This is a genomic window from Lentilactobacillus parabuchneri DSM 5707 = NBRC 107865 (genome assembly GCF_001435315.1).
Classification (GTDB): Bacteria; Bacillota; Bacilli; order Lactobacillales; family Lactobacillaceae; genus Lentilactobacillus; species Lentilactobacillus parabuchneri.
In genome coordinates this window covers 1-230,686 of record NZ_AZGK01000003.1, presented here as the reverse complement: position 1 = coordinate 230,686, position 230,686 = coordinate 1, and the positions used below count along the sequence as shown (strand labels likewise).

General features: G+C 44.0%; 217 protein-coding genes, 8 tRNA genes and 1 riboswitch (1 of these 226 cut by a window edge). Of the genes, 64 read left to right on the top strand and 161 right to left on the bottom strand.

What is annotated here, in order from left to right; translation table 11 throughout:
* The 25 genes from fabG to FC51_RS04900 form a co-directional block, all read right to left on the bottom strand.
* A protein-coding gene (fabG, locus tag FC51_RS05020; RefSeq protein ID WP_057911060.1) for a 3-oxoacyl-[acyl-carrier-protein] reductase crosses the window boundary here: on the bottom strand, positions 1 to 259 show its 5' portion. It extends 473 nt beyond the left edge of the window; the window shows 259 of its 732 coding nt (coding positions 1–259); its start codon is at positions 257 to 259; the stop codon falls past the left edge of the window.
* Positions 259 to 1,176: an ACP S-malonyltransferase gene (locus FC51_RS05015; protein ID WP_057911059.1), complete on the bottom strand. Its 918-nt coding sequence runs from the start codon at positions 1,174 to 1,176 to the stop codon at positions 259 to 261. The genes fabG and FC51_RS05015 overlap by 1 nt, the downstream gene beginning before the upstream one ends.
* Positions 1,177 to 1,189: 13 nt before the next feature.
* A complete protein-coding gene (locus FC51_RS05010) occupies positions 1,190 to 1,429 on the bottom strand; it encodes an acyl carrier protein (RefSeq protein WP_057911058.1) in 240 nt (79 codons plus the stop codon).
* Positions 1,430 to 1,467: 38 nt separating this feature from the next.
* Complete coding sequence (locus FC51_RS05005) at positions 1,468 to 2,451, bottom strand: beta-ketoacyl-ACP synthase III (RefSeq protein ID WP_057911057.1); 984 nt, start codon at positions 2,449 to 2,451, stop codon at positions 1,468 to 1,470.
* Complete coding sequence (locus tag FC51_RS05000) at positions 2,448 to 2,915, bottom strand: MarR family winged helix-turn-helix transcriptional regulator (protein ID WP_057911056.1); 468 nt, start codon at positions 2,913 to 2,915, stop codon at positions 2,448 to 2,450. Before FC51_RS05000 ends, FC51_RS05005 begins: the two co-directional genes overlap by 4 nt.
* 24 nt (positions 2,916 to 2,939) lie before the next feature.
* A complete protein-coding gene (gene fabZ, locus FC51_RS04995) occupies positions 2,940 to 3,386 on the bottom strand; it encodes a 3-hydroxyacyl-ACP dehydratase FabZ (RefSeq protein WP_057911055.1) in 447 nt (148 codons plus the stop codon).
* A gap of 522 nt (positions 3,387 to 3,908) precedes the next feature.
* Positions 3,909 to 5,210, bottom strand: a complete 1,302-nt coding sequence (locus tag FC51_RS04990) for a pyrimidine-nucleoside phosphorylase (protein ID WP_057911054.1) — start codon at positions 5,208 to 5,210, stop codon at positions 3,909 to 3,911.
* 107 nt (positions 5,211 to 5,317) lie between these two features.
* A complete protein-coding gene (locus FC51_RS04985) occupies positions 5,318 to 6,265 on the bottom strand; it encodes a sugar-binding transcriptional regulator (protein WP_057911053.1) in 948 nt (315 codons plus the stop codon).
* Between the two features lie 18 nt (positions 6,266 to 6,283).
* Positions 6,284 to 6,997, bottom strand: coding sequence for a purine-nucleoside phosphorylase (deoD, locus tag FC51_RS04980; RefSeq protein ID WP_057911052.1), 714 nt, complete (start codon positions 6,995 to 6,997; stop codon positions 6,284 to 6,286).
* A gap of 14 nt (positions 6,998 to 7,011) precedes the next feature.
* Positions 7,012 to 8,208 (bottom strand): phosphopentomutase, encoded by a 1,197-nt coding sequence (locus FC51_RS04975; RefSeq protein ID WP_057911051.1) that lies wholly within the window; start codon positions 8,206 to 8,208, stop codon positions 7,012 to 7,014.
* Between the two features lie 26 nt (positions 8,209 to 8,234).
* Positions 8,235 to 8,906 carry a deoxyribose-phosphate aldolase gene (gene deoC, locus FC51_RS04970; protein ID WP_057911050.1) on the bottom strand — a complete coding sequence of 224 codons (672 nt, stop codon included), beginning with the start codon at positions 8,904 to 8,906 and terminating at the stop codon, positions 8,235 to 8,237.
* A gap of 215 nt (positions 8,907 to 9,121) precedes the next feature.
* Positions 9,122 to 10,024, bottom strand: coding sequence for a glycine betaine ABC transporter substrate-binding protein (locus tag FC51_RS04965; protein WP_057911049.1), 903 nt, complete (start codon positions 10,022 to 10,024; stop codon positions 9,122 to 9,124).
* 12 nt (positions 10,025 to 10,036) lie between these two features.
* On the bottom strand, positions 10,037 to 10,888 hold the full coding sequence (locus FC51_RS04960; RefSeq protein WP_057911048.1) for an ABC transporter permease: 852 nt from the start codon (positions 10,886 to 10,888) through the stop codon (positions 10,037 to 10,039).
* Positions 10,881 to 12,080, bottom strand: coding sequence for a quaternary amine ABC transporter ATP-binding protein (locus FC51_RS04955; protein WP_057911047.1), 1,200 nt, complete (start codon positions 12,078 to 12,080; stop codon positions 10,881 to 10,883). The genes FC51_RS04960 and FC51_RS04955 overlap by 8 nt, the downstream gene beginning before the upstream one ends.
* A gap of 360 nt (positions 12,081 to 12,440) precedes the next feature.
* Positions 12,441 to 13,814: a 23S rRNA (uracil(1939)-C(5))-methyltransferase RlmD gene (gene rlmD, locus FC51_RS04950; RefSeq protein WP_057911213.1), complete on the bottom strand. Its 1,374-nt coding sequence runs from the start codon at positions 13,812 to 13,814 to the stop codon at positions 12,441 to 12,443.
* Positions 13,815 to 13,891: 77 nt separating this feature from the next.
* Entirely contained in the window at positions 13,892 to 14,890 is a 999-nt protein-coding gene (locus FC51_RS04945; protein WP_057911111.1) for a diacylglycerol kinase, read from the bottom strand.
* 15 nt (positions 14,891 to 14,905) lie between these two features.
* Positions 14,906 to 16,327, bottom strand: coding sequence for an Asp-tRNA(Asn)/Glu-tRNA(Gln) amidotransferase subunit GatB (gene gatB, locus FC51_RS04940; protein ID WP_057911045.1), 1,422 nt, complete (start codon positions 16,325 to 16,327; stop codon positions 14,906 to 14,908).
* Positions 16,327 to 17,790 carry an Asp-tRNA(Asn)/Glu-tRNA(Gln) amidotransferase subunit GatA gene (gatA, locus tag FC51_RS04935; RefSeq protein WP_057911044.1) on the bottom strand — a complete coding sequence of 488 codons (1,464 nt, stop codon included), beginning with the start codon at positions 17,788 to 17,790 and terminating at the stop codon, positions 16,327 to 16,329. The genes gatB and gatA overlap by 1 nt, the downstream gene beginning before the upstream one ends.
* Positions 17,790 to 18,101: an Asp-tRNA(Asn)/Glu-tRNA(Gln) amidotransferase subunit GatC gene (gene gatC, locus FC51_RS04930; protein WP_057911043.1), complete on the bottom strand. Its 312-nt coding sequence runs from the start codon at positions 18,099 to 18,101 to the stop codon at positions 17,790 to 17,792. Before gatC ends, gatA begins: the two co-directional genes overlap by 1 nt.
* An 81-nt stretch (positions 18,102 to 18,182) precedes the next feature.
* The gene (locus FC51_RS04925; protein ID WP_099046974.1) at positions 18,183 to 19,325 is read right to left on the bottom strand and encodes a CamS family sex pheromone protein; all 1,143 of its coding nucleotides are present in this window, start codon (positions 19,323 to 19,325) and stop codon (positions 18,183 to 18,185) included.
* A gap of 17 nt (positions 19,326 to 19,342) precedes the next feature.
* Positions 19,343 to 21,370: an NAD-dependent DNA ligase LigA gene (gene ligA, locus FC51_RS04920; protein ID WP_057911212.1), complete on the bottom strand. Its 2,028-nt coding sequence runs from the start codon at positions 21,368 to 21,370 to the stop codon at positions 19,343 to 19,345.
* An 18-nt stretch (positions 21,371 to 21,388) separates the two neighbouring features.
* Complete coding sequence (gene pcrA, locus FC51_RS04915) at positions 21,389 to 23,623, bottom strand: DNA helicase PcrA (RefSeq protein ID WP_057911040.1); 2,235 nt, start codon at positions 23,621 to 23,623, stop codon at positions 21,389 to 21,391.
* A gap of 63 nt (positions 23,624 to 23,686) precedes the next feature.
* Positions 23,687 to 24,847: an ATP-grasp domain-containing protein gene (locus tag FC51_RS04910; RefSeq protein ID WP_057911110.1), complete on the bottom strand. Its 1,161-nt coding sequence runs from the start codon at positions 24,845 to 24,847 to the stop codon at positions 23,687 to 23,689.
* 75 nt (positions 24,848 to 24,922) lie between these two features.
* Complete coding sequence (locus tag FC51_RS04905) at positions 24,923 to 25,495, bottom strand: xanthine phosphoribosyltransferase (RefSeq protein ID WP_057911039.1); 573 nt, start codon at positions 25,493 to 25,495, stop codon at positions 24,923 to 24,925.
* A 14-nt stretch (positions 25,496 to 25,509) separates the two neighbouring features.
* Complete coding sequence (locus FC51_RS04900) at positions 25,510 to 26,085, bottom strand: glycoside hydrolase family 73 protein (protein ID WP_057911109.1); 576 nt, start codon at positions 26,083 to 26,085, stop codon at positions 25,510 to 25,512.
* Between the two features lie 219 nt (positions 26,086 to 26,304).
* Between FC51_RS04900 and FC51_RS04895 the strand changes: the two genes are divergently transcribed.
* Positions 26,305 to 26,610 carry a hypothetical protein gene (locus tag FC51_RS04895; protein WP_057911038.1) on the top strand — a complete coding sequence of 102 codons (306 nt, stop codon included), beginning with the start codon at positions 26,305 to 26,307 and terminating at the stop codon, positions 26,608 to 26,610.
* Between the two features lie 37 nt (positions 26,611 to 26,647).
* Here the strand turns inward: FC51_RS04895 and FC51_RS04890 are convergent, their stop codons facing one another.
* The 39 genes from FC51_RS04890 to rpsL form a co-directional block, all read right to left on the bottom strand.
* Entirely contained in the window at positions 26,648 to 27,247 is a 600-nt protein-coding gene (locus FC51_RS04890) for an ECF transporter S component (protein WP_057911037.1), read from the bottom strand.
* A gap of 171 nt (positions 27,248 to 27,418) precedes the next feature.
* Positions 27,419 to 27,811: a 30S ribosomal protein S9 gene (gene rpsI / locus FC51_RS04885; RefSeq protein WP_013728473.1), complete on the bottom strand. Its 393-nt coding sequence runs from the start codon at positions 27,809 to 27,811 to the stop codon at positions 27,419 to 27,421.
* Positions 27,812 to 27,824: 13 nt separating this feature from the next.
* Positions 27,825 to 28,268, bottom strand: a complete 444-nt coding sequence (rplM, locus tag FC51_RS04880; protein ID WP_057911036.1) for a 50S ribosomal protein L13 — start codon at positions 28,266 to 28,268, stop codon at positions 27,825 to 27,827.
* A 125-nt stretch (positions 28,269 to 28,393) separates the two neighbouring features.
* Entirely contained in the window at positions 28,394 to 29,188 is a 795-nt protein-coding gene (truA, locus tag FC51_RS04875; protein WP_057911108.1) for a tRNA pseudouridine(38-40) synthase TruA, read from the bottom strand.
* A 10-nt stretch (positions 29,189 to 29,198) separates the two neighbouring features.
* Positions 29,199 to 29,996: an energy-coupling factor transporter transmembrane component T family protein gene (locus FC51_RS04870; protein ID WP_057911035.1), complete on the bottom strand. Its 798-nt coding sequence runs from the start codon at positions 29,994 to 29,996 to the stop codon at positions 29,199 to 29,201.
* Entirely contained in the window at positions 29,993 to 30,868 is an 876-nt protein-coding gene (locus FC51_RS04865) for an energy-coupling factor ABC transporter ATP-binding protein (protein ID WP_057911034.1), read from the bottom strand. Before FC51_RS04865 ends, FC51_RS04870 begins: the two co-directional genes overlap by 4 nt.
* Positions 30,838 to 31,671, bottom strand: coding sequence for an energy-coupling factor transporter ATPase (locus tag FC51_RS04860; protein ID WP_057911033.1), 834 nt, complete (start codon positions 31,669 to 31,671; stop codon positions 30,838 to 30,840). Before FC51_RS04860 ends, FC51_RS04865 begins: the two co-directional genes overlap by 31 nt.
* 181 nt (positions 31,672 to 31,852) lie before the next feature.
* Positions 31,853 to 32,236, bottom strand: coding sequence for a 50S ribosomal protein L17 (gene rplQ, locus FC51_RS04855; RefSeq protein WP_057911032.1), 384 nt, complete (start codon positions 32,234 to 32,236; stop codon positions 31,853 to 31,855).
* A gap of 28 nt (positions 32,237 to 32,264) precedes the next feature.
* Positions 32,265 to 33,215 (bottom strand): DNA-directed RNA polymerase subunit alpha, encoded by a 951-nt coding sequence (locus FC51_RS04850; RefSeq protein ID WP_057911031.1) that lies wholly within the window; start codon positions 33,213 to 33,215, stop codon positions 32,265 to 32,267.
* 93 nt (positions 33,216 to 33,308) lie between these two features.
* Entirely contained in the window at positions 33,309 to 33,698 is a 390-nt protein-coding gene (rpsK, locus tag FC51_RS04845; protein WP_057911030.1) for a 30S ribosomal protein S11, read from the bottom strand.
* Positions 33,699 to 33,723: 25 nt separating this feature from the next.
* Entirely contained in the window at positions 33,724 to 34,086 is a 363-nt protein-coding gene (gene rpsM / locus FC51_RS04840; RefSeq protein ID WP_057911029.1) for a 30S ribosomal protein S13, read from the bottom strand.
* A 24-nt stretch (positions 34,087 to 34,110) separates the two neighbouring features.
* Positions 34,111 to 34,230, bottom strand: coding sequence for a 50S ribosomal protein L36 (gene rpmJ, locus FC51_RS12100; protein WP_013728483.1), 120 nt, complete (start codon positions 34,228 to 34,230; stop codon positions 34,111 to 34,113).
* A 34-nt stretch (positions 34,231 to 34,264) separates the two neighbouring features.
* Positions 34,265 to 34,483, bottom strand: coding sequence for a translation initiation factor IF-1 (gene infA / locus FC51_RS04835; protein WP_008855782.1), 219 nt, complete (start codon positions 34,481 to 34,483; stop codon positions 34,265 to 34,267).
* Between the two features lie 126 nt (positions 34,484 to 34,609).
* Positions 34,610 to 35,260: an adenylate kinase gene (locus FC51_RS04830; RefSeq protein ID WP_171031854.1), complete on the bottom strand. Its 651-nt coding sequence runs from the start codon at positions 35,258 to 35,260 to the stop codon at positions 34,610 to 34,612.
* Between the two features lie 42 nt (positions 35,261 to 35,302).
* Positions 35,303 to 36,619 (bottom strand): preprotein translocase subunit SecY, encoded by a 1,317-nt coding sequence (gene secY / locus FC51_RS04825; RefSeq protein WP_057911027.1) that lies wholly within the window; start codon positions 36,617 to 36,619, stop codon positions 35,303 to 35,305.
* Positions 36,619 to 37,053, bottom strand: a complete 435-nt coding sequence (rplO, locus tag FC51_RS04820) for a 50S ribosomal protein L15 (RefSeq protein ID WP_057911026.1) — start codon at positions 37,051 to 37,053, stop codon at positions 36,619 to 36,621. The genes secY and rplO overlap by 1 nt, the downstream gene beginning before the upstream one ends.
* 25 nt (positions 37,054 to 37,078) lie before the next feature.
* The gene (rpmD, locus tag FC51_RS04815; RefSeq protein WP_057911025.1) at positions 37,079 to 37,264 is read right to left on the bottom strand and encodes a 50S ribosomal protein L30; all 186 of its coding nucleotides are present in this window, start codon (positions 37,262 to 37,264) and stop codon (positions 37,079 to 37,081) included.
* 14 nt (positions 37,265 to 37,278) lie between these two features.
* Positions 37,279 to 37,782: a 30S ribosomal protein S5 gene (rpsE, locus tag FC51_RS04810; protein ID WP_057911024.1), complete on the bottom strand. Its 504-nt coding sequence runs from the start codon at positions 37,780 to 37,782 to the stop codon at positions 37,279 to 37,281.
* Between the two features lie 20 nt (positions 37,783 to 37,802).
* Positions 37,803 to 38,168: a 50S ribosomal protein L18 gene (gene rplR / locus FC51_RS04805; protein WP_057911023.1), complete on the bottom strand. Its 366-nt coding sequence runs from the start codon at positions 38,166 to 38,168 to the stop codon at positions 37,803 to 37,805.
* 28 nt (positions 38,169 to 38,196) lie between these two features.
* Positions 38,197 to 38,736, bottom strand: a complete 540-nt coding sequence (gene rplF, locus FC51_RS04800; RefSeq protein WP_057911022.1) for a 50S ribosomal protein L6 — start codon at positions 38,734 to 38,736, stop codon at positions 38,197 to 38,199.
* A 26-nt stretch (positions 38,737 to 38,762) separates the two neighbouring features.
* Positions 38,763 to 39,161, bottom strand: a complete 399-nt coding sequence (gene rpsH, locus FC51_RS04795) for a 30S ribosomal protein S8 (protein WP_057911021.1) — start codon at positions 39,159 to 39,161, stop codon at positions 38,763 to 38,765.
* Between the two features lie 25 nt (positions 39,162 to 39,186).
* Positions 39,187 to 39,372 (bottom strand): type Z 30S ribosomal protein S14, encoded by a 186-nt coding sequence (locus FC51_RS12095; protein ID WP_075141212.1) that lies wholly within the window; start codon positions 39,370 to 39,372, stop codon positions 39,187 to 39,189.
* A gap of 14 nt (positions 39,373 to 39,386) precedes the next feature.
* On the bottom strand, positions 39,387 to 39,929 hold the full coding sequence (gene rplE / locus FC51_RS04790; RefSeq protein ID WP_057911020.1) for a 50S ribosomal protein L5: 543 nt from the start codon (positions 39,927 to 39,929) through the stop codon (positions 39,387 to 39,389).
* A 28-nt stretch (positions 39,930 to 39,957) separates the two neighbouring features.
* Positions 39,958 to 40,266, bottom strand: coding sequence for a 50S ribosomal protein L24 (gene rplX / locus FC51_RS04785; protein WP_057911019.1), 309 nt, complete (start codon positions 40,264 to 40,266; stop codon positions 39,958 to 39,960).
* 30 nt (positions 40,267 to 40,296) lie between these two features.
* Positions 40,297 to 40,665 (bottom strand): 50S ribosomal protein L14, encoded by a 369-nt coding sequence (rplN, locus tag FC51_RS04780; protein WP_057911018.1) that lies wholly within the window; start codon positions 40,663 to 40,665, stop codon positions 40,297 to 40,299.
* Between the two features lie 58 nt (positions 40,666 to 40,723).
* A complete protein-coding gene (gene rpsQ, locus FC51_RS04775; RefSeq protein WP_057911017.1) occupies positions 40,724 to 40,990 on the bottom strand; it encodes a 30S ribosomal protein S17 in 267 nt (88 codons plus the stop codon).
* Between the two features lie 24 nt (positions 40,991 to 41,014).
* Positions 41,015 to 41,209, bottom strand: coding sequence for a 50S ribosomal protein L29 (gene rpmC, locus FC51_RS04770; protein WP_008855795.1), 195 nt, complete (start codon positions 41,207 to 41,209; stop codon positions 41,015 to 41,017).
* Positions 41,199 to 41,633, bottom strand: a complete 435-nt coding sequence (rplP, locus tag FC51_RS04765; RefSeq protein ID WP_014940334.1) for a 50S ribosomal protein L16 — start codon at positions 41,631 to 41,633, stop codon at positions 41,199 to 41,201. The genes rpmC and rplP overlap by 11 nt, the downstream gene beginning before the upstream one ends.
* 2 nt (positions 41,634 to 41,635) lie before the next feature.
* Positions 41,636 to 42,301 (bottom strand): 30S ribosomal protein S3, encoded by a 666-nt coding sequence (rpsC, locus tag FC51_RS04760; RefSeq protein WP_057911016.1) that lies wholly within the window; start codon positions 42,299 to 42,301, stop codon positions 41,636 to 41,638.
* A gap of 3 nt (positions 42,302 to 42,304) precedes the next feature.
* Positions 42,305 to 42,661: a 50S ribosomal protein L22 gene (gene rplV, locus FC51_RS04755; RefSeq protein ID WP_054747196.1), complete on the bottom strand. Its 357-nt coding sequence runs from the start codon at positions 42,659 to 42,661 to the stop codon at positions 42,305 to 42,307.
* Positions 42,662 to 42,679: 18 nt separating this feature from the next.
* On the bottom strand, positions 42,680 to 42,955 hold the full coding sequence (gene rpsS / locus FC51_RS04750; RefSeq protein WP_057911015.1) for a 30S ribosomal protein S19: 276 nt from the start codon (positions 42,953 to 42,955) through the stop codon (positions 42,680 to 42,682).
* A 51-nt stretch (positions 42,956 to 43,006) separates the two neighbouring features.
* Positions 43,007 to 43,846 carry a 50S ribosomal protein L2 gene (gene rplB / locus FC51_RS04745; protein ID WP_057911014.1) on the bottom strand — a complete coding sequence of 280 codons (840 nt, stop codon included), beginning with the start codon at positions 43,844 to 43,846 and terminating at the stop codon, positions 43,007 to 43,009.
* A 32-nt stretch (positions 43,847 to 43,878) separates the two neighbouring features.
* Positions 43,879 to 44,166 carry a 50S ribosomal protein L23 gene (gene rplW, locus FC51_RS04740; RefSeq protein ID WP_013728502.1) on the bottom strand — a complete coding sequence of 96 codons (288 nt, stop codon included), beginning with the start codon at positions 44,164 to 44,166 and terminating at the stop codon, positions 43,879 to 43,881.
* Complete coding sequence (rplD, locus tag FC51_RS04735; RefSeq protein WP_057911013.1) at positions 44,166 to 44,789, bottom strand: 50S ribosomal protein L4; 624 nt, start codon at positions 44,787 to 44,789, stop codon at positions 44,166 to 44,168. The genes rplW and rplD overlap by 1 nt, the downstream gene beginning before the upstream one ends.
* Positions 44,790 to 44,806: 17 nt before the next feature.
* A complete protein-coding gene (gene rplC / locus FC51_RS04730) occupies positions 44,807 to 45,442 on the bottom strand; it encodes a 50S ribosomal protein L3 (protein ID WP_057911012.1) in 636 nt (211 codons plus the stop codon).
* A 27-nt stretch (positions 45,443 to 45,469) separates the two neighbouring features.
* Entirely contained in the window at positions 45,470 to 45,778 is a 309-nt protein-coding gene (gene rpsJ / locus FC51_RS04725; RefSeq protein ID WP_013728505.1) for a 30S ribosomal protein S10, read from the bottom strand.
* A 372-nt stretch (positions 45,779 to 46,150) separates the two neighbouring features.
* The gene (fusA, locus tag FC51_RS04720; RefSeq protein WP_057911011.1) at positions 46,151 to 48,253 is read right to left on the bottom strand and encodes an elongation factor G; all 2,103 of its coding nucleotides are present in this window, start codon (positions 48,251 to 48,253) and stop codon (positions 46,151 to 46,153) included.
* An 80-nt stretch (positions 48,254 to 48,333) separates the two neighbouring features.
* A complete protein-coding gene (gene rpsG, locus FC51_RS04715; protein WP_020281102.1) occupies positions 48,334 to 48,804 on the bottom strand; it encodes a 30S ribosomal protein S7 in 471 nt (156 codons plus the stop codon).
* A 56-nt stretch (positions 48,805 to 48,860) separates the two neighbouring features.
* Positions 48,861 to 49,274 carry a 30S ribosomal protein S12 gene (gene rpsL / locus FC51_RS04710; protein WP_013728508.1) on the bottom strand — a complete coding sequence of 138 codons (414 nt, stop codon included), beginning with the start codon at positions 49,272 to 49,274 and terminating at the stop codon, positions 48,861 to 48,863.
* A gap of 243 nt (positions 49,275 to 49,517) precedes the next feature.
* On the opposite strand from rpsL, the gene FC51_RS04705 reads away from it, so the two are divergent.
* Entirely contained in the window at positions 49,518 to 50,207 is a 690-nt protein-coding gene (locus FC51_RS04705; RefSeq protein ID WP_057911010.1) for a prepilin peptidase, read from the top strand.
* Between the two features lie 64 nt (positions 50,208 to 50,271).
* Here FC51_RS04705 and rpoC read toward each other — a convergent pair whose 3' ends face one another.
* The 18 genes from rpoC to FC51_RS04615 all read right to left on the bottom strand — a co-directional run bounded on the left by rpoC (position 50,272) and on the right by FC51_RS04615 (position 69,070).
* Positions 50,272 to 53,934 carry a DNA-directed RNA polymerase subunit beta' gene (gene rpoC / locus FC51_RS04700; RefSeq protein ID WP_057911009.1) on the bottom strand — a complete coding sequence of 1,221 codons (3,663 nt, stop codon included), beginning with the start codon at positions 53,932 to 53,934 and terminating at the stop codon, positions 50,272 to 50,274.
* 17 nt (positions 53,935 to 53,951) lie between these two features.
* Complete coding sequence (rpoB, locus tag FC51_RS04695) at positions 53,952 to 57,569, bottom strand: DNA-directed RNA polymerase subunit beta (protein ID WP_057911008.1); 3,618 nt, start codon at positions 57,567 to 57,569, stop codon at positions 53,952 to 53,954.
* 242 nt (positions 57,570 to 57,811) lie between these two features.
* Positions 57,812 to 60,307, bottom strand: coding sequence for an ATP-dependent Clp protease ATP-binding subunit (locus FC51_RS04690; protein ID WP_057911007.1), 2,496 nt, complete (start codon positions 60,305 to 60,307; stop codon positions 57,812 to 57,814).
* A gap of 15 nt (positions 60,308 to 60,322) precedes the next feature.
* Positions 60,323 to 60,790, bottom strand: a complete 468-nt coding sequence (locus tag FC51_RS04685; protein WP_057911006.1) for a CtsR family transcriptional regulator — start codon at positions 60,788 to 60,790, stop codon at positions 60,323 to 60,325.
* Positions 60,791 to 61,198: 408 nt separating this feature from the next.
* Positions 61,199 to 61,272, bottom strand: a tRNA-Pro gene (locus FC51_RS04680).
* A gap of 60 nt (positions 61,273 to 61,332) precedes the next feature.
* Positions 61,333 to 61,406 (bottom strand) — tRNA-Pro (locus tag FC51_RS04675).
* Positions 61,407 to 61,432: 26 nt separating this feature from the next.
* Positions 61,433 to 61,506 (bottom strand) — tRNA-Arg (locus tag FC51_RS04670).
* Positions 61,507 to 61,551: 45 nt separating this feature from the next.
* Positions 61,552 to 61,623: transfer RNA gene (locus FC51_RS04665), tRNA-Gly, on the bottom strand.
* Positions 61,624 to 61,627: 4 nt separating this feature from the next.
* A tRNA-Thr gene (locus FC51_RS04660) sits at positions 61,628 to 61,701 on the bottom strand.
* 33 nt (positions 61,702 to 61,734) lie between these two features.
* Positions 61,735 to 61,816 (bottom strand) — tRNA-Leu (locus FC51_RS04655).
* A 21-nt stretch (positions 61,817 to 61,837) separates the two neighbouring features.
* Positions 61,838 to 61,910: transfer RNA gene (locus tag FC51_RS04650), tRNA-Lys, on the bottom strand.
* A 3-nt stretch (positions 61,911 to 61,913) separates the two neighbouring features.
* Positions 61,914 to 61,986: transfer RNA gene (locus FC51_RS04645), tRNA-Val, on the bottom strand.
* Positions 61,987 to 62,402: 416 nt separating this feature from the next.
* Entirely contained in the window at positions 62,403 to 63,686 is a 1,284-nt protein-coding gene (gene serS, locus FC51_RS04640; protein ID WP_057911005.1) for a serine--tRNA ligase, read from the bottom strand.
* A gap of 277 nt (positions 63,687 to 63,963) precedes the next feature.
* Positions 63,964 to 64,602, bottom strand: a complete 639-nt coding sequence (locus FC51_RS04635) for a deoxynucleoside kinase (protein WP_057911004.1) — start codon at positions 64,600 to 64,602, stop codon at positions 63,964 to 63,966.
* A 107-nt stretch (positions 64,603 to 64,709) separates the two neighbouring features.
* A complete protein-coding gene (locus tag FC51_RS04630; protein ID WP_057911003.1) occupies positions 64,710 to 65,750 on the bottom strand; it encodes a tagatose 1,6-diphosphate aldolase in 1,041 nt (346 codons plus the stop codon).
* 138 nt (positions 65,751 to 65,888) lie between these two features.
* Positions 65,889 to 67,373: an amino acid permease gene (locus FC51_RS04625; protein WP_057911002.1), complete on the bottom strand. Its 1,485-nt coding sequence runs from the start codon at positions 67,371 to 67,373 to the stop codon at positions 65,889 to 65,891.
* A 94-nt stretch (positions 67,374 to 67,467) separates the two neighbouring features.
* Positions 67,468 to 67,642, bottom strand: a riboswitch (Lysine riboswitch).
* Between the two features lie 84 nt (positions 67,643 to 67,726).
* Entirely contained in the window at positions 67,727 to 68,236 is a 510-nt protein-coding gene (locus FC51_RS04620; protein ID WP_057911001.1) for a GNAT family N-acetyltransferase, read from the bottom strand.
* Between the two features lie 141 nt (positions 68,237 to 68,377).
* Positions 68,378 to 69,070 (bottom strand): phosphatase PAP2 family protein, encoded by a 693-nt coding sequence (locus tag FC51_RS04615; RefSeq protein WP_225355038.1) that lies wholly within the window; start codon positions 69,068 to 69,070, stop codon positions 68,378 to 68,380.
* A 153-nt stretch (positions 69,071 to 69,223) separates the two neighbouring features.
* Between FC51_RS04615 and FC51_RS04610 the strand changes: the two genes are divergently transcribed.
* Both FC51_RS04610 and FC51_RS04605 read left to right on the top strand, forming a co-directional pair.
* Positions 69,224 to 70,060, top strand: a complete 837-nt coding sequence (locus FC51_RS04610) for a sulfite exporter TauE/SafE family protein (RefSeq protein WP_057911000.1) — start codon at positions 69,224 to 69,226, stop codon at positions 70,058 to 70,060.
* Between the two features lies 1 nt (position 70,061).
* Positions 70,062 to 70,445, top strand: coding sequence for a DUF1634 domain-containing protein (locus tag FC51_RS04605; protein ID WP_057910999.1), 384 nt, complete (start codon positions 70,062 to 70,064; stop codon positions 70,443 to 70,445).
* Positions 70,446 to 70,508: 63 nt separating this feature from the next.
* Here FC51_RS04605 and FC51_RS04600 read toward each other — a convergent pair whose 3' ends face one another.
* The 14 genes from FC51_RS04600 to FC51_RS04540 all read right to left on the bottom strand — a co-directional run bounded on the left by FC51_RS04600 (position 70,509) and on the right by FC51_RS04540 (position 80,088).
* Entirely contained in the window at positions 70,509 to 71,396 is an 888-nt protein-coding gene (locus FC51_RS04600) for a DUF4097 family beta strand repeat-containing protein (protein WP_057910998.1), read from the bottom strand.
* Positions 71,393 to 72,025: a DUF1700 domain-containing protein gene (locus FC51_RS04595; RefSeq protein WP_057910997.1), complete on the bottom strand. Its 633-nt coding sequence runs from the start codon at positions 72,023 to 72,025 to the stop codon at positions 71,393 to 71,395. Before FC51_RS04595 ends, FC51_RS04600 begins: the two co-directional genes overlap by 4 nt.
* On the bottom strand, positions 72,018 to 72,335 hold the full coding sequence (locus FC51_RS04590; RefSeq protein ID WP_057910996.1) for a PadR family transcriptional regulator: 318 nt from the start codon (positions 72,333 to 72,335) through the stop codon (positions 72,018 to 72,020). Before FC51_RS04590 ends, FC51_RS04595 begins: the two co-directional genes overlap by 8 nt.
* Positions 72,336 to 72,446: 111 nt before the next feature.
* Positions 72,447 to 72,902: a threonine/serine exporter family protein gene (locus tag FC51_RS04585; RefSeq protein WP_057910995.1), complete on the bottom strand. Its 456-nt coding sequence runs from the start codon at positions 72,900 to 72,902 to the stop codon at positions 72,447 to 72,449.
* Positions 72,903 to 72,911: 9 nt separating this feature from the next.
* The gene (locus FC51_RS04580) at positions 72,912 to 73,682 is read right to left on the bottom strand and encodes a threonine/serine exporter family protein (RefSeq protein ID WP_057910994.1); all 771 of its coding nucleotides are present in this window, start codon (positions 73,680 to 73,682) and stop codon (positions 72,912 to 72,914) included.
* A gap of 4 nt (positions 73,683 to 73,686) precedes the next feature.
* A complete protein-coding gene (locus tag FC51_RS04575; RefSeq protein ID WP_057910993.1) occupies positions 73,687 to 74,334 on the bottom strand; it encodes a metal-dependent transcriptional regulator in 648 nt (215 codons plus the stop codon).
* Between the two features lie 22 nt (positions 74,335 to 74,356).
* On the bottom strand, positions 74,357 to 75,268 hold the full coding sequence (locus FC51_RS04570) for a cation diffusion facilitator family transporter (protein ID WP_057910992.1): 912 nt from the start codon (positions 75,266 to 75,268) through the stop codon (positions 74,357 to 74,359).
* A 143-nt stretch (positions 75,269 to 75,411) separates the two neighbouring features.
* Positions 75,412 to 76,029, bottom strand: a complete 618-nt coding sequence (locus tag FC51_RS04565) for an FMN-dependent NADH-azoreductase (RefSeq protein WP_057910991.1) — start codon at positions 76,027 to 76,029, stop codon at positions 75,412 to 75,414.
* Positions 76,030 to 76,403: 374 nt separating this feature from the next.
* Positions 76,404 to 76,625 (bottom strand): MerR family transcriptional regulator, encoded by a 222-nt coding sequence (locus tag FC51_RS04560; protein WP_057910990.1) that lies wholly within the window; start codon positions 76,623 to 76,625, stop codon positions 76,404 to 76,406.
* A gap of 77 nt (positions 76,626 to 76,702) precedes the next feature.
* Complete coding sequence (locus tag FC51_RS04555; protein WP_057910989.1) at positions 76,703 to 77,098, bottom strand: hypothetical protein; 396 nt, start codon at positions 77,096 to 77,098, stop codon at positions 76,703 to 76,705.
* A gap of 138 nt (positions 77,099 to 77,236) precedes the next feature.
* The gene (locus tag FC51_RS04550; RefSeq protein ID WP_057910988.1) at positions 77,237 to 77,827 is read right to left on the bottom strand and encodes a GNAT family N-acetyltransferase; all 591 of its coding nucleotides are present in this window, start codon (positions 77,825 to 77,827) and stop codon (positions 77,237 to 77,239) included.
* Positions 77,828 to 77,911: 84 nt separating this feature from the next.
* Positions 77,912 to 78,706: a DUF1003 domain-containing protein gene (locus FC51_RS04545; RefSeq protein ID WP_057910987.1), complete on the bottom strand. Its 795-nt coding sequence runs from the start codon at positions 78,704 to 78,706 to the stop codon at positions 77,912 to 77,914.
* A gap of 167 nt (positions 78,707 to 78,873) precedes the next feature.
* A complete protein-coding gene (locus tag FC51_RS12425; RefSeq protein ID WP_167547571.1) occupies positions 78,874 to 79,050 on the bottom strand; it encodes a hypothetical protein in 177 nt (58 codons plus the stop codon).
* A gap of 159 nt (positions 79,051 to 79,209) precedes the next feature.
* Positions 79,210 to 80,088 carry an RluA family pseudouridine synthase gene (locus FC51_RS04540; RefSeq protein ID WP_057910986.1) on the bottom strand — a complete coding sequence of 293 codons (879 nt, stop codon included), beginning with the start codon at positions 80,086 to 80,088 and terminating at the stop codon, positions 79,210 to 79,212.
* Between the two features lie 209 nt (positions 80,089 to 80,297).
* On the opposite strand from FC51_RS04540, the gene FC51_RS04535 reads away from it, so the two are divergent.
* Positions 80,298 to 81,656: an FAD-dependent oxidoreductase gene (locus tag FC51_RS04535; RefSeq protein ID WP_057910985.1), complete on the top strand. Its 1,359-nt coding sequence runs from the start codon at positions 80,298 to 80,300 to the stop codon at positions 81,654 to 81,656.
* A gap of 219 nt (positions 81,657 to 81,875) precedes the next feature.
* Entirely contained in the window at positions 81,876 to 82,202 is a 327-nt protein-coding gene (locus tag FC51_RS04530) for a heavy metal-binding domain-containing protein (protein WP_057910984.1), read from the top strand.
* A gap of 67 nt (positions 82,203 to 82,269) precedes the next feature.
* Here FC51_RS04530 and FC51_RS04525 read toward each other — a convergent pair whose 3' ends face one another.
* From FC51_RS04525 to FC51_RS04500, 6 genes are all read right to left on the bottom strand, one after another.
* The gene (locus FC51_RS04525) at positions 82,270 to 83,424 is read right to left on the bottom strand and encodes an acetylornithine transaminase (protein ID WP_057910983.1); all 1,155 of its coding nucleotides are present in this window, start codon (positions 83,422 to 83,424) and stop codon (positions 82,270 to 82,272) included.
* Positions 83,425 to 83,438: 14 nt separating this feature from the next.
* The gene (gene argB, locus FC51_RS04520; RefSeq protein WP_057910982.1) at positions 83,439 to 84,188 is read right to left on the bottom strand and encodes an acetylglutamate kinase; all 750 of its coding nucleotides are present in this window, start codon (positions 84,186 to 84,188) and stop codon (positions 83,439 to 83,441) included.
* A gap of 12 nt (positions 84,189 to 84,200) precedes the next feature.
* Positions 84,201 to 85,409 carry a bifunctional glutamate N-acetyltransferase/amino-acid acetyltransferase ArgJ gene (gene argJ, locus FC51_RS04515; RefSeq protein ID WP_057910981.1) on the bottom strand — a complete coding sequence of 403 codons (1,209 nt, stop codon included), beginning with the start codon at positions 85,407 to 85,409 and terminating at the stop codon, positions 84,201 to 84,203.
* 14 nt (positions 85,410 to 85,423) lie between these two features.
* Entirely contained in the window at positions 85,424 to 86,452 is a 1,029-nt protein-coding gene (gene argC / locus FC51_RS04510) for an N-acetyl-gamma-glutamyl-phosphate reductase (protein ID WP_057910980.1), read from the bottom strand.
* Between the two features lie 291 nt (positions 86,453 to 86,743).
* Entirely contained in the window at positions 86,744 to 88,066 is a 1,323-nt protein-coding gene (locus FC51_RS04505) for an O-acetylhomoserine aminocarboxypropyltransferase/cysteine synthase family protein (protein WP_057910979.1), read from the bottom strand.
* A complete protein-coding gene (locus FC51_RS04500; RefSeq protein WP_057910978.1) occupies positions 88,063 to 88,938 on the bottom strand; it encodes a homoserine O-acetyltransferase/O-succinyltransferase family protein in 876 nt (291 codons plus the stop codon). Before FC51_RS04500 ends, FC51_RS04505 begins: the two co-directional genes overlap by 4 nt.
* 802 nt (positions 88,939 to 89,740) lie before the next feature.
* On the opposite strand from FC51_RS04500, the gene FC51_RS04495 reads away from it, so the two are divergent.
* From FC51_RS04495 to FC51_RS04475, 5 genes are all read left to right on the top strand, one after another.
* Positions 89,741 to 90,520, top strand: coding sequence for a threonine/serine exporter family protein (locus FC51_RS04495; protein ID WP_057910977.1), 780 nt, complete (start codon positions 89,741 to 89,743; stop codon positions 90,518 to 90,520).
* A complete protein-coding gene (locus FC51_RS04490) occupies positions 90,517 to 90,984 on the top strand; it encodes a threonine/serine exporter family protein (RefSeq protein WP_057910976.1) in 468 nt (155 codons plus the stop codon). The genes FC51_RS04495 and FC51_RS04490 overlap by 4 nt, the downstream gene beginning before the upstream one ends.
* Before the next feature lie 37 nt (positions 90,985 to 91,021).
* Positions 91,022 to 92,185 (top strand): amidohydrolase, encoded by a 1,164-nt coding sequence (locus FC51_RS04485; protein WP_375710451.1) that lies wholly within the window; start codon positions 91,022 to 91,024, stop codon positions 92,183 to 92,185.
* Between the two features lie 304 nt (positions 92,186 to 92,489).
* The gene (locus tag FC51_RS04480) at positions 92,490 to 93,848 is read left to right on the top strand and encodes an FAD-dependent oxidoreductase (RefSeq protein WP_057910974.1); all 1,359 of its coding nucleotides are present in this window, start codon (positions 92,490 to 92,492) and stop codon (positions 93,846 to 93,848) included.
* 100 nt (positions 93,849 to 93,948) lie between these two features.
* Positions 93,949 to 94,590, top strand: coding sequence for an NAD(P)H-binding protein (locus FC51_RS04475; RefSeq protein WP_057910973.1), 642 nt, complete (start codon positions 93,949 to 93,951; stop codon positions 94,588 to 94,590).
* Positions 94,591 to 94,760: 170 nt separating this feature from the next.
* On the opposite strand, the gene FC51_RS04470 is transcribed toward FC51_RS04475, so the two are convergent.
* Positions 94,761 to 96,149 carry an MFS transporter gene (locus tag FC51_RS04470; protein ID WP_057911211.1) on the bottom strand — a complete coding sequence of 463 codons (1,389 nt, stop codon included), beginning with the start codon at positions 96,147 to 96,149 and terminating at the stop codon, positions 94,761 to 94,763.
* A 157-nt stretch (positions 96,150 to 96,306) separates the two neighbouring features.
* On the opposite strand from FC51_RS04470, the gene FC51_RS04465 reads away from it, so the two are divergent.
* Positions 96,307 to 96,741 (top strand): MarR family winged helix-turn-helix transcriptional regulator, encoded by a 435-nt coding sequence (locus FC51_RS04465; RefSeq protein ID WP_057910971.1) that lies wholly within the window; start codon positions 96,307 to 96,309, stop codon positions 96,739 to 96,741.
* 361 nt (positions 96,742 to 97,102) lie between these two features.
* On the opposite strand, the gene ahpC is transcribed toward FC51_RS04465, so the two are convergent.
* The 3 genes from ahpC to FC51_RS04450 all read right to left on the bottom strand — a co-directional run bounded on the left by ahpC (position 97,103) and on the right by FC51_RS04450 (position 98,623).
* Positions 97,103 to 97,666, bottom strand: coding sequence for an alkyl hydroperoxide reductase subunit C (gene ahpC, locus FC51_RS04460; RefSeq protein ID WP_057910970.1), 564 nt, complete (start codon positions 97,664 to 97,666; stop codon positions 97,103 to 97,105).
* A 218-nt stretch (positions 97,667 to 97,884) separates the two neighbouring features.
* On the bottom strand, positions 97,885 to 98,205 hold the full coding sequence (locus FC51_RS04455; protein ID WP_057910969.1) for a carboxymuconolactone decarboxylase family protein: 321 nt from the start codon (positions 98,203 to 98,205) through the stop codon (positions 97,885 to 97,887).
* Positions 98,198 to 98,623 carry a cupin domain-containing protein gene (locus FC51_RS04450; protein ID WP_099046971.1) on the bottom strand — a complete coding sequence of 142 codons (426 nt, stop codon included), beginning with the start codon at positions 98,621 to 98,623 and terminating at the stop codon, positions 98,198 to 98,200. Before FC51_RS04450 ends, FC51_RS04455 begins: the two co-directional genes overlap by 8 nt.
* Before the next feature lie 94 nt (positions 98,624 to 98,717).
* On the opposite strand from FC51_RS04450, the gene FC51_RS04445 reads away from it, so the two are divergent.
* From FC51_RS04445 to FC51_RS04425, 5 genes are all read left to right on the top strand, one after another.
* A complete protein-coding gene (locus FC51_RS04445) occupies positions 98,718 to 99,155 on the top strand; it encodes a MerR family transcriptional regulator (protein ID WP_057910967.1) in 438 nt (145 codons plus the stop codon).
* A 120-nt stretch (positions 99,156 to 99,275) separates the two neighbouring features.
* Positions 99,276 to 99,971, top strand: coding sequence for a response regulator transcription factor (locus tag FC51_RS04440; protein WP_057910966.1), 696 nt, complete (start codon positions 99,276 to 99,278; stop codon positions 99,969 to 99,971).
* Positions 99,972 to 99,982: 11 nt separating this feature from the next.
* Positions 99,983 to 101,380: a sensor histidine kinase gene (locus FC51_RS04435; protein WP_171031874.1), complete on the top strand. Its 1,398-nt coding sequence runs from the start codon at positions 99,983 to 99,985 to the stop codon at positions 101,378 to 101,380.
* Between the two features lie 390 nt (positions 101,381 to 101,770).
* Positions 101,771 to 102,442: a phosphatase PAP2 family protein gene (locus FC51_RS04430; RefSeq protein WP_057910964.1), complete on the top strand. Its 672-nt coding sequence runs from the start codon at positions 101,771 to 101,773 to the stop codon at positions 102,440 to 102,442.
* Positions 102,432 to 104,978 carry a YfhO family protein gene (locus FC51_RS04425; RefSeq protein WP_057910963.1) on the top strand — a complete coding sequence of 849 codons (2,547 nt, stop codon included), beginning with the start codon at positions 102,432 to 102,434 and terminating at the stop codon, positions 104,976 to 104,978. The genes FC51_RS04430 and FC51_RS04425 overlap by 11 nt, the downstream gene beginning before the upstream one ends.
* A gap of 77 nt (positions 104,979 to 105,055) precedes the next feature.
* Here FC51_RS04425 and FC51_RS04420 read toward each other — a convergent pair whose 3' ends face one another.
* Together FC51_RS04420 and FC51_RS04415 are read right to left on the bottom strand one after the other, a co-directional pair.
* Positions 105,056 to 106,240, bottom strand: a complete 1,185-nt coding sequence (locus tag FC51_RS04420) for an SAM-dependent methyltransferase (RefSeq protein WP_057910962.1) — start codon at positions 106,238 to 106,240, stop codon at positions 105,056 to 105,058.
* A gap of 92 nt (positions 106,241 to 106,332) precedes the next feature.
* Positions 106,333 to 106,773 carry a MerR family transcriptional regulator gene (locus FC51_RS04415; RefSeq protein ID WP_057910961.1) on the bottom strand — a complete coding sequence of 147 codons (441 nt, stop codon included), beginning with the start codon at positions 106,771 to 106,773 and terminating at the stop codon, positions 106,333 to 106,335.
* A 243-nt stretch (positions 106,774 to 107,016) separates the two neighbouring features.
* Between FC51_RS04415 and FC51_RS04410 the strand changes: the two genes are divergently transcribed.
* Positions 107,017 to 108,489, top strand: a complete 1,473-nt coding sequence (locus FC51_RS04410; RefSeq protein ID WP_081038404.1) for an MDR family MFS transporter — start codon at positions 107,017 to 107,019, stop codon at positions 108,487 to 108,489.
* Positions 108,489 to 109,205: a DUF4811 domain-containing protein gene (locus tag FC51_RS04405; RefSeq protein ID WP_057910960.1), complete on the top strand. Its 717-nt coding sequence runs from the start codon at positions 108,489 to 108,491 to the stop codon at positions 109,203 to 109,205. The genes FC51_RS04410 and FC51_RS04405 overlap by 1 nt, the downstream gene beginning before the upstream one ends.
* Positions 109,206 to 109,290: 85 nt before the next feature.
* Here the strand turns inward: FC51_RS04405 and FC51_RS04400 are convergent, their stop codons facing one another.
* Positions 109,291 to 109,875 (bottom strand): peptidylprolyl isomerase, encoded by a 585-nt coding sequence (locus FC51_RS04400; RefSeq protein ID WP_057910959.1) that lies wholly within the window; start codon positions 109,873 to 109,875, stop codon positions 109,291 to 109,293.
* Positions 109,876 to 110,029: 154 nt separating this feature from the next.
* Between FC51_RS04400 and FC51_RS04395 the strand changes: the two genes are divergently transcribed.
* Both FC51_RS04395 and FC51_RS04390 read left to right on the top strand, forming a co-directional pair.
* Positions 110,030 to 111,283 carry an MFS transporter gene (locus tag FC51_RS04395; RefSeq protein ID WP_057910958.1) on the top strand — a complete coding sequence of 418 codons (1,254 nt, stop codon included), beginning with the start codon at positions 110,030 to 110,032 and terminating at the stop codon, positions 111,281 to 111,283.
* Between the two features lie 81 nt (positions 111,284 to 111,364).
* Complete coding sequence (locus tag FC51_RS04390; protein WP_057910957.1) at positions 111,365 to 112,408, top strand: zinc-binding dehydrogenase; 1,044 nt, start codon at positions 111,365 to 111,367, stop codon at positions 112,406 to 112,408.
* A 71-nt stretch (positions 112,409 to 112,479) separates the two neighbouring features.
* On the opposite strand, the gene FC51_RS04385 is transcribed toward FC51_RS04390, so the two are convergent.
* The 7 genes from FC51_RS04385 to FC51_RS04355 form a co-directional block, all read right to left on the bottom strand.
* Positions 112,480 to 118,053 carry a KxYKxGKxW signal peptide domain-containing protein gene (locus FC51_RS04385; RefSeq protein WP_057911210.1) on the bottom strand — a complete coding sequence of 1,858 codons (5,574 nt, stop codon included), beginning with the start codon at positions 118,051 to 118,053 and terminating at the stop codon, positions 112,480 to 112,482.
* A gap of 251 nt (positions 118,054 to 118,304) precedes the next feature.
* Positions 118,305 to 120,521: a heavy metal translocating P-type ATPase gene (locus FC51_RS04380; RefSeq protein WP_057910955.1), complete on the bottom strand. Its 2,217-nt coding sequence runs from the start codon at positions 120,519 to 120,521 to the stop codon at positions 118,305 to 118,307.
* Between the two features lies 1 nt (position 120,522).
* Positions 120,523 to 120,966 (bottom strand): CopY/TcrY family copper transport repressor, encoded by a 444-nt coding sequence (locus FC51_RS04375; RefSeq protein ID WP_057910954.1) that lies wholly within the window; start codon positions 120,964 to 120,966, stop codon positions 120,523 to 120,525.
* A 219-nt stretch (positions 120,967 to 121,185) separates the two neighbouring features.
* Complete coding sequence (locus tag FC51_RS04370; protein WP_057910953.1) at positions 121,186 to 121,680, bottom strand: GNAT family N-acetyltransferase; 495 nt, start codon at positions 121,678 to 121,680, stop codon at positions 121,186 to 121,188.
* A 139-nt stretch (positions 121,681 to 121,819) separates the two neighbouring features.
* Positions 121,820 to 122,635, bottom strand: a complete 816-nt coding sequence (locus FC51_RS04365) for a hypothetical protein (RefSeq protein WP_057910952.1) — start codon at positions 122,633 to 122,635, stop codon at positions 121,820 to 121,822.
* Between the two features lie 26 nt (positions 122,636 to 122,661).
* On the bottom strand, positions 122,662 to 123,585 hold the full coding sequence (locus tag FC51_RS04360) for a GH25 family lysozyme (protein ID WP_057910951.1): 924 nt from the start codon (positions 123,583 to 123,585) through the stop codon (positions 122,662 to 122,664).
* A 310-nt stretch (positions 123,586 to 123,895) separates the two neighbouring features.
* Entirely contained in the window at positions 123,896 to 126,433 is a 2,538-nt protein-coding gene (locus FC51_RS04355; RefSeq protein WP_057910950.1) for a M1 family metallopeptidase, read from the bottom strand.
* A gap of 125 nt (positions 126,434 to 126,558) precedes the next feature.
* Between FC51_RS04355 and FC51_RS04350 the strand changes: the two genes are divergently transcribed.
* The 3 genes from FC51_RS04350 to FC51_RS04340 all read left to right on the top strand — a co-directional run bounded on the left by FC51_RS04350 (position 126,559) and on the right by FC51_RS04340 (position 128,643).
* A complete protein-coding gene (locus FC51_RS04350) occupies positions 126,559 to 127,227 on the top strand; it encodes a DUF6198 family protein (protein ID WP_075141203.1) in 669 nt (222 codons plus the stop codon).
* A 112-nt stretch (positions 127,228 to 127,339) separates the two neighbouring features.
* Positions 127,340 to 127,555 (top strand): hypothetical protein, encoded by a 216-nt coding sequence (locus FC51_RS04345; protein WP_057910949.1) that lies wholly within the window; start codon positions 127,340 to 127,342, stop codon positions 127,553 to 127,555.
* 233 nt (positions 127,556 to 127,788) lie between these two features.
* Positions 127,789 to 128,643, top strand: coding sequence for a GRP family sugar transporter (locus tag FC51_RS04340; RefSeq protein ID WP_057910948.1), 855 nt, complete (start codon positions 127,789 to 127,791; stop codon positions 128,641 to 128,643).
* A 356-nt stretch (positions 128,644 to 128,999) separates the two neighbouring features.
* On the opposite strand, the gene FC51_RS04335 is transcribed toward FC51_RS04340, so the two are convergent.
* Positions 129,000 to 131,165, bottom strand: coding sequence for a YhgE/Pip domain-containing protein (locus FC51_RS04335; RefSeq protein ID WP_057910947.1), 2,166 nt, complete (start codon positions 131,163 to 131,165; stop codon positions 129,000 to 129,002).
* 136 nt (positions 131,166 to 131,301) lie between these two features.
* Here FC51_RS04335 and FC51_RS04330 point away from each other — a divergent pair, with 136 nt between their 5' ends.
* Complete coding sequence (locus FC51_RS04330) at positions 131,302 to 131,994, top strand: hypothetical protein (RefSeq protein WP_057910946.1); 693 nt, start codon at positions 131,302 to 131,304, stop codon at positions 131,992 to 131,994.
* Between the two features lie 12 nt (positions 131,995 to 132,006).
* The gene (locus FC51_RS04325) at positions 132,007 to 134,172 is read left to right on the top strand and encodes a YhgE/Pip domain-containing protein (RefSeq protein ID WP_057910945.1); all 2,166 of its coding nucleotides are present in this window, start codon (positions 132,007 to 132,009) and stop codon (positions 134,170 to 134,172) included.
* Between the two features lie 134 nt (positions 134,173 to 134,306).
* Here FC51_RS04325 and FC51_RS04320 read toward each other — a convergent pair whose 3' ends face one another.
* The gene (locus FC51_RS04320) at positions 134,307 to 135,245 is read right to left on the bottom strand and encodes a LacI family DNA-binding transcriptional regulator (RefSeq protein ID WP_057910944.1); all 939 of its coding nucleotides are present in this window, start codon (positions 135,243 to 135,245) and stop codon (positions 134,307 to 134,309) included.
* 108 nt (positions 135,246 to 135,353) lie between these two features.
* On the opposite strand from FC51_RS04320, the gene FC51_RS04315 reads away from it, so the two are divergent.
* The 3 genes from FC51_RS04315 to FC51_RS04305 all read left to right on the top strand — a co-directional run bounded on the left by FC51_RS04315 (position 135,354) and on the right by FC51_RS04305 (position 138,281).
* Positions 135,354 to 136,457: a glycerol dehydrogenase gene (locus FC51_RS04315; RefSeq protein ID WP_057911209.1), complete on the top strand. Its 1,104-nt coding sequence runs from the start codon at positions 135,354 to 135,356 to the stop codon at positions 136,455 to 136,457.
* Between the two features lie 283 nt (positions 136,458 to 136,740).
* Positions 136,741 to 137,595: a GRP family sugar transporter gene (locus FC51_RS04310; protein ID WP_057910942.1), complete on the top strand. Its 855-nt coding sequence runs from the start codon at positions 136,741 to 136,743 to the stop codon at positions 137,593 to 137,595.
* 41 nt (positions 137,596 to 137,636) lie between these two features.
* Positions 137,637 to 138,281, top strand: a complete 645-nt coding sequence (locus FC51_RS04305; RefSeq protein WP_057910941.1) for an HAD family hydrolase — start codon at positions 137,637 to 137,639, stop codon at positions 138,279 to 138,281.
* Between the two features lie 174 nt (positions 138,282 to 138,455).
* Here FC51_RS04305 and guaA read toward each other — a convergent pair whose 3' ends face one another.
* The 3 genes from guaA to helD all read right to left on the bottom strand — a co-directional run bounded on the left by guaA (position 138,456) and on the right by helD (position 143,440).
* Positions 138,456 to 140,009: a glutamine-hydrolyzing GMP synthase gene (guaA, locus tag FC51_RS04300; RefSeq protein ID WP_057910940.1), complete on the bottom strand. Its 1,554-nt coding sequence runs from the start codon at positions 140,007 to 140,009 to the stop codon at positions 138,456 to 138,458.
* An 83-nt stretch (positions 140,010 to 140,092) separates the two neighbouring features.
* Positions 140,093 to 141,022, bottom strand: a complete 930-nt coding sequence (gene coaA, locus FC51_RS04295) for a type I pantothenate kinase (protein WP_057910939.1) — start codon at positions 141,020 to 141,022, stop codon at positions 140,093 to 140,095.
* Positions 141,023 to 141,145: 123 nt separating this feature from the next.
* Positions 141,146 to 143,440, bottom strand: coding sequence for an RNA polymerase recycling motor HelD (gene helD / locus FC51_RS04290; RefSeq protein WP_057910938.1), 2,295 nt, complete (start codon positions 143,438 to 143,440; stop codon positions 141,146 to 141,148).
* A 189-nt stretch (positions 143,441 to 143,629) separates the two neighbouring features.
* Here helD and FC51_RS04285 point away from each other — a divergent pair, with 189 nt between their 5' ends.
* Both FC51_RS04285 and FC51_RS04280 read left to right on the top strand, forming a co-directional pair.
* Positions 143,630 to 144,283 carry a histidine phosphatase family protein gene (locus tag FC51_RS04285; RefSeq protein ID WP_057910937.1) on the top strand — a complete coding sequence of 218 codons (654 nt, stop codon included), beginning with the start codon at positions 143,630 to 143,632 and terminating at the stop codon, positions 144,281 to 144,283.
* 205 nt (positions 144,284 to 144,488) lie between these two features.
* Positions 144,489 to 145,685 carry a hypothetical protein gene (locus tag FC51_RS04280; protein ID WP_057910936.1) on the top strand — a complete coding sequence of 399 codons (1,197 nt, stop codon included), beginning with the start codon at positions 144,489 to 144,491 and terminating at the stop codon, positions 145,683 to 145,685.
* 70 nt (positions 145,686 to 145,755) lie between these two features.
* On the opposite strand, the gene FC51_RS04275 is transcribed toward FC51_RS04280, so the two are convergent.
* The 7 genes from FC51_RS04275 to FC51_RS04245 all read right to left on the bottom strand — a co-directional run bounded on the left by FC51_RS04275 (position 145,756) and on the right by FC51_RS04245 (position 154,288).
* Positions 145,756 to 146,136: a MerR family transcriptional regulator gene (locus FC51_RS04275; protein ID WP_057910935.1), complete on the bottom strand. Its 381-nt coding sequence runs from the start codon at positions 146,134 to 146,136 to the stop codon at positions 145,756 to 145,758.
* Positions 146,137 to 146,422: 286 nt separating this feature from the next.
* A complete protein-coding gene (locus tag FC51_RS04270) occupies positions 146,423 to 147,385 on the bottom strand; it encodes an ABC transporter ATP-binding protein (RefSeq protein WP_057910934.1) in 963 nt (320 codons plus the stop codon).
* Positions 147,382 to 148,479 (bottom strand): ABC transporter ATP-binding protein, encoded by a 1,098-nt coding sequence (locus FC51_RS04265; protein ID WP_057910933.1) that lies wholly within the window; start codon positions 148,477 to 148,479, stop codon positions 147,382 to 147,384. Before FC51_RS04265 ends, FC51_RS04270 begins: the two co-directional genes overlap by 4 nt.
* 10 nt (positions 148,480 to 148,489) lie before the next feature.
* Complete coding sequence (locus FC51_RS04260) at positions 148,490 to 149,518, bottom strand: ABC transporter permease (RefSeq protein ID WP_057910932.1); 1,029 nt, start codon at positions 149,516 to 149,518, stop codon at positions 148,490 to 148,492.
* 14 nt (positions 149,519 to 149,532) lie between these two features.
* Positions 149,533 to 150,453 carry an oligopeptide ABC transporter permease gene (gene opp3b, locus FC51_RS04255; protein ID WP_057910931.1) on the bottom strand — a complete coding sequence of 307 codons (921 nt, stop codon included), beginning with the start codon at positions 150,451 to 150,453 and terminating at the stop codon, positions 149,533 to 149,535.
* A gap of 118 nt (positions 150,454 to 150,571) precedes the next feature.
* Positions 150,572 to 152,191, bottom strand: a complete 1,620-nt coding sequence (locus FC51_RS04250; RefSeq protein WP_057910930.1) for a peptide ABC transporter substrate-binding protein — start codon at positions 152,189 to 152,191, stop codon at positions 150,572 to 150,574.
* Between the two features lie 474 nt (positions 152,192 to 152,665).
* A complete protein-coding gene (locus FC51_RS04245) occupies positions 152,666 to 154,288 on the bottom strand; it encodes a peptide ABC transporter substrate-binding protein (protein WP_057910929.1) in 1,623 nt (540 codons plus the stop codon).
* 297 nt (positions 154,289 to 154,585) lie between these two features.
* Here FC51_RS04245 and hflX point away from each other — a divergent pair, with 297 nt between their 5' ends.
* A complete protein-coding gene (hflX, locus tag FC51_RS04240) occupies positions 154,586 to 155,872 on the top strand; it encodes a GTPase HflX (protein ID WP_057910928.1) in 1,287 nt (428 codons plus the stop codon).
* A gap of 76 nt (positions 155,873 to 155,948) precedes the next feature.
* A complete protein-coding gene (locus FC51_RS04235) occupies positions 155,949 to 157,322 on the top strand; it encodes an APC family permease (protein WP_057910927.1) in 1,374 nt (457 codons plus the stop codon).
* A gap of 164 nt (positions 157,323 to 157,486) precedes the next feature.
* Here FC51_RS04235 and FC51_RS04230 read toward each other — a convergent pair whose 3' ends face one another.
* Positions 157,487 to 158,473: a LacI family DNA-binding transcriptional regulator gene (locus FC51_RS04230; protein WP_057910926.1), complete on the bottom strand. Its 987-nt coding sequence runs from the start codon at positions 158,471 to 158,473 to the stop codon at positions 157,487 to 157,489.
* A 217-nt stretch (positions 158,474 to 158,690) separates the two neighbouring features.
* Between FC51_RS04230 and FC51_RS04225 the strand changes: the two genes are divergently transcribed.
* The 3 genes from FC51_RS04225 to FC51_RS04215 all read left to right on the top strand — a co-directional run bounded on the left by FC51_RS04225 (position 158,691) and on the right by FC51_RS04215 (position 162,568).
* Entirely contained in the window at positions 158,691 to 160,091 is a 1,401-nt protein-coding gene (locus tag FC51_RS04225) for an SLC45 family MFS transporter (protein WP_081037566.1), read from the top strand.
* Between the two features lie 20 nt (positions 160,092 to 160,111).
* A complete protein-coding gene (locus FC51_RS04220; protein ID WP_057910925.1) occupies positions 160,112 to 161,779 on the top strand; it encodes a glycoside hydrolase family 13 protein in 1,668 nt (555 codons plus the stop codon).
* 102 nt (positions 161,780 to 161,881) lie between these two features.
* Positions 161,882 to 162,568, top strand: coding sequence for an MgtC/SapB family protein (locus FC51_RS04215; RefSeq protein ID WP_057910924.1), 687 nt, complete (start codon positions 161,882 to 161,884; stop codon positions 162,566 to 162,568).
* Positions 162,569 to 163,172: 604 nt separating this feature from the next.
* Here FC51_RS04215 and FC51_RS04210 read toward each other — a convergent pair.
* From FC51_RS04210 to FC51_RS04160, 11 genes are all read right to left on the bottom strand, one after another.
* A complete protein-coding gene (locus FC51_RS04210) occupies positions 163,173 to 163,877 on the bottom strand; it encodes an amino acid ABC transporter permease (protein ID WP_057910923.1) in 705 nt (234 codons plus the stop codon).
* 15 nt (positions 163,878 to 163,892) lie between these two features.
* Positions 163,893 to 164,531 carry an amino acid ABC transporter permease gene (locus FC51_RS04205; RefSeq protein ID WP_057910922.1) on the bottom strand — a complete coding sequence of 213 codons (639 nt, stop codon included), beginning with the start codon at positions 164,529 to 164,531 and terminating at the stop codon, positions 163,893 to 163,895.
* Positions 164,528 to 165,358, bottom strand: coding sequence for a transporter substrate-binding domain-containing protein (locus FC51_RS04200; RefSeq protein WP_057910921.1), 831 nt, complete (start codon positions 165,356 to 165,358; stop codon positions 164,528 to 164,530). The genes FC51_RS04205 and FC51_RS04200 overlap by 4 nt, the downstream gene beginning before the upstream one ends.
* Positions 165,359 to 165,384: 26 nt before the next feature.
* On the bottom strand, positions 165,385 to 166,125 hold the full coding sequence (locus FC51_RS04195) for an amino acid ABC transporter ATP-binding protein (RefSeq protein ID WP_057910920.1): 741 nt from the start codon (positions 166,123 to 166,125) through the stop codon (positions 165,385 to 165,387).
* Between the two features lie 496 nt (positions 166,126 to 166,621).
* A complete protein-coding gene (locus FC51_RS04190) occupies positions 166,622 to 167,290 on the bottom strand; it encodes a type 1 glutamine amidotransferase (RefSeq protein WP_057910919.1) in 669 nt (222 codons plus the stop codon).
* A gap of 17 nt (positions 167,291 to 167,307) precedes the next feature.
* Positions 167,308 to 168,132: a DUF6681 family protein gene (locus FC51_RS04185; RefSeq protein WP_057910918.1), complete on the bottom strand. Its 825-nt coding sequence runs from the start codon at positions 168,130 to 168,132 to the stop codon at positions 167,308 to 167,310.
* Entirely contained in the window at positions 168,132 to 168,728 is a 597-nt protein-coding gene (locus FC51_RS04180; protein ID WP_057911208.1) for a hypothetical protein, read from the bottom strand. Before FC51_RS04180 ends, FC51_RS04185 begins: the two co-directional genes overlap by 1 nt.
* A gap of 73 nt (positions 168,729 to 168,801) precedes the next feature.
* Positions 168,802 to 169,245, bottom strand: coding sequence for a Fur family transcriptional regulator (locus FC51_RS04175; RefSeq protein ID WP_057910916.1), 444 nt, complete (start codon positions 169,243 to 169,245; stop codon positions 168,802 to 168,804).
* Between the two features lie 80 nt (positions 169,246 to 169,325).
* Positions 169,326 to 169,883, bottom strand: a complete 558-nt coding sequence (locus FC51_RS04170; RefSeq protein ID WP_057910915.1) for a guanylate kinase — start codon at positions 169,881 to 169,883, stop codon at positions 169,326 to 169,328.
* Between the two features lie 3 nt (positions 169,884 to 169,886).
* Entirely contained in the window at positions 169,887 to 170,315 is a 429-nt protein-coding gene (locus FC51_RS04165; protein ID WP_057910914.1) for a bis(5'-nucleosyl)-tetraphosphatase, read from the bottom strand.
* A gap of 13 nt (positions 170,316 to 170,328) precedes the next feature.
* The gene (locus FC51_RS04160; RefSeq protein ID WP_057910913.1) at positions 170,329 to 171,468 is read right to left on the bottom strand and encodes a cation:proton antiporter; all 1,140 of its coding nucleotides are present in this window, start codon (positions 171,466 to 171,468) and stop codon (positions 170,329 to 170,331) included.
* A gap of 211 nt (positions 171,469 to 171,679) precedes the next feature.
* Here FC51_RS04160 and FC51_RS12520 point away from each other — a divergent pair, with 211 nt between their 5' ends.
* A complete protein-coding gene (locus FC51_RS12520; RefSeq protein WP_225355059.1) occupies positions 171,680 to 172,462 on the top strand; it encodes a leucine-rich repeat domain-containing protein in 783 nt (260 codons plus the stop codon).
* Between the two features lie 92 nt (positions 172,463 to 172,554).
* Entirely contained in the window at positions 172,555 to 173,793 is a 1,239-nt protein-coding gene (locus FC51_RS12515) for a DUF5776 domain-containing protein (RefSeq protein ID WP_225355060.1), read from the top strand.
* A 78-nt stretch (positions 173,794 to 173,871) separates the two neighbouring features.
* Here the strand turns inward: FC51_RS12515 and FC51_RS04150 are convergent, their stop codons facing one another.
* From FC51_RS04150 to uidA, 4 genes are all read right to left on the bottom strand, one after another.
* Positions 173,872 to 175,290, bottom strand: a complete 1,419-nt coding sequence (locus tag FC51_RS04150; RefSeq protein WP_057910912.1) for an NAD(P)(+) transhydrogenase (Re/Si-specific) subunit beta — start codon at positions 175,288 to 175,290, stop codon at positions 173,872 to 173,874.
* Positions 175,290 to 175,607: an NAD(P) transhydrogenase subunit alpha part 2 gene (locus tag FC51_RS04145; protein WP_057910911.1), complete on the bottom strand. Its 318-nt coding sequence runs from the start codon at positions 175,605 to 175,607 to the stop codon at positions 175,290 to 175,292. The genes FC51_RS04150 and FC51_RS04145 overlap by 1 nt, the downstream gene beginning before the upstream one ends.
* A 2-nt stretch (positions 175,608 to 175,609) precedes the next feature.
* Entirely contained in the window at positions 175,610 to 176,821 is a 1,212-nt protein-coding gene (locus tag FC51_RS04140; RefSeq protein ID WP_057910910.1) for an NAD(P) transhydrogenase subunit alpha, read from the bottom strand.
* Between the two features lie 181 nt (positions 176,822 to 177,002).
* Positions 177,003 to 178,814, bottom strand: coding sequence for a beta-glucuronidase (uidA, locus tag FC51_RS04135; RefSeq protein ID WP_057910909.1), 1,812 nt, complete (start codon positions 178,812 to 178,814; stop codon positions 177,003 to 177,005).
* A gap of 140 nt (positions 178,815 to 178,954) precedes the next feature.
* Here uidA and FC51_RS04130 point away from each other — a divergent pair, with 140 nt between their 5' ends.
* From FC51_RS04130 to FC51_RS04120, 3 genes are read left to right on the top strand one after another with little or no spacing between them, the layout of a single operon-like run.
* Positions 178,955 to 180,175, top strand: a complete 1,221-nt coding sequence (locus FC51_RS04130; protein WP_057910908.1) for a helix-turn-helix domain-containing protein — start codon at positions 178,955 to 178,957, stop codon at positions 180,173 to 180,175.
* Positions 180,176 to 180,214: 39 nt separating this feature from the next.
* Entirely contained in the window at positions 180,215 to 182,650 is a 2,436-nt protein-coding gene (locus tag FC51_RS04125; protein ID WP_057910907.1) for a Xaa-Pro dipeptidyl-peptidase, read from the top strand.
* 44 nt (positions 182,651 to 182,694) lie between these two features.
* Positions 182,695 to 183,606: a proline-specific peptidase family protein gene (locus FC51_RS04120; RefSeq protein WP_057910906.1), complete on the top strand. Its 912-nt coding sequence runs from the start codon at positions 182,695 to 182,697 to the stop codon at positions 183,604 to 183,606.
* Positions 183,607 to 183,780: 174 nt separating this feature from the next.
* Here FC51_RS04120 and FC51_RS04115 read toward each other — a convergent pair whose 3' ends face one another.
* A complete protein-coding gene (locus tag FC51_RS04115; protein ID WP_099046970.1) occupies positions 183,781 to 184,341 on the bottom strand; it encodes a DUF7679 family protein in 561 nt (186 codons plus the stop codon).
* 69 nt (positions 184,342 to 184,410) lie between these two features.
* Positions 184,411 to 185,397, bottom strand: coding sequence for a LacI family DNA-binding transcriptional regulator (locus FC51_RS04110; protein ID WP_057910905.1), 987 nt, complete (start codon positions 185,395 to 185,397; stop codon positions 184,411 to 184,413).
* A 154-nt stretch (positions 185,398 to 185,551) separates the two neighbouring features.
* Between FC51_RS04110 and FC51_RS04105 the strand changes: the two genes are divergently transcribed.
* Genes FC51_RS04105 through FC51_RS04095 form a run of 3 tightly spaced genes read left to right on the top strand, consistent with a single transcriptional unit; the run spans position 185,552 to position 190,099 of the window.
* Positions 185,552 to 187,201 (top strand): alpha-glucosidase, encoded by a 1,650-nt coding sequence (locus tag FC51_RS04105; RefSeq protein WP_057910904.1) that lies wholly within the window; start codon positions 185,552 to 185,554, stop codon positions 187,199 to 187,201.
* A 4-nt stretch (positions 187,202 to 187,205) separates the two neighbouring features.
* The gene (gtfA, locus tag FC51_RS04100; protein WP_057910903.1) at positions 187,206 to 188,684 is read left to right on the top strand and encodes a sucrose phosphorylase; all 1,479 of its coding nucleotides are present in this window, start codon (positions 187,206 to 187,208) and stop codon (positions 188,682 to 188,684) included.
* 29 nt (positions 188,685 to 188,713) lie between these two features.
* Positions 188,714 to 190,099 (top strand): glycoside-pentoside-hexuronide (GPH):cation symporter, encoded by a 1,386-nt coding sequence (locus tag FC51_RS04095; protein WP_057910902.1) that lies wholly within the window; start codon positions 188,714 to 188,716, stop codon positions 190,097 to 190,099.
* A gap of 157 nt (positions 190,100 to 190,256) precedes the next feature.
* On the opposite strand, the gene FC51_RS04090 is transcribed toward FC51_RS04095, so the two are convergent.
* The 4 genes from FC51_RS04090 to FC51_RS04075 form a co-directional block, all read right to left on the bottom strand.
* A complete protein-coding gene (locus tag FC51_RS04090; RefSeq protein ID WP_057910901.1) occupies positions 190,257 to 191,432 on the bottom strand; it encodes a mandelate racemase/muconate lactonizing enzyme family protein in 1,176 nt (391 codons plus the stop codon).
* Between the two features lie 20 nt (positions 191,433 to 191,452).
* Positions 191,453 to 192,511 carry a lipoate--protein ligase gene (locus FC51_RS04085; RefSeq protein WP_057910900.1) on the bottom strand — a complete coding sequence of 353 codons (1,059 nt, stop codon included), beginning with the start codon at positions 192,509 to 192,511 and terminating at the stop codon, positions 191,453 to 191,455.
* A 10-nt stretch (positions 192,512 to 192,521) separates the two neighbouring features.
* Positions 192,522 to 194,162, bottom strand: a complete 1,641-nt coding sequence (locus tag FC51_RS04080) for a peptide ABC transporter substrate-binding protein (RefSeq protein ID WP_225355061.1) — start codon at positions 194,160 to 194,162, stop codon at positions 192,522 to 192,524.
* Between the two features lie 231 nt (positions 194,163 to 194,393).
* On the bottom strand, positions 194,394 to 195,932 hold the full coding sequence (locus FC51_RS04075) for an ABC-F family ATP-binding cassette domain-containing protein (protein WP_057911101.1): 1,539 nt from the start codon (positions 195,930 to 195,932) through the stop codon (positions 194,394 to 194,396).
* Positions 195,933 to 196,103: 171 nt separating this feature from the next.
* On the opposite strand from FC51_RS04075, the gene FC51_RS04070 reads away from it, so the two are divergent.
* Together FC51_RS04070 and FC51_RS04065 are read left to right on the top strand one after the other, a co-directional pair.
* Positions 196,104 to 196,457: a VOC family protein gene (locus FC51_RS04070; protein WP_057910899.1), complete on the top strand. Its 354-nt coding sequence runs from the start codon at positions 196,104 to 196,106 to the stop codon at positions 196,455 to 196,457.
* A gap of 2 nt (positions 196,458 to 196,459) precedes the next feature.
* Positions 196,460 to 197,134 (top strand): CPBP family intramembrane glutamic endopeptidase, encoded by a 675-nt coding sequence (locus tag FC51_RS04065; protein WP_057910898.1) that lies wholly within the window; start codon positions 196,460 to 196,462, stop codon positions 197,132 to 197,134.
* Between the two features lie 59 nt (positions 197,135 to 197,193).
* Here the strand turns inward: FC51_RS04065 and FC51_RS04060 are convergent, their stop codons facing one another.
* Both FC51_RS04060 and FC51_RS04055 read right to left on the bottom strand, forming a co-directional pair.
* On the bottom strand, positions 197,194 to 197,550 hold the full coding sequence (locus tag FC51_RS04060; protein ID WP_057910897.1) for a YxeA family protein: 357 nt from the start codon (positions 197,548 to 197,550) through the stop codon (positions 197,194 to 197,196).
* A gap of 77 nt (positions 197,551 to 197,627) precedes the next feature.
* On the bottom strand, positions 197,628 to 198,812 hold the full coding sequence (locus FC51_RS04055; protein WP_057911207.1) for a DUF2075 domain-containing protein: 1,185 nt from the start codon (positions 198,810 to 198,812) through the stop codon (positions 197,628 to 197,630).
* Between the two features lie 137 nt (positions 198,813 to 198,949).
* Here FC51_RS04055 and FC51_RS04050 point away from each other — a divergent pair, with 137 nt between their 5' ends.
* Complete coding sequence (locus FC51_RS04050; RefSeq protein ID WP_057910895.1) at positions 198,950 to 200,518, top strand: amidohydrolase; 1,569 nt, start codon at positions 198,950 to 198,952, stop codon at positions 200,516 to 200,518.
* A 238-nt stretch (positions 200,519 to 200,756) separates the two neighbouring features.
* Here the strand turns inward: FC51_RS04050 and FC51_RS04045 are convergent, their stop codons facing one another.
* Positions 200,757 to 201,467 (bottom strand): alpha/beta hydrolase, encoded by a 711-nt coding sequence (locus tag FC51_RS04045; protein WP_057910894.1) that lies wholly within the window; start codon positions 201,465 to 201,467, stop codon positions 200,757 to 200,759.
* 267 nt (positions 201,468 to 201,734) lie between these two features.
* Here FC51_RS04045 and FC51_RS04040 point away from each other — a divergent pair, with 267 nt between their 5' ends.
* Positions 201,735 to 202,781, top strand: a complete 1,047-nt coding sequence (locus tag FC51_RS04040; protein ID WP_057910893.1) for an SGNH/GDSL hydrolase family protein — start codon at positions 201,735 to 201,737, stop codon at positions 202,779 to 202,781.
* A gap of 71 nt (positions 202,782 to 202,852) precedes the next feature.
* Here FC51_RS04040 and FC51_RS04035 read toward each other — a convergent pair whose 3' ends face one another.
* A complete protein-coding gene (locus tag FC51_RS04035; protein WP_057910892.1) occupies positions 202,853 to 203,233 on the bottom strand; it encodes a hypothetical protein in 381 nt (126 codons plus the stop codon).
* Between the two features lie 182 nt (positions 203,234 to 203,415).
* Between FC51_RS04035 and FC51_RS04030 the strand changes: the two genes are divergently transcribed.
* Positions 203,416 to 204,321: a restriction endonuclease gene (locus tag FC51_RS04030; protein ID WP_057910891.1), complete on the top strand. Its 906-nt coding sequence runs from the start codon at positions 203,416 to 203,418 to the stop codon at positions 204,319 to 204,321.
* Positions 204,322 to 204,505: 184 nt separating this feature from the next.
* Here the strand turns inward: FC51_RS04030 and FC51_RS04025 are convergent, their stop codons facing one another.
* Both FC51_RS04025 and FC51_RS04020 read right to left on the bottom strand, forming a co-directional pair.
* The gene (locus FC51_RS04025) at positions 204,506 to 205,660 is read right to left on the bottom strand and encodes a hypothetical protein (protein ID WP_057910890.1); all 1,155 of its coding nucleotides are present in this window, start codon (positions 205,658 to 205,660) and stop codon (positions 204,506 to 204,508) included.
* Between the two features lie 46 nt (positions 205,661 to 205,706).
* Positions 205,707 to 206,885: a hypothetical protein gene (locus FC51_RS04020; RefSeq protein ID WP_057910889.1), complete on the bottom strand. Its 1,179-nt coding sequence runs from the start codon at positions 206,883 to 206,885 to the stop codon at positions 205,707 to 205,709.
* Positions 206,886 to 207,291: 406 nt separating this feature from the next.
* On the opposite strand from FC51_RS04020, the gene trpX reads away from it, so the two are divergent.
* From trpX to FC51_RS03995, 5 genes are all read left to right on the top strand, one after another.
* Positions 207,292 to 208,293, top strand: a complete 1,002-nt coding sequence (trpX, locus tag FC51_RS04015; protein ID WP_057910888.1) for a tryptophan ABC transporter substrate-binding protein — start codon at positions 207,292 to 207,294, stop codon at positions 208,291 to 208,293.
* Positions 208,290 to 209,189 (top strand): ABC transporter permease, encoded by a 900-nt coding sequence (locus FC51_RS04010; RefSeq protein WP_057910887.1) that lies wholly within the window; start codon positions 208,290 to 208,292, stop codon positions 209,187 to 209,189. The genes trpX and FC51_RS04010 overlap by 4 nt, the downstream gene beginning before the upstream one ends.
* Entirely contained in the window at positions 209,182 to 209,955 is a 774-nt protein-coding gene (locus FC51_RS04005) for an ABC transporter ATP-binding protein (protein WP_057910886.1), read from the top strand. Before FC51_RS04010 ends, FC51_RS04005 begins: the two co-directional genes overlap by 8 nt.
* Before the next feature lie 357 nt (positions 209,956 to 210,312).
* The gene (locus FC51_RS04000; RefSeq protein WP_057910885.1) at positions 210,313 to 211,833 is read left to right on the top strand and encodes a YfcC family protein; all 1,521 of its coding nucleotides are present in this window, start codon (positions 210,313 to 210,315) and stop codon (positions 211,831 to 211,833) included.
* 309 nt (positions 211,834 to 212,142) lie between these two features.
* Entirely contained in the window at positions 212,143 to 213,489 is a 1,347-nt protein-coding gene (locus FC51_RS03995) for a M20 family metallopeptidase (RefSeq protein ID WP_057910884.1), read from the top strand.
* A gap of 61 nt (positions 213,490 to 213,550) precedes the next feature.
* Here the strand turns inward: FC51_RS03995 and FC51_RS03990 are convergent, their stop codons facing one another.
* Positions 213,551 to 214,951 carry a sugar porter family MFS transporter gene (locus FC51_RS03990; RefSeq protein ID WP_057910883.1) on the bottom strand — a complete coding sequence of 467 codons (1,401 nt, stop codon included), beginning with the start codon at positions 214,949 to 214,951 and terminating at the stop codon, positions 213,551 to 213,553.
* Positions 214,952 to 215,275: 324 nt separating this feature from the next.
* Here FC51_RS03990 and FC51_RS03985 point away from each other — a divergent pair, with 324 nt between their 5' ends.
* The gene (locus tag FC51_RS03985) at positions 215,276 to 215,836 is read left to right on the top strand and encodes a MarR family winged helix-turn-helix transcriptional regulator (RefSeq protein ID WP_057910882.1); all 561 of its coding nucleotides are present in this window, start codon (positions 215,276 to 215,278) and stop codon (positions 215,834 to 215,836) included.
* A gap of 57 nt (positions 215,837 to 215,893) precedes the next feature.
* On the opposite strand, the gene ppdK is transcribed toward FC51_RS03985, so the two are convergent.
* Complete coding sequence (gene ppdK / locus FC51_RS03980; protein WP_057910881.1) at positions 215,894 to 218,548, bottom strand: pyruvate, phosphate dikinase; 2,655 nt, start codon at positions 218,546 to 218,548, stop codon at positions 215,894 to 215,896.
* 271 nt (positions 218,549 to 218,819) lie between these two features.
* Here ppdK and FC51_RS03975 point away from each other — a divergent pair, with 271 nt between their 5' ends.
* Both FC51_RS03975 and FC51_RS03970 read left to right on the top strand, forming a co-directional pair.
* On the top strand, positions 218,820 to 219,434 hold the full coding sequence (locus tag FC51_RS03975; RefSeq protein ID WP_057910880.1) for a CBS domain-containing protein: 615 nt from the start codon (positions 218,820 to 218,822) through the stop codon (positions 219,432 to 219,434).
* Between the two features lie 144 nt (positions 219,435 to 219,578).
* The gene (locus tag FC51_RS03970; protein ID WP_057910879.1) at positions 219,579 to 220,586 is read left to right on the top strand and encodes an acyltransferase family protein; all 1,008 of its coding nucleotides are present in this window, start codon (positions 219,579 to 219,581) and stop codon (positions 220,584 to 220,586) included.
* Between the two features lie 146 nt (positions 220,587 to 220,732).
* Here FC51_RS03970 and FC51_RS03965 read toward each other — a convergent pair whose 3' ends face one another.
* The 3 genes from FC51_RS03965 to FC51_RS03955 form a co-directional block, all read right to left on the bottom strand.
* Complete coding sequence (locus tag FC51_RS03965; protein WP_225355068.1) at positions 220,733 to 221,230, bottom strand: GNAT family N-acetyltransferase; 498 nt, start codon at positions 221,228 to 221,230, stop codon at positions 220,733 to 220,735.
* Between the two features lie 45 nt (positions 221,231 to 221,275).
* The gene (locus tag FC51_RS03960) at positions 221,276 to 222,634 is read right to left on the bottom strand and encodes a uracil-xanthine permease family protein (RefSeq protein ID WP_057910878.1); all 1,359 of its coding nucleotides are present in this window, start codon (positions 222,632 to 222,634) and stop codon (positions 221,276 to 221,278) included.
* Positions 222,635 to 222,840: 206 nt separating this feature from the next.
* Positions 222,841 to 223,290 carry a GNAT family N-acetyltransferase gene (locus FC51_RS03955; RefSeq protein WP_057910877.1) on the bottom strand — a complete coding sequence of 150 codons (450 nt, stop codon included), beginning with the start codon at positions 223,288 to 223,290 and terminating at the stop codon, positions 222,841 to 222,843.
* A gap of 103 nt (positions 223,291 to 223,393) precedes the next feature.
* Here FC51_RS03955 and FC51_RS03950 point away from each other — a divergent pair, with 103 nt between their 5' ends.
* The 7 genes from FC51_RS03950 (at position 223,394) to FC51_RS03920 (ending at position 230,636) form a co-directional block, all read left to right on the top strand.
* Positions 223,394 to 224,011 carry a hypothetical protein gene (locus FC51_RS03950; RefSeq protein ID WP_057910876.1) on the top strand — a complete coding sequence of 206 codons (618 nt, stop codon included), beginning with the start codon at positions 223,394 to 223,396 and terminating at the stop codon, positions 224,009 to 224,011.
* Positions 224,012 to 224,076: 65 nt separating this feature from the next.
* A complete protein-coding gene (locus FC51_RS03945) occupies positions 224,077 to 224,586 on the top strand; it encodes a YbhB/YbcL family Raf kinase inhibitor-like protein (RefSeq protein WP_057910875.1) in 510 nt (169 codons plus the stop codon).
* A gap of 77 nt (positions 224,587 to 224,663) precedes the next feature.
* Positions 224,664 to 225,149 (top strand): universal stress protein, encoded by a 486-nt coding sequence (locus FC51_RS03940; protein ID WP_057910874.1) that lies wholly within the window; start codon positions 224,664 to 224,666, stop codon positions 225,147 to 225,149.
* Between the two features lie 158 nt (positions 225,150 to 225,307).
* Entirely contained in the window at positions 225,308 to 226,921 is a 1,614-nt protein-coding gene (locus FC51_RS03935; RefSeq protein ID WP_057910873.1) for an FAD-dependent oxidoreductase, read from the top strand.
* Positions 226,922 to 227,032: 111 nt separating this feature from the next.
* Positions 227,033 to 227,599 carry a hypothetical protein gene (locus FC51_RS03930; protein ID WP_057910872.1) on the top strand — a complete coding sequence of 189 codons (567 nt, stop codon included), beginning with the start codon at positions 227,033 to 227,035 and terminating at the stop codon, positions 227,597 to 227,599.
* 204 nt (positions 227,600 to 227,803) lie between these two features.
* Positions 227,804 to 228,835, top strand: a complete 1,032-nt coding sequence (locus tag FC51_RS03925) for an SH3-like domain-containing protein (protein ID WP_057910871.1) — start codon at positions 227,804 to 227,806, stop codon at positions 228,833 to 228,835.
* Positions 228,836 to 229,025: 190 nt separating this feature from the next.
* The gene (locus FC51_RS03920; protein ID WP_057910870.1) at positions 229,026 to 230,636 is read left to right on the top strand and encodes an APC family permease; all 1,611 of its coding nucleotides are present in this window, start codon (positions 229,026 to 229,028) and stop codon (positions 230,634 to 230,636) included.
* Positions 230,637 to 230,686 lie beyond the last annotated feature (50 nt).

The following is a 230,686-nucleotide window of genomic DNA, read 5'->3' as shown; positions in this document are numbered from 1 at the left end:
TCACCAAGATATCAATTTGACCATACTGATCAACAACATCATTGATCATCTTTTCTGCATCATCTTCATTGGCAACGTCGCCAACGTAAACGTCAAATGAATAACCATCATCGGCGAGCTTTGCCTTGGTTTCATCATCAAGTTCATGGTGCGCATTGATGATGACCGTCTTACCATCGTCAAAAAGTCGTTTTGCAATTGCCAGCCCAATTCCTTTGGCGGCACCGGTCACTAACGCAACCTGCTTTGTTTCAGTCATTATTTCACCAACTTCATATTTGATCTAACTTGATTCAGGGTTTCAACACTGTCGACATGATACGTCTTGGCGTTGCAGATAATCGTTTTGGCAAATTTCATCAGGGTGTCTCCAGGCCCAACTTCAATTAAGACGTCTGGATTCAGATTAAGAACGCCTTTCAAACACTCATTGAAATGGGTTGGTTTCACTAATTGCTGAACCAACGTTGTTTTCACTGATTTCAAGCCAAATGGTTTACTGGTCGTGTTGCTGAATACCGGGAAGTCCAAGTCTTGAAATGAAACATCTTGCAAGCGCTGTTCCAGTTGATCACTGGCTTCCTGCATAAATGGCGTGTGAGAAGCCACCGTCATTTTCAGTGGGATCACCCGCTTGATGCCGTGTTCGTGAAGATACTCGGTGGCATCACTCAAGCCAGCCTTTGATCCGCCGATGACAATCTGCGTGTCCGTATTGTAATTGGCAGCGTAGACCGGACCTTTTTTTGAGCCAATTCGGCAGGCCTCATCCACTAGGTTGGCATTGGCCTTAAGAACCGCTGCCATTTTTCCTGGATGATGCGCACCGGCTTGAGCCATATACTGGCTGCGATCAAAAACAAGCGGCAGGCCGTCTTTAAATGTCAACCCATTGGCAGCAATCAAGCCGCTATACTCACCCAAGCTCAGGCCGGTAGCCCCAATTGGTTTGCCAAATTCACTCGCGAGAATTCGATAAATTCCCGTACTCATGGTGACAATTGAAACTTGAGTATTTTTTGGGTCATCAAAAATCTTCGAATCACTCATGTCTTTTCCAAGTATCTGAGAAGCTTCATCAATTGTTTGACGGTAAATGGGTTCCTGTTGATACAGGTCTTGCCCCATTTCAGCAAATTGTTTGCCTTGACCGCTGAATAAATAGCCTAGTTTCAATTTATCAACCTACCTATTTTGCTTGTTGTTTTAAAACGTAATCAACTAATTCGCCAACGGTTTCCATACCTTCGTCGGTGTCAATTTCGATATCATAAGTATCTTCGATCTTATCAACAACTTCGAAAATGTCCAAGCTGTCCAAATCAAGGTCGTTTTTGAAGTTGGTGTCTTCTTTAACCTTATCTGCGTCAACGTCCAATTGGTCCACGATAATTTCTTTTACCTTGTTAAATACTTCTTCTTTAGTCATGTTAATTTCCTCCAAATTTTTCTTGTTTGTTTTATTTTTTAATACCGAATAATCATTGTTCCAACTGTTAATCCGCCACCAAAACCGGATAGGGCAACGACATCCCCTCTTTTGATCACTTGCTTTTTGACCAATTCGTCGAATAAAATCGGCTCACTGGCCGCTGACGTATTGCCATATTGAGCGATGTTAACCGGAAACTTCGTCATTGGAACGGCCAAAGTTTCGGCAATCTTTTCAATAATTCGCTGGTTGGCCTGATGTAAGACAAAACAGTCAACATCAGTGGCCGTCAGCTTGGCTTTCGTCAAAGCGTGGTTAATCGATTCGGGAACGCGCTTAACCGCAAATCCATAAACGCGGTGGCCATTCATTTTGAAAAATGGTGAATACGTGCTGCCTTGAGCGACAAAAGGTGAGCGAACGCCAACCTGACCGGCTGTCAAGTGCTTACCTAATTTCCCCAGGGTCAGTAAATCTTCAGCGATAAACGTTCCTGCTGTTCGGGGTTGGCTTGAAACCAAGACCCCGGCTGCCCCATCACCGAACAATACAGCAGTCGACCGGTCTTGCCAGTCCACCAGCTTACTCAAAGTTTCGGCACCAATCACAATCGCGTGTTTTTGAGTCTCTGCCATCAGCATTTGTCTGGCCACCTTTAGGCCGTATACAAACCCTGAACAGGCAGCGTCAACGTCAAAGGCAATTGCATTGTCGGCGCCAATGTTTCCTTGAACCATCGCCCCAACTGAAGGTGTCAAATAATCCGGTGACATGGTTGCGACGACGATCAAATCAATGTCGTTTGCGGTCAAACCGCTTTGATCCAATAATTGCTGGGCAACCGATGTCGCAAGTGAACTGGTGGTCTCATCAACCGCTACGTGGCGCTGCTTAATTCCGGTGCGTTGGGTAATCCATTCATCAGAGGTATCCATCATCGTTGACAGCTCATCATTATCAACCACCCGAGCCGGCGTGGCACTGGCTGTCGCCATTATTTTGAAATCTTCAAATTTCATTTTGCCGATACCTCGTCAATAAAGTCTTCCAGATTAATCATCGCCTGCTTGATCAACCGGATATCATCGTCATCAAATCCTTTGAGGAAGCGTTCCACCAACAAGCGGTGAAACGCATCATGAGCCCGATACAACAGCCGTCCCTTACTCGTCAACCCCAGATTGATAATCCGGCGGTCTTCCTGGTTGGCAATTCGCATCACGTAGCCTTTCCGCTCCAGCGTATTCAAATTGGCAGTCAACGTGCCCTTGCTCAGCTTCAAGATTCGGGCCACTTGTGACGTTGTCTTGCGATCATGCAGGCCAATCGTGTGAACCAGATGAACCTCTTTGGCAGTGATGTCCTTAAAACGACTTTTTCTTAGCTCGCTTTCTTCAATTCGCATAATACTGTCGTATACGTTGATCAAAGAGTCGTTTATAAAGTTAAAGTCCTTCTTAATTTCGTCACTTTTCAAGCTCATGCTTTAACTCCTCTGGATTGGTCACTAAATCTTCTTCTTTGGATCCGGTACGATGAAAGTCAGTTCAGCTGAGCAGGCAACTTTGTCGTCAACTTTGGCCTCGCACTTAACCTTGCCCATGTTTTCGCGTTGCTTTTCCATGGTTACGTGTAATTTCAACACGTCACCGGGTCTGACAACTTTTCTGAACTTAGCACTGTCAATCGCACCAAGGTAAGCTGTTTTTCCCTTATACTTCTCAGTTTTCAAAATCAAGATTGAAGCTGCCTGAGCCAACGATTCAATAATCAAAACGCCGGGCATAACGGGATTACCAGGGAAATGGCCTTGGAAAAACTCCTCGTTAATCGTGACGTTTTTCGTAACAATAATTGACTCACCAGGATTTAACTCGTCAACCTTATCCATGAATAAAATCGGGTAACGGTTGGGAATCAATTCCATAATTTCAGATGCATCTAATACACTCATTGATTTCTTCCTTTCACTTACAAACTGGTAAAAGATCAGCTAAATTAGTTCGACTATCAAACTAATAAAACAAAACGATTGCGTTTAATTGATCTTTTACCTGTATCCATATAGGACAAAGATCATAATAACCCAATTTAGTTTGAATATCAAACTAAATTTCGATACCACATGTTGCTGTTTTGAAGTTTACCAGGAAATGCCATTTGCCGCAAGTCGGCTAGTCTGGGAATTTGCTTCGATTCATTCAGAGACCGCTATGTATGTTTAACCTCAAAAATTTGCGCCGCCCACTTCAAATGGGCCGGGGTCTCTGTTTAAACGCAGACATTAAAAGGAGGCCGAGCAAAAGTATCAACTTTTGACTCGGCCTCCTCCTAGTAATGCCACACTACCTGGCTTAACGTGCTATGCGAACCAACTTCGTCCGCTTAGTCCAACAAACACCTTTAACGCAAACCCAGCGTTAAAGGCGTTTGTTACACTAATGCTCCGAAGTTCCCGGTTCGGTGGGCACTCTGTTTATTCAATTGTCTCATAAATGAGCGTTGGCTTTTCTGCCGACTCTGAGATTTCAATATTTTGGTATAAAAGATCAGAAATATCGTCGACGTTTTCCCGGTTACTGTAAATGGTCAATAGCGATTCACCAGTTGAAACGGGATCCCCAATCTTTTTGTGAAGCATGATACCAACTGCATAGTCCAACTTGTCGCCAGCCTTTTGACGGCCGCCACCTAACAGCATGCTGGCCACACCGACTTCATCGGCGACAATTTTGGAAACCACGCCCGCAGACTTAGCAGGCAGATCAATTTGATAAGCCGCTTGTGGTAAAAGGTGCTCTGGGTCATCGACAACGTTTGCGTCGCCACCTTGATCAGCAATCATGGCTTTGAACCGATCCAGCGCCGCGCCGTTATGAATCACCTGCTCACAGAGCTGTTGACCTTCTTCGGTCGTTGACGCTTTACCGCCCATCACTGCCATGTAGCCGCCGATCACAACGATCAATTTCTCCAAATCGGCCGGTCCGTTGCCCTTTAATAAATCAATCGATTCTTTTATCTCAAGGGCGTTGCCAATCGCATCTCCCAAGGGCTGATTCATATCTGTAATCAAGGCCATGCACTGCATGCCGACACTCTTTCCGATTCCCACCAGCGCCTTCGCCAGTGCGCGAGAGTCGTCTAGAGTCTTCATAAACGCCCCGGCCCCTGTTTTGACATCGATAACCAAGGCATCGGCACCGGAAGCAATTTTCTTACTCATAATCGAACTGGCAATCAATGGGATTGAATCAACCGTATCGGTCACATCCCTTAAGGCATAAATTTTCTTGTCGGCAGGGGCAATATTGCCGGTTGCGCCAATAATTGCCAGCTTATCTTTTTTCACCTGCGCAATAAAATCCTGCTCGCTAATTTCAACTTGGTATCCAGGAATGGCTTCCAGCTTATCCAAGGTACCGCCAGTATGGCCAAGCCCCCTACCGGAAATCATCGGCACTGGAATTCCCAGGGCCGCCACAACGGCTGCCAGCGGAATACTGGTCTTATCCCCAACGCCGCCAGTCGAATGTTTATCAACCTTTACGCCGGGAATATCGCTTAGATCCAAATGATCCCCCGAGGTCATCATGGTCATCGTCAGCTTGGACTGCTCCTCGCTGGTCATCCCCTGAAAATAAATTGCCATCAATAGTGCGCTAATTTGGTAATCTGGAATTTCACCAGAAACAACCCCATCAACGAAAAATTGAACTTGTTCATCAGTTAATTGTTGACCAGCGCGTTTCGCATGGATCACATCAACCATTCTCATCGTCAAAACTCCTTTCAAATTAAGCTTCCGGTAAACGGTTACATTTCTTTGTTTAGCAAAGCCTAATTCATTATCTTAGCCTGGTCTGCCGTGACCTGGGCTTTTCATTAATAGTCCAGTAATAATTGTGCCAAACTTTGATCCAGGATCGCACAGTTGGTGTAATGCGCCGTCAGCGCCGCGTGGACGGCAGCGACCTTACGATTCCCAGTGGCAACCAAAATGGCGTAGCGTTTGCTTTTCAGTTCATTCAGTTGAATTCCGATGGTCCGCTCATCAATTTGAGAATTGACAATTTGACCATTTCCGTCCACAAAACGGGAGAAGATGTCGCCAATGGCATCTTTTTGAAGTTGGGCTTTTTCCTGCTCATTAAAGTAGCCTAACTGAAAGATTAGTGCTTCACTCCGGACGGTCCCAACGGTAAACAACGCCACGTTGGCCTGTCGCCCCAGGTCCAGAATATGTTTGATATGGCAGTCACTTTCAACCATGTCCTTAGTGACCTTATTGTCAAAAATAACCGGCAACGGTAAATATTCGGGACGGGTGTGATAGGCTTGCGCCAACTCATTGACGCTTTCATAAGCCCACGTTTTTTCCTGGGAATGGCTGATGCTGCCTTTAAGTTGGACCACCCGGATGCCGGATACATCCTGTTCTTCGAGCTGTTTAGTAACCGAATGGATCGTGGACCCCCAGCCAATGCCGATAATATCGCCGGGTTCAACAATTGTGGAAATGAAATCCGCGGTGTATTTTCCAACGCTGTCTTGCGGGTTGGTAACACCTGCATAATTGTTGGGGACCACATGAAATTCGGCACCGTATTTCTCGGTTAACTGTTGAGCCAGCACCTGTGAGTCCACCAATGGATTGACGATCTCAATTTTTACCAACCCATTATCCTTGGCATACTGCAGGAGCCGCGAAACGGTCGGCCGCGAAACGCCCACCTTATCAGAAATTTCAATTTGACTGAGATTATCCTGAAAATATAATTCGGCCACGCGCAAACTTTGCTTTAACTTTGTGATGTCCCTGATTTCAGCCATGTGATCGCTCCAATTTTGTTAGTCCATATTTTTAATTGCCGTTTCCAATGACAATCGTGCCATCTCATCAAATGATGTCTCCCGCTCCTTGGCAGACAGTGCTTCTCCGGTGAGCAGATGATCGCTCACGGTCAGAATTGTCAACGCCCGAACGTGGTGCTTTGCGGCTAATAAGTAGAGTCCAGCCGTCTCCATTTCAGTTGCCAAAACGCCGTAGTCAATTAATTTATGAATGTCCAGTTCGTCATTGTAGAAGCGATCGGCAGCGAAAATATTGCCAACTTTGGTGTTAATCCCCATTTCTTCAGCCGTATGATATGCCGAATCCAACAGCCCAAAGTCAGCAATCGGGGAATAATACATACCAGGTCCAAATGTGTTTTGGATAATTGATGAATCCGTGGTGCCGGCCTGACCAAGAATCACGTCACGAATTTTAACGTCCGGGCTCATGCCGCCACACGACCCCACCCGATAAATGGTTTTGACACCGTACTCTTTAATCAGCTCAGTCGTGTAGATAGCCAGCGACGGAATGCCCATTCCGGATCCTTGGATTGAAATGCGTTTGCCCTTATAGGTCCCGGTATAGCCAAACATATTTCTGACTTCACTGTATCGAACCGGGTTATCCAAATAGGTTTCAGCGATGAATTTTGCCCGCAGCGGATCGCCGGGCATCAAAACAGTGTCGGCAATGTCGCCGGCTTTTGCACCAATGTGTGTACTCATATGATTGCCTCCGTTTATTTCAAATCAGTCAAAAAGGAACTGCCAACAGAATTGCCTGTCATGCCAAAGTTGTCGAGAACGGTCGCACCAAAGTCAGCAAACGTCTGCCGAACGCCCAGAGAACCACTGGTTGTCATTGACGGCGAGTAGGCCAACAACGGCACCAATTCCCTGGTGTGATCGCTGCCTTTAAAGCCCGGATCATTGCCGTGATCAGCGGTAATCAACAACAGATCGTCATCTTTCAAGTTTTCAAGCACCGTTCCCAGTCGTTTGTCAAAGTCCATCAATGCCTCACCAAACCCGATTGGATTTCGGCGATGACCGTACATCGCGTCAAAGTCCACCAAGTTGGTAAAGCAAAATCCGGTAAAGTCTTCTGCCATCACGTGATCGACATGATCCATGCCATCCATGTTGCTTTCGTTGTGGTAACCCTCATCGATACCATGACCGGAGAAAATATCGTTAATTTTCCCAATCCCGACTGTGTGAACACCCGCTTTTTGCAGGTAGTCCAGATCCGTCGTGCCGGTTGGCTCCAGTGTAAAATCGTGGCGGTTGGCCGTTCGTGTAAAGTGATCTTTGTCCGGACCAACGTATGGCCGGGCAATGATTCGGCCAATCGTGTAGTCAGGTCCGTTGACCAACGTTCGTGCATATTCACAAATTTTGTATAATTCTTGAAGCGGAATCACGTCTTCATGGGCGGCGATTTGTAAGACCGAGTCTCCCGACGTGTAAATGATCAAGTCACCGGTTTTCATCTGCTGCTCACCAAGTTCAGCGATAATTTTGGTTCCGGATTCAGGGCGATTGCCAATCACTTTTCGACCAGAGAACGCCTCGATTTTTTGAAGAATTTCAGCTGGAAACCCATTTGGAAAAGTGTCCAGCGGTTTTTGAACAGGCAGCCCCATCATTTCCCAATGGCCATCCATGCTGTCCTTACCAGCAGAAGTTTCTTGCATTTTTCCGTAATAGTCAATTGGAGACGTGACTTTGTCAACCCCTTGAATTGGCGTCTGTCTTAGATTGGAAATTCCTAACTTTTGTAGATTCGGAATCGCCAATTTGCCTTGATACGCTTCACCGACGTGCCCCAAGGTGTCCGAGCCAACGTCGTCAAACTTAGCCGCGTCCGGCGCTTCGCCAGTTCCCACCGAATCCATCACGATACCAAAAATTCGTTTATATTTCGCTGTCTTCATCAAAATGCCTCCCCTAAAATGGTCGTTTAAGCCAAAATCTTGACGGTTGCGCTGACACCTAATCGACTGGCTCCTGCTTCGATCATGGCCAAGGCTTCTTCTCGGGAGTGAATCCCACCGGATGCTTTAACTCCCAGCTTGTCGCCAACGGTCTTTCGCATCAAGGCCACGTTATGAAGGGTGGCACCCTCTGAGCTAAATCCGGTTGAAGTTTTGACATAGTCTGCGCCGGCTTTTTCAGAAGCGTGACAAGCATTGACGATTTGTTCATCATTTAAAAGTGAGGTTTCAAAGATCACTTTCAGCAGTTTTTGCTTTGCATGACACGCTTCGGCAACGGCTTGAATATCTTTTGTGACAAACTCAAGGTTGCCGGAAATTAATTCGCCGACATTTAAAACCATGTCGATTTCTTCGGCGCCGTCGTCAATCGCGGTGATGGCCTCGTAGACTTTGGCAGCCGTATTGGTGGCCCCTAATGGAAAGCCGACAACGGTAATTGGGTTAACAGTCGTGTCCTTTAATAGGTCCGCTGCCAACGGAATCCAGTGTGAATTGATACAAACTGAAGCAGTGTTGTACTTGATTGCTTCTTCACATGTTTGGCGGATGCTTGCCTCAGTTGCTTCTGGTTTCAAATTTGTGTGGTCTAAATATTTTGCGAGTTGAGCTGTTGTTAAATCTTTAGTCATGGTCATGTAACCCCTTTCATTTCTTTATATGGACAGTTTACAGGATTCTCGAACAAATGTAAAGAAAGCCGTTGAAATTATGTTCTTAGATGTGAATCAGTGAACTATTGACGCCATAAAAAAACCATCGAGTCGGTGCTCGATGGCTTCACTTGGTAAGTTATTAATTTTCTAAAAGATCCTTTACCAACCAGTGTTGTTCCGCTGATTCGCCGGATTCGCTATTTCAAATCGCCAATTGAATTGACGTTCTTCATATAGGTTGGAACTGCCAGACCAACTCTGGCACCATGAAGATTGGCGCCCAAGTCGACAAATTTGCCTTTATAGTCCTTGTAGTACAACCCCTGAGTTGTTGGCAACCAGGCGCTGACCATGCCGTCTGCAGCGTTTGTAGCAATCGAAGCCCATAATGGTTGAACTTCCATTGCCTGAATGTCGACCTTATACCCCAGTGACCTCAAGACATTGGCCACCACGTTGGTTGAGGCAATTTCAGAGTCCCACGCAACATAGGTGAGTTTGATCGATTGACCATGAACGTGTTTAATTCCCTTTGTCCAAGTATCAACCTGCTTTTGATTGGCTTTAATCCAGTCATTTGCGGCTTTATGAGGATCTTCTCCCTTGTTCACCTTCAACATCACATCAGCCATTTGAGCAGGCTTCCAGTTGAAACGGTTCAACATTTCATAGGCTTCAGGTTTATCTTTCTTGAGTCCCTTTCTGACAATTGTATGAATGTCTTCTGCTTTACCATAAACATTCTTAGGGTCCTTCAAGAACTTTAAGTTGTATTTTGTAAACATCCAATGTGGCGTCCAGCCGGTTACCACGATCGGCTGGTGGTTCTTGATCGATTTGCCAAGGGTACTGGTCATCGCAGCCGTTGAACTGGTCTGAAGTTGCCACTTATCGTTGTTTAATCCGTATGCCTTCATGGCGTTTTGTGTACTGGACATAATGCCGGCTCCGGCCTCAATTCCAGTGATCGTGTAGTTAATCTGTTTACCAACACTTTCATGAGGATTATAAGCGGCAAGTTTCGTCCCGCACCCTGAGAGCAGGATGACAGAGAAGAACATCGCAATCGCTAATAAAAATTTATTGTGATTTTTTCGCATAGTAACCCCTTTCTAAGACTTAGGGACCTTGGTACGATTGATTGCCTGTGTAATCCGATCAAGGATAATCGCTAGAATCACGATTGCCAGCCCGGCGGCAAAGCCACCACCAGCATCGTTTCGACCAACTGCAAAGTAGACCTTGTTTCCAAGTCCCATTGCCCCAATCATTGACGCGATCACAACCATTGACAGTGACAACATCATACTTTGGTTAACCCCTGCCATCAGAGTTGATTTGGCCAGCGGCAGCTGAACTTTGAACAACTTCTGCCAACCAGTCGAGCCGTATGAATCAGCTGCTTCAATCAGATCATTTGGAACTTGGCGAATGCCCAAATTAGTCATTCGGATCGTCGGTGGCATTGCAAAAATCACCGAAGCAATCACGCCCGGAACCATTCCAATGCCGAAGAACGCAACGGCGGGGATCAAATAAACAAAGGCTGGCATGGTCTGCATGAAGTCAAGAATTGGCTTATTGATTGTTTCAAACACACGTGACTTTGCCATCCAAATTCCAAGCGGAACGCCGATCACTAAGGCAATCAAGCTCGACGTCAGAACCAACGTTAACGTTTGAGTCATGTCGCGCCAGAATCCCTGGTTCCAGATATAAAGCAAGCCAATAACTTCAAAAATCAAAAGTGTCCAGTGTTTGGTTTTGCGGTTCAACCAATACGTTGCCCCAACAATAATTAACATAAACAACCAAATTGGCAAAACGTCAAAGATCCATTGGAAGCCGTTAATAATGCCGCCAATAAAATTCGTGACGCCGTTGAAGAAGCCTTCGAAACTAGCCAACCAGTTCACAAAATGATCGATCCAACTTGATACGGGTAATTGTGGAATGCTATTCATCTTCGGTCACCTCATTTCCTGAAATTGCGCCAAGCACGGCGCCTCGAATGATGATTCCCAGCAAATGGTTCTCGCCGTCAACCACCGCATATGGAATTGGTGTCTGCGAGATTGTTTCCATGATTTCGGTAATCGGTGTGTCGGGCGAAGTTGTTGGCACATCGCGTTGAACAACAGAAGAAAGATCGCGATTCTTTTCTTTAATCAAGTCCATCACGTGAGCGGCATCAACGACTCCAACAAATTTACGCTTGCTATCAACCACGTAAACCGACGAAATTTCATTCTCACGCATCCGGCGCATGGCGATCCGGGGACCGTCCTTGTCAATGTTGACAAACGTCGGCCGAATCATGACATTTGAAGCCGTTAAGACTTTGGTGCGGTCCACGTCTTCAATGAATTTTTCAACGTATTCATCGGCAGGCTGTGTCAGAATTTCTTCAGGCGTTCCGGTTTGGACAATCTCACCATCCTTCATGATCATAATGCGATCACCAATTCGAAGGGCTTCGTTGAGATCATGGGAAATAAAAACAATCGTTTTGTGGAGATTTTCCTGAAGATCCAACAATTCATCCTGCATATCTTTTCGATTCAGTGGGTCCAATGCTGAGAAGGCTTCATCCATCAGAAGAATTTCTGAATCGTTGGCCAACGCTCTGGCCAGGCCAACTCGCTGTTGCATCCCACCTGATAACTGGGTTGGAAATTGGTCATCGTACCCGTGAAGGCCAACCAATTCCAAGGCATCGTGGGCTTTTTTTAAGCGTTCGTCTTTGGCGACACCCTTAATTTCCAAGCCGTATGCGGTGTTTTCAATAATCGTTCGGTTGGGAAACAGCGCAAAGTTTTGAAAAACCATACTCATTTTGTTACGTCTAACGTTCAGTAATTCTTTTTTATCTAAATCGGTTAAATTCTCCCCATCAATCAGGACTTTTCCCGATGTTGGTTCAATTAAACGGTTGATCATTCGGATCATGGTCGATTTCCCGCTTCCGGATAATCCCATGATGACGAAGATTTCCCCATCACTGACCTCAAAGTTGGCATCATTGACACCAACGGTTGCACCAACTGATTTTAAGATTTCAGCTTTTGACTTACCTTCTTTTACTAATTCTTCGGCCCGTTGAATCCGGCGTCCGAAAATTTTGGTAAGATGTTGCACTTGTAGTTTAGCTGTCATGTGCTCCTCCTTATCAATATTCATGAGTAAATAAAAATCAATTACCGGCGGCAACACAAACGTATGTGTATTCGGTAATTGAAACGACATATAAAACCTTAACAAATATTCCGACCGAATTCAAATGATTGGCAAGTCGGAAAAATTCCGCCATGCGGGAAATGAATCCGCTTTTATGGTTGCCGTTATAAGGATAGACGCAACTAATAGATTAGTTTTACAAAATGCCATTAGTCACCTCCAGTATTGGCTTGATACCAGCCTTCACAGCTTTTTTCACAAAAAATGTGACTTTTTTACATTTTGCCCACAAAAAAACGCCAAAACAGGCTGTTTTGACGTTTTAAAGAACCTCTTTAATTATGAAGGTTGACGTTCCAAAACAGTTACTGATTCAACGTGAACCGTTTGTGGAAATTGATCAACAGGTTGAATTGGTTGGTTAACATGATAGCCTTGCTCAGTAAATAATTTGACATCACGGGCCAACGTGGCTGGATTACACGAGACGTAGACCACTCGCTTAGGCTGCATCTTAACGACACTCTCAATTAAACTGCCTTCCAGTCCTTTGCGAGGCGGGTCAACCGTAATGACGTCGGGTTTAAGCCCATCTTCCTGCCATTTAGCCATCTGATCCTCGGCCTTGCCGCTGACAAACATCACGTTCGTCAGCCCGTTAATCTTGGCATTCTTTTTGGCATCTTCAACCGCTTCCGGCAAGATTTCCACCCCGTAGACCATCTTGGCAACTTTGGCCATGGAAAGTGAAATCGTCCCAATCCCACAGTACGCATCGATCACAGTATCGTCAGCCGACAAATCGGCCTTCTTGGTGGCCAATTCATAAAGCTTCTCAGTTTGAACAGGGTTCACCTGATAAAACGAGCTGGCAGAGATGTCGAATTTCAATCCCAGCAAAGTATCTTCAATCGTGCTTTGCCCTGCCAAAACCTTATTTTCTTTACCCATCAAGGCATTGGTCCTTTGTGGGTTCACATTTTGAACAATACTCTTAACCTCTGGTAACATTTTGGTGATTTCGGCAACAATTTCGCCACTACTTGGGAGTTTTTCAGTCCGGGTAATCAAGACGATCATCATCTCGTGGGAATAATGCCCTCTTCGCACCATGATGTTTCGAATAACGCCCTTATTGTGTTCCTCATCGTAGGGCTGAACCCGAAATTTTCTCAACAGATCGCGGACAACGACAACAGCCTTGTCAATTTCAGGATCCTGAATATAGAAGTCCTCAATTGGCACAAGGTCGTGGGAATGTTTGCGATAAAAGCCGGTTTGCAATTGGCCATTGACCATTCTAACCGGAATCTGGGCCTTGTTTCGATAATGGGTAGGATCATCCATGCCGATTGTCGGGTTAACTTCGACGTTTAATTTGAGCTTGTCAAAATCGACTTCGATTAGATGTTGCTTAAATTTAAGCTGGGCATCATACTTCAAATGCTGCAGCGGCGCAATCCCAGTTTGCGTATAGGCCTTATCCACAAGTTCAACGCGGTCAGCGCTCTTCTTATTGATGCGAACGACCTTACCAAAGGCAAAGTTCTTCTTAACTTTGATCACTTTCATTGTGACATTTTCAGTTGGTAACGCGTTTTCGATAAAAATGGGGAAATCATCGATCTTAGCAACACCCATTCCCTGATAGGTCAGGTCACTAATATCGACGTCATAATTTTGATTTTTCAACACTGGTACTTGTTTTTTCATTTATTCACCTTTATTAATCATAGAAACAAAAATTGCGAAACGAAAAGTTCGTAACGCAATTATAACATCATATAAAACTATTCTTTATCAGGCAGTTTGTCAACGCCTTTGACGAAATTCTTTTCGACTTGTCTCATTTCGGTCGTTTCATCGGAATAGGCTTTGTCCGGAATTTCGTCAGTATTGGCAAAAAACTCAATGTGTTGCTTCAAATCAACGAACGTCATCGGTGCGTCACCACCATATTCACCATCCAAGTTGATCAACATCCGATCATGGACGGGCTTGGCGGTCACTTTGCGCACCTTTTTATAAATTATCCGGGGATCATCCACATGACGACCACCATTAAGGACTTTTGACGCCAAGTGCAGAATTTCCACCAAATTACTGGTTTTAACAATAATCAGTGTAAACTTGCCATCATCCAACGATGCATCGGGTACGATTTGTTCAAACCCACCAACTGAATTAGTCAAAGCGAGGAAAAACATCGACGCTTTGCCTTTGAATTCTTCGTTATCGTACTTCAAATCCATTTCAATGGGTTTAATTCGGGGCAACAATTCCGCACCCTTCACTAAATAAGCGAGATAACCGAAGAAAGTTTTCAAATCAGACGGAACATCGTAGGTTAATTCTGTCAGTAAGCCACCAGCCGCGATATTAATAAAGTAATTGTCACCAGCTTTACCAATATCCATTCGGATGGTTTGCTTCTTAAGAACAACCTTGGCAGCATCCACTGGATCTTCTCGGGGAATATGCAGGGCACGCGCATAGTCATTGGTTGTCCCAGCAGGAATAATGGCCATCTTAGGCCGCTTTTTCAGCGGCGCAATGCCATTGACAACCTCGTTAATCGTGCCATCACCGCCTGCAGCAACGACTAGTTCAAAGCCAGCCTCAGCTGCACGCCGCGCTTCATTCTTAGCGGAGTCCTTGGCTGGAGTGGTTGCGTAGGCACTTGTCTCATAGCCGGCCTGCTCAAAAATATTTAAGATGTCCACCATTTTTTGTTTGAGAAGTTCCCTTCCTGAGGTGGGATTATAAATAACTCTGGCCCGTTTTTGCATATCCATCCTGACTTTCTATTTACTCATCGATTCTTTTAACATCTTGTTAATCACTTGTGGGTTGGCTTTTCCGTGGGTCTGCTTCATGATTTGACCAACTAGGAAGCCAATTGCCCGATCCTTACCATTGTGGAAATCCTCAACGGATTGTGGGTTGGCAGCAACCACTTCGTCCACGATTGGTTGGAGCTTGGCTGGATCAGATAACTGAACCATGCCCTTTTCTTCAACAAATTTTTGAGGTTCTTCACCATTAGTGATAGCTTTGAACACCTTTTTAGCCATTTTGGATGAAATGGTGCCATCCGTAATTAACTTGATCATCGTTGCCAAATGTTCCGGTGTGATCTTGGTGTTTTGAAGTTCAACTTGGTTGTCGTTCATGTAGGCATTGACATCACCTTGGAGATAGTTGGCAGCTAATTTTGCATCGGCACCGGCAGCAATCATCTTATCAAAGAAATCAGACATTTCCTTGGTCTGCGTAATCACCATTGCGTCATAATCAGTAATCCCAAGTTCATTAACGTAACGTTCACGACGCTTTGCAGGTGGTTCTGGTAATTCTTTTTGAATTTCGTCAATCCAGTCTTGTGAAATATCAAGAACCGGTAAGTCGGGTTCTGGGAAGTAACGGTAATCATCAGAGCCTTCCTTCGTCCGCATCAAAACGGTCTGGCCAGTTGTTTCATCAAAACGACGGGTCTCTTGAGCAATTTTACCGCCAGACATCAAAACGCGCTGATGACGTTGCTCTTCGAAGGCCAGCCCCTTCTTCACGTAGTTGAATGAGTTCAAGTTCTTTAACTCAGTCTTGGTTCCAAATTCCTTTTGGCCAACTGGGCGAACTGAAATGTTCACATCAACCCGCATGGAACCTTCTTCCATCTTAACGTCTGAAACACCGGTAAACTGAATTACCTGACGGAGTTGTTCCAAATAAGCGTAGGCTTCGTCCGGAGAAGCGATGTCCGGCTTAGACACGATTTCAATTAAAGGCGTTCCCTGACGGTTCAAGTCGACATATGAATACTCGGAAGCATGGGAATTCTTACCAGCATCTTCTTCAATATGCATTTCGGCAATTCCAATTTTCTTTTTCTTGCCGTCAACGTCGATTTCAACCCAGCCGTCATGCGCGATTGGCGTTTCTGATTGGGTAATCTGGTAAGCCTTGGGGTTATCAGGATAGAAGTAGTTCTTACGATCAAAATGAGGATGGCGCTCGATTTGTGCGTGAAGTGCCAATCCGGCCATAATTCCATCGTGAACAACACCCTTGTTGGTTGATGGTAAGACACCAGGATAGCCCCAATCAATGACGTTGGTGTTGGCATTCGGCTGGTCACCAAACTCTACGGGAGAAGGACTAAAGATTTTCGAGTTTGTCTTCAATTCAACGTGGACTTCAAGTCCGATAGTCGTTTCAAAATTCATTAGTTGTTTCCTCCCATCTTTGGTGTTTGCTTGCCAAAATCAGTTTCTTGTTCAAAAGCATTTCCTGCTTGATAAACGGTCAATTCATCAAAAGGTCGGCCAATCAGCTGAACGCCAACTGGTAACCCATTCGAGAAGCCGGCAGGAATCGACATTCCTGGAAGCCCTGCTAAATTAACTGGTAGTGTTAATACATCGTTCATGTACATGGTCATTGGATCCGACACGTCTTCACCAATTCCATAAGCTGGTGTTGGTGCGGTTGGCGCCAAGATTAAGTCAAAGTCCTTAAAGACGTTGGTAAAATCATTAATCATCAGCGTCCGGACTTGAGCAGCCTTCTTAAAGTAGGCATCGTAAAATCCAGCGGAAAGTGAGAACGTCCCAAGCATGATTCGACGCTTGACTTCATCACCAAATCCTTCAGAACGCGACTTAACGTACAAGTCTTCAAGGTCCTTAACGTCCTTGGCACGACGGCCATAACGAATGCCATCAAATCGCTGTAAGTTTGAAGAAGCTTCCGAAGACGAAATGATGTAATAAGCGGCCACACCATATTTGGTATGTGGCAAGGAAACGTCTTCGACTGTTGCCCCTAGTTTTTTGAAGGTTTCAGCCGTTTTCAAAACGGTTTGCTTAATATCGTCATCAAGTCCCTGAGCCATAAACTCAGTTGGAATTCCAATCTTCATTCCTTTAACACCCTTAGTCAAGGTGCTGGTAAAATCAGGAACTTCCTTCGTAGACGATGTCAGGTCATGACTGTCATGTCCGGCAATCGCATTCATAATTGTGGCGTTATCAGAAACGTTTCGAGTAATCGGGCCGATTTGATCCAGGCTTGACCCAAAGGCAATTAAGCCCCAACGGGAAACACGGCCATAGGTTGGTTTCATCCCAACAACCCCGTTAAATGAGGCTGGCTGACGAATTGAGCCACCCGTATCCGAACCCAAAGCAGCAATCACTTCACCTGCAGCAACAGCGGCAGCAGACCCACCTGATGAACCACCAGGAACTTTAGTGGTATCCCAAGGGTTATGGGTAATTTTGAAGGCAGAATTTTCAGTTGAACCACCCATGGCAAATTCATCCATATTGGTTTTACCAACGGTGATCGTGCCAAGGTCGTTCAATTTTTCAACGGCAGTTGCATCATAAATTGGCTTAAAGTTTTCAAGAATCTTGGATGCGGCCGTTGTTTTGAGCCCTTTGGTAACCATGTTGTCCTTGATGGCAATTGGCATCCCTGATAACAAGTTTTCGGCGTCAATTCCTTTTTCATCAACGGCTTGGGCCTTTTTCAAAGCACCATCTTCGTCAACCGTAATAAAAGCGTTGATATCACCATCAACACTTTTAATATTATCCAAAGTCTGTTGGGTTAAATCTTTGGCAGAAATTTCTTTGTTGACGAGTTGTTCGTGAATACTACTTAATGATTGGTCAAAATAATTCATTATTCGTTATCCCCGCTTTCATCAATAATGGTTGGAACTCGGATATAGCCGTCAGCCGTATCGGGGGCGTTATCCAATAAAGCTTGGCGTTGATTCCAATTGTCAGCGATATCTTCACGCATGACGTTGATTTGATCAGTCACACTACTCGTGGGCGTTACGCCTTTGGTATCAACTTCACTTAAAGTCTCAAATAATCCGATAATTTGATCCAATTGATTCGTGAAATAAGGAAGTTGGTCATCGGTAATTTTCAATTTAGCTAGTTCAGCGACGTGTTTTACTTGATCTTCGGAGATCTTTTCAGTCATTGAAATCCCTCTCTCTTCTGAAAATACAAAATTTTATAACAACAATAATTTTACCATAGAACGAAACTGATTTTCTGAAAATCAGTAACTATTGAAAATATGTGCAGAAAATTTCTTTTCATTTTGCTTTCTGCTTAAGAAACTCTGAATTCCCTCGGTTGACGAAACGGTGATGTCAATCGGGGCATTCGCTGGTAGGTACCGCTGGGCGGCATTTTGAATATACTGCGTAAAGCTGATGATTTCGGTCTGACTATAGAATTGAGTTGTAATACTAATATTCATCCCACTCAGTGAGCCATCCGTATATTGCGCTTGGGCAGTCACACCACTTAGGTTAGGGAAAAAGCCTTGAATCTGAGATTTAAAGTTGTCGAAGGAATCAGCATCATTTTGACTTGGACCCTTTTTATCGGACTGCAATGGAAAGACGTAATTCTTTTGATTGATTTTCGTCCACTTGGAAATTTTCGTCTCACCGTTATCATTCATAGAATAATCAAAGAAATTGCCGCCGACTAAACTGTCATCTGACGCTTGTTTGTACAACGCAATCACAATCGGGATGTTTTTGAGTGCTGGACGTTGTCGCAACCGTTTAATCACTTGATTGGCAATCTCTTGTCCGTGCTGTTTAACAGCTGCATCCGAAATGTTGGTTTCATAAGTTGGCCCATAAGCGGTCTTCTTATAATAATCAACCGAATTGATCGCCAGCCCGACTGTCATCGCAGAAAGCTTAAGCGATTTTCCACTTTGGGTCATATAGTCTTGCTCATCAATTTGTGACAGATATACCGGTGTTCGGGTTGTCGGATTGGTCGACTTGGACTTAACCGGATTTAACCCGGTCGGATTAGACTTGGATTTGCGACCCAGCCAGTTTTCAACCGTGCTCGTTGAGAGGTACTGCCCCTCTTGGAAAATATACTTCTTGGTTGAAAACTCCTTCTTGGAAATATCTAACAGGCCGTTTTCAAAGCCCTTAATGTTAAATTGATTGGATTCTTGAGAAACACTCACACCACGTGATTTGCTGGTTTGATAACGGCCATTCTTGATGACTCCTTGATAATAGTCAGTGTTCGTCTGGCCAGTTAACTGAGTCTTGGTCGAAGAACTACTGGAATTACTCGTATCGCTCGATAAATTGTCGACACTCCCACACGCCGACAACATGAATCCCGACAAAATGATTGAAATCCCCAGGATAATTTTTTTCAACTTTTGTTCCTCCATTGTTACTTTTCATCAGCCATTGCCTGGTGGAAACGAGTTTCGTCCCAGGTTTCAATGCCGAGGCTCTTCGCCTTATCATACTTGCTGCCCGGATCCTCACCGACAACCACGATATCCGTGTTCTTGGATACCGAGCTGCTGACGCTGGCGCCATGATCTTCAAGCCATGACGTCGCATCTGGGCGGGTAATCTGTTGCAGTTTGCCGGTCAACACAAATTTTTTACCGGTGAAAAACGAGTCGCTGTTTTCAAGTTCCTCGTCGGACACCCCAAGGTAATCCATGTTGACCCCAACCTGCTTTAATTGTTGAATCAGCTGCTTTGATTGTGGCATTGAGAAATAGGTCACAACGCTGTCAGCAATGATCATTCCCATTGTAGCAATTTCTGCGATTTCTTGCGCGCTTGCCTGCATAACCTTATCAATATTTTTAAAACGTTGGGCAATCAGCCGGGCGGCTTTGATGCCAACATGCCGAATGCCAAGGCCATACAAGAGACGCTCACAAGAATTTGCCCGACTGTTGTCAATTGCTGCCAGCAGTTTGTTGGCGGATTTTTCACCAAATTTATCCAACGTCACCAACTGGTCAAAGGTCAACTCATATAGACCGGCAACGTCATTGAGCATCTGTTTTTGAAATAATTGGGCAATAATTTTCGGTCCTAAGCCGTCAATGTTCATCGCATCCCGCGAGGCAAAATGGGTCAATCCTTCTTGGAGTTGTGCTGGACACTGCGGATTGATACACCGTAATGCAACTTCTTCATCCAGGTGGACCAGCGTTGACCCACAAGACGGACACTGTGTCGGTATCTCATAAGCGGCACTCTTTTGTGGCCGCTTTTCCGGAATGAATTGGGAAATTTCAGGAATAATATCGCCGGCTTTATGCAGCTTGACGGTATCTCCAACCCGGATATCTTTTTCCTGCAGATAATCCGGATTGTGAAGCGATGCCCGACTCACGGTACTTCCGGCAAGTGTCACCGGATCCATCACCGCAGTTGGGGTCACAACACCGGTCCGACCAACTGTCCATTCAATATCTCGAACGACGGTTTCAACCTCTTCAGGCGGGAACTTATAAGCAATCGCCCAACGGGGCACTTTTACGGTTGCCCCTAGTGACCGCTGAAGAGTTAAGGAATTCACCTTGATGACGATGCCGTCAATTCCGTATGGTAAGCTGTCCCGCAAATCTTTGTACTGATCAACGTAGGCATCAATATCAGCCATGCTGCGGGCAACTTTATAACCCGGGTTGATGGTAAACCCCAAGTCTTTTAATTCTTCCAGCATGCCACTTTGAGTATCTGATTGTAAATCATCGATATCAGCGACGTTATACATAAAGGTGCTGAGTTTACGACTCCGTGTGACTCGTGGATCGAGCTGTCGCAGTGACCCAGCTGCAGCGTTTCTGGGATTGGCAAATGGTTCTTCACCATTCAACTGCCGCTGTTCATTCAGTTCAGCAAAAGACTTATTTGGCATGTAACACTCGCCACGAACTTCAATGTTGATTGGCCGGCTCAGCTTCTTAGGAATCGATTTGATCGTTTTAAGGTTTCGGGTAATATCTTCCCCAATTTGACCATTACCACGAGTCGATCCCTGAACGAAGACGCCATTTTCATATTTTAAATTGATGGCCAATCCGTCAATTTTTAATTCACAGTTATAATCAAACGCAACCCCATCCGTTTCGCCCAGGCGATTCACAAAATCAGCCAATTCATCCTTGGAGAAAACATCCCCCAACGACAGCATTGGAATTTCATGGGGTACCTTCGTGAAGCCGGGCAGCGTGTGGTCACCGACCTTTTGAGTTGGAGAATCCGGTGTCACAATCTGTGGAAATTTGGATTCCAGCTCAACTAATTGTTGATAGGTCTTGTCATAAACCGCATCTTCAACACTCGGTGAGTCATAGGTATAATACTCGTCTGCCCATTGATTCAGTTTTCTTCGCAGTTCAGCCGCCTGATCTTTAGCCTGCTGGTCAGTCAATTCTTCAAATGACACGATAACACCTTCTGTTAATTAATTTTCCTGCTTTTTAATCGGTGCAAACGCCGCTAATAGCCGCTTAATGCCGGCTTGTTTAAAAGCAATATCTAATTCCATGTCCTCACCGGCTCCAGAGACCTTAACCACCGTCCCAGTTCCCCAGGCCTTGTGGGAAACTTTGTCACCGACAGTCCAGGCTTTTTTGTCAGCACCCGTCCCCTTTGGTTTTTCAACAATTTGGGAAGGCCGGTGATACGTCGTTGCAGTCGCCCGTCGAGTACGGCGGTCAAACGGCGTCGTTAATGGTGTGTCTGACTGCTGTTGATTATCACTATGAATCAATTCGGGACTAATTTCGTTGACAAAACGGGATTCCGGATTATTCTGACGGCGACCATAAAGCATTCTGGAATAGGCATTGGTAATGTAGAGCTTTTCTTTTGCCCGGGTAATGCCAACGTATGCAAGCCGGCGTTCTTCTTGAAGTTCGGATTCATCTGCCGCAGCTCTTGAAAGTGGGAACAAGCCCTCTTCCATCCCCATCAAAAAGACAACCGGAAATTCCAGGCCTTTGGCAGCATGCAGCGTCATTAAGGTGACCTGTGCGTTGTCTTCCTGCAAATCGTCCTGGTCGGAAACCAGTGCCAAATCACTTAAAAAGTTAACGAGGTTTTGTTGGCCAGTTTCGCCCTCATTTTCCTGATCGTACTTTTGGGTAACGGAAATAAATTCTTCCAAGTTCTCCAATCGAGATTGTGCTTCCAATGATTTTGAAGCCTTTAAGGTTCCCAAATAACTGCTCTTATCCAAAACCGCCTCAGTGATCTCAGTAATCGACATCGTCTCCATTTTGGCTGAAATACCACTCATCATCTGTTCAAAACTTGAAATTGAATTTTTTGCCCGAGTGGAAATTTCATTCGCCAAATCAACGTTTTTAGCGGCCTCCAGTAAGCTCCAGTCGTGATCGTTGGCAAATAATCGCAATCGCTCGATGCTGGCCTGTCCAATCCCACGTTTCGGTTCGTTAATAACCCGTTCAAAACTCATGGAATCGCTCGGGTTCGCTAATAATGTCAAATAAGACAGCGCGTCACGAATTTCTTTTCGATCGTAGAACTTGTGTCCACCAACCATGGTGTATGGAATGTTTGATTTAAGCAGCGTTTCTTCAATCACCCGTGATTGGGCATTGGTTCGGTAAAGGATCGCAAAGCTGCCATAGTTGCGCTTGGGCTTTTGCATCTCTTCTTGAATCTTGGCGACAACGTAGCGAGCCTCATCGTTTTCAGTTTGACCGCGATAATAAGAAATCTGATCGCCCTTATCATTCTCCGTCCACAGATTCTTGTCGGCACGATTGTCATTGTGGGCAATAACTGAATTGGCGGCGTCCAAAACCGTCTTGGTCGACCGGTAATTTTGTTCCAATAAGGTCACGTGAGCAACCGGATAATCTTTTTTAAAATCAAGAATGTTCTGCATGTTCGCGCCACGCCAGCCGTAAATACTCTGATCGGCATCCCCAACGACACAGATATTCTGGTTCTTTTTGGCAAGTGTATTCACCAATTTGTACTGAGCTTCGTTGGTATCCTGGTACTCATCAACATGAATATACTGAAATTTATCTTGATAATATTCTAAAACGTCTTTATGGGCATCAAATAACTGAATGGTCACCATAATCAAATCGTCAAAGTCAAGTGACTCATTTTGCTTTAACTCAGCCTGATATCGTTCATAAACATCTGCCACAATCTGATCAAAAGCGCTGTTTGCCTGAGCCTTATACTGCTTCGGTGTCAATAAATCATTTTTGGCATTTGAAATGGATGACAGAACGGCTCTTGGATCAAACTTCTTGGGGTCAATGTTGAGATCGCGCAACACCCGTTTGACCAGGGTGCGCTGCTCGCTGGTATCGGCAATCGTAAACGCGCGATTGTAGCCTAATAAGTCAATATTTCTGCGTAAAATCCGGACACACAACGCATGGAATGTCGATACCCAAACGTCGTTTCCACCCTCACCCAATAATTTAGAAACTCGTTCGCGCATTTCTCTGGCGGCTTTATTTGTAAATGTAATGGCTAAAATATGCCATGGCATCACGTGATTGTGTTCAATTATGTACGCAATCCGATGGGTTAAGACCCGTGTCTTCCCACTTCCGGCACCAGCCATAATCAGGACTGGTCCTTCGGTATGGACAACGGCATCTTTTTGATCTTTATTTAAACCTGCTAATAAACTTTCTTCTGCCACTAAATATTCCATCCTCTCGCATTTATCTTTTCAATTATAACAAAAAAGTCGGCTTCCCGACTCTTACATCTGACTGTATTTTGTTTTGTAATCAACGTCTTTCCAAATGGCAGTTGCTTCGAGCTTGACCAATGTATCCGAAATTGATTTCGTTGGAATTAACACGTGTCCCACGACTTTGGTTTCATCTTCCGGTTCATTACCGTAAAACGTAAAATGCCAATTATCTTTGATAACCCACTGTGTTTGAACACGCTGATATTCTTTTTGACGAATTGCCTGAAAGACGGTGGCAATTCCTGGAATAATTTGGGTCAAGGGTAACCCCGCGATGGCTCTGAGGTGTTGCTCAAATTCATTGGCGCTGGCAGCATAATCAAAGACGAACCCCGCCGGACTTAACTTAGGTGAAATCCGGCTAACGTAAATTGAACCGCTCTTTGCCAAGAACAAAGAAACTTCAAAGGTCCCCACATAATCAACGTTGCCGGCAATTTCTGCGGTAATCCGTTTCATTTCTTTTTCGACGCTGGCATCGAGCTTTGCAGGGGTGTAGGCGGTCATGAGTTGGTCACCCTCGTAGATTACCTCAACTGGGGGAAAGACCACCTCAGAGCCGGATTCTGTGCGTGTGACGACCACTGAGTAATCAGTGTCGTGCTCAACGTAAGATTCCAAGATATAGGTGCCCGAATCCAGGAAGCCGGAAGCCAAAACAATATCGGCCTGGTTTTTGATCAGTAATTCCTTGCCACCGTTAAGTCCACGTTGAATGGGCTTCAAAATTGCCGGGTACCCAATCGAATTGATCGCCTGATAAATATCTTCCAAAGTCACAATCGTCGAATAGGGAACCATATTGATATTTAAGGTTTCAAAAAAGGTCCGTTCAATTAAGCGATCCTGAACAATATCTAACATGCCATCTTGTTGGGGGACTGAAGTAAATTGGGAAACATATCTGATGACATCCGAGTCAATGAATACATTGTCGTAAATGACCGCGTCGCATCGTTCAGCAAACATTTTGAGGGTTTGCTTATCCGTATAGGGACCAATGTACTTATAGTCCGCTAAGGCCATTGCTTTGCTATTTTCGTTGGAACTGTACATCCCGATTTTAAAGCCCATTTGTTTGGCTCTCGCCAACAAAATAGGTGTACTAATACTGTCACCAAGGATGCCAATTGTTTGACCAGGATAGAGAACATTTGCGTTTGCCAATTCATTCACTACTTTCATTATCGAAATTATAAAAAATGAGTGTTTCCAAACTAATATGACGATTACACGGTGGTATTATTCAACGAATGTAACTTGCTGATTGTCCAAAGACGCAATTCGGGCTAACGATTCCAAACGAACACCCGTCTTTTCGATCATGGTGCGACCCTTTTGGAAGCTCTTTTCGATGACGATGCCGACTCCAGCAACGTCAACGTTGGCCAATTTGGCAATTTCCAACAAACCTTGAACCGCTTGACCATTAGCAAGGAAATCATCGATAATTAAAATTCGGTCGTCGGGCTTTAAGAAACGCTTATCAACACTGATGTCGTTGCTGACCTGTTTGGTGTATGAATAGACGCTGGCAGTGTATAAATTATCGGTCAACGTCAGGCTCTTGTGCTTTCGGGCAAAAATTAGCGGAACGCCCAAGTGAATTGCCGTCGTCAGTGCGGGTGCGATTCCAGAGGACTCTACGGTAACGACTTTGGTAACTTTTTCATCTTTGAACAATCGGGCAAATTCCGATCCGATTTGGTCCATTAATTGGGCATCAACTTGATGGTTCAAAAAATTATCGACCTTCAATACGTTTCCTGGTAATACGGTACCGTCCTTCAAAATGCGTTGCTTAAGTAAGTCCATTACAAAATTCCTTTCTAATCATCATACTGGTATAGTTTGTACTGTCTAATAAGTGAAATCAACTTCTTGGTGTAGGTGGGATCCGTTGCGTAGCCGTCCTGTTGAAGCCCATCGGCTGCCTGTAAATAATTGGTAGCAGAAACGACGTCCTTATACTGTTGCGAATTCCATTTTGTGCCATAAGCCAAAAGCTTGGCGTGATCAGCCAACGACTCATTCCAGTTCTGATACACCTGAAAGCGCGCTTTAACCGTCACGTAACGGCCATTCACAAACTCCTGAGTGTTTAAATAAACTGAGTTGGTCGACCCGTCTTGAGCCTTAACGCCAAATAAATTGTAGTACTTACTGGCAAGCTTACTGGTGCCCCAATCCGATTCCAAGATTGCTTGGGCGAGCGTAATACTTGGTAAAATATTGTACTGTCCTTGAAGACGCTGGGCTTGAGGCGCCAACTTGTTGATAAATTTTCGGTGTTCGACTGCAATCTCATTTTGTGATGATTGCAGGTTGTTTTCGTTGTAAGAGTTTTCTGATAGTGCGTGGAATCCAAGTATAATCACCAACGCAGTGCCGACCAGAATCAGCATTAAAATCATGTTGGCTTTTTTTGCTCGACGCTTCCGTCCCTTTTTATATTTTACCAATCCAACCTCAAACTTTCTCACTTAAAATTAATTCTAACGATAAACGGATATAAAGACAATCTAAATTTTAAAAATAATGGCACTTTGAAGTACTAAAAATTGACAAATCTTAAATTTTCGGTTATGTTATCACCTGACACTTAAATCTGGAGATGAAAACCAATGGTTAAAAACACCGAGGTATCAGAAGCACAATCCAAGTTCCATGTTGGTGATGAGGTTTCATTCAAGATCGAAAAGCAAACATTCAATGGTTACATTGATAAGAGTTATACCAACTCATTCTTGATAACATTTGAATCGGATGATCCTGAAATTATCGACAAGTATCATCAAAAAGTCGTCATTAATAATCGTCATCTCAAGATGATTAAGGCGGCTCCTCGTGTTGAGGAAGATGATGCCGAAGAAGACGCAAAGCCCGCTACCAAAAATACGAAGTCTAAGAAATCCACCAAGAAGTCTTAATAAAAAGTCGGACTGCAATTATTGCAGTGCGGCTTTTTTATTCGCTCGTTGCTCGGTCAAAAATCTTTTTTACCGGAACGGCAATTAAGGGTGTCACTACACCACTAAAGATCGCTTCTGGAACCCCATTTGTTCCAACAACCCCCAACAGGTAAGGCAAGAGCTCTTTAATGTTGATCTGATAAAGCTGAGGTGCCTTGGCTTTGTAAAAGACGTAGATTAACCCCAACACTAAAACCGTATTCGTTAAGGAACCCAGAACGGCAGCAATCGACATACTGACGGCAGCTTTTTTAAAGTGTTTTCTTAATTGTGTGTATGCAAAGCCGGCAACGACGCCAATCATAATTCGTGGAAAAATGGAGATTACCGGATTAACAAACACGATTGCAGCAAGTGGACTGGTCGGCCAGACAAACGCTCTGATAAAAACGGTTAAGCCCCAGATACCACCAATAATGGCGCCGTCCAGTGTCCCCATGAGAATTGTTGCGACGACCACGGTCATTGGAATGATGGTAATCTCCAATGGTCCAATTGGAATGTAACCGATTAACGGAATCGATGTCTGGAGGATAATAATTGCAATAAACATTGCCAACATGTTCAGCCTTAACGTTTTCTTCTTAACAGGCATCTTTGTAACCCCTTTAAATTTGATGCATCTATTATACAATAACGTGATGTATTCTAATACTTATTTGTCGCGGAATGTCGCTTTGGCTGGAATTTTAAAATAATCTCAATAAACCGGGCCAACAAAAAAACACTCCCAATCTTGGAAGTGTTTTGAAACGCAAAATAAATTTTAACGCTTTGAGAATTGTGAAGCTTTACGGGCTTTTTTAAGACCTGGCTTCTTACGTTCTTTCATACGAGCGTCACGGGTTAATAAACCAGCGCGCTTTAATGGTCCACGGAAGTCAGGATCTACTGCGAGCAATGCACGAGCAATTCCATGACGAGTTGCTCCGGCTTGTCCAGAGAATCCACCACCATTAACGTTAACCAAGGTATCATAGTTACCTAAGGTTTCAGTAACGTTAAATGGTTGCACAACAACTTCACGCAAGTTAGCAAATGGGATGTAATCTTCAATTGCTTTGTCATTCATAATAATTTTTCCAGTTCCGGGTACCAAACGTACTCGAGCAACTGAATCTTTACGACGGCCAGTGCCGCGATATTGTACTTGAGCCAAAGTGAATTCCTCCTTAAATTAGGTTATTAATGTCTAATACTTCTGGTTTTTGAGCTTGTTGATCGTGTTCAGGACCTGCATAGACATGTAACTTCAAACCAATCTTATGACCTAATGTTCCATGAGGAAGCATCCCTTTAACGGAAGTTTCAATTAACTTTTCAGGATTGTTTTGACGTAAATCACCGGCAGTCCGTTGCTTCAAACCACCAATAAAACGACTGTGGTGGTAATAGATCTTGTCTTTGTCTTTGCGACCAGTCAGACCTACTTTACTGGCATTGATAACAATTACGTTGTCACCAGTATCGACGTTAGGTGTGAAAGTCGGCTTGTTCTTGCCTCGTAAAATTGTTGCTACTGCTGATGAAAGACGACCAAGAGATACGTCTGTTGCGTCAACAACGTACCATTTACGTTCTACTTCACCAGGTTTTGCCATATAAGTTGTACGCACTATTAATTCCTCCATGTTCCTGTGTTTGTTCGACACCAAATAAGATTCCGGGGCTTATCGTGGGGCAAACAATACCAATTAACATAATACAAATTATTCCCACGAAAGTCAATTAATTTCACAAATTATCGTTGTCGTTTTGGTAATTTCGTTGGGTGATCAGGATCCTCACCCTCATAATAAACCCGTTTGAGATATAAACCAGAGGCGGGCATCGTTCTGCGAGCCTGGTCACGATCCTTAACGGCGTATAAACGTAATATATCGTGCTCAGGGCGCATTCCCGATCCAATTTCAACAACTACCCCAACCATGATTCGAACCATGTTGTAGAGGAAGCCATTGCCATAAAACTCCATGCGAATTTCATTAGCATCTTTATCCAAGCTCGCCTTTGCTTCATAGATTGTCCGGTAGTTTGACCGAGCAGTTGACCCGGATGCGACAAAGCTTGTAAAATCATGCTCTCCCACAAAGTCGGCCATCGCAGCTTGAACTTTGTCGATGTCAATCGGAAAGCGCCAGTTGCCGGTATAGTTTCGTTTAAACGGATCCTTGAACTCACCAAGATCCAACCGATAAACGTAACGCTTTCCAGAAACATCATAGCGGGCGTGAAAATGGTCCGACACCCGCTCAGCCTTTTTAATTTCCATATCTAAGGGTAGCAAACTGTTCAAGCCACGATAAATTGCTTCCGATGGCAGATCAAAGGGAAAATCAAAGTGAACGACTTGCCCAAGGGCGTGAACACCGGCGTCGGTCCGGCCTGACCCGTAAACAACAATTGGTGGCTCAGGATTTTTAGCCATTATATTCACTTTTTGCGTTAACACCCCTTCAATCGTGCGCCGATTCGGCTGCCGTTCAAAGCCGCTGAAAAGTGTGCCGTCGTATGCCAATGTAACTTTGTATCGAATTGTGATCACCTCAATTTTTTCTAACGAATAATACAACCACGCCAACGAGTAAAAAGACAATCCAACTAATGGTGTCCTTCCCCTTCCACTTGTAGACGCGATACTTACTTCGATGCTCGCTATCAGTAAACCCGCGGGCTTCCATCGCAGTCGATAGATTTTCTGCGTGGTTGATCGCACCCGTAAATAATGGGACCAAAAGCGGAACGGCAGCTTGAATCCGATGTTTGAGGCTTCCGGACCCAAAGTCAACGCCCCGTGACCGCTGAGCGTTTAAGATGGTTTCCATTTCGTCCATTAATGTCGGTACAAAACGTAATGCGATGGACAACATAAGTGCCAAGGTATCAACGGGAAATCGAATCTTTTTGAGTGGCTTTAGAACCGTTTGAACGCCATCTGCGATTGCCAAAGGCGTCGTTGTCAACGTCAAAACAGTTGAAATCATAATAATCAGTAAGAAACGAATAAAAATGTATCCGCCGTTGATCAGGCTCGTATCACTAATTGAAAACGGGCCAAAGTGCCAAAACACGTGGCCACCACTGCTGAAGAGGATTTGAAGCAAAACAGTAAAAATGATCAGCCAGATCAGCGGTCGAATCCCCTTTAGAAAATAACCGATCGAAACGCCGGAAAAAATGACGACAAATAAGATCAGCACGCTTAAAGCACCATAAGCCCAAATATTATTCGCAAAAAAAATGACAATGACAAAGTAAAAACTGAGTAATAGTTTGGACTGAGGACTCATTTGGTGAATCCAGGAATTTCCAGGCAGGTAGCGGCCAAAAATAAAGTTACTCATTCTTTAGGTCCCTCCCCACCAGCAATTTTTGCGATCTCGGCAGCCAAATCATCAATCGTTAACGGCGTCTTCGTTAATTTGACACCCGCATCCATCAGCTTCATCGCAAATTCGGCACTGCTTGGCAAATCCAAATGCATTTTGTACACCCACTTAGGCGCCGCAAAGATCTCCTCAGGCCGACCATGCTTAACAATTTCACCCTGGTCCATCACCACAACGTCTGACGCATAATCAATCACATCGTCCATTTGATGTGTCACCAAAATAATGGTCATGTCATTTTGGTCGTGAAGATATTCGGCCAGATCCATGATCTCTTTGTGCCCACGTGGGTCCAATCCAGCAGTTGGTTCGTCCAAAATTAAGACCTCAGGCTTCATAGCGAGTACCCCAGCAATGGCAACTCGCCGCATTTGGCCGCCAGACAAATCAAAAGGTGAGTGATCTTCTAGTGATTCATCCAACCCGACCAGGCGCATGGCCTCAACGGCAGCACTTTTCGCCTCAGTTTCGGAGGCACCATAATTTTTCGGGCCAAACATAATATCTTTAATGACTGATTCCTCAAAGAGCTGCTTCTCGGGAAATTGAAATACCATTCCAACGTGTTGGCGAAGTTCTTTGAGATTTTTATTAGTTGTATTTGGCGTGATTGTGCGGCCAAAAATGTCAATCGATCCACTTGTCGGCTTGAGTAATGCGTTGATGTGTTGAACCAGCGTCGACTTACCACTACCAGTATGCCCAATGATCGCCGTAAACGAGCCGGCTGGAATTGTTAAAGAAACGTTGTCCAGCGCATTCTGGGCAAATGGCGTCTTCGCTTGGTAGGTATGGGTCACTTTTGAGAAACGAATTTCTTTATCCATGCTATTAACCTCTCGTCGTTCATGTATTGACTATTTGGATCAATTCCATGTTGCTTTAAGGCAGCAATCAGCTGCGCCGTGAATGGTGCAGACAGGCCAAGTGATTGTAATTTAGCCGTTTCGCCAAAAATATTTTCTGGTTTATTTTCCTCGATGATCTCGCCCTTATTGACAACGACAACTTGATCCGCATGTGCTGCTTCATCAATATCATGGGTAATCGAAATGACGGTTAAGTTGTTGGCCGCCTTAATCCGAGCAACCAAATTCAAAATGTCTTGACGACCTCTGGGATCAAGCATACTGGTTGCTTCATCAAGAATAATAATTTTAGGACTGAGTGCAACGATTCCGGCAATCGCAACTCGTTGCTTTTGGCCCCCGGAAAGATTGGCGGGAATTCGGTCTCTAAACTCCCACATCCCGACGTCTTTCAAACTTTTTTCAACAATCTCATGCATCCGATCCCTGGGCACACGTCGATTTTCAAGCCCAAAAGCGACATCATCTTCAACGGTGGCACCAACAAACTGGTCCTCGGGATTCTGAAACACCATCCCTATTTTACTCCGAACATCAAAAATATTTTGGTCGTTCACGGTTAAGTCGTCAACAACAATCTGTCCTGACTTTAAAACAATTAATCCGTCAATTAACCTGGCAAGTGTACTCTTACCGCTGCCGTTTTGGCCAATTAATGCTGTCCATTCACCTTCATGGATATTTAAAGACAAATGATCAAAAAGTAGTGGCTGCCCTGAATAATTAAATGAGATATCTTTAATTTGTATGATGTCTTTCATGATGACCCCCGCGGTCAATATCGCTTTTTATATGTACAAAAAAATCACTTACAGGTAACTGGCGCATGGGACAAGTCCCACATTCAAACTAGACTAGGAATAAGTGTTCCACCATCATAACGTTCTATACCAAAAACCTGAGTGATTCTCGTGATAACTATTTGATTTGGTTTAATACCAGTTAGTCAACTAACTCTAAAATAACCATTGGAGCACCGTCGCCACGACGAGGCATGGTCTTCAAGATTCGTGTATATCCACCATTACGATCAGCATACTTAGTAGCTAACTCGCCAAATACTTTTTGTAAAGCAGTAGTAACGTTAATGTCGTCACCATCTTCTTTAACATCAGCAACAACATCGCGAATGAACGCTGCAGCTTGACGACGAGCGTGTAAGTCACCGCGCTTACCGAGTGAAATCATCTTATCAGTAGTTGAGCGAACTTCCTTAGCTTTAGCTTCAGTAGTAACGATTTGACCATGGATAATTAGATCAGTAGTCAAGTTACGAAGCAAAGAGCGACGATGTGCACTACTACGTTGTAATTTCCGATAACCCATAATTGGATGTCCTCCTTCTTTATCTTTATTAGTCTTCTTTGCGAAGTGAAAGGCCTAATGCTGCGAGCTTCTCTTTAACTTCTTCAAGTGATTTACGTCCAAGGTTTCGAACCTTCATCATGTCAGGTTCTGTCTTTTCAGTAAGTTCTTGAACAGTATTAATGCCGGCACGTTTAAGACAGTTGTATGAACGAACTGAAAGGTCCAATTCTTCAATTGTCATTTCCAACATTTTTTCTTTGTGGGTTTCTTCTTTCTCAACCATGATCTCGGTATTCTTAGCTTCGTCGGTAAGATCAACAAACATTTCTAAATGTTCAGTTAAAATCTTAGCTGCTAAACTAACCGCTTCACTAGGGGTGATTGAACCGTCAGTCCAAACATCCAAAGTTAGCTTATCGAAATCATCGCGTTGACCAACCCGTGTACTTTCAACCTGATAGTTGACACGTTCGATTGGGGTATAAATAGAATCGACGGGTAGCACACCAATAGGCATCTCAGAACTGCGCTTTTTGTTTTCAACAGCTGAAACGTACCCACGACCTTTGTTGGCAGTTAACCGCATATGGAATGTGGCGCCTTCAGCAACAGTCGCGATGTGCAAATCAGGGTTCAGAACAGTTACATCACTGTCAGCTTGAATATCACCAGCAGTCACGTCAGCAGGACCAATTACATCGATTTCCAAATTTTCTTCTTCATCTTCTGGCCCATCTAATTTCAAAGAAATTTTCTTAACATTCAAAATAATCTGAGTAACATCTTCGACAACACCTTTAATAGTCGAAAACTCGTGCAAGACATCATCGATCTGGATGCTGGTAACAGCGGACCCAGGAAGAGATGATAATAATGTACGTCTCAAAGAATTACCAAGTGTTGTTCCATATCCACGTTCGAGCGGTTCAACGACAACTTCACCGTAATTCTTTGTTTCTTCAATTTTATGAATGTTAGGCTTTTCAAATTCAATCATTCTTATCATTAACCCCTTTCAAAACGCGTGAGTCTACATGCAAAATATCAATACGATCAAACAAAATAAACTTCACTATATTGAATGTCTTAATTAAACTCGACGACGCTTTGGAGGACGAGAACCATTGTGAGGTACCGGAGTAACATCACGAATAGCAGTAACTTCCAATCCAGTTGCTTGAAGTGCACGAATAGCAGCTTCACGGCCGGAACCAGGTCCCTTAACAGCAACTTCAACTGACTTCATGCCATGTTCCATTGATGCTTTAGCAGCGGCTTCAGCAGCCATCTGTGCAGCAAATGGAGTTGATTTACGACTTCCACGGAAGCCCAATGCACCAGCTGATGACCAAGAAACCGCATTTCCAGTGGTATCGGTAATCATTACTAAAGTATTGTTGAATGTTGAATGGATATGAGCAACACCAGCAGCAATATTCTTTTTAGCACGGCGCTTACGACTTGACTTTTTGTTTACCATAAAAACTCATGACCTCCTTCTCTAATTATTTTCTTCTACCTGCAGCAACCTTGCTACCTTTACGAGTGCGGGCATTATTCTTGGTATGTTGACCACGAACAGGCAATCCCCGACGATGGCGCATTCCACGATACGACCCAATTTCTTGGAGACGCTTAATATTCATACTTACTTCACGACGCAAGTCACCTTCAATTTTCAGGTTACTTACGACTTCACGGATCTTATCTTCTTGGTCTGGTGTTAAATCACGTACACGAACATCCTCAGAAACGCCAGCTTCAGCTAGAATTTTTTGAGCAGTTGTGTTACCAATACCAAAAATGTAAGTTAAACCGATGACAATTCGCTTGTCACGGGGTAAATCAATTCCGGCAATACGAGCCATTGAGCATACACCTCCTGTTTATGTTTATTTACCTTGGCGTTGTTTGTGCTTTGGGTTTGCTGAGCAAATAACCATTACTCGGCCTTTTCGTTTAATAATCTTGCAATGTTCACACATTTTTCGTACTGATGGTCGTACTTTCATTTTTAACCCTCCTCGAAAAAATTGAAGAAAAGGACTACTTAAATCGATAAGTAATACGTCCCTTACTTAAGTCGTAAGGAGACATTTCAACCGTAACTTTGTCACCAGGTAAAATTCGAATATAATGCATTCGGATTTTTCCTGAAACATGAGCCAAGATCTCGTGTCCATTCTCAAGTTCAACGCGAAACATTGCATTTGGCAAAGTTTCGACAACTTTTCCTTCAACTTCAATAACATTATCTTTAGCCACTCTATTACACCTCCAATGTTAAAATAGATTGAATTCCATTAAAATAAACTTGACAAACCTTTGACAGTTTAACACATTCATTATATTTCATCAATCCAACCGACTCAACACCTAAATTAGTAGCGTTTAGAGTGTGCTTAAGATCTCATCAACTTTTTGCCAAACCTCTTCAATGTCTTTGCTTCCATCAACATTGAACAGGAGATTGCGATCCTTATAAAATGCAATAAGCGGTGTATTCATCTCTACGTTAACTTTGAGACGATTTTTAACAGCTTCAGGCTTGTCATCCTCACGCTGATAAAATTCATGACCGCCACACACATCACAGGTACCTGGAACTTTAGGCATGTGATACAACTTGTGATAAGTTGCACCGCAAGTCTTACAAATGAATCGACCAGATAGACGCTCCGTCAAAAGCTTAGGATCAACATCAATGTTGATAACAGCAGTCAACGGTTTGTCCAAATCTTTAGTCATTGATTCAAGGGCATTTGCCTGCTCTAAAGTTCTTGGGTAGCCATCCAATAAGAATCCTGGCTTAGTATCGTCTTTTGCTAATCGTTCTTTAACGATTCCGTTTGTAACTTCATCAGGAACCAAGTTACCTTTATCAGTGAACTCCTTAGCTTTAACTCCGAGTGGCGTGCTATTTGAAATAGCATCTCGGAACATATCGCCAGTCGAAATATGAGGAACATGATACTTATCAACAATAAATTGTGCTTGAGTACCTTTTCCTGCACCAGGTAAGCCCATTAATATCAAATTCAAAGACATGTTGTTTCCTCCTCGTTTGAAATGTATTGATTGTTTCTAATCTTCAGTTGGTCGTGAATCATGAATAAATCCAACGTATTCACGCTTCATCATCAATCCACGAATCTGACGAATCGTTTCAATGGCAACCCCAACAACGATTAGTAAACTTGTCCCACCTAATCCAATTGACTCGTTCAAGTTCCAAAGGTTTTGTGCAATTAATGGAATTAATGCAACAACACCAAGGAATAACGCACCAACTGTACTAAGCTTCATCAAAAGGTCAGAGACGTAAGACTGTGTCTCGTGACCAGGCCAAACACCTGGAATGTAGCTTCCTTGCTTCTGCAAATTCTCAGAAAGCTTTTCCGGGTTAACCTGAACAAACGCATAGAAGAAAGTAAACATGATAATCAAAATTGTGTAAAAGGCAGCACCTGTTGGAGTCTGCATATTAAACAAATTGTTTAGTACTTGGAACCAAGTAGCAGTTGAGTAATTATTCGTAAATGCCATCAAAATTGTCTGTGGAGTTGCAATAAAGGAACTCGCAAAGATAACGGGAATAACACCAGCAACGTTAACCTTCAATGGAAGGTAACTGCTATCGGGTGATCCTGAAACTCTTCTGGTATATTGAATAGGTACTCGACGCTCAGCTTGTTGAACCCAAGTAACAAATGTAACAATAACCAAAACAATAATCAACAAAGCAACTGCGAACAAAATTGGTTGCCATAAGTCAGCACCAGTGACACCAACAAAATATTGGGTCCATAATGACTGAAGACCTACAGGAATCCGGGCAACAATTCCGGCGAAGATGATCATTGAAATACCATTTCCGATTCCTCGCTCCGTAATCATATCACCCATCCAAGTTGTTAACATTGTCCCACCAGTTAAGATTAAGCCGATGATAACAAACGTTTTAATACTTGGATTTTGAACAAGGTTTAAACTACTCAATTGGTTAAACCCGGCAGTAATTCCAACTGACTGGAAAAATGCCAAGATAACTGTCAAATATCGAGTATGTTGATTCAACTTACGTCGCCCAACTTCACCTTGTTTCCCCCATTCAACGTATCGAGGGACGATATCCATTTGAAGTAATTGGATAATAATTTGAGCAGTGATGTATGGAGAAACCCCCATTGCGAAAATAGAGTAGTTCGTCAATCCACCACCACTAAATGTGTTCAAAATACTTACCAATCCGGAAGATGCAACGGATGTTAAAGCTTTGGCATTGATTCCGGGAACAGTTATGTATGCTCCCAAACGGAATATGATCAAAACAAACAAAGTAAAAAGAATTTTGTTACGAATATCTTTTACTTTAAATGCCTTTGCTAAAGTCGAAAGCATTAAACCACCTCGATTTTACCGCCCGCATTTTCAATTACGGATTGTGCAGCTTTTGAAAATTTATTAGCCTTAACGGTTAATTTTTTGGTCAGTTCACCTTCACCAAGAATCTTAATACCTGATTTGGTATTCTTAACGATCCCTGATTGTTGAAGTAATTCTGGAGTTACTTCAGTACCATCGTCAAAAGCTTCAAGTTTAACAACGTTCACAACAGCATATTCCTTATGGTTAATGTTGTTGAAACCACGTTTTGGAATACGACGATACAATGGCATCTGGCCACCTTCGAATCCTACACGCGTCTTGCTACGAGCTTTTTGACCCTTTTGGCCACGACCTGCTGTCTTACCTTTGCCGGCAGAACGGCCACGTCCTTTACGAGTACGCAATGAACGAGAACCTTCAGCAGCCTTCAATTCATTTAATTTCATGAAATTGGCACCTCCTTACGAATTATTAGTCTTTAACTTGTTCAACTTCAATTAAGTGAGCGATTTGGAATAAAGCCCCACGAATAGATTCGTTATCAGGTTTGACAACGACACTATTTACTCGACCTAAGCCAAGTGCCTTCACAATTTTACGTTGCTTTGGAAGGCGATGAGTTACGCTACGTTTTAAAGTAATTTTCAATTGAGCCATCTAAAACACCCTCCTTATTCAGCTAAGTGTTGGGTTGAAACCCCACGTAAAGCTGAAACTTCTTCAGCACTCTTCAATTCAACCAACCCTTTGAATGTTGCTCGGATAACGTTGATAGGAGTATTGGAACCCAGTCGTTTACTGGTAACATCATCGACACCAGCTAATTCCATAACGGAACGCACGGCACCACCAGCTGCTACTCCAGATCCTTCTTCAGCAGGCTTCAATAAAATCCGTCCGCCACCAAAAGTTCCGAGAACTTGATGAGGAATCGTTGTACCAACAATCGGAACCTCAATTAAGTTTTTGCGAGCTGCTTCAACGGCTTTACGGATTGCTTCTGGAACTTCTTGAGCTTTACCAGTTCCAAAACCAACATGTCCGTGCTTGTCTCCAACAACGACCAAAGCAGCAAAACGAAGACGACGTCCACCTTTTACAACTTTAGTGATCCGGTTAATTGAAACAACGTTGTCTTCAAGCTCTAACTTATCTGGATCAATAAATTTCTTCATGTGCGGTTATTCCTCCTTTATTAGAATTCTAGTCCATTTTCACGAGCAGCATCTGCAAGAGCTTGAACACGACCATGATACAAATATCCACCACGATCGAAAACAACATTTTTAATGTTCTTTTCGCTAGCACGTTGAGCTACTAATTTACCAACACTGGCTGCTTGTTCAGTCTTGTTGCCACTACTGATTGCAGAATCAAGTGTTGAGGCACTAACAAGCGTTACACCCTCTACGTCATCAATAATTTGAGCGTAGATGTTTTTATTAGAACGATATACATTCAAGCGTGGGCGCTCGGCAGTACCAGAAATTTTATTACGGACACGGTTATGACGACGTTTCCGACTCTTATTTTTATCTGGTTTAGAAATCACAATAGTCACCTCAAAATTTTATTAGGCTGATAATCTGTTACTTACCAGTCTTACCTTCCTTACGAATAATATGTTCGTTTTCATAACGAATACCTTTACCTTTGTATGGTTCAGGTGAACGTACGGAACGAACAGTTGCAGCAAAATCACCGACTGCTTGTTTGCTGATACCACTGATATGGATCGTCGTGTTATCAGGAACTTCAACAGTGAGATCTTCAGGAACTTGCATTTCAACGGGGTTTGAATAACCAACGTTCAAAGTAAGCGTTTTGCCTTTAAGTTGTGCACGATAACCAACACCAACAAGCTTTAATGTCTTCTTGAAACCATTAGTGACACCCTCAACCATGTTGTTGAAATTAGCACGCATTGTACCATGTAAGGCACGAACTTTATTATTATAATCAGCAATTGGTTCAAAGTTGACTTCGTTATCCTTGACGTTCATCTTAATTTCTGATGAAAATTCTCGGCTCAAAGTACCTTTAGCACCCTTTACTGTTACAATGTTTCCGTCTTCTTTTACCTCGACACCCTTTGGTAAGACGACGGTTTTATAACCAATTCGACTCATCGATTACACCTCCAATTTAATGAATTTTACCATACGTAAGCTAACACTTCGCCGCCAATTTTTTGGGCGCGTGCTTGCTTGTCTGTAATCACACCGTTTGATGTGGAAATGATAGCAATTCCAAGACCATTCAAGACCTTAGGAACATCATCTGCTTTAACATATGATCGTAGACCTGGCTTCGAAATTCTCTTAAGACCAGTAATGACACGTTGCTTATCCTTGCCATACTTCAAGAAAACACGGATAATGCCTTGTTTGTCGTCTTCGATATATTCAACATCGCGAACAAAACCCTCACGTTTGAGAATTTCAGCAATGTCACGTTTGATTTTTGATGCAGGAACTTCAACTGTTTCATGGTAAACCATGTTCGCATTACGAATACGAGTTAAAAAGTCTGCAATTGGATCAGTCATAGACATCAGCGCACAACCTCCTTTTTAATTATTACCAACTAGCTTTCTTCATGCCAGGAATTTGACCCTTGTGGGCAAGTTCACGGATGCATAAACGGCATAAATGGAATTTCTTGTATACAGAACGAGGTCGTCCGCAACGTTCGCAACGTGTGTAACTCTGTGTTGAAAACTTAGCAGGGCGTTCACTTTTTACAATTAATGATTTTTTAGCCAATGTGAAACCTCCTCTTATCTTGCAAATGGCATACCGAATTGAGCCAATAATTCATGTGATTCTTCATCGGTATTTGCTGTAGTTACGATTACAATATCCAAACCTCTAACACGGTTAACGTTATCATAATCAATTTCAGGGAAAATCAACTGTTCACGAACACCCAAAGTATAGTTACCACGACCATCAAAGGCTCTGGTACTTACACCATGGAAATCACGAACTCGAGGTAATGAAACGTTGACTAACTTGTCTAAGAAGTCATACATTCTGTCACCACGAAGTGTAACCTTGGCACCAATTGACATACCCTCACGTAATCTAAATCCGGCAATAGATTTCTTGGCTTTCGTAACCAATGGCTTTTGACCAGAAATCAAAGCTAATTCAGAAACAGCTTCGTCAAGGTTCTTAGCGTTTGTAACGGCATCACCAACACCCATGTTAAGCACGATCTTATCGATCTTAGGTGCTTGCATAACTGATTTGTAGCTAAATTTCTCCATCATGTGTGGGGTAATTTCGCTGTTGAATTTTTCTTGTAAACGACTTGTCATTTAAAAGGTATCCTCCTTTCGTTAGTGGTTAATCGATCGCTTTTTGCGATTTCTTTGAGTATCGAACTTTTTTACCATCTTCAACTTTGATCCCAATTCGAGTTGGTTCGTTGGTTGATGGGTCAATTAGCATAACGTTTGATACGTGGATTGGTGCTTCAGTATCAACAATGCCACCTTGTGGGTTGGCTTGAGAAGCTTTTTGATGCTTCTTTACTTTGTTGATTCCTTCAACAATCACACGATCCTTTGAAGCGATAGTTTTAGTAACTGTCCCTTCCTTACCTTTGTCCTTACCACTAATAACACGAACTTTGTCACCAGTTTTAATGAACATCTACGGCACCTCCTTATATCCTGGTTGTGATTAAAGTACTTCTGGGGCTAATGAAACAATCTTCATGAAGTTGTTATCACGTAATTCACGAGCAACCGGGCCAAAGATACGAGTGCCTTGGGGACTCTTGTCATCACGGATCAGAACTGCAGCATTTTCGTCAAAGCGAATGTATGAACCATCGTTACGACGTGTAACAGCTTTTGTACGAACAACAACAGCCTTTACAACATCACCCTTTTTGACAACGCCACCTGGTGTTGCTTGTTTAACAGTAGCAACAATAGTATCACCAATACCGGCATACCTTCTGGTTGAGCCACCTAAAACCTTAATAGTTAACAATTCTCTTGCACCTGAGTTGTCGGCAACTTTTAATCGACTTTCTTGTTGAATCACAGGTATATCCTCCCTTCATTATTGGATCGAATACGATAATAATGATAATTAAGTAAAGTTAAATAATAACTGCTTTTTCAACAATCTTAATCAAACGGAAACGCTTTGTCTTTGACAATGGACGTGTTTCCATGATTTGAACAAGATCACCGGTTTTAGCTTCGTTATTTTCATCATGGGCAGTGAATTTCTTTGAGTATCTAACACGCTTACCGTAAGTTGCATGCTTCTTGTAAGTTGAAACTTCAACAGTAATTGTTTTATTGCTCTTATCAGAAACAACGCGTCCTTGATAAACCTTACGCTGGTTACGTTCTTCAGCCATTAATTATACCTCCCTTATCGTATTCTATTTGTTCAGTTCTTGTTGACGAAGTGCAGTCTTGATGCGCGCAATGTTCTTACGAACTTGCTTCAAGCGTGCAGTATTCTCCAACTGGCCAGTGGCTAATTGGAAACGAAGATTGAACAATTCATCTTTGTAATCTTTTTCTTTATCAATCATTTGAGCAGTGGTTAACTTACTGATATCTTTAGCCTTCATTTGATTCGCCACCTACTTCCTCACGTTCTATGATCTTGGTACGAACAGGAAGTTTGTTTGATGCAAGGCGTAATGCTTCATGGGCGGTTGCTTTATCAACTCCACCGATTTCGAACAATACCTTACCACGCTTAACTGGTGAAACCCAGCCAGCTGGTGTACCTTTACCATTACCCATTCGAACTCCGACACCTTTTTCAGTATATGACTTGTGAGGGAAAATCTTAATCCAAACCTTTCCTCCACGCTTCATATGACGGGTCATCGCTACACGACATGCTTCGATTTGACGGTTTGTAATCCAATGTGAATCAAGGGCTTGTAAACCATATTCACCGAAAGTAACCGTCTTACCACCTTTGGCAGTACCACGAAGCTTGCCACGATGTTCACGACGATGCTTTACACGTTTAGGTACTAACATGTTTATTTCCCTCCTTTTGCAGCTTTGCTGTCCTTTGGCTTGTCAGGGAGAACTTCACCACGATAGATCCAAGTTTTTACACCAATTGATCCATAAGTAGTAAAAGCTTCAACCCATGAGTAGTCAATATCTGCTCTTAAAGTATGCAAAGGAACAGTTCCATCTGAGTAAGATTCAACACGAGCCATGTCAGCACCGTTAAGACGACCAGCAACCTGGGTCTTAATACCTTTGGCACCTGCACGCATTGTTCTTTGCATTGACTGACGCATTGCACGACGGAACGCAACACGGCCTTCCAATTGACGGGCAATGTTTTCACCAACTAATTTAGCATCCAAATCAGGTTTCTTGATTTCGATAATGTTGATGTGAACTCGTTTGCCAGTGAGATCGTTAAGCTCTTTACGGAGATTTTCAACCTCTGATCCACCTTTACCAATAACCATTCCTGGCTTAGCAGTATGAATCGAAACATTAACGCGATTTGCAGCACGTTCAATTTCAATAGTAGAAACAGACGCATTAGCAAGACGCTTCTCTATATATTTACGAATTTGTAAGTCTTCTTTTAAGTAAGCTGCATAGTCTTTACCTGCATACCACTTAGCTTCCCAGTCGCGAATGATTCCAACTCGTAAACCATTAGGATTTATCTTATTACCCACGCGTTATCCCTCCTCTTTTTCTGATACAACGATTGTAATGTGACTTGTCCGCTTGTTGATTGGTGATGCAGAACCTTTGGCACGAGGACGGAACCGCTTAAGGGTTGCGCCTTCATTGACAAATGCTTCACTCACAAACAAGTTTTCACTATCTAAATCAAAATTGTTTTCTGCGTTAGCAACTGCAGATTTAAGTACTTTAGAAACTACCGGAGAAGCACCGCGGGGTGTGAAATCCAAAATTGCGGCTGCTTCAGCAACACTCTTACCTCTGATAAGATCAACTACAAGACGGACCTTACGTGCGGCAATGCGAACAGTTTTGGCAGTTGCTTTTGCTGATGTAACTTGTTCAGCCATTTGTTATCCTCCTTGTTTTTAAACAGTCTTCTTATCGTCGGTTCCATGACCATGGAATGTACGAGTTGGAACGAATTCACCAAGCTTGTGACCTACCATGTCTTCTTGAACATAAACTGGGACGTGCTTACGTCCATCATAAACAGCAAATGTATATCCAATAAAACTTGGGAAAATCGTTGAGCGTCGTGACCAAGTCTTGATAACTGACTTCTTTTCTTGGTCTTTTTGAGCGTCTACTTTTTTGAGTAAATACTCATCGGCGAATGGTCCCTTTTTCAAACTACGACTCATTTTGCAACCTCCTCTGCACACAAATTAATTGTAATTAATAAGTGCGTTCTATTACATCTTCGATCCTTTACGACGACGAACGATAAATTTGTTCGAACGTGCTTTCTTAGAACGAGTCTTCTTACCAACTGTCTTCTTACCCCATGGTGATAATGGTGATGGAAGTCCAACTGGCGCTTTACCTTCACCACCACCATGAGGGTGATCGTTAGGGTTCATTACTGATCCACGAACGTGAGGACGTTGGCCCTTGTAACGTGTACGACCAGCCTTACCAACATTTACTAATTCGTGTTCTTCATTACTTACTGAGCCAATTGTTGCTCGGTTTGTGCTGAGAATTAAACGAACTTCACCTGATGCAAGACGAACAAGTGAATACTTGCCATCACGACCAAGCAATTGAGCTGAAGCACCGGCTGAACGAACAAGCTGTCCACCCTTACCAGGCTTCAATTCGATGTTGTGAATAATTGTACCAACTGGAATATTTGAAAGTGGAAGTGTGTTACCTGGTTTGATATCTGCTTCAACACCGGATTCAACCTTATCTCCAACTTTTAATCCTTTTGGTGCAATAATGTATGATTTGATTCCATCGGTATAAACGATTAAAGCAATGTTTGCAGTCCGGTTAGGATCGTATTCAATGGCTTTAACAGTTGCTGGAACGCCATCCTTGATTCGCTTAAAATCAATGATACGGTATTGGTTTTTGTTACCACCACCACGGTGACGAACAGTCATATGACCATAGTTATTACGGCCGGCTGTTTTGCTCTTTGATTCAAGCAAAGACTTTTCAGGCTTACTTTTTGTGATTGAGCTGTAGTCTAAACTTGTCATATTACGTCTACCATTGCTGGTTGGCTTATATGTTTTAATGGCCAAAACGTTTTCCTCCTAATTTAGAGATTAAGAAATTATTCTTCGTTGAATAATTCGATTTCTTTTGAATCTTCAGTCAAAGTAACGATTGCCTTACGACGCTTTTTAGTGTAACCGGCATATCGACCCTGACGCTTTAATTTACCGCGAACATTCATAATGTTTACTCGGACAACCTTAACATCAAAGATGTCTTCGATAGCCTTTTTAACTTGGGTCTTAGTTGCTCGTAAATCAACATCGAATGTGTAGGTCTTATCGTCCATCTTACTGGTTGTTTCTTCAGTAATAACTGGGCGTAAAATAATATCACGTGATTCCATTATGCGAGCACCTCCTCTACTTGAGAAAGAGCAGCTTTCGTAATGACAACTTTGTCATGATCAGCAACGTCCAAAGTGTTAATACCCTTAGCAGGTACTACTTTGACATTTTCCAAATTACGAGCTGATAAAACAGCTTTTTCGTTGTCGTCTTCCAAAACTACTAATGTCTTAGTTGAAACGTCTAATTTGTTTAACAATTCGGCAAATTCTTTAGTCTTAGGTGCATCAAACTTTAAAGTATCAACAACGACTAATTTGTCATCGGAAACCTTTTCTGATAACACTGACTTCAATGCCAAACGTGAAACCTTCTTAGGCAAACGGTATGAGTATGAACGTGGAGTTGGTCCGAAGACAATTCCACCGCCTCGCCATTGTGGTGAACGAATAGAGCCTTGTCGTGCTCTACCAGTACCCTTTTGACGCCAAGGCTTCTTTCCACCGCCACGAACTGCTGAACGGTTCTTAACAGAATGTGTTCCTTGACGTAAAGAAGCACGTTGCATAATAATTGCATCGAACACAACGTTGTTGTTAGGCTCGATACCGAAGATACCGTCATTCAATGTAACAGTACCATTCTTACTTCCGTCTTGTTTGTATAATGCTACGTCAGTCATCTATGGTTGCCTCCCTTCTACTTTTTTGAGCCGTGAACGGCACTTCTAATTGTAATAAATGATTTATTTGCACCAGGGACATTACCCTTGATTAAAAGAACGTTGTTGTCTGTATCAGCATTAACGATCTCTAAATTTTGAATAGTAACAGTCTTGTTACCCATTCTTCCAGGCAATTTCATACCAGGAACAACTCGGTTAATAATTACACCAAGAGAACCCGGACGACGGTGATAACGAGAACCATGAGTTTCTGGTCCACGTGATTGGCCGTCTTTATGAATGTTACCTTGGTATCCATGACCTTTTGTGGTTCCAGTTACATCAACGATGTCTCCTGGTTTAAAGATATCCGCCTTAACTTCATCAGATACTTTATAATCTCCCAGCTCAACATCTTTGATTTCTTTAATGAAGCGCTTAGGAGTCGTGTTTGCTTTCTTTGCATGACCTTGTTCTGGCTTGTTAGTAAGCACAGTACGCTTGTCTGCATAACCTAATTGAACTGAATCGTAACCATCATTTTCAACGGTCTTGATTTGCATAATGACATTAGGCGTCACTTCTACAACAGTAACTGGTACTAATTCACCGTTGTCAGTGAAGACTTGCGTCATTCCAACTTTCTTTCCTAAGATTCCTTTTCTGGTCATGAGTACACCTCCGATATATTGTATTTACTATAGTTTGATTTCAATGTCCACACCGCTTGGCAGGTCGAGCTTCATTAATGAGTCGACAGTCTTTGGTGTTGGATTTAAAATATCGATTAATCGCTTGTGAGTTAAGATTTCAAATTGCTCACGAGAATCCTTAAACTTATGTGGTGAAGCTAAAACCGTGTAGATTGTACGATCAGTTGGCAATGGAATTGGACCTGAAATAGTAGCTCCAGTTCTTTGCGCAGTTGCAACAATCTTGTCTGCGGATTGGTCTAAGATACGATGCTCGTATGCCTTCAACCGAATTCGAATTTTTTGTTTTGCCATTGTGTTCCCTCCTTCGTCTATTTTGAAAATAGGACTAACTCCGTGAAAATTACCGCCAAACCCATGGCAAAGCATCCGGGTGTGTCGCAACCTTTCACATCAAAGCTAATACAAACTCGTTTAGGGCAAACTTATCCCTAAAAACAAGTACTCAAATAGTGTACTAAAAAAAGCCGCACAAAACAAGTGTAAACAGCAATAAATTCAATTTGTAATATTTCTGTTACGAAACAACCTGTTCAAACAATTTTATTTAATGACTAAATGAGCGTAACTGACTTCAATCTATTTATTATAAACGCATTTTGTTGATTCAACAAACAAATTTATAAAAAAAGAGACCGGAATTAAAATTCCGATCTCTTAACTGAATTAATCTTCGGCTGGTTGATTTCCACCATTCTTCTTGATAATTTCAGCTTGAATACTCTTTGGAACTGGCTCGTAGTGATCAAAGGTCATTGTAAATGTACCACGACCTTGTGATGCAGAACGAAGCGTTGTTGCATAACCAAACATTTCAGCTAATGGGACGAATGAATGAATAACTTCAGCACCGCTTCGGCTTTCCATTCCATCAACACGTCCACGTCTAGCAGTTACTTGGCCCATAATGTCACCCATGTATTCTTCAGGGACATTAATATCAACTTTCATGATTGGTTCCAAGATAACAGGTGCAGCGGTCTTAGCAGCATTACGAAGCGCGATTGATGCAGCTACCTTAAATGCAGCTTCACTAGAATCGACTTCATGATAACTACCATCATATAACTTGGCTTTCAAGTCAATCAATGGATATCCGGCAAGGACGCCGTTTGCCAATGATTCTTTCAAACCTTGTTCAACGGCTGGGATGTATTCACGAGGAACAACACCACCAACGATGGCATCTTCGAATTCAAATCCTTTTCCTTCTTCGTTTGGCGTAAATTCAATCCAAACATCACCATATTGACCTTTACCACCAGACTGACGAATGAACTTACCTTGAGCCTTGGTTGTTTTAGTGAATGCTTCACGATATGAAACTTGTGGGGCACCAACAGTGGCTTCAACGTTAAATTCACGTTTCATACGGTCAATGATGATATCCAAATGCAACTCGCCCATTCCGGCGATTAATGTTTCACCGGTTTCAGGGTTAGTCGTTGCTTTAAAGGTTGGATCTTCTTCAGATAACTTTTGAAGCGCAACGTTCATCTTGTCTTGGTCAGCTTTGGTCTTAGGCTCAACGGCAACCTGAATAACTGGGTCAGGGAATTCCATTGATTCCAAGTGAAGTGGGTGATCAACATCAGTCAATGAATCACCGGTTGTGGTGTTCTTCAAACCGATAGCTGCCGCAATATCACCAGAGAATACTTCTGGAATTTCTTGACGGTGATTTGAATGCATTTGAAGCAAACGTCCAACACGCTCACGCTTATCTTTAGTTGCGTTCAAAATGTAAGAACCTGATTCAAGGGTACCTGAGTAAACACGAATATAAGTCAAACGACCAACGAAAGGATCGGTTGCAATCTTGAATGCCAAGGCGGCAAAACTTGCGTCATCATTAGCCTTCAATTCGATGTTTTCACCGGTTTCAGGGTCAGTTGCTTTATAAGGCTTAACATCAAGTGGTGATGGCAAGTAGTCAATAACTGCATCCATCAACATTTGAACACCCTTGTTCTTGAAAGCTGAACCAGCCAGCACTGGGAACAATTCCAAGTTCAAAGTTGCTTTACGAATAGCAGCCTTAATTTCAGGAACTGGGATCTCTTCACCTTCCAGGTATTTGTTCATGATATCGTCATCAACATCTGCAAGGTCTTCGATCAATTGGGCACGGCGCTTAGTGGCTTCTTCTTTATAGTCATCTGGAACGTCAACTGTATCCCATTCAGTACCAAGCTTATCTTCATCATAAAGATCAGCTTTCATTTCAATAAGGTCAATAACCCCTTCGAAAGCATCTTCGGCACCAATTGGCATTTGGATAGCAAGAGGCTTTGCATTCAAACGATCTGCAATTGACTTAACTGAAAAGTCAAAGTCTGCACCAAGCTTATCCATCTTGTTAACAAAAACAATACGGGGAACGTCATAGTCGGATGCCTGACGCCAAACAGTTTCTGTCTGTGGCTCTACACCAGCTTGACCATCTAAAACGGCGATCGCACCATCCAAAACACGAAGTGAACGTTCAACTTCAACAGTGAAATCCACGTGTCCTGGGGTATCAATGATATTGATACGGTGGTCTTTCCATTGTGCCGTTGTAGCGGCAGAAGTGATCGTAATCCCACGTTCCTGTTCTTGGGCCATCCAGTCCATTTGTGAAGCACCATCATGGGTTTCACCAATTTTATGAATTTTACCGGTATAGTACAAGATACGTTCAGTAGTCGTGGTCTTACCAGCATCGATATGGGCCATAATCCCGATATTACGAGTTTTTTCTAGTGGAAATTCTCGTTTGTTAGCCATTGTGTAACTCCTTCCGATTCGTACAAAAAGTGGCTAAATCAGCCACTTATTAGTTTGAGCTGTTGAGAATAAAGTTGATATTACCAACGATAATGTGCAAATGCACGGTTGGCTTCAGCCATTCTATGTGTGTCTTCACGCTTCTTAACTGAAGCACCCGTATTATTAGCGGCATCCATGATTTCACGTGCAAGACGTTCAGTCATCGTATGCTCACCACGTGAACGAGCGTAGTTAACGATCCAACGTAAGCCCAATGTGGTCCGACGATCTGGTCGAACTTCGATTGGAACTTGGTAGTTAGAACCACCAACACGACGAGCCTTAACTTCAAGGACCGGCATAACGTTCTTCATTGCTTCTTCGAATACGTCAACTGGTTCGTTGTTGGTTTCTTTCTTAATGATGTCAAAGGCACCATATAAAATTTGTGATGCAGTTCCACGTTTACCGTCTAACATCAAACGGTTGATTAAACGGGTTACCAATTTTGAGTTATAAATTGGATCAGGAAGTACTTCCCGCTTTTGAACATTTCCTTTTCTAGGCATTTCGTTATCCTCCTCATGATTCTATAAAACTAAATATTTAGATTGCATTAGTAAGATTATTCTTTAGGCTTCTTTGTACCGTATTTTGAACGTCCTTGACGACGGTCTTGAACACCGGCAGTATCAAGAGCACCACGAATAACGTGATAACGAACACCAGGTAAATCCTTAACACGGCCACCACGGATCAAAACAACACTATGCTCTTGTAAGTTATGACCAATACCTGGAATGTAAGCCGTAACTTCAATTAAGTTAGACAAACGGACACGGGCATATTTACGTAAAGCTGAGTTAGGCTTCTTTGGTGTCATAGTACCAACACGGGTTGCAACACCTCGTTTTTGAGGGGCTGGAACAGTAACTTGCTTCTTCTTGAAACTATTGTAAGCATAGTTTAAAGCTGGTGACTTTGATTTTGAAGTTCTAGAATGACGTCCTTTACGGACCAATTGGTTAATTGTAGGCATCTAAAAAGTTCTCCTTTCAAATTTTCAATGTAAGTCCACACATCCAGGCGGTTCTTTTTTATGTAAAAAGAAATGTGTACCGCCCAACACTTTTTGTCATATACAGTCAGCATGTCTGAATATTTCAGGAATCTGTCACAAAAAGCACCTTGTCTAATTTATCATGACTAACCGTTTGTGTCAATGAATCGGGATAAATAATTTTTCGCCAAAATACGTACCTAACATATAGAGGTAAAAAATATGATAATCATACAATTTTTGCTGGGTGCAAGCCTGGCGTCCTTTTTTAATTTAGTTGCGTTAAGAGACGCTCGGGGCGAGTCGATTGTCCGGCCACGATCGCATTGTGACACTTGTCAGATGCAATTAGCTGCTTATGATCTCATTCCTGTGCTCAGCTACATTATTTTAATAGGAAAGTGTCGGTACTGCAAGTCATCTTTATCAGCAACGTTTTTCTTCAACGAGTTGATGCTTGGAATCGCATTGGCTTCACTCAACATCCAACACACAAATTTCCCGTTCATGTTGTCATTGATCATGATGGCGTTTCTAAGTTCATTCGACTTGGTCCAAAAGCAGGTTCCGACTTGGGGAATCCTTGGATTATTTTGTATTTGTTTGTTGCTAATTGCCCATCCCCTCACACAAATTGGTCCTGCTTTTGTAATCTACCTTGTTGTTCAACTGATTAATCAGAAAAAGCACTGGGTCGGTGCTGGCGATTTGGATATTTACTTTTGCTTGTGGTTAATTTCAAGTGTCCTATTTTTATTATGGACAACGTTTATTGCCTGCATTGCCGCACTCGTTTATTTGATTGTTGCCCCATGGCCCAAGGACTCAAAGATTCCATTTGTCCCATTCATTTCAGTTGGATACTTTGTCACATTTCAATTTCAGTCAGTCTTACTGCCACTTATTTCATGACATCAAAAAAAGGATTTCACCGCAATTGGTGAAATCCTTTTTTGATTAATTTGGTTAAGTTCGATTACTTCGTTGTTTTGCTCTTACTAGCATCTTCAGCTTTCATTTTCTCTTCAAGCTCGCTAATTGAGTAAACACCATCAGTTGATGAGCTACCAATTTCTTCAGGCTTAATTCCACGGTAATCTGGCATTCCAGTACCAGCAGGAATTAATTTACCAATGATAACATTTTCCTTCAAACCAACAAGTGGGTCATTTTTACCACGAATAGCAGCATCAGTAAGCACACGAGTTGTTTCTTGGAATGATGCGGCTGACAAGAAACTATTGGTCTCAAGGGCAGCTTTGGTAATTCCAAGCAAGACAGGTCGAGCTGTCGCTGGGATTCCACCAGTTACAACTGTATCTGCGTTACTATTCTTGAAGTCATTGATGTCCATTAAAGTACCAGGTAAAACATCAGTGTCGCCAGGATCCATGATGCGGACCTTACGAAGCATTTGACGAATCATGATTTCCACATGCTTATCAGACACTTCAACACCTTGCATACGGTAAACTTTTTGAACTTCATGCAAGAGATAGTTTTCAGTTGAAAGAACGTCACGAACTTTTAACAATTCCTTAGGGTCAACAGAACCTTGGTTCAATGCAGAACCACGGTGGATGAAGTCGCCTTCAGCAACTTTCATTTGAGCGGTAATTGGAACCGTGTAAGTCCGAGTATCAGATTCACCTTTAACAGTGATTTCCTTGGTTCTTTCAGCAGGGTTTTCTTCGATTGATTCAATTGTCCCAGTAACTTCACTGATCTCAGCTTTACCTTTTGGATTACGTGCTTCAAAAATTTCTTGAACACGAGGAAGTCCTTGGGTAATATCGGCGTTACCAGCAACACCACCAGTATGGAAGTTACGCATGGTCAACTGGGTACCGGGTTCACCGATTGATTGAGCGGCAACAGTACCAACAGCTTCTCCAACTTCAACTTCGTCTCCGGTAGCTAAGTTACGACCATAACATTTTTCGCAGACACCATGAATCGTGTTGCAAGTAAATGCTGAACGAATGGTTACTTCCTTAATTCCAAGATCATCGATTTGTTGAGCTTGGCCTTCAGTAATCATTGTATTGGCAGCGACAATGACGTCACCAGTCTTCGGATTCTTAACCGTCTTATGCGCATAACGACCAACGATTCGGTCGTAGAGTGGTTCAATCATTTCATTACCTTCAGTGATTGCACTGATTGTAAGGCCACGATCGGTTCCACAGTCTTTTTCACGGACAATGACGTCTTGAGCAACATCAACCAAACGACGAGTCAAGTATCCTGAGTTGGCAGTCTTAAGGGCAGTATCAGTCATACCTTTACGGGCGCCATGGGTTGAAATAAACATTTCCAACACAGTCAAACCTTCACGGAAGTTTGAAGTGATTGGCAATTCCATGATTTCACCGTTAGGAGCCGCCATCAATCCACGCATACCGGCAAGCTGAGTAAAGTTTGAAATGTTACCACGGGCACCGGAGTCACTCATCATGTAGATAGGGTTTTGTGGATCTTGTTCAGCCATCAAACGCTTCTGAATTTCATCCTTGGCGTCATTCCAGATACCAATAACACGTTCATAACGTTCATGATCGGTAATCAAACCACGACGGAACTGTTTTGTCACCATGTCCACTTTCTTATGGGCATCGTCAATAAGTTCCTGCTTTTCAGGCAATTGGGTGATATCAGTAATCCCAACAGTTAAGCCGGACTTAGTTGATTCGTTGTATCCAAGATCTTTCATCCGGTCAAGGAAGAATGAGGTTTCAGTTACCTTATAGCGCTTGTAAACTTCGGCAATGATGTCACTTAAATACCCCTTCTTGAATGGTGGAACCAACGCAGCATTTTTAAGATGCTCATGGATATCTTCACCAGCTTCAAGGAAGTACTTGTCGTCAACAAAATTGTTCAAATTAGTTTCAGTTGGTTCGTTAATATATGGGAAGTCCTCTGGCAAAATCGTGTTGAAGATAATCTTACCAACAGAAGTTACCAAAATTTTATCCAACTGTTCCTTAGTAAACGTCTTCTTAGGATAAGCAGATGCCTTAATTCCAACTCGCGTATGCCAATGAACGATTCCATTCTTATAAGCTAATTGGGCTTCTTCAGGTGAATTAAAGATCATGCCTTCACCTTCACGGCCTGCTTCTTCCATGGTCAGGTAATAGTTACCAATAACCATATCCTGAGATGGTGTTACAACTGGTTTTCCATCCTTAGGTGCAAGGATATGGCCAGCAGCCAACATCAGCAAACGTGACTCAGCTTGTGCTTCGTCAGATAAAGGAACGTGAATGGCCATTTGGTCCCCATCAAAATCGGCGTTGTAAGCTTCACAAACCAACGGATGAAGACGCATGGACTTACCACTAACCAAAACAGGTTCGAAGGCCTGGATTCCCAAACGGTGAAGTGTAGGAGCCCGGTTCAACAGAACTGGGTGTTCCTTAATAACATCTTCCAAAACGCTGAAGACATCGTCGTCTTGACGTTCAATTTTACGCTTGGCGTTCTTAATGTTGGAAGCCAAATTGCGACCAACCAATTCTTTCATGATAAATGGCTTGAATAATTCCATGGCCATTGGAACTGGCAATCCCATTTGGTTCATCCGAAGATGAGGCCCAACATCAATAACTGAACGACCTGAATAATCGACACGCTTACCAAGCAAGTTCTGACGGAATCGTCCCTGCTTACCTTTAAGCATGTGAGAAAGTGATTTCAGTGGACGGTTACCAGGACCTGCAACCGGACGGCCACGACGGCCATTATCGATCAAGGCATCAACGGCTTCTTGAAGCATCCGCTTTTCGTTTTGAACAATAATGCCAGGCGCGTTCAAATCGAGTAACCGCTTCAAACGATTGTTACGGTTGATTACTCGACGGTACAAATCGTTCAAATCGGAAGTGGCAAAACGGCCACCTTCAAGTTGAACCATTGGACGTAAGTCAGGTGGAATAACTGGAATTGCATCCATTACCATCCATGAAAGTTCATTTCCGGACTGAACAAATGCTTCCAAGATATCCAAACGACGAACGGCACGGGTCCGTTTTTGACCCGTTGCGTTCTTTAATTCGTCCTTTAATTCAATGACTTCCTTGTTGACATCAACATCATCCAACAAGGTCTTAATTGCTTCAGCACCAATTTGTGCGGAGAAACGAGGACCATATTCCTGCTTCTTTTCACGGTATTCACGTTCTGAAAGCAACTGCTTCTTTTCCATAGGTGTATTACCTGGTTCGGTGACAACGTATGAAGCGAAGTAAATGATTTCTTCAAGCGCACGGGGGCTCATATCCAATACAAGACCCATTCGGCTTGGGATTCCCTTGAAATACCAGATGTGGGTAACTGGCGCTGCTAATTCAATATGGCCCATTCGTTCACGACGAACCTTTGAACGCGTCACTTCAACACCGCAGCGGTCACAAACGATTCCCTTGTAACGGATCCGCTTGTATTTTCCACAGGCACATTCCCAGTCCTTGGTAGGACCAAAAATTCGCTCATCAAACAAACCATCTTTTTCTGGTTTTAAAGTTCGGTAGTTAATGGTTTCAGGCTTTTTAACTTCACCATATGACCAGCTACGAATCTTATCAGGAGAGGCTAGTCCAATCTGCATACTTTCGAATTTATTAACATCGACCACTAGTTTGACCTCCCATTCTAGTCATTACTATTGTTAGCGTTGGTTGATTTGGATGGTGCTTCAACCTTCTCGTCTGCCTGTTTGTTGGCTTGGTCTTCTTGTTCCTTCTTCTTGTCGGCTAACTTGCTTAATGCATCAACGTTAACCACGTCATCGTCATCATCAAGATCTCGCAATTCGATTTCTTTATGACTGGAGTCAAGAACTTTCATATCAAGGCCTAATGATTGCAATTCTTTAACAAGCACACGGAATGATTCAGGAACACCCGGCTTTGGAATTGGCTCACCCTTCACAATGGCTTCGTAAGTCTTGACACGACCAACAACGTCATCGGATTTGTAAGTCAAAATTTCTTGAAGTGTGTAAGCAGCACCATATGCTTCAAGTGCCCAAACTTCCATTTCACCAAAACGCTGGCCACCAAACTGTGCTTTACCACCAAGTGGTTGTTGTGTAACCAATGAGTAAGGTCCAATTGAACGTGCATGAATTTTATCATCAACCATGTGGGCAAGCTTGAGGTAATGCATGACACCAACGGCAATCTTCTTGTCAAATGGTTCACCGGTACGGCCATCATACAGGATGTATTTACCATCTGAAGGCATTCCGGCTTCTTTAACAGCATCCCAAATATCTGAATCTCGGGCACCATCGAAAACAGGAGTTGCAACGTGGATTCCCAGCTTACGAGCAGCCATTCCCAAATGAAGTTCCAGAACTTGTCCGATGTTCATACGAGATGGAACACCCATGGGACTCAACATAATGTCCACTGGTGTGCCATCAGGTAAGAATGGCATGTCTTCTTCTGGAATCACAACGGAAACGGTACCCTTGTTACCATGACGGCCTGACATCTTATCACCAACTTGAATCTTACGCTTCTGGGCGATGTAAACACGAACCATCTTGTTAACACCAGGTGAAAGTTCATCACCGTTTTCACGAGTGAAGACCTTAACATCTTGGACAATACCGCCACCACCATGAGGAACTCTCAATGATGTATCACGGACTTCACGTGATTTTTCACCAAAGATAGCATGCAGCAAACGTTCCTCAGCTGATAATTCAGTGACACCCTTAGGCGTTACTTTACCAACTAAAATGTCGCCATCATGAACTTCGGCACCAATCCGTACGGTCCCGTCTTCATCAAGGTTCTTCAAAGCATCTTCACCAACATTAGGAATTTCCCGAGTCATTTCCTCAGGTCCTAATTTGGTATCACGGGTTTCTGATTCGTACTCTTCAATATGAATTGAAGTGTAGACGTCGTCTTTAACCAACCGTTCGCTAATTGCGATGGCATCTTCGAAGTTGTAACCTTGCCAAGTCATAAATGCAACAACGGGGTTTTGACCAAGTGCCAATTCTCCGCCTTCCATTGATGGACCATCAGCTAAGATTTCGTCGGCATCAACGTGATCGCCAACCTTAACGATAGGGCGTTGGTTGTAGTTTTTACCGCCATTTGAACGACGGAACTTCATTAATTTATATTTATCAAGGGTCTTGTCTTCACGACGAATGCGGATTTCACGTGCATCGACGTATTCAACAGTTCCCGGGTTCTTACAAATGAGTGCAACACCGGAATCATGGGCAGCCTTGTATTCGATACCAGTACCAACAAGTGGTGCATGAGGATCAATCAAAGGAACCGCCTGACGCTGCATGTTGGCACCCATCAGGGCACGGTTGGAGTCATCGTTTTCCAAGAAAGGAATACATGCAGTGGCAACAGCAACTACTTGCTTAGGAGAAACGTCCATGTAGTCAACTTTGTCGATACTAATTTCGATGTTGTTTGATTGATGACGCGCCATAACGATCTTATTAACAAACGAACCATCATCGTTCAATGGTGAGTTAGCCTGCGCAATAACAAAGTTATCTTCTTCGTCAGCAGTCAAATAGTCGATCCGATCGGTAACCTTGTGGGTTGTCCAATCAACACGACGGTATGGTGTTTCGATGAAACCATACTTGTTAACCCGCGCATAACTGGACAAACTGTTAATCAATCCAATGTTAGGACCTTCAGGTGTTTCAATTGGACACATCCGGCCATAGTGGGTGTAGTGAACATCTCGGACTTCATATCCGGCACGGTCACGGGTTAAACCACCAGGTCCAAGGGCAGACAAACGACGCTTATGCGTTAATTCACCAAGCGGGTTGGTCTGATCCATGAACTGTGACAGCTGTGATGAACCAAAGAACTCTTTGATTGATGCAACAACTGGTCGAATGTTAATCAATTGTTGAGGTGTCACTGTAGAAGTATCCTGAATTGACATTCTTTCACGAACAACTCGTTCCATCCGTGATAAACCAATTCGGAATTGGTTCTGCAGCAATTCACCAACTGAACGAATTCGACGGTTACCCAAGTGATCGATATCGTCGATTGAACCAATGCCTTCTTGAAGGTTAAAGAAGTAGTTCATCGAAGCAATCACGTCAGCAGGTGTAATGTGTTTGAAGCTCAATGGAATATTGTCGTTTCCGATAATAGGAACAACCCGATCAGGATCGTTAACGGATTGAACCTTCACGATTTGAACGGTCATTGGCTTCGTCACAACAGCTTCATCTGATGGGTTAAAGGTATAAGCTTTAAAATCATCGTTATCAAGGTAAGGTGCGAGATCTTTCATCACATCTTTAGACACAACCGTGCCCTTTTGTGCAATGACTTCACCCGTATCAGGGTCAGCTAAAGTCTCAGCTAACGTCAACCCTAATAAACGGTTCTTCAAACTTAGCTTTTTATTGGTCTTATAACGGCCAACTGGTGCCATGTCATAACGCTTTGGATCAAAGAAGCGTGCAGTTAACAAGCTTCTTGATGAATCAGCAGTCTTAGGCTCACCTGGACGTAGTCGCTCATAAATATCTTTTAATGACTCTTCAACACGAGAATCATCGGTATCCTTATGAACATCCTTTTCCAAGGTCAGACCCAAACTGTCGTTGTCGCCCAAGATGTCAATGATTTCAGAATCACTGCCAAATCCGAGGGCACGAATCAATTCGGTTAAAGGAATTTTTCTAGTTCGATCAATTCGAACATACGCAATATTTTTTGCGTCGGTTTCAAATTCAAGCCAGGCACCTCTGTTAGGAATCACAGTTGTACCGAATGAATCACGGCCATTCTTATCTTTGTCTGCGTGGTAATAAACGCCGGGTGAACGAACCAATTGTGAAACAATAACCCGTTCAGCACCATTAATAATGAATGTCCCTTGATCAGTCATTAATGGAAAATCGCCAAAGAATACATCTTGAGTCTTGATTTCGCCAGTCTCGTGATTGGTTAATTTCAGCTTAATGTGAAGTGGCGCCGAATAATTCGCCTCGTGTTCACGTGCCTCGTCGACAGTGTACTTTGGTGTTAACAATTGATAATCAACAAACTCTAAAGAAAGCTTGCCCTGGAAATCGTCGATTGGCATAATGCCGTCGAAGGTTTCTTTAAGTCCCTCATGTAAAAACCAGTTGTAAGAATTAGTCTGGATTTCAATCAGGTTCGGTAAATCAAGCACTTCTTTAATTCGTGCATAACTTCGTCGGGTACGGTGTTTTCCATATTTAACTAAATGTCCTGCCAAGTTTTTCACCTCTCCAAAATTCCGGAATCGAAATGTTACAGTTTGATTACAAATGCACTTTTTAGCACATTTATCCGGGTTCAGGGCAAAAAAAATCCAAAAACAAGATCATCTTGCTTTTGGTTTTTTATGCAGGCCAACCCGGACAATAGATCGCGTTGACCATTTCGATTCACAACAAATACAGTTAAAAGAATAACAATTTATTAACTTAAAGTCAACCCTTTTGACTAGTGCGTGCCGAATCGCAATTATTTTTTATCTTTAACCAGTGTTTTGGTTTCAGGTTTTTTAACTGAAATCGTAATTTGATTGTTTCGTCCACCAACTGTGACTGAATCACCAGGCACAATTTCTTTGGATAATAACTTGGCGCTTAAATTATCTTCCAATTCAGTTTGAATTGCCCGACGAATTGGACGAGCACCGTATTCGGGATCAAATCCGCGTTTGGAAATAATTCCAATGGCAGTCTTGGTAATCTTAATGTCGATTCCTTGGTCATGAATTCGCTTGATAACCGGCTTAGCCATCAGGTAAACAATTTGATCAAGTTCTGCCTTCGTCAATGAGTGGAAGACAACCACTTCATCAATTCGGTTCAAGAATTCAGGACGGAATCGTTGTTTAAGGGCAGCTTGGATCGTGTCCTTCATGGCAGCGTAGCCTTCCTTGGCATCTTCTTGACCAAAGCCGACTGTCTTCTTGTCTCGAAGCGTCGTTGCCCCCAAGTTGGAAGTCATGATAATAACGGTGTTTCGGAAGTCAATCTTTCGACCCTTGGCATCCGTTAAGTAACCATCATCAAGAACTTGAAGCAACAGGTTAAAGACGTCTGGATGGGCCTTTTCAACCTCATCAAATAAGACAACCGAGTATGGCTTTTGACGAACCTTTTCAGTTAACTGGCCACCTTCATCGTAACCGACGTATCCAGGTGCTGAACCAATCAATCGACTAGTCGAGTACTTCTCCATAAATTCACTCATGTCCACTCGAATGATGTCTTCTTCTGAGCCAAAGACTGCTTCGGCAACGGCCTTGGCAAGTTCAGTCTTACCAACACCAGTTGGGCCGAGGAACATAAACGAACCAATTGGTCGGTTCGGATCTTTCAAGCCGCTTCGAGCTCGTCGAATTGAACGCGATACGGCAGAAATTGCCTCTTCTTGGCCAACGACTCGTTTGTGAAGAACTTCTTCCAAGTTGACCAAACGATCAGCTTCGGTACTGCTTAAACGCGTCACCGGAATTCCCGTCCACTCGCCGACAATTTCGGCAATGTCTTGAGCTGTTTCCTTGACTGGATAATGAGCTTCTTCATTGGTATCATCGTCAGCATCGTCGTCACTGGCTAATTCATCTTGAAGTTTATTGGTTTGTTTTCGAAGTGTGGCTGCTTTTTCGTAATCTTGGGCAACCAGTGCTTCATTTAACTGTGACAATAAATCAGACAACTTTTTATGGTCATCAGCGACATCGGAATTTTGTAAGTGATCAATTCGGACTTTGGCCGCTGCTTCATCCATTAAATCAATGGCTTTGTCGGGTAAAAATCTGTCACTAATGTATCGGTTGGACAGGTTCACAGCCGCGTCAATTGCTTCATCAGTAATTTCAACGTGATGGTGTTGCTCGTACTTTGGACGCAGTCCCTTAAGAATCTCAACGGTTTCATCAGTCGTTGGTTCATCAACCATAACCTTGGCAAATCGACGTTCCAAGGCGGCATCAGATTCAATGTACTTTTGGTATTCGTCGAGTGTGGTTGCCCCGATTAATTGCAGTTCGCCACGGGCCAAGGCAGGCTTCAAAATGTTGGAAGCATCAATCGCGCCTTCAGCACCACCGGCGCCAATCAAAGTATGCAGTTCATCAATGAAGAGAATGATATTGCCATCTTGATAAATTTCATCAATCACTTTTTTTAAGCGGTCTTCAAATTCACCACGGTATTTGGTTCCGGCAACCAATGAGCCCATATCAAGCATCATTAAACGCTTTTTGGCCATATCACCAGGAACGTCGCCGTTGACAATTCGTTCTGCCAATCCTTCAGCGATCGCCGTTTTACCAACCCCGGGTTCACCGATTAAGACCGGATTATTCTTAGTCCGGCGGGCCAAAATTTGGACAACCCGCTTTACTTCAAGGTCTCGGCCAACTGTTGGGTCGAGCCGATCTTGTCGGGCCATTTCCGTGAGGTCACGGGCCAGTGAATCGATGGTTGGTGTCTTTGAGTCGGCAGGCTTTTGTTGACGGCCACGCTGTTTGGAAGCCATGTTTGAGGCCATGGAGCCGCCGCTAATACCCATTTTTCGTAAAGTTACTTTTCTAATTTGTGAAAGGTCCAGTCCCAAATTAATTAAAATTCGGGATGACAAAATCGTCTCGTCAGTCAGTAATGAAAGCAAAATATGCTCTGTACCAACTTTTGGGACACCATTTTTCTTGGCAAATTCGCCAGCTTGAGCTAAAACTTCTTTGGCTTTAGGAGAGTATGGCAGATAATCGTTGCTACTAAGATCCTTGAGGTTACCGTAGCCGGCAAAGCGCTCTACTTCTTCAGTTACATCTTCTGCAGTCACTGAGAACTGTTGAAGGGCTTTATAAGCAATTCCATTTGTTTCGATCAACAATCCTAACAACAGGTGTTCAGTTCCAATTGCCTGATGTTTAAATTTCTTGGCTTGTTCCTGAGCAATGGTCAAAACGTTCTTAGCACTTGGCGTAAATAAATTATTCATAGATACCCTCGCTTTCTATCGTTCATATCGCAGTCGATTCAAAATGGATACCATAATGTTGGCGCGTAAAATATCCGTTAGATCGCTGTTGTTTAAATCAATTGCATCCTTGTCAATCGCTGCTAATATGATACTCACCTCGCGACGATTAATTAATTCATTATTATATAACGTTTGGACGATGGTTTCACTATCCCGCTTCGATAATTTATTACCAATTGCGGCAATCAGAGAATTCAACACATCGATGTCATCTAATAAATGAACTTTCTCTATTCTAATGTAGCCGCCACCGCCACGTTTACTTTCCACGATATAACCATTTTGGATCGTAAAACGAGTATTGATAACATAGTTAATTTGGGACGGTACAACGTCAAATAAGCCAGCGATTTCGGAACGACGAATTTTAACTTGTTCGTTGTCAGCAAGTATTTCTTTAAGATAGTGTTCAATTAAATCAGAAATATTTTCGTCCGCCATTTAATCACCCAATTCTTTGACTAATATTGACTATTATTATACGAATGTGGGAATAAAGTGCAAGGAAAGTGTTTCAGAGTGCGAAGCAAACTGGTTAGCTACTAGGCATTTCATGGCCGTCGGAGCATTAGTGTCATAACAGCCGTTAACGCGATTTTGCGTTAACGGCTGTTATTGGACTAAGCGGAGAAAGCTGGTTTGCTTCGCACGTTTCCACTAGGTGATAAAAGAACCTAAAATGACATTTACATCAACCAATAGTGCGCAGCAAACCGCATAATGACTGGACGCTACACCCCATTTGCGGTCGCCGATCACGAGACAAAACAAAAAGGCCAAGACCCATGACAGGTCCCGCCCTTTGCAATGCTAGCTATTCATTCTTATATGTATCAAGCCACAAAAAAATCGGGAAAACAAGATTTGAACTTGCGACCCCTACGTCCCGAACGTAGTGCTCTACCAAGCTGAGCTACTTCCCGATGATTAAGTACTATTGAATTAACAATATCAATATATCACAAAATCTATGTTGAAAAAAGTCGGGAAGACAGGATTCGAACCTGCGACCCCCTGGTCCCAAACCAGGTGCTCTACCAAGCTGAGCTACTTCCCGAAAAAATAGTTGATGGCAATAAAAAATGCACCCAGTAGGAGTCGAACCTACAACCTTCTGATTCGTAGTCAGACACTCTATCCAATTGCGCTATGGGTGCATAATAAGTATTTAATTAGTGAGCCTCAATCAAAATCCTGATTGAAGCGGAAGACGGGATTCGAACCCGCGACCCCCACCATGGCAAGGTGATGTTCTACCACTGAACTACTTCCGCAAAATGCCGACTAGACGATTCGAACGCCCGACCTCTTCATTACTAGTGAAGCGCTCTAACCAACTGAGCTAAGTCGGCAAAACAATATAGTTGATAGGCATCTAGTACCTATGCGGGCGAAGGGATTCGAACCCCCACGTCATAAGACACTAGAACCTAAATCTAGCGCGTCTGCCAGTTCCGCCACGCCCGCATTGTTTGAAAAAACTGGCAATGAGCCGTGGCAGTCTCGAACTGCCGACCCTCTGATTAAAAGTCAGATGCTCTACCAACTGAGCTAACGGCTCATATGGAGGATACAGGGATCGAACCTGTGACCTCCTGCTTGTAAGGCAGATGCTCTCCCAGCTGAGCTAATCCTCCATGTATCTTGATGGTATTAATTGGTAGCAACATCATCAACACAACTATTAAATTTTACAATACCAATGAATTCAAGTCAAGCTGAATTTTTAAAAATTGTAAATCAGTAACAGTTGATTAACAACGTCTTTTTCCGACAAAAAATATTATATCCTATCCAGCAAAACAATGCTAGTCCAATTTTCAATTTCTTGTTAATTTTTCGATTTTGTCCACATTTCAATGTAAAAAAAGAGCGAAAGGCCAAAATCGCCTTTCGCTCTTTTCCTCGATGTGTCACGGGTCAACGACACATCAAGATGATCAGGGAAATGATGCCAGTCAACTTGACCGGGGAAGTCAAATTAACCAACCGTAACTCAGACACGTGAAGGATGTCTGGGTTACATTTAATAAATACGCAAATCATGACCCAATTATTTTTGTTTTTCGATTTTTGTCATACCATGCATGTATGGTCGTAAGACTTCTGGGATTGTCACTGTCCCATCTGGATTTTGGTAGTTCTCCAAAATAGCGGCAACCGTTCGGCCGACAGCTAAACCAGAGCCGTTCAAAGTGTGCACAAAATGAAGCTTACCATCTTCATCACGATATTGGATGTGAGCGCGCCGTGCTTGGAAATCAGTACAGTTGGAACAACTTGAGATTTCTCGGTACTTGTCTTGAGCTGGGAACCAGACTTCCAAATCATGTGTCATTGCTGCCGTAAAGCTCATGTCACTGGTCGTTAGCGTGATGACGTGGTAGGCTAATCCCAATTTTTGCAAATTAACTTCAGCTTGGTGGGTAATTTCTTCCAATGCCTTCCACGAATCTTCCGGCTTGGTAAATTTAACCATTTCAACCTTGTTAAATTGATGCAGACGAATTAACCCTTTGGTGTCGCGGCCAGCACTTCCGGCTTCTGAGCGGAATGCTGGTGATAACGCAGTCACTGAAACCGGCAGCTTTTCAGTTGGGATGACTTCGTTTCGATAGTAATTAACCAGCGGAACTTCAGCCGTTGGAATCAGGGTTAGATCACTGTCTTGAATTTCGTAGCCAGCCTTGGTCTCGAGGAACTTAGGAAATTGACCGGTGCCAAACATCGAGTCGTCGTTCACCATATATGGTGGGATCACTTCGGTATAACCGGCAGCGGTATTTTGATCGAGATAAAAATTATAAACCGCTCGTTCCAGTAATGCGCCATCGCCGATGTAGTAAACAAATCGGCTTCCGGATACTTTCGCAGCCCGTTCAAAGTCAAGAATTCCTAACTCTTCACCGATCTCCCAATGATGTTTGGGTTTGAAATCAAATGACGGAATCTGGCCAACCTTTCGAAGCTCAACCGATCCTTCTTCAGTCAGCGAAACTGGAACCCCATCGTGTGGAATATTTGGTAAGTGAGCGGCTAAGTTGTTTTCATCGTCTTCGATTTTTCGCAGTTGGTCATCGAGAGTTTTTATCTTTTGGCCAACCTGCTTCATTTGATTAATCGCTTCAGATGCGTCTTCCTTATTACGCTTTTTTTGAGAAATTTGATCCGAAACATCATTTCGCTGTGCCTTCAGTGACTCTGATTCAACAATTAAGTCCCGGCGCTTGGCATCAAAGCTCAGTAACTCATCAATTGTTTCCGGTTTGACGCCACGGGTCGCCAACTTTTCTTTGGTAAAATCCGGATCTTTACGAATCTTCTTAATATCTAACATTTCAATTCCTCCTTAGAATATACAAAAGGACCCCTCGTCACTGGGACGAAGGATCCTTTTCGCGGTACCACCCAAGTTCTCGACTGTCGTCAAGCTCTCAAAGTATGATAACGGCATACACCGTGCAGCATTACCTGCCCGTTTTCTTGTGCTGGAATATTCGATGACAGTTCCCACCAACCACTGTCTCTCTGAAATCTACTTAATAGGCACAAAACGTTTTATCTGAGTTCGATTATAACCAATCAAGCCATAAATCACAAGGTCACGTCAAAAACTAAATCGCCAACTGCTCAACTTTGGCATCGATCATGTCGATGACCTTGTGTTTATCCGCATCATTTTCGACAAAGTCGTACTGATCGCCATCAATTTGAATCTTAGGCGATTTGTCGTAATCTTGATACCACTGCTGGTAGCGGGTGTTCAAATCTTTATAGTATTGGTAGAGATCCGGGTCATTATCAATTTGTTCAAACGACCGACCGCGCTTTTCAATCCGCTTCAACATCGTTTCAAACGAAATATTGATGTGGATTAATAAGTCGGGATTCTTGCTGTGGTCCATGTGCGGCATTTCCTGCATCATATTTTGAAGCAGTGAGTCGTAGATGCTGACTTCCGTTTCGGTTGCCCGACCCAAATCGGCATTCAAATGGAAGAGCAATGAATCCTCAAAAATTGAACGATCCAAAACACTCTCACTATTTTGCCAAGCTTTTTTGATATCAGCCATCCGCCGGTTCAAAAAGTCAATCTGTAATAAGAAAGCGTACTTTTTAGGATCCTTATAAAACAGCGGCAGAATTTGATTGTGTTCAACAGATTCGTAATATGCGGGTGTTCCGAGATGTTCTGACAACATTCGAGTCAAAGACGTCTTTCCGGCACCAATTGTTCCAGCTAATACAAGCATGTTAATTCCCCTAACGTTTCAGCGTGCAGTGAATACTTCGCACAATATTTTTATCAACGCTACATATTGTACTAGTTAGGCGGAGGTGGTGCAACATATTGTGTAAATTATTGTAAATTCGATATGTCAACGACTTCAATGTTATCCAAACCGCCGTATGCCTCGTACCAAGGAGTGGCGTTCTCAGACAAAATTTGTGTCAATTCAGTCACGTTTCGGGTCCCCTTGCGTTTGAGCCAATCTGTTAACCCGTCCTTACCGTCACGAATATAAATGTCGACACCTTCGAGCCAAGTTGCCCGGCCACTCAAGACACCGTTAAATTTGGCGCCAGCTTCTCCAGCCAGCTTAAGCTCACGCTGGAAAACAGGGGTTGGGACACCGGCACTCAAGAAAATAAATGGCCGGGTTGCTTCATCGCTTAATTGCTTGAGATAGGCTTTGGCTTGGGCTTCTGTATAAGCAAACTCGTCACCGTCACCCCATCCCTCAACAAAAGTTGGGTTGAATGGAATTTCCATTTTCAAAACATCAATGTGGTACTTATCCTGCGTAAATTCCTTCATCGATTTCAAAACCAGCTCAGGCTTAATCTTGGCAAACTCCAGTGACTTGCTGTCATAACGGTCATCATAGGTCACAATTTCAAAGAAAGTTGGCGTTTCGGCTGCCACACCCTCGGTCCCATAACGTTGTGCAAAGGCTTTTTTAACGTCATTAACCTCATCAGGGTCATTGGGATTGTAGTAAACCAACACTTTAAGGGCATCGGCGCCCTTTTCGACCATAATCTGGGCGGACTGGTCCGGAATTAAACTGGGTAATCTGCCGGGAGTGTCGGCATCGTAGCCGGTCTTTTCATATGACATGATCAGACCGGTATCTTTGGCCTTTGCCTGAATTCCTTTAAACCCCATTTGATCGTCCAACAGAACCGCTGAACTCAATGGGCTTAAGATCTCTGAAACAATTTCCTTAAAATCGTAAACCATCGTCATACTGAAAAGCTTACCGTATTTTTCGGATGCCGTTTTCATCGACTTAACAAGTGATCCACGTTGATCTAACGCCAAAGCATCGATCATATGCTGATCATTGGAAACTTTATTCATTCGTTCAAATTTACCTTTGGAAATTAATTTTTTCATATTTAGTCCACCTCATATTTTAAATATACCAATTGGTAAGAGTGTACCAAATATCAAGGCGAAATATCAAGCAAAATACCGATAAAATAATAAAAAATTGGCCTATCTAGTTTGATAGACCAATTTGGTGTTGATATATTACTTCTCGTTAAGTTCGGAAAGATTTTGATCTTTATGCGATGGGGAAACGTCTACCTCATCTAAAGGAATGATTTTCGTGTGGTGCTTAATTTTGTACCAAAAGTATAAAACCAGAACCAGTGGCACACTCATGTAGGTCACCAAAATCTGCTTCCAATCAAAGTTCATGAAAGCTTGGGGATTTTGACCGACGATCACCAAGATACACAAGATTAAGCATAAAACCGGGCCAAATGGGAACAGCTTGGCATGGTACTTGAGTTCGCTGATACTGTGGCCTTGTTTGACAAATGCCCGTCTAAAGCGGAAATGTGAAATTGCAATTCCAAACCAGGCGATAAAGCCAGTCAAACCAGAGGCCGCCACCAACCACATGTAAATTTTAGGACCGGCAATACTGGAAATAAACGTCAACAGTGAAACAAATGTCGTCACCAGTAGTGAATAATACGGAATCCCATTTGCGGCGGTTTCACCCAGCTTTTTAGGCGCATATCCACTGTTGGATAAGGAATACATCATTCGAGTCGAGGCATACATTCCAGAGTTGGCCGATGAAATAACCGATGTCAAAATAACTGCGTTCATCACACTGGCCGCTGCAGCCAGACCTGCTCGCTGGAAGACCAACGTGAACGGACTAATCGCAATATCCGTCGCACTGGAGCCCAACAGTGAGTGGCTGGTATAAGGAATAATGGCTGCAATCACAAAGATCGTTAGAATATAGAACAAGATAATCCGCCAAAAGACTTCGTTAATCGCCTTTGGGACACTGTGCTCGGGATCTTGGGATTCACCAGCGGTAATTCCCACCAGCTCCGTTCCTTGAAATGAGAACCCGGCAACCACGAACACACTTAGAATCGCCGGAAATCCCCCCACAAACGGCGCTTGTTTGATTGAGAAATTCCGCATTCCAACAAAATGTCCGCCCATAATGCCAAAGATGGTCAACGCCCCCACAATCAGGAAAATGATGATTGTGACGACTTTAATCGCCGACATCCAGAACTCCGTTTCACCAAACGTGCTGACCGACATGGCATTAATTAGGAAAATAACCACTAATGCAATCGCGCTCCAGATCCACGCCGGAACGTTTGGCAGCCAGAATTTCATCACCAATGCGGCGGTACTAATGTCCACCGCAACGGTAATTGCCCAGTTAAACCAATAGTTCCAACCCATGGCAAATCCCAGGGCCGGATCAACATATTTGGATGAGTAGGCCGCAAATGACCCTGAAATTGGCATATTCGTGGCCATTTCGCCTAAGCTGGTCATCAGGAAGTACACCATGAGGCCCATCAGAATATAGGCTGTCAGAGCGCCTCCTGGCCCCGCCTGGCTAATCGCTGATCCACTGGCAACAAATAATCCGGTTCCGATACAACCTCCAAGGGCAATCATTGAAACATGGCGAGCCTTCAAACCTCTCTTAACCTGCCCGTTTGATTCTTCGCTCTCGTTTTCGTTCATTTCTTCGTCTCCCATTACTTATAGTTAAATCCATTCACTAAATCTACAAAAAAATCCCTTTCAAAATATTGAAAGAGACCGTTACGTTTCTCAACATCTTGATAGCTCCCCGCGGTATCTGCCACGACAGTCCCTAACCTCTTAAGTTAGGGCCCAACAACCAACCGGAAGGCGATTGATTGTTTCGGCACTCATCCCTTTTTACTTCAGTCATAACTTCCTTCAAGTTCCTGAAATATACTTATAATGAATGCGCCTCTACTCGAATATATCGATTAATTTAGTTTTAAACTTTCAGACAATAAAAATTGTAACTCAATTGACCCAAATTGACAAACCACAGCCCCTTTTGACTAGTCAAAAGACAAGTGGTAAATCAACTTCGGCTTACCCACAATCGGGTCCACTATTTTGGCGACGCGGCTGAAGCCAACCCTTTCCAGAAGGGCAATTGAACCCACGTTATCGACAAACACCTCTGCACTAATCGACCTGATTTTACCGTCAGCTTGAAGCGCGGTCATTAACTGAGTCAGTGCCTCGGTCATGATGCCTTTCCGCCAAAAATCCGGGTGAAGAAAATAACTGACTTCCAAGTTTTTCGAATCGGGAAGCCCGCTTCGGCTCACCTTATCAAACAATAAAATGGACCCAATCAGTCGACCGTCCATTCGAACGCCAAAAGTCCCAGGATGCTTCAGCTGGCCTTTGGCAACCTCAGACAGCATTGCCTGGTTGCTCAACAAATTAAATCCGGCTCCGTCAGCGACTTCTGGAATGGTAATCAATGCTTCATAAGCAGCCAAATCAGCTGGACTGACTGTGGTGATCATTGTCCGTTCGGTTGCAATCGGCAACTGCATCGTCCTTCCTCCTCAGTAAAAATGGGACGAAAGGATTTTGGCCCCAGCGTGTACAAGAACGACTCAAATATCCAAACGCGGGATATCATCAACATTCTCCTAAACTCTGGAAGCTAACCGCTTTTTGCCCCACATTGACATTTATATCTTTGTATTGACCACGAACCGGTATCTTGCGACTTGTGGCGCGTAACTGGCGTACAGCATTTCTGAAATCAACAACCATGAGTAGCCAACCAGACATGCCCCAACCGTATCGGTGGGATAATGGGCATTCAAGTAAATTCTCGAAAGCATGACACAAATGAGCACGACAACCAGCAATGCTTTAACGATGAACCGAATGGACGCGTGTTGAATCAATGGGATGACAATAACCCACAAAATGCCGGCTACTAAGAAAAATCCAAGAACATGACCGCTTGGAAAACTATAGCCATTATCAACACCCAAGTGAAGCGGTGGCCGGTGACGTCGGACCAGTTGCTTAACAATTGCACCGATCACATCACCGCCGCCAATTGTAAATAAAGCCCACAGTGCCGGCACTTTATATTTGAACCCCCATAAGAAAAACGCTGCGATAAACACCCAGAAGATATCCATCTTGGGGCTCGCTAAAAACGTGACCATTCCGTAGAAGTGTTCCAGGCCTTGTGTCGGCGCTGATCCCTGAACGGCAGTGGTAAAAATTGAATCTAAAAATTGCAGATAATCAAAGTTAAATCCCACAGAGACTGCCAGCAGTACCGTAAAACATACTGCAACAATCAGCTTGACCAGCCGGTTTGGATCCCGCTGCATCAGCATGTAGTCTTCGTTTCCATACATCATTTTAACAATCCTCTCGTATGTATTAATCAAATTCGAGTATATCACAAATCAGAAATTCGATTTTATTTCTGAAAATTCTTTGTCATCTTTTAATTATTTACAGAAAGTGTATAATCTTTTGAGTTGTTAGATATTCGAAGGGGAGGAAAAGACTTGATAAATTACGCATTAATCATGATTGCCATCGGGGTGTTTGCTGGATTTGCCGGTGCAATCCTTGGACTTGGTGGTGGCATCATTCTCACACCAATATTGACGTTGTTAATGGGCGTTGACATCAAATATGCAATTGGGGCCAGTATTGTGGCCGTGATTGCCACCAGTTCTGGTGCCACGATTGCGTATCTGCGCGACAAGGTGCTGAACTTACGGGTTGCCATGTTTCTGGAAATTGCGACCACGTTGGGGGCCCTGAGCGGTGCCCTACTGACCGGTGTCATCGATCCAAAATACCTATACATACTTTTTGGATTACTCCTGTTGTTCTCAGGTTATAACATGATCCGCAAGTTGATCAGCCACCAAGAGGTACTACACCGTGCTCATCCAGATAACCTGTCGGCCAAATTTCGTCTGGACAGCACTTATTTCGACAATGTTGAAGGTAAACAGATCGATTATCAGGTGGAACACATTCCCGGCGGTCTTGCCGTGATGTACGGTGCCGGCATTGCCAGTGGCCTTCTGGGAATTGGGTCAGGCGCGTTCAAGGTGATCGCCATGGATACGGTCATGAAAATGCCATTGAAGCCGTCAACTTCTACAAGTAACCTGATGATGGGGGTTACCGCAGCGGCCAGTGCGACGGTTTACTTCTTTAACGGCTCAATCAAACCAATGATTGCCGTTCCCCTGGCACTGGGCATTCTAGTGGGTGCCCGTGGTGGTTCCCGAATTGTGCGTGATATGTCCGCGCGATCAATTCGAATGATTTTCGTGCCAATTTTATTTTATATCGGAATTGAAATGTTCATGAAGGGGCTGAGATAAGATGGCTAAAAATTCCAATGAGCAAGAAATCAAAGAAGAAATGGCCGACGTCGAATTGGTGATTGGCAAAATTCTTCGCTTGGGCGTCATCGTCTCGGCAACGATCATGATCATCGGCTTGGTGCTGCTCATCGTCAAAGGAAACGGTGGTTATCCTCACAACGCCTTTCCAACTGATTTCACCAACATCTGGGCTGGTATTGCCCAGTTAAAGCCATACGCAATCATGATGCTGGGGATCTTCTGCCTGATCTTAACGCCAGTCCTGCGAGTTGCCGTCTCGATTTACTCATTTTACCGTGAAGGCGATCATTTATACGTTGTCATCACGACAATTGTGTTGGTTATTTTAGGGATTAGTTTTGTTTTAGGCATTATGCGATAAAAATACCTTTATACGAGAAAGCGCCTCAAGATTTTTAATCTTGGGACGCTTTTGTTATTTGTATTAGTGAATGTCGACATCACCGACGTCACTGGTAAATTTATAGATCACCGGATGTTTAACTGAACTAAGAATCTGCTTCTTATGTGAACTGCCAAAGACCGAAACATCACCAACATCAGCGCTGACGGAAACTTGGGTCTTTTTATTTCTGGCAATCTTGCCGTCAATGTCGCCAACATAACTCTTAGCGGTAAAGCTCTCAGCAACGTTTTGCTGGTTGAAATCAATATCACCCGCGCCGGTTTTAACGTTCATGGTCTTGAACGTATTCGACGTTAATGTCACATCTCCGGCCCCAACGTCTAACTTGGCATTTGGAAATCGACTATGTGAAAGCGTCGTGTCACCTGTATTATCAAGATTTAAGTTCCCTTTTGTAACAACGTGGTCCAGAGTAATATCGCCAACCCCACTGGACGTAATTGTTTTGATTGTCAGATTATGGACAGAAATAGAATCCGATACGTTACTGGTAATCGTTCCAATTTCGGTATCCTGAGGGACCGTGATGACCGTTTTTCCAACACTTTTTGAAGGCCGCTGAAAATCGCTGCCAAACACAATCACTGAATGGCGGCGTTGTGGTAATTTCAGAACGAAATGCAGCGTATCTCCCGATTTCGTAATCTTAGTCGCACTGGGGTATGTCACTTCGACCTTTGAAACATCGCCCTTTTTAATTTGAACCGGACTGTCTGTTGAAAGGTCAAAGTTTTTAATCCCATCGTATTGGGAGCTTGTCTGGTGAGAATCCACGTGCGCATACGACTCTGTCGTAAAGCCGTGATCCCAATAAACGGTTTTAGCGCCACCGTGCCCAAGGCCGATCGAAAACAGGACAACGCCTAAAAGTGTCACAACTAATCCAATTACAACTGTTTTTTTCATTGTTGATCACCCTTTCTGTTTTGTTCTGCCCGATTTTTCGGCACGATTTTGTTATAAATCCATTTTGAAAATAGCGTAATGCCGCGAATCAATTCGTTAATCAGCCACTTGAACGCAGGGAACAGCATAACAAGGAGTCCTGCAACAATTAAGGCGATCCCCAAGTAGAAGATTCCGCTCCAAAACGATGTAAATATGGTTCCAAGACCGACGACAAGTCCAACAACACCTAAAGTAATGATGGCCACAAATACTGCTATGACAGCCACAATTAGGGACCCAACAACTGCAATCGCTGCGACAAATAATCCCGCCAACCCAAGTGCCAACGGAATTGTGACCGGAGTCGACACAATTGCCAAAATAATCAGCCAGATTGTTTTGACATCATTCTTTGGCTTGCTGCCTCTTGTCTGATTGCCGCTGGGCGCTTCCATCGTTCGAATCGAGTAATCTGCCAACACTTTTCGAGCCAATTGATGCGGCGTTCCAAGTTCGCGGACACAGTCATCGTATGTTTCAAAGCCACCGTCTTGGAGATACTCCTGATAAAAGTCAACGGCTTCAGCTCGTTCATCCTCACTCAGTTGGCCCAACAACGCCCGAAATTCCGCAATGTAATCATTCATCCTGACCATCTCCTATCATCTTGTCAATTCCTTTTTTGAATTCTTCCCACTCGCGTTGAATGATGCCAAATTGGCGTTGTCCCTCGGGTGTAATCTTGTAATATCTCCGGTTTCGTCCCTGGTAAGGCTCATCGTAGGTTGTCAATAAATCATTTTTCTTCAATCGCCGAAGCACCGGATACATCGTCGATTCTGAAACTGAAACTGATTCTTGAACCTTCTGGGTGAGCGCATAGCCGTAGTAGTCCTGCTGGTTTAAAATTCCCAGCACGCAGCCATCCAGTAATTCTGTACTTATTTGAATCGCCATATTGTCACCTCCACAATATTATATGTCGTATAATATTATCCAAGACAAATATTACACCTCGTCAAAAATTTGTCAATCAGTATGTCAAAATTGGCCATAAAAAAAGGAATCCTATCGATTCCTCAACCGTGTTGCATATTTAAGTTTAATTCGAATTTTGTTGATCAGCTCTGCCACAATGAATCCCAACGCAATTGAGCCGGCAATCCAGACCACTTCGGAAAGGTAGTTGAACGCTACTTGGTAATTTCCCATGGCAAAGTTCTTGATGGTGTTATAAGCCTGGCCGCCAGGAACCAATGGCACTAATCCCGGCACGTCAAATAAAATGCTGGGCATCTTCTTGAGATGGGCGATGATGACGGACACCAACCCAATCGTTAGGCCACCGAAAAAGTTGGCGGCGCCTAATCCGCCCCACGTATTGATAATCGCGTAGTAGACCAGCCAACTCAACGTGGCGGTGATACCCGCGACATTTAGTGCCCGGTGCGGCAAATTGACGATCAGGCCAAAGCCAATTCCAGAAAAATATACACAAATACATTTAATGATAAATAAATTCATTTGAATCCCTCAAAAGAAGTGTAGCGCAATTGCAACGCCAAATCCCAACGCACAAGCACTGATCAACGCTTCAATTCCTCTGGCCGGCCCACTGATCAAGTTGCCCGATAAGGCATCCCGAACGGCATTGGTCAGTGGAATTCCCGGAACCAGCGGCATAATTCCACCAATGATAATATCATCCGCGTGAACGCCCAGGCCCCACTTAATCGACAGCAACGCTAGGGCACCAACTACGACCGCCGCCAGGAACTCGCTCAAAAAGCGTATCTGAATGTAGATATTCAAAAAATAATAAACTGCCCAGCCGAACATGCCGACGATAAACGTAATCCAAAAATCAGGCAGGTTGTTTTGAAACACAACGACCAGCGTTCCGCTGACCAATCCGGCCCCCAGCGTTTGAAGCCATAACGGGAACGTGGCCACCAAGTCATCAATGTGGACAAGGTCGTCACGGAATTCGTAGATATCAATTTTTTTGGCGGCATAGGCCCGTGATAATTCATTGACCTTAGCCACTTTTTCCATATCAAAAGCCCGTTTATCGATCGACCCGACTTCGGCACCGACTTCCTTAACGCCACCGGACATGATAATTCCGGTTAAAGTCGCGTAGACCTGCGCATCCTTCAACCCGGCATTTTTGGCAATCCGCATAATCGTGTCGTTTACCCGCGACATTTCAGAACCGGATTCAATCATGATTCTTCCTGCTAAAACGCAGGTGTTTAGTACCAAGTGGTCGTAATTCTCCTGCCTGGTAGCTGTATCTGCCATGCGATCACCTCACAAAAACGTAGTGGGCCGTTTTATAACCAATTACCAAGTTCTTCTTATCGGTCAAATTTTTGACCGTGACCGACCCTTCAAACGGATCGTGGGAGACGATCTTTAGTTTGTCGCCGATATCAAGCTTAATGTCTCCCAATAAGGTAAGCAGATCGTGATTGTCTATAAAGCGGTTGACGATGACCTCTTCACCGTCTTTGGCTTCCGTGAGAATTTTATCATGATCGGGATGGTAATTGCCATTGCGATCTGGAATCACACCACCGTGCGGACAGCGTTTGGGATTGCCTAAAAAGTCATCCAAATGATCAATCATCTTGTCTGAGGTCACGTGTTCCAAGAGTTCAGCTTCATCGTGAACATCGGAAATATCATAGTGAAGCGTGTTAACAAGAAAGGTTTCCCAAATTCTGTGCTTTCGAACTAATTCTTCAGCGTAGCGCTTACCCTTAGCAGTTAGTTGAACACCGGAATAAGGTTCATGGGTCACCAGCTTCTCATCGACCATCTTATTAACCATTTCAGTCACCGAACCAGCCGCAATGTTTAAGCTAATTGCAATTTGCTTATTGCTGATTAACTTATCGGCGCCGCCAAGTTCAAATATAATTTTTAAATAGTCCTCTTTCATTGGGGTCATTAAGCTCAAAATCTCCTATATTTTATGGAATGTCATTTCCGCGATCATAAATAATGTCTTCGTTTTCGCCACGAGTCGTTTCAGCTTGAATAGTAACGTGACACATGTGGTACTTTTCTTTGAGTACCTTACTGATTTCAGAATAAATCGGTTGGGCGTCACTCAGTTTCATATCGTGCATATTAACGTGGGCTGAAAAAATTAAATTATTTTCATCGATCATCCAGGCATGAACGTGATGAACAGAGAATACGCCGTCGATTTGCAGCAGGTCACGCTTGATTTGATCATAGTCCAAGTTGGGGGCTCCCTGCATCAAAATCCGGAATGTTTGGCGAATAATTGGAATTGATTCGTAGAAAATGTAAACCGCCACAAGGACAGTGACAATCGGATCAGCCAGTGTCCAATTATACAAATCAATTAAAATTCCACCGAAAATAATTGCAATTGATGATAAGGCATCACTCAGAATATGTAAATAAGTGGCCTTCATGTTCAAGCTGCTTTTAGAACCTGAATTGAGTAAGAACGCTGACAATAAATTGGCAGCCAAACCAATGACCGCAATCGTTAACATCAAATTTCCATTGATGGGTTGCGGGTCAGTAATTCGTTTAGCCGCTTCAACAATCAAAAAGACACAAATAAGGGCAAGTGCGATTGAGTTCAGGAATGCCGCAATAATTTCAGCTCGTTTGTAGCCAAAGGTGTTCCGCGCATTTTGCTTTCGCCGACTGATACGGCTTGCAGCATAACTGAAAACAATCGAAACAGAATCGCCGGCATTATGAAACGCATCTGAAATTAATGAAAGACTCCCTGATAACGCCCCGCCGACAAATTCTGCAATCGTAATAACAACGTTTAGCACGGTCACCCAAAAGAACTTGGAGCCGGCCAATTCTTCGTGATCATGATTTTGTTCTGCCATCAATTAATCACTCCAATCTAGTATTATTATTGCATTAGTTGATGAAAATTTCCATAGCCCTAAACAAAATGTTTAGGTTGCCAGAAAAATAGAACAGAAAAAGCGTGTGAAAAACTCGCACGCTTCTGTTGAAATGATTCACGTTAAAATGTCTTTGCAGCTCTCCTGGCGTCGTCTTCGGCATTGCTGACGATTTCTTCAGCCTGTTCTGGTGCGTGGTCCATGCCTTCAATCGAAATTTTTTCGACTGACTCGACACCAATGAAATTCAACATGGTCTTCACGTACTGGGTGCCAAAATCCTGATTATTGTATTTGCCGCCAGCTGCTTGAATATGAATTGCCTTCTTGCCGCTCGTCAGTGCAATTGGCGCTGTTTCGGTGTACCTGAACGTTTTTCCGGCAACCACAATTGTATCAATCCAGGCCTTGAGCTTGGTCGGAATCATCAAATTCCACATCGGATTGGCAATGACCAGCTTATCGGCTGCCAGAAACTGCTCTGTCGAGGCGTTGAATTCTTCAACTTTTAGCTGTTGTGAAGAACTTAAGTCGCTAAACGGGGTTCCTTCGCCCAATTGATCCCAGGCAGAAAGAATGTCGGCATCTAGTTCCGGAAAATTCGATTTGTACAAGTCCAGGTATTCCAACGTATCGTGAGGATGATTCTTGACATACGCATCAAGAAACACTTTAAGTACCTTTAACGTCCGTGATTTTTCACTTTCTGGCCGTGCAATCACGATTAACACTTTTGCCATACTAACCCCTTCTTTGCTTGTTATCTGCTTCGTTATTCGGTCATTTCCCACAATATAGCATGATCTGCAGCTCTTGACAACGCTTTCACATCAATTGTCAAAAGAAAAAGACCAGCGCAATTGCACTGGCCCTTTCTAAGGGGAATCGGCGACTCTAATGGTTTTAATCAAATATCACTTCGTTCATACTCGAATACTGATCCGGTTTATAACCGAATACTCAAAGTGCTTTTATTCGCACGATGGAACTCTTTTGTCACATTACTTGTGCAATCTAACAGTATACAAACGATCATCTAATTAATGACTCAAGAGCGCCAATACCCCTTGTGATTAGAATATCATTCCATTCGGGGTTTAACAATAACTTTATCCTATATCTTGCAACGTTTAATCAGCTCTTTAACATCTTCGACCGACGAACCGTTCTCAATAAAGCAATGAGCCATTTCAACCCAGTACATATCCGTTTCATCAAAGGCAATGTCATCAGCTGTCTGGGCTCTGCTTGGGACCAAACCGTTTTTGATATAATCGTCAATCACGGCTGGCGCAACATCAAATTTTGCAGCCGTTTCATTCAATGTAAGTTTCATAACAGTAACTCCCAAATTCGTTTAATTTCAAACCAAATGTTAGTTTAACAGCCCTGCTATAAAACGCAAGGAAAACTTTATTCGACCATCCGCCAGTTGCCTTCATCGGCTTTCGAGATTTGATCTAAGAAGTGCAGAATTGACGCCGCTCGGTCTTTATCGTGCTTCACCAGCATATTAAGGGCTTCTCCAGTAATGATTGGATTGCTTAAAGAAAATTGTTCGCCTTTCTTTTCGCCGGTAGAGAATGCCAACACTGTGTGGCCGTCATCAATCTCAGTAATAATGAAGAACATGCTGAAATCATCGTCATCCTTCATGTACGCGGGCATTGCCCAAATGCCATCGCTGATCTCCACCAATTCTTCATTATCGAACCGATAGTCGCGGTGGTTCTGTTCGTTAACCGGCTTGTCCAGGACAAACATCATTTTGTCAAAAACTGGATTGCCGAGCTTAATATTGTCTTCCATATGAATCCCCTTTTTGTAGAATTAATTTCGAGAAAATCATGCAAAAACAATCTTACTTGTCCTTATTGATTTGTGCAAGTCGAATAGCCGGAAAGCAAAAAAGAAGCTGGAATGAAAAATTCCAGCCACTTTCTAAAGTTATACATATAACAGACTTGGTTGCTTAACCGCCTTTTGCATATGCTCATACAAATGGTCCCCAATCATCTGGGTGCCAACAGTTTTGAATCCTTTTCGTTCATATAATTTCTTTGCTTCCGGATTTTCAAAATCCACATTCAAACCGATCACAGACTTCCCATCATTTAAAGCCATTCTGGGAACAGCAGCAAGCAGCTTGCTGCCAATCCCATGGCCCTGCCAGTCAGGATCGACGGCAATTGAATCCAAGTACCACTCATCGGAATTGGTCTCGGAATCGGGAATGTATGGGGCTTTAAAATCAGCACTCTTTTTTGATAAATTGATCAGGACGTTATTAATATCGTCCTCATTTTCGCTGGGATATCCAAAGACGACCCCAACAACTTGGCCATTGGCCTCGGCCACCACGGTGGATGCCTTACTCGACAGATAAGTATCTGTCTGGTAAGCCCTCGTGATGACCTTGGCTAATCCAGGTTCGGGAACGTCTTCTAATTCATCGAGTTCCATTTCATCAAAAATAATATCAATTAACGGCGCTATCTGACCAGCGTCATCCTGTTGTGCTTCTCTAACGGTTATCAAAAAAATCCTCCTAATAAATGAACATTCAGTATGTGTTATCTAACATATTACTGAAGTTTTCATTAATTGTCAAAATCAGGGGATTTAATCCGTTTTATTTTCAGACTCGTTTTCATTTTCTTGCGAGGCGTTTTCATTCAGGTCATTCTTCGGGTTACCCATTTGATTTCGCTGCAGCATATCAAGCTCGGTGCGGATTTGGCCAAGGATTTCGATTTCCAGCTTCTGAATCTCTAATGAATGTGGCAGCTGATTTTGCGTCAAATTATCGAGCTTTGCATGGAGGATTCTCAATTCGTGCTCGGATTTTTGATTCACGTGATAATCGTTTTCAGAACTCATCCGATCACGGTCGGCAGCCCGGTTTTGGCTCATCATGATAATTGGGGCCTGAATCGCCGCAATACAGCTCAGAGCCAGGTTCAGCAAAATAAATGGATACGGATCAAAGTGCAGGCCAAACAAGTGCAGTGCATTGATACACATCCACGACACCAGCACGAAGGTGAAGGCAAAGATGAATCCCCAACTCCCGCCAAAACGGGCAACGGCGTCAGAGACTTTTTGCCCAAACGTCAAACTCTTGGCTAAGTTGTCGTTAACGTCGACAATATCATAATCATCACTTTGCATCGCCTTGGTTAGCCGGCGATTGATTTTTTTGGTTTGTTTAACATCGGAATTCACCATTCCGTCAACTCTCATCAGCTGGTACTTCAGCAGGTCGTGATCACAAATGAAATCCGTTACTTTGGCTTTTGGATAATCCCCTTTAATCAGGTTTCGCGTCGCAGGTTCCAAGTCTTTTAAAAATCGACCATCAATCTGCATGTGCTCGCGGTGGTCAATGAAGCAAATCGCTGTTTTTAATTCTGGCATGTTATCGGTCCTTTCTCCATCATTTTGAGCTTAATGTCACTTTCATGTATCAAAAAAATTCGTTTTCACAAAAAAATACCGTCTTCCTGATCATTATATCAGTAAGACGGTATTTTCAAATCATTTATTAGTCGTCTAAAACTAGTGCCTAACCAAAGCGTGGAACATTATGCCTTAATTAAATCTGATTTTGCTTTCGACAAAGCAGCCTTTAATGCGCGAATATGTTCTTGAGCTTCCTTGTTATCCTCTGCGGCCTTCATCCATGATAATACAGATAAATTAGTTTCTATTTCAGCAATAATTTTTTGAACCGTCTGATCCGATTCACCATTGGTAGACATATCTAGTCTCCTCCTTCAGTTGATAGGTACATCATAACAGAAGCTGGCAAAAAGGCAACGAAATTGACACCGTTTTCATCAAATTCTAATTTATAATGATTATAAGTTTTCTATTCGTTATTCCATCAATGTTCAGTAATGAACAATATGAGTATCCTTCTAATGTACTACCTGTAATATGTCGGCAGGCAGCTGGGATTCAAACTTAAATTCTTTTGTGGAAAACGGATCGACAAACTGCAGTTCCGTGGCATGCAGTGCCTGCCTGGAAATGCCCTCATCCATCGGACCGTGGTACAGTGCATCCCCCAACAAAGGGTGACCGATGGACGCAAAGTGCACCCGAATCTGGTGGGTGCGGCCAGTATGCAGCACAACATCTACCAAGGTTCGATCAACGAACTCACCGCGAACCCAGTACTCCGTTTGAGCTGATTTCCCCTGGTCGTCAATCAGTTGACCGAACCCTTCCGGATCTTTAGCAATCGGTTTGTCAATCATGCCATGGGCTTTAAGCCCCGTTCCTGACACAACTGCCTGGTAGCGTTTATGCAAGGTCTTAGCGGCCAATAATTCATTTGCCAAACTATTAGCCAACTGGTGCTTGGCAACTAATACCAAGCCGCTGGTAAACCGATCCAAGCGGGTGATAATGTGGGGCACTAAATCTGTCGCCCTTTCCGTGATTAAGTGCCCCTTAATTCGGTTAACCAGTGTATCTTCACGATTAGCCGGTCCGGGGACAACGGTCAACCCAGCTTGTTTGTCGACGACCAGCCAATTGGCATCTTCAAAAACCACAACGATTGGCCCGTCACTGACCGCCACGTTTGGGTCGCTAACTTCATCCGGCATGATCACTTCTATTCGATCGCCGTCGTGGAGTGAAACTGTGCCGTCAACTTCTCGATTGTTAACCAAAAACTCGCCGCCATTCGTCTTGAGTCGCCGGTACATCCTGTGACTAATGCCTTGAGCATTTAAAAACTTTTTTAACGTCTTTGGGTCGTCTCTTTTAGTTATCCAAGAAAATTTCAAAATGGCCTCCAGAAAAAAATATTTTTGTATTGCGTACAACTGTTTTGTGCACTGTGTAAACGCCGAAGGAGCAGCACTTCCGGTATGTGATTCACATTTCAAAACCGATAAACCGCATTGTCAAGGGGTTGACATCGTTTGCATAACTTGTAATATGTAAGTACAAGCATCGCTTGTGAATCTTTTATTATTCAAAAGGAGAAGTTAATATGAAAATTGCAGTGATTGGTTGTACCCATGCAGGCACCTTCGCTATTAAAACGATTTTAGGAGAACATCCAGATGCTGAGGTAACTGTTTATGAGAAGAACGACAACATTTCATTTCTCTCATGCGGAATCGCCTTATATCTCGGGGGACATGTAAAGGATCCGCAAGGCTTGTTCTATTCTAGCCCAGACGAACTTAAAAAACTAGGTGCCAACGTTAAGATGAACCACGAAGTTAAAAACGTTGACCCTTCAGCTAAAACCATTGAAGTCGTTGATCTTGAAAACAACAACAGCTTTGAAGACACTTACGACAAATTAGTTGTCACAACCGGCTCATGGCCAGTTATCCCACCAATCAAAGGAATCGACAACAAGAACGTCAACCTTTGCAAGAACTGGAATCACGCCCAGAAATTATTTGAAACTGCCCCATCTAAGAAACGCATTACCATCGTTGGTGCAGGCTACATCGGTGCCGAGTTGGCAGAAGCATACAACACAAAGGGTCACGACGTTACTTTGCTTGATGGTGCCGACCGCATCATGAGCAAATATTTCGACAAACAGTTTACTGATGTCGTTGAAAAAGACTTCACCGACCATGGCGTTACCCTTGGTTTAGACCAACAGGTAACTGAAATTTCCGGTGATGACACTGTGACTGTGACGACCACCAAGGGTTCATTTGAAACCGATTTGGTTGTGATGTGTGTTGGTTTCCGTCCTAACACTGCGTTATTCAAGGGCAAATTAGCCATGACTGAAAATGGTGCTTTAATTACCAATGAATACATGCAAACTTCTGATCCAGACATCTATGGTGCCGGTGACAGTGTTGCGGTTCATTACAACCCAACTTCAAGCTTAGCTTACATTCCACTGGCAACCAACGCGGTTCGTCAAGGAATCCTGGTGGGTAAGAACATCGACAAGCCAACTGTTAAGTACATGGGAACGCAATCGTCATCAGGTTTGAAGCTGTATGATAAGACCATCGTTTCCACTGGATTAACCATGGCCGCTGCCAAAGAGCAGGGTGTTAACGCGCACGAAGTCATTGTTAAAGACAACTACCGTCCAGAGTTCATGCCATCAACTGAACCTGTCTTGATGTCATTGGTTTATGATCCAGACTCAAGAAGAATTCTTGGTGGTTCACTGTTGAGTACCTACGACGTTTCGCAATCAGCTAACACGCTTTCTGTATGTATCCAAAATCGCAACACAATTGACGATTTGGCTATGGTTGATATGTTATTCCAGCCACAATTTGACCGACCATTCAACTACTTGAACATCTTGGCTCAAGCAGCTCAGGAAAAAGAAGCCAAAGTTTCAGAAACTGTTTCAAAATAGCGGTTACATTTTTGCTTTCAAATCATCTCAAAGCACGTTATAATATTTATTGCATGGTGATGACGATCTTTTCTAAACCACATTTAGCGTCACACAAATGCATCCCGTCGAACTTCGGTTTGGCGGGTTTTCTTTTACCAACATTAATTGAATTTGCATGGAAAATCATTTAAGCTATAATGATTACGAGTTCATTAATAAAAATTGGAGGAACTGATTATGGCTGAAGATCATTTTATCATCACAACGACGGAACACATCCCTGGAAAGGACTATGAAGTGATTAGCGAAGTCTTCGGATTAACCACTCAATCCAAAAACGTCGTTCGAAACATCGGTGCCGGACTGAAGAACATCGTTGGTGGCGAAATCAAGGACTACACCAAGATGTTGGATGAAGCCCGTAACGTTTCCGTTGATCGGCTAAGAGATAACGCCATCAAAATGGGCGCCGACGCCGTTGTCATGATGCGGTTTGATTCCGGCTCAATTGGTGCTGACATGCAGTCAGTTGCCGCTTATGGCACGGCCGTTAAATTTAAATAAGCTTAGTATCCACTTAGGGGCTGTTTGGCAAAACTAATGTTTTGCCAACAGCCCCTTTTCTTTTTCGCTATGATTCAACTGTCGATGAAACCATCGCCAGCACCTCGTAAATTTTGTCAATTCCTGCCAGCAAATCAGCCTTGCTCATTACCAGTGGTGGCAATAGGCGCAGCGTATTGTGTTTGGCGGACAAGGTCAGTAGTCCCTGGCTCTGCAGCTCGGCAATGACATTCTCCACCTGAATTGCCGGGTTCAAATGAATCCCGATCATCAGGCCCATGCCACTGATGCCGTCGACGACTGAAAGTGGTGCAATCTTTTTCTCGATGACTTCAAACACCGCTTTAGACTTCTGTTGCACCTGATCCAGGAATTCTGGGGTCAGCTGTTCAAGAACTGCCTTGGCGGACGATAACGCAATCTTATTGCCGCCAAAGGTCGTTCCGTGAGTCCCAGGTCCAAAAGCGGCTGCCAACGCTTTTTTACCAAGCATTGCCCCGATTGGCAGCCCATTTCCCAAAGCTTTGGCACAGGTAATGATATCAGGGTCCAAATCAAAGTTTTGGTAGGCAAACTTCATTCCCGTTCGGCCGATTCCAGTCTGTACCTCATCGATAATCAAGAGAACCCCTTTTTCGTGGCACTTTTGATTGATTGCCTGCAGCCACTTGGGATCACCGGAAACAACCCCACCTTCTCCCTGGATTACTTCAAGAATCACGGCTGCCAAGTCATCTGTAATCCCGTCTAAGGCTTTGAAATCGTTATAGTCCGCAAAGCTGACGTCTGGCACCAATGGTTGAAAGCCGGCTTGAATATCCGGATTGCCGGTCAGCGACATCGAGCCATATGTACGACCGTGAAAGCCATTGTTAAACGCTAAGATGTGGCCCTTACCACTGGCTTTTCGGGCTAATTTAAACGCCGCTTCATTTGCTTCGGTCCCTGAGTTGCAGAAAAAGGCCAGCATCCCTTCCGGACACAGTTGCTTTGCCACGTCATCCTGCAGCTGGCTGGGATACAAATTCGAGGTATGCCAAATTTTCCCCAGTTGATTTAAGACACTTTGTTCAATCCAATCATTGCTGTAGCCAAAGCTGCACACACCAATTCCACTGGTAAAATCCAAATATGTTTTCTGATCACTATCAACTAAATGCCAGTCGTGTCCCGACACAATTTCCATCGGGTACTGGGCATAAGTTGGAAAAATATGCTTCATTATATCAATCTCCTTTAAATTGCGAATTGTTCAACTGATAAATTAGTTCCGGAATGTTGCAATTCATTCGTGATTTCGACTTCTTTAACACCGTGTTTGAGCGCGTCAAATGCGGCTTTGATTTTTGGCTTCATTCCAGCTTTAATGACTTGCGTCTCGAGCAACTGATCCGCCTCTTGCGGTGTCAGCTTATTTAAGACGTGCCGATTAACCATCACACCTGGGACGTCGGTTACCAGATACAACTTTTCAGCTTCTAACAGCCGCGCAATCGCTGCTGCAGCGACATCACCGTTAACGTTTAGCGTTTGGCCCGATTTTGAAATTGCTATCGGCGCACAGACGCCAATGCCGTTTTGCAACTGGTTTTGAATGTAATCCTGGTTAATGGCGGTTACTTTTCCTACCTCACCATAAACGGCTTGGTCTAAATACTCACCATAAGCAACCGGCTGACCCATCGCATTCATGCCGACAACTGGCAGGCCATGAGCCATCAAGTGCTGACACAGGGCTGGTTGAACCAATCCCAACAGGACGGCTTGGGTCACCTGAAGTGTTTGTTGGTCCGTCACCCGGATGCCGTCAATTTTTTGAACCGCTAAGTCCAACTTTTCGCTCCAAGCAGAAATTTGTGGGCCGCCGCCATGGACTATCAGGATCTGTTTGCCAGCTTCACGCCATTTGTGCAGCTGTTGATAAAATTCTTCCGATAGATGATTCGTCGCGTTGCCGCCAATTTTAATCACAATAATTTGACTCATGTCCTTCACCTCCTAGCTTCGATATGATGCGTTGATTTGCACGTACTTATAAGTCAGATCACAGCCCCAGGCCGTTCCGGCTGCAGAGCCGGCATTCAGGTCAACGTCGATCGTGACCACTTTGTTTTTTAAGGTTGCTGAAACTTCGGCGTCATCAATTCCGGTCCCCATGCTGTTTTTAACCAGCTGGATGCCGTTAATCGAGACGCTGACGCCGTCAATGTCAACGTGGGCGTCGGTTTGACCGATTGCCTGCATGATTCTGCCCCAGTTACCATCTTCACCAAAGATCATCGCTTTAACCAGATTGGAGCCGACAATGGCTTTGGCAACTTGTTGACCCTCCAAATGATTAAGTGCGCCTTTGACGTTAACCTCAACTAACTTAGAAGCCCCTTCACCGTCACCGGCAATTTCTTTAGCCAAGTGGGCCAATACTGTTTCAAAGGCGACTGCAAAGGTCGAATAATCTGGGTTGGTGTCGGTTAAAGGCTGGTTGTGTGCCTGCCCATTTGCCATCACCACGACCATGTCATTGGTTGACGTGTCGCCATCCACCGTAATCTGATTAAAGGTTTCATCAACGGTATGACTGAGTAATTGCTGAAGCTGCGAGCCGGAAATGACGGCATCCGTGGTCACAAATCCAAGCATGGTCGCCATATTCGGATGAATCATCCCAGACCCCTTACAAAATCCGGTAATTGTGACCGGCTGATCGTTAATCACGCACTTTACCGTCATCGTCTTTGGATGCGTATCCGTGGTCAAAATTGCCTTGGTAAGGCCGACATTCTTGGTTAATTTCAGTTCGGAAATTCCCGCCTTAATTTTAGCCATTGGCAGTGGTTCGCCAATCACACCGGTTGAAGCGATTCCCACCAAGTTGGCTTGAATCTGCAATCGATCAGCAACCATTTGTTGCATCATTTCGGCATCGGAAATCCCCTGTTCGCCGTTACATGAATTGGCATTGCCACTGTTCATCACGACGGCTTGGAGTTGATAATTGAGGTTAATCGTTTGTTTGGTAAGGGTGGTTGGAGCCGCTTGAAATTGGTTGGTTGTATAAACCCCAGCCGCTTCAGCCGGCACTTCTGAATAAATCCAACCCATATCATCGCCATCCGGCTTGAGTCCCGCGTGAGTCGAATCACTGTAAAACCCCTTTGGCCAATCAAACGGACTGACTTCAATTTCATCTTCACTATCTACCTGCATCTCAATCTCTCCTTTTATGGTAGGAACGGTGTCAGTTCCAATTCACTTGTTTCTTCAAACTTAAACATCTGATTAAAGTTTTGAACCGCCTGTCCGGCAGCGCCTTTTAATAAATTATCAATCACACTGTCTACCATCACCGTTTGAGTCACCGGATTGTAAACTACGCCGATGTTGCAATTATTGGTGCCGACGACTTGCTTAATGTCGGGCAGCTGAGTTCCGGTGTAGTTCACAAATGGTTTATGCCCATATGTGTCTTGGTAGACTTGGTCAATCATTGCCCCATCAATTCCCGGTTTAACCTTGACGTATATCGTACTCATAATCCCTCTGGTAATCGGAATTAGGGTGGTCATAAATTGGATCGCCTTGACCTGCTTATTCCAACTTTTTAACGTCATCACAATTTCTGGGATGTGCTGATGTTGATTTGGCTTGTAAATTTGCAAGTTGTCGTTGGCTTGGGTGAAGTGAGTTGAGGCTGCCGGGTGTTTACCGGCTCCGGACGTTCCTGATTTGGCATCAACAATAATGCTGTCCAAATCAATGAGGTCCTGTTGAACCAACGGCGCCAGCCCCAATAAGGTAGCAGTCGCATAACAACCTGGATTGGCCACGTAGGTTTTATCTTCGGCCGATTCAAAGTCTGCCAACCCATAATGCGCCTGCTGAAGATCGGAAGCTGGGGCAGAATCCTTGTGGTACCAGCGTTGATACTCATCCACGTCGTTAAGCCGCAAATCCCCCGAAAGGTCGATCACCGGAAATTTGGCATCCAGATACGGTTGACTCAACTTGGACGTTACCCCTGCAGAAGTGGCAAAAAATACCATCTGGTTATCCGCCATCACCGCTTGGTCTGAGTATGGCTGCACCGGCGTCTGATCTGTGAAGAACGATGGCACTACTTCATTTAACGGCTGATTGCGCGTTAATTTATGATCATATAGATTGATTCCGCTAACTTCCGAGTGTTGACGTAAGAGCTGATAAAGAACCATCCCCGCGTACCCCGTAATTCCAACTAACCCCACTTGCAAACAAATCGCCTCACAATTATTTTCTGAATATTCAATTAAACGAATATTAATGAATTGAAAATATCTTACAACACCATGTGAAAAAATGCAATACTTTTTAGAATTATTCACTTTTTTATTTTATATTATGTTTTTATACACTATACAGCCACTTTTGATGAATATAGAACCCCGTGGCGTAATTTTATACAGCTGGTTTTTGGATGCATAAAATTATATTTTTGATAATAAAAAAGAACTAACTGCATTTTGGCGGTTAGCTCTCCTTTATTAAGACCATTCAAATTAGGTTTAAGGCTTTGGAACACCAGCAGTTTCGACGACTTCATCCGGAATCTTATCAAGTGCCTGGTTCAAGTCGGCGATTAGGTCGTCAGCATTTTCGACACCGACCGATACCCGGATCAAATCCGGTGTAATGCCAGCTTCACGAAGTTCTTCCTCATTTAGTTGGGCATGGGTCGTTGATGCCGGATGAATAATCAGCGATTTGGCATCGGCAACGTTTGCCAACAACGAGAATAACTTTAGATTTTGAATCAATTGTTTACCAGCCTTCTCGCCGCCCTTTAATCCAAGGGTGAAAATCGACCCAACGCCCTTAGGGAAATACTTCTCGGCCAGTTGATGATAGGGGCTGTCTTCAAGACCCGGATAATTGATCCAAGCAACTTTTGGATGATTGTGCAGGAACGCCACGATTTTCTTTGTGTTTTCTACATGGCGTTCAACCCGCAGTGACAACGACTCCAATCCTTGAAGCAGTAAAAACGAGTTAAACGGACTAATGGTGGCCCCCAAGTCACGCAATGATTCGGCGCGGACCTTGGTCGTAAACGCTGCATCGCCAAGATCGGCGAAGACCAAGCCATTGTATTGGGCATTTGGTTCAGTAAAGCCTGGATAGCGGCCGCTTGCTTTCCAATCAAATTGCCCATTTTCGACAATCACCCCACCCATGGTCGTTCCGTGACCGCCGATGAATTTAGTTGCAGAATGAACGACAACATCCGCACCGTGGTCTAATGGCCGAACCAGATAAGGCGTGCCAAAAGTGTTATCGACAATCAAAATGATCCCGTGTTTATGGGCGATGGCTGCCACTGCTTCAAAATCAATCAGGTTAATGCCAGGGTTGCCAATGCTTTCAATATACAGCGCCTTGGTGCGATCATTGATTGGCTTTTCAAAGTTTTCAGGGTCATCTGGATCAACGAAATGCGTTTTGATGCCCAATTTAGGGAGGGTCACGTTAAATAAATTAAAGGTTCCACCATATAACGTGCTGGCTGAGACGATTTCGTCACCTTCTCCGGCAACGTTTAAAATAGCTGCGGTAATCGCTGCCGACCCGGTTGCCAGGGTGACGCCCGCTGTTCCGTTCTCCAAAGCTGCCACCCGCTTGTCAACGACATCAGTGGTTGGATTGGTTAAACGCGTGTAAATGTTACCGGGGTCAGTTAGTCCGAAACGTCCGGCTGCTTGCTCGGGACTATCAAACACATATGAAGTGGTTTGATAAATCGGCACTGCCCGAGAACCTGTTTCGTCAACGGTTTGTCCTGCATGGACTTGGAGAGTTTCAAAATGTAAGTTATTATTTTCTTCTGTCATATTGATAAGCCTACTTTCTTATTTGAAATGATTTTTGACCAATTATCATAAATTTGGATGCTGCTGTTTTTCCACGAGTAATCAACTGTTCCCGAATCCTGATCAATGAAATAGTTCTTTGGAAGTCTGATCGGCATCTGCTCATAAAGATCGCGGTAGTATTCACGGGCCAGCGTGCCTTCAGCGTATTCCGGATGGCCGGTAATGTAAGTGCTGTGAAGGCCACTTTCCGATAAAATGATCGGTCCGGTGGCTTCGGCAGAAGCATCAACCGTCAACCCTTCAGGCAGATGATCTTCATCGAGGACAATCGACGTGTGGCGGGACTGTGGCATTTTCAGCAATCCCCCGGCCCCAAAGCCTTTGGCAATTGGAGAGTCGGCCGCAATTCGATCAGCCGGATAAACCCCAAACAATTTACTGGTTAAAAGGTGCTTTCGAATCCCAAAGTCGTGAAATAAACAGGCTTGGGCAGCCCAACATTCATATAGGCATTGAGTCACGTGGGTTTTGGCCCACTCAAGAATCTGCTGGAGTTCATCCCAGTAATCGACTTGTGCAAACGGCAGGGTTTCTACCGGAGCGCCAGTGACAATCAGGCCGTCAAAGTGGGCATCCCTGATTTGGTCAAGGCAAACATAATCGCGTTCAATGGCAGCCCTGGAGGTGCCTTTGAATTGGTGTGACTGCGGATACATGAAGGTTAATTCCGCGTCCGAGCTGATCTCACTGAACCGATGTAGAAATTGTGCTTCGGTATTTCGTCGCGTTGGCATCAGATTCAACACCAAGATCGATAAAGGATTCGTTAATTCGTGGTTGACCCACTTTTCATCTGCGTTCAAAAAGCCATTCACTGCATTTGCTGTCATCCAAATCATCTCCTTAAATTAAATAAAAAAAGCTTCCGTCCACGTAGTTTAAAAACTACGGGACGAAAGCTTCGCGGTGCCACCCTGATTTATTGCCTCTTCGCAGGGACAATCTTGGAAAGTACGGAAGAGTGCGACGAGGGCTGGGTGACGCGATTTCTAAGTAATGATTGATTGAAATCCTGATTTTGGATTTGAATTAATCATTGCTTAGAAGTTAGCGTCAGGCCCGTCGGAGCACGTTTCGGCAAAATAACAGTGAACAATTAACACTTTTACCTTGCAGAAACGTGCTCGCTGGGGCAGCAACCTGCACCTAAGCCAACTTCCGGTGAAATCAGACTCGATTTCCCCGAAAGTCCGCTTAGGCTCCGGTTGCTGGACGCCCCAGCTCGCACTCTCCTATACTTCGCAATATATCGGTTGCCCCCGGGCATCCTAGCCTTTTGACCGGATACCTGACTCAGAGCTCATCTTCACATCTTCGTAAATCACTTCTCTCACCAAACGAAGTTCTCTTTAGATTCACGTTAACGCTACTCTTCTCTTCAACGTCTAATTTATCTTTAATAATTGTCTGTAACTTTATCATCGTTTTATTACTTTGTCAATCCAATTTTCAATTGAACGCGCATTTTTTCCGTATCCTAAGCGACACAAGTATGGCAACAATTGACGAGTAAACATATCACTGTGTGGCTTTTTACTTATCAGTGGATCTCTGATACAACCAAATTAATTGTCATCTTTATTTCCAAATTAGCCTATAATCAATCATAAAGAGAAATTTCGAGGTGAAAGTATGAACGAATCAATTTCCGAAGATGATTTAATCACGGTCTGTGGGCAAGTCGGCAAAATCCTTTTGACCAGCGGTGCGGAAACTTCACGCGTCGAAGGCACCGTCGAATACATCGGCCGCGCCGCCCACTACGATATTACCTGCCACGCCACAATCACCGCCCTATTTGTCGGCGTCAACAATCAAACCAAAACCCACTTGGTCAAGGTGCGGCTTGGAGACTTTAATTTGGAAAAAGTCGACGAAATTAACACCATGTCCCGCCGGTTCGTTGAAGGCAAAATTGACTTTGCCGAGCTCAAAAAGACCATCAATCAGATCGATAAAAAGGTCATCGATTTCACTTGGCCGGAAAAAGTATTTGGCGCCGCCTTGGTTTCAGTCGCGCCAATGCTTTTGTTCAAGGCAACTTGGGCAGACTTGGGACTGGCCTTTTTTGTTGGCATCTTCGGCTACTTGGCAGCCGCACTTTCCAGCCCACGGATTAAAACGCCTTACGTTGCTGCCGGACTTGGTGGTTTTACCGTTGGTTTGTTGGCAACCCTTCTGCAGTCAATGGGAATTGCTACCAGTGCCGGCAACATCATCGTCAGTGCCCTGATGCCCTTGGTTCCAGGTGTCGCCATTACCAACTCGTTTCGAGAAATTATCGACCGCAACACCATCTCCGGAGTGGTCCGGGCGGTTGATGCGTTGATTATTGCCGGCTCAATTGGCGCGGGAGTCGTCATTGGCGCTGCCGTTTCTTCAATTTTATTTCATCTCGGAGGTGGCCTATGAAAGTCTTAGTTGAATTAATCGTCAGTTTTCTTTCAACCGTGGGCTTTGGTCTGGTCACCAACGTTCCGCGGCGATCACTGTTGCCCGCAGGAATTACCGGATCGCTTGCCTGGGTCGCTTATTACCTGGTCCTTCAAGTTGATCACGGCTTAATTCTATCGAACTTTACGGCGGCGATCGTTATTGGGATTCTGGGTAATATTTCGGCGGTGATCTTTCGGGTACCCGTTAATATCATCTACGTCCCCAGCCTGGTCTCATTAGTTCCCGGCGGGATTTTATACCTGGGCATGAGAAGTTTTACCCTTGGAAACGAATGGCGGACCGGCCAATACATGTTTAACGCGTTAACGATCGCCATTGCTTTGGCAGTCGGTTTTGTCGTCGCTGAAGTCATTTTTAATCGAATTAAGCCCTTATTGCTTAAGGTAGTAAGTCGACGTAAACAGCCAGCAAACAAATAATTAGGAGGTTATTCATTTGGATGTTGAAAAAGAATTGATGCAGCGGTTAGAAGCGGATGAAGACGAAATGATCAAGATTCGCCGCCATCTTCATGAACACCCGGAATTATCGTTTAAGGAAAAACAAACTGCAGCCTATATCAAAGATTTTTATCAGGGACTTGATTGCACCGTCCGAAACTGTGGCGACGGTTATGGACTCTTGGTCGATATCGATAGCGAAAATCCTGGACCAAAGCTCGCCTTGCGCGCCGACTTTGACGCCCTGGCAATTCAAGAAGACAATGATTTACCTTTCAAATCCCAGAATCCAGGTGTCATGCACGCATGCGGCCATGATGGTCACACTGCTTACATGATGGTTTTGGCCAAGAACCTGATCGCTCTTAAAGATCACTTAAAAGGCTCAATTCGAATCATCCACCAGCCGGCTGAGGAAGTCTCTCCCGGTGGAGCCAAATCAATGATCAAAGATGGCGCGCTGGATGGCGTCGATAACGTGATCGGCATTCACGTGATGTCTTCAATGCCAACTGGGGCAATCGGCTACCATTACGGGGAAAGCCAAACCGGCCGCTCTGACTTCACCATCACCTTTACCGGAAAAGGCGGTCACGCGTCAATGCCGCACCTCTCAAATGACGCCATTGTGGCAGGGAGCTACTTTGTCACTTCCCTACAAACGGTCGTTTCTCGCCGACTGGACCCGTTTGATACCGGTTCCGTTACGATTGGGTCATTCGATGGTGTTGGCTCGTTTAACGCGATCAAAGAATCGGTCACGTTAAAGGGTGACGTCCGGGTCATGAAAGAAGCAACCCGGCAAAAGATCCGCCAGCAAGTCGAGCAAATTGCCCACGGTATCGAAGTAATGTTTGGCGTTCACAGTACCATCGACTATGATGACAATTACCCAGTCTTATACAACGATACTCAGTTCAGCAAGCAAGTCATCCAAACTTTGGAAGCCGCAAAGATTCCTGAAGTCACCCAAATTACCGACTTTGGCCCTCAGGATCCTTCCGAAGACTTTGCCTACTTCGCCCAAGAAAGGCCCAGTATCTTCTTTTATGTCGGTTGTATGACCGACGATGGTGCCAATCATCCCCACCACAGTCCAGATTTTATGATGAATGAAAAATGCCTGTTGATTGCCGCCAAAGCTGCCGGAACAGCAACCATCAACTATTTAAGCGATTAATAAAGTTAAGCGTCTCGATTTCGAGGCGTTTTTTTGTAAACCGAAGACCGTCAGATAACGCTTTTAATATAATTATTCTAAATAAGGTGTTAAGATGCATCTCCCTACTCGAACAACATGAAGGTTACCAAATTGCAGTTTTGCAGGTCAATTAATAACTTTTTTAAAAATCAAAATTAAAGTGCCTCGTTTTTTATTTATAATCATTCCAATCTATTTCAACAACTCGGTATCAAAATATGTTACGCTATATGTAACAAGTAAATGACTTGTTAATCACGTAAATAGAAAGGCGGAATCGTTGATGAAAGTGATTGTTGTTGGTTCATCTCACGGTGGATTTGAAACTGTTAGAGGAATATTGGCTGAAAAACCGGATACTGAGATTCAGTGGTATGAGAAAGGTGACTTCATTTCGTTTCTCTCCTGCGGCATGCAGCTTTACTTGGAAGGCGTCGTCAAAGATGTTAACTCCGTTCGCTATGCAACGGCAAAGGGGATGCGTGCCAAGGGCGTTAACGTCTTCGTGCACCAAGAAGTCACGTCAATTGACCCGGATGCCCACACCGTAACCGTGCATAATCTTGATGATGATACGACTCGAAAAGAACCATACGATAAATTGGTTTTGTCGGCCGGTGCAGTGCCAGCCAGCATCCCAGTACCAGGCGGCGACTTGGCCAACGTCTATGCGATGCGTGGTCGTGACTGGGCCATCAAACTTAAAGAAAAGACCGTCGATCCAGATGTTCAAAACGTGACCGTCATTGGTGCCGGCTACATTGGCATCGAAGCAGCAGAAGTCTTTTCCAAAGCTGGCAAACACGTCACTTTGATCGACTTGCTTCCTCGCCCACTGGCACTTTATTTGGACCAGGAATTCACGGATATATTGTCAGATACTCTGAAAGATCACAATATCTACTTGGCAACGGGGCAATCGGTTAAAGAATTTATCGGCCAAGACGGCAAAGTTAGTGCTGTTAAGACTGATCAAGCCGAATACCCAAGTGATTTAGTGATTGAAACCGCCGGCATTAAAGCTAACACCGGCTGGTTGAAAGATACCCTTGAGCTGAATAACAAGGGATTAGTCAAGGTCAACGACCATTTGGAAACCAGCCAACCCGATATTTATGCCGTTGGTGACAGCACCAAGGTGCCCTATGCGCCGACTGGCAAAGAATTACAAATTGCTTTGGCTACCAACGCCCGTCGTCAGGGACGAATCGCTGCCAAGAACGTTCTTGGCCATGACATGAAAATGCCAGCCGTCTCCGGTTCATCTGCCCTGTCAGTCTTTGATTACCACTTTGCTTCAACCGGTATCAAGGAAGGCACTTCGGACGCAAATGGCGTGAAGAGTCAATCCGTCTTTGTCACGGACACCACCCAACCCCCATTTGTTCCCGACGAAGCTGGTAATCAGACCGTTTTCTTCAAGTTGACATTTGATCCAGACAGTCACCTCATCTTAGGTGCTCAGATTATGTCGAAACGAGACGTCACTGCCAACATCAATGCCATCAGTCTCGCCATTCAAGGCAAAATGACCCTCGATGATTTGGCATACGCCGACTTCTTCTTCCAACCAGGATTTGACCGTCCTTGGAACATCATGAACGTCGCAGCTCAACAAGCACTTCAAGACTTAGATCAATAATAAATTAAATTCCTCCCTAAAACGATTGCTCACCGATACTCAAACGCAGATTTGCGGTATAGTAAAGGCGGACCCAAAATCATTTTAGGGAGGAATTTATTTGAAAACTGTATTAATTCTCGGAGCTGCCGGACAGATCTCAAGTTTCTTGATCCCCCAGCTTTTAAAACAAACTGATTTTAATTTGAAATTGTACGCACGGAACGCCCAAAGCCGGATCAAAGTGAGCGATCCCAGTCGTGAAACCTTGATTGATGGTGACTTCAATGATGCGGCCACGTTAAACGCCGCAATGGATGGCGTCGATGCGGTTTACCTCAACGAAATGCGTGATATCACGTCAGTGAAAAATATCATCGCCGCAATGGATGCCAACCACGTCCGTCAATTAATTGGCGCAACCGTCTTAGGCATTGAAGACGAGGTTAAGGGTGCCTTTGGCCAGTGGAATACCAGTATGATTGAAAGTTCAATCACCAAGCGGAAAGTCACTGCGAAAGCCGTCGAGAATTCCGATTTGACCTATACGCTGCTTCGGTTAGCCTGGCTTTATAACAAAGATGGCAATACCAACTACGAACTTACCGAAAGCGGCGAACCATTTGGGGGTACCCAAGTAAGCCGCCAGGCCGTTGCTCAATTGATTATCGACATCTTAAACGACCAGTCACGCAAGTTTGCCCGTAAGAGTTTGGGCGTCAACGAACCGAATACCAACTGGGATAAACCATCGTTTTATTAGAAGTTCCCAATCATGAACGAGGATGACCCACGTATTTTATATTTAAGAGATGATACCGGCCTTTTGGGGGTCGGCTTTTTTATTGCAATAAGCGGCCAGGGCCAACTCGGAAGCCGTAGACAGCCTTTGAATTTCGTTCAATTATTATGAAGCAACAACTCTTTACACCATTAATCTGAAGCGCTCTTTTCTCTTGATTTACCAAAATGAAGGCCTGTATAAATACAAATGATATTAATCACTTCTAAAATCACCAGTAAGATAAAGGCGTGTTGTGCGCCCACCGCAGTGGTGTGTACGTAATCAGTCTTCGTCTGAGCAAGCGCAACAACTAACGAAACAACTGCGGTTCCCATCGCACCGGCAAATTGCTGGAGTGTGTTGAAAACAGCGTTTCCGTCAACACTTTTTTCCGATGGAAGCTGCGCCAATCCATTAGTAATAATGGTTGACATACCAAATCCGGTACCGACCATCATCAAAACATACCCAATCAGCTGAGTGATCGAACTTCCCGACATTGCTTCCAACATCAAGAATACGACCCCAAGTGCTTGGAATATCAGCGCGATCGTGATTGGTCTTCTAGCACCATGACGATCGTAAATTGTTCCACTGATTGGTGCTAATACTGCGCCCAACGCTGCACCAGGAAGGAGCATAAGGCCAGCAGTTAGCGAAGATGTATGGGCAACAATTTGTAAGTAGTTTGGAAGTACAAACGCTGCACCAACATTCATAATTTGAAAAATAACGAAACTGATGATGTGGAAATCAAAGGATGCGTTTTTAAAAACATTCAGCCTAACGATCGGTTGGCTAATTCGGGTCGAACGAATAATAAACCAGATCAAGCCAATAATGCCAACCAGTCCATAAATTCCAGCCACTGATAATGAGGATTCAATGTTGTTTAATCCTAAAATAGCGCCACCAAAGAAAATTGCAATTGCAATCCAAGATGGGAAGTCCAAGTGAACCTTTTCGGGTTTTGAAACCTGAGTGATTGAAAATAACCCCAGGATCAGTGCAAGCACCATAACAGCCAGTAGAATTCCAAAAATCAAGTGCCAGTTAATTCCAATCAACAAGCCACCGTATGAAGGACCGAGCGCAGGGGCAATTGCCGTAACAAGCGTTCCAATTCCCATCAAAAGACCAATCTTTTCAAATGGTGCCTGCTCTAAAATGATATTAAACATCAAAGGAAGTGCAATTCCTGTTCCAAGTCCTTGAATAATTCGACCGACAAGCAAGACATCAAATTGGTTGGTAATGGTACAAATCAGTAACCCAACAATAAAAAAGGTACTTGCGGTAATGAACAGTTGCATGGTAGTAAAACGACGTTTCAATATACCGGAGATTGGAATAATAATGGACACCACTAGCAGATATCCTGTCGTTAACCACTGAATCGTTGCTGTATCCACATTAAATTGCTTCATAAGGGTTGGAAAAGTCACATTCATCGCAGTTTCAATAAGCACCCCACAAAAAGCCATTAATCCAGTTGCAACAATAGATAAATAAAGTTTAGTTGATATTTTACGAGTCATAAAATCCTCCAATATAAATAATAGTTCTAAATCGAACTATTTAATAATCTATCATCTTTGGTCATAAAAATCAACTGTAAAGTTGTTTACAAATCAATTAAATTTAGATACAATAAAACTACTGTTAATTAGTTTTAAATCGAAGTATGAGGTGCATATGACAGAACAAATTGGAATTTTACTCAAAAATCTAAATAACGATCTTCAGCGTTACTCCGATCGTGAGGCAAAAAAGATGGGCATTACCCAGGTCCAGATGAGTATTATTGACTTTATTTATCGAAACGAAGCCAATCGAGAGCTCCACCAGACCGATGTCGAGCAAGAATTCAACATCCAAAAGTCTTCGGTAACTGCGCTACTTCAATTAATGGAAAAAAAGTCGCTCATTGTAAGAGCACCATCTAAACAAGATAGTCGCTACAAGATTCTTTTATTGACTGCCAAGGCCCGTAAATTGGCAAAGCGTATTCGAGCATTTTATGATCAGAATGAAACAGAGATTCGAAATATACTTGGAGACGATTCAGAAAAGTTTATCAAAGACGTTGTCAATTTACGTCAGTTTCTAACAAGTCGGTTGGACCAGTAACATATGAATGACAAAACAGCGCGTGCCAAAAATGTGCCGGCCCTTCATGGCTGCCGTAGCATAACTTGGAAATCGGTTTTTGGTATATGTTCTGGATATATGACAAAAAATAAAGGGGCTGAGTCAAAAGTGTTAACTTTTGATTCGGCCTCTTTCTAGTGATTGCATATTACACAGTTAAAACATCCGACGACGGCCGGCTGAAAACCTGTTTAGCCTACTTGGCAACCGGCTGATCTCGGCCATTTAAGCCCAGCAATCAATCATTCCAAACTTGGAACAATCGATTGCTGGGCTTAAATTCTGAGATTAAAACACCTTTTATCTTATTGTTATTGATGTTTTGTTATTTAAAAGCAACTTAAATCTTACCCACTAACTTGGTACCAGGCTGTAACGTCTTTTCACCTGGCTGCCAATTGGCTGGGCATACCCGATCACCATGTTCGGCGACAAATTGAGCGGCTTGCAAGGTTCGCAAGACTTCTTTGGCATTACGGCCAATTCCCATATCATTAATGGTGTATGAACGAACCTTACCTTCCGGGTCAATAATGAACACGCCACGGTAAGCTTGGCCGGCATCTTCATCAAGAACCTCAAGGAAACGTGCCAACTTTCCTGCAGGGTCTGCAATCATTGGATACTGAACTTTACCAACCTCTTCACTTTGTTCATGCCAAGCTTGGTGAACAAATTCGGTGTCTTCGGATACTGAATAAATTTCGGCACCCGCTTTTTTGAAATCCTCATAATTATCGGCTAAATCCCCAAGCTCGGTTGGACATACAAACGAAAAATCTGCCGGGTAAAAGAAGACAATCGACCAGTGGCCGAGCAAATCCTTCTTGGTTACCTGTTTTACATCCCCGTCTTGAAACGCATTGACCTTGAAATCATCAATTTCTTTACCAATGAAATTCATATTCTAAGTCCTCCCAATCACTTTAATTTAATACTCAAGTTAAGTGTATGACAAATTTAACTAGTTTTCAATAATGATTCTAAACTAAATTGCCAATTCACCTTGCTTTAGGCGTTATATTCATCAAGTTGATTTAATTTTCTTTAGGACTGTTATAAATAAAAGGAACGAGTGCACTCTGCTCGTCCCCTTTTCCACACGACCGTTTCCCAGCCGAATTATTTATCAAAAATTTTCTTTGCAATTCCAAATGCCGACCAAGCTTTCGGCCAACCGGCATAAAATGCCAGCTGAGTGATGATTTCAACCATTTCATCCTTGGTAACCCCGTTTTGCCTGGCAATCTTCATGTGAGCTTCCAGTTGTGGGAATAATCCCTGAGACATCAAGCTGGCACAGGTGATCATACTGCGGTCACGGGCTGATAATTTGGACTCCCGTGACCATACCTCACCAAATAACACATCGTCATTTAATTCGGCAAACTTTGGTGCAAAGTCTCCCAAAGCATCCCGACCTGCAGTTTGTTTTTTAGTCATGTGATTGAACCTCCAATCGATCATAATCGTCGTCCGATACAGGTTCCAGCCATTCCGGTGTCCCTGCGGTAATCGCAATATGGGAGAACCAGCTGTCCTTAGTGGCGCCATGCCAGTGTTTGATCCCGTCATGCGTCACCACAACGTCTCCCGGAAGTAAATGCCGGGCTGGCTGACCTGCTTCTTGGTACCAGCCTTCCCCACCGGTTACCAGCAGAATCTGATAGCCATCGTGGTGAATGTGCCAGTTGTTGCGGCATCCCGGTTCAAAAGTAACGTTGCTGACACCAACGTTGACGGCCGGATCATTCACCAACCCTTTAAGATAGCTTTGGCCAACAAAGTATTGGGCGTATGCGTCATTCCTGTCGCCCAGCGGGAACACAATCCCATTTTTGACGTTTTCGTTTTTTACCATCATATCCTCCTTAATTCAAATCAATCCTTTACAAACATGAGCATACAACTTAAAGTTAACTTTAAGTCAAACACTTTTTTAAGGAGGCATTCTGATGGCCACAATTCAAACTGAACCGACATATGAGATTGGCGAATTCGCCAAAATCGTCGGTCTATCCGCACCAACGATTCGTTACTATGAAAATCAGGGGCTGTTAAAAGCCCGCCGCAGTGAAAACGGCCGGCGCTATTTTACCCATACAGACATTAAATGGGTCCAATTTTTGTTGCACCTTAAAGGCACCGGCATGAGTATCCACGATCTCAAGAAGTACGTTGCTTGGCGATCCGAGGGTGATTCAACTATTCCGGACCGTTTAGCCCTACTGAAGAGAACCAAAGAAGACTTCATGGACGAGTACAGGCAAGTTCAACATCACCTGCAGATTTTAAACGACAAGATTAACTGGTATGAGGCTAAAGAAAACGGTGAGGACACCGACCAGGAACCATTTGCCGACTACTTGAAACGAATCGGCCACCAAGAATGACATTCTGACAAATTCTCAGAAATCTATCAGCTGACTCCATTAGCCATCGACGCGCTTCTTGGTTAAGATGAAATGTGACGGTCTACTACGTGATATATTGAAAAATGTGAGGTGATCGGTTTGACAAACAAAATTTTATTAGTTGAAGATGAAGATGCACTCAGCTCGTACTTGATTCCAGAATTGAAGTTTGAAGATTACCAAGTCCTCTTGGCTCAAGACGGCTTAGAAGCATTGCAGCTTTACGATAATAATCGCGGCAACCTGGATCTAATCATTTTGGACTGGATGCTGCCAAAATTGGATGGTTTAGAGGTCCTCCGCAGAATCCGTAAAAATGATGATATTCCAATTATCATGATGACCGCCAGAGACTACGTCGGCGATAAGGTTGCCGGACTCGACAGCGGAGCGGATGATTACATCACAAAACCCTTTGAAATTGAGGAGCTCTTAGCACGAATTCGGGTGATGCTGCGGCATGAGAATCGCCATCCTCAACAAAATCAGCTCTACACGCTCGAAGATTTGAGCTTAGATACCAAATCAAGACAGGTTTCCCGCGGCAACCAGCTCATCCAGCTTACCCAACGGGAATACGAGCTGCTGTTGACCTTAATTCAACATGCCGGAGAAACGCTTACGCGAGACGAACTTTTGGATACGGTTTGGGGCGTTGATTTTGAAGGTCAACCAAACGTCGTTGACGTCTATATTCGCTACCTCCGCAATAAAGTCGACCGTGCATACCCGAAGCAACTGATCCACACAGTGCGTGGCGTCGGCTACGTCTTATCCGGAAATTATCAAGAGTAGGAGAAATGAACGTGACCAGAAAAAAGGATCGGACCACCTATCAGGAAATCCGCCAAAGTTTTATCATCTTGTTCATATTTTTTGCGTTATTTACCGGTGCTGCAGTGGTTACGGTTGTTGGCGTCCATTTAGTCCATCAAAGTGAATCGCAATCGATTCAGTTATTAAGAAGCCTGAACCGCTCGTTCATTGACGACAAGCCGGATTGGAATCAGTGGCGAAAAAGCAGCAACATCAATACTGAAAATACTTATGTCCGCGTCACTGACCAAAGCGGCGCAAACCGTCAATCAGACGTCTTTTATTCTAAGGGTGCTCATACTTTTTTAAGTTCCAACCCGACTCCGATTTCAAAATCACTGCACCTGCCATTTTTCCCCGCCCTCACCTACAGCAAGCATTATGGACTCTTTTATTACCGCAGTGGCGAACGGCGTGGCGAACACAAAAAGATTAAGTCTGAAATTTGGCTCAGCTTAAACTCGATCATTAAGACGCTGGCCTCAGTTATCCTCGTTGTACTGGGAACGTTATTCGTCGGGCTGATTCTGGGCTGGTTTGTCATTTCTTTGATCGCAAAACGACTGACGCGATCACTTCAGATGCTTCAACGAACAGCCCAATCCCACAGCCAGTCAGTTGTTAACGTCGAAAGCCTACTGCCGGTTCCAAATTCACCAGTTGAAGTTCGAGAGCTGGCGACCAGCTTTAACGACTTATTATCGGCAATCATTGAAAATAACAAGCGGGAAAAAGCGTTTATTTCAAACGCCTCTCATGAATTAAGAACGCCGATTGCCGCAATTCGTGGCCACATTTCATTGGTCAAACGACGAGGTAAAGATCATCCTGAAATTATTGACACATCGCTTCATTTTATTGATGATGAGTCTGCTAAAATGCAGGCTTTAGTCAACAGTTTGCTGGCTCTGTCCCGCGCTGATAAAGAGGTCGTCCAAAAGACCACGTTTGACTTGGTGGCGATTGTCAACGAAACCGTGGAAGAGCAACGCGTCCTTCTCGAGCAAAACATCGAAGTCCGTGGTGCGAAAACAGCGAGTGTGAACGCCAATCAGACCAACGTTTTACAAATTTTGTCGACCCTTTTTGATAACGCCGGAAAATACGCTGGCGACGATTCAACGATTACGGTTCAAATCACCAACACGGCTCACGACACGATTTTATCAGTCGAAAATAACGGCCCCAGCATTCCAGACGAAGATAAGAAACACATTTTCGATCGATTTTACCGTGGCGACCATGCGCATAACAGTCAGATAACCGGAAACGGTCTCGGCTTGGCAATTGCCGCCCAACTGGCAACTTTGAACGGTATCCAAATTAAGGTTGCCGATGTGGTTCCCCACGGTGTCCGCTTTGAGTTGGTGTTCAAAAAAATTGCTTAACAATAATGACATCCTAAGAATTGATCAGTTGGTCCCGATTTCCAACAACGTTCACACTTAAATTTGAAGGCATCAGGGGCTGGGCCAAAAGTATTAACTTTGACTCAGCCTCTTTTTGTTGATTTCATACTATCAGCGACAATCAGCTGATCCCAAAATTTAATCCCATCAATCAATCATTCCAAGACCAGGAACAATTGATTGGCGGGATTTTTTGAGGACTGGCGCTTCTATCACCGCCCCCGTATTAATAAGTGTCATTCGACGGCGACTATTCTGAGAATTTATCAGAAACCTCTTTTTTGATGCCAGTATTACTAAGGACTCTGCGACAGTAGACTGACCATATATCATTAAGGGTTTCAACACTTTAAGAATGGAGGCGCAGAAATGGAATCCACATCATTAACCAAGCATCCCTGGCTCACAACCGGATGGGTCTTATTCGCGGGCATGGCCGTTTTAGTCTTCTTTCAAAATGCCCAAGCTTACTTTTTGGATCGCGACATATTAAACCGTTTTGAGCAGCTCATCACCCCAGAACGGACGGCTTTCTTCAAAGCGGTTGCGTTCACAGGAAGTCCACTCGTCACCATTCCCACGGCAATCATCATTGGCGTGATTTTCTGGCGGCTTAAACAAGTCAATATCGCCATGTTGATCCTGATGATGACAATCACTGGAAACGCTGCCGGCCTCATCATGAAATTGATCATCCAACGCCCACGTCCCACAACAATGCTCGTTTCGGAAAGTGGTTTTAGTTTCCCTAGTGGACACGTTGTCGGATCTGTCATTTTATTGTTTGTGATCATCAAATTTGTCTGTCCAAAAATCTCCTCTGTTAGAACACGATTTTTCGTAGTGACCATGCTGCTTTTATGGCTGACATTGGTATGCGTCTCACGATTATACCTTCAAGTTCACTATCCTTTTGATGTCTTGGGCGGCATGTTGTTTTCGACATTATGGTGTGCCTCTGCCTTAGCACTTTTTAATCGAGAACAGGCCAACATGAAACAACGGGCGCATCAGAATCGAGGCATGAATCATGAACCTTAAATTAACCCGCACAAATATACTCATGATGTCGGTTCTGTCCGGAACAATGGCGCTGATTGTCCTGGGACTCATTCTGGGATTGAATGGGATTGTGCCATTTGGCAATCGCAGCCTGTTGGTCGGTGATATGGGCGCACAATATGTGCCCTTTTTATCGTTTTTCAAGCACACATTGGCAACCAGCCAGCTCACCCCGTTTTCGTTTTCAATCGGGGTTGGCGAAAATGTGGTGCCACTGATCGCGTACTATCTTTTAAGTCCGTTTAACCTCATCACCTTGTTGTTTCCAACCAGTCAGCTTCCGGTGGCCATCACGATTATCTTCATGCTTAAAGATGCGTTCATCGCAGCAACAACCAGCTTCTTTCTGGCGAAACATTTTAATCGACTCGATTGGCTGAACCCTGTATTTGCGCTCGCGTTTAGCCTGGGCGGTTTTATCACGGCCAACTTTATCAATATCATGTGGTTGGACGGGTTGATTTATTTACCACTGGTTTGCTATGGGATTGATCGCATCAAGGCAAGTCACAGCTCGTGGCCCTTATTTTTATGGCTAACTTTATGTATCATGACCAATTATTACATCGGCTACATGATTGGCATCTTCACGATTATTTACGCGATTGACGTGATGATTTCGACCCAATCTCAATTGCCGTCAGGAACCAAGTGGTTGCCAGCTAACTGGCCATTTATCAAATCGTTTGCCTTCACGGAACTTTGTAGTGTCCTAACCAGCCTGGTCGTCCTATTACCCACGGCACTCGGCATGCTGCAGACGGCCAAAATAGTCCCGTCAGCCGATAACAATTTGGTATCCGTATCCAAGCCCCAATTTGGTTTCGAGTTTCTCTCGCAGCTTGGAATGGGTGGACAGTCATACACTAATCGTCTCTTTCATGCCCCAGCGATCTTTGCGTCGACGGCAATCGTGATTCTGGCATTTGCCTACTTCTGTCATCCAAGAATTCCCCGGGAACACAAGATTGGCACAGCAGTGACGCTTGGAATTCTATTTTTTAGCATGTTGATTGGCCCAATTAACCTGGTTTGGCACATGATGAGTCAACCATCGGGTTCTCCGTTTCGCTATTCATTTTTACTGAGCTTCATGCTGATAATGATTGGCTATGAAGCATTAATTAATCAGCCAGCCGGAATTAAGACCCGGTATAAATTAGCGATCCCTGCGCTCATCACATTACTTTTAATCATCGGTTATGGGGACATAAAGTTGAATCACGCAAACGCCTATCTGTCCCTTCAACCAAATTCACTTCACATGCTTTTGGTCAACATCATTTTGGTCATGATCTACTCAGTTATTTTATTCAGTACGATTACAAACCTCAAAAGAATGACCGTCGGCGCGCTGATCGTCACAGAACTAGGAGTTAACTTCATGAGTACCTTGGCAACCGAGCCGTTTGCCAGCCAATCTAAATACACGGCCACCTATAATCAACAGCGCCGAGAACTGGCTGGTTATACCAACCCGCAAACCCGCCTTTTCCGAATTGGTCAGCAGCAAACAGCCCTTGCGCCGGCATTTAAAGAGACCTATTACGGTTACAACGATGCCCAAATCTTTAACTACAACGGCGTCCAGGAATATAGTTCAACGTTGCCCGAACAAATGCGGGAAACGTTGAAAATGCTGGGTCTTTACAGCAAGAATCAACGGCGGATAAACTTTGCTGGCAATACCACGATTTCTAAACTGCTGTTGGGTGTTAAATACAACCTCAACCAAAAGGGTCAGATTCAACCAAATTCAAGTTACGTTGGCATGGGCTTTCCCGTCAGCAATCAGTTCGTTAACCTCAAACTAAGGTCCGGATTTATTTTCACGAACTTGGAAAATATCTTGCAAACGATCTCTCCGTCTTCCAATTCGTATTTGCTAAAAGAGACCATTAATCAAAGTTCAAGGACAATCACTCATTCCGGCACTCGTTATTCATTAACGGTTTTCCCAAAGTTGAGTGGTCCACTTTACTTTGATACGTCTGATGCGTCGTTTGATTACTCATCCATTAAGGTCGACGGCAAGCGTTTGGGAAACATCTCCGACCCACTTCACAAACGATACATTATCAAGCTTGGCACATACCGCCAAGGAGTTCCAATGACGATCCAATTTCTCAGCCACAGTCAATCAGCGTTGAAGAAGGTCAATTTGATTACCTTGAACACACAGGCATTTTCACGAGTAGTCTCTCAACTCAAAAAAAACTCATTTATGCCGACCTACCGAAATAACCAAGTCAGTGGATCGGTGACCCGGACAAGTCCCAATCAGCACTGGCTGTACACGTCCATTCCTTATGATTCGGGCTGGACAGCAACGGTTAACCGGCAGCCGGTTAAGGTGGTCAAAGTTTTAGGCGACTTTGCCGCCGTGCCGATCACCAGCACCACAAATCACGTCGTCATGCGTTACCACATCCCTGGCCTGATAGTCGGGTGCATTTTGTCCCTACTGGGGTTGTTGCTGTACCTTAACCAAATGATTGTGAAGCATTTTAAATAGGTGTCAAAGCAAAAGAGGTCGGAGCAAAACACTAAGTCTTGCCCCGACCTCTTCTACATACTATTTTTACTTATTACTTATTCACCGTCAGCTTGATAAACATACTGACGCGTCATTGGCAAACCAGTTCCACTAGGGGAATTAGTCAGCAGGTACTGCATGACGTCAATGTTTCCGGCTTCAAATGAAGCGGCACTGGCTTGGAGATACATCCCCCACATTCGAGCAAATGGCACGCCGTACTTCTCTTTAACGTGATCAATCACCTTCATGTAGTTGGCGTACCAAATTTCAAGCGTCTTTTGGTAATGACGGCGCAATGGTTCCAAGTCGCTCATCTGCATGCCGGCATCCATAATGTGCTTCATGTTTTCAGCAACGTTAGGAATGTAGCCACCGTGGAAAATGTATTCGTTTAAGAACGGATCAACGCCGGCGCCTTCATGTTGGCCGGTGATTCCGTGAATCAAAGCGCGCCCTTCAGGCTTCAAGAAATCGTGAACCTTCTTGAAGTAAAGCCCCAAGTTTTCCTTACCAACGTGTTCGAACATCCCAACAGAGGTCACATAATTAAATTGGCCTTTCACTTCACGGTAGTCTTCAAGTAACACATCAACTTTTCCTTCAAGGTGACGTTCTTTGATTTGTTGCTTGGTGTAATCGTATTGTTCCTGGCTCAAAGTAATTCCGGTCGCATTCAGACCGAAGTCTTCGGCAGCCATGAACAACAACGTTCCCCAGCCGCTTCCAATATCAAGTAAGGTGTTGCCTGGTTGGGGATCAAGCTTATGCAAAATATGGCGGTCCTTGTTCAACTGTGCCTGTTCCAACGTATCGTCATCGTGTTCAAAGTAGGCACATGAATACGTCATCGATTTGTCGAGCCAAAGTCTGTAAAAGTCGTTTCCGATGTCATAATGTTTTTGAATATCACTTTCACTGGCCTTCTCTGAGTGAGAAATCCGAGGTAAGTGCTTCAAAAATGGATTGTTGGTTAAGAAACTGTGATCCGCCCGGAATGCGGACGCAACCAACTCTTGAATACTGCCATCGATTTCGATATCGCCGTTCATGTATGCTTCGGCCAATACCAAAGTTGGCTTGGCAGTCATTTCTTTTAACGGAATTTGTTTCTTGATTTCAATCTTGGCTTTGGGTTCACCTTCCCCATAGGTTTCAGTCTTGCCATCCCAGTATGTAACTGAAACTGGGATATCAAACGCATGGCTCAATAATTCTTTGTAAGTAATTTTTTCTAACATGAAATTCCCTCCGACACATTTTTAATAATTACAGTGTAACGCTTATAGGGGTACAAAATGCAAGCATAAAGTTAATTAGTTTCTCAAAAACTTTACTTTTCCACCGGTACAACCTTGAAGTCCGTCCCATCTTTTTTAACAATCGCGTATAAAATGGTTTTCTTGCTGTCATCTAGATAACCCAGGTTAACGGCCGGACTGCCATCAATAGTGGCCATTCCTTCAAAGCGGTCAAATAACACCTGCTTGAGTAATTTGAGTTCACGACTCTTTGATTCCGCTTTTTGGGCCGCAACCGCCAGCGTATAGCCTTGGTCTAACAGCAGTTTCATTTGATAGACCTTCATCAGCATACTATAAGTAAACTTACGGTTTTGCCCCTTGCCCTGCCGGCTTTCAATATAGCCTTTGCGTTCCCAATAGCGAAGCTGGGTCTGTGAAACACCCGTTGCATTGGAGACATCGCCAATTCCTAAAAGCCAATCGTTATCCTTAATAATTTGAGCCAGCTTTTGCTGGAACTCTTTGTCCAAAATGATCCCTCGTTTCTAAGGTTAAAGTTATCCGTTCGAAAATGTAATTGTTTCCATTGCCTTAATGTCGGCATTTTGTTTATTAAATCGTCTGATACTTATATGAACTTTATTAACATCAAGTATATATTTTTAAATATGTTTGTCAAGATGCTTGACAACGAAGCCAAATCATCTTATATTAGTCCATGTTCAATTTTTCGAAAGAAATCAAAAATTTAGAGACAAAGAAGGTAATCAATCGTGGGTAACGCAGTAGATAAAAACGGAAATTCATATAACCGTGGCTTGATGATCATCGTTATTCTGATCGGAACATTCTGTACGGTTCTGAACCAGACGGTTCTCTCCACCGCATTTCCGACCATTATGAAGGCATTTGATGTCAATACATCAACTGTTCAGTGGTTAACAACCGGATTCATGCTGGTTAACGGAATTATGATTCCTGTTAGTGCTTGGCTAAGCACAAGATTTAATTCAAAATGGTTATATATTGGTGCCATGACAGTTTTCTTTGTCGGTACAATTGTCTGTTACATCGCGCCAAACTTTGGCACCTTGTTGGCCGGCCGTTTGATTCAAGCATTAGGTGTTGGCGTGACCATGCCATTGCTTCAAACGATCATGCTGTCAATCTTTCCACCTGCCAAACGAGGAACGGCCATGGGGCTTGCCGGAATTGTAATTGGTCTGGCACCAGCGATTGGCCCAACACTTTCCGGATGGGTCATTGATAACTGGACTTGGCGGGATTTATTTGGAATGATCATTCCATTGATGTTCGTTGTAATTCTTGCCAGCTTCTGGTTCGTCAAGAGCGTTTTGGATAACAGGAAGACAAGCATTGACCTACTTTCTGTCGTCTTATCAACGATTGGATTTGGTAGCTTGTTGTACGGCTTTTCATCCGTTGGAGACGATGGCTGGGGCAGCACAACCGTTATTTCAACGTTAGTCATCGGGGTTATTTTCATCAGCTTATTCGTCTGGCGTCAACTTGTCATGAAGACACCGTTCTTGGAATTCCGGGTTTATCGCTCTGTTCCATTTACCGTATCGGCCATCTTGAGTTCCGTCACGATGATGTCAATGGTTGGTGTTGAAATGGTCATTCCACTTTACTTACAGATTGTAAAAGGAATGTCGGCCTTTCATTCCGGACTGACCTTGTTAGCCGGAGCGTTAATGATGGGAATTATGAGCCCGATTACCGGTCGAGCCGTTGACCGCTTCGGAGCCAAACGCCTCTCAATTCTTGGAATGACTTTGTTAACACTTGGATCGGTGCCATTTATCTTCATTACAAAAAATACGTCAACCTTGTATATCGTCGTCTTCTACGCAATCCGGATGTTTGGGATTTCCATGTCGATGATGCCGGCCACAACCGTTGGGATGAACTCATTGCCAATTAACCTGTTGAGCCACGGAACTGCGGTTAACAATACGCAGCGTCAAGTTGCCTCTTCAGTCGGAACGGCTGTCTTAATCAGTATTTTGACAAACGTCACCAAGAGCAACCAACCCGCAAAGAGCATGTTGACTTCCAACCCATTGGGCTATCGAGATCACATGATCAACGCAACATTGACCGGTTATCACGCTGCGTTTGCCATCTCACTTGTCTTCTGTGTCCTGGCTTTGGCAACCGCATTCTTCTTAAAGAATCGTGGTCAATCAAGCGACTACACTAAAAACGGAGGTGAAGATTAATGATCGTAGTTACCCTAATTTTGGGCGTTCTTTTCGCCTTCATCTTCTTCATTTACATTAACAATAAGCCGACTGCCTATATCTTAACGGCATTGTCACTTCTTGTTGCGATCACCTCAATGGTCTTCATTATTAAAAATGATCGGGACCACTATGGAATGCACCAAGTCACAACTTCTGTCAGCCAAAAAATCTATCCCGTTGGCAGCAAGCAAATGAAAATGTTTCTCTATCAGCCAATCGGTACCGCCAATAAGCATCAGGTCTATATTTATCAAAAGTCTGAAAATGCGAAGAAACAGTCGCATACACAAACGACGGATACAACCAACAAACTGGTTAAGACCAATGGCGACAACCGAATGGTTACTAAAACCACTCGTTGGGAATACACCAGCGGGACCACCAAATTATGGTTTGGCATTTCTGGTGAAGGGCACAAATTTGTCAAGCGCCAAAACGTTATCTATGTAAATAACGACGTGCAAGTCCTTTCCGTCCCACAAGCCAAGGCTCTTAAGAAAGTCATGGCAAGCAAGTCATACCAAGCAAAGCTCAAGGTTCAAGGCAAGGCGTTCGTCACAAAACAAGTGACGGCTGCCATGAAGAAGAACCCAACCATGTCGGCCGCCGACCGGACAAAGGTCATGAAGCAGGCCCAAGCAGAGTTCCAAGCAAACGCGGTTTCAAATATTTTGAAACAAATTAAGAAATAGTCTCCTCCAATTAAAAAGTATTGAATTAGCTGGTCACAAACCAGTCAATTCAATACTTTTTTATTTATCGATTAAATTAAGACAGCTATTTGTCGATAACGACCGATTCCATAATTACATCGTCTTTTGGCTTGTCCTGAGCATTGGTGTCAACCTTGCTAATTTCTTTCACAACGTCCATGCCGGAAATGACTTGGCCGAAAACTGTATGCCTGAAGTCAAGCCAAGGTGTCCCGCCATTCTTGTAAGCATCGATAATTTCTTCAGGATACCCAGCGGTTTTCATTTGAGAAACCATGCCGTCATCAACGTGCTCGTTGGTGACAATGAAGAACTGGCTGCCGTTGGTATCCGGACCCGCATTGGCCATTGACAGCGCACCGTCGATGTTAAACAGTTCTGGTGAAAATTCGTCAGCAAAGTTGCCGCCAAAGCTGCTTTCGCCACCCATTCCGGTACCGGTTGGATCGCCACCTTGAATCATGAAATCAGGAATCACACGGTGAAAAACAACCCCGTTATAGTATCCCTTTTCAGCAAGGGCAACGAAGTTTTCAACGGTCTTGGGTGCCTGTTCCGGGAACAATTGAACCACAATCTCACCATGGTTGGTTTTAATGGTTGCCTTGGGTCCTTTGGCGTTTGCTAAATCTAATTGAGGTAAAGTCATCTTGTCTCTCCTTTAAGTTTGCTTTTGGTATCTTAAGTGAGCTTATCACAACCGCCTGTCAATGTCAGTCACTTTGACGGTTATTCGCCAACTTTAGGCTAATTACGGTAGAATATGGATAACCATTATTTTATGAAATATCGAGGAAGTTGCCATGAGGGTTAAACAGGAACATTGGCGTCGAAATATCTATTTATTTTTAGTCAGTCAATTTTTGACGGGTATCACCAGCATGATCGTCCAGTACGCAATTATTTGGTATCTGACAAAGCAAACGGGCTCCGCAACAATTTTAAGCATTGCCACGATTTTGGGAATGCTGCCGATGGCGTTGTTAAGTCCATTTGTCGGGCCACTGGTTGATCGCTGGAACAAAAAGGGCTTATTAATTGTGCCTGATGTCGTCGCGGCCATGTTTGCCATCGTCCTGTCAGTCTCCGGCGGCGTCTTTCACGTCTTTCCAATCTGGCTGATTTTTGTGTCGCTGTTAATGCGATCCATCGCTCAAACCTTTCAAATGCCCACGATTCAATCAGTCATGCCGACAATGGTCCCCGACGAAGAACTGACTAAAATCAACGGCCAACTGGGAATGGTCCAATCCGCTAACATGATGATTGCCCCGGCACTGGGGGCATTCTTATTTGCGATCATCCCCTTACAGTTTTTGATTTTACTTGACGTGTTAGGCGCCATCCTTGGAATCAGCATTTTGATTTGGGTTCAAATTCCCAACAACGAAAAAATTGATGCGGCTTTACACATGCTCCACAACACCAAATTAGGCCTCTTAGACCTTATGAAAAATCGTGGACTCTGGTACATTACCATTACCGGTGCCGTCTTTACACTGCTTTATATGCCCGCTGCCAGCATGTATCCACTGATGACCATGAAATACTTTCAAGGAACCGTCGGCCAAGCCGGGTTCATTGAAGCCTTATATTCCGGGGGCATGCTGGTTGGTGGCGCCATTATTGGCATTTGGGGCAACTGGCGGGACCGAATGAAGCCGGTCATTATCGCCTTTTTCCTGATCGGCATTCCAACTGGCTTGAGCGGCTTGCTGCCAGGAAACCAGAGCGGGTTTTGGTGGTTTGCCATTTTAAACGTGATTGAAGGCATTGCGACCCCATTTTTCAATACCCTGTTAATGGCCATGATTCAGCAAAGCTACCCTTCCAAACAATTGGGTCGGGTCCTTGGCGTTCTTAATTCGCTGATGAGTCTGACCGGCCCGATTGGATTGATTTTTGCCGGGCCGCTTGCCGATGCAATTGGCGTTGAAATGTTATTTGTCATCGCAGGAGTTGGCACGGTTATCTGCGGTCTCGTAGCGATCATGACGCCTTTGATGCGCACATATGACATTGAACTTCAGAAACGTTTGGAAGCTCATTCAAAATAATTTTCAAATCAGCTTGCCTTGAAGTTCACTTTAAGGTTTACAATAACGTCGTAAGTCAAAACAAGATGAGGAGATATGAAAATGAAATCAACATTATTTGTTAAACCAGGAAAAGTTGAAATTACTGAAATTGATAAACCCACGATTCAAGCTGACGATGACGTTATTTTACACATTGTCCGTGCCTGTGTCTGTGGATCTGACCTCTGGGCCTACCGTGGCTTAGAAGAAAAGGATGCCAATTCTGAGAACAGTGGTCACGAAGCGATTGCGATTGTTGATCAAGTTGGAAAAGACATTACAACTGTTAAACCCGGGGATTTTGTGATTGCACCGTTTACCCACGGCTGTGGTCACTGTGCTGCTTGCCGTGCCGGCTACGAAGGCAGTTGTCAAACCCATCGCGACAACTTCAGTTCAGGCTATCAAGCCGAATACGTACGTTACCAACACGCTGAGTGGTCATTGGTCAAAATCCCCGGCCACCCGGAAGATTACAGCGATGGTATGCTGAACTCACTTCTGTCACTGGCTGACGTGATGGCAACCGGCTATCACGCAGCCAGAGTCGCCAATGTTAAGCCAGGCGACACTGTCGTTGTTGTCGGTGACGGTGCGGTTGGGCTATGTGGTGTCATTGCCGCTCAAATGCGTGGTGCCAGCCGAATTATTGCCATGAGCCGTCATGAAGACCGACAAAAGCTCGCCACCGAATTTGGTGCAACGGATATCGTGGCTGAGCGTGGTGACGAAGCCGTTGCCAAAGTCATGGCCCTTACAAACGGTGCCGGCGCCGATGCCGTTCTTGAGTGTGTTGGCTCAGAACTCTCAACTGAAACCGCCATGAATGTTGCCCGCCCAGGCGCAATCGTTGGTCGGGTTGGCTTGCCACACACCAAGAAGTCCGATCCGAACAGTACTTTCCGCCGTAACTTAGGCGTTGCCGGTGGCCCTGCTTCAGTAACCACTTACGACAAGAGTGTTCTCCTAAAGGCCGTTCTGGATGGCGAAATCCACCCGGGAAAAGTCTTTACCAAGCGATTTAGTCTTGATGAAATTGACGATGCTTATCAAGCAATGACCAAACGTGAAGCCATTAAATCACTGGTGATTGTTCAAAACTAGTGAACCATCATTCAAATTAAAAACGGCGCCACACCTGGATTATCCAAGTGTGGCGCCGTTTTGTAATTGACTTAATCGTCTTCTTTACGTTTCTTCTGACCAAATCCAATCCAGGCAAACATTGCCATTAAGATCATCCCAATTACCGATAGTTGGTGATCAGTCTGATTTTCACCAGTTTGTGGTAATTTTTCCTGGCTGGCTGTTTGAGCAGCTGGCGTTTGAGTTGCTGCAGTTGCAGCCTGGCTGTCATCATGAACCACCTGACTTGGGTTCTTAACCGTCAGTTGATCATCGACTTGCTGCTTGGTTGCTTGCGTTTCACCTGGTTGAGTGTCATTGGTTTTTGGTGTCTTTTCTTTTACTTCGTTAACAATCTGTTGTGGATCGTTACTTGGCGTTTGAGGAGTGCTTGGTGTAGGGGTATTTGGTACATTTGGTGTATTTGGGGTACTTGGTGTTGACGGAACAGTTGGCACATCCGGTTTGTTTGGATCAGGTGTATTACCACCACCTGGGACAACCGGCTTGTCGACCTTCTTTGGTGCGATCGGCGCGATTGGCGCACTTGGCTCATCAAGGCTCGGTGTGTATTCTGCGACCACGCCCTTATTTGGTTCAGGCGCCGTTGGTTCATTCACATCAACGACCTGGTTGCCAGTTTGAACTGGTGCAACCGGCACTTCAGGAGCTTTGGAGTCGTCCACTGGGCGGTCAATCTCAAGAGTGGGTTTAGCTGGTTCCTTGGCAGGATCATTAACTGCCCACACTTTGATCCCCACTTGGAGTGGTTCCGTATAGTTCAAATGGTTGGCCGCCATCACGTAGCTATTGTAGGCGATCTCTCCCGTTAATTTATCAGCCAGGTCACTAACACCAACCTGTTTTCCCGGCTCAGCATATTTGGAAATAAACGTTGATGCGGTTGGGACCGTCACGTTAAACGTAATTCCTTCGGCTGGATGACCACTAATTGTCTGGCCTGACGTTTCATCGAGAATCACTCTAAATGCCGTCACCTTCGACCAATCGGTAATCGTGTCCTGGGATTGCCAACCCACTTGATTCAGATTCCCGGCAACCGTCTGTTGACTATCCGTCGTGTAGTAAACGTTGACCTTGCCATTCCAATCACTTGGCAGCGTAATCGGTCCAGCCAATCCGGCACTGAAGGTTGATTCACGGACATCCGTTGTCGTCATGCCTTCAACTTTTCCGGCCTGTGGTAAGAAGTCCAATAAGTCTAGCTGTGTCAATTCATTATCGGTGTTCTCATTGAAATGAATCTTGACCGTGGCCTGCTTGCCGGCTTCAATTGCGACATTGTGATGATAATCGTCCTTACCGGCAGCGCTGACCATTTGACTGGTTTGAAGCATCGCATCCTTATCCAGAATGTATACCGTCCCAGAAGTAAAGAGTGGCGTCTTGGTATCAATCAATCCCGTCGTCGAACCGTCCGCTATCTTTTGCGTATTTAAAATAGTCGGCTGAAGCACATTCGGCGCTGACATGGTGTAGTTTTCTTTTTCAGTTCCCAGATTAACAAAGTTGTGGAAGACCAGATCCTTAGGTGCCCGATCATCGATGTTGACAATGACCCGTGTTCCACTGCTTTCTCCTGGCACCATAATGGATTTGTCAGGCCAAACAATCTTCAAGACCTGTTGGCCAGTCCCGTTAAAGTTATCAATGACCGAATATTGATTTCCAAATGGGATAACGCCATTTGTCATCGATGCGTCATAATCAAATGAAACCCCTTTTGGCATCACGGTGTAGGTCACAAATGGACCATCATTGGCCGCAATATTGCCGACCGATGTCTTATCCAGGATAAAGCCCAGAGTCAGTTGATGGGCGCCTGGTGAAATCACGGAGCCACCGGCTAAACTATCCAAATGGATTGCCGAAGTAATGTAACGGTCAGCACTAATGTCTCGTTTGGCGACTTCAACCGTTGAAGGTTTCAGGAACTGCCAGACAACTCCAGGCCAGCCCAGACTTCCGTCAATGGCAGCTTGTTTTTCCTGGTCATCTTTGGCTAGCCAACGATCCATTCCGGCAACAACGTCGGCGTCTGACATCCAATTTTCCAATGACACATAAGTTCTGGCATTCGACCAGCTGACTTTCGGTGTCATTTGGTGGGTAATTGTCCCTGGTTCGGCGTTTAATTTTAAGACGGTCCCAAAATAGATTCCGCCATTGATGCCGTATGGTGCCCAAGAACCTGCGGGAAGTCCACCTTCCTCAGGTGATTTCAAAACATCCCGTTTGAAAATTGTTCGTTGCTTGCCATTCTTGTCGATAATAGTTTCTTTTTCGTTTTGATTGAATTTATACGGCAGATCTGGATATTTGTAGATACTTTCTCTACTGATGGTATCCGGGTTGCTTGGAATATCACCCATTCCTTTTTTATGCATGTACATATAGACTTCAACGACGTTCTTGGTTGGATCAAGTCCAGCCGCTAAAAGCTGTTGGCGGTTGACGTAAATGAAACTGCTCGATCCCTCACCACTAACTGCATAAATTGGGGCACCATTTTGATCTTTTTCAACATCCTGGGTGACAGTTGGCAAGTTCTCAAATAACACGTGATACTGGTTTTCGGCATCGCCCTGGTATTTCACCGCCATTGTCAAATAAGGATTTTCCTGAAGATAAGTCCATTGATTTCTGGCCCCGGTCGGCGCTTTAGAACTTTTGACATTTCCGGTTGGCTGATAAACAAAATTGTGAATAATAATCTGGTTCAAATCTTCTCTGGGGTCAATCGTCTGATGAAGCGCATAGTAGTTGAAATCCCGTAATCGTTCGCTTTCCGGTAACTCACCGTCAACATCACTTGACATAAAGATTGGCACCAGTGTGTCATAGAATTTTAACAGCGCATTTGAATCTGAATAAACTTGCGGATCCGGATTCAACAATTTGATTCCGGCAAGGTTACCAACACCATCGGCCGAACCGTAATGCGCCATTGGAACCCAACTTCCGTATGGAATATTCCAAGTTGCCGGGTCATGTGGCAGGACCATGGTGGCGGCAATTTTGTTGGTATTTTTTTGCGTCACTGGTTGACCACCAAGAAATGTTAAGCCAATTCCAACATCCGTTTTGACCCATTGGAAGTTCTCAGCGGTCTTGTCAACCTTGGCAATCACTTGGAACTTCATGGTTTGATCATTGGCCAGTTGTCCAGCAATGTCAGCGGCCTTAAAGGTCCACTTCAAAATAGTAGCTGGCGTGCCGTCAGGAAGCTCACCCTTTGAGATTTCGGGTGGTGTATCTACCAACCCGTTTTCAGGTGTCGCTTTGGTCAGCCCCACGTAACTCTGTGAACCGGCAACGTAGTAATAAATGTCAATTGGCGTATCAGGTTCGAGCAGCCCCACTTTTGGTTGAGAAGTTGGGATACTTACGATGACGTTCCAAATCGCCGTATCACCCGGCGCCGGATTCTTGTATTCCTTGCCAAACTCGTCTGTATAGGTGTTTGACGGTTGATTGGTAATCATGGCGGTATTTGAAATCGCCAATTGTTGGTTAGCGTTTACTTGGACCGGATTTTGAAGCTCATCGGCTTTAAATGAAACCCCCATCTGGACAACTTGATTGTTTGCCAGGCTCGCTTTGTCGGTCAAATACGAGTAGTGAAGGTCCTGAGAAAGTCCGCTATCAAGGGAATCCCAATGATACGTCAACGTTTTTGTGGTCGCATCGTAAGTTGGCGTGGTCCCGCCAATTTGATAACGACTCAAATCACTGGTGTCTACCAGAATCCCAGCATCTTTGGGGAAGCTCACCACTAGGTCAGCGTTCGTATAAATCGTGCGAATGCCGTTGGCGTCAAAGTGAAGGTTAAATACCCCGTTATCGCCGATATTGACCATTTGATCGGTCGTACTGAGCTGTAACCCAGGCAGAACCGGGTTGGCCGTCTTTTCAGGCAAACTTTCAGCAACGGATTGTTCAAATTTCATCGCTTTGGCATAGGCCTCATCCCAAATTTTCTTTTCAGCCTGGTAGTTTTTCAGCTCGATTTCGTACTGTTCATTAAGTGCTGTTAATCGATCAGCCAGCGTATCATACGCCCCTTGGGCAACACTGTATCGCTCCGCCAAAGCATCATGGGCGGCTTTAACCGTTTCATAATCAGCCTTCAGCTTATCAAATTCGGCTGTTTGGTTGATAAAATCAACGCCCGCTTTGGTAAATTGGTCCTCAAGAGTCGCAAAGGTACTATGCGCTTTTTGGTATTGGTCCTGAAGCGCTGTGTACTCACTATTAATCGCAGCAAATTGCTCATTAATTTGTTTTTGAGTTGCGTCGGCATTTTTAAACGGTTGCTGTAAATCAGCAACTTGTTTTTTGACTGCCTCATAGGTTGTTTTAACATTTTGAAACTCGGTGTTGGTCTTATCGTAATCGGCCTTGGTAGAATTGTAGCGCTCAACAATCGTATTAAATTGGGCGTCAGTTTGGCTGCCTTGACCCTTTTCATACTCAGTTCGGGCTTGTTCGTAGGCCTGGCGGGCAGTTTCGTATTTCGCCAATGCGGCGTCGTAAAGACCCTTTTGAGCGGTCTCGCTTGCCACGGCTTCTTCAGCCTTATTCTTAGCAGCCGTGTAATCTGCCGCTGTCTTTTCGTTCAAAGCTTTCAGCCGATCATATTCGGTTTTCTTGGTTTCATAAGCGGTCTTTGCAGCTTCATATTCTGCTTTGGCTTGATCATAACCGGCTTTGTCTTTACCATATTGATTCTGGTTATTCTGATAGGCCTCGCTGGCTTTGTTATAAGCAGCCAATTTGTCCTTGTAGACAGCTAATTGTTGGTCATAGTCACTTTTGGCCTGACTCAGCTGATTGGTGATAATCCCGTACAATTGTTTACTACTGTTATAAACGTTGACCGCCTGATCGTAGGTCAAATCATCAGCATTAACCGGTTGATCTGCAGTGGCTTTCTGGGTATCTTCCGTTGTTGCCGCTGTTTTTTGATCATCGGCTTTTTGATCCTTGGCAGCTTGATTTGTCGATACAGGTTGAGTCGTTTGTTTGGTTGTTGTGGCGTCATCATTTGTTTGGTTGGCTTGCGGCGTACTTTGCTTGTTCGTCGCCTGATCGTTTGAAGCCTGTTGAGCACTATTGTCCGGCGTTTTTTCGTCTTTTACTTGTTGAGGTTGTTGAGTGGACGTAGCCGGTTGCGCATCATTCGTCTTTGCTGAGCTCTCACTTGGAGCTGTCTGTGATACTGGCTGTGCAGCTGACTTCACCTGCGAATTTGTTGCAGAAGTCGCAAACTGGTCCTGCTGTGTGGCCGGCGTCTTTTGATCAACGGAGGCTACTGCAGTTGCAGTGGGTGTTGATTCGGTGGGTTGTGCTGATTGTGTGTTGACTGTTGGCGCTGTTGCTTGAGTCGTTGCTTTGGCCGTTGTAGTATTCGCAGCCGTTGTGTTTTCCGTTGTCGGTACCGTTTCGGCACTGGCCTGTTTAGCCATCCCCATTTGGCTACCGACTCCGAATGCTGCAATCGTTAAGCCGGCGATCATCCATTGCTTGCCAGCCTTATACATTTTAAAATGCTTTGCTGAAACGGTGGTTTCCTGAAGCATCTTTCGTCTTGAATGACTCATTTTAAATCCCCTCCATATTGTCAGTACCTATCAAATACTGAACAACGTGTCCCTCTTCTTAGCAATATAGGTATCATTTATTTGACAATGTAATTATAGCAGGGGTATAAAAATAATGCATCAGTAATGATTGTACGCCTATATGATACGTTTTCACGCTTTTTTACATTACAAACCCATTATCAGAGGACGAAAAAACAGAACGGTTATGGAAAGCATACCCGTTCTGTTAATCATTAATGATGATATTTTTAGTTGTTTTGAATTTTTTCAGCCGTTAATCCCATTGCATTAAGCGCAACGATAATCGTCGACATCGCCATAACAGCAGCTCCGACAGCTGGGTCAAGAATGATGCCCGCAAATGCTAGAATTCCAGCGGCAAGTGGAATGGCAACGATGTTATAGCCAGCTCCCCACCAGAGGTTTTGAACCATCTTGCGGTTGGTAATCTTGGCTAAATCAAGGAAGTGGAGAATATCACTTGGCTCTGATTTGACCAGAATCACGTCAGCGGAATCAATCGCAACGTCGGTTCCGGCACCAATCGCGACCCCAATATTGGCTTCTGCCAAACTAGGCGCATCGTTCACACCATCACCAACCATCATGACGTGGTTGCCTTTTGCCTGATAGTCACCAACGATCTTTTGTTTATCGTCAGGCAACAGGCCGGCATGAAACTCATCGAGGCCCAGCAAATCGGCAACGTGTTCAGCAGCCTTTTGATTATCTCCTGTCAGCATCACTGGTGTAATGCCACGTTTCTTCAAACCGGCAATTAACGCTTTGGCACCTGGCTTAATGGTATCTCCTTCAGCCACCATTCCCAGAACCTGGTTGTCGGAAAGTAAGAAGCTGACCGAATTTCCCTTTGCGGCCCATTGATCGGCAACCGTGGTGTCGAATTTAAACCCATTCTTGGTCAAATAATTGCCATTAACAATTGTGTACGTCGTTCCGTTAATCTCGCCGGAAATGCCAACTCCGGGGATGTTCTGCGATTTTTCAGCTGCAATAACCTGAACACCCTTTTCTTCTGCCTTAGCCAAAATTGCTTGGGCCAGCGGATGCGTTGAGTTGCTTTCAAGGGCTGCTAAATCGCTTAACAAACTGGTTTCGTCAACGCCATCGTTTGGCACGAGGGCGTTCACAGTAAACTTCCCTTCAGTCAGCGTCCCCGTTTTATCCAGTAAGACGTGGCTAATGTGTTGGCTGGCTTCAATTGCCTGCCGATTTCGGACAAGCAGACCATTTTGCGCACCAATGGAAGTTGATCGCGCAACTACCAATGGAATGGCAACCCCTAATGCATGGGGACAGGCAATCACAAAGACGGTGACCATCCGGGTTAAACCAACGGAGAGCCCCTGTGGCAGCCAAGCGAAAAAGGCAATGATTCCAACAGATACGGCAGCGTAGAACAAATATTTGGCAACCAAATCGGCGCGGTCCTCGGCTTTTGACTTGGACTTCTGCGCTTCTTGAACCATTTTCATCACTTGTGATAGGTAGCCGGATTCACCGGTACCGGTAATTTCAACGGTCAGGGTGCCGTTATTATTGGTTGCCCCGCCAATCACTTTGTCGCCAACATTTTTGGTAACTGCGGCGGATTCACCGGTAACCAAGGCTTCATTGACAGTCGATTGGCCATTGATGATTGTTCCGTCGGCTGGAATGCTTTCACCGGAGCGAACTTGAAACTTTTGGCCAACCTGTAAGTCAGACACTTCTACATCCTTGGTTTGACCATCATCCGTCACCAGGTGCGCCGTCTTTGGAAGTAACGCCGCCATCTTTTCAACCGCATCACCGGCACCCATCACAGCGTTCATTTCCAACCAGTGGCCCAGCAACATGATTAAAATCAAAGTGGCCAGTTCAAACGAAAAGTCCATCACGTGGGTAGCCGGATTTAAGAAATTATTGGCGATGAATGCGTAAATGCTATAGAAATATGAAACCGAAATTCCTAATGTAATCAAGGTCATCATTGCCGGCGCCTTACTTTTAACTTCAGCGCCAGCGCCCTTTAGAAACGGTGCCCCACCATAAAAGTACAGGGCCGTGTCAAAGAGCAGAATCACGATGCCTTCGATCAGGGGTGCGTGGAAATTGAGGATCGAAACATTCAATCCCATAATTGGTGCCAGCAGCAAGACTGGAATGGCCAAAACAACCGATACCCAGAACTTCTGCTTCAAATTTCCCATATGCATCATCTGACCGCCATGCATCATCATGTCGCCACCCATGTCCATATTATCGTGATCCATACCGGACATATCCATGTGGTCCATCTTCGAATGGTCCATGCCGCTCATATCATGATGTCCCATCTTTGAATGGTCCATGCTGCTCATATCGTGATTCATCTTAGAATGATCCATGCCATTCATATCATGATCCATATGATCCATTTTTGAGTGATCCATATCATTCATGTCATCCTTCATATTTGCCATTTCAACCATCCTCCTCGCATGTCATTTTCCCTGGTAAACAGTTGCACTGCACCATATCTGGAGCGGTCTTTTCTTTCTCAGCCAAAATCCGCTGTAATTCCGCAATATCTTTTTTCGAAAGTTCCCGGGTCTTAATCACTTGAGCAATCGTTGACCCGGCCCTCATCGCACACATATGGTCGAATAAGTCATCGGCTGCAGCAGACATCGATTCTTTTTCACCAACAACCGGTTCGAACGTGTATGGGCGCGTATCTCCAACCTGTTCAACCGCCTCTTTTTTAATCAATCGATGAAGCAGCGTCTTCGTGGTTGAGTCCGACCAGCCCTGAAGCTCAGCCATTGCATCAATTAATTCACGGCTGGTTGGTTGGCCCATCGTCCAAATTGCCCGCATCACTTCCCACTCAGAATCGGTAATGGTTACATTTTTTGCATCTATCATATTAATTAACCTCATTTTTTAATTTAAAGTTTACATTTGTAACTCTTAACAACTACTAGTTTACAGATGTAGCTTAGAAAATGCAAGCATCTGTCTAAATTATTTCAAATAAAAAGCACGGAACCCATTGGCACCGTGCTTTGACTGACTCATTATTGTTTCTGAATCTGATATTGTATTTTAACCGGGTCCGTCTTATTTACCAGCCACTCCAATCAGTTAAAAATGTTTGCCCAAAATGTCTAAGCTCCGACGCTTCCCGTCCATTTCCGCCACATCGGGAAGATGCCCCCACACCTCAAAGCCGTTGTGTTTAAACAGCTTCTGGCTTGGGGTATTATGACTAAAAATAAAGGCCACCAACCCGTCAAGCCCCAAGTCAGGGAGTTGTTTCGTCACGAAATCAATTGTCTGTTGTCCTAATCCCCGGTGACGAAAATTCTCATCGATGTAAATGCTGATCTCAGCAGTTTTGTGGTATGCCGGCCGGCCGTAAAAGGACTCCAACCCGACCCAACCGGCGATTTGGGTTCCATCCTTCATAACCCAAAGTGGTCGCGTATCAGGATTAAACGCGTTAAACCAAGCTTGTCGTGACGCCACGGAAACCGGTTCAAGATCAGCGGTTGCCAGGCGACTGGGAATAATTTGGTTATAAATTTCAACAATTCTTGGCAGCTGTGCTTGAGTTGCCATTTCATATCGGATTGACATTGAGACTTCCTCACTTTTTAGATTCATGTAGTCATTTTATGCTAACAAGCAACTTGTTGCAATGTCGGAGTCACCAACCATTCGGGCGCACAAAAAAACAGGCCTCCATCATCCGGAAACCTGATTATTCATATCTTGCTTATTTCATGCTGGCTGCCATTTTAATCGCAGTCGCTGGATCGTTGGCACGGAGGCGGTAGACAACACTGCCATTTTGCCAGGTAATCACTTGTGATTGACTACCCACATTGAATTTAACAACGCCCTGGGTATTTGGAGCCGGCAAGGCATAATTTTCAAACATTGACACGCTTGAAACAGCTAACTTCTTAGGCGTGGTATTGTTAACTGGACTTCCGTGAACGCTGATCGACCAATTCCCTTCATTCCAGGAAATATACTGCTGGCCGGCGCCTGATTGGGTGTGTCCGACAATCGAATGGCCAAGGTCAACCTTTGGCAGGCCCTTAATCTCTGAGGCAGCTGTGTAATCCAAATGACTCTGAGCCTCAGATGATGATGAATAGCTTCGTTTACTTAATACTGCGTAAGGTGTTTCGCTTTTAAGACTTGGATCATTCAACGCCAATGCGCTGTCTCCAAGGCTATAGTAAATGTTACTGTTCGCAGAATTTCCGTTGTATCTGATATGGACATTTTTCGATGTGTCGCTCAAGCCAGAATTCTGTGGTAATAATGTATCACTCAATTTGCTTGAAAGATCCTTGGTCAACGATGAGAAATCATACGATTGACTATCGGATTGTGCGTGATTGGCACTTGAAGTGCTGGATGCAGAAACAGGTTGTTGGCTCGAACTGCTGGCGGTACTGCTGGAATTTTGCATATCGCTTTTGGACGCATTGTTAGAACTTTGCTTACTGGAATTGCCATTACTACAGCCGACAAGAACCAGACTCAGTAATAAAACGCCACCTAATTTATAAAGTTTCATGATTGACCTCCAGGTTGTTGTCCAGATTACTGAACATAATTCTTATTAGCAGTCAGATAACGCCCGTCTGCTGTTTCAAAATAATACGATCCACTGGCCCGTTTATGCACGGAGCTAACGGCAACCTTTGTCCCGGCGTTGACTTTAACGACCCGATTGGCTTTTTTAAAGCTCGTTGAATCATATAAATAAATCTTCTTAAGGGCCTTAACGCTTGTCACAACATCAGTGAAATAGGTTGGTTGAGCAACGTCTTCAGACTGCGCACCACCGATCCACCAAGTGATTGGCTTGCTGGAATTTAAAATTGTGCTGGCGTCAACTGACTCCTTCAATGCTGGAACATACTTTTTGTTGGTGTATTGCCAAAGATCCGTTTGAATAGTTGGTCGCGACGAGTAATTGGCGATCCACTGCGCATCAAAACTCTTACGCGCAGTATTGGCATGTGCCGTCGCAAATGATTGATATGAGTAGAAAACAAGCTTCTTGCTGGTCAGTGAACGCATTTGATTATACCACGCCTTTACGGCAGCGTTCGTCGTTCCAGAAGTGACGTCGTTTTCTTCATAGTCAAGGACATAGAACTTAGCGTCCTTGTTTGAGTGTTGATAAAAAACGTTGGCTTCATTGCGGGCACTGGCGGCACTGGTGAAAGTTGCGTAATCGTATTCGCCAAACGGAATCCCGTATTGATCATACAAATTTGTATTGTTCGTCGCATACTTATCTTGGTAATTGGCACCGTATTGACGCCGATTAATGATAAATGAAACCTGCCCCTTTAAGTTGGAAACTTGGGTGCTGGTCAGTTTACCCTGCCACTCGGAAATATCTGGAATGATTGTTGTACTTGCAGATGCTTTGACGCCGCCAAAAAACGAAATTGACAGGATAACCGTCAGCACCGAAAGAATCATAATTCTAACCTTTTTATTTAATGCACCCATTCTAAAACCACTCCACATTTCTGTTAATTTGTCCAAAAAAAAAATTGAACATTTGTCGTTCATTCACTCAACAAACATATGCCCAAATCAATTTGAACACAATACGTGAAATGGCTGGTGCAGCAAATATTACAGTGCAAACGACTATTCTCGCGGTCATTTTTTAACTTTTTTTCAAGAATATTATAAATGTGTAACATTACTTAAAAAGCACCCAATCTACAATCGGCCATGATTTAATCGGAATGCTTGCCGAATTGGGCATACAAAAAGGGCCATCCAGGAATGGATGAAACCCTCTTGCCATTCATTATTTAATTACTTGAGAAATTGCGGCATTGACATCGGCCTTTTCATCTTGAACGAGGCTGACGCGACTATCGATGACACTGATGTCCATCTTGATTTCGCGGGTTAAGCCAGGTGTTGGAATCTTAGGCTCAAAGAAGGCCTTAAACTCATCCAACCGCTGTTGCGTATGGAAGATACCTGCAATGACCGTAATGTAGGTGGCAAATTCCATATCCCCACCCACAGTGTCTTCGAGCCACTGCCAATCGTTTCGAATCCAGTCCCAGGCAGCTTGTTGGCCGTCATTATTGGCGAGCACCCCACGGAACCAGGCACGCAGATCTTGAGGTTTAATCGTGTCGGCATCTTCGAACTTGGAGACTAATTTGGCAATTAGGCTGGCATCAGTTGTACTGGTCAAAGCAGCGCAAATGTCCTGCTTGTAACTGGCATCAGCCGTCTTGCGGTAATCGGCCAATAGTTGATCAAATAGCGCATCGCTACCAAAATTTTTGACTTCATTTTTCAAAACAAACACCCGAATGTCGGCTGATAATCCGGCAAGGTTTTCTTTGTTTTGGTTAAACAACGTATGGGCAGAAGCAATGGCGTCAGCATTTTCCGCATACAGGGCAGCACTCAAAATATATGGCCGGGTCAATTGGTCATCGTTTGATTCACCAGCTTTAGGCTGCCAACCCAAATGTGCCAACTGAGAAGCACTCAGCTTATCAAAGAACGCCTTCAACGCGGTTTCTTCAACAGATTTTGGTGTCACAAACTTCTGAAGGTTGGATGCAACTCGATAGAGGGCCGCATTCACAATGTTTGACTGGCTCTCAGAAAACGTTGGCAGTAACGGCACAATGTTGGCGTATGAATTCTTGCGACCATCGGCTAATAAACGCAAGTCTTGAAGCAGTTGAAGTTGAGAAATTGAATCTAATGAGGCCACGTGATCCAAAATATCCTTCATTAAGGTTTCATCGTATTGAACAATGAAGTGCGAACTGTTACCGACGTTTAAGAAGAACGGTTTGCCCGTCTTGTTTCGGAGTTCGGCGTAATCGCCAATTGTCAACGACTGATCGGCCATAATTTCGGGAACTGCCTCGTAATTACTGTTCAACGGAATCTGCCACTTGCGGTCAACATCATGTCCCTTGCCAATGAAAAATTGTTGCTGTGACAGCGTTAATTGGCCGTCAACCACTTTGGCCGTGACCACCGGATAACCGGGTTGTTCCAACCAGGAGTTCATGATGGCACCGACATCCATTCCGGATGCATCCCCCAACGCTGACCACAAATCAGCACCGGTGGCATTATGGAACTTGTGGGCGTCAAAATAAGCCTTCAAGCCTTTTCGTAAGGCACCATCACCAACCAGGGCCCGGGCCATGACCAGCATCCGGGCACCCTTGGCATACACAATGGCTGAATCAAAAATCGAATCGATTTCGGCAGGATCTTCCACTTGAACGTGGACAGATTGCACCCCGTCAGTCGCATCCCGTTGGAGGGCGGCTGGCGCTTCAGAAGTTTGGAAGACTTCCCAAATGTGCCAGTTGGGTTCGATCGCATCAATCGCAACGTATTCCATCATGTTGGCGAAACTTTCATTCAACCATAAATCGTCCCACCACTTCATCGTCACCAAGTCACCAAACCACTGGTGCGCAAGTTCATGGGCGATCACGGTTGCCACCAATTGTTTCATTTCAAACGAGGTGTTTTCAGGATCTAATAATAAGTAGGCTTCCCGATACGTAACCAGTCCCCAGTTTTCCATCGCGCCGGCTGAGAAGTCGGGCAATGCCAACTGCCATGAATGTGGTAACGGATAAGGGGTTTGATAAAAGTCTTCGTAAAATTCGATTGAACGTTTGGCAATATCCAAGGCAAAGTCCAGCTCGCTTTGTTGATGCGCTTTCGTCGAAAAGACGCCGACTTCAACGCCGCTCTTGGTGGTCGTTTTGACACTTTGGAGCTCACCGAAGCCAAAGGCAATCAGGTAAGTCGACATTCTCATTGTCGTGTCAAAATAGTGAACGCCGTTTTCAGTTCTGATTTCGGGCATATTACTGATGATTGATTCGCCCTCGTGCTCATCGAATTTGATGGCCAAGTCAAAAGTCGCTTTGGCTTCGGGTTCATCAACACATGGAAACGCTTGACGGGCTGCCGTCGTCTCGAACTGGGTTCCAATGATCTGTTTTTTAACGCCGTCAACTTCATAATAAGAAGGATAAATTCCCATCATGGTATCGGTTAACTTGGCTTGAAAGGCGATGACCAGCTTGACTTCACCCGTTTTCGGCAAATTAATATGAATTGCTTCCTGCTTATCGTCCCTGGTAAATGAAAGATCCTGTCCATCTAATTGAACAGATTGAATGTCCAAAAACTTTTGGTGAATTGAAATGCTTTGTTCTTTGGCGTCTCCTGTAATTGTTGAAGTTCCGGAGAATTGTTTGTCTTGTCGGTTGATATCTAAATAAATATTGTAATGGGTTGGTTGAAACTTTTCATAAAAATGAGTTAGCTGTTCTGCCATGAAATGCCTCCTGATGAAATTTAGTTAATTATATTATACGACTATGGGAAAGCAGGTGGTCAATAAATCTCGTTTGCCGTATTTGTTGATGCTTGCTACACTAGTGTTATTAGGGGGCGAGCATCATCAAAAATACAAAAGCACAACGTTGGACCGGGCTGATTTCCGGGTTGATTTTAAACGCATTTGGAAATGCACTCACGATTTCCGCCAACATGGGAAGCGCTGTTTGGACAGCTTCGGCTGTGAATTATAGCCACTGGTTCAACGTCAACGTTGGGATGATCTTATTTTTCATCGGGTTGTTAAACGCTATTACCAACCAAATTCTGCTGAAATATTTGGATTGGCCGCGCTTTATTGGTGAAGTCCTCTATGTTTGCTTCTTCAGCTACTTCGTCAATATTTTTGTCCAGGGCTTTGAGCTGCTGGGAGTTGGCCAGTTGCCGATTGTCGTTCGGGGCATTCTTGCCTGCCTGGGCATTATTTTCTTTTGCACAGCAATCTCACTTTATCAACGAGCCAACCTTCTAATGCACCCTAACGACGACACGACCAACATTTTGCGGTTTATGTATCTAAAGAAGAGTGCCGTAGCGGCCCAACTAATTGATTTTATTCCCCCAATTATCGCGATGGTCATCTCATTTGCCGTGACAAAGAACCTTTACGCCGTCAACGTCGGCACCATTTTTTCCATTTTATTTAATGGTCTGATTATTCAAACTGCGGACCGGTACGTTTGGCCCAAATTAAAGCATAATTTCAAGGTCTTGGGAAACGACGATCAGTGAACTTTAACCAGTTAATTTTTTAGTTAAATGAGCTTGCATCCTAGGAAAAAAGTGATAAATTTAGGTTAATCAAACGTGGCTGTCATTTAGCCATTGAAGGAAGGACATCACCATGATCACGTTATTGATTTTACTCTTACTATTTGGCACACTAGCCATTAAAATCAGCTGGCTGCTTCTTAAAGCGTCGTTTTGGGTTGTCTTCCTATTGTTTGGCGTTTTAATTTTCTCGAAGCTCCTGCTGATCGGACTTGTGATTGCCGCAATTTATGGCGGATATGCGCTGTATCAACGCTCGCAAGTCCAAGCTTATAATAACCGCCACTAGCATATTGAAAGTTTTTTACAAGAGGGTTGGCACATAAGTCGTTGATTTATGTTTCAGCCCTCTTTGTTCGCTAACCGTCCAAATTTTTGTATTCCTTGTCCCACTTGATTCTACCGTGAATCTTATTTAAAATATTTTAAATTTATATAAATTTTGTAACCGTTTTTATGGAAATTTATTTTCATAAGTTATATGATAGCTATTGTTACTTAAAGAGAAGGAGAATTTTGATTATGAATATACTTATTGCATTGCTGCCCGCTCTGGGATGGGGATTAATGCCGTTAGTCACTGGAAAAGTTGGTGGCTCACCCACGAACCAGATTTTTGGAATTGGTGCTGGAACAACCATTATCGGCTTAATTGTTTTTGCTATTACCCGTCCAGCCGTTGATGGCAAGGCATTCCTATTTGCCCTCGTCTGTGGTGCCCTGTGGACAATTGGCCAAATTGGTCAGTTTATTTCTTTCAAGCGAATTGGCGTTGCTAACACCTACCCACTTTCAACTGTGTTCCAGTTAGTGGGTAACTCAATTCTGGGCGTCTTGATTTTCGGTGACTGGAAAGGTACCCAGTCCAAAGTGATTGGCTTTATCGCCCTATTGATCGTCATTTCCGGGGCCCTCTTAACCTCTGTTAGTGATCAAAAAGACGGTAAGATTACCTTGAAGGACTCACTATTCTTGTTGGTGACCACCGTTGGTTACTGGATTTACTCGTCATTTCCAAATATTCCGATTATTAAAGCCCAAAGCGGCACGTCAATCTTCTTGCCGGAAATGCTGGGAATTTTGGTTGGTGCAGTGATTTTTGGCCTCTTTACGGATCGGAAATCATTTACCCAAAAAGAACAGTACCTGAATATCTTTGCCGGACTCATCTGGGGGATTGCGGCACTATCTTACATTTATTCAGCACAGGCAAACGGAAATACGTCAGCCTTTATCTGGACACAGTTGAGTGTCGTCATTGCCACATTCGGCGGCATTGCTGTTTTGCACGAACATAAGAGCCATCGCGAAATGATGTATACGATTGCCGGAATCGTCTTGATTGTTCTCGGAAGTATTGCGACGTCGTTTGCTTAGGATTAGTGTGCGACAATCGGCGTTTTGATCCCAGAATTTAAGGTCAACAATCGATTATTCCTGGGTTTGGAATGATTGATTGTTGGGCTTAAATGGCGGGGATCAGCCGATTGACGCATGATTCAACTAAGTAATATTGAGCCTAAAAGGGTCGAAGTGAAACAAATGTTTTGCTCCCAGAATTTAGGCCTAACAATCGATTATTAACGGGTTTGGATGGTTGGACAAGTTGCTTATACTCTGGAAGCTGCTGTTTGTCGCACAATTCAGCAAAGTAATATTGAAACCAAAAAAGGTCGAAGCAAAACAAAACGTTTTGCTCCGGCCTTTTCTCATTTCATCAATTATGAATACCATCACTGGCCAATGCCAGTCTTGGTAAAATCGTTCAGCAGTCTGGCTGTCACTCTTCTGAAGAAGTCTTTCAAGAATAAACCAACTAACAGGCCGCCGATCAACATGCAAATCAAAACGAAAAAGTCGAGGACGACGGTCCCCACGTTTGGCCCGCCAACCGCTTCACGGAAGCCACTGACCGCATATGAGAATGGGAATATCGGCTGAACGATTCTGAGGAACAAGGGATCAAGCTGGACTGGATAAATTGCGCCACTTCCGGCCAATTGAAAGGCAACCATCATAATTGCCAGGGCTTTCCCCAAGTTTCCAAACACTGACGCCATCGTATACACGATTACCGAGAACGTCAGCGACGAGACCACGCCGATCATCACCATTAGGAATAAACTTTCCACGTGAATTCTCAAGATAAAGACCGCCGAGAGAATAATCACCATTGTTTGAATCATCGACAAGGTGTTGTACAACAGCATCTTGCCAATGTATTCTTCCCGTGGCTTCAAATTGGCAAACTTATGATATTTCGGCACTGAGGTATGCAGAACGGCCACCAGCATCGCGCAGCCAACCCAAATTGATAACGCCATGTAGGTCGGCGCGAAAGCTTCACCAAACGAGCTGACCCGATAGATATTCTCGTTTTTAACGTTAAATGGTTGTGATAACGCATCCCCCATCAGCTTGGGGTTGTTTTGAAGAACACTGATGATGTCTGCAATATTGTTATCAGAAGTCAGCTTCAGTTGATTACTGGCCTGCTGAATCACACCCTTATACTGAAGCAGCTGGGACTCAAGGTCGCCAGTCGACTGACTGACGAGTTGGTTACCTGAAATAATCGTATCCAACGACTTTTCGTTTAAACTGCGAATCCCATTAACGTTATTTAAGACGCTGGCAGCCTTACTGTTCGCGGATAATAAATTCCGTTGGATGGCATTTAACTCGGATTTAACCCGGGCGTTATAAGTTGACAGCGTTGCGTTAAGCCTGGTCGCCACCGAATAGGAGTGACTGGCAATATTTTGCTGCAGCCGGGCATTGGCAGAATTGCCGGAAGACAAGTTGCGCTGCAGTTGGGTCACTTGTTCGGATTGATCACTTAAAATACTTTTGACATCATTCAACTGGCTGATCAAGTTAGCGACCCCAGTTAGATTCTGGGTCTTATTAATGGTGTTTAGGTATGAAATCAATGGCGTGATTTGCCCTTGCAATAATTTAATTTGGGACAGGATCTGACTGGTCAAAGCACTGACTTGGCTTTTGCTGGCTGATGACGTGGTTTGATTTAACTGGTTAGTGAGGGTTCTCAACCGCTGCGCGTCGGATTGAATCCCGGTTAGGCCGGTGTGAAGATTGTTAAATGACTGATTGACGGAATGATTGACACTTTTAATCAAACTACTATTGGATTCGCCAATTGCTTGATTGATATTGACGTTTTGAGAAGCCGATATGACCGGCTTAATCTCAGTAAAGACGGCCGCCAGCCCACTGGACGTATCACTAATGTCGCCCAATGTATTGGTCGCCAGGTCCATGCTGTCACCCAAATTGATAATCAAATCCTTTAAATTTAAAATCTGGGACTCGTTCGCCTGGGCCTTCTTACCGGCAATGTTTAAATAAGAAAAGATAGTACTATTTACTTGATAGACGAATTGTTTTTTAATGGTGTTAAGCAGGTTTTGTGAGGCCGCCTCCGTGATCTTGTAACCCATTGGACTGGCCTTGGTGTCTGCAATATAATCAAGATGTGCTTTTTTCGGATTGGAACTCACAATGCTGGCCAGGTCCGCTGAAAAGCTGCTTGGAATTTTGATTTCGGCATAGTATTTCCCGGCCCGAACACGTTTTTGAGCCGTACCGGCATCGACAAAGCGCCAGCCAATCTGATTATTTTGCTTCAGCTGGGTGATGATTTGCTTGCCCAGATTCATCGTCTTGCCCTGTACGCTGGTCCCTTGATCCTCATTGACAACGGCAACCGGAATCTTGCTGACCTCTTGGGACGTATAAGGATTCCAAATCGCCTTAACGTTGACCAGCGTATATAGACATGGCAAAACACACAGCGCCGTAATGGTCAGCAGCGCTGCTTTATATTTAAAAATCGCTTTTAAATCGCGTTGATAAATTAATTTAATATTTTTAAACATCGAACAACCCTCAAATTTTTTAACTTGCTTGTTTCTGTTGAAAAATGCATTATACTGATAATAACGCGTATGCGAATGATTAACAACAGTTAACCATAGTTAACAATTCTTGTCGAATTTCAAGGGGGATCTTACTATGAAACACATCATCGCAAAACTTTGGGTATTGGGTCTGGCAGTGCTATTTGGCATTGGCCTGTCGCAGTCAAACACCGTGTCGGCCAAATCAACCGCCGCTAAGGTCGTTAGTACCCAATCATTAACCAAGGCGCCATACCGGGCAGTCAGCGGCTATCTTTACAGTTCAACGACACTGCAGAAAAAAGTTCATAATGCAGATAACTATCCTTTGACCACATTTTACACCTATAAATCCGCAACGCTACAACGAGCTAATGGAAATAAAGCTGTGTATTACTATGTCAAAAATGGAAATGGCAAGGTTAAAGGCTGGATTTGGAGCGGCCATTTGGTTAGACTCATTAACATCAACCAGCAGCGCAAACAATTGAATCAAATTATTGGCTTAATTGATACCTTGTCCACGGATAACAAAAACAACGTGATTTCAATTCTAAAACTCATGGATAAGCAAAGTACCCTGCCGGATCTGTTAACCCAGCTCACCAATCTGAAAAACTCAATTACCAATAATCCAGACATCATCAAGCTCAACCAAATCTTTGAAATGATCAAGTCCGATGGCCAGACACTCAACTACCTATTTAGTGAAGGGATTAATAAATTGTATCCAAAAGTTGTTGCCATTCATAACCTCAACAATCAGGTGTTTGCCTTGGCCCAAGGATTACTCGATCGGATCAACTAAAGGGACCCATTTATGAGAACAATATTAACATTATTCAAACGTGACTTACGGAAAATATTTCATAGCCGGCCAGTGTGGATCACACTGCTGGCTTTTTGTCTTATTCCCGCAATCTACGCAATTCCAAACATCAAAGTGTCCTGGGACCCCTACTCTAAAGCCAATACCAGCCGTTTACCCATCGCAGTCGTCAACGATGATGAGGGCAGTACCGTCAATGGCAAACAGCTCAACGTCGGTGACCAAATTGTCGGCCAACTCAGACAAAACCATTCCATCAATTGGATTATTACCAACGATTGGCAGGGAAATAACGGCTTGGACGAAGGAAAATATTACTCCCTGATTGAAATTCCCAATGACTTTTCAAGTAAGTTGGCAACTCTGGTTTCAACCAATCCGGAAAAGCCAAATATCGTTTATAAATCCAACGAAAAGTTAAACCCAGCCGCAACCAAAATTTCCGGCCAAGCAGTTGATGCCTTAACCGAGCAGGTCCGTGATAGTTTCATCAAAATCGGAACCAAGGCAGCACTAAAAGAAATGAATTCAGCCGGTGAAAAAATCAATACCCACAAGCCGGAGATTCTTCAAATTCGATCGTCGCTGCTGGACGCCGTTAATACGGTTAAGAAAACCAAAGGGTATTTAAGTCGGGCAAACAAGGACTCCGGCAATGCCCAGAAATATTTGCAGACCGTTCAAAAAGATATCCCCAAGATTTCAAGCCAGATTACCAATCTTCAGCAGGTTGTCAGCCACGGAAGAGCCTTAACACAGTCAACCAAGGAAACACTGCGGTCGTCTCGAAACGATTTATCGAGTGGGTTAAATGCCCTTCAATCAGACAACAATCAAATGCGCTCGTTAATTTCAAGTTTGGGCAGTAACGGAAGTTCCTCCGGGCGGTCGTTGTTGGGCAGTGAAATCAACCAGTTGGAAACTTTAAATGCCAACACGCTTGACCACATCAATAACGCACTGCGGGTTGCCGATGTCTTGAACAATATTTTGCCAAACAACCAAACAGTTTCCTTAATCAAGGGATTGAGCAACGCCAAAAAAGAGATTCACCAACAGCAACGTAACTTGGCAGCATTAAAGTCCGCCAACCAATCCGGCAGCTCAAAGAAATCAATTAACAGTCTGATTAATCGGTTGAATAAGACTGCGAATGCCTTTGGAAACAGCCTTGATGATATCGGTTCAACGTTTAACAATACCGTGAACCAAGGGATCGATAGTCTCAGCGATACTTTGGACACCCAGTTAAACGGCAACGATCAGGTTTTAGAGTCGCTTCGCTCACTCATCCCCCAGCTAAATGCCTTAACTGCTGGTGGCAAAGCAATTAGTAAGCTGTCTGTCTCTCAGGTTAACCGGATTAAAACCCGCCTTAATGGAATTGAGGACAAGCTTAATGACCTGAATGACAAAACTAAATTTATCAATGAAGACAATCTCAATAAATTAATCAATGTGCTAGGTGAAAATCCCAAAGTTTCGAACTTGTTGGCGTCACCAATCACGCTTAGGCAAAAGCCGCTTTATAATATGCAGCTGTTTGGCTATGGTGTCACGCCATTTTATACCACGTTATCCATGTGGGTCGGCGTTTTGCTGCTGACCACGATCGTTTCGTGGCGCTATATTATTCCAAAAGACGAGCGGGTTCCAAAATCAAACATGGTCCAAAAATATATCGGCAAACTGTTACTTTACCTGACGTTATCAATGACCCAAACAACGTTTACCATGCTGGGTGAAATGTTAATCATTGGCTTACGGCCACGTAGCCTTTTGGCAATGCTGGCAACGGCCTACTTGGCGACAATTGTCTTTACCATTATCATGTTCACGTTCGTCTACATGTTCGGCAATGTCGGTAAAGTCTTCAGTGTGTTGATGATGATCGCTCAATTATTTGGAACCGGTGGTGTTTACCCACTGGAATTGATTCCAAATCACTTGGCGGCACTGGCACCGTTCTTGCCGTTCACTTACACGATTCAAGCGTTCAGAGAAGCCATCGCCGGGCCGATTCCAAGCGTTTATTGGCAGGCAATGTTGTCACTAGCGGCATTCGGTGCACTATTCTTACTTATTGCACCGTTAAGACGCGTATTTGCCAAACCACTTTCGAAGATGGAAAAAGGTTTTCACAAGTCGCAGCTGTGAGGGTGGAATGTTCGAAAGCAGTTATTAAAACGAGGTCGAGTCAAAAGTGTCAGCTTTTGATTCGACCTCGTTTTTTTGCCATGCCATACGACCTGATTAATTTGTGTTTCTTGTCACGCACTTCTCATCACACTTTATTTTCGATCAACAATTTCAACCGGAACAGCCACCGAACGCACATCTTCTTCGGCCAACAGTGCAACTGCCTGTCTACCAACTTCTCCCAAGTGATAGTCAATCGTCGAAAATTCCAGTAGTTGGCTGGGAAGCTCATTACCTTGGCCAATGACTGTAACCTTTGTACCCGATTTTTGATACTCGGAATAGGCCCCAGCAGCGGTTGTATCCCCTTCTGTTAACACAACCTGAAGCTGATCATCAATTTGTTGAAGCTGCTTTGCTTCCCGAATCCCATCCGCCAGCGTTTTGCCATGGTATCGAACCAAGTTGGGGGCAATCTTTTCGCCAAATACTTCGGCATAAGCAGTTAACACTTCTTCAGTCGAACGACTTTGTGACGCTGGTCGGGCAAGAATCAGCCCAATATGAGTTTGTCCTGCTGCCTTGATTTTTCCAAACAGCTGTTTAAACGTTCCCAACCGATCATTGTAAACGGACCTGATCGGCAAATGCGCGCTGCGTTCACAAACCACAATCGGCGCAAACTTCTGATAGTTGACGATTTGTTCCAACGGTAAGGCATGCGACGTAATAATCAGCTGCCCAATTAGCTGATGTTCAAGCCGATCCAAGTACAACTGTTCCAAGCCGGTATCATAATTTGTCGGCAAAATGATCACTTCTCGTTGCTGCTGAACTGAAACGTTCATAATCGATTGGACGAGTTCCTGAAAATAAGGCTGGTCAAGGTAGGGAACCATGATGCCCAGACGTGAGGATGCCCCCTCGTTTAACAATCGGGCTAAACCATTGTAATGGTAGTCAAGATCCACCATCGCCTGTTCAATTTTTTTGCCGGCAGCTTGACTGACGTATCCGTGATGGGTCAGATACTTCGAAACGGTTGATGGCGCGTAACCGGCGGCTTTGGCAACATCATAAATTGTTTTCAATGCGATCACCTCATTATTTTTCAATTATATGCTATTTTAGCTTGACAAGAAACCGGTTTCCGAGTGTATTGTGAATTTGTAATCAAATATGTTTTGGAGGGATTTATAATGACAAAAGAATTTGGCTCACCATCTTCATATATTCAAGGTAACGGTGTTTTATTTGAAAGTGATCAGTATCTGAAGGGTTTTGGCGACAAGCCACTCTTGCTCACCGACGACAGTGTTTATAATATTGTCGGCCAAAAATTCGAATCCTACTTAAAGGATCACGGCTACTCAGTTGTCCTCGTTAAATTCCAAGGCGAATCATCCGAAAGTGAAATCAACCGGATTGCACAAATTGGTAAAGACGAAAATGTAAGCGCTATTTATGGCCTTGGCGGCGGAAAAACAAGTGATTCCGCAAAGGCCATTGCCGATAACCTCGATATTCCCGTTGTCATCATGCCAACTTTAGCGTCAACTGACGCACCATGTTCACGACTTTCAGTGATTTACACAGATGATGGCAGCTTTGATCACTATCGTTTCTACAATCATAACCCCAACTTGGTATTAGTTGACAGTCACATTATTGCCGGTGCCCCTGCGCACTTACTGATCGCCGGAATTGCCGACGCTTTGGCAACCAACGTTGAAGCCCAGGCGGTTGCTCAAGCTGGTGCCGATACCATGTTGAATGAAAAGCAGACATTGGTTGGAAGTGCTATTGGCCAAAAATGTGAGGAGACGTTATTCAAATACGCCCATATCGCAGTCGCTGATGTTAAGCAGCACGTGGTAACCAGTGCCCTGGAAAAAGTCATCGAAGCAAATACTTTGATGAGTGGACTGGGCTTTGAAAGTGGTGGACTGTCAGGTGCGCACGCAATTCACGATGGATTGACGACACTGGAACAAACCCATGCTTTAACCCATGGTGAAAAAGTTGCTTATGGAACCTTGACCCAATTAATGCTTGAAGGTGCCGATCAAGACCGTTACAACAAGTATTTCAAGCTGATTTTATCATTAGGTCTGCCAACAACCTTGGCTGATTTACACTTGGAAAATGCCACCGACGAAGAACTGCTGGCTGCAGGAAAAGCCGCTTGTTCAGAAAACGACACCATCTACCGACTCCCATTCAAGGTTGAACCAAACGACGTTGCCCAGGCATTCCGAGCAGTTGATTCGTACACCAAGGAATACTTGGAAGCCAACAAATAAACATTTTGTCGAAGTCAACTTCAAATTTGTCGCTTTAATTTCGACTATTTGATACCGACATCATCCCCTCCCCAGGGATAGAGGCCGGAGCACAAGATCACTTGTGCCCTGGCCTCTTTTTTGATTTCTTTTTTCGTTCTAACTAAGTCGCGCACTAAACGACAGGTTTTGGCGGAATATTATCGCTCCAGTTGTGACTTTTTGAACTTTAGTCTTGACAGGAAACTGGTTTCCTAAATTATGGTTATTTTGTTAAGAAATAAGAGAGGGAGCGTCATTGACTATGAACATTTTAATTGCTTTATTACCTGCCATTGGTTGGGGCGTAATGCCGCTGGTTACAGGAAAGGTTGGAGGAAGGCCCGTCAATCAAATCTTTGGAATTGGTGCGGGAACATCGATTATTGGGTTAATCGCCTTTTTGATCACTCGACCATCGGTTAATTTGACTGCCTTTTGTTTTGCCCTGCTTTGTGGTGCGCTGTGGACCATTGGACAAATCGGCCAGTTTATTTCTTTCAAACGAATTGGCGTGTCCAACACCTTCCCATTATCAACGGTTTTCCAACTCGTCGGAAATTCCATTATCGGCGTTTTGATTTTTGGAGATTGGCCAGGGGCCAAAGCCAAGATTATTGGGGTTATCGCCCTAATAATCGTAATTGTCGGGGCACTTTGTACCTCTGTCAGCGATCAAAAGGGTGGCAAAGTTTCCATGAAGGATGCATTGTTTCTTCTGTGCACGACCGTCGGGTTCTGGATCTATTCATCATTTCCAAACATTCCAATTATCAAAGCGCAAAGTGGCACATCGATGTTCTTACCAGAAATGTTAGGAATCTTGCTGGGTGCCGTGATTTACGGATTCTTTGCCGACAGGCGTTCTTTCACTCAGCGTGAGCAGTACTTAAACATTATTGCCGGCTTGGTATGGGGCGTCGCTGGATTGTCGTACATTTATTCAGCTCAAGCAAATGGCAATACATCGGCATTCATCTGGACCCAGCTCAGCGTCGTTATTGCAACATTTGGCGGTATTTTGATTCTTCACGAAATCAAGAGCCATCGAGAAATGATGTATACGATTGCCGGAATCGTTCTAATTGTGCTAGGTAGTATTGCAACCTCGTTTGCCTAAGGAATCTTACGTTCGCTAAGTATTTGAAAGGAGCACTGAAAATGACCAAAATCAGTAATTATATTTTTGATATCGATGGAACGATCCTTGATACCTTTGATATGTATATGCCCGCACTATTCGATGTCCTGAAGAAGCACAATTACGTTTTTACATTGGGAGAAGTCTATCAAATCCAGCATCAGTTATTTGGGATTGCCGCTGATGATGCCCTCAAACAAATCAGTTGCCTTCATGACGACCGTGATGATATCAAACGGGAATGGATTGACTTGGCGTACAAGCGATTAGATCGCGTTAAAGTCTACCCACAAATTCCCCAAGTATTAAACGAATTGGCTGGCCGTGACAACGTCCATCTGGGAATCGTGACCTCAAAGGTAGCCGATGAATATCATCAATATTTTGTAAATCACTATCCATTTGCGACATTATTTACAACAGCCGTTACCGCTTCAGATACCCAAGCACACAAGCCTGCCCCTGATCCAATCCTGCTTGCCATGGAAAAACTTCATGCCGACCCAAGCAATACGGTCTACATTGGTGATATGGAAACAGACCTCCAGGCTGCCCACGCGGCGGGGACAAATTTTGCCGGTGCCCTTTACGGATCAGTTAACCCAGAAGCAATTCAGCAGGCAGATTACAAATTAACCAAGCCGGAAGAATTGCTGATAATCTAGAAAAACGAATGGACTTGCTGTGCAACTGATTGTGCCAGCAAGTCCATTTATTTTGGGCAGATGAAACACAGAAAGTATTTGAAAGGAGGTTCCATGTAGTAAATAAGCCCAAAAAAGAAGATCCCAATACCATAAAGGCTTTGAGATCTTCTACTTTTATACTCTATAAAATTGTTATTCCCATTCAATCGTTGCCGGTGGCTTGCTCGTAATGTCGTACACTACGCGGTTAATACCATCAACTTCGTTTACAATTCGAGTTGAAACGTTCTGTAAAACGTCCCACGGAATTCGTGCGAAATCAGCGGTCATCCCATCGACGGAATTTACGGCACGAATAGCAACGGTGTAATCGTAAGTCCGACCGTCACCCATCACACCAACACTTCTAAATCCAGGAAGGACGGTGAAGTATTGCCAAATGTCACGATCAAGTCCGGACTTGGCAATTTCATCACGAAGTACCCAGTCACTATCGCGGACAATCCGCAATTTTTCTGGTGTTACTTCGCCAATGACACGAATCCCAAGACCTGGGCCTGGGAATGGCTGACGCCAAACAAGTTGTTCAGGCATCCCAAGCTTCTCGCCGATTTCTCTGGCTTCATCCTTGAACAATGTGTTCAAAGGCTCGATTAGCTTAAACTTCATGTCTTTTGGCAATCCGCCCACGTTATGGTGCGATTTGATCGTCTGGGCAGTATCGGTTCCACTCTCAACCACGTCGGTGTAAAGGGTCCCTTGCGCCAAAAAGTCAATGCCATCCAGCTTACGCGCTTCATCATTGAAGACCTGGATAAATTCATTACCAATAATCTTCCGTTTCTTTTCAGGCTCGGTCACACCTTTTAACTTGGAAAGGAAGCGTTCCTGAGCATCGACTTTAATGATGTTCAAGCCAAACTTACCAACTAAGCTATCCATAACCTGATCGGCTTCGTTCTTACGTAACAAACCGTGATCAACAAAAATACTGGTTAACTGCTTGCCAATTGCTTTGTGCAGCAAGACACCAACAACACTCGAATCAACACCACCTGAAAGTCCCAGCAACACTTTCTTGTCGCCAACGGTCTCTCGGATATGTTGAATCTGCAGGTCAATGAAGTCATCCATCGACCAGTTTGCTTCTGCGTGACAGACATTAAACGCAAAGTTCTTCAAAATGTCATTTCCATACTTGGTATTGCGAACTTCCGCATGGAACTGAATGCCATAGAAATTGCGATCAACATCCTGCATGGCAGAAATCGGACAGTCACGGCTGGTAGCAACTCTTTCAAAACCACTTGGGACTTTGGTTACCAAGTCACCGTGGCTCATCCAGACCGGCTGCTCGCGCGGTGTATCTTTAAATAAAACCGCGTCATCAGAAGTGATTTGAATATCTGCGTGGCCGTACTCGGAGTTCGAGGCCTTTTCAACCTCTCCATCAAGGGTATATGCCATGATTTGCATGCCATAACAAATTCCCAAAATTGGAATTCCCAGCTTAAAGATGTCTGGATCAACCTTCAAAGCGCCATCTTCATACACACTATTCGGACCCCCAGAGAAAATAATTCCCTTGGGGTTCATTTCTTTGATCTGTTTTGCGGACAATGCATGCGACTTAAGCTCTGAATATACGCCTAAGTCACGGATCCGTCTTGTAATCAGTTGGTTATACTGACTACCGAAATCCAGCACTAAAATCTTATCGAAGCTTGATAAGTCAACGTTTGCCAAATCATACACCCTTTCAAAGTTCTTACATAAATAATAAACGATTCAACTAGGTTTGGTCAACATTAATTCTAAAATCCAAACAATCAATATTTTCTCAGGTACAATCGATCGATCAAATGATTGTCAGTCTTATGCATAATCATATCAGCTCGTGACCGAGTTGGCAGGATATTTGCCTTCAGGTTGGGCAGATCAATTGTGTCCCAAACATTGCGGGCCATCTCAAATGCATCATCCCGATCACCCTGCGCGTAATCGTAATAATAGTTATCGGGATCCTGAAACGCGGTATCCATCAAACGTCCAAAACGTTCCAGATACCACTTTTCAATCAAATGAGTGTCGGCGTCCATATAAATCGAAAAGTCGGTAAAGTCACTGATGTAAATCTGTTCGTTACTTGGCAGCTGCAACGTGTTAATTCCTTCAACAATCAAAACGTCTGGCCGGTCAACAATTTCAAATCGGTTGGGAATGATATCGTAACTTTGATGAGAGTAAACTGGCGATTTGGTGACCGGCACACCAGACTTAACTTCATTTAAAAAGGCAATCAGCTTCCGCATATCATAACTTTCAGGAAAGCCCTTCTTGTCATAGATTCCGCGTTTTTTCAATTCCGCATTGGAGTACAAAAACCCGTCGGTGGTAATCAGCTTAACGGTCTCACCAGTAAAATAGTTCGATAATAATTCTTCCAGCACTCGGGCAGTGGTTGATTTGCCGACCGCCACACTCCCGGAAATCCCGATAATAAACGGCACCGTTCTCACGGTCTTTCGCAAGAACCTGGCCTTGGTGGTCTGCCACTGGTCAAAATTGTTTTTTTGAAGGCGAATCATATGCACCAACGGCTTATAAATATCAGCCACATCTTGAAGTGAGATGCGGTCGTTAAAGGCCTTGATGTGCCGCAATTCATTAGAAGTCAACGGCAAGTCGACCTCACTGTCGTTATTAAAATGTTTCCACTCATCTTTGGTGAACGAATAATAGTTTATTAAATCATCCATATTTGTTTTTCTCCGACTGTTCTTTTACTTAACCCAACAATTATAACATCAACCCATAAAACATTGTTAGATTGTCGTAGGGTACAAAAAAATCGGGTCATGACGATCCGATTAATCGATTACTTAATTGAGCTCATATTCTTCAGTTGGAACCGTATCAAAGATTGGCGACAGCGTTTCAGTCGCAACAACCGTCAAGCGATGCATCGCCCTGGTACAGATTGTGTAAACCAGTTGGCGGTCACTTTCATCTGGGTAGCAGGCCTGAGATGCGTCCCACATAATCACGCTATCAAACTCAAGCCCCTTGGCAAGGTATGACGGCACAATAATAATCCCTTTTACCAGCCGCTGATTTTCAGTTCGAATCAAGGTTGATTGAACCCCGACTTCAGATAGCTTTTCGCTCAACTCTTTACATTCCTTGAGCGTCTTGCCAATAATCGCAGTGGTCTCGTGATCGGCCAAATTAAGTTCCGTTTGGACTTTAACCTGTTCCACTGCAGCGTCAACGCCCGCTTTAACATAAATGTGTGGTAAATCGCCCTGACGATTAAATGGAATAATATCCTCGCCGTTTGTCAGCAAGTGTCTGGTAAAATTGGTGATCTGTTCGGTCGACCGATATGACTTGGTTAACTGAACGACCCGCGTCTTATCTTCAGGGAACATGCTGCCAAGTTCGCCCAACAATTTCTTACTGTTTTCGTGGGTAAAGATTGCCTGATTCAAATCGCCAAGCAGCGTAAATTTAGCCCGCGGAAAGCTGAATTTCAAAAATGCCAGCTGGAAGGCTGAATAGTCCTGAACTTCATCAATGAACAGGTAACGGATATCTTTGTCACCGCGCTTTCCGGTCATCAAGTCATACAAGTAGATGTACGAGGAGGCGTCGGCCAGAGATATTCTGCCCTGCTTGAGCCGGCCAATGGTTGCCTTGATATCTTCCTGCCAGTCTTCACTGGTAATCCCAAAATCACTTAGATGAACGATTTGCGGCATACTGCGCAACATGTGGACAAACTGGTTATTGATACTCAACCAGTGATTGCGGGCAATCTGCCGTTGAACTTTTCTAAATGATTTGACCACGATCTGCCGGGCTAAGAACTTAAACTCCTTATCTGAATTTAAGATTTCTTCTTCGCCTTCAGCGTGGAACTGCTGGATTTCTTCTCTGGACAGATTTTGAACAGCCTCTTCAACCCACTTTTTCTTCATTTCAACGTGGATTTTCCGGTTCAAAATCTTCATCAGTTCTTCTTTAGTGGATTCCAAACGATTGCGTAAATTGTAGTTTTCATTAAACCCGTAGTAAATATCGCTAATCTTTTCCTTTGGAATCAACACTTCACCGTTAAACATCAGATTTCGAAAGCGCATGTCTTCTTTGTTCAAATGGTTGGCGTAAGCACTGACAGCCTTGAAATAAGTCAAGCTACCCTTGAGATCGTTCAGCTTTTGCGCGTGCTTATCAAGCTGCTCGGTAAAGCGCTGCGATAAGGTTTCCACTTGGATACTTGGCAGCCGGTGGGAACTGTATTGATAAAAGGTCATCTGCACCATGTTCTGTTCGCCAAGTTCCGGCAGCACTTGGTTGATATAGTCGTTAAATAACTGGTTCGGCGAAAATAAAATAATCTGTCCTGAGTGCAAGTTACCGCGATACTGATACAGCAGAAATGCTACTCGTTGAAGCACCGCAGCGGTTTTCCCAGACCCGGCTGACCCTTGAACAAACAGCAATTCAGAATCCGTGTCTCGAATAATTTGGTTCTGTTCTTTTTGAATCGTGGTGACGATACTCTTCATTTTGGTATCTGAACGGTTGCTCAACGCATCCAGAAGCATTTGATCGCCGACCACTTCTTCAGTGTCAAAGACGGTTTTAATTTTTGAGTTTTCAATCTGGAACTGACGCTTTAATTTGACATCAACCGTCTGTTCACCGTCCGGGGTCTGATACGTCACGTCGCCAATCCCGCCGTTATAGTAAATACTTGAGATAGGGGCCCGCCAATCATAAATTAAATAATGATCCGGCTGGTCGGTAAATGACGCCATTCCAATATAAATGGTTTCGTCACGCTTCTCGTCGCCCTCACGGAAATCAATCCGTGCAAAATAAGGGTTCTTCTCAAGCTTGTTGAGCGTCCCCAATTCTCTGGCAGCGTGTTCTTGCCGATTTTCCCGTTCGGAAAGCATTTGTTGCTGCTGTCGAATCGACATGGCAGTTTCCATCATTCCGCTATACGTCTCGGTTTTGAGCCGCACATCATTATTGAAATTACGATTGATATCCTTAACATCACGCTTAGTTGCCTTGATTTTTTTCTCAAGGTCTTTTTGTGATACATGGATTTCGTCAATAACGTGGTCCAAGTGATGTTGCTCTTGTGTTTTGATATTGTCTGCCATACTTTACCCCCTATAACTTGACTTAACAGTTTATCATAAAAACGGTACCAATTCAAAAAACAGCATCGAATAATGAATAAAGTTAACGATCCCAGATATATCAATTAAATTGGTATACAAGTTAAATCACTAGTATCATATGGTATAATTGAGATGTTTTAAATAATTGTATACTTAGGAGGACACGTCATGACGATCTCACTATATTTTGTTAGACACGGACAAACATACTTAAATAAATACCACCGTATCCAAGGGGTCATCGATTCCCCACTAACCGACAAGGGAATTGCCGACGCCGTTTCTGCCGGCAAACGACTCAGCCAAATTAAATTTGATGCCGCCTACAGCAGCGATACTTCGCGGGCAATCAAAACAGGGCGTTTGATTTTACAGGAGAATCCTTCCGACTTAACGGCACCAATTCCCGTGGCCGGCTTTCGCGAACTTAATTTTGGCTACTATGAAGGTGAAGACGACGTCAAAACCTGGCATACAATTGGCGGTCCGATTGGAATCAACTCATTTCATGGTTTAATTGCCGAATTTGGCATTAGCAAGGCCGAGGACATGATTGCGGCTGCCGACCCGTACAAAGATGCCGAAAGCGGTGAAACGTTCTGGAAACGGCTTAAACCAGCGATTGATAAAGTGGTCGAAGACGCTTCGGATGGCGACAAAATTCTCTTGGCAACACACGGCACGTTAATTCGAAACGTTGTGGACCGCTGGAGCGATATTCCCGTGAACGTCTCAACGAAGAATGGCAGCGTCACTAAAGTCAACTTTGATGATGGGCGTTACTCAGTGGAATATTTTAATAATGTGAGCGAAGATCTTTAAAACCAACTTATTTTTCTGACTGAAAAGCCGTGAGCGGCATGCCCACGGCTTTTCGTTTGGCTTTTAATCGATGGTTAAGAGGACTGGTGCTTTTTTACCCAAACCAAATCGTGATATTCCCTGACAACCACACAAATTTGGAGAAAGTATGACCATTCCCTCCCCGTTCACTCTGGTATAATAAAGGCGTCAGGGGGTACACATCATGAAGAAAATTTTACCTTTCATCGGCGTCGGATTGGCAGGCGTTCTTTTACTTGCCGGATGCGGCAACAAAAAGGCCGACATGCAGGATTCAAGCGCAGCTAATCCAAGTGCGTCCAAATTAAATGGGTTGCTGTCACCGGCAACTGCCAAGGTACCGGAAGATTCGCAAACAACCAATGAAGACCCAGTTTATTCCCAATTTTATAAATCTAAAGGTCAATGGTACTGGAAGTTGTCTTCCAAACAAGACGGGACCATTGATAACAGTCAAATTAAATCGTTGAAGTCAACTGACCAAAAGAATGTTTACGACTTTTCCATGGTCAGCAATCAAAACAAAAAATATCATCTGACTTTCAACTGGATTAATGGCAGCCACCAGGCGTACACCGTCAATGCCGCCTACCATAAGGTCAACAGCACCTTTATTTTAGCTGACGCAACGAGTTCTGAAAGTTGGCAAACCGGTGCACCGCAAGCCGTTCAAGGCACCTGGGCAACTGATTTCGCCAACAACTCTGGAAGTGACGCGCAAAAGCTGCCATACACGAAGCAGTTTTTAAACATCACCAGCAGTGCAACCAGCAGCTTCATCAATGAATATGACAGCAATCATCGCCTGTATAACTCCGAAACCAGCAACAAGACCAGCCAGGTCACTTATAAGTCGACTGGTCAAGATGGTTATGTCATTAAATCTTATCAAGCTGATCAAACGCCGGTTGTCTACACGATCAACGTTGTCAGCGATAATCAAATCAATGTCTCCGGATTAACGTCTGGGACACTCAGTATGACCAAATCAGCAACCAGCGCCACAACGGCTGGTTCTGAGTCGTCCACTACTTCGCAGTCCGGCTCAACGACCAGCAGCTCAACATCCCAGTCAGCCAGCAATGATAATCATTTGACTGACGCGCAGGTTGTGAACTGGATCTGGCCGTACGTCAAAGCGAAATATCCAAATATGAACGTGGCGTCCACGGACTTCACCTACATGCCGCAAATGCGAAACGGTCAGCTATATGTCAGCGTTTTGGAAAACCACAATGCTGCCGCATTTAAAAAGAGCGGCGTCGACACCAATACCAATCCACAAGTTGCCAGCTTTAGAGTGACCTCAAGTGGGGCCTTGGAGCAAATGGACGCGACAACCGGAGACTGGACGGTTGTTTCAAACGGTTATGGTGGATAGTTTGATACCAGATATTAAATTTAAAAACGCATCGGCGAAATGATCCAATTGATCACTTTGCCGGTGCGTTTTAATGTTTCCCCATTTTGCCATCGTAATCCTTATCGATGTGCTCATAATGGTCTACTTTATATTTCAGCTTATCATAAGATTCCTGCATTTTGGCTAATCGTTCACTCACAGATTCAAGCTGTTCGTTAAGCAATTCTTTTCTTGCTTGAACCGTTTGTTTTCCCTGTTGGAATAGTGAAACGTAGTCGATCAGGTATTCAACACTGACACCAGCATCCCTCATGCATATCGCAAAGGAGACCCAGTTCAAATCTTCTTGATCATAGTTTCGATAACCGGCAGCATCCCTTGTAACGGCCGGAATTGCCCCGACTCGTTCCCAGTATCGCAACGTGTCTGACGCAACGTTATATTTTTTAGAAACTTCATTAATTTTCATATGACCACCTCACCCACTCATCATAAACCTTGAAGTGGACTTTAAGGCAAGAAAAACCTGACTACGATGAACAAACTGCGTTCATTATTGCCAAGTTTTTCTTGTGCTTATTAAACCACATTCTATTTAGTTTGAGTCCTAGTTTTGTGTTTCCTTTTTACCTAGTGGAAACGTGTTCCTCAAACCAGACTCCTCCGCTTAATCCAATAACCAGCTTTGGCGCAAAGACAGCGCCATAGCTGGTTATCACATTAATGCTCGGAGTCTAAGCGGTTTGAGTCACACTCTATTTCTTTAACCTCGACTTACTTTCCGCCCGTTCCTTATACATCGGAATTTCATCCTCACTGGCTCTAACCCAGTGATGCGGGACAATTTCGACTAGCGAACGTTCCTTGCCGTCAAATTCTTGACTGGCATCATACGGAATCTGCACCCGTGCCCGCTCGTACTCTGGATCCGGCACTGGCACAGCCGACAGTAGACTTGCCGTGTAATCATGCAGCGGGTGGGCATATATCTCATCCGAGCTGGCAATTTCCAACATTCGACCGTAATGCATAACGCCAATCCGGTCACTAATGTACTTAACCATGGACAGGTCATGGGCGATAAACAGGTAGGTCAAATTCCGTTCCCGCTGCAGCTTCTTGAGCAGGTTGACCACCTGAGCCTGAATCGAAACATCCAGTGCTGAAATTGGCTCATCAGCGATGATGAATTGTGGCTGAACGGCCAAGGCTCTGGCAATCCCAATTCGTTGTCGCTGGCCACCAGAGAATTCATGGGGGTAACGACTGGAATGGTCCTTGTTCAATCCAACGGTTTCAAGCAAGTCTTCAACTTGTTTGGACCGGTCGGCATCATCTTTAGCCAAGTGGTTGATATCAATTCCTTCAGCCACGATATCTTTAACCTTCATCCGAGGGTTAAGTGATGCGTAGGGATCCTGGAAAATCATCTGCATATCCCGTCGGAACGATTGACGCTTGCTCTTGGTATTAAGCTGAGAGACATCTTGACCGTCAAAAATAATCTTGCCGGCAGTTGGTTCGTACAGGTGAATAATTGCCCGACCAGTTGTCGTCTTTCCTGATCCGGATTCGCCTACCAAGCCAAATGTCTCGCCACGGTACACGTCAAAGGTAATGTCGTCAACCGCGCGGACTTCATTAGGTTTACCAATGTTAAAATACTGTTTTAAATGTTCAACCTGTAAAATTTTATTTTCGTCTGAATAGTCAATCACAGTTGCTCCTCCTGTTCTTCAACGTGTGTGCCCTTGCTCTTATCAATTTCTTGATGAACAAGTTCGGCGTAATGCTTTTGACGTTCGATAATTGGTGCAGGCGGAGTGACTTTTGGTGCCCGCGGATCCAACAGCCAGGTTGCAGCATAATGGGTGTCAGACACCTTGAAAAATGGCGGCTCCTTTTCGGTATCAATCTTCAGCGCATACTGATTTCGGGGTGCAAAGGCGTCTCCCTTTGGTGGATCCAATAAATCAGGCGGCGTTCCGGGGATCGACGGTAATTCGGTTCCGGAAGTATCCATAGTTGGCATGGAATTCAAGAGCCCCCAAGTATACGGATGCTTTGGATTATAGAAGATTTCGTCAACCGTTCCGTACTCGACAATCTTGCCGGCGTACATAACGGCAACTCGATCAGCCATGCCGGCAACGACTCCCAAATCATGGGTAATGAAAATGATGGAAGTATTGGTCTTCGCCTGTAATTCTTTCATCAAATCCAAAATCTGAGCTTGGATCGTTACGTCCAAGGCAGTCGTCGGCTCATCAGCAATCAAAATTTCAGGGTAGTTGACCAGCGCAATCGCAATCACAATCCGTTGTCTCATCCCACCTGAAAATTGGTGGGGATAATTATTGATTCGTTGCTCTGCGTTATCAATCCCAACTAATTTCATCATTTCCAATGCCTGGGCATAGGCCTTTTCACGCTTCATGCCCTTATGAATAATTAGCGGTTCAGCAATCTGTTTACCAATTTTCATGGTTGGGTCCAGTGACGTCATCGGGTCCTGGAAGATTTCGGCGATATCGCGTCCCCGAATTTGGTCCATTTGTTTTCGCGTCTTCTTTAATAAATCCTGATCCTTAAACATGATTGTCCCGCTGTCGATAACGGCATTGGGAGAATTTAATCCCATAATACTTCTTGTGGTAACAGTTTTTCCTGAACCGGATTCCCCAACAATCGCTAAGGTTTCTCCCTTGGCCAGGTCAAAACTGACGTCTCGAATCGCTTTAACAGTTCCTGCATACGTATTGAAGTTGATTTTGAGATTTCTTACCTCAAGTACATCATTCTTGTTTTCCATCTCAAAACACCTACTCTCTACTCTTTGGATCAAGGGCATCTCTTAGCCCATCACCCAAGATATTAAATGCAATCATTAATACGGACAGCACAATCGCTGGATACCACATTTGATATGGCAGGAACTGGAAGTTCTTCTGGCCATCGTTGATCAAAGTACCAAGTGATGCTTGTGGTGCACTGATACCAATTCCAATGTATGACAGGAAGGCTTCGAAGAAAATTGCGGTTGGAATCGTAAACATCAAGTTAATGATGATAATACTACTCAAGTTCGGCAATAAATGCTTGAAGGCAATCTTCCAAGAGCTCTCACCCAATGTTCTGGCCGCCAGGATAAATTCCTGGTTCTTAAGCTCCAGCGTTTGCGCTCGAATCAGTCGGGCCATGTTAATCCAACTGGTAATGGCGATTGAAAGGATAATTGCGCTCATCCCTGGCTTCAATACCAAAATCAACAGAACCATGACAACCAGGTTAGGAATTGACAACATGATTTCAATGATTCGTTGCATCAAGGTATCAACTCGACCGCCAACCCAGCCGGAAGTAATGCCGTAAACAACTCCGATTGCCAAATCGAAGAAACTGGCAATCAAAGCAATTTCAAGCGAAATTCGAGTTCCATAAAGAATTCTGGAGAACAGGTCACGACCAAGGTAATCCGTTCCTAAAATGTAGAAGTGATTACCGGCGTGGGCTTGAGCATAAGCATTCACCCGCTCGCCGGATTGTTCAATCGTTCCGTTAAACCCATTAATGTCAATTCCCGGAATCTTTGGTGGTAAATTAGCAAAGTTGGGGTTTGTGGCATTTGGATTATGAGTTTCAAAGATAAATGAGAAGAAAGCTAAGATGAATAAAATGATCAAAATAACCAATGAAATCATCGCTGCTTTATTTTTACGTAATCGGCGCCACGAATCTTGTAAGAAAGTTAAGGATGGCGTTGCGATTTTTTCGTCATCTAATTTAGCGCGGTCTGAACCGGCTAATGGTGTAAAATCGTCGGCTGAAGCCTGTTTTGCATTGTCTGCCATTATTATTCTCCCTCCTACTTATTAATTCTGATTCGTGGATCAATTAATCCATAAACAATGTCAGTGATTAACAGCACAACACAAAGCATCGCACTATAGACAATGGTCAGTCCCATGATAGTTGGGTAATCGTTGGTCAAAACCGACTTAACGAATTGCTCACCAATACCAGGAATTGAGAAGATGTTTTCAACAACCATTGAACCGGTCATGATGTTAACAGCCAGTGGCCCAACAATTGTGACAACTGGAATCAAACTATTCCGCAGTGCGTGGTGATAGATGATTCCAACTTTATTGAGCCCCTTGGCTTTGGCGAGTTCGATATAATCCGAACTCAACACGTCCACCATTTCCGTCCGCATAAATCGGGCGGTTTCAGCTAACGGCGACGCGGCCAGGGCCAACGTCGGTAGGACGGTATACATAAACCCGCCCCAGTCTGCAATTGGAAACAGTCGTAATTTCAGTCCCAGGTAATACTGTAGAAGAACCGCCAAAACGAAGGATGGAATTGAAATAAACAGAATTGACAGAATTGTCGCTGATGTATCAATCCAAGTGTTCGCTTTGATGGCACCAATTGCACCAACGATCAATCCAGCAATCACACCCAAAACCATTCCTTGGCCACCAATGATAAGAGATGGGCCAAGTCGGCTTGAAATCAGATAAGAGACCGGTTGGTTACTGAACTGGAATGAAGTCCCGAAGTTACCATGGATAATCCCACCAAGGTAGACCAGGTACTGTTGCCAAACCGGCTTATCCAACCCATACTGCTTATAAATTTGATGAATCTGTGTTGGTGTCAACTTGGCTTGGTTAGTCAGTGGCGTACCAGGCATTAGCTTCATCATGAAAAAGGTAATTGTACTGACGATAAACAAGGTCAGAATAATGTAAAATATTCGTTTTCCCAAGTATTTTGCCATAAGTGTTCCTCTCATTTCTAATTATGTTGTCACTATTTTTTCATAAACCCCATAATAATGTAAAAGAGGCCGGATTTCAATAACCAGCCTCAAATACATCGAACTGTTCATTTAATAATTACTTAACGTATGCTTTCGCAAAGTCATACTGTGGTGAGGTGGTAAATGCTTGAACACCCTTTACAGAAGGTCGTACCAATGCGGCTTGACCTTGTTGATAAAGTGGAACGACTCCTTGTTGATTCATCAAGATCTTTTCAGCTTGAACCATATCATTCCAACGAGCAGTTTCATTGTTGGCATCTTGGTCTTCTGACTTCTTAACTAATGCATCGTACTCCTTGTTGGACCACTTACCATCGTTGTAAGAGTTGTCTGAAGTCATCAAATCCAAGAAGTTGCTTGGATCTGGGTAATCGGCAATCCATGCGGAAAGTCCAATGTCAAATTGTTGATTTTCCATCTTGGTCAATTTTGACTTGAATGGAATGTTTGAGTTGGTAATCTTCAAACCTGGTAATTTGGTTAATTGACTTTGAACGAATTCAGTTGCACGTTTGGTATCGTCATCATCTGCACCCATCAATGTCAAGCTCAATGACTTCTTGCCAACTTGCTTCATCCCTTTTGCGAATAAGGTCTTAGCTTCCTTCAAATTGTAGTCTGTACCAGCTTTGACATAGGCTTGAGCAGCGAAGTCTTTGCCGTTGTGCTTAGCCATACTTGCTGGAACAAAGCCCTTAGGTGTAATATCGCCACCTTGCATAACCTTGTTAACCATTTGCTTCTTGTCGATCGCTAATGCCATCGCCTTACGGATATTCACGTTTCTAAGTGCTGGGATCTTCTTAGTGTTAAATTCCATATAGGTGGTTGAAGCTTGTGGGAACACTGTGTATGCCTTATTGTTCTTGTTGTTGGCAGCCAAAGTTCCACTCAAAGTGGTGTAGTCAAGCTTGTTACTTTGATAACTGCTCAAAGCGGTTGAAGGTGTCTTAACAGCTTGATAGTTAACTTGTTGGAGCTTAACTTTCTTGGCATCCCAATACTTGGTGTTCTTAACCAGCTTCCAAGTATCGTTAGTCCCTGACCAGCCTTTAAGAATAAATGGACCATTGTAACTGTTCTTAGTTGAGTCAGTTCCGTAGTTGTTACCATACTTGTTCACAACTTTAGAATTTTGTGGGAAGAATTCAGGTTGGGTAACCATGAACTTAAAGTAACTTTGTGGCTTGTCCAAAGTAACAACGAACTTGTAGTCACCATCTGCTTTAACCCCCAATTTTGAAGGTGACATTTTACCAGCATTAATCTGTTCGGCGTTCTTAACGTTGGCAAATATGTAAGCGTATTGTGAAGCAGTCTTAGGCTTAACGGTTCTTTGCCATGAGAAGACGAAATCTTTGGCGGTAACTGGAGTGCCATCATTCCATTTGGAGTGACGTAAATTAAATGTCCATGTCTTACCATCTTTTGATACGCTGTAGCTCTTGGCAACACCAGGGTCAACCTTGTTGTTCTTGGCCATTCGAAGAAGCCCTTCGTTGGTACCATTGGCAACTTGTGCTGAATATAAATCAATCATCTTAGATGTATCCATCGTTTGAATTGCTGATGGTGTCATCCAATTGATTTCTTGCTTCTTGGTTCCTTGTGACGACTTACTGCCACATCCTGCAAGGATAAGTGCTGAAACGAGCGCTACCCCACCGAGCTTCGCTAATGAATTAATTTTCATAACGCGATACTTCCCTTCTCAATATGAATTACTTATTTTGTGATAGTCTTATTTTAAATTAAAATTTGATTAAAAGCAATGCATCCTGCGACTTTTATTGCCTTGTAACAGTCCCTAATTGGTATAGGTGGTTAATTGTGAAGTCCAAAGTCGGTTAACCACGGTTGTTTAGGAAATGCATTTCACTTTTTACGATCGGCAAAAAAGATTGGTCAAAATCGTTCGATCTAATATGTCCCTTCCAATCGTATAAATGATCGGACCAGGAGTAAATCGTTTCACAGAATGAGTCAATGAATTACTCACTATATTAGTGAGCCTTCAAAATGTTTGATATGCATGATTGATGTATATTTTCACTAAATTCCAACCAGTCGCTTCCAGCTATCAAAAATAGCCAAACACCCATATCCTGGATGTTTGGCTATTTTTCTTATACTGGGCAGCAATTTGCTTTTTGCCACACTTTTAAAATTATTTAATTGAAATCTTGGACCAATCCCATTGCGGTGCTGTTGGGAAGAACTGAACGCCGTGAACCTTTGATTTCATCAACGTTGAAATTGCTGGTTGATACAGAGGCACAATTCCTTGATCGTTCATCAAGATCTTCTCTGCTTGAACCATATCTTTCCAACGGGCGTTTTCGTTGGCAGCGTCTGTACTCTCTGATTTTTTAACCAGCGCATCATATTTGGCGTTGCTCCACTTACCGTTGTTGTAAGCGTTCTTGGAAGTTAAGATATCCAAGAAGTTGCTTGGATCAGGGTAATCAGCGTTCCAAGCAGTGATAACCAAATCAAATTGGCCGCTGGCTGAACGTGACAGACGTGTCTTATAAGGCACGTTTTGATTGGTGATCTTAACACCCGGCAATTTGGTTAACTGACTTTGAACAAATTCGGTTGACCGTTTGGCAACGTCGGTGTCATCTGAAAGTAATGTCAGGTTAACCGACTTCTTGCCAGTTTCTTTCAAGCCCTTTGCCCAGTATTTCTTGGCTTGAGCTAAATTGTATGAAACCGCGCTTGGGACGTATGATTCATCCGCAAAGTCCTTGCCGTTATGTTGAGACATATCGTCAGCAACAAAGCCCTTTGGTGCTTGAGAACCATCAGCTAAAACTTTATTAGCAAGTTGTTTTTTGTCAATTGCCAGCGAGAAGGCTTTTCGAATATTCTTATTCCTAAACATCGGGAACTTCTTCTCATTCATTTCAAGGTAGTAAATCGAAGCTTGCTTGTATAGATGGAAGTTCTTATCGTTCTTGTATTGCTTAACCTGGGTGCCACTCAAAGTCGTGAAATCAAGCTTGCCACTTTGGAAACCGTTAAGCGCTGTGTTTGGATCCTTAATTGCTTGCATATTCAATGTATCCAGCTTAATTGATTTGGCATCCCAGTACTTCGGATTCTTAACTAATTTCCAGGTATCGTTGGTTCCGTTCCAACCCTTGAGGACAAATGGGCCATTATAACCATTCTTTTGCGAATCGGTTCCATATGATGAGCCGTATTTCTTGACCACAGAAGTTTCCTCTGGGAAGTAGTAGCTTTGCGATACCATGTACTTAAAGTAACTTTGCGGCTTGATTAAATGAACAACCAGCTTGTAGTCACCCTCGGCTTTGGCACCCAGCTTGGAAGGTGACATCTTGCCGGCATTGATTTTATCGGCGTTTTCGATGTTGGTAAAGATGTAAGCATATTGTGATGCCGTCTTTGGGTTCACCGTTCGTTGCCAAGAGTATACAAAGTCTTTGGCCGTTACCGGCTTACCATCGTTCCACTTTGAATGACGCAGGTTGAACGTCCAAGTCTTTCCGTCCTTTGAAACAGTGTAGTTCTTAGCGACACCAGGAATAACCGTATTATTCTTGGACATTTGCAGCAAGCCTTCATTTGTCGCATTGATGTTTTGACTCGAAATCAAATCGGTCATCTTGGATGCGTCCATGGTGTTGATGTTAGCCGCAACCATCCAATTGGCCGTCTGCTTCTTGGCACCGGAATCAGAGGACTTACTGCCACACCCCGCTAATACAAGCGCCGTGAGTAACCCAACCCCACCAATTTTTAATAATGATTTAGTCTTCATAAAATATGAAACTTCCCTTCTTGTATTATGTATATCTGTGAACCTTTACATTCTAAATTAAATTTTAATTAAAATCAATATCATTTTGTAATCGATTCAATTGCGCAATAGCAACCGATTGCGAACAATTTCATGAGATCACTGTCAGCGTCGATTAATTTTAAATGATAATCCTTGATTCTTCGTTAAAGTCTTTCTACAGAATCATACTCTGATTCAATCTCCGATGCACTTTGTCTACAAATTATTTACATTTGTGTGTTATACTTGAACACATAATTTATTAGGAGGCACCACATGGATTTACAAGAAACTTTAACTCCTGTCGTTACAATCGGTTTGAACCGAAACGCCAGCAGCTTTGATTATTCAATGACCGAGTTGAACAATCTGGCTGAAGCCAACAATATGAAGGTTGTCGAAACCTTGGTTCAAAAATTAGATCGACCAGACCCTGCCACTTATTTTGGTAAGGGAAAAATTGAAGAACTGACTCAGGTTGTCATTGACGATGGCGTTGATACCATCGTGGCTAATGACGAATTATCTCCCAGCCAGATTCGAAATATCGAAAAAAATACGCATGCACGAATTATTGACCGAACCGGCCTCATCTTGGAAATCTTCGCCAACCGGGCGCAATCGCGGGAAGCCAAACTTCAAGTCGAGTTGGCTAAATTAAAATATCAACTGCCACGGCTGCACACCAGTGCCAGTCAACGCTTGGACCAGCAAACCGGTACCAGTAGTGGTGCCGGTGGCGCAACCAACCGTGGTGCCGGTGAATCTCAATACGAATTGAACCGCCGGACACTCGAGAAGCGGATTACGCACGTTAATCAGGAACTCAAAGAAACCGCCAAGGCTGATCAAACCAAGCGTAAACAACGTGACCGCAGTGAAATGCCAACAGTTGCCCTTGTTGGTTACACTAACGCCGGTAAATCAACCGTGATGAACGGGATGATCAACCTATTTGGTGAGAACGAAGACAAACAAGTTATGGTCAAAAACATGCTGTTTGCCACTTTGGATACCTCGGTTCGTAAGTTGACCCTGCCCGATCAAAAACGTTTCCTATTAAGTGATACCGTCGGATTCGTCAGTCAACTGCCCCACCAATTGGTCCAAGCATTTAAGTCAACGCTTTCTGAAGCTGCTAATGCTGATCTGTTAATTCAAGTGGTTGATTACTCGGATCCCCACCGTGAGTTGATGATGAAGACAACTGAGGACACCTTGAATGAAATTGGAGTTACCGGCGTACCAATGATTGTCGCGTTAAACAAGGCTGACAAGATGGACATCACATTTCCTTCCCGAGAAGGCGATAACTTAATCATGTCTGCCAAGGACGAACAGTCCCTTCAAGAACTCACCAAGATGATTAAAGAAAAGATTTTCAAAAACTATCAAAAGTTGTCACTGCTGATTCCTTTCAGCAAAGGTGACGTGGTTTCATATCTAAACGAAAATACCAACATCGAAAAAACCGATTATCGAGATGATGGTACGGTTATTACTGCTGAGCTGAATGATGTTGATGCCAAGCGATTTGAAAAGTATATTTTACCGTCAGAATAGGGTTGCTTGTCACAGCTAATCAATTCTGATATGATTTTGCTTTGAATTTTGACATGAAAAGAGAGGAATTAAACGCATGAAAGAACAAAAAGAAGTCACGCTGGATAGAGATCTTGGTCTCTGGTCAGCGTTAGCCCTCGTTATTGGAACGATTATTGGTGCCGGTGTCTTTGTTCGCCAAGCTGCCGTCTTGGACGACGCCGGCTCAACAACCATGGCTCTGGTTGCCTGGCTTGCAGGCGGCCTGCTTACGATTACAGCCGGCTTAACCATTGCCGAAATCGCCTCCCAGATGCCGGAAACCGGTGGTCTTTACGTTTACATGGAACGAATTTACGGCAAATTGTGGGGATTTCTCTCCGGTTGGATGCAGATCATTATCTATGGACCTGCAATGATTGCCTCACTTGGTGCCTATCTGGCCATTTTATTATCAGATTTCTTCGGCTTTCCAAGTAAGTACAACGCCATTTTGGCAATCGGGACGATTGTTTTAGTCGGTATCTTAAATTTATTCTCGAACCGTTACGGTGCAACGTTTGCTATTATTACCACGATCTGTAAATTGGTCCCGGTTGCCGCATTGATCATCTTTGGCCTGTTCTTTGGTAACGAAAGTGCTTTTGGTCAAAGCCTGGTTCACGTTCACCAGTCAGCCGGAAACTTCGGGGTTGCCATCTTGGCGACTTTGTTTGCCTTTGATGGTTGGATCCTGGTGGCCAACTTGGGTGGTGAAATTAAGAACCCCAGAAAGCTGTTGCCACAAGCAATTACACTGGGTATCTTAGCCGTTTTGGTCATCTACCTATTGGTTTCCTATGGTGTCTACCGTTCCGTTCCAGCTGAACAAATTCATCGGTTGGGAACCAGCGCCATTCCTTACATTGCTAATCAAGCATTTGGCCAAGTTGGTGGTAAGATTTTGAGTATTGGAATCATCATCTCAATTGTCGGCTGTATGAACGGGAAGATCATGACTTTCCCACGGATTATGTATGCCATGGCCAAACGTGGCCAACTGCCATTTTCAAAGACGTTGTCATACTTACACCCAAAGTCACACACACCAATTTTTTCAACTGTCACTGAATTGGTCATTGTGACGATCATGATCATTTTCTCCAACGCTGACCGGTTATCAGAACTATGTATCTTCACGGTATACTGCTTCTACGTCATGGCATTTGTCGGCGTCTTCTTGTTGAGAAAGCGAAACCCTAATCAGCATCGGGTCTTTTCAACACCGCTTTTCCCATTGACACCGATTTTAGCGATTGGTGGTTCACTGTTCGTGATTGTCAGTGAAATCATGTCTGATTTGCCAGGCGTATTGACATCGTTTATCTTTGTCGCCGTTGGAATTCCAGTATTTTATTACGAGAGTAAGAAGTACCGCGAACAACAAGCTGCAGCGGACAAGGAAGCCTCATTAAACGACGAAAACGACTAATCTGAAACCAAAACAAAAGGGACTATCAGCAAATTGCAACGTTTGCTGATAGTCCCTTTTTTGCTATGAATTTTAAACACCCTTAAGGCAACACAACCGCCTTATGATAAAGCAGTTGGCCCGCCCGGATGACGTAATACAACAGCTTTCACTTTGATTACCCCCTAAACGCTTTGACGTTCAACAATCTTAATGGGCGTATACATTGAATAAAATTCTTTCATGGATTCACTCACCAGCATATTCATCCCTTTAACCCCCATCTCAAAGAAGGATTGGGTAACGCTGGACAATTTGGGACGGACAATCTCACACAGTTGCGTCCCGTCAATCGTCAATATGGCCAATCGATTGGGAACGCTCATGCCATATAGATTAGCCTGATTTAAAATCCCAATTCCACTTAAGTCACTGGAGGCAATGACTGCGGTCAACTCGGTATCCGGACCATAGTGCTTCATGGCGTTAACGCCGTCCTCATAGGTAAAATGGCCGCCACAGACCCACTGCTGCTTAAATGGCAGCTGATTGTCGCGCATTGCGTCGCGATAACCTTCATACCGTAAATTCCCAACGAACGAATCAAGGTCAGTTGCCGCAAAGCCAATTTTTTGATGGCCGTGTTTGATGAGGTACTTAGTCGCCTGATAACCGATGTCAAAATCATTTGAAGAAATAAACGGAAAGTTGGTATTTTTCATCGTCATTGAAATAAAAATAAATGGAATGTTGGCACTTTCCAGCAACCCATCGTTTTCAGGGGCCAAATCAACAGCCACCAGTAAAATTCCCATCACAGAGCGTTCGATCACGGTTCGTAACGCCTTTGCCTGTAGATCAGGATCCCCTTCGCCGGCAAAAATAATCATCACGCTCAGATTATGAGCCTGGGCCTCTTGTTGAATTCCGTTCAAGATTTCATTTGAAAAGTTGGTTTGCGTCGAACTCACAAGAACCGCAATCACTTTACTCTTGCGCGTGACCAATTCAACGGCACTGGTATTGCGCTGATAGCCTAATTTTTTCGCAGCTTCTCGGACTTTTTTGGCAGTCTTTTCAGAATAAAATTCGCGTTGGTTCGATAACACCCGTGATACCGTCGCCGGAGAAACCCCGGATATTTTAGCGATATCTTTAATTGTAGCAGCCATTAATTCACCCCTCTGTGCACAATGCGAAGTAAAGATTCTGAAATCCATTATACCACAAGGGTTCTGACAATTATTACCACAAACGTTTGTGTTTTTGATATAAAAGCATTGCAAACGGTTACTCTTGATGTTATTATCATCCATGTAAACGTTTTCTTTTTCAATATATGAATTGGCCAAGTTGAATCAGAAACCAACATCCAAGGGAGGAATTCTTATGATTGCAAAAGAACAGATCGGAAAACAACTGACTGCTGAAGTTGAGCAACCGGCACCTAAAACCAAAGGACTGCCAATGCTGAAGCTCAGCACGATCTTTGCCATGACATTTGGTTTTTTCGGGGTTAATATGGCCTTTTCGCTTCAGTCTTCACAGATGGGCCGAATTTTTCAAACGATCGGAGCAGATCCGACCAAGCTTGGTTTCTTCTTTATTCTTCCGCCTTTAGCGGGAATGGTTGTTCAGCCATTAATTGGAAAATATTCAGATATGACCTGGAACCGATTTGGTCGGCGAATGCCTTATCTAATGATTGGCGCACCAATCGCTGCTATCGTGATGATTCTGCTACCAAATGCCGGCTCGTTTGGCTTCGGTTATGCGTCACTGGCTGCGTTGATGTTCGGCGCAATCACCATCTTATTCATGGATTTGTCTTCCAATGTCTGCATGCAGCCATTTAAGATGATCATTGGTGATATGGTCAATGAAGACCAAAAGGATAAAGCCTGGTCTTGGCAGCAGTCGTTTTCAAATTTGGGCGGCGTCCTTGCAACGGTCTTCCCATTTCTATTAACATGGTTTGGGGTCTCCAACGTGGCGCCCAAGGGTGAAGTGCCCATGTCCGTCAAGATGGCTTTTTACATCGGAGCGGCAGTATTACTGGCCACTTCCGTTTACACCATCTGGTCGGTTCATGAATACGACCCCATCACATACGCCCGTTACCACGGAATTTCTGAGGACCAACATAAAAAACAGGCGAGTCTGTGGTCACTGGTCAAAAAAGCCCCACGCTCATTCTGGGAAGTTTCCGCCGTTCAACTATTTGACTGGTTTGCTTTTCAGTATCTTTGGACTTATGGAACCGGCGCCATTGCGCAAAACGTTTGGAATACCAGCAACCCTGCTTCAGCTGGGTATCAAGCCGCCGGTAACTGGTTTGGAATCATGACTACCGTGGAGTCATTGGCAGCCGTTATTTGGGGCTTTGCGGTTCTCTCACGCACCAAACCCACTCAGCGAAAATTATGGTTCCGAATTGGCCTCATCATGGGTGGCGTCGGTTTCATCTGGATCTTCTTTATTCACTCACAAATGATGTTAATTTTGCCGTTTGCATTAATCGGCATGAGTTACCTGACCATGCAAACCGAATCACTCTCATTGTTCACCGAATCGTTGAATGGTGAAAATGAAGGGGCCTACCTGGGACTATTCAACTGCGGCATCTGTTTACCACAGATCATCGCGTCAGTCGCCAGTTTCGCACTTTTCCCACTGATCGGCAAATCAATGCCCGGTATGATTGTGATTGCCGGTATCATGATGTTTATCGGTGCATTCATGGTCGGCATCATTCACCCGGCCCTTTCAGACAAATCAACTAACAAATAATATGGAGGTATGACGTTAATATGACACACAAATGGTGGCAAAATGCAGTTGTTTATCAAATTTATCCACAGAGTTTTCAAGACAGCAATCATGACGGGATTGGCGACCTTCACGGGATCATCAAGCGCCTGCCATATTTACAAAAGCTCGGCGTCGACGTGTTGTGGCTCAATCCAATTTACGATTCACCGCTCAAAGACAACGGCTACGATATCGCTGATTATGAAAAAATCTTGCCGACATACGGCACCATGGCAGACTTTGACGAATTGCTCGCTGAAATCCACAACCATGGTATGAAACTATTAATGGATCTGGTTGTCAACCATACATCTGATCAACACCGCTGGTTCCAGGAAAGCAAACAATCCCGGGATAACCAATACGCCGATTACTACATCTGGCGCGATCCGGTTGACGGTCATGAGCCGAACAACTGGGGAGCAGCATTTGGTGGCTCGGCTTGGACGTACGTTCCTGAACGTGGGCAATATTACCTGCACTTGTTTGCTCCTGGTCAACCCGACTTAAACTGGGAGAATCCAGCTGTTCGGCAGTCGGTTTGGAAGATCATGCGTTTCTGGCTGGACAAGGGCGTCGACGGCTTTAGAATGGACGTTATCAATCTGATTTCAAAGCCAAACGGCCTCCCAGATGCACCAGAGCCGGCCAACTACGCAATTGTCGAACCACTGGTTGCAGACGGTCCGAAATTAAATGACTACCTTCACGAAATGAACGAAGAAGTCCTATCACACTATGACGTGATGACCGTCGGCGAAATGCCCAGCTCCAAGCCGGAAGATGCAATTGCCTATACCGGCCTTGACAGCAATGAGCTGAACATGGTCTTTCAGTTTGAACACGTTCAGTTGTCGGCGAATCCCGATCCCCGTTTGGGCAAGTGGGATGATACGCCCGTTAAGCTGATTGAATTAAAGCAGGCCCTGTCTCGTTGGCAAAAAGCACTCGATGGCAAGGGTTGGAACAGCCTTTACTGGAACAATCATGACCAGCCCCGGGCCGTTTCACGGTTTGCGACCGACGACCCAAAGTACCGGGTTCGTGCAGCCAAAATGCTTGGCACGACGTTGCACATGATGCAGGGAACGCCATTCGTCTATGAGGGAGAAGAACTTGGTATGACCAATGTCCACTACACCAGCCTTGACCAGTATGAAGATTTGGAATCAATTAATTCCTATCATGAACTGGTGGATCAGGATAAAGTAGTTGATGGAACGACCATGTTGAAATATCTGGCCAGTCGCTCACGTGATAACGCACGGACGCCGATGCAGTGGGACGCAAGCAAAAACGCCGGCTTTTCGGATGAGAAGCCGTGGTTCGCACTGAATCCTAACTACACCGAAATTAACGCCAAAGCGGCCGTTGACGATCAGCAATCCGTCTTTTACCACTACCAAAAATTAATCCAATTACGGCATGATTCTGATTTGATTAAATACGGGTCTTATGAAGAAATCGACCCTCAAGACGATGCCGTATTTGCCTATCGTCGTCACTACCAAGGTCAAACATTGCTGGTCATTAGTAATTTCACAGCGACTCCGGTTACGCGAGATTACGGCCAGCCGACAACTTCCAAGTTACTGATCAGTAATTACGATGATGATAAAGGAACCCAGTTACGGCCGTATGAAAGTAAAGTGTATGTTTTTGATTAATTGATCCATTTTGATTAGACAACCATTTCCGGTTGTCTTTTTTGGTCTCTAATAAGCTTGGCGTTATAATTAAGAAAAATATTCAGTAAAGGAGGGCTGCCAATGACCGCATACGTGTTATATCAATTGGAATGGATTTTAAGGCTGTTTGTGGCCGCAATCTGCGGAGGCCTGGTCGGCTACGAACGCAAGGTTCGATTAAAAACCGCTGGGATTAGAACCCATATGCTGGTGGCAGTAGGCTCCGCACTATTTATGATTATTTCCAAATATGGCTTCTTTGATGTCATCAACCACGCGGACGTCAGCTTAGACCCATCCCGAATTGCTTCTCAGGTTGTGACTGGGATTGGGTTCATCGGTGCCGGTGCAATTATCACCCGAAACCATAAAATTGACGGCCTAACGACTGCTGCGGGATTATGGGCAACGGCTGCCATTGGCCTGGCAATTGGGGCCGATATGTACGTCATTGGAATCGCTGGAACGCTCTGCATCTTGATTACGCAAACCATTGTCCGTCAAATTCGGGCATTTAAGCGTTATCCGAACCGTTCAATGCTGCGCCTACAAGTAACCTTTAACGGCGAATTGGCGTCCATGGACGAGCTGCCTGACCGTCTCAGAGCGATTGGCAGCACGGATCTCCGAATGAGAATCTTGTCGTACAAACCCGACGCTTTTTCACTGGAAGTCAGAGTTAAACTGCGGCACAAGATGGATCCGGATGAGTTTATTCGCCAGATGAGCGATTTGGTGGATGTCAGGAAAATTGAGGTTTTGGATTAACTGGATAATAAATCAAAAACAAGGGTCACCAACTGTGCGTTGGTGGCCCTTGTTTGGTTGAGCTGAGTGTTTGATTTTTTTGAGACCGGTTTTTGAGTGGTCGCTCTACTGTTACCTAGATAAAACGTGTTCCGACGACCGCAAACGTAGTGCAGTGTCTAGTCCTGTGGACGACGCAACTGACACTTGGTTAGTTGTCGCTCTACTGTTACCTAGTCGAAACGTGTTCCGACGGGCCTGATGCTAACTTCTAAGCCAACTTTGATTAGTCTGGTGCTTTGCTGTTATCCAGTCGAAACGTGTTCTGACGCAACTGACACTGCGATCTAAGACACTTTTATTCAAATCCAAAACCAGGATTTAAATAAAAGCGCACTTAGCTCTCCGACGGCTGTGAAACCGCCTAGCCTACTCGGCGTGTCAAAACGTTGCTCGTCACACTCTGGTTAGCGTAAGTCCTAGTTTTGCGTTTCCTTTTACCTGGTCGAAATGTGTTCCGACGGGCCTGATGCTAACTTCTAAGTCAACTTTGATTCAAACCCAAAAACGGGGTTTAAATCAAAGTTGACTTAGAAACCGCATCACCCAGCCCTCGTCACACTCTCTATCTTTCCGCTCCCTGCACCACTTCTACGACTTCGCCCGACTTCTTTGCCGTGCCCAATCTGTGGTCGAGGTACTGCGACAACAGCGACAATGAGTAACATACGATGAAGTACATGACCGCCAGCGCCAGGAACATTGGAATCGTGTAGTTAGTGTTTTGCCCGTAGATGATTTGCGCATGGTTCATCAAATCCGGCAGCACAATGATCGTTGCCAAAGACGTATCCTTGACCAACGAAATAAACTGACTAACGATCGCTGGAATCATGTTCTTGATGGCTTGCGGCAAGATGATATACCTTAACGCCTGCCAATAACTCATACCAGTTGACCTGGCACCTTCCATTTGTCCAACTGGAATTGAAACAATTCCGGCACGGACAATTTCCGCGACCATTGCCGATTCAAAGACCGCCATCGCAATCACTGACGCCCAAATCGGATCCGGTTTAAAGCCGATATTTGGCAATCCAAAGTAGGTAAAGAAGATAATCAGGATCAATGGCAAGTTACGAATGATATCGATAATAAAGCCGACGATCGCTGAGAAATACTTAATTTTAACGTAGCGAATAATTCCTAAGATTATCCCAAATATGTAACTGAGGATAATCGAACAAACTGAAACTAAAATTGTGACCCAGGCACCTTCGAGAAGGAACCTGATGTTGATCCATGAATATGCACCTAAGACCGTTAACATAGCGTGATTCCTCCTTTATGCCAATTTCTTTTCAAGATAACGCATGTAATAACTCAACGGCAACGTCAAAATCAGGTATAAGACACCGACACAGAGGTAAGTGCTCATACTTTGCAGCGAGTCAGAAGCAATGACGTTTCCTTGATACATCAAGTCAAATCCGGCAACGAAGGCAAGGACTGAAGAGTTCTTAACCAAGTTGATAAACTGGTTACCCAGTGGTGGAATAACGTATCTGAAAGCCTGTGGCAAAATAATGTAGCGCATTGCCTGCCAGAAGCTCAGTCCGTTGGCACGGGCGCCTTCCATTTGGCCAGGATCAACGGATTGAATTCCGGATCGAACCGTTTCAGCAATAAATGCTGACGAGTAAAGGGTCAAGCCAATGGTTCCTGAAACAAAGCCGCTAATTTCAACGACATACATCGGAATAACAACGTAGAAGAACATTGTAATAACCAATAGTGGAATGTTTCGGAACAATTCAATATAGACTCTTGAAATTACCCGCAGAAATTTGTTGGGGAAAACTTCCAAAATGGCAAAGGCTGAACCAATAATCAGGGCAAAGAACAGTGCGATAAGACTGCACAAAAGTGTTTGTCCCAAACCATAAAGGAGGGTTCCACCGTAATTTTGAAAAATACTTATCATCGTTGTGCCCCCTTCAAATCAAATCCACGAACCTTGTGGAACCATTTATAAAGGAGTTGGTTGTACTCGCCAGATTTTTCAACCTTGGTTAAGGCATCGTTCATGGCATCTCTCAACTTACCCTGTCCTTTATCAACAGCAATTCCGTATGGTTCTTTGGTAAACGTACCACCAACTACTGAATACCCGGGGTTTTCGATTGACATCCCGTATAAGATACCGTTATCAGTCGTTAACGCGTCCCCCTGTCCAGACTTCAACGCAGTTAAGGCTTGCGAGTAATCGGTTAGTTGCAGCACTTTTGCTTTAGGAGCAAATTTCTTAATATTTTGAACTGAGTTTGAACCAACAACTCCCAAGACAATGGCGCCTTTATGGTTCAAATCTTTAACGTTTTTGATTGGACTGCCGTTCTTAACGAGGATGGCTTGTCCGGCATCAAAGTATGAACGTGAAAAGTCAACTTGCTTGGCACGTTCCGGTGTAATGGTCATCGTTGCCATAATGGCATCAATGTTCCCGTTTCTAAGTAATGGCATCCGGGTTTGACTGGTAACTTGGATAAAACGGGCCTTGCCGTCTTTTCCAAGGATTTGCTTTGTCATTGCCTTGGCCAAATCAATTTCAAATCCCTTAATTTGGTTATCCTTAACATCCATTAACCCAAACAACTTGGTATCAGCTTTGACACCCCAAGTGATCGTCTTCGTCTGTTTATCCTCTTGCAGCACATTTTTCTGCGATGCAGCGCTTGAACAGGCGCTCAACGTGACGACCATTAAGAGTAAGGTTAACAATAACCCAAGTCTTGATATGATCTTCTTCATGATGTGACCTCCCAATAATGAAATTTTTAATGCGTAATAATTTTGCCAAGAAATTGTCGTGCACGTTCATTGGAGGGTTCACCATTAAAGAATTTCTCGCTTGTGTCGTCTTCCAAAATACGACCGTCGTCCATAAAGATAACCCGGTTGGCAACTTCACGCGCAAATCCCATTTCGTGGGTCACAACCAGCATCGTCATATCGGAATCTTGTGCAATTTCCTTCATAACGTTCAAAACATCATCAATCATTTCAGGATCCAACGCACTGGTTGGCTCATCAAACAAGAGACACTTTGGCTTCATTGCAAGCGAGCGGGCAATCGCGATTCGTTGTTGCTGACCACCGGATAATTGCGCCGGCAACTTGTTGGCTTGGCTTCGAAGACCAACTTGGTCCAACAGTTGCATCGCCGTTTCTTTGTTTTCCTGTTCTGGTCGCTTCAACACAATTCGTGGTGCCAGCATGATATTTTCAAGCACCGTCTTGTTGGCATACAAGTTGAAATGTTGAAACACCATCCCAACATTTTTCCGAATCCGGTTGGGATCGGTCTTCTTATTGGCCAAATCTTGACCATTAACGATCAATTTACCTTCTTGAATCGGCTCAAGCCCATTAACCGTCCGAATCAACGTTGACTTACCGGAACCTGAAGGCCCGATCAAAACAACGGTTTCGCCGGCTTCAATCTTCAAATTAATATCCTTTAACGCATGGAAATTGCCGTAATACTTTTGTACGTCTTGAAATTCGATCATTGCCATGTCATTTTCCTCCAATGCTTTCAGACAAATTATTAAAATTGCCTAAGAATGATACTACATCCATAATATGTTAAAAATTTTGATAGGTCAAAAAAATGTCACAAAAAGTTTTGTCTCATGTCACATTTCCTGCCAAGTCGTTGATCAGCGTCCAAATTCAACCCAATTTTCCACCCATCACGAATGAATATTTTTGGGTAATGTTCTAATTATAATTCAGAATCAGCCAAAAAGGAAACCTATTTTGCATAAATTTTAATTAGATGCTCATTTTAAGAGTCATTAATGAGAGAGTGTGTGACACGGGCTGGGTGATGCGATTTCTAAGACAGCTCTGGTTTAAACCCCGTTTTTGGGTTTGAATCAAAGCCGTCTTGGAAGGTAGACACCAGGCCCGTCGGAACTCGTTTCGGCTGGATAATCTGAAATCACCAAACAAAAAGCTGAGCCAAAAATTGATCCATTTTGACTCAGCTTTTTTATGAAGATTTTCAAATTAATTTTCAGTAATGTAATTCAGTATCTGGAACATCACATTTTTATTTTCGTCCGGAACCTGACGCGCCAAAATTTCCTCAGCGGATTGATTCAAAACAGACCCTTTGATGTATGGATGATCGTTAATGACCATTTCTCTAACGTTATCTTCCTTGGGTTCAAAGTGAAATTGCAGGCCAACAACGTGATGATTCAAAACGAATCCCTGATTAACCAGGTTGTCGCTTGAAAATAACAACTGAGCACCTTCTGGAATTTGGAACATGTCCTCATGCCAATGAAGCGCAGTCAACTTCTCAGGTAATCCGGGAATCACATCGGATTTCCGATAGACTGGTGCCCAGCCAACTTCCTTGGCAGGCCCTTTGGTAACCGGGTACCCCAGCGTTTTGGTAATTTGTTGAGCGCCAAAACAGGCGCCAAAAATTGGTGTCTCATTTGCCAACAATTCTTGAATCAGTGCCCGCTCCTGTTTGATCCACGCCAAGTCATCATTTGGACTCATCGGACCTCCAAGAATAACCAGCATATCAGTCTCGTCGGCTGTTGGCAGAAAGCCAAATTGATATGGATGATAAATATATAGCTGATAACCGTGCGCGTGGGCCCAGTCTTGAATTGATCCCGGTCCTTCGTTGGGCGTGTGCTGCAAAACATTGATTCTCATGATTGATTCCCTTTCCCTTACAGTTTCTTATAGGCGACCATGGCCCTCAGTGTATAAGCTTGCGGTGTCTCAATCACACCAGCACGACCAATTTGTTTAAACGGCCCGCCAACTAAAGTAACTGAAGCCAGGTAAAGCTTCAATGATCGCAAGTCCAGTGATTCAACGGACTGCAGTCCCACCCGGCGGATTTCGCCGACAGGATAGGTTTCGGCCTGATTCAAGCCGCAATATACGACTAATGAGGTCCCTTGCTGACGCATTTCAAAGTACGGCATTAAGACACCCTTGCCAATCGCATAAATCGGCTTGCCGTTAACCTTGAGCAGCTCATAAATCTTGCGGTCGCTCATGCCATCGTAATCCGTTCTAAATAATCGTTGCTGTTCCATCTGGGCGACTAAACGATCAATATTACGCTGCTCGGTTGCCCCGATTTGAATCTTAGCAGGTAAGAGATGTTGATTATCAAACAATCCGTTGGCTGGAACATTGCGTTCTTCAGAAATCACAGTCGTTCCCATCTTTGACTGAACTTGTGTTTCTTGAGGATGTTCTTGAATATGCAGCCATTTGGCAAGTTTTGGAGAAATATCAAACCACGGCTGGCGTTTCGTGAAGTAATAAAAGAAGTTGCAAACCGTAAAGTACATCAAAATGATTGCAACCAATAAGATTAACAAACCCTTGGTCAGCATTGAGTTCTGCAAAAATCGAAAACCGATGTAGAACAAATAAATGTCGCCAAAGAAGCCCAGAACGGTGTAGATGCGGCTTTTTAACGTCACATTAATATTAAAGTAACCGAGGTAGTGGTTAACCATGTCTAAAAAACTAAACATTAGTTAGTTCCCTCCCCTGTTGTATCACCCGTCACCTGTTGGGTCGTGGTGGTATCGTTGTTATTTTGTGTATTCGTTGCACTCGACCCGGTTGTTCCAGTGGTCGTATTGCCAGACTTATTATTTTGATCATTCGTTTGATTTGAATTGTTGTTCTCGGTGGTCCCACCAGTGGTTGTGGTCCCTTTATTTGTGGTGGTGCCTTTGTTAGTTGTCTTGGACTTATTTGTCGTTGTCCCACTCTTGTCCGTCAAGTCGTTAGTGGTAGTTTGGTCACTACTATCGGCATTGGCCTTCTTATCGCTTTCGGCCTTTTCAGACGAAGCTTTGGCTGCTGACGATTCCTCAGCGGCCTTCTTCTTGGCTGATTCCTCCTTGGCTTTTTCTGCCTTGGTCTTTTCGTCATCAGTCTTCTTTTTATTGTTGTTGCCGTAAATCGAATTGGAGATTTGCTTTTGATGAGTCGTTTGAGTGGTCCTAGGGGTTCCCTCATCAGTGGATGTCACGTTATTAACCACAACATTGGTTGCACCAAGTGCCAAAGAAATCGATAAAATGGCAAATGGCGTAATTAATGGCGGAATTCTATTATCCATTCAAAAAACTTCCTTACTAAATTTTGTAGCCTTAATTATCGCATAAGAATCTGAACGAATGCTAAATAATTCGTTAATTATTCATTAAGTTAGCGCATTTAGGGCACAAACCATAAATCTGGAACAAATGCCCCGTCACTTCACAGCCTGAGAGCTGGGACGTAATTTCTGGACTTAGTGGGCAGTCCTTGAGTTCGATGACCTTACCACAGTTACTACAAATAAAGTGGTGATGATGTTCTTGTTGGAAGTCACACTGAAACTTAACCGAAGCCCGGTCACCTTGAACTTGTCTTTCAACAATTCCAAGGTCGGCAAATTCGGAAATGTTTCGATAAATGGTGTTATGACTCATCTTCGGAAATGTTTTACGCATAAACTCATCAATGCTCGTCACGTCCACAAATCGATTGGTGGCCGTACCGACCAAGAATTCAATCATCGCCGTGCGTTGTTTCGTGATTTTAAAATGATTATCTTTTAATACTCTGGTTGCTTGTTCGATTGCTGCAGGCATCCTACTCACCTCTAATAAGTAATTGTTACTGTTTATTCGCATATTACCATAGTTTCAACCCGTCAACAACTAAAGAACCGTTAATCATTATATTTCTCAACGATTTCGTCAATCTTTGCCTGGGTCTTATCCCAGTCTTTGTTGACCACTTCATAGGCCTTGCCCTTTAATTCGTAAGGCATCTGAAGATCACGGTTATATTCCTGACTTTTAATCCGCTTTTCAACCATTTCTGCATTGTCACCACGCCCTTGCATTCGTCGCTGAAGTTCTTCGCTATCGCCGACCTCCAGAAAAATAATAATCGCTTTATCGCCAAGCTTTTGTTTATATGTAATCGCACCGGCAGTATCCAAGACAATGGTTGCCAACGGCGATTTTTCCCAAGCATTTTCTAAGCCTTCGTACGAGGAACCGTAGTAATTGCCGGCGTAATGTACCGACTCTAAAAAATGGTTGTCAAAAAACGACTCGTTATCCTCAAAATAATAGTCGATTCCATCCCGTTCATTTGCCCGTGGTGCTCTGGTTGTGTGGGTAATGACCCGAGCCATTTTGTATTGATCGTGCAAATAATCGCGCACTGTTGTCTTGCCGCTTCCTGCAGCACCGGTAATGACAAACACTCGATTTTTCATTGACTAGTCCCCAACGTTTTCTTTGTCGCGAATATACGCATCCGCACTTTTCAGTAATTGGCGCAGGTTATCATAAGTCAGCTTTTCGTAAGCATCTTGGTAATCAAACCAACCAAATGAATTGATTTCTTCATCCTGCTTATGGACCTGCACGTCTTCAGGAACCCGGCTGACGAAAAATGTCACGTCCTTATGGTGACCGTTGTCCATATCGTACTCGACCTTTTGTTTGAAATTAGCATCAATTCGGCTTTTTAAGTTGGTTTCTTCCCGAATTTCTCGAACCGCCGTTTGAATGAGGTTCTCGTTTTCTTCAACGTGACCCTTTGGCAGGCCCCAAAAGTCAGACGTTGCACTTTGTAATAATAAATACCAAATTTTTCCCTCACGCATCTGATAAACAACTGCTCCACTGGCATATTCAGTAATCATCGTTCGTCTCTCCTTATACCTTCATCGTTTTCTTTAGTAGCAATGGTGCAACAATCGTCGATAAGACAATGACAATAATAATTTCGGAATACAAATTCTTAGCCATCAAATTAGAAGCCAACCCAATCTGGGCGATAATTAATGCCATTTCACCTCGGGAGACCATCCCTGACCCCACGATAAATGCACTATTCCAATTCATTTTAGTTATTCGAGCTCCCACTGCGCCGCCCAACAATTTAGTGGCGATTGCCAGTAGCGTCATGATGATAATGAAGCCCAAGTTCTTCAAAACATTGCCAAATTCCATGTCCAGCCCAATGCTGACAAAGAAAATCGGAATGAAAAACGTGTAGCCAACCGAACTGACACTGCTTGAAATTTCTCCTTGAAACTTGGTTTGAGAAACCGCCACGCCGGCAAAAAAGGCGCCAACGACTGAACTCAGTCCCAAAACATCAGCCAACCATGCCATGGACAAACACAACACCAAAGAAGTGATTGCAACTGAACCATGGACCGGCAGCCGTTCGGCCAACCGCAGCATGATCGGGGCCACCCATTTAACCACCACAATGACACCTAAAAAGTAAACCAACTGGAACAAAGTTGCAACCAGTAAATTATTAGAACCCTCGCCGCCAACGCCAAACGAACTGACAAAAATACTCAACAAGATGACAGCGATGATGTCGTCAACGACGGCAGCCCCCAAAATAGTGGCGCCTTCTTTGGTATTAAGCTTTTTAAATTCACGCAGCACTTCAACGCTGATTGAAACTGAAGTGGCGGCAAAAATGACGCCCCAAAAGATTGACCGCTCGAATCCCTGACCCATCATTTCACCGTAAAGATAGAAGACAATCATTGGAAACAAGACACCGATTGCGGCAACACTGATGGCTGGCTTGAAATACTTCTTAAGCAGGTCCAAGTCACTTTCAATTCCGGCAATAAACATTAAAATAATCACGCCAATCTCCGCGCCCGCGCGCATCAACTCTGTGTGTTGGAGAACCCCCAAAACCCCAGGCCCCAGCAAAACACCAGCCAGGAGTTGGCCGATCACTGCCGGCATCCCCAGTCGTTGACTAATTGCAGCAGCTAATAAGGTCGCAATTAAGATAAGTGCAATTTGTCCTACAAACGCCATTTAAAAACCCTTTCTCTACATGATCTTTTCTTCGATAAACACAATCTATTAGTATCAGTTTACCATAACCGCTACTCGCAGTTCATGGGAGAAAAACGGCCCTTGTTAAATTGATTTCACAATCATATTACTTTCCTTCCCAATAAGAAATCAGTTAAAATTATATTGATAACAAATGACTAATAGAACTCATTGGGGAGGGCCACTAATTATGAACTTTTTAAAACGCTTTATCAAAGTTGCTTTGGCAGTCAGTTCAGTCGCTGTTTTTTCAATTTCAATGAACCACGTCGAAGTCAACCTTGTGGCACATGCGGCAACCACCCAGGAAGATCAAACGGTCGACCAAATGATGCCAAACGAAAAGCTGCGGGAACTCGTGTTGGTTAACATGAAGAAACAACAAATTATTACCGATCCTGATTTTACGGTTGCTGATTTTACCCCAGCATCTTTTAAATCAGCCTTGGGACAGCTCACCTACCTGGGCTGGGAAATTGGCACCGCTGCTGAAGTTGATAACCAAGTCCCGGTTAATGGCGGCAATGGTTCGGTCGGCCCAACCAACAAAGGAAATTATTCTCTGGAAGGGCTGCAATACTGTCATAATCTAACGAAAATCGAGCTTAACTCTGATTTAAATCGGGGTAAACATTTTTTCCGGAATGACATTATTGATATTTCGCCGTTAAAAGATCTAACTAATTTGGAATATGTGAATTTATCGGGTAATCGGATTCAAGATATTTCACCGTTAGCTGGCTTAACCAAGATCAAGACGCTGTACATCAACATGAATTCCATCACCAACTTGAATACCTTGGATGCTTCTCAATACACCGCTTTTAACTATTTAAGCCAAATCGTCATCTTTCCATTAAAGGTTTTGCACACCGACACATACACTTGGAAGGCACCGTTTGTCGACTCATTACAAAAAATGCAGTCACGAGTGAGACAAAGCCCTTTCAGCCTTATCAACGTGAATTTCTAACACCTGGGACGAAAGCATTTGGCAATCCCGTTGACGCTAGTTATAGTCAAATCGATGTCTTTCGAAACGGCACATTTCTGAAGGACGTTCAAATGGGTCAAACAATTATCTCAGGTGATGATTTTACGTATACCAACTTATCGCCACAAGTTTCTCCGACAGATCCGGAAAACCCATTTCACAGCGTCAATGCGACTGTCGTCAGCAATCCGTACACTTACTACATGATTGCCCAGTATCGTTTCTATAAGGATCCCACTAACCCGCAGCCTGTATTAAGCTACTTCATGCCATACGATATTCAAGAAGCCAAAGCGCAGCCGGTCACCGTCCAATACGTGGACTCAAACGGCAACAAGCTGCATGACCCCGTCACGATCACCGGCAATATCGACGAGTCTTTTGACCTCTCAAAAGTGCAATATAAGCTGACGATCCCGGGGTATACTTTCCAGAAATACGACCCGGCTCAAACTGGGACGATTTCCGATCAAGAACAGACGTTTAAGCTGGTGTACACCAAGAATGCCAGCCCGGTGATCCCAACCCCACCAACAACGCCAACGCCTCCGGAAACGCCAGAACAGCCCACTAATCCAAGCAAGCCAACGCCTCCGACTGAAAATCAGCAGCCAGACTACGCGACGACAACTGGCGAAGTCGTTTACTCACTCAAGAAGATTTACTTGTACAAAAATCCCACTTTCAAGAAGTCCGAGCGAATCACAAGTTACGCGAAGAAGCCCCGTGTCTTTCGGCCAATGTTTGTGGTCACCGACTATCAGCGATCAAGCCAGGGCAGGTTACGTTATAAGGTTCGAGACGTCAACCACGAAAGCAAAACCGCTGGAAAAACAGGCTATATCACCACAAAATCGACTTACGTATCGCCCGTCTATTATGAATCCAAGCCCAAATTTGTGACGGTCATCAGTCCGAATGGGGTCAACGAATATAATGAAAAGAACCTAACTGAAAAGGTCACAACGTTTAAACAGGGAACCGTCTTAAAAGTCGCATCGATTACCACTCATAATTTAACAACCCGTTATATGTTGGGAAATGGCAACTTCATTACCGCCAATCGCAAACTAGTCATGAACGGCAAGCAAAAGCAGCCCAAACGTGTGGTTGTCAAACGGGCAATTAACCGCTATAACAACGCCAACTTCTCAAAGAAAAATGGTCACTTTAAGAAGGGCGACAAGCTGGCGATTAATTTCTACACCTATAGCCACGCCACTTCGCACTCTAAATCCGGAGCCAAGCGATTTGCGGTTAAAGGTGGCTACATCACCGCTAACGCAAAATTCGTTAAAGTGTATAAGTAATGTGGCAAGTCATATGTTAAAAAGAACGGCGCAAAACTCAACGTTTTGCGCCGTTCTCCTGTACATAGACCTACTTAATTAATCCAGATACCCTTTCGTGGCTGCGATAATCTCCTGCAGTCCCTTCTTGGCATCCGAGAACATCATACTGGTCTGATCTTCACTAAACAGTGGGTTTTGAACACCGGCATATCCGGTACTCATTGACCGTTTGATGACGACAACCGACTTTGATTTGTCAACGTCCAGAATTGGCATTCCGGAAATTGCGTTTCCCTTCTCACGTGCAAGCGGGTTGGTAACATCATTAGCACCAATGACCAGTGAAACATCGGTATTTTCAAACATTGAGTTGGCATCATCCAACTGCTTCATTTGGTCGTAAGGAACGTTAACATCAGCCAACAGCACGTTCATGTGACCAGGCATCCGGCCAGCAACCGGGTGAATCGCATAATTAACGTTAATTCCAGCATCCGTCAGCAATTTTGCCAACTCAGCGACTTCATGTTGGGCCTGAGCAGCAGCTAATCCGTAGCCAGGCACAATCATGACGTTATGAGCGTATGCAAGCTGCATTCCGACATCATCAGGCGTTGTCTTCTTGATGTTAGTCGGAACATCCGCACCAGCACTGGATCCAGCGTCTGAACCACCTGTTCCAAAACCTCCGGCAAGAATGTTGGCAACTGACCGGTTCATTGCTTCGGCCATTTGCAGGGTCAAAATAGTTCCGGCAGCACCAACCAGGGCACCAGCAATGATCAAAACCTGATTATCGATAACGAATCCGGCAAAGGCAACCGCCAAACCGGTAAAGGCGTTCAAAAGCGATACGACAACCGGCATGTCGGCACCACCGATTGGCAAGGTCATCAGCAGGCCGAAGATTAAGCTGGCAAGCAATGCCAAGACCAATGGCCAGTACGCAGATGGAAAGCCAATCATCCAAACGGCAGCCACAAGGATTCCAAGAACAGCGATCCCATTAATCAGCTTATCGCCGGGAAATGAAATTGGCTTGCCAGGAACGTGACCGGATAACTTTCCAGTTGCAATCAAAGAACCTGAGAAAGTAATCCCTCCAATGACAATGTCGAGAAGGACCGGAATTGAAAAGGCCAAACTCAGTGAAGTTCCTAATGCCTCATGGGTGTAGTCGAAGATACCAATTGTGGCGGCAGCACCACCACCAACAGCATTAAATAGCGAAACCAACTGTGGCACGTCAGTCATCGGCACTTTACGCGCTTTAATAACCCCATACAAAATACCGATTAGAAGGCCGACAAACAAAACCGTCCACCCAATCAGGGTGATTTTACCGTCAGCAATAATTTCAATCAGAATCATGACGACCGCCATTGCCATCCCTAATCCAGACAGCATGTTTCCTTTTCGAGCCGTTTTCGGCGAACGCATCATGTGGACACCAACCACGTAGCAGACGGCCGACAGCAAATAAATTAACGAAGCAAGTGTTTTAAGCATTGACATTATTTGTCGCCTTCTTTGTTAGAATCTGCCGGCTTTTTTGGCCGGTTGAACATCCCCAGCATTCGGTCGGTTACCGTATAACCACCAGCAACGTTGACGGCGGCAAAAAAGGCTGCCAGGAAGGCGAGAATGTAGAAATACCAATTATTGGCTTCCGCCGCAATCACAAAGGCCCCGACAACCACGACCCCGTGAATTGCATTGGCACCGGACATCATTGGTGTTTGTAAAGTCGAAGGAATTTTACTCATGACTTCAAATCCAACTAATAGGCTCAGAACAAAAATGGCTAAATTCGTATATAACTCCTGACTCATAATCACTCATCCCCCTTGTCAGCATCTTTTGTTTCTTTGGTTGCTTCTTCAGGCGCATCTTCAGCTGGCTGCTTGGTCGGCAAATTCAACGCATCCCGCAGCCGGTCGGAAATAATTTCACCGTGGTCGGTTGCAACCAACTGGCTCATCACGTCGTCGGTTAAATCAATGTTGAGATTGCCATCCTTGTCAGCAATATCATTAATGACGGCTTGAACGTTCTTGGAGAACATTTCCGAAGCAGACGTTGCCAACTGGCTCGCTAAATTCCCCGCCCCAATAATTTTGGCACCATTTTCAGTCATCACCGTTTGACCCGGTTTTGATCCGGACACGTTACCACCTAAATCACTGGCAGCCAGATCAACGAAGACACTTGCTGATTTGGCATTATCAATCGCTTGTTGTGGTACCAACAGCGGTGGCTTTTTCCCAGGAACCTGCGCCGTTGTGATCACAATGTCGTTTTGTTTAATGAACCCAACAAGTTCGTCTTGCTGCTGCTTTTGTTCATCCGCTGAGAGCTGACGGGCATATCCGCCGGCACCAACGGCACTGACTGAACTAGTCAGAAATTCGGCTCCCAGTGATTCCACTTCACCTCGAGAAGCCGGGCGAACATCGTATCCAGAAACAATTGCGCCCAATCGCTTGGCGGTCCCGATTGCCTGAAGCCCGGCAACACCAGTTCCTAAGACCAATACTTTAGCTGGCTTGGCAGTTCCGGCAGCCGTGATCATCATCGGTAGATAGCGTGCAAATTGATCGGCCGCAACCAAAGCTGCTTTATAGCCGGCAATCGAAGCTTGTGAGCTTAACACATCCATGCTTTGGGCTCGAGAAATCGTCCGCGGCAAAAGTTCAAACGAGAGAGCCGTTACCTTTTGTTTGGCCAGTTCTTGAATAGCATCGGTATCAACCAAGGCTTTCAGCAAGCCAATCAGGATTTGGCCCTCATGAATCTTTGCGCGGGTTGCCTCATCCGGCTGATTAATAACTGCAATCAGGTTCGCTTTTGAAACCGCGTCATCCCGACTAACAACCGTTGCCCCAGCGTCAACATAGGCTTGATCAGAAAAGAACGCTTTCTCACCTGCACCTTTTTCAACCAACACTTGAAAATCCTTGTGAACCAGCTTTTCCGCCACGTCCGGCGTGATCGCCACTCGGTTCTCATCGTCAGATTCTTTCAATGTAGAAATAATCGTTGACATTAGTATGTTTCCCCCTTCACACGATTCTTTTTGTAACCGCTTAATACACATTAAGGCTAGTCTTTATTCGGGAAAATTGCAATGCTTTGTGAATAAGTTTACAAAGAAATTTCAAAAAGCCGATATCGCGCATAAAATGCGTCATATCAGCTTTCAAATCTTCAAAATTATATATATTTTGTTATTTTTTATACCCAAAATCAGGAATGTTTGTCCAACGCTTCTTCAAGTACCGGACGACCATCTTTGGTTCCCGGGACCGAGTAAAGATTCCCTTCTTATTGCCTTGTACCCGCTGGATGCCAGATTTCGTCTGGAAGTCGGCAAAGTTCCACAGCTGTTCGCCGACAAAGTGTGGGATTTCATCAAAGACTTTACTCGTCATACGATAGTAATCTTCTTGGAACTCTTCTGAAAATGGTTCGTCGTAATTACTGTGAAGCCCAGGAATCGTGTCGGCACCATATTCGGTGTACATGATGGGCTTGTCTGGGAATTTGTCGGAGTATGCCTTCAACTCATCTCGGGTTGCTTTTTCAGCGGTTGCCAAATCACCATTGGCAACGTACCAGCCGTAGTAACGATTCAACGCAATCACGTCGACTAATGATACGCAGTTGTCAGTCTTGGGATTCGCCATCATGATACTCGTGTAAGTACATGGCCGATTTTGAGGATCCAATTGACGCGCTTCATCAAACAACGGCTTGAAGTATTCATAGGCCCCCTTGGAAAAAGTTGCCGCTTCGTTTGCGATTGACCACATTGCAACACAGGCGTGGTTTTTATCACGTTCGATAATTTCTTTAATGACCTGTTTGTGAGCATCGGCCGTCTTTAATTTCGTCCAAGTATCATCTTGATAGTCGTCGCTTTCTAACATTGAAACGTCGAAACCAAAGCTAACCATCAATCCAACTGCTGGTGTTTCATCAATTACGACAATACCTTCACGATCGCATAAACGCATCATTTCTTCTGAGTATGGGTAATGCGATGTTCTAAATGAATTGGCGCCCATATCCTTCATTAAGTGAATATCCAAAACGTTAGTCGGTTCGTTGAATCCGCGACCGTGGACGTAAGAGTCTTCGTGTTTGCCAAAGCCCTTAAAGTAAAATGGTTCCCCGTTAATCAGGAACTGAGCATTTTTGACTTCAACCTTACGAACGCCAAATTCTTCGGTATAACTGTCAATTACTTGACCGTTTTTCAGTCCTTCAACTCGTGCCCGATACAGATAGGCATGCATCGGCTGCCAAAGATGCACGTCGTTAATCGTCAATGTTTGGTCAGCTGAATGGCCACTTACAACCGGCTTCCCATCTTGATCGAGAATTGTCACTTTAACGTCGTCAAATTCACCTTCAGTGGCAACTTTCACCTGAACATCTGCGCGACTGTTCTCAAGGTCGACATTTGGCACAACCGTAATATCGTTGATGTAGCTGGTTGGGGTTGAATAAATCTTCACCGGACGCTGGAGTCCCGCATAGTTGAAGAAGTCAAAGTTTTCGTCAACGTGGCGAATTTTGTGCCCCGAAGCATCAGTTGTTTCACTATAATTCCCCACTGGTAACGTGGTGTAGTCGAGAATATTGCTTAATTTAACGGTTAGCCGATTATCGTTAGCAACCAGGTAGTCATTAATTTCGACTTCAAATGGTGTGAAGCCACCCTTATGGTGCGTTATTTCTTGGCCATTCAGATAGACCCACGCCTCATGAGTCGCTGAACCAAACCGCAAAACCAGTCGTTGAGAAGCAAGCGGCTTGGCAATATCAAAACTGGTTTCATACCATACAAAGCCGTTGTGCTCGCGAATCTTCTTTGATGCCGTCTGGTCGTTAAATGATGCCGGCACTGAAACGACATCTTCAGTGGGTAATGGCTTCTTCGGATCGATCGGAGTTGTCTCCTCATCGATCATAAATTTCCAAAGACCAGATAGGTCAAGTAGTGTTCTGCTGGGTGTTGTCAGTGGGTATAGCATTGTTAAATTCCTCCATTTAATTAAAATCATCTTTTCAATATCTAAAGGATAGTCTAAAATCAAGGATGATACTTATACAATATTAACATTAATCGGACTTTCATGACTTTTATGTAACCGCTAACAAGGAGGCGTGTCGCGTGTCCCAACAAAATTCACACCAAACAGCTGAACTGATCTACTCAATCACCCACATTGACGTTGCCTTGTTTACCCAAGACGGACGCGCCTTGATCCGTCTTCAGGACAACCCAACTGCAGATCTTCAAGCGCCAGAACAACTTCAATCAATCATTGACAGCCTGAAACCGCTGGAAGTTAATCATTACCTGGTGACAAACTCGGCATTACTCACCTGGGTGGCGGTTAAATTAGCGAATCCCACCGGTACAATTGGCTTACTGGGACCATTTTTAACCGCGCCACCAACAACGACTGAAATCAACGCGATTCTGATTAAGAACAACGACACGATTAGTGAGCGCCGCCAATTAGAGCAGCGCTATCAAAGTCTGCCAGTCCTTTCATCACAAAAGATTGCCGATTTGGCCACCCTGATGATCAATCTATTTAGCCAACCGCTGATTGTCCCTCAAAAGCAGGGGCAATCAGATGACACCACCCATTTAAGGGACCAATCGATTGCCACCGTTAATTCTGATAACAAACGTCAAATCGAAGAAAACTATCTTAATGAAGAAAAGATCACCAATGCAATTGCGACTGGAAATCAAGCTGCAGTCCGGCAACTGAACACGACGATGACACGGATTTTTGACTCGTTTTCCAAGCGGATTCCCAACCAGCCACTGCGGTCATCAAAAAATATCTGTTTTGTCTTCAACACCATTTGTCGAATCGCGGCTCACCAAGGTGGCGTTCATCCAGTCTTTCTCAACGCAATTTCAGAAAAGTACGCCCTTCTGATTGAACGGCAAAATAACTTGGCTGGGCTCCACACGCTGGTCGGTTCAATGACGACTGAATATTGCCAGTTAGTCCAGGATGTTTCAACTTCCGGCGCCTCGCCAATGATCAAACGCGCGCTTGATTATATTCTCCTCAATTTGGGGCACCATATTGCGTTAGACGACATTGCGGCCGCTGTTGGCAGCCATCCATCGTACTTATCCAGAAAATTCAAGCAGGAAATCGGTCTGAGTGTGACGGACTATATCAACCAGCGGCGGATCGTCGAAGCCAAGAAATATCTGGTGCACGCTGAGCCGTCGATTACCGATATTGCCATGATCATTGGGTTTAACGATTTAACCTACTTCATTCGGGTCTTTAAGCGTTTCGTGGGCGTGACACCATCCGAATTTCGTCGCCATCCGACCGATTCAGGCCCACAAAAGTAAGGTATAATGGCTTTAACAATCATTTTCAGGAGGTAGTTTATGAAAATCAATCAGTTTGCTTATGTTCCCACGAACCATGATCAAATCGTTAAAGAGTTGGCGGATATTCAATTCTTAACCGCTCAAACGAAAAAGATGGCCGATCCAGTCATGCTGTATCGCCAATTTTTATTGAAGTTCTTTATTGAAAAGCAGGGTTTGGCCACCCGGACTCAAAAAGTTTCAAATTTGATGGCGACCCCAGAACTGAATGCTTACGCGTACACCACCACCCAAGACGCCGTCTCAAAGTTGGCCTTCTATAACGTTGGCCTACAGCTCTTAGGCTTTGAAGTCGGCCTGGACTTTGACCTCCATGATCCATTCAAATCAATGACTGAATGGAAATTGCCGGTCGCCGACGTTCCTAATACGTTGAATCGCGATCAACTCATTGATGCTTGGTACAAGCTGCTTAATACCCGAACCAAGTTTGGCCAGACACTGATTGACTATTTGGCCGGCCAAGGGTACTACCACCAATTTTTTGATGACAAAGGCACGCTCAAACGCCCATTGATCTTCAACGGTAAATCCCAAGCGGTGTTCGATACCAGCAAGCTGATTCGCGAGGTGGTTTACGTTGAAGCGCCACTGGACACCGATCACGATGGCAAACGTGACCTGCTCAAGGCAGAAATTATCCGTCCAGCCGATACAGAAGGTGGTTTGAAGGTGCCGGTTGTCTTCACGGCCAGCCCGTACGATCAAGGAACCAACGATAAACAAGCCGATGATATGACCCACGATGTCAACAAGCCCCTCACCCGCAAGGAACCGAATAACTTGAGTTATCAAGACGTTAAATTTGATTATGACCACTCAAATTTACCGGCGCCAAGACCCGTTCAGGCAACCAGTGAAGTCGCAGAAGAAACCTTCGTCAAAACCTGGACCTATACGCTAAATGATTATTTCTTGGCCAGAGGATTTGCCGTGGTTTACTCATCCGGTATTGGTACTAAGGATTCCGACGGTGTCCGCACCACCGGAACGCCCGACGAAACCATTAGTGCAACTGCAATTATTGAATGGCTCCACGGTGATCGGACCGCATTTACCAATCGGACCGACCAAGTTGGCATCAAAGCATGGTGGTCCAACGGCAACGTCGGCATGACCGGCCGTTCATACTTGGGCACCTTAGCTACAGCTGCTGCGCTGACCGGCGTTGATGGTTTCAAGACCGCCATTGTTGAAGCCGGCATTTCCAATTATTACAACTACTACCGTGAAAACGGCTTGGTCGTCGCGCCTGGCGGCTTCCAAGGTGAAGACGCTGATGTCTTAGGTGAAATCACGTTTAGCCGCGAACAATCCGCCGCTGATTACTTAAAGATTAAGGACACTTGGCTGGCACAACTGAAAAAGCTGACCAGCGGCCAAGATCGACAGTCTGGTAGTTATAACAAGTTTTGGGATAATCGAAACCTCCTGAAAAACGTCAATATCAAAGCAGATATGATGTTGGTTCACGGCTTGAATGACTGGAATGTCAAGCTCTCACATGTTTATAACCTCCGAAATACTTTAAAAAATGAAGCCATTACCCAAAAGCTCGTTCTTCACCAAGGTCAGCATGAGTATCTTAATAATTTCCGTTCAGTTGATTTTACTGATTTAGCTAACTTATGGTTAACCAACAAATTACTGGACGTCGATAACCAGGCTAATCAAGTCGTTCCTGATGTTTTGGTTCAGGATAACGCTGAACCGGAAACTTGGAATACTTATCAGGATTGGGGAAGCGATGCCGAAGTCAAGACCATTTCGTTAAACGACCAACGGTTCACGGACCTCAATGAAAATCAAAGCTTCAACGACCAGCTGCCACAAGACCTGTTTAAACAATACGTGGCTGAAACCCACAAATGGCAACACGCTTTGTTTACCAAGTCGCATTCCAAGATGGATAAGCACGCCATTAAGCTGGTTACCGAACCTTTGGATCAAGACATGATCGTCGACGGCGAAGCAAAAATTACCTTGAGGGCATTTAGCAGCGCTGATCTGGGCTTGTTGAGTGCAGCGCTGGTTGACTACGGTGACGAAAAGCGGTTAACGGCTGTCCCACAAGTCTTAGCCGCCCAAAAGATTATTACCGGCTATAATTGGCGCAAGGATGACTTGAAAGAGTTTCTACCGGAACCAAAAGTCTCCGCATACAAGAAATTTACCGATGCCCACATGAACATGCAAAACCGCACTAATAATTACAAATCAGACGATCTTAAAGCTGGCCAATACTATAACTTTGAGATGGCCTTTCAACCAACATTCTGGCGACTCTTAAAGGGCCATCAACTGGGGATCATCATTTACGCCACCGACATGGACTACACTATTCGCGGAAACCAAGACATTACCTATTCAGTTGACCTGGGCGCTTCTCAAATCGAACTTCCGTTGCTTTCCGGCAATGCTAATAACCGCTAAATGTGATATGATTTTTATAAATAAGGATAAGGATAGGTGATTATATGAAACAAGGAACAAAGATCATTACTTTGGATAACGGATATCACTTATGGACCAACACACAAGGGACCGGCGATATTCATTTGTTAGCATTACACGGTGGCCCTGGTGGTGAACATGAATACTGGGAAGACGCAGCCAAGCAACTTAAAAAGCAGGGCTTGGACGTGCAGGTGACGATGTATGATCAACTTGGCTCATGGTATTCCGATAGTCCTGATTTCAGCGATCCAAAGAACCGCGAGGACATCCTAAACTACGATTACTTCTTAAATGAAGTCGATGAAGTGCGTGATAAGCTTGGCTTGGATAACTTCTACCTCATTGGCCAATCATGGGGCGGACTGTTAGTTCAAGAATACGCCGCCAAATTTGGTCAACACTTAAAGGGTGCCATCATTTCATCAATGGTTGACCGCATCGACGACTACACTGAGCACTTGGAAGAAGTCCGCGAAAAAGCGTTAACTCCTGAACAAGTTGCTTACATGAAGGCTTGTGAAGCCAAGGGCGACTATGATAACGACAAGTACCAATCATACGTTGATATTTTGAACAAGGGTTACATCGACCGCAAGCAGCCTTCAAAACTTTCCCATTTGATCGATGTTACCAACACAGATATTTATGGCGCTTTCCAAGGCGACAACGAATTCGTTGTGACCGGAAAATTAGCAGAGTGGGACTTCACCGATCAGCTCAAAAACATTAAGGTGCCAACTCTGGTCACATTTGGTGAACACGAAACCATGCCGATTGCCACTGGAAAACGAATGGCTGAAATGATTCCAAACGCCAAATTTGTCTCAACTCCAGAAGGCGGTCACCATCATATGGTCGACAATCCAGATGTTTACTACGATCATCTGGCAACCTTCATTCGAGAAGTTGAAAGCGACACGTTTAATAAATAAATTAAATAAGCCAACTCACGATATTATCGTGCAGTCTAAAAGGCCGAATCAAAAGTGGTGAACTTTTGACTCGGCCTTTTTCTGTTGATTTGAAGTTATCTAATTAAAACGTGCGCCAAAATAGCAGCTTCCGGACGTATAAGCCCAATCGATATTTCGCCACACCTTTCCTTTTTAAACATGCCATAACCGCTTTTCCTGTGCGAACCACTGGCGTTGGCATTGCTTCAATCGAATTTGAACCCGGATCCAGGTGAGCAGCCGACAGCATCCATTTGGATGTGGCTTTTTCAAATATAACTGCCTTTGCCAATAAGTAATGTCAGCCGATATTTGACACTTGGTTAACCATTTATAATCATGACGCAAATACCGATTCACCCGCGCATAAGGTCCTGCCTTCCAATACTCGGCGGCAACAAACTGGCTTCGAGACACTGGAAATTTGTGGGCGCGAGCCGATGATAATTGATAGAATTTAATGATTCTACCAATCCCAAATGGTGGCTGGGTTTTTACTTTGAATCGTTTCCAAGCGTCCTTAGACATCTTTTTTTGGTACTTGAATTCCAGGTATGGGGCCAGTGGCACGACAATCAACGCATTTTGTAACAGATTTCTTCCTTGTGGATCCCCGTTTAATGCGTGTTGAAGATCCATCGTCAGCCGGTATTTCTTAACCATACCATTCACGTATTTGACGTCAATACACCATGGCCGCTTTATATTTGGCAAAAATTGTTTCCTCCCAACCTACGCAATTGAATGAATGACCGGATTAAAGAAATGGAAATACCGATGGTGTTATTTTCGCAACGATTCGCGCTGTAACAACTTAATCGGCAGTACATATTTGTCCAACAGCTGGTCGTCGTTTTGTTGGAGCCGGTTGAACAACAATCGGACCAACAGTTCGGCAATATCGCTGACTGGTTGAACGATGGTACTTAACTCTGGGTGATATTCCTGAACGTAATCCGACCCATCGTAGCCAATCACTTGAACATCTTTGGGAATTTGCATCCCCAGCTTACGCGCCTCTTGCATACATAACAGAGCCGTTTGATCGTCGGTACAGAAAATGCCGTCCGGATGATAACTCAGCAATTTCTCCCGCAATGTTGCCCGTCGAATCGTTGGCGTCGAATTAAATGGAAATTCTACCACTTCAACGGGAAATTTGCGATCTGCAGCAATTTTCTCAAATCCGGTGATCCGGGCATTATTCGGTGCCTTCTTTTCCAAACTGCCCGAAACCAGCATGAACTTTTTAGAGCCCTTCTCGATCATCGTCCGAGCGGCCAATTCGCCCCCAGCCTGATTATCACTGCTGACCGTCGGAATCTTATTTTGAAAATAACGGTCGGACGACACAATTGGCAACCCCGACATTTTATACTCTTCAATTCCTTCATTATGAGACCCGGTGATAATGCCATCAACCTGGTTCGCCAATAACATCTTTAAATATTGCTGCTCTTTTTCAGGATTGTCCATGCTATTGCAAATAATCGCCTTATATCCGTGTGTGAACAGTCGATTCTCAATTTCAACGACCAACTGGGCAATAAAAGGATTCTCCAAACTGGCAAAAATTAGTCCGACGAGCTTAAATTGTTTTCCCTGCAGGACACGGGCCGCTAGACTCGGTTGATAGTTCAACTGCTGCATTGCAGCGAATACCTTTTCCTTGGTATTGGCCGAAAGATATCCCCGGTCATTAATGACACGTGACACAGTTGTCACCGATACCCCTGCCAATTTTGCAACATCTGCCAACTTGGGCTGCATGAAATCACCTTCCCATCGCGTTTTATCAGTCTAAGTATAGCATATTGAAAAAATATTTTATGGAAATTTATGTCAAACGATTGACACATGAACATGTAAGCGTGTATCATGTGTTTTGTGAAAGGGGTTTCAAAAACTGTGAGAGGTGAGCACTTTGATTAACAATCAACAAAACCCAACCTGGTGGAAGAACGCCGTTGGTTATCAAATATACCCGAAAAGCTTTTATGACAGTAATAGTGATGGCATCGGCGACCTTCAGGGAATTATTCAAAAGATCCCTTACATCAAGTCACTTGGCGTAAACTTCGTTTGGTTATCACCATTCTTCGCTTCACCAAACGTCGATAATGGTTACGATGTGTCAAACTATGAAGATGTCGATCCTCAATATGGCACATTGGATGACACATTCAAAATGATCGATGATTTTCATCGAAACGATATTCGCGTCGTCTTTGACCTCGTCATCAACCACACATCGGATCAGCATCGATGGTTCCAAGAAGCTAAGAAATCCATTGACAATCCCTATCATGATTTTTATATCTGGCGCAAAGCTGATAACGGCAAGCTGCCTAACAACTGGGTATCACTATTCGGTGGCTCAGCTTGGGAATACAACCCGGCAACTGACGAATATTACTATCACTTATTTGCCAAGCAGCAACCTGACTTGAACTGGGAAAATCCCAAGGTTCATCAAGCAGTCATGAAGATCATTGATTGGTGGGCAGCTAAAGGCGTTGATGGCTTCCGGTTGGATGCCATCTCACATTTGAAGAAAAATCAGTCATTCGCAGATGTCGCAGACCAAGAAGATGCCATGAATAACGTGCCAGGCATTGACAAACTGCTCGCTGAATTGAGCGCCGACTTCAAGCGCGACCATCTCATGACTGTCGGAGAAGCTGGCGGGGTCCCTGTTCGTCGGGCTCAACAGTGGGTCAATTCAAAAAACGGCTATTTCGATATGATTTTTCAATTTGATCACGTTAGCTTTTGGGAAAAGTTTACGGTTGGTCAAGTCGATGTTGCTCAACTACGCCAGGCGTTATCCAACTGGCAGACCGGTTTGGAGGGAATCGGCTGGAACGCCTTATTCCTGGAAAATCATGATTTGCCCCGAGCGGTTTCATATTTCGGTAATGACACAACCATGCGCAGTCAAAGCGCGACCGCACTTGCGATGATGTACTTTTTGATGAAAGGCACGCCATTTATTTACCAAGGTCAAGAGTTGGGCATGAGTAACGTTGATTTTGAAACGATTGATCAGTACCGCGACCTGGATTCCAAACGCTTTTATCGTGAAGAACTACAAAAGGGCGCGACCAAAGCCCAGACGTTGTTTAAGCTTCGCAGCAAGAGCCGCGATAATGCCCGGACACCCATGCAGTGGGATCGGACGTCAACCGGCGGCTTTAGCAGCCACAAACCGTGGATTGAAGTTAATCCCAACAACGTTGAAGTCAACGTCGAAACCGAGGAAACCAACGCCAATTCAGTCCTTAACTTCTACCGAAAATTAGTTGAGCTAAGACGGCATGATCCGATTTTACTCGATGGCCAGTATGCGTTAGTCAATACCAACGACCACCAGTTATACGTTTACACCAGAGAATCCGGACGCAGCGGCTACTTAATTATCACCAATTTAAGTGATCAATCCGCCAGCTATCAGGTTCCGGATACTTATCAAAACCTCAAATTAGTTCTCACAAACGATTCAGAAAAACAACGACCGGCTTCCATGAAGCTCCAGCCATGGTCAGCCTACCTGTACAAATACGAAAGGAATTGATCCTATGAAATTAAACAACAAAGCAATGCTCATTACTTACCCGGACAGCTTGGGAAGTAATCTCAAAGATCTTCAAACCGTTTTGGAAACCCATTTAAAAGGTGTTGTCGGCGGTGTTCATTTACTCCCCTTCTTCCCATCTTCAGGTGACCGTGGCTTTGCGCCAATGGATTACACTAAAGTTGATGAAAAATTTGGTAGCTGGGATGACGTCAAGAAGTTGTCAGAATCTTACTACCTGATGTTTGACTTCATGGTCAATCATATTTCCAAACAGTCAAAATACTTCAAGGACTTCCAGGAAAAGCATAATGATTCAGCCTATCGGGACTTGTTTATTCACTGGGATGAATTTTGGCCAAAGGGTCACCCTACTCAAGAAGACATTGACCTGATTTATAAACGTAAGCCAAAGGCCCCGGTTCAAAGCGTCAAATTCGCAGACGGTCAAACAGAAGAAGTTTGGAATACCTTCGGCGAGGATCAAATTGATTTAGACGTCACCAAGCAGGTTACCAAGAAGTTTATCAAAGACACGCTCAACTTCTTGATTGATCACGGCGCTTCAATTATTCGCTTGGACGCCTTCGCTTATGCAGTCAAAAAATTAGGCACCAATGATTTCTTCGTTGAACCCGAGATTTGGGACTTGTTAAAGGAAATTGACGGCATCACCGCCCCTCGTGAGACGACACTGTTACCAGAAATCCACGAAAACTACCACATTGTTCGAAAGATTACCGATCACAACTACTTCAGCTATGACTTTGCGTTACCAATCGTCACACTCTACAGTCTGTATTCGGGAAAAGCCGATCGCCTGGTTGGTTGGCTGAAAAACAGCCCAATGAAGCAATTCACCACACTTGATACCCATGACGGAATCGGCGTGGTTGATGCGAAGGATATTTTATCCGATGACGAGTTGGATTACACCAAGGCTGAAATGTATAAGGTCGGCGCCAACGTCAAAAAAGTTTATTCAAGCACCGCTTACCATAATCTGGACGTTTACCAAATCAACACCACTTACTACTCTGCTTTAGGCAACAACGATCACGCCTACCTATTAGCCCGGGCCATCCAGGTATTCGCACCAGGAATTCCACAGGTTTACTATGTCGGCTTGCTGGCAGGTAAAAATGACTTGGATCTCTTGGAAAAAACCAAGGAAGGCCGAAACATTAACCGTCACTATTACTCAATGGCTGAAATTGACCGTGAAACGCAACGTCCCGTTGTTGCCGCCCTCTTCGATCTCCTCCGTTTCCGTAACAATAGTTCCGCATTTGATTTGGATGGCGCGATCGATGTCAAGCAACCAAGTGAAAATGAAATACAAGTTACCCGTCAATCAGCTGATGGCCAAACTTCAGCAACCTTGACCGCCAACTTGAAAACACAAGAATTTACAATCACCGAAACGACGCCAAATGGTGAGACAACCGAGATTTTAACAAGTAATTTAGCAGCCGTTAAATAAGCACCAACAAATCGAAAAGAGGATTAAAAATGAAAATGACACAAACATTGCCTGCGGGTTCCGCAACACTTACAAATGCTGAGAATATTACTAATAAAGAACGCTTGAGCTACGGCGCATCTGACTTTGCCTGCAACATCGCCAATGGAATGGTTGGAACCTACCTTATGTACTACTACACCGATGTGTTTGGCCTCGCAGCCGGCGCGATCGGAACCCTGTTCTTCATCGCCAGAATCGTGGATGCAATTTCCGGCCCCACTTGGGGAATTATGATTGACCGAACGCATACCCGTTGGGGCAAGAGCCGACCATTCTTCTTATGGTTCTCGATTCCCTACGCCATCTTCTTCATCCTGGCGTTTACAGCCGTTCCACTCGGGCCGATCGGTAAATTAGTCTGGGCATACGTGACCTACATTGCCATTGATATCCTGTATTTGGGCATTAACATCCCGATTACATCGATGCTGCCAAGTTTAACTGCTAGCCCTCAGGAACGGGTTCGTTTCAGTACCGTTCGTCAGGTGTTGGCCACCGCTGGTGCAACGCTGATTTCAATTATGGTCTTACCAGCTGTTTCCTTACTTGGTCAAGGCAACGATAAGAAGGGCTTTCTCGTGACAGCCATTCTGGTCGCAATTGTAACCGCATTCTTGCTATTATTAACCTTCAAAAACACGCGTGAACGTGTCCATCCCCGTCACCAGGAAAAGCTGTCTCTTAAGGAATCCGCAAGGGCCCTTAAAGGTAACTGGCCTTGGATGATCATTTCCTTAATGTATTTCTTCTTCTGGATCGGGATGCAAACCAAGCTTCAAGTAACGGTTTATTTCTTCAAATACAACATGCATAACGCCGATTTGGCATCGTTCATGTTGGGCCTGCAAGCTTTATCGCTTGTCGTGATTGTCTTCACGCCGTTTCTTACCCGTCACTTCGGCAAGAAGGGCACCATGGTCATTGGCTTGGGCCTCTGTGTTGTCAGCCAATTGATCCTAGGTATCGGTGCCAAAATGATGAACGTGCCAATCTTGGCTGGTGCAACGATTCTGGGTTACTTTGGAAATGGCTTTTTCGCCGGACTACTGCCCGTTATGCTTGCTGACACCGTCGATTATGGTGAATGGAAGAACGGAGTCCGTGCCGAAGGATTGGTCACTTCATTTTCCGGAATCGCTTCTAACTTAGGCATGGGAATGGGCGGTGTCGTTACCGGATTCCTGCTGAGCATGAACGGCTACGTCGCTAACCACGCCCAAACTGCACAAGCGCTTAATGCAATTGAAATGAACTTTGTCTGGGTACCATTTATTGGATTTGGGATTGGCTTGATTTTGATGTACTTCTACAAGTTTGATAAAATGCAACCTCAGATTGAAGCCGATTTAAAAGAACGCCATGCAGCTGCTTAATTCAGCTACATCAATATAAAGAACCGCCATATCAGGATTGCCTTCTGATGTGGCGGTTCTTTGTGTGTCACTTGATCTGCCTAGTTCGACCGAATGATGCTTCGAATGAGCGTAAATAACAGTTGTTGATCTCTGTCCTCGATATTTCCTAAATACACTATTGAATCGTCTCAATCTTGGCCTGTTCGATTGCGCTTTCACTCAACTCCTGACCAATTCCGGGCCGATTTGGAATTTCAAACCAGCCGTTCTTAGGTTCGTGACGATACTCACCCGAATCAATATTGGGCGTCTTCAACGAAATTTCGTGGTGTTCATGGATTAATGCGTTGGGAATCACCGCCTCGAGTTGAAGCGCCGCTGCCGTAGCAATTGGACTCCCACAAACATGAAACTGCACACTGACATCTTCAGTTGCTGCCATATCGCTAATCTTCTTACCTTCCGTGATGCCACCGCAAATACCTAAGTCCGGTTGCACGACGCTTAATGAACGGTTCTTTAAGAACGGTCGAAATCCATACCGAGTCGTCAACCGTTCCCCGCTGGCCAGTGGGATTGACGTCTTTGCCCCAATCCGTTTCGTTAACTCGGGATTTTTGGGAGAATTCGGTTCCTCCATGTAATAGATGTTCAAAGCCTTGACTTTATCCGCAAACTGAATTGCAGAATTGACATTCAGTCGGGCGTGACATTCCAAAATAATGTCGGTAGTGTCGCCAACTGCTTTACGAATTGCTGCAACTCGGTCAAAGAACAACCCCATCTCCGACTGACTTAATAGTTGCTTGTCGTGAATGCCGAGTTGGCCATCTTCTTGAATCATAAACGGATCGACCTTAACTGCGGTATATCCTTCAGAAACAGCTTTGGTGGCAGCATTTGCATACTCATCAGGTGTTGTCAAAAATTTGACATGGTCTTCCCAACCAAATTGCAGTTGGCTGGCATATGCACGGATACGAGAACGAGTTTGACCACCCAATAGCTGATAGACCGGTACCTTGAAGTACTTGCCTTTGATGTCCCAAAGTGCCGTGTCAATTGCACTGACCGCAGAATAGAAAACTACTCCGCCGCCTTTTCCCCAGAACGTATCCTGGTATAGGTGATCCCAAATGGCTTCAGTCCGCATCGGATCCCAGCCAATGATTTTCTGTGACAAATCCTTTAGACTGCCAACTGCTCCAAGTTGACCACTGCCATATGCAAGCCCGGCCTCACCAAACCCAGAGATCCCAGAATCTGTGTTGACTCTGATAACCACGGGGTGCCAAGCCGGCATTAAACCAAACCATTGAAGCTGAAAAATATCCATACTGGTAATTTTCATACGACCCTCCTTAGTCTGCATTACAGACTTTCATCACGAGCAGGGTCGACCATCAGCTTTGCCAGGGCACTAGGCTTAATGTTCCCCAAATTTACCGATAAATTTGCCCCACCAAACGCTTTGGTTAAATCTTCAAACGTCAAACGGGTACCATTAATTGCCGACTCAATTGTCTCCAAGTCGCCTGACGTCTGCAAAAAGTCCCCGTAAATTTTGGCGCCTGTCACCCGATTGTCCTTGACGGAAAATCCAATTCCCACCGTTCCAAATCCTTGAAAGTACGCATCCCGATAATAGTCGTGGCGGTCATTTCCGGCGTACACCCATTGTTTGGTGCCGTATTTGCTATGAGCCAGTTCAACGACCTGCTGCCAATCGGCTTCAGTTAACTGATACGTTGGAATTTGCCCGATGTTACCCGTGTGAAAGACATGCTCGAGTATGAGACGCTGAACTTGTTCGATGGAAATGCTGCTGTATTCCGGACTAAAGAATTGGCGGATATTCGTGACTCTGCTGTGAACAGACTGGACACCCTTGGCTTTTAACTTTGCTTTCGTCGGTTTCAACACTCGGCTTGCGGATTGTAAATCCACATCAATCATCAAAGTCCCACCATAGGAAACCCGATTGCCAATTTTAGAAGCCGACATTCCTGAAAACTTCTTGTTATCGACAGTTAAATCATTGCGGCCATTGGCTTTTGCGTGAACCCCGAGAACCTGCATGGTTTGTAGGATTGGTTGGGCGTATTTTTTGAAATCAGGGTGTTGAACTGACCGTTCTGTATCAATAAAGACATAAGTTAAATTGCCAGGATCAACGTACACCGCCCCACCACCTGATCCTCGCCGAACCAAATCGATGTTGTGTTCGTTAAGGTAAGCCATATCAACTTCAGAAAAGACGTTTTGATGGACGCCGCAAATTACAATCGGCTTTTGCGGGTGGTAGAAATAGATCAGCGAATCCGAAAACTCGGTACTTTTTTCCAAATACTCCGGAAAGGCCTGTTCAACCGTTGAATCTTCAAATAAGCCAGTCCGTTTGACGTATCTAAATAGTGAATAAGTCCTCACTTCTTTATCGTTACTTTTTAATATACATATACTTATAATTCCACTGTGATCCGGTTGTGTTATGAGTAATCCCGTGAAGATATGGTCGTTTCAAGTACAGATTATAGTTCTGGAATAATGGTGTTGCCCCCTGTTGTTGCATGATAATCTTTTCAGCCTTCAGCATCTTATTCCAGCGAACAGTCGGATCGGCGTTGTTTGTATAAATTGACTGACTAATCAGCTTATCAAATTCTGCATTGCTCCAAGAACCATGGTTCATTGAATTCTTGCTCATCATCGGTTGTAAGAAAGCTGTTGGGTCGGCAATGTCGGCACCACGGCCGGTGATATAGGCCTCAAAATCTCCAGAAACACCACGCGCGTATTGAACTTCTTGCGGAACGGTTTGTAGATTAATCTTTAATCCAGGCAGTTGCTTTTCAGCCGTTGATTTAATATATTCACTGACCTTCTTAACGTTATCAGCATTGGCGACCATCAAATCAAAGGACAGCTTCTTTTGACCAATTTGTTTGAGCCCTTTTCGCCAGTAGTCCTTCGCCAACTTGGGATTATAGGCAACCCCTTCGCCACCGTACTGCTGGGAAGCAAAATCTTTGTTGTTGGCAGGATCATAGGCCAGATACTTGGTTACGAATCCAGTTGGTTTAAGCGATTCACCTTTCAATAAGTTATTTGAAATTTGACTGCGGTCAATCGTCAGTGAAATTGCCTTGCGAATATTGACGTTGTTAAAAGCTTTTCTCAATGTTGGATTTTTAATTTTTTGATTGTAAACCAAATAGTTCATGTAGGAATACGGGCCGTGGTACAGGTCTTTGCTATTCTGATAATGGCTGACCTGGTCCCCAATTAAAATCGTAAAATCCAGCTTCTTTGCCTGGTACAATGACAAGCTGGTCTGCGGATCATTCACATAATTCATATGAATCGTGTTCATCTTAACGTGCTTTTTATCCCAATAATTTTGATTCTTCGAAAATGTCCAGGTATTTGACTGTGGACTCCAGTTCTTGATGACGTACGGTCCTGAAAAGACGGTTTTGCTGGCAGCTTGACCGTAACTGGCACCATATTTATTGACAACTTTCTGATCCTGCGGTGAAAATGCCTGGTAGGTCATCAGCTTGGTGAAGTATGCAATTGGCCGGTCCAAGTGAACCACAAACGTTCGCTTGTTGGGCGCATCGACGCCAAGTGCAGTTAATGGAAGCTTACCAAAGTTCACCTTCTCGGCATTTTTAACCCCGTCAAACAAATAAGCATGGGTTGACTTGGTCTTGGGATTAAGGGTTCTTCTCCACGAGTAAACGAAGCTTTGCGCGGTAATCGGATCCCCATTACTAAACTTGGCGTTCTTTCTGATGGTAAACGTATATGTCCGACCATCTTTTGAGACAGCGTACTTACTTGCCAGTGCGGGAATCGGCTTGTGATTCTTGTTCATGTACAACAAACTGTCATATAAATTCCCCGCATTGTCAAATCCCTGTGCCTTGGAAATATCCAAGGTGATAATGGAATAGTTGGCCGACAAGCTGGCCGTTCGCACTAACTTGCCATTATCTTTAGACTTGCTCTGATTCGAACAGGCAGCAAGCGCCCCCACGCTCATGATGCCTGCAGCTAACAGGACTATTTTCCTCAAATAATGCTTCATAATGATGACATCTTCCCTTCAAATAATGACTGTTACCGCTTACAATGACAACTTGAAAGAAGTTCAAAGCACTCGCTCGTTCACGGGAGAACGTGACGTACTTTGAACTTTTAATTCGCACCTATCTTACAACAGGTTGACCCTGTAAATCAAGGAAAATTTTTGGAGCAAAAAATACCACACAAGTACAAATTTGTGTGGTATTATTATTTTATCTTTTTATGGTTCTTCTCGAATAACCGGCTTTTCTTTCAAGCTCAATTGTTCAACGTTCAACACTCTGTCAACCAAGCCATCATAAAAACTCGACTCATGGCTGACGATGATTAAGTTACCTGGGAAACGGTCAAGCGCCCGTTTCAAAGCTTCCTTGGTTTCTTCGTCCAAATGGTTGGTGGGCTCATCCATGATCAAGAAGTTGCTGGGAACGAATTCCATCATCGCCAACTTAACTTTGGTTTGTTCGCCACCAGAAAGTTGACCGATTGGCTTGATCGCATTTGCAGCATCCAACCCACACTTGGCAAGCTTGGTCCGAATGGTCCGCTGATTTAACTTGGGAAATTTATCGGAAATGATCTGCATTGGTGTCATCCGATTGTTGTCCCATTGAAGCTCCTGACTGAAGTAACTGATGTGAGACGATGGTGAAAATTTAGCCGTTCCACCCTTAGCAGGTAATTGTCCAAGGATTGATTTAATCAAGGTTGACTTTCCAACCCCGTTAAACCCGGCAAAGCCAAATTTTTCACCCATCGAAATCGTAAAGGTCACCGGCTTTAACAACGGCTTGTTATAACCGACCGATAAATGATCGACCGTCAGCGCTTCATGCGAGCCGGTTTCTTCATACGGAAAGTTGAAAGTTGCCTTAATGTTTGTTGAAGGCGGATCAATCTTATCCATATGCGCCAGCTTTTTCTCCCGCGATTTAGCCATCGTTGATTTGGAGCCGGCCTTGTTCTTACGGATAAACCGCTCGGCCTTTTCAATTTCCACTTGTTGTTTATCGTATTCACGCTGTTGGAAGTCTTCTCGTTCTTCTCGTTGGCGCATCGCTTGCTTGAAGCTGCCACGATATTTAGTAATTTTTCCAAACGCAATATTAATAATACAGTTGGTGATCTTTTCCAAGAAATCGTAATCATGGGAAACGACCAATGCTGCCCCAGTGAAGCCGTTTAGATAATCAACCAGCCAGTCAATTTGGGCAGTATCCAAATAGTTCGTCGGCTCATCTAACAGAATAACGTCAGGGTCAGCCAACAACATCTTGGCCAAAATAATCTTTGAACGCTGACCACCAGACATCTTCCCAACCAAATGATCACGCCCGATATTATCAAGCCCAAGGCCGGTGATAGTTTGTTCGATTCTGGTATCAATATTATAGAAGTTACTGGAGTCCAAAATATCTTGATACTGTCCAGCCCGCTCTAATAACTTGTCATCTGCTGTTTTGGCATATTGATTATACAGTTCATTTAATTGGTCACTCGTTTTGTATAAATCAGCGAAAGCCGTCCGCAAAAAGTCGATCATTGTCAGATCGCCTTGCACATCGGCATACTGGTCCAAATAACCGATTTTAATATTTTTCTGCCACTTCACGTCTCCAGAAAGGGGCAGTTCACTTCCGGTAATAATCTTAATCAGAGTTGATTTTCCAACCCCATTTTGACCAACCACGCCCATGTGCTCGCCTTTTTCGAGCGTGAATTCAGCATCTTTATACAGATCTTTCTCGGCGAAACTCATTGAAAGATTTGATACGGATAATAATGGCAAAAAAGTTCACTCCTTAATTAATTCGAAATACTACATACAAATTGTTACGTTACGCTTGTTTCCTATAGTAGTCAAACTAATCGCGCGAAGAATTCGGTTTGGTATATAATAGAAACACTACTTTTAAAGGATGATTATAAGATGAATATCAGAGAAATTGAGTACATCACGATTCCCGTTTCAAATTTGGAAGTCAGCTTGCGCTTTTATCATGAAGTCTTTGACCTGCAAATTGTTGATTTGCCAAATGGCGACAAGGGTGCCGACATGCACAAAATGTTTTTGGACTTCCACGAAGAAAAACAGGTTGAGCATCCAATTTCATTTGGCTTAATCGCCAAGGATAAGATGGAAGATATCAAAGCGCACCTGATTAATTATTTTGTGGACATCGTCAGCGAACCCACAGAAAAAACTGAAGTAAGGAGAAACGTTAACTCAATTACGATTTTAGATCCCGACAAAAACCGGATTGAAGTTAATGAATTCAAATAGCGATGATCACAACCAGGTATCTCACAACTAAATCACTCCAAATCTTAAAATTCGTGGGGTTTCTGGCAGTATACATTATTGCCGAATCGGTCTTTGAAATCGCCGGTACGTACATTAAGGATCCCCTGCGTGCCCGACACGTGCTGGGGTTGGCTCTGGTCTTAATTGCCGGTGCTCTGGCGTTGATCGGGTGGCGGTATGGGAAACAACTGGCTGCCTATAATCCCCGCAATTTTGGTAAAACGCGGCCAACAATGAAACGAATTGCCCAATTACTGTGGATTTTCATCTTGATGACAGCCATCCAGATCTTCTGGCAGTGGCTGATTTCAAAACATCTACTGACAATTCCAAGTAATCAACAAGCCGTCAACGCTGCCGAAATGCGAATGCCCATGTGGAATATCTTTTTCGGCGGAATTCTCGCACCAATCTTTGAGGAACTGATTTTCCGTGGCATCTTCATGAATTATTTCTTCAATAAAGACAATCGTCTGAGCAATATTTTAGCCGTTGTCATTAGCGGATCCATTTTTGGGTTCGCCCATGAAATGAGCTTTGATTTTACTTGGATCATGTACTCGTTGTTAGGCTGCTGCCTCTCATTTGCATACATGCACTTCCGAGACATCCGGTACAGCATCGCCTTACACATGATGAACAATCTGATTCCATAACGTCAAATATAAACGAGGCTTAAACGTGAACAATTACTCACGTTTAAGCCTCGTTTGGATTATTGGTTATCTGCTAATTTAGGTTGAATATTTTTAGGAACCTCTGAATACGGGATTCCCTCGTAGTTCACGACATTTTTGGCTCTTGAATAGCCGATCTTAATGTAGTGACCCTTCGTAAAATACTTGCCGGCCATCGCACCAACCTCTAGTGTCTTACTTTGACCGTCTTTGTTATAAGCTTTAATCAGGTAATAATGCACATCCGGATTACCTTTCGGTGACTTTTCGGTGCGCTCCAAGTTCCCTACCCGACCATAGTATGGAATCGTCGAATAATTGTGGTGATACCATCCGCCACCAATCGCACCTAAGGCCACGATAACTGCCAGAATGATAATTGTTCGCTTTTTCATTGATAATCTCCTCATGTTGCATCTTATGAACAAACTATATCTAATCTATATGACCCTGTCAATTGATTTGCCGCCCATCACTTCGGCATCATTTGTTCCAAGTAGCTTTCAAGTTTCGGGTCATGGGCATGCAAATACATTCCCTTAATCCCTCGGCGTAATAAAACATTTAAAGAATTCCTCAAGAGTTCAACCTTACTTTGCTCATAATCTTCTGGCGACATATCAGCACGATGCTTAAAAATCTCAACATCGGTTACCTTACTGGGGTCAACGCCCAAACGATTGTCGGCCGTCAGATAAAACGGCGGCCCAATAATAATGCCAATGTAGTTTAGATCAAACCCCTGAACCGTATAAATACTGCCGACTTCATCAATTGTTTGTGGCTGTTCAGCCCACGGCGTGCTGGTAAAGTTGTACTGATCCCAAGGTTGTTGAAAATTCCCCTCATTGACCAAATGCTTGCCGCCGTCCAATGTTGACGGATATCCGCTGGTTGACGTCATCCGCGATAGGCCATATTTGGCGTTTTTCTTGATAATCGTTTGAAACATTTTCTGGGCATCCGGAAATATTTGAAAATCATAATCGCCAATCTCGACTGGAACCGGAGAAATAACGTCGCCATCAACAAAATGATCCAGCCAATCCATTAATTTCGGGCCGGCCTGCATTCTAAATTGTTGCTTTAAGTGCACCAATTCGTGTGGATATGCGGCAATCAATTTCTCCAATCGTGATTTGTTCCAAAAACTTTTTGTCCGCAACACCTGATGGGGATCGAAGACAACAATTGTCACCCGGCTCAAATTGATAATGTCCTGGAGCTGATTGTTACCATAGTAATTGTTGTAGTGGTCGGGCTTGCTGAGCAGCAAATGAGCTTCGTCAACCACCGTTAAATTCACCTGTTTGTCCTGCTTATGCATTTGATTAATGAAGCTGGTTGGGCGCTGATAATACTTCTTCAGCATATGCGGTGTCTGGCCTGCCAACTCACGATACACTTTCAGCAGTTCCGGATGATTGACCAAGAAGTAGGCATCATCGACTTCCTGCGCCAGTTCCGTGAATAGTTGGTTCAAAATCAAGCTCTTGCCGGTGCCGGCATCTCCCATCAAAACAAAGACGGCATGGCCAGCTTCTTTTAAGTGCAGCCTGGCAAAGGCATCGATTTGTTTTAAGACCTGCTGTTGATGAGTCGTTAACTCGATGTTTTTTGAAAATGCATTCAGCGTATGTGACTCCAAAGATTCCATGGGATGGCTCCTCTCGAAAATTCTCAATGTTTCAATGATAACTTTTCTCGAAGTGAATTTCCAGAGAGATAGGGCTTGCAATCGCTCCCATTTTTCATGAATAATAGAGGTAAATACATCCAACGAGGAGAATTCAGATGCCCACTTTCATAAATGGAAAAATATTTGTCGGAACAGACCCCACCTCATTTGTTTCCGCGATGAAAATTGAAGCTGGTCAGGTCACTTGGACAGGCGAATCAAGTGAAGTCAATGATCCTGACGCCATTAACTTAGAGGGAAAGACCGTCCTGCCCGGATTAATCGATGTCCACACGCATCCCAAATACATTGCCGATGCGCTTCATGGCGTCGCCTGCACGCCGCCAAACGTCAATAGTATCGAAGAGATGAAAGCCGCCCTCAAACAATCCCCCGCTTTCGGCAAAGGCCCTGCAACTTGGATTGAAGGCTGGGGATTTGACGAAACCAAGTTAGCCGAGCACCGAACACCAACGGTTGATGACCTTGATGCCGTCTCGACGACCCAACCAATATTTGTCTATCGCTCGGATTGTCACTCGTCAATTGGCAACTCAAGAGCTTTGGCACTCGCAGGGATTACCGCAAGCACTCCAGATCCGGTTGGTGGCTTTATTGGTCACTTCCCGGATGGCCACCCCAACGGTTACATGAAAGAAGTCGCTGCAACCCAACTGTTGATCCAGGCCAAATCAGCTCAGAGTTACCGGGCAGACGTTGATAACATGACAAATAGTTCGGCCCATTATTTAGAAAACGGCATTGTCGCCATCGGAGAAATGATGGGTCGAACCCAACCATATGACTCACTAGAGTTGTACCAGGATGCTGTAAAAGACGAATTCAAGCCTAAAGCCTCCATTTACTATGTCTATGATGAAGTTGCTGGTCAGGGGCGTTTAACGCCGACAGATGACCCACAGCTTCGAATCGCCGGCATCAAAGTCTTCATGGATGGCAGCATCTCAGGGGAAACTGCTTATAACAGTGTGCCTTATCCAAGTGGTATTCAGGGTGTCTGCCTGACGGACGCCGATAAGCTCAAACAAGCTGTTGAATTTGCTCAAAGCAACCACCTCCAAGTCGCCGTTCACGCCATGGGTGATGCTGCGATTCAACTCATTTTAGACGTCACCGATCAGATGACCCCTTGGCTAACGGATTGGCCGTCGATTCGCATCGAACACGCTTCAATCTTGTCAGACGCAATGCTCAACCAACTCAATCACGCCAGAATGAATTACGCCTTGGTCACGCAACCGATTTTCTTTTTTGCTGAAGATGAGTCGTACCGTCATTTCTTATCGCCAGAGCAGTTCAAGGAAGCCTACCGGGTCAAATCTATGATTAAGTCCAAAGCGGCGTTTGCTTTGAGTTCAGATGCGCCATGTACACCATGGGCCGAGCCGGACAGTCCATTTGTTAATATTTACGCGGCAGTCACACGCAAAGCATCAAACGGTGACGTGGTGAACGCCAACGAGGCAATAACCGTCCCGGAGGCTGTTTTGGCGTACACGAACTGGCCCGCTAAAATTGGCGGCTTTTCTTCAAATGGTCAGTTAACACCTGGCTGTGCCGGTGACTTTGTCATCTTGGACCGTGACATTTTTTTAGTGCCACACGATGACATCAAGGACGTCCGGGTTGTGCAAACTTGGATGGCCGGCAAACGGGTTTATTAAAATAAACAAATAGCACTTATCCATCTACACCACTTAGAGTTCTAAACAACTCTGGTTGGCTTTCAAGGATAAGTGCTATTTTATGGGGTTTATAAGGTGCTCATAAATTAGAGCGTTACTGAATTATTCGATCAAGCCTTGGTAATGGTTAACGTTCTCTAGCAGCAAAAAAAGCCGCCCCCAATCCGATTTTTCAGATTGGAGGCGGCTTTAAGATCCACTTAAGCTGAGAAACTTATTATAATGACTGTAACCATTCAAGGCACAGCGGGAACCACTTGGCAAAGTGGTTATCGGTGCGGTCACGGTTGACAACACCAACAAATTTGTTGGCTAAGCTGAAGCCATGTCCGCCGGTCGCAAACAAGTGGACTTCAAAGTTAACGCCATTTTTGTACAATGCTTCAGTGTAAGGATAAATGTGGTCAATGTATGGTGCCAACTCATCCCCACGGGCACCAAAGATGAAGGTTGGCGGTGTATTCTTGGTAACTTGTTTGGTAACATCCTCACTTTGGATCCCAATTTTTTCATCCAAAGCTTGAGTCAAAACTGGGTAGCCTAAGATTGCAAATTTGGCCTTAGTGCCAGATTGGTTAGAGTACGCAGCGGCGAGCTGTCCGCCGGCTGAAAAGCCAATGATCCCAAGTTTCTCAGGATCAACATTCAGATCTTTGGCGTTCTTCGTGATATAATCAAAAGCTAAATCAATACTTTGTTTGGCATCTTGATAATTCTTTTTTTCATTAACTGGGTACTCCACCACAAATGCTTGATAACTTTTCGTCAAAAAAGTCAGCGCAACGCGTGCAGCGTCCCGTTCTTGAAATGTCTTGTAACTTCCGCCCGGGAGGATTACAATGCCCGGTAAAGCAACGTCACTATCGGCGTCGTAAATGTCCAATTTGATATCTTTTTCTTTATCAAATACAACTTGTTTAAAATTCATACAATCACCTCTTCTTCTATGATAAGTGGTGAGCGGAGAAAATGCTATTGGAAAAATCAATTATGCTGGCCGCTTGCCTTGCTCGCCATAGCCTAAGGTTAACTCATCAGATTTTTTTATTTGCTTATTGCAATTTTTTATAAACTTCAAAACTTTTTTGTCGTATAATTAGAAAGTTAACGGTGGATATATTATTATGGATACGAGGGAAGTGCCCATCATAATTCGGTTCCTTTCTAAAGATCATTTTTCTGAGGAGAATATTTAATGATTAATTTTTTCAATAAACACATCAAGCTGTTTTTTGCAGCCTTCGTTGTGGCGTCAGTTTCATTTGGGATTTATAGCCACCCTACCGCAGACAAAGCAAGTGTGCAGGTCGAATATATCACTCAGACACATCCCCATGCCTTTGCGCTCAAGAAGAACGCAAAATTGTATACGGATGTTCATCTTGGAAAGTCGGTTTCTGCTAAACAGTTTATGAAGACCGCTTGGTACAGAAGCCAGGCTGCCAAGTTGATTTATGGTGGTAAGACCAAGGTTGTTTATCGCCTGACCAGTGCCAACCAAAAGTATAAATTCTGGGTTTTAAATTCCCAAGTAACGAATATCACGTCTAAGTCATATAACGTTAAGCTCGCTCAAGCTGGTAATCAATACAGCGGCAAGAAGATCGGCGTGTTTGGCGACTCCATTCCTGCCGGCTGGGACGGCTATCACTTCTATTTGAATAGTTCCTATCCGGATTGGACAGCCAAGTACTTAGGGACCAACACGAAAGTGGAAAATTTCGCCTGCCCAAGCGGTCGAATTGTTGGTCATCGGTATGCCTATCTCGGAACCACATTAGTGCCCCAAGATTTATCGGCAGCGATCAGGGCTCACAAAAGTGACATCAAGAAAATGAATATCATTTTTGTCCACATCGGCACCAATGACTACACCAACTATTCAGGCTCCGGTAGTTTGCAAAATGTCATGCGCCACTTACGATACAACATCAAGCTAATCAAAAAGTTGAATCCATCTGCCAAAATTTACGGTATCCTGCCAATTTCAAGATACGATGCGAATGGAATGAACCGCAATAATATGGCAGATATGTACGGATACACCTTCCATGACCTAAGAGCAGCTGAAGCAAAGCTCTACAAGTCAATGGGTGCCACAGTGATCAACTTCCAGCAATTTGCCCCAAACGTGATCACTGATACCAACAAGGACGTCACTTTAAAGGATCACGAAATTCACCCGACTGCCCAGACAGCTCAGAAGCTGGGGTATGCGTTGGCGAAGGAAATTGTTAAGTAAGAAATATGATAATGCAACACAAAGAATGCTCATTTGGTCAAATTTGGCCAGATGAGCATTCTTTGTGTCGTCTATTTGTGGTAAAAATGCAAGTTGGAAATATCATAACCAACGACCAATCGCTGACTACTTTTGAAATGCAACCCAATCGGTTCGTAGGTTCCATTAACAGAAATCGTCCCATAGTTATGATGGCCATCATTGACATACTTGTACTTAATCCATTTTCCACGCCCATTCATATCATTAAAATAACAATAATGCTTGTGAACACTTAAATAGAACATTCTCTTGGCTGAATAGCGATAACGCCAGTGATGCCGAAACCGTTTGGGCATCGTAACGAGCCGCGAAGCTTCAACAGGCTGAATCATCGAACCAACGTCTGCTATTGCTGAGGAAAAAGCCAAAGTTGATACTAAAACAAGCATCAGTTTATTTCGAAATTTCAATACGTATTCCTCCCGATAATTGAATCTTTCCGACCTTCCAGTCGCATACATTATACTTCTAATAATGAACTCTTTTAACCAGTTTCTAGGCATTAAAAGGAATATACTGTAAGAAATTGCTTTAAATCCATTATTTCAAATGGTAAAATTATGGGATAATATTTTAAATTAGGAGAAAATAAATGGTTAAATACAAACGACGATCAGCTGAACGCGCAATCCTACGGGCACTTAAGAATCTTGGAGGATCTGCTTCCCGGGACGCCTTGAGAAATTCAATTGCTAACGATAAGAATAGTGGATTTACATATGAAGAGGTTTTCAATAGTGTAACTTCTAAAAATGGCGGAAAATACAATCCTTTTTTATTCGACTTTAACTTTGGTATTAACAATTTGTATGCGACTGGCTATGTAGAACAACCCCAACGTATGAAAGATATCATCCTCACCGAACAAGGACGATTAAGAGAACCGATCAATTTTCCAACGGAGAAGGAACAAGAAATTATCGATCGTTACTGGAAGAAGCGGATAGCGATCAATAAGGAAAAGAAAAAGGCAAAGGCTAAAGAAGTGACGGACCCAGTTGATGATAATACCGATGATGATGCAGTTGATAACGACAGTTGGAAATCCGAGTTAATCGATCAGCTCAATGCTTTCACTCCCGGAAAATTTGAAAGCTTTTCTCGCCTACTGATTTCCAAAATGGGTGTTCGAATTGACGATAAATTAGGTAAAATCCAGTCTAGAGACCATGGTATTGATGGATTTGGTTATTTTGAGTCAGATGAATTTAGAACCACCCGAGTTGCGATCCAATCCAAAAAATTTGCTAACAATCCGGTTTCAGAACCTGATATTGACAAATTTAAAGGCGTCATGGATAGTTTCAACGCCGAATATGGCATCTTCATTACCACCAGCCACTTCACTGATTCTGCCAAAGAAAAGGCAGTACAAGGCTCCAAGTCAGTCACGTTGATTGATGGCAGACGGGTTGCAGAACTCGTTGCTAAATATCAGCTTCATGTCACCCCTGTTGAGACTTTTACTTTGGATGATTATTATTTCCAAAAAGACTAATTATTTCCAGTCATGCAAAACTCCCTCTTAACACAACAAGCTTTCCTTATTTGCTTGTCACCTTAAGAGGGCGCATTTTTGATACAATTTAACGTCTACACAACAAAATAGTTTAGATTGATCATTCAATAACAAAGTGCCAACCCAAATCGAATTTAAGTTGGCACTTTTTCAGCAAAAAATTCTAATTATCAACCCGTCCCAAAATAAACACATATCCATTCCAACGAGTCGCATCCCCGCTTTCTTCTTGATAGCCACTGATATTATTGACAATTTGGATGCCAAGTTTATAACCAGACATTGAGGCCCGCTTGCTTGCAGTATAGCCTTCTTTATCAAGCAGCTGTTTAATGCCAGCCAATTTAGTGGCGTTGGATGCTTTTTCATGAGCATACAGCCACTTTTGAATGGTTGTGAACGCCTTGATGTCAGTGTAGCCCTTCTTACTGATGGGATTAGGATCACCATCGACGTCATTGTTAAAGGTGTCATAGTTATAGGCAGCAATCTTAGACAACCCTAGATCAATCGAACTGTTGGGAAACAGCTTAACAATTTTTCTGGCCAGCTTTTGCTTCTTGCCGCGTTGGATGTAATTGTTGTAATCTGCGCTGTCAGTGAATTGATTGATACTTGTATACTCAATCTCCGGGTAGTTGGTATTGTGACCGGCTGCGACCTGTGAAGCAGCAACATATCCAGAAGTGCCCTTTGTCGAATTCCCGTCTGGTCGCATATTAACGTAGTAGTAAGTACTTTGTTTCTTATTATGCAGCATGGTTACCGTTTCTGAACGATACATGTTGGCACCAGGATAATTTTTTACATTCGCCCGTTTCTTGGTATGTCGCCAATTCCAGATGTAAATATTTTGTTTGGGGTTCTTAGCATGAAATGTTGCTGACTGATTCCCCCACTTCTCTTTGATAATTTGATAGCCGTAAGGGCTGAATCCCTTGATTAATGCGCTGGAGCGAACCCATCCCTGATAGCCATTATTCCGATCGGCCACGTAGTAGTAAATAGCGCTCTTGAGCTTATGATACACTCTGGCCTTTTTCTGGATAAACAACGTCACGCCTTTTAACTTGGAAACTCTATAAAGCCGCTTTTGAAAGTCTTTTTGCTTGTCACTTGGATAACGTTTTGCTGTCCAAATAGAAGCTTTGGACTTCAAGTTCGTATGGTAGGCATTCTGTGGCAAATCATTTGAGTAAGTATTGAGAACCTTAATCCGATAACCGTTGTGTGCGGCTTGTGCTGGTTGAGGACTAGCAATAAACAGGAGCCCAACAAAGGCTGCCAACACACCAACGAGCTTAATCATGTTTTTCATATGTAACCATTCCCCTCTACTTTTTACGTTAACGATTTTAACAATATTAATTGTTATCAGGTTTACCTAATATAAATGTATAGCTGTTCTTGCGGCCAAACAAATCATGTTCTGGATAATTAAAAGCAATGTTATTGACGATTTGGATGCCCAGATTGTCATCGGAGAGTGACTGCCACTTGCTGGCGGTGTAACCTTTCTTATCCAACAGTTTTTTAATTCCAGCAATCTTAGTTGCGTTGGAGCTCTTTGAATGAGCATACAGCCATTTCTGAATGGTCGGGAACGTCTTGATATCAGTATACCCTTTAGTACTGATTGGGTCTCCTTCTGAGTTCATGCTTTCAGTGAAATGATCGTAATTTTTTACAGCAATCTTGGACAGTTCCAAATCCGGTTTGGAATTGGGAAAAAGTTTGAGAATTTCTCTGGCCAATTTTTGGTTCTTTCCAGTTTGAAGGTACTGATTAAAATCAGTGTTATTAACAAAATCATCAATTGGAACATAGTTCATACCGGTATGATCAGGATTTAGGCCGCTTGTAATTGCAGCTGCCGGAACATAGCCGTGAACGCTGTTGGCAGTCCCATTCAGTGAACCAACCAGATAAACATATTTTGAATTCTTACCATTATGGCGCATGACAACGTCAGCGGTCTTGGCAAAGTTTGCGCCAGGATAATGCTTTAAATTAGCGACCCGTTTGGTATGGGTGTAATTCCAGACGTAAACATTTTTCTGTTTATAAGCAGATTTAACATGGAAAGAATCGTACTTGCCGTACCATTTAATGCCGGTAATTTGATAACCGTAAGGGCTGAATCCCCGCTTTAATGCATTGGTTCTGACATAGCCCACAACACTGCCATACCGATTGTTAACATAATAATAAGTTGCGCTCTTCGAATGTTGATAAATTCGGACCTTGGTTTGAACAAACCAGGTTGTTGTCTTGTAACTGGAAAGCTTAATGCCTTTTTTATGAAAGACAGACGACTTAATCTGTTTTGCATTGACACTGTCAGGATTAACCCACAGCGTCGCTTTTGTTCCCGGCTTTGCGTGAAAAGCAACATTTGAACCGGAATTGGTTTGGATCCGATACGTTTTCAGCGTTTTCACGCGATAATTACTGTGAGCAGCCCGCGCCGACTGTGGGCTGGCAACCATTGCAAATGCCACGAACGCAAGCAGGATGCCAACAAACTTAACAATTTTTTTCATGAATGAACCCCCTCTTTCACTAACAGGATATCATGAATAAGTTACCAATCGGTTAACTCAAAATGACACTGTCATAATATTCTCAGATTCAGACATTGACGAACCAGAAACAATCATATAAAATTAAATGTATTCTACTACGAAAGGAAAGATTGCTATGAGTTCACTTGTTAATCGCAGTTGGCAAAGCCGGTAACAAGTCACATCGATACAGATGCGACTTGATCTTAAGCATGCGATCATGAACGCATCTGTACCGGCAATCTTTCGGAAAACGAACGGTCTGTACAGATGATTCCGGCAGGCCGACTTATCACGAGCATTTCGGTTGGGCAGACTGGAATGCTCGTTTTTGTTCGTATTAATTTTTTAAATAAAATCATTGAGATTGAGGGAGACGGTAATTATGAAGAAAAAATATTTAATTTCAGGTGTCATCGCTGTGTTAATCGTGATTTTGGGCGTCGCATTTGCTCAGGGGAATCAGAAACAAAAGACCCAGGCCAAGCCGACCGTTGGGATTCTTCAATTAATGTCACATCCAGCGCTGGACGCCATCCACAAAGGAATCATTCACGGACTTGAAGAAGAGGGCTACACCCCTGGCAAGAACATCAAAATTGATTTTCAAAATGCCCAAAATGACCAAAGTAATTTGAAAACAATGAGCACCAAATTTGCCAATGAGGATGCAGACCTGTCCATCGGAATTGCAACCCCATCGGCCCAGGCTTTGGCAAATACGATTACCCATAAGCCTGTCATCCTCGGTGCCATCACCGATCCAAAGGGCGCCGGCCTCGTTAAAAATAACAACAAGCCCGGTGGCAACATCACCGGTGTTTCCGACCAAGCACCACTTAAAGAACAACTAGGCTTGATCAAGCAATTCATGCCTCACATGAAGACATTAGGAATCATTTACACATCAAGCGATGACTCCGCCGTCGCCCAATATAAGATGTTCGTCAAAATATGTAAACAGGAAAATGTTCGTTTGAAAGCTTACTCAATCGCTAATACCAATGATTTAACCCAAGTTGCTGAACAAGCCGTTCGTTCGGTTGACGCGATTTACGTTCCAACCGATAACACCATTGCCGGTGCGATGCAAACGCTGGTAGGAGCCGCAAACAACGCAAAGGTACCCGTCTTTCCGGCCGTTGACACCATGGTTAAACAAGGTGGTGTTGCAACGTATGGAATTGACCAATACAAATTGGGAGTTGCAACTGGTAAGATGAGTGGCCAGATCCTCAAAGGAAAGAAGAAGCCTGCCACCACACCAATCAAATTCTTCCGTTATGGAAAATTGATCATCAATGAAAAACAAGCGCACAAGTTGGGCATCAAAGTTCCTGCAGCACTTTTGAAGAAAGCCCAAGAAAAAGGAGAATTGATTAAATGAGTATTATCGTATCAGCAATCGGCCAAGGATTAACTTGGGGGATCGTCGGCATCGGCCTATTTCTCACCTTCAGAATTCTTGATTTTCCCGATATGACCGTTGAAGGCACCTTCCCGATGGGTGCTGCCGCCTGTGTGGCCGCAATTTATTCAGGCGCTTCCCCACTGGTTGCAACCCTAATCGCTTTTATTGCCGGCATGCTGGCTGGCTTGGTAACGGGACTGCTGTACACTAAAGGAAAAATTCCTGTGTTATTAGCAGGAATCTTGGTAATGACCGCTGCTTACTCCGTCAACCTACGGATCATGGGCCGTGCCAACCTATCATTATTTGATAAGCCAACAATGTTGAAGAACCACTTCCTGGAATCACTGCCACCTTACTTTGACAGCGTCGTTCTGGGCATCATTGTGGTCGCAATTGTGACTGCCCTGATTATCTACTTCTTGCAAACCAATTTGGGCCAAGCCTTCATTGCGACTGGGGATAACCCCAACATGGCACGCTCACTTGGCATCAGTACTGATGCGATGCAAATTATGGGACTCGGCGTTTCCAACGGTCTGATTGGCCTTGGTGGTGCTCTGGTGGCCCAAAATAACGGCTTTGCCGACGTTAACATGGGAATCGGCGTCATCGTGGTTGCCTTAGCCTCAATTATCATTGGTGAGGTTGTCTTTGGTGATTTGACCATGAATCAGCGGCTGATTGCCGTCACGATCGGAAGTATCCTGTATCGGTTTGTCATCTTACTTGTTCTCAAGTTGGGCTTCAACGCCAACGACTTGAACCTGATTTCAGCAATTGTTCTGGCCCTCTTCATGATGTTCCCAGTGCTGGAGAAACGTTTCCGGATCCGCCATACTTTAGCAAAGGGGATGACCAAACATGACTGAGCCAATCTTTGAGTTAAAAGATATCGTCGTCACCGTCAATCACGGAACGCCGGAGCAAATTAACATCATGGATCACGTTAACTTGGCGATTTATCCCGGTGACTTTGTGACAATTCTGGGATCAAACGGTGCCGGAAAGTCGACGTTATTTAACGTCATCGGAGGAAATATTCCCGTTTCGGAAGGTCAAATTCTACTTAATGGCAAAGACATCACTAATATGTCCGTGGAACATCGCACCCGCTTTTTAAGCCGCGTTTTCCAAGATCCCAAAATGGGCACCGCCCCACGAATGACCGTTGCCGAAAATCTCTTATTATCCGAAAAGCGCGGTCAGCACCGTGGCTTTGGTTCAAGGCATCTTAAAGCCCACATGGACAAGTTCAAGGAGATTACGTCCGTTATGAACAATGGTCTGGAACACCGGTTAAATACCGCCACCGGCAAATTATCAGGTGGGCAGAGACAGGCGCTTAGCTTCTTAATGGCAACAATCAAGCGCCCTGAGATTTTATTGTTGGATGAACATACCGCTGCCTTAGATCCCCAGACCTCTCAGGAACTGATGACCGCGACCAACGACCAAATCACACAAAACCACCTCACCTGCTTGATGATCACCCACCATTTGGATGATGCTTTAAAGTATGGAAATCGATTAATCGTCCTGGATAACGGAAAGATCACCTACGACATTGCAGGCGACCAAAAGGATAACCTGACAAAGGAAGAATTATTGAGCTTCTTCAACGATATTGAAGAGTAACGCACAAACTCATTTATAATCACAACGTCAATTGGAGGTTGGGTCAAAAGTGTCAACTTTTGACTCAGCCTTTTTTGATGTTTTTCATATTATCTTGCTAAAACATTTGCTAACCGGCGTTTTGTCTTTTGGACATTTTCACCAATTAGTATGAATTATTAGAGAATTTGAAAGCACTTTCTTTGTAATTTTTATACCTTCTTATTTATAATGAGGGCATGGAGGGGATTCTATAAAGTCTTGTGATTGTGAAATTTAGAATAACTTAAACTTATGAAAATAATTCGAAATTTCTTCACAGATTCTTTATAGTTTTTTTGTAAACTTAAGTCAGTAAAAGAAAAGGAAGTGAACATGATGCAAAATCAACAAACAACACCAAAGAAAAAAAGATTTAAGATGCCTTCAGCGTACACGATCTTATTTCTGATTATTATATTCGTTGCAATTTTAACTTGGATCATTCCAGCTGGGCAGTACTCGACTGATAAAGCCGGCAACATTATTGCCCATACTTATAAGGCGGTTGCCTCTAACCCTCAAGGTATTTGGGACGTCTTTTCAGCCCCGATCTATGGAATGGTCGGAAACGACACCACTGAAGGTGCCATCTCTGTTTCTTTGTTTATCTTGGTAATTGGTGGATTCTTGGGCGTTGTCAACCAGACAAAAGCCCTTGATGATGGAATTGCCACCGTTGTTTCAAAGTATAAAGGCAAGGAAAAAGTTTTAATTCCCTTACTGATGATTTTGTTTGCCCTTGGTGGATCAACTTATGGGATGGCTGAAGAAACCATCGCCTTTTATCCACTATTGATTCCAGTCATGATTGGTGTGGGATTTGACTCGCTGGTTGCGGTCTCGATCGTCTTGGTTGGTTCTCAAGTCGGTTGCTTGGCCTCAACGGTTAACCCGTTTGCGACCGGTGTTGCCTCTCAAACCCTTCACATTTCACCCGGTGACGGTATTATTTCCCGGGCGGTTCTGTTTGTCATCGTCGTGACAATTAGTATCCTGTTTGTTTATCAATACGCTGCGAAGATTGAAAAGGATCCGTCAAGATCCTATGTCTTTGAGCAGCGCGAGGAAGATCTGAAACGGTTCGCATTGAACCATGAAGACCAGCCCGGTACCAAAATGACCGGCCGTCAAAAAGCCGTTCTTTGGATGTTTGGATTGACCTTCTTAATTATGATCATGGGGCTCATCCCATGGGACCAAATTAACAAGAACTGGACATTCTTTACCAGCTTCACTAAATGGCTCCAAGGCGTTCCGTTCCTGGGAAGCTTGATCGGGTCAAACTTAACACCGTTTGGTTCCTGGTACTTTACCGAAATCACCACCCTCTTCTTCTTGATGGCAATCGTTGTGATGTTTGTCTTCAAAATGAAGGAGTCAACGTTTATTGAATCATTCTTAGCGGGAATGAGCGACTTCATGGGCGTTGCGATCGTTGTTGCCGTTGCGCGTGGAATTCAAGTCGTTATGAATGACGGAAACATTACCGCAACGGTTCTGCACTGGGGTGAAATGGGATTATCCAACCTCGGTTCAGTTGTCTTCATCATTTTGGCGTACGTCTTTTACATCCCAATGTCCTTCTTGATTCCATCAACGTCGGGCCTTGCAGCTGCGACTATGGGAATCATCGGACCAATGGGTAAGTTTGCGGGCGTTGATCCAAGCTTGGTCGTAACAGCATACCAAAGTGCATCCGGCTGGGTAAACCTGATTACCCCAACTTCGGGTGTCGTAATGGGTGCGTTAACGATCGCGCACGTCAATATCACAACGTGGTGGAAATTCATGTTCAAACTGATGATCTACTTGTTCTTAGCCACTGCAATATTCTTGGGAGTGATGGCGGTTATTTAAAGAGTGCGACGAGGGCTGGGTGATGCGGTTTCTAAGGCAGTTTTGGTTTAAACCCCGCCTTTGGGTTTGAATCAAAGCTGGCTTAGAAGTTAGCATCAGGCCTGTCGTCCAAAGGACTAGACGCTACACTTCGTTTGCGGTCGTCGGAGCAAGTTTAGCTCGACAAGCATTTACTCATCAGCTAAGCCAACTTTCACAGAAATCTACCTTGATTTCACCGGAAGTTGGCTTAGGTGCGGATTACAGCTCAAAGAAACTCATTTCAAAAAATAAGTTCATAAACAATACAACTTAGGAGGCACAACAAACATGTCAGAAAAATTAGTTACTGAAACCGAACAGAATGCCGCCGTTGAAGGTTTAAAACGTCTTGTCAGCAAGCCTTCAGCCAACGATCCCCAAACCGTTTCCAAAACCACACCATTTGGACAAGGGATTGATGACGCACTGACCGAAGTTTTGAAGATTGCCGAAGAAAATGGCTTCAAGACGTTCAAAGATCCTGAAGGCCACTATGGTTATGCTGAAATTGGATCCGGCGATAAAATCTTTGGAATCATCGGCCACGTTGATGTTGTTCCTGCCGGCGATCCAAATGATTGGGACACCGATCCGTTCCACGCTACTGTTAAGGATGGTTATATTTATGGCCGTGGAACCCAAGACGACAAAGGGCCGTCAATGGCCGCGATGTTTGCTGTCAAAGCTCTAGTTGACCGCGGTTACAAGTTTAACTGCCGAATTCGTTTTATCTTTGGCACTGACGAGGAAACCCTCTGGCGCGGCATCGCCGTTTATAATGAGAAAGAATCCCCAATTGATTTTGGGATTGCACCAGATGCAGAATTCCCGTTGATTTACGCAGAAAAAGGCCTTGAGCAGTCCTACTTGGTTGGACCAGGAATGGACGAACTTTCACTCGAACTCGAAAATGCCTTCAACGCTGTTCCTGCCAAGGCACCTTACAATGGTCCCAAGTTAGCGGAAGTCAAGGCAAGTCTTGACAAGCACGGATTTGAATACGAGGATCATGGATCGGACGGGATTACAGTTGTTGGTAAAGCCGTTCACGCCATGAATGCCCCTCAAGGCACCAATGCAGTGTTACGATTGGCGATTGCCTTAGATGATGTTTTCCCAAACAAAGTGCTTGATTTCTTTGGCAAGAAATTTAAAGAAGACGCAACCGGCACCAATTTGTTGGGTGACGTCGAAGATGAAGCATCCGGCCATTTGACCGTCAACATTTCCAGCTTGAAGATCACCAAGGACGAGACCCGAATGCAAGTCGATATGCGAATTCCAGTAACCGTTGATCACGACGAGCTGATTGAGCAACTTAAGAAAGCCGCTGAACCTTACGGATTACACTACGAAGCTTTTGACTACGTTGCCCCACTCTACGTCCCAACTGACAGCCACTTGGTTAAAACCCTGATGGCCACGTATAAGGACCTCACCGGAGATGATACTCAGCCACAAATTTCCGGTGGTGCCACGTTTGCCCGGACCATGAACAATTGTGTTGCCTATGGTGCAATGTTGCCGGGAACGCCCGATTTCATGCATCAAGTCAATGAAAACTGGGAACTGAAAAGTATGTTTAAAGCAATGGATATCTACGCTGAAGCGATTAAACGTCTGTGCGTCGATTAACTTACCGCGACCAAAAAAGCCTCGAGAAAATTCTCGAGGCTTTTTTCATTGCAAACGCAGCTTACTTAGCCTGGGCAGCAGACTTGGCAGCCGCTTTTAAAGCAGCGTTCTTTCGCATATCCATTTCAATTTGTTCCAACGTCTTCCCACGGGTTTCTGGGACCATGAAGATGACAAAGAAGATTGAAACGATGGCGAAGAATGTAAAGACGGCGAATGGACCACCGACGTTATTGTTAAACATGTGGAGTAATTCCAAGAAGAATTGTGAAACAATGAAGTTTCCAATCCAGTTGGCAGCTGAACCAATTGAGGTTCCGACACCACGAACGTTCAATGGGAAAATTTCACCAATCATTAACCAGCAAATTGGACCCCATGAAACGGCGAAACCGAAGATGTAGATCCCAATTAAAATCATGGTTGGGACAGCGGCGTCTTGAACCTTCAACGTAAAGTTTAAAATTGAAAGGATGCCAATTGAAAGTGCCATCACGATTGATCCGAATAGCAAGATCGTCTTCCGGTTGAACCGATCCATGATGTTGTACGCCAAGATGGTGCAAAGAAAGTTCACAACTCCGATTCCAACTGAAATCCAAATTGCATTGCTTTCAGGGAATCCAAAGCCCTTAATAAAGACTTGTGGCAAGAAGTAAATAACTGAGTTAATCCCAACTAATTGCTGCAGTAACATCAGTAAGATCGCAACAATCACGGCCGGACGGGCAACCGTGAACAGCTCTTTTAAGCCACCCTTTGGTTGATTGGCAACCGTTTGGATGTCGGCCAATTCTTTATCAGGGTCCTCATTAGTCTTCGCACGAAGTTCATGCAAGACGTCACGGGCCTCATCAATATCACCTTTTTCAACCAGGTAACGAGGAGACTCAGGCAAAATGATTGAACCGATGAACAGCATCAGCGCTGGAATCAAAGCCGACCCGAGCATCCAACGCCAGTCACGTAAGCCTAATAAGTTGTGGTGCAGGAATCCCAAGTTGGAAACATAGGCCAACAGAATCCCTAAAGTAATCATCAACTGAAACATCGTGCCAAGTGAGCCTCGGTGCGGTGCGTCAGCTAATTCAGCCAAATATGCCGGTGTCAAAGCTGAAGCAGATCCTACGGCAAAGCCTAAAATAATTCGGGCGATGACCATCGAAACAAATCCTTGTGCAAACATCGACAGCCCAGATCCAATTAAAAATAGAATCGAAGCAAAAACCAACAACCGCTTCCGCCCGTATCGATCAGACAATGACCCGATCGATAAGGCACCAACAGACGAACCAATCAAAACTGAAGAGACAATGAAGCCAGTCTGTGCAGTTCCTAAATTGAAATTACTTTCAATCAATGGTGAGGCACCAGAAATAATACCGGTATCAAATCCAAATAAAAGGCCCCCTAATGCACCAAAGAAGAAAATAAAAAATGTACTCAAATGTCTTGCTCTCAAGATACGTCCCTCCCCAGGGAATATAATTTAATGAACGGTTACTAATTGTAAGCCCTTACATATGAAATGTAAACGTTTTACGCCATTTAGTCTCCCCAGCAACCATTCATTTATTTCTGCTCTTAGTGTAAAAACATCCGGTCAAGTTTACAAGTATTTACATTTTTTACCTGCATCTCATGCCTTTAGTGGAATTACAGTTGAAAATATAACGCGTATTTTTTATCTAGTTAGGTACCGAAACATTTTCCTTGCCTTCTGAATTTTTCCGTGTATACTTCATATTGTTAGGTACCTAAGTAAAACATTCAAAGGAGAATTAATATGACAAACGATAAAAGAGCATTACTCGGCAAGTTCTTTGGCTTCATGCACGGCACTCAACGCCTGGCCCGACACCAAGAACGGCCTTACCACTTACGGGGACAAAACCGAGCCCTAGTCATTTTGGCAAAAAAAGGCACTTTGATTCAAAGCCAACTCGCTGAAATTATGGACATCCGCCCATCCTCACTCACGGAACTGTTGGCCAAATTAGAGGAACGTGGCCTGATCACCCGCACCCCTGACGAGAACGACAAACGCGTGACGAATGTGGCAATCACAGATGAAGGAAAGAAGTTAATTCAAGAAGACGACTCAGCCGATGATTTGTTAGACGAGATCTTTGAAGGTTTATCTGATGAAGAATTAACCCAACTTAACGACCTGATGGATAAGTTAAACAACTCACTTAAGAGCAAACTTCCTGACCGTGATGAAGAGCCTTGGGGACCACACGGACACGGCCACCACGGACCATTCGGCCGACCACCTTTTGGCGGCCCTCACGGAGGACCTCATGGTGGACCTCGAGGACCTCATGGACCTAGAGACTTCTTTTAACCGATAGCATCTAAAAAAGACCGCCGACTTTGCACCGGCGATCTTTTTTCATACATACTAATTCTTAACTAAATTCGCCATCACGTCTTTTTTCTTGTTGAGCTTAATGTGGGCTTGGGCAGCCGCTAATTTGGCAACCGGAACTCTAAACGGCGAGCAGGACACATACGACACGTGAATTGCTTCAAAGAATTCAATTGATTTTGGATCACCACCAATTTCGCCACACACGCCAATCGGCAGATTGGGTTTAGCAAAACGGCCCTTTTCCACCGCCATCTTCATCAACTCACCGACGCCGTCAACGTCCACTGTCTGGAATGGGTCGGCGGGTAGAATCCCCTTTTTAATATATTCTGGCATAAAGGAGCCGACGTCATCCCTGGAAAAACCATAGGTCAACTGGGTTAAATCATTCGTCCCGAAGCTGAAGAAGTCCGATACTTCTGCGACTTTATCAGCCGTTAAGCAGGCACGCGGAATTTCCATCATTGTTCCAACTGTATATTCAAGTTTGGCACCCTTTTTTGCAAATAGTTGTTCAACTTGGTTCACGACCACTTCTCGAACCCACTTCATCTCAGCCTTGGATCCGGTGAGTGGAATCATGATATGCGGCTCAATAATCAGTCCTTGATCAAGCAAGTCCAATGCGGCCCCAATAATGGCACGAACCTGCATTTCGTAAATATCCGGGAAGGTGACGGCTAATCGGTCACCACGGTGGCCCAGCATTGGGTTGATTTCCTTCAGGGCATCAACACGGCGCGCCAGATAAGTTGGATCAATATTTAGCTGATCAGCAACCTTTTGGATTTCTTTCTCGTCGTGCGGTAAAAATTCGTGCAACGGCGGATCCAGGAGACGGATGGTCACTGAGCGACCTTCGGAGAGGCGAAACAATTCGTAAAAGTCACCCTGTTGCATTTTGGCTAATTCAGCCAATGGCGCCTCACGTTCTTTTGCGTCTTCAGCAATGATTAACCGTCTCATCTCCAACAATCGTTCCGGTTTGAAGAACATGTGCTCCGTTCGGGTTAAGCCGATGCCGTCTGCCCCAAATTTAAGGGCTTGGGCAAAATCAGCCGGCGTGTCCGCGTTGGCATAGACGCCCATGTCACTTTCCTGTTTGGACCACTCTAAAATCGTCGATAAATTATCATTGACCTTGGTATCGTTGGTTTTAATCTGGCCGATATAAATATTTCCGTTGGTGCCGTCAACCGAAATCCAGTCGCCCTCATTCAACTGCTCACCGGAGATCGTCGCTACTCGGTTTTGATAATCCACCTGAAGGCCATTGACGCCAACCGTGGCAGGTGTCCCCATCCCGCGGGCAACAACTGCCGCGTGAGACGTCATCCCGCCTCGTGAAGTAACGATGGCTTCACTGATGACCATGCCTTCAATATCTTCAGGAGACGTGTCCTGACGAACCAAAATAACTTGTTGTTCCAAATCATCATGCGCCGCTTTGGCTGATTCAGCCGTAAAATAGATTTGTCCAGACGCCGCCCCTGGCGATGCGGGTAGCCCACTTGCAGCAACGGTATTTTGATCCAGTTCTGCTTCATCAAACTCAGGATAAAGAATCGCGCCCACTGAATCGGGATTAATTCGCAAAAGCGCTTCAGTTTGAGAAATCAGTCCCTCATCAACCAGGTCAACGGCAATTTTAACGGCGGCTGTTGGCGTCCGTTTGCCATCCCTTGCTTGAAGCATATACAATGTCCCGTGTTCGATCGTGAACTCCAAGTCCTGCATATCACGGTAGTAAAATTCGAGCTTTTTAGCGATTGCAGCAAATTCGTTGTATAAGTCGGGCATTGTGTCCGCCAACGTACTAATTGGCTGTGGCGTCCGAATACCGGCGACAACGTCTTCTCCTTGAGCATTTAATAAATACTCGCCAAATAATTTGTTTTCGCCGGTTGCCGGGTTTCTGGTAAAGGCAACCCCGGTTCCGGAATCCTCACCGGCATTTCCAAAGACCATCATCTGAATGTTGACGGCCGTACCTAAATCACTGGCGATGTGATTTTCACGACGATAGACCTGGGCTCGGTGATTATTCCAGGATTCAAAGACGGCGTTGACCGCCGCTAATAATTGTTCTTTAGGATCTTGAGGAAAGACCTTTCCTGCCTTGCCAACATAAAGATCCTTGAATTGATCGACAATCTCCTTCAAGTCAGAGACGGTTAAGTCCAAATCGGATTGATAGTTGTGCGTTGTTTTAACATCCTCTAGGACCTGATCGAAAACACCTTCAGGGATCTCATAGACCACGTTTCCAAACATCGCCAGTAAACGGCGGTAGCTGTCATAAGCAAATCGGCGATTGTCAGTCATGTTAGCCAAAACTTCGACCGTTTGATCATTTAAACCGATATTTAAAATCGTGTCCATCATCCCCGGCATCGAAATTGCTGCCCCGGAACGAACTGACACTAATAATGGATTGGTTGGACTATTGAACTGTTTGCCCACTTTTTCACTCAGTTGGGCAATTGCCGCTTCAATCTGAGTTAATGTGTCGTCATTTAATTGATTGTTGTTATCATAGAACGCCTGGCATGCTTCAGTGGTGATCGTAAACCCATCCGGAACTGGAAAGCCCAATGTGGTCATCTGGGCTAAGTTGGCACCTTTTCCACCGAGCAAGCGTCGCATATCTTTGTTGCCTTCTTCGAATCGATAGATGTATTTCATATAATGACGTCCTTTCTAAAATCAATTACACATTTCATTTGATGCGTATATCATATATGATACGTCTTATTAATGCAAATTAAATTTTATAGAACGTTTTATTGCAACTTTCAAAACAATTGATCTGCTGGGATTTTCAGACCTCCAAAAAATATTTTATTTGCTAGATTTTGTCAAATAACACGTTTTATTGGATACATATAGAACGTTGTATGTTAGAATCTATTTGAATGGTACGGACCACTAAATCAAAACGTTTGGAGCGACGACCTTGAAACTTACCCCTCGCCAAAATCAAATTATCGCTATTGTTAAAAAGGACAGCCCAATCACCAGTAAGCAGATTTCCGCTGAGCTGAAACTGAGCATGCCGACAATTCGATCGGACCTGCGATTATTAACGGCATTCGGAATTCTCGAAGCCAAGCCCAAAGTTGGCTACACGTTTAATGATTCCCCAGCCAAGTCTTTGAGTTATCAAAAGCTTTATCAAGAGCCCATCCAACGCATTTTGCAAAAACCGACGGAGATCAGAGAAGATGCGACCCTCACCGAAGCCGTTAATACTTTATTCATTGAAGATGTTGGCTCGTTGTACGTTGTTGGCGACCAAAATGAATTAGTTGGCCTGATTTCTCGAAAGGATTTGCTCAGGGCAACCTTGAATAATACTAATGCATCACTCACGTTAGCCAGCACCGTGATGACACGGATGCCTAATATTTTTACGGTCACACCAGACATGTCTGTGATCGAAACCGGGAAACTATTGCTGGAGCGAAAAGTTGATTCACTTCCGGTAGTCGACCAGGACAACCAGACAAAAGTTGTTGGCAAGATTACCAAAAACCGCATTTTTCAGCACTTTATCGAAAGTGTTCAATAACGTTCGACCCGCTAAGAGCCGAGGCCATGTGCCTTTGCTCTTTTTGCGTTGCAGACTGTATTTTTGCTTTAAGCCTGACTTAAGCTTGATAATGTATAAAGTTCATACAGATAGTTAATTAAGGACGGTGATCGAAAGAACATTATGCTGAAAAAGAGAATTGAATGGATTGACATCGCCAAGGCATATGGCATCATTGCGGTGGTTTTTGGTCACGCAATGGCCAGTGGGAAGGCAACTGATATCATCTACTGGTGGCACATGCCATTATTCTTCATTATTGGCGGCTTCTTCTTAAAACCACTTACAACAAATACATTTGAACAATGGAAAAAGTTTTTTAACAAACGAATTTACAAGGATCTTTTAATTTACTTTTCGGCCGGAATTGGATTAATCCTCTTGTACAGCATCCTTTATAACAAAGACTGGCAGTACCTGATCGATTACCTCTCCCGGCTGCTGGTCGGCGGAAGAACGCTGAACCACTATACCAGTACATTTTGGTTCGTCAACGTTTACCTGCTGTCAATTACGGCAGTGACGCTGCTCATTTCGACCGTTAAATCACGCTGGCTTCAGTTGGGAATCGTTTCTGGCGGTTTGTTTGTGGCAACTTGCTACGACAAAATTGACTGGTCGAACTTGTATCAGTATCAAACGTTGCCGTGGAATGCCGACATTGTTCTGATTGCGGCTTTCTTCACCTATGTCGGTTACTTATTCTTCCACACCAATTGGAAATGGATTGAAAAGCCGGCTTCGATCGGCGTGCTGGTAACTGCTGCGGTCGCTTTGATGGGCCTTTACATCAATCATAACTTTGACTTCAGATTCTCAATGAAGTCTCACTTGATTGAATCATCGGAGCCAAAAATCCTGATGTTGGCAACGATTCCCCTCATCTTCTCATTTGGGGTCATGGGCATCTCGTATTTGACCAGTCGATTGCCAATTAGTTTATTCTTATCAACGATTGGTAAACACACGATGATCATCATGTATCTGCACGGCGCACTGCTGGATATCGCCGAGCAGGCAGGAATCGAAGGCGTCATGGTTAAAGTTTCTATTGCCATAATCGTCCCAATGCTTCTCGCATTGCTGGCACAATCAATGCAAAGAAACCAAGGTGTGTATCTGCGCGCGTGACACGACCCCGGTTAGACTTGAAGCATTAATGTGATAAGCAACGGGGTATTAAACGAATAACACTAAATAAAAAAATGGGCTGGACACAAGCAACGATGCTTGTGTTTCAGCCCATTATTTTATAAACAAGTGTATTATCCAACAGTCTAAATTTCGTCGAAACGTAATTCCATATACTCCGCACCATCCAAGGGATTAAACCGATACGGATCGATCGCCTTAAAACCAGCCGCCCGGTAAATTTTTAATGCGCCCTGCATGGATTTTAAAGTATCCAAGCGAATTGCATCATACCCGAGGCTTTTGGCACTTACCAAAATTCGGGCAACCAGCTCTTGACCAATGCCCAATTGTCGAAAAGCATCCCTCACGTAGAGTCGTTTCATTTCCGCAATTCCGGGTTCAAATGGATGTACGGCAACTGCACCAGCCAACTGATGATCAACGTACGCTAAAATTAAATCACCGCCCGGCTGACTGTACCTGTTTGATAAATCATTTAACTCATCGGAAAAGTCTTGAAAGCTGAGGTCAAATCCCAGCGACTGGGAATATTCAATGAATAACCGTTTGGCGAGTTCAAAATCCTCGTTGGAAACGGCGTGCTTATAAGCAATTTGTGGCTGCTTTTGTGGATCAATCATGGCTATCCCTCCCTTTATGCTTGGGACTACTTTACAAAATGTTGATTACTTATGCAAATTGCGTTGATGAAGCAGTCGCTGCTTTTCTTCTTCGGCCGCCTTATCTGCCATCTTTTGATCATGTTCCCGCTCGCTGGCAGCCTTTTGTGGCAATACCAGGTTGAGCACAATCCCAATAATTGTGGCGAATGCCAATCCAGTAAATTGAAAGTGGCCAATTTGCAAATAGGCATTTCCGACACCAACGACCATTACCGTTGAGGCAATCATCAGGTTTCGCTTGAGACCCATGTCAACCTTATTTTCCACCATAACCTGAATTCCGGCTGTCGCAATTGTTCCAAACAAGAGAAAACTGATTCCGCCAATAACCGGCATCGGCATTTGCATAATCAAAACGTTTAATTTATTGACGAAGGCAAATAAAATCGCGAACATGGCCGCTCCCATCAATACATAAACACTGTGAATCTTGGTAATGGCCATAACGCCAATGTTTTCACCGTAACTGGTCATGGCTGGCGCCCCAACCAAACCGGCAAACAATGAAGCGGCACCATCACCGGCAAGCGTTCGATTCAAGCCAGGGTCCTTGAAGAAGTCCCGACCGGTTAATTCGTCCAGCACCATGATGTGTCCCATATGCTCAGTCATCGTGACGAAGGCAATTGGGGTGATGGCTAAAATTGCCGCCCAATCAATGTGAAATTTGTAATCAATTCCGGGAATATCAAAGGCCGGAATTTTGAACCAGGGTGCAGTTGCAATCGCGTGTAAATCAACGATTCCGCAGAATACCGAAATCAAATACCCACAAACAATCGCCAATAACACTGGAATTAGACCAATAAAGCCTTTAAATAACATGTTAAAAATAATTGCTAAGAATAACGTTGCCAGTGCAATTGAGAAGTATAGCAGACTGTAATGGCCATTTTTCATCATGGCATCTTGTGCTGCGCTACCAGCCAGTGACAGACCAATCACCATCACAATCGGTCCAACCACAATCGGCGGTAAAATATGGTCCACCCAGTCCGATCCGATGCCCCAGATAATCGCCGCCACAATCATATACACAATTCCGACACCAATAACTCCCTGAGCGATTCCAGGATAGCCGGTCGTCTTCATTAACGCCAACATCGGTGTGATAAATGCAAAACTTGATCCCATGTAGGCCGGAATCTTCCGCTGGGTAATCATAATGTGAAGTAGCGTTCCGACACCTGACGCAAACAACGCAATGCTTGGACTCAACCCGACCAATAACGGGACAATCACTGTCGAACCAAACATCGAAAACATGTGTTGAAGTGACAACCCAACCCACGGGAAGAACTTCGGCATGTCATGGATATCTAGAATCGCCCGATCGTCGTGAAATTCATTTTTGTCTGCCATATATATTTGCCACCCTCATTTAAATTTAAATCTTTATGTCACCACTGCACCTCGAACCGCACAAAAAAATGCCCGCCGGCAAGCCGACAGACATTTTCGAGCCTTCACTCGTTCAATATCGTCCTCTTACCAGCCTCACGGGACCAGAGTTAAAGATTCATTCGTTGAAATAATTATAATATACTGAAAACACTTGTCAATCTAATTTAGATCAGCTTCTCCATGTCAATGTGGGGAATGCCGTCTTCCAAATAAACGTCACTAACATTTTTAAAACCAAATGATTGATAAAACTGATTGAGATATTGTTGACCTGCCAAAACAATTTTACTGGCTTTGGGCATTAATTGTGGAATTTGAGCCAATGCTTGATCGACGAGTCTTCTTCCGTGACCACCGCCACGGCTTTGGGGATCGACGACCACTCGTCCGATTCGGGCAACCGTCCGATTTTCTTCAGGGATAATCCGTGCATAAGCGGTTAATTGCCCACGCGCGTCTTTAAACATCAAGTGGTAGGAAATCTTATCGTCGTCATCAACTTCTTGGTAGTAACATTTTTGTTCGACCACAAAGACTGCTACCCTGAGCTTATAAATATCGAAGAGTTCGTTTGTTGTCAGTTGGGAAAATTGTTTTACATACACATCATCCATATTGGCCATCCTTTGTGGTTTAAAAATACAAGATTTTCGCTATCTGTTATAATATATTCAACTAGATTAATATGCAATAATAGAATCTAAATGAGGTATTGATTTGAATAGGCATGACAATGAACCACAATACAAAAAATACGACTTCAATTCTGAAGAGAATCGGCGCCGTCAACACAAGAAACAATATAGCGGCTGGTGGTTGGCACTCTTAATTTTGGTTATCGGGATTGCCCTTGCCCTGTCTGTCAGTTGGTTGTTAACGTCCGGTAATGGCCGGTCTAAGAGTAATTCCACAAACGAGATTAGCAAAACCATCAACAAGTCCGAAAAGGCTTTAACCGGAAAAAGTGACAAGGGTGCACTGACGAGTCAAGTTGAAAAAAATCGGGTGAACGCGTTTAGCAACAAGCTCAAAGACGCCAGTGACGGCGGACTGTCACCCAAAGAACGTTCCCAGTTCCAAACGACAATCAATGAGGAACAAAACCAATCGGTTCGTTCACAAGAGCAAAATCTACTCAATGGCATTAAGAGCAACAAACCTGCCAAGCCCCAGAAGGCGCCCGACCAATTTGCCAGCACCCATACCTTTGCCTCGGTTCAAGACGCCAAGAATTGGGCAAATGCGACTAAACAGCAGTGGCTCAAAGCCGGCTATGTGAATTATACAATTACGTCAAACGGTCAGGGCTATTTCATCTTACGTTTCATCAAATAATTTAAAAAACAGATTATTTTAATCTCAACGTAAAAGACATATCATGGACTTAAGGAGGGATGACCATGGACATTCAAGTACCACTTACAAAGGGTCTCTTAGCAGACAAATACGCGAAGTATGCGGCAGCTGCCGACATCGTGGACGGCAAACCAATTGTCTCGTTTCCAATTAAAATTAACGGTGTCCCGGAAGAAGCCAAATCTTTGGCACTCACCTTTTTGGATTGGGATGCCGTACCAGTCAGTGGCTTTCCATGGATCCATTGGATTGCTGCCAATATCGCACCAACCGTCACCGAAATTCCGGAAGACAACAGTCAAACGTTGAAGGTGCCAATGGTTCAGGGCAGAAACAGCACGGCAGGCGGCATGATTGGTAACAAAGACGTTAAAACTGCGTGGCATTATAACGGACCCAACCCACCGGATAAAGTTCACAACTATCATTTATCAATGTTTGCATTGGACGCCGAATTACCGTTAAAAGACGGCTTTTGGTTGAACGAACTGCAAGACGCAATGCGCGGACACATCCTGGCAACTGCCGAATTCACCATTCCAAGTAAGCCATAATATTTGGTTTTCAGACGTTATGACAAAGAAAAATTAGTGATATAATGAACTTAAATTAATTTGTGGGAGGTTTCTTCATGGAATCCAATTATAAAACCATTTTAGTACCGGTCGATGGGTCTAGTCAGTCAGAGGACGCATTGGCAAAGGGCGCACAATTTGCAAAAAATAACGATGCTCATTTGGACGTACTTCATGTTCTGAGCACACAACAATACGGTTATAACTACGGCGGAATGGTAGACGGCGATGTCATCAACAATCTTGTTGAAGATACCACGGACTATTTGAACAAACTCGTTGACCGGATTAAAAAAGAATCGGGTCTTGACGACATTCAAATTCACATTCGTTTCGGTAATCCAAAGACTGTTATTTCAATGGAATTCCCAAGAGACCACAAATCTGACTTAATCATCATCGGCGCAACCGGTATGAGTCGGCTACAACGTGTTTTAGAAGGATCAGTGTCATCATTCGTTGACAGAAATGCCAAGTGTGACGTCATGGTCATTCGAACGAACACAGACAATAAGCCATATATTCCATTTCCAAAGGATTAAATCAACTATCACCCATATAGATCATCGAAGGACAACTGTGTTCTTTGGTGGTCTTTTTTCATGGCTATATTTAGGGGGCAATTTGTTGACCTTATTCCCCAACAAGGTATGATTAAATTAGTATATGTAAGCGCTGTAATCCGAGAGGAGAATCAACTATGAAAGTACTAGTTATTGGTGGAATTGCCGGTGGGCCTTCATTTGCCACCAGACTTCGTCGAATAAACGAAAATGCTGAAATTATTATCCTTGAACGTGGCGCGGCAATTTCTGTTGCCAGTTGTGCCCTGCCTTATTACTTGGGTGGCCTGATCAAGGATCGGTCCGCAGTAATCGAACGAACCCCAGAAATTTTAAAGCAGAAAAATAATATTGATGTTCGATTATTTAATGAAGTGACCAAGATTAATTCCGCCGACAAAAATGTTGACGTCAAAAACCTTCAAACGGGGGAAACTTATCGTGAGTCTTATGACAAGTTGATCATTGCAACAGGAGCCAGTCCAACATTCCCCGAAATTAAGGGTATTCATGACGCAGATAACGCGTTTGTTCTACGAGCCGTGACCGATGCAGATAAGATCAAAGCGTTTATTGACGAAAAGCACCCGCAACACGCAACGGTCCTGGGGGCCGGTTCAATTGGAATCGAAGTTTCAGAAGCACTCGTCGATAACAATATTGACGTGACAATCGTCGAGCAGTCCGGACACGTTGCTTCGCCATTTGATCCGGAAATTACGGATATTGTTGCCGAAGAATTGCACAAACAAGGCGTTCATGTCATCCTTAATGAAACGGTCGACGAGATCCGCGATAACGGTCATACCCTCGTTTTAGCCGATGGAACAATTCATGAAACAGACATGCTGTTTTTAGGCACAGGTGTTCAACCAAATAGTGAAATCGCAGGGGCTGCTGGCATTAACCTGTCTGATGATGGCCACGTGATCGTTGATCATCATCTGCAGACAAATCTACCCGATATCTACGCGATTGGCGATGTGATCGAGACGACGAGTTTAATTACCGGCAAGCCCATTCCAAGCTTGCTGTCGAGTGCTGCAAATCGGCAGGGTCATTTATTGGCCGATATCTTAAATGGAAGTTCCTTAGAATACAAAGGCTTTATTAGTGCTGGCGTATCAAAGTTCTTTGATTTAACTGCCAGTTTCGTTGGCTTTACAGAGCAAACTTTACAGCAACTTGGGATTACGAATTACAAGACCGTCTTCATCACACCTTTTGACCGAGCTTATTTCTATCCAAATGCTGATCGAGTGAACTTCAAATTAATTTACGAAGATAAAACCGGTAAAATTCTGGGCGGTCAAGCTGTTGGTCGAAACGGGATTGATAAGCGGATTGCCGAATTGTCCGTCGCAATTACCGGTAATTTAACGGCGTTTGATTTGCCTTCCCTGGAAATTCCTTATTCGCCGCCTTACTCATCGACCCGAGATGTCTTGAACATTGCGGGATATGTCGCCATTAACCAGCTTACAAATACAACTGCCACGATTAAAGCAGAAGCGATTTCTCCAGATGACTTAGCTCATGCGGCATTTTTAGATATCCGAGAGGCTGGCAAACCGGTGGCCGGTTCCATCACCCCCACCCTGAACATCCCATTATCAGAACTACGTGACCGAATTGATGAGATTCCAAAGGATAAAAAAGTCTACATCACATTCCGTAAGGGACTTGGTCCGTATAATGCTTCTCGAGTTTTAGCCGGAAAAGGTATCAATGCGATTATGATTGAAGAATAATTAGATGAATATCTAAATAAATGTTGAAGAAAATAGAAATTTAGCCCCTTTAAACCCATTTTTAACTTGTGGCACAGTATAATATGTATGTAAGGACGGGAGTGTGATGATATGCCGCGAAAACTAAGACCAAATTTAGCAATCAAAAAAGTCTTAAAAATTTACCAAAAGAACTTTTTAACCAATACATTTACCGCGCCTCAAAATGACGCCTTGCAGCTGATATTCAGCCTTGGCTACACGGTAAGTGCCGACGTTAACGAAAGTTCATATGGATACGTTAAGGTCGTCAATATGGATACAGGAAAGTCGCTTGTTTTGACCAATCTCAGTGGCAATAAAGCCTTACTGGACGGTGGCCTGACAGTCCTTTCCGAACCCGAATTGGACCTCGACACATTTGATTATGTTGGCTACTTGAATGTCAAAGGAAATAATCCAGACTATTTGACCCCAACCGTTGCAAACTTAAAAATGCTGCGTAACCGATTAAATCAAATCAACGCCACATTTGAGCGTCTGAAACGGCTGCGGACGGATTATGAGGAACATCTTACCAAAATCGACTCTGAATACAATAAAAACGTTAATTCATTTATTACGATTGTGGATCAAGTCGAACGGATGTCTAATCGATTGACTGAAACGGACAATTCAAAGAACAAACACCACGAATAAAAATGGCAGGGTAACCTGCTTTTTTATTTTACCATAACGGGATATTTTTTGGTACGGTTTTTATTTTTTAGATGTTTTATTAAATACATTTTATCCAATACTCATGAAATATTCACGAAATTTAACCCCATTTTTAATTAATGCCCCATATAATTTACCCTGTTGCAAATAACTGCAAACAATATTTTTGGAGGAGTATATTTTATGAGATTATCTAGAATTGCGTTGGCTTCACTAATTTCTTTGGGTGTTTTAGGGGGCGTTTCGTCCAACGCTTCAGCCAGTCATCACCAGGCTTATCAAAAGGTTCTTTGGAACAAGGCGATGGCTCACCACAAAGTTGGGTTAAAAAACGGTAAGGGAATTATTTGGAACAAACCATATAAGACTTCCAAAAATTCTAAAATTAAATACCGAATCTCCCATAAAAAGGGATTGGTCTTAACCACCCTTCGCCACATGAAAGTTAAGAGCGGAACCATTTATTACTTTGTCAAAGGTGGCAAAATTAGCGGCTGGATCAACAAAAACAGTGTTAAGTTGATCAAAAATAAGGGTGGTAAGGTTACACCAATCACTAACGGTGACGCCAAACCTGGTATTGCGTCATCACAATCAACACCTGCCGCTTCAGGGGCTTCTAATAGTGTAAATACGGTAAAACCAGCAAATTCTGCTAGTCAAAGTTCTCAAAGCACTTCAAGCATTTCCTCGTATCCTTCCCAACCAAGTACAGTTGTTTCAGGAAAAAGCAAGGTGACTAACAAAGTTGAAAAGAAACGAGCTGCTCAGCCGGATTCTGAGCATGCCTTCGATACCTATACTGAAGGCGAGATTGCCGATACAAGTTGGGTCTACCACCAAACATGGGATTCAAAAGACAACACCGGTAAACCAGCTTCTCAAGTTCTTGCAGCACGTGTAAAAAAGGGAACTAAAATTTTGATTGCCTTAAATGACCCTCATGATGGCCACAAGCAAGTTATGATTAAAACGGCTGATGGTAAGATTTCGGGATATGTCGATTGGTCACAAATCAAAATTGGTACCGGCTCAAACGCTGTTACTCCTGCTCCTGAGCCAGTCAAAGAAGATAAGTCAACTTCTGATAAAATACAACCTAAAGAAACTGAAGGACCTAAAGACAGCACAAAAGAATTACCTGGTCAAAACAGTAACTCAGGTTCACCAGCAAACGGTCAGTCCAAATCCGATAATAATGCATCCCAAAAATAATCTGTGATCGATTCATTGTTAAGCACCCAAAATTTGGGTGTTTTTTTGCAATATTTGTGAAATTTCAAAATCCATCAAATTTCCCCAACCCCCTGTTTTGACAACCATAGCCCGCGGTTGTCCGTTTTCAATCATTTGCAATCATTTTTATCTTTGGTAAACTAGTTGTCATTGCTAACAGGAGGTATACATGGATTCAAAAAACACAACAAAGATTGGACTTTTTCAACTTGTCATGCTGACACTGGGATCACTGATTGGTTCCGGCTGGCTTTTCGGATCATGGGAAGCAACTAAGATTGCCGGCCCGGCAGCGATTATTTCTTGGGTCATTGGTGGCGTCGTGATTGCGGCAATCGCTTATGACTATGTCGAAATCGGCGCAATGTTTCCCGAGGCTGGCGGAATGAGCCGCTATGCCCAATATTCACACGGGCCACTTTTGGGGTTCATTGCATCATGGGCCAACTGGATTTCATTAATCACGTTAATTCCGATTGAAGCCGTCGCCGCTGTTCAGTATATGAGTTCCTGGCCGTGGTCATGGGCGAACTGGACCCACGCGTTTTTGAAAAACGGTGCGATCACCACGTCCGGCTTAATGGTTGTTTTCGTATTTATCTTAGTATTCACCCTCTTAAATTTCTGGTCCGTTAAACTGTTAACCAGCTTCACCAGTTTAATATCAATTCTAAAAATCGGGGTTCCTGCCCTAACAATTATCATGCTGACCGTGTCAGGATTTTATCCGCAAAACTACGGTCACTCTGTTCACGAGTTTATGCCATATGGTTCGGCTCCGATTTTCGCCGCAACGTCGGCCGCCGGGATTATCTTTTCATTTAACGCATTTCAGACCGTGATCAATATGGGAAGCGAAATCAAAAAATCTCGGAAAAATATCGGTCGTGGTATTTTTATTTCATTGCTGATCAGTGGGATTATTTACATTCTGCTTCAAAGCACTTACATCACATCTATGAAGCCGTCAACGCTTGCGTCAACCGGTTGGAGTGGTTTTGATTTTAACTCGCCGTTCGCTGATTTAGCGATTATGTTGGGCATTCGCTGGTTATCCGTTCTGTTGTACATGGACGCCTTTGTTTCGCCAGTCGGAACCGGCGTGTCATTTGCTGCTTCCACTGGCCGCGCCTTGTACGCCATGGAAAGCAATCAACATATTCCAAGCTTTATCGGTAAAATCAATCAAAAGTACGGCATCCCGCGAGTTGCGATGATCGTCAACCTCGTACTTAGTATGCTGATGGTTTCCGTATTCAGGTCATGGTCAACGTTGGCAACCGTTATTTCAACGTCGACATTAATCGCTTATTTAACCGGTCCGGTGACCGCGGTTGCCTTCCGGAAATTGGCGCCTAACTTCAAGCGTCCGGTCAAATTAAAGAATCTTGGCTGGATGGCCCCACTTTCATTTGTCTTGGCCTCTCTGGCCATTTATTGGGCAATGTGGCCAACAACCGTTGAAGTCATTCTGGTCATTTTGATCGGCCTACCATTTTACTTTTACTATGAATATCGAGCTGGTTACGTTGATACCAGAAAGGCGTTTTACTCCAGTATGTGGATGATTATTTATCTGATCTTTATTTCGATCATGTCATATATTGGCAGCGCCGAGTTCAATGGCATCAACTGGATCCATTATCCATGGGACTTCGTTGTCATTGCCTTGGCATCCCTGGCGTTTTACTACTGGGGAATCAAAACCGCCCACGTTTTCCCTGATTTCTATCAGGCCAAGAAGCTGAACGACACCGTTAAAATGAACGATGATGATTAGTAACTTATTTTAAAATATAAAAGAGGCTGGGACAAAAGTCTCAGCTCACG

What these genes read in the sequence shown, in the direction of transcription:
- rpsM (WP_057911029.1), bottom strand. Translation starts at nt 34,086, where the DNA reads ATGGCTCGTATTGCCGGAATTGATTTACCCCGTGACAAGCGAATTGTC.
- FC51_RS04330 (WP_057910946.1), top strand. Translation starts at nt 131,302, where the DNA reads ATGAAACACATCATCGCAAAACTTTGGGTATTGGGTCTGGCAGTGCTA.
- FC51_RS04890 (WP_057911037.1), bottom strand. Translation starts at nt 27,247, where the DNA reads ATGCCTGTTAAGAAGAAAACGTTAAGGCTGAACATGTTGGCAATGTTT.
- rpsS (WP_057911015.1), bottom strand. Translation starts at nt 42,955, where the DNA reads ATGAGTCGTAGTTTGAAAAAGGGACCATTCGCCGATGAGTATTTACTC.
- FC51_RS04455 (WP_057910969.1), bottom strand. Translation starts at nt 98,205, where the DNA reads ATGACTAAAAAACAAACTGCAGGTCGGGATGCTTTGGGAGACTTTGCA.
- FC51_RS04225 (WP_081037566.1), top strand. Translation starts at nt 158,691, where the DNA reads ATGATTGCAAAAGAACAGATCGGAAAACAACTGACTGCTGAAGTTGAG.
- FC51_RS05005 (WP_057911057.1), bottom strand. Translation starts at nt 2,451, where the DNA reads ATGAAATTTGAAGATTTCAAAATAATGGCGACAGCCAGTGCCACGCCG.
- FC51_RS04490 (WP_057910976.1), top strand. Translation starts at nt 90,517, where the DNA reads ATGAAAGTCTTAGTTGAATTAATCGTCAGTTTTCTTTCAACCGTGGGC.
- rpsL (WP_013728508.1), bottom strand. Translation starts at nt 49,274, where the DNA reads ATGCCTACAATTAACCAATTGGTCCGTAAAGGACGTCATTCTAGAACT.
- FC51_RS04895 (WP_057911038.1), top strand. Translation starts at nt 26,305, where the DNA reads ATGGTTAAAAACACCGAGGTATCAGAAGCACAATCCAAGTTCCATGTT.
- FC51_RS04900 (WP_057911109.1), bottom strand. Translation starts at nt 26,085, where the DNA reads ATGCTGATTCTGGTCGGCACTGCGTTGGTGATTATACTTGGATTCCAC.
- hflX (WP_057910928.1), top strand. Translation starts at nt 154,586, where the DNA reads ATGGATTTACAAGAAACTTTAACTCCTGTCGTTACAATCGGTTTGAAC.
- FC51_RS04060 (WP_057910897.1), bottom strand. Translation starts at nt 197,550, where the DNA reads ATGAAAAAGCGAACAATTATCATTCTGGCAGTTATCGTGGCCTTAGGT.
- FC51_RS04620 (WP_057911001.1), bottom strand. Translation starts at nt 68,236, where the DNA reads ATGCAGTTGCCGATTGCAACCGAACGGACAATGATCACCACAGTCAGT.
- FC51_RS03960 (WP_057910878.1), bottom strand. Translation starts at nt 222,634, where the DNA reads ATGGCAGACAAAAATGAATTTCACGACGATCGGGCGATTCTAGATATC.
- FC51_RS04590 (WP_057910996.1), bottom strand. Translation starts at nt 72,335, where the DNA reads ATGGCGATTCAAATAAGTACAGAATTACTGGATGGCTGCGTGCTGGGA.
- FC51_RS04185 (WP_057910918.1), bottom strand. Translation starts at nt 168,132, where the DNA reads ATGTTTAGTTTTTTAGACATGGTTAACCACTACCTCGGTTACTTTAAT.
- FC51_RS04400 (WP_057910959.1), bottom strand. Translation starts at nt 109,875, where the DNA reads ATGACTTTACCTCAATTAGATTTAGCAAACGCCAAAGGACCCAAGGCA.
- FC51_RS04170 (WP_057910915.1), bottom strand. Translation starts at nt 169,883, where the DNA reads ATGAAAAATCGAGTGTTTGTCATTACCGGTGCTGCAGGAAGCGGCAAG.
- rplV (WP_054747196.1), bottom strand. Translation starts at nt 42,661, where the DNA reads ATGGCTGAACAAGTTACATCAGCAAAAGCAACTGCCAAAACTGTTCGC.
- gatC (WP_057911043.1), bottom strand. Translation starts at nt 18,101, where the DNA reads ATGACTGAAAAGATCTCCGAAGATCAAGTAAAACACGTCGCTGAACTA.
- FC51_RS04140 (WP_057910910.1), bottom strand. Translation starts at nt 176,821, where the DNA reads ATGTCAACGATTATTTCTACATTGAAAGAATCTGACGATGAGAACCGA.
- FC51_RS03970 (WP_057910879.1), top strand. Translation starts at nt 219,579, where the DNA reads ATGCTGAAAAAGAGAATTGAATGGATTGACATCGCCAAGGCATATGGC.
- uidA (WP_057910909.1), bottom strand. Translation starts at nt 178,814, where the DNA reads ATGCTATACCCACTGACAACACCCAGCAGAACACTACTTGACCTATCT.
- FC51_RS04865 (WP_057911034.1), bottom strand. Translation starts at nt 30,868, where the DNA reads ATGGATAAAGAAATTCGTTTCTCAAAAGTGACCCATACCTACCAAGCG.
- FC51_RS04480 (WP_057910974.1), top strand. Translation starts at nt 92,490, where the DNA reads ATGAAAGTGATTGTTGTTGGTTCATCTCACGGTGGATTTGAAACTGTT.
- FC51_RS03920 (WP_057910870.1), top strand. Translation starts at nt 229,026, where the DNA reads ATGGATTCAAAAAACACAACAAAGATTGGACTTTTTCAACTTGTCATG.
- FC51_RS04340 (WP_057910948.1), top strand. Translation starts at nt 127,789, where the DNA reads ATGAATATACTTATTGCATTGCTGCCCGCTCTGGGATGGGGATTAATG.
- rpsJ (WP_013728505.1), bottom strand. Translation starts at nt 45,778, where the DNA reads ATGGCAAAACAAAAAATTCGAATTCGGTTGAAGGCATACGAGCATCGT.
- FC51_RS04315 (WP_057911209.1), top strand. Translation starts at nt 135,354, where the DNA reads ATGACAAAAGAATTTGGCTCACCATCTTCATATATTCAAGGTAACGGT.
- FC51_RS04040 (WP_057910893.1), top strand. Translation starts at nt 201,735, where the DNA reads ATGATTAATTTTTTCAATAAACACATCAAGCTGTTTTTTGCAGCCTTC.
- FC51_RS04065 (WP_057910898.1), top strand. Translation starts at nt 196,460, where the DNA reads ATGATCACAACCAGGTATCTCACAACTAAATCACTCCAAATCTTAAAA.
- FC51_RS04365 (WP_057910952.1), bottom strand. Translation starts at nt 122,635, where the DNA reads ATGAAACTTTATAAATTAGGTGGCGTTTTATTACTGAGTCTGGTTCTT.
- FC51_RS04420 (WP_057910962.1), bottom strand. Translation starts at nt 106,240, where the DNA reads ATGTTAGAAAAAATTACTTACAAAGAATTATTGAGCCATGCGTTTGAT.
- FC51_RS04465 (WP_057910971.1), top strand. Translation starts at nt 96,307, where the DNA reads ATGACAGAACAAATTGGAATTTTACTCAAAAATCTAAATAACGATCTT.
- rpsE (WP_057911024.1), bottom strand. Translation starts at nt 37,782, where the DNA reads ATGAAGAAATTTATTGATCCAGATAAGTTAGAGCTTGAAGACAACGTT.
- FC51_RS04385 (WP_057911210.1), bottom strand. Translation starts at nt 118,053, where the DNA reads ATGAGTCATTCAAGACGAAAGATGCTTCAGGAAACCACCGTTTCAGCA.
- FC51_RS04690 (WP_057911007.1), bottom strand. Translation starts at nt 60,307, where the DNA reads ATGAATAATTTATTTACGCCAAGTGCTAAGAACGTTTTGACCATTGCT.
- FC51_RS04905 (WP_057911039.1), bottom strand. Translation starts at nt 25,495, where the DNA reads ATGGACTTACTTAAGCAACGCATTTTGAAGGACGGTACCGTATTACCA.
- FC51_RS04570 (WP_057910992.1), bottom strand. Translation starts at nt 75,268, where the DNA reads ATGGCAGAACAAAATCATGATCACGAAGAATTGGCCGGCTCCAAGTTC.
- rplP (WP_014940334.1), bottom strand. Translation starts at nt 41,633, where the DNA reads ATGTTAGTACCTAAACGTGTAAAGCATCGTCGTGAACATCGTGGCAAG.
- FC51_RS04870 (WP_057911035.1), bottom strand. Translation starts at nt 29,996, where the DNA reads ATGAGTAACTTTATTTTTGGCCGCTACCTGCCTGGAAATTCCTGGATT.
- FC51_RS04120 (WP_057910906.1), top strand. Translation starts at nt 182,695, where the DNA reads ATGAAACAAGGAACAAAGATCATTACTTTGGATAACGGATATCACTTA.
- FC51_RS04000 (WP_057910885.1), top strand. Translation starts at nt 210,313, where the DNA reads ATGCAAAATCAACAAACAACACCAAAGAAAAAAAGATTTAAGATGCCT.
- FC51_RS04530 (WP_057910984.1), top strand. Translation starts at nt 81,876, where the DNA reads ATGGCTGAAGATCATTTTATCATCACAACGACGGAACACATCCCTGGA.
- rpsK (WP_057911030.1), bottom strand. Translation starts at nt 33,698, where the DNA reads ATGGTAAACAAAAAGTCAAGTCGTAAGCGCCGTGCTAAAAAGAATATT.
- FC51_RS04190 (WP_057910919.1), bottom strand. Translation starts at nt 167,290, where the DNA reads ATGAGAATCAATGTTTTGCAGCACACGCCCAACGAAGGACCGGGATCA.
- FC51_RS04360 (WP_057910951.1), bottom strand. Translation starts at nt 123,585, where the DNA reads ATGGGTGCATTAAATAAAAAGGTTAGAATTATGATTCTTTCGGTGCTG.
- FC51_RS04625 (WP_057911002.1), bottom strand. Translation starts at nt 67,373, where the DNA reads ATGAACGAAAACGAGAGCGAAGAATCAAACGGGCAGGTTAAGAGAGGT.
- FC51_RS04615 (WP_225355038.1), bottom strand. Translation starts at nt 69,070, where the DNA reads ATGATGTATGGAAACGAAGACTACATGCTGATGCAGCGGGATCCAAAC.
- FC51_RS04285 (WP_057910937.1), top strand. Translation starts at nt 143,630, where the DNA reads ATGACGATCTCACTATATTTTGTTAGACACGGACAAACATACTTAAAT.
- FC51_RS04215 (WP_057910924.1), top strand. Translation starts at nt 161,882, where the DNA reads ATGACCGCATACGTGTTATATCAATTGGAATGGATTTTAAGGCTGTTT.
- rlmD (WP_057911213.1), bottom strand. Translation starts at nt 13,814, where the DNA reads ATGAAAAAACAAGTACCAGTGTTGAAAAATCAAAATTATGACGTCGAT.
- FC51_RS04965 (WP_057911049.1), bottom strand. Translation starts at nt 10,024, where the DNA reads ATGCGAAAAAATCACAATAAATTTTTATTAGCGATTGCGATGTTCTTC.
- gatB (WP_057911045.1), bottom strand. Translation starts at nt 16,327, where the DNA reads ATGAATTTTGAAACGACTATCGGACTTGAAGTCCACGTTGAATTGAAG.
- FC51_RS03940 (WP_057910874.1), top strand. Translation starts at nt 224,664, where the DNA reads ATGGAATCCAATTATAAAACCATTTTAGTACCGGTCGATGGGTCTAGT.
- FC51_RS04325 (WP_057910945.1), top strand. Translation starts at nt 132,007, where the DNA reads ATGAGAACAATATTAACATTATTCAAACGTGACTTACGGAAAATATTT.
- FC51_RS04990 (WP_057911054.1), bottom strand. Translation starts at nt 5,210, where the DNA reads ATGAGAATGGTTGATGTGATCCATGCGAAACGCGCTGGTCAACAATTA.
- argJ (WP_057910981.1), bottom strand. Translation starts at nt 85,409, where the DNA reads ATGCAGGTAGATAGTGAAGATGAAATTGAAGTCAGTCCGTTTGATTGG.
- FC51_RS04575 (WP_057910993.1), bottom strand. Translation starts at nt 74,334, where the DNA reads ATGACCCCAATGAAAGAGGACTATTTAAAAATTATATTTGAACTTGGC.
- FC51_RS04205 (WP_057910922.1), bottom strand. Translation starts at nt 164,531, where the DNA reads ATGATAAGTATTTTTCAAAATTACGGTGGAACCCTCCTTTATGGTTTG.
- FC51_RS04545 (WP_057910987.1), bottom strand. Translation starts at nt 78,706, where the DNA reads ATGCCAGAATTAAAAACAGCGATTTGCTTCATTGACCACCGCGAGCAC.
- FC51_RS04250 (WP_057910930.1), bottom strand. Translation starts at nt 152,191, where the DNA reads ATGAAAATTAATTCATTAGCGAAGCTCGGTGGGGTAGCGCTCGTTTCA.
- FC51_RS04070 (WP_057910899.1), top strand. Translation starts at nt 196,104, where the DNA reads ATGAATATCAGAGAAATTGAGTACATCACGATTCCCGTTTCAAATTTG.
- FC51_RS04405 (WP_057910960.1), top strand. Translation starts at nt 108,489, where the DNA reads ATGATCGTAGTTACCCTAATTTTGGGCGTTCTTTTCGCCTTCATCTTC.
- FC51_RS04495 (WP_057910977.1), top strand. Translation starts at nt 89,741, where the DNA reads ATGAACGAATCAATTTCCGAAGATGATTTAATCACGGTCTGTGGGCAA.
- rpmJ (WP_013728483.1), bottom strand. Translation starts at nt 34,230, where the DNA reads ATGAAAGTACGACCATCAGTACGAAAAATGTGTGAACATTGCAAGATT.
- FC51_RS04020 (WP_057910889.1), bottom strand. Translation starts at nt 206,885, where the DNA reads ATGAAAAAAATTGTTAAGTTTGTTGGCATCCTGCTTGCGTTCGTGGCA.
- coaA (WP_057910939.1), bottom strand. Translation starts at nt 141,022, where the DNA reads ATGGATGATTTAATAAACTATTATTCGTTCACCAAAGATGAGTGGAAA.
- FC51_RS04220 (WP_057910925.1), top strand. Translation starts at nt 160,112, where the DNA reads ATGACACACAAATGGTGGCAAAATGCAGTTGTTTATCAAATTTATCCA.
- FC51_RS04380 (WP_057910955.1), bottom strand. Translation starts at nt 120,521, where the DNA reads ATGGCAAATATGAAGGATGACATGAATGATATGGATCACTCAAAAATG.
- FC51_RS04200 (WP_057910921.1), bottom strand. Translation starts at nt 165,358, where the DNA reads ATGAAGAAGATCATATCAAGACTTGGGTTATTGTTAACCTTACTCTTA.
- FC51_RS03930 (WP_057910872.1), top strand. Translation starts at nt 227,033, where the DNA reads ATGCCGCGAAAACTAAGACCAAATTTAGCAATCAAAAAAGTCTTAAAA.
- FC51_RS04180 (WP_057911208.1), bottom strand. Translation starts at nt 168,728, where the DNA reads ATGGATAATAGAATTCCGCCATTAATTACGCCATTTGCCATTTTATCG.
- rplD (WP_057911013.1), bottom strand. Translation starts at nt 44,789, where the DNA reads ATGACTGACGTAGCATTATACAAACAAGACGGAAGTAAGAATGGTACT.
- FC51_RS04010 (WP_057910887.1), top strand. Translation starts at nt 208,290, where the DNA reads ATGAGTATTATCGTATCAGCAATCGGCCAAGGATTAACTTGGGGGATC.
- FC51_RS04960 (WP_057911048.1), bottom strand. Translation starts at nt 10,888, where the DNA reads ATGAATAGCATTCCACAATTACCCGTATCAAGTTGGATCGATCATTTT.
- FC51_RS04280 (WP_057910936.1), top strand. Translation starts at nt 144,489, where the DNA reads ATGAAGAAAATTTTACCTTTCATCGGCGTCGGATTGGCAGGCGTTCTT.
- FC51_RS04230 (WP_057910926.1), bottom strand. Translation starts at nt 158,473, where the DNA reads ATGGCTGCTACAATTAAAGATATCGCTAAAATATCCGGGGTTTCTCCG.
- FC51_RS04505 (WP_057910979.1), bottom strand. Translation starts at nt 88,066, where the DNA reads ATGACAGAAGAAAATAATAACTTACATTTTGAAACTCTCCAAGTCCAT.
- FC51_RS04445 (WP_057910967.1), top strand. Translation starts at nt 98,718, where the DNA reads ATGGCCACAATTCAAACTGAACCGACATATGAGATTGGCGAATTCGCC.
- rplC (WP_057911012.1), bottom strand. Translation starts at nt 45,442, where the DNA reads ATGACCAGAAAAGGAATCTTAGGAAAGAAAGTTGGAATGACGCAAGTC.
- rplQ (WP_057911032.1), bottom strand. Translation starts at nt 32,236, where the DNA reads ATGGGTTATCGGAAATTACAACGTAGTAGTGCACATCGTCGCTCTTTG.
- FC51_RS04195 (WP_057910920.1), bottom strand. Translation starts at nt 166,125, where the DNA reads ATGGCAATGATCGAATTTCAAGACGTACAAAAGTATTACGGCAATTTC.
- FC51_RS03925 (WP_057910871.1), top strand. Translation starts at nt 227,804, where the DNA reads ATGAGATTATCTAGAATTGCGTTGGCTTCACTAATTTCTTTGGGTGTT.
- rpsH (WP_057911021.1), bottom strand. Translation starts at nt 39,161, where the DNA reads ATGTCTATGACTGATCCAATTGCAGACTTTTTAACTCGTATTCGTAAT.
- FC51_RS04355 (WP_057910950.1), bottom strand. Translation starts at nt 126,433, where the DNA reads ATGGCAGAACAGCTAACTCATTTTTATGAAAAGTTTCAACCAACCCAT.
- rpsQ (WP_057911017.1), bottom strand. Translation starts at nt 40,990, where the DNA reads ATGGCTGAAGAACGTAACCAGCGTAAGGTTTATCAAGGACGCGTTGTT.
- FC51_RS04705 (WP_057911010.1), top strand. Translation starts at nt 49,518, where the DNA reads ATGATAATCATACAATTTTTGCTGGGTGCAAGCCTGGCGTCCTTTTTT.
- FC51_RS04175 (WP_057910916.1), bottom strand. Translation starts at nt 169,245, where the DNA reads ATGCCTGCAGCAATCGAACAAGCAACCAGAGTATTAAAAGATAATCAT.
- FC51_RS12515 (WP_225355060.1), top strand. Translation starts at nt 172,555, where the DNA reads ATGGGTCAAACAATTATCTCAGGTGATGATTTTACGTATACCAACTTA.
- FC51_RS04860 (WP_057911033.1), bottom strand. Translation starts at nt 31,671, where the DNA reads ATGAAAGACATCATACAAATTAAAGATATCTCATTTAATTATTCAGGG.
- rpsG (WP_020281102.1), bottom strand. Translation starts at nt 48,804, where the DNA reads ATGCCTAGAAAAGGAAATGTTCAAAAGCGGGAAGTACTTCCTGATCCA.
- helD (WP_057910938.1), bottom strand. Translation starts at nt 143,440, where the DNA reads ATGGCAGACAATATCAAAACACAAGAGCAACATCACTTGGACCACGTT.
- FC51_RS04985 (WP_057911053.1), bottom strand. Translation starts at nt 6,265, where the DNA reads ATGGCTGAAATCAGGGACATCACAAAGTTAAAGCAAAGTTTGCGCGTG.
- FC51_RS03995 (WP_057910884.1), top strand. Translation starts at nt 212,143, where the DNA reads ATGTCAGAAAAATTAGTTACTGAAACCGAACAGAATGCCGCCGTTGAA.
- FC51_RS04500 (WP_057910978.1), bottom strand. Translation starts at nt 88,938, where the DNA reads ATGACAGCAAATGCAGTGAATGGCTTTTTGAACGCAGATGAAAAGTGG.
- FC51_RS05000 (WP_057911056.1), bottom strand. Translation starts at nt 2,915, where the DNA reads ATGAGCTTGAAAAGTGACGAAATTAAGAAGGACTTTAACTTTATAAAC.
- FC51_RS04090 (WP_057910901.1), bottom strand. Translation starts at nt 191,432, where the DNA reads ATGAAAATTACCAGTATGGATATTTTTCAGCTTCAATGGTTTGGTTTA.
- gtfA (WP_057910903.1), top strand. Translation starts at nt 187,206, where the DNA reads ATGAAATTAAACAACAAAGCAATGCTCATTACTTACCCGGACAGCTTG.
- FC51_RS04055 (WP_057911207.1), bottom strand. Translation starts at nt 198,812, where the DNA reads ATGGAATCTTTGGAGTCACATACGCTGAATGCATTTTCAAAAAACATC.
- rplO (WP_057911026.1), bottom strand. Translation starts at nt 37,053, where the DNA reads ATGAAATTAAATGAATTGAAGGCTGCTGAAGGTTCTCGTTCATTGCGT.
- FC51_RS04050 (WP_057910895.1), top strand. Translation starts at nt 198,950, where the DNA reads ATGCCCACTTTCATAAATGGAAAAATATTTGTCGGAACAGACCCCACC.
- ppdK (WP_057910881.1), bottom strand. Translation starts at nt 218,548, where the DNA reads ATGAAATACATCTATCGATTCGAAGAAGGCAACAAAGATATGCGACGC.
- FC51_RS04165 (WP_057910914.1), bottom strand. Translation starts at nt 170,315, where the DNA reads ATGATTACTGAATATGCCAGTGGAGCAGTTGTTTATCAGATGCGTGAG.
- FC51_RS04555 (WP_057910989.1), bottom strand. Translation starts at nt 77,098, where the DNA reads ATGGAAGACAATATTAAGCTCGGCAATCCAGTTTTTGACAAAATGATG.
- FC51_RS04345 (WP_057910949.1), top strand. Translation starts at nt 127,340, where the DNA reads ATGATCACGTTATTGATTTTACTCTTACTATTTGGCACACTAGCCATT.
- FC51_RS12520 (WP_225355059.1), top strand. Translation starts at nt 171,680, where the DNA reads ATGAACTTTTTAAAACGCTTTATCAAAGTTGCTTTGGCAGTCAGTTCA.
- FC51_RS04335 (WP_057910947.1), bottom strand. Translation starts at nt 131,165, where the DNA reads ATGTTTAAAAATATTAAATTAATTTATCAACGCGATTTAAAAGCGATT.
- FC51_RS04110 (WP_057910905.1), bottom strand. Translation starts at nt 185,397, where the DNA reads ATGCAGCCCAAGTTGGCAGATGTTGCAAAATTGGCAGGGGTATCGGTG.
- FC51_RS04470 (WP_057911211.1), bottom strand. Translation starts at nt 96,149, where the DNA reads ATGACTCGTAAAATATCAACTAAACTTTATTTATCTATTGTTGCAACT.
- FC51_RS04595 (WP_057910997.1), bottom strand. Translation starts at nt 72,025, where the DNA reads ATGAATGATTACATTGCGGAATTTCGGGCGTTGTTGGGCCAACTGAGT.
- FC51_RS04975 (WP_057911051.1), bottom strand. Translation starts at nt 8,208, where the DNA reads ATGAAGACAGCGAAATATAAACGAATTTTTGGTATCGTGATGGATTCG.
- FC51_RS04025 (WP_057910890.1), bottom strand. Translation starts at nt 205,660, where the DNA reads ATGAAAAACATGATTAAGCTCGTTGGTGTGTTGGCAGCCTTTGTTGGG.
- FC51_RS04370 (WP_057910953.1), bottom strand. Translation starts at nt 121,680, where the DNA reads ATGTCAATCCGATATGAAATGGCAACTCAAGCACAGCTGCCAAGAATT.
- gatA (WP_057911044.1), bottom strand. Translation starts at nt 17,790, where the DNA reads ATGAATTATTTTGACCAATCATTAAGTAGTATTCACGAACAACTCGTC.
- FC51_RS03985 (WP_057910882.1), top strand. Translation starts at nt 215,276, where the DNA reads ATGACAAACGATAAAAGAGCATTACTCGGCAAGTTCTTTGGCTTCATG.
- FC51_RS04850 (WP_057911031.1), bottom strand. Translation starts at nt 33,215, where the DNA reads ATGATTGAATTTGAAAAGCCTAACATTCATAAAATTGAAGAAACAAAG.
- FC51_RS04045 (WP_057910894.1), bottom strand. Translation starts at nt 201,467, where the DNA reads ATGAATTTTAAACAAGTTGTATTTGATAAAGAAAAAGATATCAAATTG.
- FC51_RS04095 (WP_057910902.1), top strand. Translation starts at nt 188,714, where the DNA reads ATGAAAATGACACAAACATTGCCTGCGGGTTCCGCAACACTTACAAAT.
- FC51_RS04210 (WP_057910923.1), bottom strand. Translation starts at nt 163,877, where the DNA reads ATGTTAACGGTCTTAGGTGCATATTCATGGATCAACATCAGGTTCCTT.
- deoC (WP_057911050.1), bottom strand. Translation starts at nt 8,906, where the DNA reads ATGACCATGACTAAAGATTTAACAACAGCTCAACTCGCAAAATATTTA.
- ahpC (WP_057910970.1), bottom strand. Translation starts at nt 97,666, where the DNA reads ATGAATTTCATTGGTAAAGAAATTGATGATTTCAAGGTCAATGCGTTT.
- secY (WP_057911027.1), bottom strand. Translation starts at nt 36,619, where the DNA reads ATGCTTTCGACTTTAGCAAAGGCATTTAAAGTAAAAGATATTCGTAAC.
- FC51_RS04305 (WP_057910941.1), top strand. Translation starts at nt 137,637, where the DNA reads ATGACCAAAATCAGTAATTATATTTTTGATATCGATGGAACGATCCTT.
- FC51_RS04260 (WP_057910932.1), bottom strand. Translation starts at nt 149,518, where the DNA reads ATGGCAGACAATGCAAAACAGGCTTCAGCCGACGATTTTACACCATTA.
- FC51_RS04005 (WP_057910886.1), top strand. Translation starts at nt 209,182, where the DNA reads ATGACTGAGCCAATCTTTGAGTTAAAAGATATCGTCGTCACCGTCAAT.
- FC51_RS04075 (WP_057911101.1), bottom strand. Translation starts at nt 195,932, where the DNA reads ATGAGTTTCGCCGAGAAAGATCTGTATAAAGATGCTGAATTCACGCTC.
- FC51_RS12425 (WP_167547571.1), bottom strand. Translation starts at nt 79,050, where the DNA reads ATGTCTACCAATGGTGAATCGGATCAGACGGTTCAAAAAATTATTGCT.
- FC51_RS04425 (WP_057910963.1), top strand. Translation starts at nt 102,432, where the DNA reads ATGAACCTTAAATTAACCCGCACAAATATACTCATGATGTCGGTTCTG.
- FC51_RS04245 (WP_057910929.1), bottom strand. Translation starts at nt 154,288, where the DNA reads ATGAAGACTAAATCATTATTAAAAATTGGTGGGGTTGGGTTACTCACG.
- FC51_RS04580 (WP_057910994.1), bottom strand. Translation starts at nt 73,682, where the DNA reads ATGGCAGATACAGCTACCAGGCAGGAGAATTACGACCACTTGGTACTA.
- FC51_RS04535 (WP_057910985.1), top strand. Translation starts at nt 80,298, where the DNA reads ATGAAAATTGCAGTGATTGGTTGTACCCATGCAGGCACCTTCGCTATT.
- FC51_RS04235 (WP_057910927.1), top strand. Translation starts at nt 155,949, where the DNA reads ATGAAAGAACAAAAAGAAGTCACGCTGGATAGAGATCTTGGTCTCTGG.
- FC51_RS04390 (WP_057910957.1), top strand. Translation starts at nt 111,365, where the DNA reads ATGAAATCAACATTATTTGTTAAACCAGGAAAAGTTGAAATTACTGAA.
- rplW (WP_013728502.1), bottom strand. Translation starts at nt 44,166, where the DNA reads ATGGAATCACGTGATATTATTTTACGCCCAGTTATTACTGAAGAAACA.
- FC51_RS04310 (WP_057910942.1), top strand. Translation starts at nt 136,741, where the DNA reads ATGAACATTTTAATTGCTTTATTACCTGCCATTGGTTGGGGCGTAATG.
- FC51_RS03965 (WP_225355068.1), bottom strand. Translation starts at nt 221,230, where the DNA reads ATGATTGATCCACAAAAGCAGCCACAAATTGCTTATAAGCACGCCGTT.
- FC51_RS04600 (WP_057910998.1), bottom strand. Translation starts at nt 71,396, where the DNA reads ATGAAAAAAACAGTTGTAATTGGATTAGTTGTGACACTTTTAGGCGTT.
- FC51_RS04525 (WP_057910983.1), bottom strand. Translation starts at nt 83,424, where the DNA reads ATGAAGCATATTTTTCCAACTTATGCCCAGTACCCGATGGAAATTGTG.
- FC51_RS03955 (WP_057910877.1), bottom strand. Translation starts at nt 223,290, where the DNA reads ATGGATGATGTGTATGTAAAACAATTTTCCCAACTGACAACAAACGAA.
- FC51_RS04955 (WP_057911047.1), bottom strand. Translation starts at nt 12,080, where the DNA reads ATGACAGCTAAACTACAAGTGCAACATCTTACCAAAATTTTCGGACGC.
- FC51_RS05010 (WP_057911058.1), bottom strand. Translation starts at nt 1,429, where the DNA reads ATGACTAAAGAAGAAGTATTTAACAAGGTAAAAGAAATTATCGTGGAC.
- FC51_RS04945 (WP_057911111.1), bottom strand. Translation starts at nt 14,890, where the DNA reads ATGCAAAAACGGGCCAGAGTTATTTATAATCCCACCTCAGGAAGGGAA.
- rplX (WP_057911019.1), bottom strand. Translation starts at nt 40,266, where the DNA reads ATGTTCATTAAAACTGGTGACAAAGTTCGTGTTATTAGTGGTAAGGAC.
- FC51_RS04450 (WP_099046971.1), bottom strand. Translation starts at nt 98,623, where the DNA reads ATGGTAAAAAACGAAAACGTCAAAAATGGGATTGTGTTCCCGCTGGGC.
- FC51_RS04125 (WP_057910907.1), top strand. Translation starts at nt 180,215, where the DNA reads ATGAAAATCAATCAGTTTGCTTATGTTCCCACGAACCATGATCAAATC.
- serS (WP_057911005.1), bottom strand. Translation starts at nt 63,686, where the DNA reads ATGTTAGATATTAAGAAGATTCGTAAAGATCCGGATTTTACCAAAGAA.
- deoD (WP_057911052.1), bottom strand. Translation starts at nt 6,997, where the DNA reads ATGAGTACACACATTGGTGCAAAAGCCGGCGACATTGCCGACACTGTT.
- FC51_RS04030 (WP_057910891.1), top strand. Translation starts at nt 203,416, where the DNA reads ATGGTTAAATACAAACGACGATCAGCTGAACGCGCAATCCTACGGGCA.
- rpmD (WP_057911025.1), bottom strand. Translation starts at nt 37,264, where the DNA reads ATGGCTCAATTGAAAATTACTTTAAAACGTAGCGTAACTCATCGCCTT.
- FC51_RS04685 (WP_057911006.1), bottom strand. Translation starts at nt 60,790, where the DNA reads ATGGCGGACGAAAATATTTCTGATTTAATTGAACACTATCTTAAAGAA.
- rpmC (WP_008855795.1), bottom strand. Translation starts at nt 41,209, where the DNA reads ATGAAGGCTAAAGATATCAGTAAGTTAACCACTGCTCAAATGATTGAT.
- FC51_RS04635 (WP_057911004.1), bottom strand. Translation starts at nt 64,602, where the DNA reads ATGCTTGTATTAGCTGGAACAATTGGTGCCGGAAAGACGTCTTTGACT.
- rplE (WP_057911020.1), bottom strand. Translation starts at nt 39,929, where the DNA reads ATGACAAGTCGTTTACAAGAAAAATTCAACAGCGAAATTACCCCACAC.
- fusA (WP_057911011.1), bottom strand. Translation starts at nt 48,253, where the DNA reads ATGGCTAACAAACGAGAATTTCCACTAGAAAAAACTCGTAATATCGGG.
- FC51_RS04150 (WP_057910912.1), bottom strand. Translation starts at nt 175,290, where the DNA reads ATGTCAATGCTTAAAACACTTGCTTCGTTAATTTATTTGCTGTCGGCC.
- FC51_RS03945 (WP_057910875.1), top strand. Translation starts at nt 224,077, where the DNA reads ATGGACATTCAAGTACCACTTACAAAGGGTCTCTTAGCAGACAAATAC.
- FC51_RS04565 (WP_057910991.1), bottom strand. Translation starts at nt 76,029, where the DNA reads ATGGCAAAAGTGTTAATCGTGATTGCACGGCCAGAAAGTGAAAAATCA.
- FC51_RS04375 (WP_057910954.1), bottom strand. Translation starts at nt 120,966, where the DNA reads ATGATAGATGCAAAAAATGTAACCATTACCGATTCTGAGTGGGAAGTG.
- rplF (WP_057911022.1), bottom strand. Translation starts at nt 38,736, where the DNA reads ATGAGTCGAATTGGTTATAAAACCGTCGTCTTACCAAAGGGTGTCGAG.
- FC51_RS04585 (WP_057910995.1), bottom strand. Translation starts at nt 72,902, where the DNA reads ATGAATTTATTTATCATTAAATGTATTTGTGTATATTTTTCTGGAATT.
- FC51_RS04160 (WP_057910913.1), bottom strand. Translation starts at nt 171,468, where the DNA reads ATGGCGTTTGTAGGACAAATTGCACTTATCTTAATTGCGACCTTATTA.
- FC51_RS04395 (WP_057910958.1), top strand. Translation starts at nt 110,030, where the DNA reads ATGAGGGTTAAACAGGAACATTGGCGTCGAAATATCTATTTATTTTTA.
- trpX (WP_057910888.1), top strand. Translation starts at nt 207,292, where the DNA reads ATGAAGAAAAAATATTTAATTTCAGGTGTCATCGCTGTGTTAATCGTG.
- FC51_RS04275 (WP_057910935.1), bottom strand. Translation starts at nt 146,136, where the DNA reads ATGAAAATTAATGAAGTTTCTAAAAAATATAACGTTGCGTCAGACACG.
- FC51_RS04630 (WP_057911003.1), bottom strand. Translation starts at nt 65,750, where the DNA reads ATGAAAAAATTAATTTCCAAAGGTAAATTTGAACGAATGAATAAAGTT.
- opp3b (WP_057910931.1), bottom strand. Translation starts at nt 150,453, where the DNA reads ATGGCAAAATACTTGGGAAAACGAATATTTTACATTATTCTGACCTTG.
- argB (WP_057910982.1), bottom strand. Translation starts at nt 84,188, where the DNA reads ATGAGTCAAATTATTGTGATTAAAATTGGCGGCAACGCGACGAATCAT.
- FC51_RS04560 (WP_057910990.1), bottom strand. Translation starts at nt 76,625, where the DNA reads ATGAAACTTACATTGAATGAAACGGCTGCAAAATTTGATGTTGCGCCA.
- fabZ (WP_057911055.1), bottom strand. Translation starts at nt 3,386, where the DNA reads ATGAGTGTATTAGATGCATCTGAAATTATGGAATTGATTCCCAACCGT.
- FC51_RS04145 (WP_057910911.1), bottom strand. Translation starts at nt 175,607, where the DNA reads ATGAGTCAGGAGTTATATACGAATTTAGCCATTTTTGTTCTGAGCCTA.
- FC51_RS04605 (WP_057910999.1), top strand. Translation starts at nt 70,062, where the DNA reads ATGGCTAAAAATTCCAATGAGCAAGAAATCAAAGAAGAAATGGCCGAC.
- FC51_RS04265 (WP_057910933.1), bottom strand. Translation starts at nt 148,479, where the DNA reads ATGGAAAACAAGAATGATGTACTTGAGGTAAGAAATCTCAAAATCAAC.
- FC51_RS04430 (WP_057910964.1), top strand. Translation starts at nt 101,771, where the DNA reads ATGGAATCCACATCATTAACCAAGCATCCCTGGCTCACAACCGGATGG.
- FC51_RS04485 (WP_375710451.1), top strand. Translation starts at nt 91,022, where the DNA reads ATGCAGCGGTTAGAAGCGGATGAAGACGAAATGATCAAGATTCGCCGC.
- FC51_RS03935 (WP_057910873.1), top strand. Translation starts at nt 225,308, where the DNA reads ATGAAAGTACTAGTTATTGGTGGAATTGCCGGTGGGCCTTCATTTGCC.